Source organism: Planococcus sp. S3-L1 (genome assembly GCF_030063085.1).
In the GTDB taxonomy this organism is placed as follows: domain Bacteria; phylum Bacillota; class Bacilli; order Bacillales_A; family Planococcaceae; genus Planococcus; species Planococcus kocurii.
On record NZ_JASISN010000003.1, the window covers coordinates 57,672 to 288,357 of the forward strand.

General features: G+C 41.6%; 224 protein-coding genes, 1 tRNA gene, 1 other RNA gene, 2 riboswitches and 6 other annotated features (2 of these 234 only partly in view). Of the genes, 200 read left to right on the forward strand and 26 right to left on the reverse strand.

Annotation, left to right across the window (positions count from 1 at the left end; translation table 11 throughout):
- From nhaC to QMF37_RS04270, 3 genes are all read left to right on the forward strand, one after another.
- On the forward strand, positions 1 to 609 hold the end of the coding sequence (gene nhaC, locus QMF37_RS04260; RefSeq protein ID WP_078080295.1) for a Na+/H+ antiporter NhaC. It extends 768 nt beyond the left edge of the window; the window shows 609 of its 1,377 coding nt (coding positions 769-1,377); the start codon falls outside the window, past its left edge; its stop codon occupies positions 607 to 609.
- Between the two features lie 143 nt (positions 610 to 752).
- On the forward strand, positions 753 to 1,172 hold the full coding sequence (locus tag QMF37_RS04265) for a universal stress protein (protein ID WP_058385740.1): 420 nt from the start codon (positions 753 to 755) through the stop codon (positions 1,170 to 1,172).
- A gap of 91 nt (positions 1,173 to 1,263) precedes the next feature.
- Complete coding sequence (locus QMF37_RS04270) at positions 1,264 to 1,605, forward strand: zinc ribbon domain-containing protein YjdM (protein ID WP_058385739.1); 342 nt, start codon at positions 1,264 to 1,266, stop codon at positions 1,603 to 1,605.
- Positions 1,606 to 1,662: 57 nt separating this feature from the next.
- Here QMF37_RS04270 and queE read toward each other — a convergent pair whose 3' ends face one another.
- Genes queE through queC form a run of 3 tightly spaced genes read right to left on the reverse strand, consistent with a single transcriptional unit; the run spans position 1,663 to position 3,454 of the window.
- Positions 1,663 to 2,370 (reverse strand): 7-carboxy-7-deazaguanine synthase QueE, encoded by a 708-nt coding sequence (queE, locus tag QMF37_RS04275; RefSeq protein WP_071153174.1) that lies wholly within the window; start codon positions 2,368 to 2,370, stop codon positions 1,663 to 1,665.
- On the reverse strand, positions 2,367 to 2,792 hold the full coding sequence (queD, locus tag QMF37_RS04280) for a 6-carboxytetrahydropterin synthase QueD (protein ID WP_283476773.1): 426 nt from the start codon (positions 2,790 to 2,792) through the stop codon (positions 2,367 to 2,369). The genes queE and queD overlap by 4 nt, the downstream gene beginning before the upstream one ends.
- Positions 2,789 to 3,454 carry a 7-cyano-7-deazaguanine synthase QueC gene (gene queC / locus QMF37_RS04285; protein ID WP_071153175.1) on the reverse strand — a complete coding sequence of 222 codons (666 nt, stop codon included), beginning with the start codon at positions 3,452 to 3,454 and terminating at the stop codon, positions 2,789 to 2,791. The genes queD and queC overlap by 4 nt, the downstream gene beginning before the upstream one ends.
- Positions 3,455 to 3,460: 6 nt before the next feature.
- Positions 3,461 to 3,504: riboswitch (PreQ1 riboswitch) on the reverse strand.
- Positions 3,505 to 3,624: 120 nt separating this feature from the next.
- On the opposite strand from queC, the gene QMF37_RS04290 reads away from it, so the two are divergent.
- Entirely contained in the window at positions 3,625 to 4,563 is a 939-nt protein-coding gene (locus tag QMF37_RS04290) for an NADP-dependent oxidoreductase (RefSeq protein ID WP_071153176.1), read from the forward strand.
- A gap of 52 nt (positions 4,564 to 4,615) precedes the next feature.
- On the opposite strand, the gene QMF37_RS04295 is transcribed toward QMF37_RS04290, so the two are convergent.
- Together QMF37_RS04295 and QMF37_RS04300 are read right to left on the reverse strand one after the other, a co-directional pair.
- Positions 4,616 to 5,083, reverse strand: a complete 468-nt coding sequence (locus QMF37_RS04295; RefSeq protein ID WP_058385734.1) for a universal stress protein — start codon at positions 5,081 to 5,083, stop codon at positions 4,616 to 4,618.
- A 229-nt stretch (positions 5,084 to 5,312) separates the two neighbouring features.
- Positions 5,313 to 6,410, reverse strand: a complete 1,098-nt coding sequence (locus QMF37_RS04300; protein ID WP_283476780.1) for a M24 family metallopeptidase — start codon at positions 6,408 to 6,410, stop codon at positions 5,313 to 5,315.
- A gap of 100 nt (positions 6,411 to 6,510) precedes the next feature.
- Here QMF37_RS04300 and QMF37_RS04305 point away from each other — a divergent pair, with 100 nt between their 5' ends.
- Together QMF37_RS04305 and QMF37_RS04310 are read left to right on the forward strand one after the other, a co-directional pair.
- On the forward strand, positions 6,511 to 7,191 hold the full coding sequence (locus QMF37_RS04305) for a metal-dependent hydrolase (RefSeq protein ID WP_071153177.1): 681 nt from the start codon (positions 6,511 to 6,513) through the stop codon (positions 7,189 to 7,191).
- Between the two features lie 390 nt (positions 7,192 to 7,581).
- Positions 7,582 to 8,889: a DRTGG domain-containing protein gene (locus QMF37_RS04310; protein WP_078080821.1), complete on the forward strand. Its 1,308-nt coding sequence runs from the start codon at positions 7,582 to 7,584 to the stop codon at positions 8,887 to 8,889.
- Positions 8,890 to 8,976: 87 nt separating this feature from the next.
- Here the strand turns inward: QMF37_RS04310 and QMF37_RS04315 are convergent, their stop codons facing one another.
- On the reverse strand, positions 8,977 to 9,282 hold the full coding sequence (locus QMF37_RS04315) for a YtpI family protein (protein ID WP_058385731.1): 306 nt from the start codon (positions 9,280 to 9,282) through the stop codon (positions 8,977 to 8,979).
- Positions 9,283 to 9,374: 92 nt separating this feature from the next.
- Here QMF37_RS04315 and QMF37_RS04320 point away from each other — a divergent pair, with 92 nt between their 5' ends.
- From QMF37_RS04320 to QMF37_RS04465, 30 genes are all read left to right on the forward strand, one after another.
- On the forward strand, positions 9,375 to 10,319 hold the full coding sequence (locus QMF37_RS04320; protein ID WP_078080297.1) for a DHH family phosphoesterase: 945 nt from the start codon (positions 9,375 to 9,377) through the stop codon (positions 10,317 to 10,319).
- An 18-nt stretch (positions 10,320 to 10,337) separates the two neighbouring features.
- A complete protein-coding gene (dnaE, locus tag QMF37_RS04325) occupies positions 10,338 to 13,394 on the forward strand; it encodes a DNA polymerase III subunit alpha (RefSeq protein ID WP_283477077.1) in 3,057 nt (1,018 codons plus the stop codon).
- 113 nt (positions 13,395 to 13,507) lie between these two features.
- Entirely contained in the window at positions 13,508 to 14,158 is a 651-nt protein-coding gene (locus QMF37_RS04330) for a FadR/GntR family transcriptional regulator (RefSeq protein ID WP_078080299.1), read from the forward strand.
- Positions 14,142 to 15,014, forward strand: a complete 873-nt coding sequence (gene accD, locus QMF37_RS04335; protein ID WP_078080300.1) for an acetyl-CoA carboxylase, carboxyltransferase subunit beta — start codon at positions 14,142 to 14,144, stop codon at positions 15,012 to 15,014. The genes QMF37_RS04330 and accD overlap by 17 nt, the downstream gene beginning before the upstream one ends.
- Positions 15,007 to 15,975: an acetyl-CoA carboxylase carboxyl transferase subunit alpha gene (accA, locus tag QMF37_RS04340; protein ID WP_283476788.1), complete on the forward strand. Its 969-nt coding sequence runs from the start codon at positions 15,007 to 15,009 to the stop codon at positions 15,973 to 15,975. Before accD ends, accA begins: the two co-directional genes overlap by 8 nt.
- A gap of 177 nt (positions 15,976 to 16,152) precedes the next feature.
- Positions 16,153 to 17,112, forward strand: a complete 960-nt coding sequence (gene pfkA / locus QMF37_RS04345; protein ID WP_071153179.1) for a 6-phosphofructokinase — start codon at positions 16,153 to 16,155, stop codon at positions 17,110 to 17,112.
- 22 nt (positions 17,113 to 17,134) lie between these two features.
- Positions 17,135 to 18,895 (forward strand): pyruvate kinase, encoded by a 1,761-nt coding sequence (gene pyk / locus QMF37_RS04350; RefSeq protein WP_058385725.1) that lies wholly within the window; start codon positions 17,135 to 17,137, stop codon positions 18,893 to 18,895.
- A 24-nt stretch (positions 18,896 to 18,919) separates the two neighbouring features.
- Positions 18,920 to 19,306 (forward strand): FxsA family protein, encoded by a 387-nt coding sequence (locus QMF37_RS04355; protein ID WP_058385724.1) that lies wholly within the window; start codon positions 18,920 to 18,922, stop codon positions 19,304 to 19,306.
- 187 nt (positions 19,307 to 19,493) lie between these two features.
- Positions 19,494 to 20,609 (forward strand): citrate synthase, encoded by a 1,116-nt coding sequence (gene citZ, locus QMF37_RS04360; RefSeq protein WP_078080301.1) that lies wholly within the window; start codon positions 19,494 to 19,496, stop codon positions 20,607 to 20,609.
- Between the two features lie 95 nt (positions 20,610 to 20,704).
- Positions 20,705 to 21,973, forward strand: coding sequence for an NADP-dependent isocitrate dehydrogenase (gene icd / locus QMF37_RS04365; RefSeq protein WP_071153180.1), 1,269 nt, complete (start codon positions 20,705 to 20,707; stop codon positions 21,971 to 21,973).
- A 187-nt stretch (positions 21,974 to 22,160) separates the two neighbouring features.
- Positions 22,161 to 23,099, forward strand: a complete 939-nt coding sequence (gene mdh, locus QMF37_RS04370; protein WP_071153181.1) for a malate dehydrogenase — start codon at positions 22,161 to 22,163, stop codon at positions 23,097 to 23,099.
- A gap of 155 nt (positions 23,100 to 23,254) precedes the next feature.
- On the forward strand, positions 23,255 to 23,701 hold the full coding sequence (locus QMF37_RS04375) for a MaoC/PaaZ C-terminal domain-containing protein (RefSeq protein WP_071153182.1): 447 nt from the start codon (positions 23,255 to 23,257) through the stop codon (positions 23,699 to 23,701).
- Positions 23,702 to 23,776: 75 nt separating this feature from the next.
- Complete coding sequence (locus tag QMF37_RS04380; protein WP_071153183.1) at positions 23,777 to 24,484, forward strand: response regulator transcription factor; 708 nt, start codon at positions 23,777 to 23,779, stop codon at positions 24,482 to 24,484.
- Positions 24,481 to 25,878, forward strand: coding sequence for a two-component system histidine kinase PnpS (pnpS, locus tag QMF37_RS04385; RefSeq protein WP_071153184.1), 1,398 nt, complete (start codon positions 24,481 to 24,483; stop codon positions 25,876 to 25,878). The genes QMF37_RS04380 and pnpS overlap by 4 nt, the downstream gene beginning before the upstream one ends.
- Positions 25,879 to 25,892: 14 nt before the next feature.
- Entirely contained in the window at positions 25,893 to 27,110 is a 1,218-nt protein-coding gene (locus QMF37_RS04390) for a carboxylate--amine ligase (RefSeq protein WP_071153185.1), read from the forward strand.
- Positions 27,111 to 27,281: 171 nt separating this feature from the next.
- Complete coding sequence (gene hflK / locus QMF37_RS04395) at positions 27,282 to 28,247, forward strand: FtsH protease activity modulator HflK (protein ID WP_078080302.1); 966 nt, start codon at positions 27,282 to 27,284, stop codon at positions 28,245 to 28,247.
- Positions 28,247 to 29,218, forward strand: a complete 972-nt coding sequence (gene hflC, locus QMF37_RS04400; RefSeq protein WP_058385716.1) for a protease modulator HflC — start codon at positions 28,247 to 28,249, stop codon at positions 29,216 to 29,218. Before hflK ends, hflC begins: the two co-directional genes overlap by 1 nt.
- A gap of 66 nt (positions 29,219 to 29,284) precedes the next feature.
- Entirely contained in the window at positions 29,285 to 31,921 is a 2,637-nt protein-coding gene (polA, locus tag QMF37_RS04405; protein WP_071153212.1) for a DNA polymerase I, read from the forward strand.
- A 15-nt stretch (positions 31,922 to 31,936) separates the two neighbouring features.
- Entirely contained in the window at positions 31,937 to 32,806 is an 870-nt protein-coding gene (gene mutM / locus QMF37_RS04410; protein WP_071153187.1) for a bifunctional DNA-formamidopyrimidine glycosylase/DNA-(apurinic or apyrimidinic site) lyase, read from the forward strand.
- A 9-nt stretch (positions 32,807 to 32,815) separates the two neighbouring features.
- On the forward strand, positions 32,816 to 33,421 hold the full coding sequence (coaE, locus tag QMF37_RS04415; RefSeq protein WP_071153188.1) for a dephospho-CoA kinase: 606 nt from the start codon (positions 32,816 to 32,818) through the stop codon (positions 33,419 to 33,421).
- A 102-nt stretch (positions 33,422 to 33,523) separates the two neighbouring features.
- Positions 33,524 to 34,543 carry a glyceraldehyde-3-phosphate dehydrogenase gene (locus QMF37_RS04420; RefSeq protein WP_058385712.1) on the forward strand — a complete coding sequence of 340 codons (1,020 nt, stop codon included), beginning with the start codon at positions 33,524 to 33,526 and terminating at the stop codon, positions 34,541 to 34,543.
- A 316-nt stretch (positions 34,544 to 34,859) separates the two neighbouring features.
- Positions 34,860 to 35,243: an adenosylmethionine decarboxylase gene (speD, locus tag QMF37_RS04425; protein ID WP_058385711.1), complete on the forward strand. Its 384-nt coding sequence runs from the start codon at positions 34,860 to 34,862 to the stop codon at positions 35,241 to 35,243.
- A 114-nt stretch (positions 35,244 to 35,357) separates the two neighbouring features.
- A complete protein-coding gene (nrdR, locus tag QMF37_RS04430) occupies positions 35,358 to 35,834 on the forward strand; it encodes a transcriptional regulator NrdR (protein ID WP_058385710.1) in 477 nt (158 codons plus the stop codon).
- Positions 35,835 to 35,845: 11 nt separating this feature from the next.
- Positions 35,846 to 37,216, forward strand: a complete 1,371-nt coding sequence (locus QMF37_RS04435; RefSeq protein ID WP_283476804.1) for a replication initiation and membrane attachment family protein — start codon at positions 35,846 to 35,848, stop codon at positions 37,214 to 37,216.
- The gene (dnaI, locus tag QMF37_RS04440; RefSeq protein ID WP_071153189.1) at positions 37,217 to 38,152 is read left to right on the forward strand and encodes a primosomal protein DnaI; all 936 of its coding nucleotides are present in this window, start codon (positions 37,217 to 37,219) and stop codon (positions 38,150 to 38,152) included.
- A gap of 519 nt (positions 38,153 to 38,671) precedes the next feature.
- Positions 38,672 to 40,600: a threonine--tRNA ligase gene (gene thrS / locus QMF37_RS04445; protein WP_071153191.1), complete on the forward strand. Its 1,929-nt coding sequence runs from the start codon at positions 38,672 to 38,674 to the stop codon at positions 40,598 to 40,600.
- Positions 40,601 to 40,657: 57 nt separating this feature from the next.
- Positions 40,658 to 40,798, forward strand: a sequence feature (ribosomal protein L20 leader region).
- A gap of 83 nt (positions 40,799 to 40,881) precedes the next feature.
- Positions 40,882 to 41,388, forward strand: coding sequence for a translation initiation factor IF-3 (gene infC, locus QMF37_RS04450; protein WP_038703546.1), 507 nt, complete (start codon positions 40,882 to 40,884; stop codon positions 41,386 to 41,388).
- A 27-nt stretch (positions 41,389 to 41,415) separates the two neighbouring features.
- Positions 41,416 to 41,616, forward strand: a complete 201-nt coding sequence (gene rpmI, locus QMF37_RS04455) for a 50S ribosomal protein L35 (RefSeq protein ID WP_008432253.1) — start codon at positions 41,416 to 41,418, stop codon at positions 41,614 to 41,616.
- 167 nt (positions 41,617 to 41,783) lie between these two features.
- Positions 41,784 to 42,143, forward strand: a complete 360-nt coding sequence (rplT, locus tag QMF37_RS04460; RefSeq protein ID WP_058385705.1) for a 50S ribosomal protein L20 — start codon at positions 41,784 to 41,786, stop codon at positions 42,141 to 42,143.
- Positions 42,144 to 42,397: 254 nt separating this feature from the next.
- Positions 42,398 to 42,676, forward strand: coding sequence for a DUF1294 domain-containing protein (locus QMF37_RS04465; protein WP_283476811.1), 279 nt, complete (start codon positions 42,398 to 42,400; stop codon positions 42,674 to 42,676).
- A 9-nt stretch (positions 42,677 to 42,685) separates the two neighbouring features.
- Here the strand turns inward: QMF37_RS04465 and QMF37_RS04470 are convergent, their stop codons facing one another.
- Positions 42,686 to 43,072 (reverse strand): sigma-w pathway protein ysdB, encoded by a 387-nt coding sequence (locus QMF37_RS04470; RefSeq protein WP_283476813.1) that lies wholly within the window; start codon positions 43,070 to 43,072, stop codon positions 42,686 to 42,688.
- A gap of 93 nt (positions 43,073 to 43,165) precedes the next feature.
- Between QMF37_RS04470 and QMF37_RS04475 the strand changes: the two genes are divergently transcribed.
- The 9 genes from QMF37_RS04475 (at position 43,166) to pheT (ending at position 52,089) form a co-directional block, all read left to right on the forward strand.
- Complete coding sequence (locus tag QMF37_RS04475; protein ID WP_058385703.1) at positions 43,166 to 43,651, forward strand: dUTP diphosphatase; 486 nt, start codon at positions 43,166 to 43,168, stop codon at positions 43,649 to 43,651.
- Positions 43,652 to 43,727: 76 nt separating this feature from the next.
- Positions 43,728 to 44,816, forward strand: coding sequence for a M42 family metallopeptidase (locus QMF37_RS04480; protein WP_058385702.1), 1,089 nt, complete (start codon positions 43,728 to 43,730; stop codon positions 44,814 to 44,816).
- Between the two features lie 235 nt (positions 44,817 to 45,051).
- A complete protein-coding gene (locus tag QMF37_RS04485; protein ID WP_283476816.1) occupies positions 45,052 to 46,014 on the forward strand; it encodes a nuclease-related domain-containing protein in 963 nt (320 codons plus the stop codon).
- Positions 46,015 to 46,240: 226 nt separating this feature from the next.
- A complete protein-coding gene (locus QMF37_RS04490) occupies positions 46,241 to 46,456 on the forward strand; it encodes a helix-turn-helix transcriptional regulator (RefSeq protein ID WP_078080306.1) in 216 nt (71 codons plus the stop codon).
- Positions 46,446 to 46,949 (forward strand): hypothetical protein, encoded by a 504-nt coding sequence (locus QMF37_RS04495; protein ID WP_071153199.1) that lies wholly within the window; start codon positions 46,446 to 46,448, stop codon positions 46,947 to 46,949. Before QMF37_RS04490 ends, QMF37_RS04495 begins: the two co-directional genes overlap by 11 nt.
- Positions 46,946 to 47,389 (forward strand): small multi-drug export protein, encoded by a 444-nt coding sequence (locus tag QMF37_RS04500; RefSeq protein ID WP_283476820.1) that lies wholly within the window; start codon positions 46,946 to 46,948, stop codon positions 47,387 to 47,389. The genes QMF37_RS04495 and QMF37_RS04500 overlap by 4 nt, the downstream gene beginning before the upstream one ends.
- A 170-nt stretch (positions 47,390 to 47,559) precedes the next feature.
- Positions 47,560 to 48,327 (forward strand): TrmH family RNA methyltransferase, encoded by a 768-nt coding sequence (locus QMF37_RS04505; protein WP_071153201.1) that lies wholly within the window; start codon positions 47,560 to 47,562, stop codon positions 48,325 to 48,327.
- 45 nt (positions 48,328 to 48,372) lie between these two features.
- Positions 48,373 to 48,599: a binding site (T-box leader), on the forward strand.
- A 38-nt stretch (positions 48,600 to 48,637) separates the two neighbouring features.
- Positions 48,638 to 49,675 (forward strand): phenylalanine--tRNA ligase subunit alpha, encoded by a 1,038-nt coding sequence (gene pheS / locus QMF37_RS04510; RefSeq protein ID WP_058385695.1) that lies wholly within the window; start codon positions 48,638 to 48,640, stop codon positions 49,673 to 49,675.
- A 14-nt stretch (positions 49,676 to 49,689) separates the two neighbouring features.
- The gene (pheT, locus tag QMF37_RS04515; protein WP_283476824.1) at positions 49,690 to 52,089 is read left to right on the forward strand and encodes a phenylalanine--tRNA ligase subunit beta; all 2,400 of its coding nucleotides are present in this window, start codon (positions 49,690 to 49,692) and stop codon (positions 52,087 to 52,089) included.
- A 445-nt stretch (positions 52,090 to 52,534) separates the two neighbouring features.
- On the opposite strand, the gene rnhC is transcribed toward pheT, so the two are convergent.
- On the reverse strand, positions 52,535 to 53,464 hold the full coding sequence (gene rnhC / locus QMF37_RS04520; RefSeq protein ID WP_283476826.1) for a ribonuclease HIII: 930 nt from the start codon (positions 53,462 to 53,464) through the stop codon (positions 52,535 to 52,537).
- A gap of 81 nt (positions 53,465 to 53,545) precedes the next feature.
- Between rnhC and zapA the strand changes: the two genes are divergently transcribed.
- From zapA to QMF37_RS04700, 36 genes are all read left to right on the forward strand, one after another.
- Positions 53,546 to 53,806 (forward strand): cell division protein ZapA, encoded by a 261-nt coding sequence (zapA, locus tag QMF37_RS04525; protein WP_058385691.1) that lies wholly within the window; start codon positions 53,546 to 53,548, stop codon positions 53,804 to 53,806.
- 5 nt (positions 53,807 to 53,811) lie between these two features.
- Positions 53,812 to 54,348, forward strand: a complete 537-nt coding sequence (locus QMF37_RS04530; protein WP_283476828.1) for a CvpA family protein — start codon at positions 53,812 to 53,814, stop codon at positions 54,346 to 54,348.
- 56 nt (positions 54,349 to 54,404) lie between these two features.
- Positions 54,405 to 56,114 carry a DNA polymerase/3'-5' exonuclease PolX gene (gene polX / locus QMF37_RS04535; RefSeq protein ID WP_283476830.1) on the forward strand — a complete coding sequence of 570 codons (1,710 nt, stop codon included), beginning with the start codon at positions 54,405 to 54,407 and terminating at the stop codon, positions 56,112 to 56,114.
- Positions 56,115 to 56,187: 73 nt separating this feature from the next.
- Entirely contained in the window at positions 56,188 to 58,548 is a 2,361-nt protein-coding gene (locus tag QMF37_RS04540) for an endonuclease MutS2 (RefSeq protein ID WP_149456310.1), read from the forward strand.
- Between the two features lie 23 nt (positions 58,549 to 58,571).
- Positions 58,572 to 58,985, forward strand: coding sequence for a DUF350 domain-containing protein (locus tag QMF37_RS04545; protein WP_058385687.1), 414 nt, complete (start codon positions 58,572 to 58,574; stop codon positions 58,983 to 58,985).
- Between the two features lie 349 nt (positions 58,986 to 59,334).
- Complete coding sequence (locus tag QMF37_RS04550; RefSeq protein ID WP_283476833.1) at positions 59,335 to 61,026, forward strand: long-chain-fatty-acid--CoA ligase; 1,692 nt, start codon at positions 59,335 to 59,337, stop codon at positions 61,024 to 61,026.
- A gap of 138 nt (positions 61,027 to 61,164) precedes the next feature.
- The gene (locus QMF37_RS04555) at positions 61,165 to 61,749 is read left to right on the forward strand and encodes a TetR/AcrR family transcriptional regulator (RefSeq protein WP_058385685.1); all 585 of its coding nucleotides are present in this window, start codon (positions 61,165 to 61,167) and stop codon (positions 61,747 to 61,749) included.
- A 17-nt stretch (positions 61,750 to 61,766) separates the two neighbouring features.
- On the forward strand, positions 61,767 to 62,540 hold the full coding sequence (locus QMF37_RS04560; protein WP_071153207.1) for an enoyl-CoA hydratase: 774 nt from the start codon (positions 61,767 to 61,769) through the stop codon (positions 62,538 to 62,540).
- Positions 62,541 to 62,560: 20 nt separating this feature from the next.
- The gene (locus QMF37_RS04565; protein ID WP_283476835.1) at positions 62,561 to 63,334 is read left to right on the forward strand and encodes an electron transfer flavoprotein subunit beta/FixA family protein; all 774 of its coding nucleotides are present in this window, start codon (positions 62,561 to 62,563) and stop codon (positions 63,332 to 63,334) included.
- Positions 63,335 to 63,460: 126 nt separating this feature from the next.
- Positions 63,461 to 64,426, forward strand: a complete 966-nt coding sequence (locus QMF37_RS04570; RefSeq protein WP_283476837.1) for an electron transfer flavoprotein subunit alpha/FixB family protein — start codon at positions 63,461 to 63,463, stop codon at positions 64,424 to 64,426.
- A gap of 271 nt (positions 64,427 to 64,697) precedes the next feature.
- Positions 64,698 to 65,012: a thioredoxin gene (gene trxA, locus QMF37_RS04575; protein ID WP_149456309.1), complete on the forward strand. Its 315-nt coding sequence runs from the start codon at positions 64,698 to 64,700 to the stop codon at positions 65,010 to 65,012.
- 50 nt (positions 65,013 to 65,062) lie between these two features.
- The gene (gene uvrC, locus QMF37_RS04580) at positions 65,063 to 66,859 is read left to right on the forward strand and encodes an excinuclease ABC subunit UvrC (protein ID WP_283476840.1); all 1,797 of its coding nucleotides are present in this window, start codon (positions 65,063 to 65,065) and stop codon (positions 66,857 to 66,859) included.
- 37 nt (positions 66,860 to 66,896) lie between these two features.
- A riboswitch (Lysine riboswitch) is annotated at positions 66,897 to 67,071 on the forward strand.
- A gap of 126 nt (positions 67,072 to 67,197) precedes the next feature.
- Positions 67,198 to 68,427, forward strand: a complete 1,230-nt coding sequence (locus QMF37_RS04585; RefSeq protein WP_283476841.1) for an aspartate kinase — start codon at positions 67,198 to 67,200, stop codon at positions 68,425 to 68,427.
- Positions 68,428 to 68,813: 386 nt separating this feature from the next.
- The gene (locus tag QMF37_RS04590) at positions 68,814 to 69,428 is read left to right on the forward strand and encodes a succinate dehydrogenase cytochrome b558 subunit (protein WP_058385678.1); all 615 of its coding nucleotides are present in this window, start codon (positions 68,814 to 68,816) and stop codon (positions 69,426 to 69,428) included.
- A 45-nt stretch (positions 69,429 to 69,473) separates the two neighbouring features.
- Positions 69,474 to 71,222 (forward strand): succinate dehydrogenase flavoprotein subunit, encoded by a 1,749-nt coding sequence (sdhA, locus tag QMF37_RS04595; RefSeq protein ID WP_078080309.1) that lies wholly within the window; start codon positions 69,474 to 69,476, stop codon positions 71,220 to 71,222.
- 22 nt (positions 71,223 to 71,244) lie between these two features.
- Positions 71,245 to 72,015: a succinate dehydrogenase iron-sulfur subunit gene (gene sdhB, locus QMF37_RS04600; protein ID WP_058385676.1), complete on the forward strand. Its 771-nt coding sequence runs from the start codon at positions 71,245 to 71,247 to the stop codon at positions 72,013 to 72,015.
- 247 nt (positions 72,016 to 72,262) lie between these two features.
- Complete coding sequence (locus tag QMF37_RS04605) at positions 72,263 to 72,730, forward strand: acyl-CoA thioesterase (RefSeq protein ID WP_283476848.1); 468 nt, start codon at positions 72,263 to 72,265, stop codon at positions 72,728 to 72,730.
- Between the two features lie 74 nt (positions 72,731 to 72,804).
- The gene (locus tag QMF37_RS04610) at positions 72,805 to 73,257 is read left to right on the forward strand and encodes a MarR family winged helix-turn-helix transcriptional regulator (protein WP_058385674.1); all 453 of its coding nucleotides are present in this window, start codon (positions 72,805 to 72,807) and stop codon (positions 73,255 to 73,257) included.
- Positions 73,258 to 73,273: 16 nt separating this feature from the next.
- Positions 73,274 to 74,077 carry a glutamate racemase gene (racE, locus tag QMF37_RS04615; RefSeq protein WP_058385673.1) on the forward strand — a complete coding sequence of 268 codons (804 nt, stop codon included), beginning with the start codon at positions 73,274 to 73,276 and terminating at the stop codon, positions 74,075 to 74,077.
- A gap of 76 nt (positions 74,078 to 74,153) precedes the next feature.
- On the forward strand, positions 74,154 to 74,903 hold the full coding sequence (gene rph, locus QMF37_RS04620) for a ribonuclease PH (protein WP_058385672.1): 750 nt from the start codon (positions 74,154 to 74,156) through the stop codon (positions 74,901 to 74,903).
- Entirely contained in the window at positions 74,900 to 75,511 is a 612-nt protein-coding gene (locus QMF37_RS04625; protein WP_283476852.1) for an XTP/dITP diphosphatase, read from the forward strand. Before rph ends, QMF37_RS04625 begins: the two co-directional genes overlap by 4 nt.
- 138 nt (positions 75,512 to 75,649) lie before the next feature.
- A tRNA-Arg gene (locus QMF37_RS04630) sits at positions 75,650 to 75,723 on the forward strand.
- Between the two features lie 218 nt (positions 75,724 to 75,941).
- Positions 75,942 to 77,942, forward strand: coding sequence for an acyltransferase family protein (locus QMF37_RS04635; protein WP_283476854.1), 2,001 nt, complete (start codon positions 75,942 to 75,944; stop codon positions 77,940 to 77,942).
- Between the two features lie 235 nt (positions 77,943 to 78,177).
- Entirely contained in the window at positions 78,178 to 78,477 is a 300-nt protein-coding gene (locus QMF37_RS04640) for a TIGR04104 family putative zinc finger protein (protein ID WP_078080312.1), read from the forward strand.
- Between the two features lie 57 nt (positions 78,478 to 78,534).
- A complete protein-coding gene (locus tag QMF37_RS04645; protein ID WP_262499771.1) occupies positions 78,535 to 79,545 on the forward strand; it encodes a tetratricopeptide repeat protein in 1,011 nt (336 codons plus the stop codon).
- A 102-nt stretch (positions 79,546 to 79,647) separates the two neighbouring features.
- Positions 79,648 to 80,934 (forward strand): trigger factor, encoded by a 1,287-nt coding sequence (gene tig / locus QMF37_RS04650; protein WP_058385668.1) that lies wholly within the window; start codon positions 79,648 to 79,650, stop codon positions 80,932 to 80,934.
- A gap of 174 nt (positions 80,935 to 81,108) precedes the next feature.
- Positions 81,109 to 82,380, forward strand: coding sequence for an ATP-dependent protease ATP-binding subunit ClpX (gene clpX / locus QMF37_RS04655; protein ID WP_058385667.1), 1,272 nt, complete (start codon positions 81,109 to 81,111; stop codon positions 82,378 to 82,380).
- 428 nt (positions 82,381 to 82,808) lie between these two features.
- Positions 82,809 to 85,136 (forward strand): endopeptidase La, encoded by a 2,328-nt coding sequence (lon, locus tag QMF37_RS04660; RefSeq protein WP_058385665.1) that lies wholly within the window; start codon positions 82,809 to 82,811, stop codon positions 85,134 to 85,136.
- On the forward strand, positions 85,133 to 85,714 hold the full coding sequence (gene yihA, locus QMF37_RS04665; protein WP_058385664.1) for a ribosome biogenesis GTP-binding protein YihA/YsxC: 582 nt from the start codon (positions 85,133 to 85,135) through the stop codon (positions 85,712 to 85,714). The genes lon and yihA overlap by 4 nt, the downstream gene beginning before the upstream one ends.
- 400 nt (positions 85,715 to 86,114) lie before the next feature.
- Positions 86,115 to 87,488 carry a glutamyl-tRNA reductase gene (gene hemA, locus QMF37_RS04670; RefSeq protein WP_283476866.1) on the forward strand — a complete coding sequence of 458 codons (1,374 nt, stop codon included), beginning with the start codon at positions 86,115 to 86,117 and terminating at the stop codon, positions 87,486 to 87,488.
- An 84-nt stretch (positions 87,489 to 87,572) separates the two neighbouring features.
- Positions 87,573 to 88,403, forward strand: coding sequence for a cytochrome C assembly family protein (locus QMF37_RS04675; RefSeq protein WP_071154328.1), 831 nt, complete (start codon positions 87,573 to 87,575; stop codon positions 88,401 to 88,403).
- A gap of 17 nt (positions 88,404 to 88,420) precedes the next feature.
- Positions 88,421 to 89,350, forward strand: a complete 930-nt coding sequence (gene hemC / locus QMF37_RS04680; RefSeq protein ID WP_058385661.1) for a hydroxymethylbilane synthase — start codon at positions 88,421 to 88,423, stop codon at positions 89,348 to 89,350.
- On the forward strand, positions 89,343 to 90,044 hold the full coding sequence (locus QMF37_RS04685; protein ID WP_283476868.1) for a uroporphyrinogen-III synthase: 702 nt from the start codon (positions 89,343 to 89,345) through the stop codon (positions 90,042 to 90,044). Before hemC ends, QMF37_RS04685 begins: the two co-directional genes overlap by 8 nt.
- Positions 90,041 to 91,024, forward strand: coding sequence for a porphobilinogen synthase (gene hemB, locus QMF37_RS04690; protein ID WP_283476870.1), 984 nt, complete (start codon positions 90,041 to 90,043; stop codon positions 91,022 to 91,024). Before QMF37_RS04685 ends, hemB begins: the two co-directional genes overlap by 4 nt.
- Positions 91,021 to 92,307, forward strand: a complete 1,287-nt coding sequence (gene hemL / locus QMF37_RS04695; protein WP_078080313.1) for a glutamate-1-semialdehyde 2,1-aminomutase — start codon at positions 91,021 to 91,023, stop codon at positions 92,305 to 92,307. The genes hemB and hemL overlap by 4 nt, the downstream gene beginning before the upstream one ends.
- 856 nt (positions 92,308 to 93,163) lie before the next feature.
- Positions 93,164 to 93,386 (forward strand) — a binding site (T-box leader).
- A 50-nt stretch (positions 93,387 to 93,436) separates the two neighbouring features.
- Positions 93,437 to 96,070 (forward strand): valine--tRNA ligase, encoded by a 2,634-nt coding sequence (locus QMF37_RS04700; RefSeq protein ID WP_149456302.1) that lies wholly within the window; start codon positions 93,437 to 93,439, stop codon positions 96,068 to 96,070.
- Between the two features lie 267 nt (positions 96,071 to 96,337).
- Here QMF37_RS04700 and QMF37_RS04705 read toward each other — a convergent pair whose 3' ends face one another.
- Together QMF37_RS04705 and QMF37_RS04710 are read right to left on the reverse strand one after the other, a co-directional pair.
- Positions 96,338 to 97,135, reverse strand: coding sequence for an ATP-grasp domain-containing protein (locus tag QMF37_RS04705; protein ID WP_283476872.1), 798 nt, complete (start codon positions 97,133 to 97,135; stop codon positions 96,338 to 96,340).
- Positions 97,132 to 97,995 (reverse strand): ATP-grasp domain-containing protein, encoded by an 864-nt coding sequence (locus QMF37_RS04710; protein ID WP_283476874.1) that lies wholly within the window; start codon positions 97,993 to 97,995, stop codon positions 97,132 to 97,134. The genes QMF37_RS04705 and QMF37_RS04710 overlap by 4 nt, the downstream gene beginning before the upstream one ends.
- 70 nt (positions 97,996 to 98,065) lie before the next feature.
- On the opposite strand from QMF37_RS04710, the gene QMF37_RS04715 reads away from it, so the two are divergent.
- Positions 98,066 to 99,253 (forward strand): bifunctional folylpolyglutamate synthase/dihydrofolate synthase, encoded by a 1,188-nt coding sequence (locus tag QMF37_RS04715; RefSeq protein WP_283476876.1) that lies wholly within the window; start codon positions 98,066 to 98,068, stop codon positions 99,251 to 99,253.
- A gap of 46 nt (positions 99,254 to 99,299) precedes the next feature.
- A complete protein-coding gene (locus QMF37_RS04720; RefSeq protein WP_283476877.1) occupies positions 99,300 to 101,003 on the forward strand; it encodes a sensor domain-containing diguanylate cyclase in 1,704 nt (567 codons plus the stop codon).
- 38 nt (positions 101,004 to 101,041) lie between these two features.
- Here the strand turns inward: QMF37_RS04720 and QMF37_RS04725 are convergent, their stop codons facing one another.
- The 3 genes from QMF37_RS04725 to QMF37_RS04735 are packed head-to-tail and all read right to left on the reverse strand — an operon-like array spanning position 101,042 to position 103,780.
- Positions 101,042 to 102,832 (reverse strand): PulJ/GspJ family protein, encoded by a 1,791-nt coding sequence (locus QMF37_RS04725; protein WP_283476879.1) that lies wholly within the window; start codon positions 102,830 to 102,832, stop codon positions 101,042 to 101,044.
- A complete protein-coding gene (locus QMF37_RS04730; protein WP_283476880.1) occupies positions 102,829 to 103,383 on the reverse strand; it encodes a PulJ/GspJ family protein in 555 nt (184 codons plus the stop codon). Before QMF37_RS04730 ends, QMF37_RS04725 begins: the two co-directional genes overlap by 4 nt.
- On the reverse strand, positions 103,376 to 103,780 hold the full coding sequence (locus QMF37_RS04735) for a type IV pilus modification PilV family protein (protein WP_071154337.1): 405 nt from the start codon (positions 103,778 to 103,780) through the stop codon (positions 103,376 to 103,378). The genes QMF37_RS04730 and QMF37_RS04735 overlap by 8 nt, the downstream gene beginning before the upstream one ends.
- 314 nt (positions 103,781 to 104,094) lie before the next feature.
- On the opposite strand from QMF37_RS04735, the gene QMF37_RS04740 reads away from it, so the two are divergent.
- The 25 genes from QMF37_RS04740 (at position 104,095) to pheA (ending at position 125,361) form a co-directional block, all read left to right on the forward strand.
- Positions 104,095 to 104,502 (forward strand): hypothetical protein, encoded by a 408-nt coding sequence (locus tag QMF37_RS04740; protein WP_149456297.1) that lies wholly within the window; start codon positions 104,095 to 104,097, stop codon positions 104,500 to 104,502.
- The gene (locus QMF37_RS04745; protein WP_283476883.1) at positions 104,495 to 105,898 is read left to right on the forward strand and encodes a VanW family protein; all 1,404 of its coding nucleotides are present in this window, start codon (positions 104,495 to 104,497) and stop codon (positions 105,896 to 105,898) included. The genes QMF37_RS04740 and QMF37_RS04745 overlap by 8 nt, the downstream gene beginning before the upstream one ends.
- A 22-nt stretch (positions 105,899 to 105,920) precedes the next feature.
- Positions 105,921 to 107,579, forward strand: a complete 1,659-nt coding sequence (locus QMF37_RS04750) for a GspE/PulE family protein (protein WP_058385647.1) — start codon at positions 105,921 to 105,923, stop codon at positions 107,577 to 107,579.
- Between the two features lie 4 nt (positions 107,580 to 107,583).
- A complete protein-coding gene (locus QMF37_RS04755; protein ID WP_058385646.1) occupies positions 107,584 to 108,624 on the forward strand; it encodes a type IV pilus twitching motility protein PilT in 1,041 nt (346 codons plus the stop codon).
- Position 108,625: 1 nt separating this feature from the next.
- Positions 108,626 to 109,837, forward strand: coding sequence for a type II secretion system F family protein (locus QMF37_RS04760; protein ID WP_283476887.1), 1,212 nt, complete (start codon positions 108,626 to 108,628; stop codon positions 109,835 to 109,837).
- 133 nt (positions 109,838 to 109,970) lie between these two features.
- Entirely contained in the window at positions 109,971 to 110,438 is a 468-nt protein-coding gene (locus QMF37_RS04765) for a prepilin-type N-terminal cleavage/methylation domain-containing protein (RefSeq protein ID WP_283476888.1), read from the forward strand.
- A 32-nt stretch (positions 110,439 to 110,470) separates the two neighbouring features.
- On the forward strand, positions 110,471 to 111,397 hold the full coding sequence (pilM, locus tag QMF37_RS04770; protein WP_283476891.1) for a type IV pilus biogenesis protein PilM: 927 nt from the start codon (positions 110,471 to 110,473) through the stop codon (positions 111,395 to 111,397).
- A gap of 2 nt (positions 111,398 to 111,399) precedes the next feature.
- Positions 111,400 to 112,134, forward strand: coding sequence for a PilN domain-containing protein (locus QMF37_RS04775; protein ID WP_283476893.1), 735 nt, complete (start codon positions 111,400 to 111,402; stop codon positions 112,132 to 112,134).
- The gene (locus QMF37_RS04780) at positions 112,131 to 112,925 is read left to right on the forward strand and encodes a pilus assembly protein PilO (RefSeq protein WP_283476895.1); all 795 of its coding nucleotides are present in this window, start codon (positions 112,131 to 112,133) and stop codon (positions 112,923 to 112,925) included. Before QMF37_RS04775 ends, QMF37_RS04780 begins: the two co-directional genes overlap by 4 nt.
- 456 nt (positions 112,926 to 113,381) lie before the next feature.
- A complete protein-coding gene (locus QMF37_RS04785) occupies positions 113,382 to 114,137 on the forward strand; it encodes a prepilin peptidase (RefSeq protein ID WP_283476897.1) in 756 nt (251 codons plus the stop codon).
- 310 nt (positions 114,138 to 114,447) lie between these two features.
- On the forward strand, positions 114,448 to 115,056 hold the full coding sequence (locus QMF37_RS04790) for a Maf family protein (RefSeq protein ID WP_283476899.1): 609 nt from the start codon (positions 114,448 to 114,450) through the stop codon (positions 115,054 to 115,056).
- Positions 115,050 to 115,742 (forward strand): RadC family protein, encoded by a 693-nt coding sequence (gene radC / locus QMF37_RS04795; protein ID WP_058385639.1) that lies wholly within the window; start codon positions 115,050 to 115,052, stop codon positions 115,740 to 115,742. The genes QMF37_RS04790 and radC overlap by 7 nt, the downstream gene beginning before the upstream one ends.
- A gap of 93 nt (positions 115,743 to 115,835) precedes the next feature.
- On the forward strand, positions 115,836 to 116,864 hold the full coding sequence (locus QMF37_RS04800) for a rod shape-determining protein (RefSeq protein WP_071154345.1): 1,029 nt from the start codon (positions 115,836 to 115,838) through the stop codon (positions 116,862 to 116,864).
- Positions 116,865 to 116,877: 13 nt separating this feature from the next.
- Positions 116,878 to 117,762, forward strand: coding sequence for a rod shape-determining protein MreC (mreC, locus tag QMF37_RS04805; protein ID WP_058385637.1), 885 nt, complete (start codon positions 116,878 to 116,880; stop codon positions 117,760 to 117,762).
- Complete coding sequence (gene mreD, locus QMF37_RS04810; protein ID WP_071154346.1) at positions 117,759 to 118,289, forward strand: rod shape-determining protein MreD; 531 nt, start codon at positions 117,759 to 117,761, stop codon at positions 118,287 to 118,289. Before mreC ends, mreD begins: the two co-directional genes overlap by 4 nt.
- A 16-nt stretch (positions 118,290 to 118,305) precedes the next feature.
- Positions 118,306 to 118,977: a septum site-determining protein MinC gene (minC, locus tag QMF37_RS04815; RefSeq protein ID WP_071154347.1), complete on the forward strand. Its 672-nt coding sequence runs from the start codon at positions 118,306 to 118,308 to the stop codon at positions 118,975 to 118,977.
- 1 nt (position 118,978) lies between these two features.
- Complete coding sequence (gene minD / locus QMF37_RS04820; RefSeq protein ID WP_058385634.1) at positions 118,979 to 119,779, forward strand: septum site-determining protein MinD; 801 nt, start codon at positions 118,979 to 118,981, stop codon at positions 119,777 to 119,779.
- Between the two features lie 61 nt (positions 119,780 to 119,840).
- Positions 119,841 to 120,776: a nuclease-related domain-containing protein gene (locus tag QMF37_RS04825; protein ID WP_283476906.1), complete on the forward strand. Its 936-nt coding sequence runs from the start codon at positions 119,841 to 119,843 to the stop codon at positions 120,774 to 120,776.
- 243 nt (positions 120,777 to 121,019) lie between these two features.
- Positions 121,020 to 121,101 (forward strand) — a sequence feature (ribosomal protein L21 leader region).
- A 14-nt stretch (positions 121,102 to 121,115) separates the two neighbouring features.
- Entirely contained in the window at positions 121,116 to 121,424 is a 309-nt protein-coding gene (rplU, locus tag QMF37_RS04830; protein WP_058385632.1) for a 50S ribosomal protein L21, read from the forward strand.
- Between the two features lie 2 nt (positions 121,425 to 121,426).
- On the forward strand, positions 121,427 to 121,756 hold the full coding sequence (locus QMF37_RS04835; protein WP_058385631.1) for a ribosomal-processing cysteine protease Prp: 330 nt from the start codon (positions 121,427 to 121,429) through the stop codon (positions 121,754 to 121,756).
- Positions 121,757 to 121,769: 13 nt separating this feature from the next.
- A complete protein-coding gene (gene rpmA / locus QMF37_RS04840) occupies positions 121,770 to 122,060 on the forward strand; it encodes a 50S ribosomal protein L27 (protein WP_149456287.1) in 291 nt (96 codons plus the stop codon).
- 146 nt (positions 122,061 to 122,206) lie between these two features.
- Positions 122,207 to 122,722: a Spo0B domain-containing protein gene (locus QMF37_RS04845; RefSeq protein WP_283476911.1), complete on the forward strand. Its 516-nt coding sequence runs from the start codon at positions 122,207 to 122,209 to the stop codon at positions 122,720 to 122,722.
- Position 122,723: 1 nt separating this feature from the next.
- On the forward strand, positions 122,724 to 124,013 hold the full coding sequence (gene obgE / locus QMF37_RS04850; protein ID WP_058385628.1) for a GTPase ObgE: 1,290 nt from the start codon (positions 122,724 to 122,726) through the stop codon (positions 124,011 to 124,013).
- A gap of 16 nt (positions 124,014 to 124,029) precedes the next feature.
- Complete coding sequence (locus QMF37_RS04855; protein WP_058385627.1) at positions 124,030 to 124,482, forward strand: ACT domain-containing protein; 453 nt, start codon at positions 124,030 to 124,032, stop codon at positions 124,480 to 124,482.
- Positions 124,483 to 124,497: 15 nt separating this feature from the next.
- Complete coding sequence (gene pheA, locus QMF37_RS04860; RefSeq protein WP_058385626.1) at positions 124,498 to 125,361, forward strand: prephenate dehydratase; 864 nt, start codon at positions 124,498 to 124,500, stop codon at positions 125,359 to 125,361.
- 92 nt (positions 125,362 to 125,453) lie between these two features.
- Here pheA and QMF37_RS04865 read toward each other — a convergent pair whose 3' ends face one another.
- Positions 125,454 to 125,987, reverse strand: a complete 534-nt coding sequence (locus tag QMF37_RS04865) for a transcription repressor NadR (protein ID WP_058385625.1) — start codon at positions 125,985 to 125,987, stop codon at positions 125,454 to 125,456.
- A gap of 124 nt (positions 125,988 to 126,111) precedes the next feature.
- Between QMF37_RS04865 and ruvA the strand changes: the two genes are divergently transcribed.
- From ruvA to dtd, 16 genes are all read left to right on the forward strand, one after another.
- On the forward strand, positions 126,112 to 126,708 hold the full coding sequence (gene ruvA / locus QMF37_RS04870; protein WP_283476916.1) for a Holliday junction branch migration protein RuvA: 597 nt from the start codon (positions 126,112 to 126,114) through the stop codon (positions 126,706 to 126,708).
- An 18-nt stretch (positions 126,709 to 126,726) separates the two neighbouring features.
- Positions 126,727 to 127,725: a Holliday junction branch migration DNA helicase RuvB gene (ruvB, locus tag QMF37_RS04875; RefSeq protein ID WP_058385623.1), complete on the forward strand. Its 999-nt coding sequence runs from the start codon at positions 126,727 to 126,729 to the stop codon at positions 127,723 to 127,725.
- Positions 127,722 to 128,804: a tRNA preQ1(34) S-adenosylmethionine ribosyltransferase-isomerase QueA gene (queA, locus tag QMF37_RS04880; RefSeq protein WP_078080324.1), complete on the forward strand. Its 1,083-nt coding sequence runs from the start codon at positions 127,722 to 127,724 to the stop codon at positions 128,802 to 128,804. Before ruvB ends, queA begins: the two co-directional genes overlap by 4 nt.
- A complete protein-coding gene (gene tgt / locus QMF37_RS04885) occupies positions 128,801 to 129,943 on the forward strand; it encodes a tRNA guanosine(34) transglycosylase Tgt (RefSeq protein ID WP_283476919.1) in 1,143 nt (380 codons plus the stop codon). The genes queA and tgt overlap by 4 nt, the downstream gene beginning before the upstream one ends.
- A 42-nt stretch (positions 129,944 to 129,985) precedes the next feature.
- Positions 129,986 to 130,261, forward strand: a complete 276-nt coding sequence (gene yajC, locus QMF37_RS04890; protein ID WP_058385620.1) for a preprotein translocase subunit YajC — start codon at positions 129,986 to 129,988, stop codon at positions 130,259 to 130,261.
- 121 nt (positions 130,262 to 130,382) lie between these two features.
- The gene (locus tag QMF37_RS04895; protein ID WP_058385619.1) at positions 130,383 to 130,691 is read left to right on the forward strand and encodes a post-transcriptional regulator; all 309 of its coding nucleotides are present in this window, start codon (positions 130,383 to 130,385) and stop codon (positions 130,689 to 130,691) included.
- A gap of 282 nt (positions 130,692 to 130,973) precedes the next feature.
- Entirely contained in the window at positions 130,974 to 133,250 is a 2,277-nt protein-coding gene (gene secDF / locus QMF37_RS04900; RefSeq protein ID WP_071154351.1) for a protein translocase subunit SecDF, read from the forward strand.
- Between the two features lie 76 nt (positions 133,251 to 133,326).
- Positions 133,327 to 133,716 (forward strand): LapA family protein, encoded by a 390-nt coding sequence (locus QMF37_RS04905; RefSeq protein WP_283476924.1) that lies wholly within the window; start codon positions 133,327 to 133,329, stop codon positions 133,714 to 133,716.
- 84 nt (positions 133,717 to 133,800) lie between these two features.
- Positions 133,801 to 134,091: a hypothetical protein gene (locus QMF37_RS04910; RefSeq protein ID WP_058385616.1), complete on the forward strand. Its 291-nt coding sequence runs from the start codon at positions 133,801 to 133,803 to the stop codon at positions 134,089 to 134,091.
- A gap of 703 nt (positions 134,092 to 134,794) precedes the next feature.
- Positions 134,795 to 135,166, forward strand: coding sequence for a hypothetical protein (locus QMF37_RS04915; protein WP_283476927.1), 372 nt, complete (start codon positions 134,795 to 134,797; stop codon positions 135,164 to 135,166).
- 87 nt (positions 135,167 to 135,253) lie between these two features.
- Positions 135,254 to 137,368: a single-stranded-DNA-specific exonuclease RecJ gene (gene recJ, locus QMF37_RS04920; protein WP_283476928.1), complete on the forward strand. Its 2,115-nt coding sequence runs from the start codon at positions 135,254 to 135,256 to the stop codon at positions 137,366 to 137,368.
- A complete protein-coding gene (locus tag QMF37_RS04925; RefSeq protein WP_071154355.1) occupies positions 137,359 to 137,871 on the forward strand; it encodes an adenine phosphoribosyltransferase in 513 nt (170 codons plus the stop codon). The genes recJ and QMF37_RS04925 overlap by 10 nt, the downstream gene beginning before the upstream one ends.
- Positions 137,872 to 137,962: 91 nt before the next feature.
- On the forward strand, positions 137,963 to 139,516 hold the full coding sequence (locus tag QMF37_RS04930) for a glycosyl hydrolase family 28-related protein (RefSeq protein WP_283476930.1): 1,554 nt from the start codon (positions 137,963 to 137,965) through the stop codon (positions 139,514 to 139,516).
- Positions 139,517 to 139,541: 25 nt separating this feature from the next.
- Positions 139,542 to 140,066: a type 1 glutamine amidotransferase domain-containing protein gene (locus QMF37_RS04935; RefSeq protein ID WP_283476932.1), complete on the forward strand. Its 525-nt coding sequence runs from the start codon at positions 139,542 to 139,544 to the stop codon at positions 140,064 to 140,066.
- A gap of 80 nt (positions 140,067 to 140,146) precedes the next feature.
- The gene (locus QMF37_RS04940) at positions 140,147 to 142,339 is read left to right on the forward strand and encodes a RelA/SpoT family protein (protein WP_058385610.1); all 2,193 of its coding nucleotides are present in this window, start codon (positions 140,147 to 140,149) and stop codon (positions 142,337 to 142,339) included.
- Positions 142,339 to 142,779, forward strand: a complete 441-nt coding sequence (dtd, locus tag QMF37_RS04945; protein WP_071154357.1) for a D-aminoacyl-tRNA deacylase — start codon at positions 142,339 to 142,341, stop codon at positions 142,777 to 142,779. The genes QMF37_RS04940 and dtd overlap by 1 nt, the downstream gene beginning before the upstream one ends.
- A gap of 159 nt (positions 142,780 to 142,938) precedes the next feature.
- Here dtd and QMF37_RS04950 read toward each other — a convergent pair whose 3' ends face one another.
- Entirely contained in the window at positions 142,939 to 144,510 is a 1,572-nt protein-coding gene (locus QMF37_RS04950) for an N-acetylmuramoyl-L-alanine amidase family protein (RefSeq protein ID WP_283476935.1), read from the reverse strand.
- 112 nt (positions 144,511 to 144,622) lie between these two features.
- Positions 144,623 to 144,861, forward strand: a binding site (T-box leader).
- 56 nt (positions 144,862 to 144,917) lie between these two features.
- Between QMF37_RS04950 and hisS the strand changes: the two genes are divergently transcribed.
- The 4 genes from hisS (at position 144,918) to QMF37_RS04970 (ending at position 149,079) form a co-directional block, all read left to right on the forward strand.
- Positions 144,918 to 146,198: a histidine--tRNA ligase gene (gene hisS, locus QMF37_RS04955; RefSeq protein ID WP_283476936.1), complete on the forward strand. Its 1,281-nt coding sequence runs from the start codon at positions 144,918 to 144,920 to the stop codon at positions 146,196 to 146,198.
- Between the two features lie 2 nt (positions 146,199 to 146,200).
- Positions 146,201 to 147,985 carry an aspartate--tRNA ligase gene (gene aspS / locus QMF37_RS04960; RefSeq protein ID WP_283476938.1) on the forward strand — a complete coding sequence of 595 codons (1,785 nt, stop codon included), beginning with the start codon at positions 146,201 to 146,203 and terminating at the stop codon, positions 147,983 to 147,985.
- A 44-nt stretch (positions 147,986 to 148,029) separates the two neighbouring features.
- Positions 148,030 to 148,212: non-coding RNA, 6S RNA (ssrS, locus tag QMF37_RS04965), on the forward strand.
- Positions 148,213 to 148,314: 102 nt separating this feature from the next.
- Positions 148,315 to 149,079, forward strand: a complete 765-nt coding sequence (locus QMF37_RS04970) for a tRNA threonylcarbamoyladenosine dehydratase (protein ID WP_283476940.1) — start codon at positions 148,315 to 148,317, stop codon at positions 149,077 to 149,079.
- 128 nt (positions 149,080 to 149,207) lie between these two features.
- On the opposite strand, the gene QMF37_RS04975 is transcribed toward QMF37_RS04970, so the two are convergent.
- Positions 149,208 to 150,497 (reverse strand): replication-associated recombination protein A, encoded by a 1,290-nt coding sequence (locus QMF37_RS04975; RefSeq protein ID WP_283476943.1) that lies wholly within the window; start codon positions 150,495 to 150,497, stop codon positions 149,208 to 149,210.
- A 332-nt stretch (positions 150,498 to 150,829) separates the two neighbouring features.
- Between QMF37_RS04975 and cymR the strand changes: the two genes are divergently transcribed.
- The 15 genes from cymR to mtnN all read left to right on the forward strand — a co-directional run bounded on the left by cymR (position 150,830) and on the right by mtnN (position 165,657).
- The gene (gene cymR, locus QMF37_RS04980) at positions 150,830 to 151,246 is read left to right on the forward strand and encodes a cysteine metabolism transcriptional regulator CymR (RefSeq protein ID WP_058385603.1); all 417 of its coding nucleotides are present in this window, start codon (positions 150,830 to 150,832) and stop codon (positions 151,244 to 151,246) included.
- Positions 151,247 to 151,260: 14 nt separating this feature from the next.
- Positions 151,261 to 152,394, forward strand: a complete 1,134-nt coding sequence (locus QMF37_RS04985; RefSeq protein WP_283476946.1) for a cysteine desulfurase family protein — start codon at positions 151,261 to 151,263, stop codon at positions 152,392 to 152,394.
- Positions 152,395 to 152,407: 13 nt separating this feature from the next.
- Positions 152,408 to 153,523 carry a tRNA 2-thiouridine(34) synthase MnmA gene (mnmA, locus tag QMF37_RS04990; RefSeq protein ID WP_283476947.1) on the forward strand — a complete coding sequence of 372 codons (1,116 nt, stop codon included), beginning with the start codon at positions 152,408 to 152,410 and terminating at the stop codon, positions 153,521 to 153,523.
- Between the two features lie 14 nt (positions 153,524 to 153,537).
- Positions 153,538 to 154,197 (forward strand): tetratricopeptide repeat protein, encoded by a 660-nt coding sequence (locus QMF37_RS04995; RefSeq protein WP_071154361.1) that lies wholly within the window; start codon positions 153,538 to 153,540, stop codon positions 154,195 to 154,197.
- Between the two features lie 24 nt (positions 154,198 to 154,221).
- Positions 154,222 to 156,639 carry an SF1B family DNA helicase RecD2 gene (gene recD2, locus QMF37_RS05000; RefSeq protein ID WP_071154362.1) on the forward strand — a complete coding sequence of 806 codons (2,418 nt, stop codon included), beginning with the start codon at positions 154,222 to 154,224 and terminating at the stop codon, positions 156,637 to 156,639.
- 293 nt (positions 156,640 to 156,932) lie between these two features.
- Positions 156,933 to 157,142, forward strand: a binding site (T-box leader).
- Positions 157,143 to 157,183: 41 nt separating this feature from the next.
- On the forward strand, positions 157,184 to 159,808 hold the full coding sequence (alaS, locus tag QMF37_RS05005; RefSeq protein WP_283476952.1) for an alanine--tRNA ligase: 2,625 nt from the start codon (positions 157,184 to 157,186) through the stop codon (positions 159,806 to 159,808).
- A gap of 89 nt (positions 159,809 to 159,897) precedes the next feature.
- On the forward strand, positions 159,898 to 160,164 hold the full coding sequence (locus QMF37_RS05010; RefSeq protein WP_058386921.1) for an IreB family regulatory phosphoprotein: 267 nt from the start codon (positions 159,898 to 159,900) through the stop codon (positions 160,162 to 160,164).
- Positions 160,165 to 160,166: 2 nt separating this feature from the next.
- Positions 160,167 to 160,583 (forward strand): Holliday junction resolvase RuvX, encoded by a 417-nt coding sequence (gene ruvX / locus QMF37_RS05015; RefSeq protein ID WP_058385597.1) that lies wholly within the window; start codon positions 160,167 to 160,169, stop codon positions 160,581 to 160,583.
- A gap of 13 nt (positions 160,584 to 160,596) precedes the next feature.
- Positions 160,597 to 160,905, forward strand: coding sequence for a DUF1292 domain-containing protein (locus QMF37_RS05020; protein ID WP_058385596.1), 309 nt, complete (start codon positions 160,597 to 160,599; stop codon positions 160,903 to 160,905).
- A 125-nt stretch (positions 160,906 to 161,030) separates the two neighbouring features.
- Complete coding sequence (mltG, locus tag QMF37_RS05025) at positions 161,031 to 162,155, forward strand: endolytic transglycosylase MltG (protein ID WP_283476956.1); 1,125 nt, start codon at positions 161,031 to 161,033, stop codon at positions 162,153 to 162,155.
- A gap of 90 nt (positions 162,156 to 162,245) precedes the next feature.
- A complete protein-coding gene (locus tag QMF37_RS05030) occupies positions 162,246 to 162,851 on the forward strand; it encodes an O-methyltransferase (protein ID WP_283476958.1) in 606 nt (201 codons plus the stop codon).
- 15 nt (positions 162,852 to 162,866) lie between these two features.
- The gene (gene udk, locus QMF37_RS05035) at positions 162,867 to 163,511 is read left to right on the forward strand and encodes a uridine kinase (RefSeq protein WP_342743354.1); all 645 of its coding nucleotides are present in this window, start codon (positions 162,867 to 162,869) and stop codon (positions 163,509 to 163,511) included.
- A 76-nt stretch (positions 163,512 to 163,587) separates the two neighbouring features.
- Positions 163,588 to 164,064 carry a transcription elongation factor GreA gene (gene greA, locus QMF37_RS05040; RefSeq protein ID WP_071154363.1) on the forward strand — a complete coding sequence of 159 codons (477 nt, stop codon included), beginning with the start codon at positions 163,588 to 163,590 and terminating at the stop codon, positions 164,062 to 164,064.
- Between the two features lie 131 nt (positions 164,065 to 164,195).
- Positions 164,196 to 164,885, forward strand: coding sequence for a DUF1510 family protein (locus tag QMF37_RS05045; protein ID WP_283476961.1), 690 nt, complete (start codon positions 164,196 to 164,198; stop codon positions 164,883 to 164,885).
- Positions 164,886 to 164,952: 67 nt separating this feature from the next.
- Entirely contained in the window at positions 164,953 to 165,657 is a 705-nt protein-coding gene (mtnN, locus tag QMF37_RS05050; RefSeq protein WP_058385591.1) for a 5'-methylthioadenosine/S-adenosylhomocysteine nucleosidase, read from the forward strand.
- Between the two features lie 58 nt (positions 165,658 to 165,715).
- Here mtnN and pssA read toward each other — a convergent pair whose 3' ends face one another.
- On the reverse strand, positions 165,716 to 166,255 hold the full coding sequence (pssA, locus tag QMF37_RS05055) for a CDP-diacylglycerol--serine O-phosphatidyltransferase (protein ID WP_058385590.1): 540 nt from the start codon (positions 166,253 to 166,255) through the stop codon (positions 165,716 to 165,718).
- Between the two features lie 96 nt (positions 166,256 to 166,351).
- On the opposite strand from pssA, the gene QMF37_RS05060 reads away from it, so the two are divergent.
- The 12 genes from QMF37_RS05060 to QMF37_RS05115 all read left to right on the forward strand — a co-directional run bounded on the left by QMF37_RS05060 (position 166,352) and on the right by QMF37_RS05115 (position 175,785).
- Positions 166,352 to 167,125: a phosphatidylserine decarboxylase gene (locus QMF37_RS05060; protein ID WP_283476966.1), complete on the forward strand. Its 774-nt coding sequence runs from the start codon at positions 166,352 to 166,354 to the stop codon at positions 167,123 to 167,125.
- Positions 167,126 to 167,163: 38 nt separating this feature from the next.
- Entirely contained in the window at positions 167,164 to 167,685 is a 522-nt protein-coding gene (locus QMF37_RS05065; protein ID WP_283476967.1) for a YqeG family HAD IIIA-type phosphatase, read from the forward strand.
- Positions 167,682 to 168,785: a ribosome biogenesis GTPase YqeH gene (yqeH, locus tag QMF37_RS05070; RefSeq protein WP_058385587.1), complete on the forward strand. Its 1,104-nt coding sequence runs from the start codon at positions 167,682 to 167,684 to the stop codon at positions 168,783 to 168,785. The genes QMF37_RS05065 and yqeH overlap by 4 nt, the downstream gene beginning before the upstream one ends.
- An 11-nt stretch (positions 168,786 to 168,796) precedes the next feature.
- Positions 168,797 to 169,624, forward strand: coding sequence for a shikimate dehydrogenase (gene aroE, locus QMF37_RS05075; protein WP_283476970.1), 828 nt, complete (start codon positions 168,797 to 168,799; stop codon positions 169,622 to 169,624).
- Positions 169,611 to 169,910, forward strand: coding sequence for a ribosome assembly RNA-binding protein YhbY (gene yhbY, locus QMF37_RS05080; protein WP_058385585.1), 300 nt, complete (start codon positions 169,611 to 169,613; stop codon positions 169,908 to 169,910). The genes aroE and yhbY overlap by 14 nt, the downstream gene beginning before the upstream one ends.
- Positions 169,907 to 170,494: a nicotinate-nucleotide adenylyltransferase gene (locus QMF37_RS05085; RefSeq protein ID WP_058385584.1), complete on the forward strand. Its 588-nt coding sequence runs from the start codon at positions 169,907 to 169,909 to the stop codon at positions 170,492 to 170,494. The genes yhbY and QMF37_RS05085 overlap by 4 nt, the downstream gene beginning before the upstream one ends.
- Positions 170,463 to 171,038 (forward strand): bis(5'-nucleosyl)-tetraphosphatase (symmetrical) YqeK, encoded by a 576-nt coding sequence (yqeK, locus tag QMF37_RS05090; RefSeq protein WP_071154365.1) that lies wholly within the window; start codon positions 170,463 to 170,465, stop codon positions 171,036 to 171,038. Before QMF37_RS05085 ends, yqeK begins: the two co-directional genes overlap by 32 nt.
- Positions 171,035 to 171,373 (forward strand): ribosome silencing factor, encoded by a 339-nt coding sequence (rsfS, locus tag QMF37_RS05095; RefSeq protein WP_058385582.1) that lies wholly within the window; start codon positions 171,035 to 171,037, stop codon positions 171,371 to 171,373. The genes yqeK and rsfS overlap by 4 nt, the downstream gene beginning before the upstream one ends.
- On the forward strand, positions 171,370 to 172,095 hold the full coding sequence (locus tag QMF37_RS05100) for a class I SAM-dependent DNA methyltransferase (protein ID WP_283476975.1): 726 nt from the start codon (positions 171,370 to 171,372) through the stop codon (positions 172,093 to 172,095). The genes rsfS and QMF37_RS05100 overlap by 4 nt, the downstream gene beginning before the upstream one ends.
- Positions 172,096 to 172,432: 337 nt before the next feature.
- Positions 172,433 to 172,858 carry a helix-hairpin-helix domain-containing protein gene (locus tag QMF37_RS05105; RefSeq protein ID WP_245830254.1) on the forward strand — a complete coding sequence of 142 codons (426 nt, stop codon included), beginning with the start codon at positions 172,433 to 172,435 and terminating at the stop codon, positions 172,856 to 172,858.
- A gap of 81 nt (positions 172,859 to 172,939) precedes the next feature.
- Positions 172,940 to 173,512, forward strand: coding sequence for a ComE operon protein 2 (locus tag QMF37_RS05110; RefSeq protein ID WP_058385579.1), 573 nt, complete (start codon positions 172,940 to 172,942; stop codon positions 173,510 to 173,512).
- Positions 173,513 to 173,685: 173 nt separating this feature from the next.
- Positions 173,686 to 175,785 carry a DNA internalization-related competence protein ComEC/Rec2 gene (locus QMF37_RS05115; RefSeq protein WP_283476979.1) on the forward strand — a complete coding sequence of 700 codons (2,100 nt, stop codon included), beginning with the start codon at positions 173,686 to 173,688 and terminating at the stop codon, positions 175,783 to 175,785.
- 244 nt (positions 175,786 to 176,029) lie between these two features.
- Here QMF37_RS05115 and QMF37_RS05120 read toward each other — a convergent pair whose 3' ends face one another.
- On the reverse strand, positions 176,030 to 176,164 hold the full coding sequence (locus tag QMF37_RS05120; protein WP_078080335.1) for a YqzM family protein: 135 nt from the start codon (positions 176,162 to 176,164) through the stop codon (positions 176,030 to 176,032).
- Positions 176,165 to 176,321: 157 nt separating this feature from the next.
- Here QMF37_RS05120 and holA point away from each other — a divergent pair, with 157 nt between their 5' ends.
- Positions 176,322 to 177,350 (forward strand): DNA polymerase III subunit delta, encoded by a 1,029-nt coding sequence (gene holA, locus QMF37_RS05125; RefSeq protein ID WP_071154366.1) that lies wholly within the window; start codon positions 176,322 to 176,324, stop codon positions 177,348 to 177,350.
- A 51-nt stretch (positions 177,351 to 177,401) separates the two neighbouring features.
- On the opposite strand, the gene rpsT is transcribed toward holA, so the two are convergent.
- Positions 177,402 to 177,650 (reverse strand): 30S ribosomal protein S20, encoded by a 249-nt coding sequence (rpsT, locus tag QMF37_RS05130; protein WP_058385576.1) that lies wholly within the window; start codon positions 177,648 to 177,650, stop codon positions 177,402 to 177,404.
- Between the two features lie 216 nt (positions 177,651 to 177,866).
- Between rpsT and lepA the strand changes: the two genes are divergently transcribed.
- The 20 genes from lepA (at position 177,867) to recO (ending at position 198,092) form a co-directional block, all read left to right on the forward strand.
- On the forward strand, positions 177,867 to 179,696 hold the full coding sequence (lepA, locus tag QMF37_RS05135; protein WP_058385575.1) for a translation elongation factor 4: 1,830 nt from the start codon (positions 177,867 to 177,869) through the stop codon (positions 179,694 to 179,696).
- Positions 179,697 to 179,755: 59 nt separating this feature from the next.
- Positions 179,756 to 180,895, forward strand: coding sequence for a radical SAM family heme chaperone HemW (gene hemW / locus QMF37_RS05140; RefSeq protein ID WP_283476984.1), 1,140 nt, complete (start codon positions 179,756 to 179,758; stop codon positions 180,893 to 180,895).
- Between the two features lie 90 nt (positions 180,896 to 180,985).
- Positions 180,986 to 182,020 (forward strand): heat-inducible transcriptional repressor HrcA, encoded by a 1,035-nt coding sequence (hrcA, locus tag QMF37_RS05145; RefSeq protein WP_283476985.1) that lies wholly within the window; start codon positions 180,986 to 180,988, stop codon positions 182,018 to 182,020.
- A 17-nt stretch (positions 182,021 to 182,037) separates the two neighbouring features.
- Complete coding sequence (gene grpE, locus QMF37_RS05150; RefSeq protein ID WP_283476987.1) at positions 182,038 to 182,634, forward strand: nucleotide exchange factor GrpE; 597 nt, start codon at positions 182,038 to 182,040, stop codon at positions 182,632 to 182,634.
- A gap of 21 nt (positions 182,635 to 182,655) precedes the next feature.
- Positions 182,656 to 184,482 carry a molecular chaperone DnaK gene (gene dnaK, locus QMF37_RS05155; RefSeq protein ID WP_078080337.1) on the forward strand — a complete coding sequence of 609 codons (1,827 nt, stop codon included), beginning with the start codon at positions 182,656 to 182,658 and terminating at the stop codon, positions 184,480 to 184,482.
- A gap of 109 nt (positions 184,483 to 184,591) precedes the next feature.
- Positions 184,592 to 185,704: a molecular chaperone DnaJ gene (gene dnaJ / locus QMF37_RS05160; protein WP_058385570.1), complete on the forward strand. Its 1,113-nt coding sequence runs from the start codon at positions 184,592 to 184,594 to the stop codon at positions 185,702 to 185,704.
- Between the two features lie 126 nt (positions 185,705 to 185,830).
- Positions 185,831 to 186,772, forward strand: a complete 942-nt coding sequence (gene prmA / locus QMF37_RS05165; RefSeq protein ID WP_078080338.1) for a 50S ribosomal protein L11 methyltransferase — start codon at positions 185,831 to 185,833, stop codon at positions 186,770 to 186,772.
- A gap of 12 nt (positions 186,773 to 186,784) precedes the next feature.
- Positions 186,785 to 187,522, forward strand: coding sequence for a 16S rRNA (uracil(1498)-N(3))-methyltransferase (locus QMF37_RS05170; RefSeq protein WP_071154370.1), 738 nt, complete (start codon positions 186,785 to 186,787; stop codon positions 187,520 to 187,522).
- A 42-nt stretch (positions 187,523 to 187,564) separates the two neighbouring features.
- Complete coding sequence (gene deoC / locus QMF37_RS05175) at positions 187,565 to 188,233, forward strand: deoxyribose-phosphate aldolase (RefSeq protein ID WP_078080339.1); 669 nt, start codon at positions 187,565 to 187,567, stop codon at positions 188,231 to 188,233.
- 95 nt (positions 188,234 to 188,328) lie between these two features.
- Positions 188,329 to 188,502: a 30S ribosomal protein S21 gene (gene rpsU / locus QMF37_RS05180; RefSeq protein WP_006828698.1), complete on the forward strand. Its 174-nt coding sequence runs from the start codon at positions 188,329 to 188,331 to the stop codon at positions 188,500 to 188,502.
- 224 nt (positions 188,503 to 188,726) lie between these two features.
- Positions 188,727 to 190,052: an NfeD family protein gene (locus QMF37_RS05185; protein WP_283477004.1), complete on the forward strand. Its 1,326-nt coding sequence runs from the start codon at positions 188,727 to 188,729 to the stop codon at positions 190,050 to 190,052.
- Between the two features lie 4 nt (positions 190,053 to 190,056).
- The gene (gene floA, locus QMF37_RS05190) at positions 190,057 to 191,043 is read left to right on the forward strand and encodes a flotillin-like protein FloA (protein ID WP_058385566.1); all 987 of its coding nucleotides are present in this window, start codon (positions 190,057 to 190,059) and stop codon (positions 191,041 to 191,043) included.
- A 30-nt stretch (positions 191,044 to 191,073) separates the two neighbouring features.
- Positions 191,074 to 191,571: a hypothetical protein gene (locus QMF37_RS05195; protein WP_071154371.1), complete on the forward strand. Its 498-nt coding sequence runs from the start codon at positions 191,074 to 191,076 to the stop codon at positions 191,569 to 191,571.
- 299 nt (positions 191,572 to 191,870) lie between these two features.
- On the forward strand, positions 191,871 to 192,830 hold the full coding sequence (locus QMF37_RS05200; protein WP_078080341.1) for a PhoH family protein: 960 nt from the start codon (positions 191,871 to 191,873) through the stop codon (positions 192,828 to 192,830).
- Between the two features lie 179 nt (positions 192,831 to 193,009).
- Positions 193,010 to 195,130: an HD family phosphohydrolase gene (locus QMF37_RS05205; RefSeq protein WP_283477010.1), complete on the forward strand. Its 2,121-nt coding sequence runs from the start codon at positions 193,010 to 193,012 to the stop codon at positions 195,128 to 195,130.
- Between the two features lie 10 nt (positions 195,131 to 195,140).
- On the forward strand, positions 195,141 to 195,626 hold the full coding sequence (gene ybeY / locus QMF37_RS05210) for an rRNA maturation RNase YbeY (RefSeq protein WP_281251064.1): 486 nt from the start codon (positions 195,141 to 195,143) through the stop codon (positions 195,624 to 195,626).
- On the forward strand, positions 195,613 to 195,966 hold the full coding sequence (locus QMF37_RS05215; RefSeq protein WP_058385561.1) for a diacylglycerol kinase family protein: 354 nt from the start codon (positions 195,613 to 195,615) through the stop codon (positions 195,964 to 195,966). The genes ybeY and QMF37_RS05215 overlap by 14 nt, the downstream gene beginning before the upstream one ends.
- 19 nt (positions 195,967 to 195,985) lie before the next feature.
- On the forward strand, positions 195,986 to 196,396 hold the full coding sequence (locus tag QMF37_RS05220; protein ID WP_058385560.1) for a cytidine deaminase: 411 nt from the start codon (positions 195,986 to 195,988) through the stop codon (positions 196,394 to 196,396).
- Positions 196,380 to 197,297, forward strand: a complete 918-nt coding sequence (era, locus tag QMF37_RS05225) for a GTPase Era (RefSeq protein WP_058385559.1) — start codon at positions 196,380 to 196,382, stop codon at positions 197,295 to 197,297. The genes QMF37_RS05220 and era overlap by 17 nt, the downstream gene beginning before the upstream one ends.
- Before the next feature lie 12 nt (positions 197,298 to 197,309).
- Positions 197,310 to 198,092 carry a DNA repair protein RecO gene (gene recO / locus QMF37_RS05230; RefSeq protein WP_283477017.1) on the forward strand — a complete coding sequence of 261 codons (783 nt, stop codon included), beginning with the start codon at positions 197,310 to 197,312 and terminating at the stop codon, positions 198,090 to 198,092.
- A gap of 237 nt (positions 198,093 to 198,329) precedes the next feature.
- On the opposite strand, the gene QMF37_RS05235 is transcribed toward recO, so the two are convergent.
- Positions 198,330 to 199,706, reverse strand: coding sequence for a glycine--tRNA ligase (locus QMF37_RS05235; protein ID WP_058385557.1), 1,377 nt, complete (start codon positions 199,704 to 199,706; stop codon positions 198,330 to 198,332).
- A gap of 324 nt (positions 199,707 to 200,030) precedes the next feature.
- Here QMF37_RS05235 and ccpN point away from each other — a divergent pair, with 324 nt between their 5' ends.
- From ccpN to QMF37_RS05275, 8 genes are all read left to right on the forward strand, one after another.
- Complete coding sequence (ccpN, locus tag QMF37_RS05240; RefSeq protein WP_058385556.1) at positions 200,031 to 200,669, forward strand: transcriptional regulator CcpN; 639 nt, start codon at positions 200,031 to 200,033, stop codon at positions 200,667 to 200,669.
- Between the two features lie 10 nt (positions 200,670 to 200,679).
- On the forward strand, positions 200,680 to 201,486 hold the full coding sequence (locus QMF37_RS05245; RefSeq protein ID WP_058385555.1) for a pyruvate, water dikinase regulatory protein: 807 nt from the start codon (positions 200,680 to 200,682) through the stop codon (positions 201,484 to 201,486).
- Positions 201,487 to 201,685: 199 nt separating this feature from the next.
- On the forward strand, positions 201,686 to 203,485 hold the full coding sequence (dnaG, locus tag QMF37_RS05250; protein ID WP_071154373.1) for a DNA primase: 1,800 nt from the start codon (positions 201,686 to 201,688) through the stop codon (positions 203,483 to 203,485).
- A gap of 33 nt (positions 203,486 to 203,518) precedes the next feature.
- Positions 203,519 to 204,673: an RNA polymerase sigma factor RpoD gene (gene rpoD, locus QMF37_RS05255; protein WP_058385553.1), complete on the forward strand. Its 1,155-nt coding sequence runs from the start codon at positions 203,519 to 203,521 to the stop codon at positions 204,671 to 204,673.
- Positions 204,674 to 204,826: 153 nt separating this feature from the next.
- Entirely contained in the window at positions 204,827 to 205,966 is a 1,140-nt protein-coding gene (locus QMF37_RS05260; RefSeq protein WP_283477023.1) for an acyl-CoA dehydrogenase, read from the forward strand.
- A gap of 263 nt (positions 205,967 to 206,229) precedes the next feature.
- Positions 206,230 to 206,616, forward strand: coding sequence for a cytochrome c550 (gene cccA / locus QMF37_RS05265; protein ID WP_071154374.1), 387 nt, complete (start codon positions 206,230 to 206,232; stop codon positions 206,614 to 206,616).
- 63 nt (positions 206,617 to 206,679) lie between these two features.
- Positions 206,680 to 207,393, forward strand: coding sequence for a tRNA (adenine(22)-N(1))-methyltransferase (locus QMF37_RS05270; RefSeq protein ID WP_058385550.1), 714 nt, complete (start codon positions 206,680 to 206,682; stop codon positions 207,391 to 207,393).
- A complete protein-coding gene (locus tag QMF37_RS05275) occupies positions 207,380 to 208,492 on the forward strand; it encodes a Nif3-like dinuclear metal center hexameric protein (RefSeq protein WP_283477026.1) in 1,113 nt (370 codons plus the stop codon). The genes QMF37_RS05270 and QMF37_RS05275 overlap by 14 nt, the downstream gene beginning before the upstream one ends.
- 322 nt (positions 208,493 to 208,814) lie before the next feature.
- On the opposite strand, the gene QMF37_RS05280 is transcribed toward QMF37_RS05275, so the two are convergent.
- Complete coding sequence (locus QMF37_RS05280; protein WP_283477028.1) at positions 208,815 to 209,636, reverse strand: GNAT family N-acetyltransferase; 822 nt, start codon at positions 209,634 to 209,636, stop codon at positions 208,815 to 208,817.
- Between the two features lie 467 nt (positions 209,637 to 210,103).
- On the opposite strand from QMF37_RS05280, the gene QMF37_RS05285 reads away from it, so the two are divergent.
- Together QMF37_RS05285 and QMF37_RS05290 are read left to right on the forward strand one after the other, a co-directional pair.
- On the forward strand, positions 210,104 to 210,940 hold the full coding sequence (locus QMF37_RS05285; protein ID WP_283477030.1) for an alpha/beta fold hydrolase: 837 nt from the start codon (positions 210,104 to 210,106) through the stop codon (positions 210,938 to 210,940).
- Positions 210,941 to 211,021: 81 nt separating this feature from the next.
- Positions 211,022 to 212,290, forward strand: coding sequence for a S41 family peptidase (locus tag QMF37_RS05290; RefSeq protein ID WP_283477032.1), 1,269 nt, complete (start codon positions 211,022 to 211,024; stop codon positions 212,288 to 212,290).
- Between the two features lie 22 nt (positions 212,291 to 212,312).
- Here QMF37_RS05290 and QMF37_RS05295 read toward each other — a convergent pair whose 3' ends face one another.
- Both QMF37_RS05295 and QMF37_RS05300 read right to left on the reverse strand, forming a co-directional pair.
- Positions 212,313 to 212,501 (reverse strand): hypothetical protein, encoded by a 189-nt coding sequence (locus tag QMF37_RS05295; RefSeq protein WP_071154377.1) that lies wholly within the window; start codon positions 212,499 to 212,501, stop codon positions 212,313 to 212,315.
- 276 nt (positions 212,502 to 212,777) lie between these two features.
- A complete protein-coding gene (locus QMF37_RS05300) occupies positions 212,778 to 213,758 on the reverse strand; it encodes a 4-hydroxy-3-methylbut-2-enyl diphosphate reductase (protein WP_078080347.1) in 981 nt (326 codons plus the stop codon).
- Positions 213,759 to 213,888: 130 nt separating this feature from the next.
- Between QMF37_RS05300 and QMF37_RS05305 the strand changes: the two genes are divergently transcribed.
- The 5 genes from QMF37_RS05305 to QMF37_RS05325 all read left to right on the forward strand — a co-directional run bounded on the left by QMF37_RS05305 (position 213,889) and on the right by QMF37_RS05325 (position 218,399).
- Positions 213,889 to 215,184, forward strand: coding sequence for a DEAD/DEAH box helicase (locus QMF37_RS05305; protein ID WP_283477035.1), 1,296 nt, complete (start codon positions 213,889 to 213,891; stop codon positions 215,182 to 215,184).
- A gap of 12 nt (positions 215,185 to 215,196) precedes the next feature.
- Entirely contained in the window at positions 215,197 to 216,090 is an 894-nt protein-coding gene (locus QMF37_RS05310) for a deoxyribonuclease IV (protein ID WP_283477037.1), read from the forward strand.
- Between the two features lie 283 nt (positions 216,091 to 216,373).
- A complete protein-coding gene (locus QMF37_RS05315; RefSeq protein WP_058385541.1) occupies positions 216,374 to 217,141 on the forward strand; it encodes a metal ABC transporter ATP-binding protein in 768 nt (255 codons plus the stop codon).
- A complete protein-coding gene (locus QMF37_RS05320; RefSeq protein WP_078080348.1) occupies positions 217,138 to 217,992 on the forward strand; it encodes a metal ABC transporter permease in 855 nt (284 codons plus the stop codon). Before QMF37_RS05315 ends, QMF37_RS05320 begins: the two co-directional genes overlap by 4 nt.
- A complete protein-coding gene (locus tag QMF37_RS05325) occupies positions 217,989 to 218,399 on the forward strand; it encodes a Fur family transcriptional regulator (RefSeq protein ID WP_071154379.1) in 411 nt (136 codons plus the stop codon). The genes QMF37_RS05320 and QMF37_RS05325 overlap by 4 nt, the downstream gene beginning before the upstream one ends.
- A gap of 46 nt (positions 218,400 to 218,445) precedes the next feature.
- Here QMF37_RS05325 and QMF37_RS05330 read toward each other — a convergent pair whose 3' ends face one another.
- The 3 genes from QMF37_RS05330 to QMF37_RS05340 all read right to left on the reverse strand — a co-directional run bounded on the left by QMF37_RS05330 (position 218,446) and on the right by QMF37_RS05340 (position 220,876).
- A complete protein-coding gene (locus tag QMF37_RS05330; protein ID WP_283477041.1) occupies positions 218,446 to 219,036 on the reverse strand; it encodes a hypothetical protein in 591 nt (196 codons plus the stop codon).
- Positions 219,037 to 219,048: 12 nt separating this feature from the next.
- Positions 219,049 to 220,176, reverse strand: coding sequence for a flavodoxin-dependent (E)-4-hydroxy-3-methylbut-2-enyl-diphosphate synthase (gene ispG / locus QMF37_RS05335; protein ID WP_058385537.1), 1,128 nt, complete (start codon positions 220,174 to 220,176; stop codon positions 219,049 to 219,051).
- Between the two features lie 175 nt (positions 220,177 to 220,351).
- Entirely contained in the window at positions 220,352 to 220,876 is a 525-nt protein-coding gene (locus QMF37_RS05340) for a DUF1189 family protein (RefSeq protein ID WP_078080350.1), read from the reverse strand.
- 167 nt (positions 220,877 to 221,043) lie between these two features.
- Here QMF37_RS05340 and QMF37_RS05345 point away from each other — a divergent pair, with 167 nt between their 5' ends.
- The 9 genes from QMF37_RS05345 to phoU form a co-directional block, all read left to right on the forward strand.
- On the forward strand, positions 221,044 to 222,675 hold the full coding sequence (locus QMF37_RS05345) for a Na/Pi cotransporter family protein (protein WP_058385535.1): 1,632 nt from the start codon (positions 221,044 to 221,046) through the stop codon (positions 222,673 to 222,675).
- A 120-nt stretch (positions 222,676 to 222,795) separates the two neighbouring features.
- Entirely contained in the window at positions 222,796 to 223,275 is a 480-nt protein-coding gene (locus tag QMF37_RS05350) for a DUF456 domain-containing protein (protein WP_058385534.1), read from the forward strand.
- Positions 223,276 to 223,403: 128 nt separating this feature from the next.
- A complete protein-coding gene (locus tag QMF37_RS05355; RefSeq protein ID WP_058385533.1) occupies positions 223,404 to 224,012 on the forward strand; it encodes a superoxide dismutase in 609 nt (202 codons plus the stop codon).
- Positions 224,013 to 224,122: 110 nt separating this feature from the next.
- Positions 224,123 to 226,300 carry a peptidoglycan D,D-transpeptidase FtsI family protein gene (locus QMF37_RS05360; RefSeq protein ID WP_283477046.1) on the forward strand — a complete coding sequence of 726 codons (2,178 nt, stop codon included), beginning with the start codon at positions 224,123 to 224,125 and terminating at the stop codon, positions 226,298 to 226,300.
- A 170-nt stretch (positions 226,301 to 226,470) separates the two neighbouring features.
- Positions 226,471 to 227,430 (forward strand): PstS family phosphate ABC transporter substrate-binding protein, encoded by a 960-nt coding sequence (locus tag QMF37_RS05365; RefSeq protein WP_283477049.1) that lies wholly within the window; start codon positions 226,471 to 226,473, stop codon positions 227,428 to 227,430.
- Between the two features lie 111 nt (positions 227,431 to 227,541).
- Complete coding sequence (gene pstC / locus QMF37_RS05370) at positions 227,542 to 228,468, forward strand: phosphate ABC transporter permease subunit PstC (RefSeq protein ID WP_283477051.1); 927 nt, start codon at positions 227,542 to 227,544, stop codon at positions 228,466 to 228,468.
- 1 nt (position 228,469) lies between these two features.
- The gene (gene pstA, locus QMF37_RS05375) at positions 228,470 to 229,348 is read left to right on the forward strand and encodes a phosphate ABC transporter permease PstA (protein ID WP_071154383.1); all 879 of its coding nucleotides are present in this window, start codon (positions 228,470 to 228,472) and stop codon (positions 229,346 to 229,348) included.
- 28 nt (positions 229,349 to 229,376) lie between these two features.
- Positions 229,377 to 230,189 (forward strand): phosphate ABC transporter ATP-binding protein PstB, encoded by an 813-nt coding sequence (gene pstB / locus QMF37_RS05380; protein WP_071154384.1) that lies wholly within the window; start codon positions 229,377 to 229,379, stop codon positions 230,187 to 230,189.
- A 17-nt stretch (positions 230,190 to 230,206) separates the two neighbouring features.
- Positions 230,207 to 230,686, forward strand: the 5' portion of a protein-coding gene (phoU, locus tag QMF37_RS05385; RefSeq protein WP_071154385.1) for a phosphate signaling complex protein PhoU. It continues 180 nt past the right edge of the window; only the first 480 of its 660 coding nucleotides appear in the window; it begins with the start codon at positions 230,207 to 230,209; its stop codon lies beyond the right edge, outside the window.

Here is a 230,686-nt window from a genome sequence, read left to right on the forward strand (position 1 = left end):
CCTGCTTTAATGACGCTGGCATTAAGTTCAATATCAGCCATTGCGATTTCTTTTCTGCATCAAATGTCTACAGCTTCCGAGATTTTTAAAGTGCTATTTAGCGGATATGTGTCTTCTACTGGTATCACAGAGATTGATAGTTTGTTGTCACGTGGTGGGATGGAGAGCATGATGTTCACGGTAGCCTTAGTGCTACTCGCGCTTAGTATGGGTGGATTGCTATTTACTTTAGGAATTGTTCAATGTTTGTTAGCCAAAGTAGAGAGCGTACTGAGAAAAGTTTCGTCGGTTATTGCGGCTTCGGCATTAACCGCAATTGGTATCAATATTCTGATCGGTGAACAATACTTGTCCATTTTATTGACGGGACAGGCATTTAAAGAGCCTTACGACAAAGTAGGACTCGCAGGGAAAAACTTGAGTCGCGTGATGGAAGATGCTGGAACAGTCGTCAACCCACTTGTTCCTTGGAGCGTATGTGGAATTTTCATTACCGGTGTTATTGGCGTTCCGACACTTGAGTATTTACCATTCGCATTCTTTTGTTTGCTATCGCCTGTTCTAACGATTTTATTTGGATTCACCGGAAAAACGCTAACATACAAGTAAATAACGACTATAAAGAGAAAACAGCTGACGTTTATCGTCATCTGTTTTTCTAGAGAAGCAGGGAATTTCAATAGAAAGTCGAATAGTGTCAGTAGAGGGTACTTATTGCGAAGTCACGGAAACTAGTTTAAAGGGGTGGAGAAATGTATCAATCAATTTTAGTCGCTATAGACGGTTCTGAAAATGCCGAACGAGCTGGAAAGCAAGCTGCCCAACTCGCAACGTTAGTGAAAGGGACAGAAGTGACAATCGTATACGTTTCCGATTTTGATGAAGACAGCAATGAAAAGGTTCACGATGGTGGTCAGCTCGAGTTTGAATTGTCGCGAAAGAAAAAAATTCAACCGATCAAAGAAGCTTTAGAACGTGGAGAAGTCTTTTACAAAATTGAAATGATGCACGGTCGTCCAGCACCCGTGATTATTGAAATGGCCAATGAAGGGGAATTTGATTTGGTTGTGATTGGCAGCAGGGGATTAAAGCCAGTATCGGCGCTAGTACTTGGCAGTGTTAGTCAGAAAGTTGTCAATCACGTGCATTGTCCAGTACTAGTCGTGAAATAACTCAGACGGACGAGTGGATAGTTCTGGTATACTGGTAAAAAGATTATTGGTATTACTGATTAACTGACTAAAAGACCAGCTGGAGGAGAAAATGACAACATTACCGAATTGTCCTAATTGTAATTCTGAATATACGTATGAAGACGGCAATCTGTTTGTCTGTCCTGAATGTGCACATGAATGGAATTTAGCGATTGAAGCTGAACAGGATGAAAAAGAAAAAATCGTCAAAGATGCAAACGGAACGGTATTAAAAGATGGGGATGCTGTAACAGTCATTAAAGACTTGAAAGTCAAAGGCAGTTCGTCAACTTTGAAAATTGGAACAAAAGTAAAAAGTATCCGTTTGGTTGATGGTGATCACGACATTGATTGTAAGATCGATGGTTTTGGTCCGATGAAACTAAAATCGGAATTTGTTAAAAAAGCATAACACGAAAAAACTCCGTCGACCTCAAAAGGTCGACGGAGTTTTTTCGTGTTTATCTGTTTAAACGCCGCGTTTATTGCCCCATACTAAAGTATGCAATTGCGGCAACACTTTGGCATCATTCATAATAGGGGACTGAATATGGTAATCAATTAATTGTTCGTATCTATGAAGTAAGGTAGTCACTAACTGCAAATCATCTGTCGTTGCAGTGTCTTCGTTGCCTGTTTGTAAGAAAAATGGAATTGATGGGTAACGCTGATGGAGTTTTTCTGCATAAGCAAAGTCGACTTCGTCAAAAATAACAACTTTCAGGCTGACATTGGCATTTTGCAGTTTTTCTATAAATACATCCAGTTTCGTTACATCTGTTTTCATACCAGAACTAGGTGGTTTTGGTGACAAGGTAATATCATCGATTTCTATCATCCACTCCTGCCAAAGAGATGCCTGCGTTTCTACAGCTACTTTCCAGCCTTGCAAGTGGCACAAATCAACGAGTTCACCGATACCTTTATGGAGAGCGGGATTGCCACCGGATATGGTGACGTGCGAAAAGGCCTTGCCACCGGTTTGGATGAGTTCTTCAACGATTTCAGTAGGTTGTTTGGAGACGCTTGTGCCTGTGCCATCCCAAGTGAATTTAGAATCACACCAAGAACAAGAATAATCGCATCCTGCTGTGCGCACAAACATGGTTTTTTGCCCCATTACCATGCCCTCACCTTGAATGGTTGGACCGAAAATTTCCATCACTGGAATTCTCATAACAAGTCCTCTTGTTTCGGACGGAATACAACATAACTGGTTGGTGTTTCACGAACGATAACTTGCAGACAGTTGGGACGGTTGCTGGTCGCTTGCAGCATCGTTTGAATCGACTGCCACACTTGCTTAGCAAGAAGCTCGGTGGTCGGAAATTTAGTGGCAAATTCTGAATGATCGTTCAAGACACTGTGGTCGTATTTTTTATGAATCAGTTCTTTCAATAATTTAAAGTCAATTAGAAAACCAATGGCGTCAAGTTCGTTACCTGCGATTGTAATGTTGAGATGATACGTATGGCCGTGCATGACTTGGCATTTCCCTGCTTCTTCACTTGGAATAAAATGCGCTGCTGAAAAATGAAAGTCCTTATTGAGCTCAAATTGGAAATCGTGTGGAATTGTCGGATAAAATTGCTGCATCATGCTCTAACACCAGCCATTTTTTTATCCTGATAGCGAGCAAGTCCATCATTTCGCAATTTGCAGGCAGGACATTCGCCACAACCAGTGCTCGGGATGCCGTTGTAGCAAGTTAAGGTCTTGTCTTGAATAAATTCAAAAGCACCAAGTGTATCAGAAAGTTCCCAAACCTCGGTCTTGTCGAGCCACATTAACGGCGTATGGATGATAAACTGCTTGTTCATTGCTAAATTTAATGTGACATTTAGTGAACGAATAAACGTATCACGACAATCGGGATAACCGCTGAAGTCGGTTTGACTTACTCCAGTAATTAAATGTTGGCAACCGATAGCGTCTGCATAAACTGCTGCGAAAGATAAAAATAAATGATTTCTGCCCGGTACAAAAGTAGATGGCAATTCACCATCTTCTGCGGTCACATCGATATCATCACGTGTTAACGCATTGGCTGAGAGTTGATTGATCAAAGTCATATCCAATACCTTAAATGATACACCTAGTTCTTCAGCGATTTTTCTGGCACACTCAATTTCAGCCGAATGACGCTGGCCGTAATCAAAAGTGACGGTTGCTACTTCTTTGAAATTCTTGATTGCCCAAAATAGGCAAGTGGTACTGTCTTGGCCACCGCTGAAAACGACGACTGCTTTTTCTTTTTTCATCTGTAACACTCCTTAGTTTTTTAGAGAGGGAGTTTGCGAACCTCTTTTAGCGAACAGTGTTAATAATAACATAATGTACCAGAAAAGAAGACTGTAAATTCAAGTCTCCGGAAGGTGTACTATTTCTGTAATAGGGTATATTTATAGCATAAGGAAAGGGGATGTTTGACATGAGAGCAATTATTATCGACAGTTATGGTGGTATAGAACAACTGAAAGAAAGAGAAGTAGAAACACCAACTATCAACGAAAATCAGGTGCTAGTTGAAGTTCATGCCACTTCTATAAATCCAATTGACTGGAAATTACGTGAAGGCTATTTAAAAGAAATGTTACCTTGGGAATTCCCAATTATTTTAGGTTGGGATGCAGCGGGTGTGGTTGCTAAAATTGGCACAAACGTTAAGCATTTCAAAGTAGGCGATCGTGTCTTTACGAGACCTGCGACAACACGTCAAGGGACTTATGCAGAATTTGTGCCAGTAGAGGAACAGCTATTAGCTCATATGCCAGAAAGCATGACTTTTGAAGAAGGCGCGGCAATTCCGTTAGCTGGGCTAACTGCTTATCAATGCCTTGTCGACTTTGCCGAAGTTAAAAAAGGAGATAAAGTATTGATTCATGCGGGAGCCGGTGGAGTGGGAAGTATGGCCATTCAAATCGCTAACAGCATCGGAGCGTATGTAGCGACGACTGCGAGTGACAAAAACGATGAACTGGTCAAATCACTAGGTGCAAATCGTGTCATTAATTACAGTGAAGAAGATTTTAGTGAGTTACTGGAAAACTTTGATGCAGTATTAGACACAATGGGTGGAGAAGTACTAGATAAAAGTTTCAAAGTCTTGAAAAAAGGCGGGAAACTGATTTCGATTGCAGGTCAGCCTTCTGCAGAGAAAGCGCAAGAGCACGAAGTAAAAGCAAGCAGCTTTTGGTTAGAGCCGAGCGGTGAGCAATTACATCAGCTGGCTAATTTGTTTGTATCAGGAGAATTTAAACCTGCGATTGGTCACGTGTTTGATTTTAGTGAGCAAGGGTTAAAAGATGCGCACGAACTTAGTGAAACTCATCATGCTCGCGGAAAAATTATTATCAAAGTGAAATCTTAATAAAACGAAAAAATCCTTTCACATGAGTGAAAGGATTTTTTCGTTTTACGTATTAACCTGTTGGTGCATCGTCTTGAGCTTCTTCAGTACGTACAACTAAGACATCACATTTTGCTGAACGAACAATGTGTTCTGAAACGCTACCGATTAGGAAACGTTCAACCGCATTTAATCCGGTAGCACCACAGATAATTAAATCCGCTTCAACTTTCTGTGCCAAATCTCTTGAAATCATTGTCTTAGGAGAACCATAATCGACAACAATGTTCACTTTTTCAACACCACCGGCTAATGCTTCTTTTTTATACTCTTCTAATAAATCTTCAGCAAACTTTTGAGCACGGTCAGCAATCGAGCGATCATACGCTTCAATTGCAGCGAACGAACGGGTATCGATTACGTTTACCAAATTTAATGTAGCGTTATTCCGTCCAGCAATACCAACTGATTTTTTAAATGCCCACTCAGCTTCTTTCGAACCATCGACTGCTACAAGAATTTGACTGTATTTTAATGTCATCCTACATTCCTCCTTTATCTCTCTTTGTAAACATTCGCTAAAACTATCTAAGTTCCTGCTAAATTGGATGTAATTTCGTGAATTTTTTGTCTAATTAAAGGCGTCTTTTGACATGGTAATTAGATGAATAGAAATAAATAGCTAGCAGTAAAGTGATGGTTTAAACCAATCGTTCAATTTACGGTAAATGAAAAGCGACATCAGAATTTTTCTGATGTCGCTGTGTCTATTAATTATGGATAATTTGAAGTTCTTTCGGGAATTTTGTCAGTACTTCGTAACCATCTGCAGTTACAGTGACGTCATCTTCAATACGAACGCCGATTTTACCAGGAATATAAATACCAGGCTCTAATGTAAAGACCATTCCTTTTTCCATTTTTATCGAATTCTCGCCATGAATAGAAGGGAATTCATGAACATCGATGCCTAAACCATGTCCTAAACGGTGTGTGAAATACTCGCCGTATCCTGCATCTGTAATTACTTTACGTGAAATTTGATCAAGTTCAGCAGCTGTAACGCCAGGTTTGACCGCTTCAAGAGCAGCTGTTTCAGAACGATAGACAATATCATATACAGCCTTTTGCTCTTCACTAGGTTCTCCAAGCGCTAATGTACGGGTAATATCTGAGCAATAGCCTTTATGAACAACGCCAAGGTCAAACAATACCAAGTCGCCATTTTTCAATTTACGATCGCCAGTTTTACCGTGTGGTGAAGCCGCTTTGTCTCCAGCCAATACAGTTGTATCGAACGACATATGCGTAACGCCACGTTTTTTTAACGCTAATTCAATTTCTGTCATGACTTCAATTTCAGTAATGCCTTCTTTAATTGTTTTTGCAGCTACTTCAATCGCGTAATCAGCTAATGCCGCTGCTTCACGTAATATTTGCAGTTCTGCGTCATCTTTTATTACACGCATAGCATTTAACTGATCGTCCAGTTGTACAAGTGTACGCGGCTCAAAGAATGAGAGAATCGCTTCGGAGCGATCCACTGTCATATGCGCTTTTTCAATTGCCATTGTTTTTAATTCAATGCCACGCGATTTTGCTGTTTTATATAAAATTTCCATGGAATTTTGTGTGTCTTCGTGACCGACGATTTCGCCTGTCCACCCAGCATTCTTTGCATCTGGAATTTCCATTTTAGGACAAATTAAAAAGGGTTCAGCTTCTGCGAATATCATGACACCTAGTAGACGTTCATGTGGATTACTTTTGAAACCACTAACGTAAAAAACGTTGTAGGGATCTGTAATAAATGCCGCATCAATTGAATGTTGTTTCAGGTAATCTTGTAGTTGGTTAATTTTTATCATATGTATTCCTCCTCTATATGTGTAGCATATCAAAAAACAGGGTATAAATCAGCTATATGAATTGAATTCACTATATTCAAACATCAATTGGAGGGATTTTATGCACGTCTCATATCATGGTCATTCTATTGTGAAAATCAAAACAGGTGAATATACTATTTTAATTGATCCATTTATTAACGGCAATGAGTTCACTGATTTAACGGTCGAAAAAGAAAGCCCAGATGTGATCCTCTTAACGCACGCCCATAACGATCATGTTGGCGATACCGTCGAACTAGCGAAAAAAAGTAATGCGCAAGTGATAGCTGTATTTGAACTAGCTAATTATTTAGACAGTCTCGGTGTAAACGCAGTAGGTATGGGGTTAGGCGGCGCACACGAATTCGAGTTTGGTGTGGTGAAGTTCACAAAAGCATTTCACAGTTCTTCTTTCACAACAGCAGAAGGTGAAGTCGTTTATGGTGGCATGCCAGCTGGAATTTTATTTACAGCAGAAGGCAAAACAATTTACCATGCAGGTGATACAGAAGTGTTTGGTGACATGAAGATGTTAGGTGAGCGAAATGATATTGATGTGGCGTTTGTACCAATTGGCGATCATTTTACAATGGGGCCAGAAGATGCAGCTTATGCGGTCGAATTATTACAACCGAAAGTGGTTGTTCCGATCCATTACAATACATTCCCGCCCATTAAGCAAGATCCTGAGTACTTTAAGTCGTTAGTAAAAGATGCACAAGTAAACATTTTACAGTCAGGCGAAAGCATCAAACTGTAGCACATAAAACAACCCGAAGAGTAGAAACTTTTCGGGTTGTTTTATGCCGTTTATGCCTGTCGGACCAAAACGCCCGCCTCCACTTTTCGATTTGTCTAGTTGCGCTGGGCTGTTCCTCGGGACATAAGCCACAGTGTCAGTGCGGCTGAAGAAATGCCGCTCGGCCACTGCGTCTTATGCCTGTCGGACCAAAACGCCCGCCTCCACTTTTCGATTTGTCTAGTTGCGCCGGGCTGTTCCTCGGGACATAAGCCACAGTGTCAGTGCGGCTGAAGAAATGCCGCTCGGCCACCGCGTCTTATGCCTGTCGGACCAAAACGCCCGCCTCCACTTTTCGTGTACTTATGCTACACTGTAAGGTAAAGGAACGTAGAAAGAATGGGTGAAATCATGGCGACTAAGCATGAACAAATACTGGATCATATTGAGACTTTAGCTGTGGGGGAGAAAATCTCGGTACGGCGTATTGCGAAGGATTTGCAGGTCAGTGAGGGAACGGCTTACCGCGCGATTAAAGAAGCAGAAACAAACCGATTGGTGTCGACCATTGAACGTGTGGGGACAATTCGTATTGAACGTAAAAAGAAAGAAAATATTGAACGATTGACCTATGCTGAAATTGTCAATATTGTTGATGGGCAAGTGCTGGGTGGTAGAGCTGGGCTGCACAAATCCCTCAACAAATTTGTTATTGGGGCCATGCAGCTAGAAGACATGATGCGCTACACAGAAGCAGGCAATTTACTAATTGTCGGGAATCGTTATAAAGCACATGAATATGCACTTCGCGCAGGTGCGGCAGTACTTGTGACCGGTGGATTTGAAGCATCGGATGGCGTAAAAAAATTAGCGGATGAATTCGAGCTTCCGATTATTTCGACTAGCTACGATACGTTTACGGTTGCCACAATGATTAATCGAGCTATTTACGATCAATTAATTAAAAAGGAAATTTTGTTAATTGAAGATATTTTAATTCCGCTAGAAGAAACCGATCATTTAAATCTTAAAGAACCCATTCGTCGTTATCACGAATTAAATGAAGAAACGACACATGGTGGCTTCCCAGTAGTAGACCAATCCAATCGATTGGTCGGCATTATTACTTCGCGTGATGTGATTGGGCATCTGCCTACAGAATTAATAGAAAAAGTAATGACCAAAGATCCCATTACCGTTTCAATGCAGACCAGTGTTGCGGCGGCAGGACATCGTATGATTTGGGAAGGCATCGATTTACTGCCTGTTGCGGATGACTCTGGCAAATTGAAAGGCGTTATTAGTAGGCAAGATGTGTTAAAAGCGATTCAAACGGCTCAACGCCAGCCACAACAAGGCGAAACAATTGATGATATCATCAAAAGTCAACTTCACCAACAAACTAGCGACAAACTATTGCTCGAGTTTCGCGTGACACCTCAAATGACGAATGCTTATGGTTCGATTTCTCATGGTGCGTATACCATGATTTTAACCGAAGCAGCATCGGCAATACTAAAAACGAAAAACCGAAAAGATAGTGTATTAGAAAACTTAACCATTTATTTTTTGAAGCCGGTTCAGTTGGATGTGCTGGTTTACGTCAAACCAACCATTTTGGACATTAGTCGAAAATCTGCCAAAGTTGAAGTTGAAGTATCTTTGGAAAACGAAATCGTTGGAAAAGCCATGTTGACTTTCCAATTACTAGATCGTTAAAGCAAAAAGACCTCTAAAAGGCAGCAGGCACACTCAGTAAACGAGTGTGCCTGCTGCCTAATTAGTCTGTCGGACAAATGGAATCACTTATGGATTCAAATCTGCTTCTTCTTCCAGAAATACATGATAATGACGCGCCGCTTTGTAGTTGTAATAAACCAAAGCTAGACCAAGAACAATGAAAATAGTTGAAATGATGTACGTAATCACGGTTTGAAAAACGAATAGTTGATTGACACCAAAAAAGGCGACAAAACTTCCCAAAGCCATCGATGCACGTGCAGCATACCATTTTTTTCGAATGGGCAAAACGGTGCGTGTGCGGAATTGCTTTGTTTTGTTATAAAAATAAATGACAAATGATACAATAATTAAAACGACAAAAATGAACATAAGGACCTCCTGAATTCCAAAACTCATTATCATTGTACTGAGAACTGAGTAAAATTGCGAATGGATTTCCTTATAAATGGAGGAACTCGGAAATGAACAGTCAAATCATCGACACAATTAAGCAATACAGCACCATTATTATTCATCGTCATGTGCGACCCGACCCGGATGCGTATGGTTCACAACTTGGTTTAAAATACTTGCTGGAACAAAACTACCCAAACAAGCGTATTTTAGCTGCCGGTACACACGATTACACGATGGATTTTTTAGATTTTCCTGACACTGTCGAAGACCAAGATTTCGAAGGGGCTTTAGTGATTGTCACAGATACTGCCAATACAGAACGTGTGGATGACCAACGCTATAAGACAGGCGACAAACTCATCAAAATTGATCACCATCCAAATGACGATGCCTATGGAGACATCGTGTCTGTGGATACAACGGCTAGTTCAGCATCTGAATTGGTTTATGACCTTTATACATATGGTCGTGAACATGAAGACTGGAACATGTCAGCAAAAGCAGCTCGGTTATTGTATGCAGGAATTATTGGTGACACTGGACGATTCTTATTTCCAAGTACCACACAAAAAACTTTTTCAGTTGCCGGTGAGTTGATAAAATACGATTTTGATCGCAATGCGCTGCATAACGGCATGTACGAAATGGATCGTAAATTATTGCATTTGCAAGGCTATATGTACCAGAACTTCAAAATGGATGAAAATGGTGCGGCGTATGTTAAAATCACCAAAGACATTTTAACAGAATTTGATGTTACAGCAACAGATACTTCTTTATTGGTTGGTTCGCTTGGAAATGTAAAAAATATAAAAGCGTGGGTTATTCTGATTGAAGAAGACCGTGAAATTCGAGTTCGATTGCGTTCGAAAGGACCCGTTATAAACGAGTTGGCTAAAGAATTTGGTGGTGGAGGTCACCCGCTGGCTTCTGGGGCAACTGCGTATTCATGGCAAGAAGCTGACCGTGTAATTGATCGTCTAAAAGAAATTTGTGCAACTGCAAATTAAGGAGGGAGTTTATTGTCAATGGTTTATCCGCATATAAGCACATCAGCCGATTTGCTGAAAAGCACGGTGCGCCTTGACGAACTTTTCCCTTATTTAAAGGAACAAGGAGCCACATCAGTCGCAATCGTTAATACAAAATTGTATGGCATTTTACCGTTTTGGGAAGAATGTCGCCGTGCCGATATTCACGGAGTAATTGGTTTATCAGTTTTTATCGAATACGAAGAGCAGCATTATCCAATCATTTTGTATGCCCAGACCAATAAAGGTTATGGCAACTTACTGAAAATCTCCAGTGCTCTCTCGACGAGAGACAAAGAGGCAATACCTGAACAATGGTTAAAAGCTTATAAAGAAGGCTTGATTTGTGTCATTCCAAACAAAGCAGAGTGGCTATTAGCTGATCGGAGTCAGGTTTTCCAATTTGTAAAAGACTTGTTTGGTGTTTGCGCTTTTGGAAGTCTTGAACGTCCAGGTGGTGTTAAGTCTCAATACGAGTCGACGTTTATTGAATTGTGCGACACCATCCAATTACCCATTATCGCAACACACGAAAGTCGTTATTTGCGTGAGCAAGATGCATTTGCTTATGAAGTGGCATCTGCGATTGGTCAAGGGCTAAAGATGAACGATCCGCAAAGGCATGAACCGAAGCACACGAGTGCCTATATTCCAAGCCCTAAAGAATTGGAATCTTGGTTTGTAGATCAGCCGGAATGGCTCTTGCGTACAACAGAACTGATGGCAAGTTGTCATGTAACAATTCCAATGAATCAGCAATTGCTGCCGGTTTTTCCTGTGGATGAAAAAGTTGACAAAGCGACTTTTATTGCGGAGCTATGCAAATTGGGGTTAGCTGAACGGAAAGTCGGATTTTCAGAAATTTATCAGCAGCGTTTAGACTACGAATTATCGGTCATCGCTAAGATGGGCTTTATCGATTATTTCTTGATTGTTGCAGATTTTATGAAATATGCCAGAGATCAAGATATTTTAACAGGTCCTGGACGTGGTTCTTCGGCAAGTTCACTTGTTGCGTATTCGCTGAAAATTACCGATGTTGATCCGATTGAACATGGGTTGTTATTTGAACGTTTCTTGAATCCAGAGCGAGTTACGCTGCCAGACATTGATATCGATTTTGCTGATCACAGGCGCCACGAAGTGGTCGACTATGTAGCGAAAAAATATGGTGCAATTCGCACGGCGCAGATTATTACATTCGGCACCTTATCAGCGAAAGCCGTTGCACGTGATACTGCCCGTGTATTTGGTTTTGAAGCAGAAGAACTCGAAGCCATTTCAAAAATGATTCCAAATCGTCCAGGAACGACATTGCGCTCAGCTCTTAAAGAGTCTACTGCATTTAACGATTGGATTATTGAAAAAGAAGAACGCAAATCTTGGTTTAAAACCGCGTTAAAATTAGAAGGCCTGCCACGCCATGCTTCGACACATGCAGCAGGTGTGATTTTAAGCCCGACGCCGCTAGTGGACCACGTGCCGATTGAAAAAGGTCATGAAGGAATCTATTTGACGCAATGGCCAATGCAAGAACTCGAAGCCATCGGTTTGTTGAAAATGGATTTTCTTGGTTTGCGTAATTTAACCATATTAGAACAGATCCGTAACTTGGTTTATTGGGATACCAAAAAGCGAATCGATTATAGAAGCCTTCCACTAGAAGACGCTGAAACCTATCAACTGCTGGCCAAGGGCGATACGACTGGCATTTTCCAATTAGAGTCTGACGGAATGCGGCGTGCGCTACAACAAATCAAACCAACGGCTTTTGGTGATATTGTTGCTGTCAATGCCTTGTTCCGACCAGGTCCAATGGAATTTATCCCTCTGTATGCGAGACGGAAACACGGACAGGAATCTGTTAAATACGTTCATCCGATTCTTGAACCAATTTTGAGCGAAACATACGGCGTCATCGTATACCAAGAACAGATTATGCACATTGCCGCGAAAATGGCTGGATTTTCTCTTGGACAAGCCGATCTATTACGTCGCGCTGTCAGTAAGAAAAAAAGAGAAATTCTAGATGAACAGCGTGCACACTTTGTCCGAGGGGCAAAAGCCAAAAATTTTACAGAAGCAGAAGCGGCAGAAGTTTATGATTTGATTGTTCGTTTTGCCGATTACGGTTTTCCAAAAAGTCATGCGGTTGCTTATAGCATAATCTCTTATCAACTAAGCTATATGAAAACTCATTATCCAGTCTATTTCTATACCGGAATGTTGACCAACAGTGCGGGTAATGTCGATAAAACAAAACAATTAATGCAAGAAATCAAAGAAAAGAACATCCCGTTGTTGTCACCATCTATTCAAAAAAGTCGTCATTCGTTTTCTGTAGAAGCTGGCGAAATACGAATCGGTTTGAATGTAGTAAAAGGAGTTCCAGGTACGACTGTTAAAGCGTTACTGGCTGCTAGAGAAAGTGGACCGTTTAGTAGTTTGTTTAATATTGCCGAACGTATTTCGGCTTTGCATTTTAACCGTAAATCATTTGAGCCACTCATTAAAGCAGGTGCTCTGGATGAATTTGGTTATGACCGTGGAGTGTTACTGGCGTCGCTTGATAGTGCCATTAAGCATGCCGAACTCGTTAAGCCAACAGAAGATCCTGGCTTGTTTGATGATATGGGCTCTAGCTTCATGAAACCGAAATACACGAAGGCTACAGATATGCCTGAAACGCTAAAGCTTGACTATGAAAAAGAAGTTCTTGGTTTTTACTTGTCGAAGCATCCGATTGAACGTGAGAAAGAAAATCGTCAAAAAACCTATCAAGATCTGAAATCGCTGAAAAACAAACGGGATAGGGAATCGGTAACGGTCTTAGGTATGGTAGAAGATGTCAAACGGATTCGTACAAAAAAAGGAGATGCTATGGCATTTGTCACTTTAATGGACGATACGGGTCCAGCTTCCGTTACGTTGTTTCCAGTGGAATACGCTAAATACACTTCTCTTTTGGAACTCCATGCTGTACTCGAAATTCAAGGTGTAGTCGAAAATCGTAATCAGAAAACGGCTATTATCTGTAAAACCATAGAAACTTGACTGCTTTTCTCAAAGAAAAGCAGTTTTTTCTTTACGTAACAGTATTTTTTTTGTAAGGTAAAGGATATGAGTGGCCAGACCACTTTCAAAAAAATGGGAACTGAGGAACCATCATGAATCAATCGAAACGTTATTTAGATATAGTACGGGACATTCGTGATATGATTCGACAGGAAAAAATCAAGCCTGGAGAGCGCATTCCATCTGAAAGAGAATTGGCTGAAACGATGCAAGTGGGCCGTTCAACATTGCGAGAAGCGCTTCGTAGTCTTGAACTGTTGGGGTTGATTGAGACTCGTAGAGGAGAAGGTACCTTTTTGTCTGATCACAGAAACCATAAATTGGTTGAAGTTCTATCAACTTTTGTTTTACAGGATAATCGATCACATGAAGATGTCTGGGAAACTCGGTTGCTTCATGAAATCGCTGCTATTCACATAATTTGTCGAAATGAAACCATTAGCCAAATGAAAGTTTGGGACAGTTTTCGGTTGCGCTTGGAGGATGAAAGTTTTCAGCGTCAAGACTTTGTTAGAGAACTAATGGTCTTGTCAGGCAATCGTTTGTCGTTAAAAATTTGGTTTTTGCTTACGCAATATAGTGGCAACCCATATGATGGAACCATTTCTTCTGATGAAATTGACTTTATGAACAGTATACTAGCAGCAATCGAGCAACAAGACGCAGATACAGCTATTCGAGAGTTTCGAACTTGGAGTGACTGGCTAAAAAAGGAGAGAACACACAATGGCAATCATTCGTGATATTTTTAAACGCAATAAAGATAGCAAAGAAGCAACCATGCCGTCAAAATCTGCAAAAGATGTACCAGAAGGTTTGATGACGAAATGTCCTTCTTGCAAGGAAATTACCTTAACAAAAGATTTAGAAAAAAATAAAAAAGTTTGCCCGAAATGCGATCATCATTTTAAAATGACCGCTTACGAACGGATAAATAGTTTATTGGATGGAGACAGCTTCGAGTCAATGGACGACCATTTAAAATCACAAAATCCGCTGGGCTTTCCGGGATATACGGAAAAAGTTCAAGCAGATAGCGAAAAAACTGGTTTGAACGAAGCCGTGTTAACGGGTTCTGGTAAACTGCAAGGGCAAGATATTGTATTAGCTGTAATGGATTCGCATTTCCGTATGGGTTCAATGGGCTCGGTTGTCGGTGAAAAAATCACGCGCGCCATTGAAACGGCTACAGAACGCAAATTGCCATTTATTATTTTCACAGCGAGTGGCGGTGCGCGTATGCAAGAAGGGGTTTTATCTCTAATGCAAATGGCGAAAACCAGTGTAGCATTAAAGCGTCATAGCAATGAAGGTTTGCTTTTTGTGTCAGTCTTGACGCATCCAACAACAGGGGGTGTATCAGCAAGTTTTGCATCAGTAGGAGACATCAATATTGCCGAACCAAAAGCATTGATCGGTTTTGCAGGTCGTCGCGTTATTGAGCAAACTGTCCGCGAAAAATTGCCGGAAGATTTTCAGACTGCTGAGTTTTTATTGGCGCATGGTCAATTAGATGCAGTTGTCCACCGTGCTTCGATGCAACATACACTGGCGACCATCGTGCGCCTTCACACGAAAGGAGCTGTCACAAATGGTTAAAAAGAACGGTAAAAAAACATTGCCTTTTGAAGAACCACTTATTCAGCTGCGTGCAAAAATATCTGAGCTAAAAGATTACACAGCAAACGCTGAAGTAGACATGAGTTCAGAAATCAAGTCTTTAGAAGAGCGTTTCTCTAAACTAGAAGAAGAAATTTACGAAAACATGAAACCTTGGGACCGTGTTCAAGTGGCTCGTCACCCTGAACGACCAACAACGCTCGATTACATACCGATGATTTTTAACGATTTCATTGAATTGCATGGAGATCGCTTGTACGGAGATGACGCTGCCATCGTTAGTGGAATCGCTTCTTTCCACGGTCAGCCGGTTACTATTATCGGCCATCAGCGTGGCAAGGACACAAAAGAAAATGTTCGTCGTAATTTTGGTATGCCTCATCCTGAAGGTTACCGAAAAGCGTTACGGCTAATGAAGCAAGCTGAAAAATTCAAGCGTCCTATCATTTGCTTGATTGACACAAAAGGTGCCTACCCTGGAAAAGCTGCAGAAGAACGCGGACAAAGTGAGGCCATTGCACGTAATTTAGTCGAAATGGCTGGACTTGAAGTGCCGGTTTTGTCAATTGTCATCGGTGAAGGTGGAAGTGGTGGTGCGCTAGCACTTGGTGTCGGAAATCAAATTTTAATGCTAGAGAATTCGACATTCTCTGTTATCTCTCCTGAAGGAGCAGCATCCATTTTGTGGAAAGATTCTGCGTTAGCACAAACAGCTGCTGAAGCGATGAAAATTACAGCGCCTGACCTTTTGGAAATGAAAATAATTGAACATATGATTCCTGAAGTGCGTGGGGGTGCGCATCACGATCCTCAAAAGCAAGCAGCCATCATTTCAGAAGCAATCAGACGTTCATTGGAAGAGTTGAACGGCATGTCTGGAGAAGAGCTGATTGAACAGCGTTATAACAAATTCAAATCAATTGGTGTATTCAGCGAATGATGAAAAACCGCCTCGGCGGTTTTTTTGATTTCCGTAATACAAACAATAATATTTTTTCTGGAGGATAAATCAGACTACCTTCATAAACACTTAACATGTCTCACGACTTTTCAGGACTGACAGTAGGGCCATGTCGTGGTAAGGTAAAAAGAGTAAATGGACTGCAGGAGGGCTACTATGAAGAAAATTGGAGTTTTGACAAGCGGGGGAGATTCACCTGGCATGAACGCTGCTATTAGAGCAGTTGTTCGAAAAGGAATTTTTCATGGCATTGAAGTGGCTGGCGTTTATTCCGGATACCAGGGATTAATCGAGGGCACTATTAAAACGCTAGAAGCAGGGGACGTCGGTGACATCATCCAGCGTGGAGGAACGAAGTTATTCTCAGCACGTTGCGAAGAATTCCGTACAGAAGCTGGCCAATTAAAAGCAATTGAACAAATAAAAAAAGCCGGTCTTGAAGGACTGGTTGTTATCGGTGGAGACGGTTCGTACCAAGGAGCGATGGCTCTGACCAAAAGAGGTTTTCCATGTGTCGGTGTTCCGGGAACTATTGATAACGATATTCCAGGAACCGACTACACAATCGGTTTTGATACGGCGTTGAATACAGTTATCGAAGCAATCGATAAAATTCGTGACACGGCAACGAGCCATGAACGAACGTTTATTGTCGAAGTGATGGGCCGTGATGCAGGTGACTTGGCATTGTGGGCCGGGCTTGCGGGTGGAGCAGAAACTATTCTGATTCCTGAAGAAAGCTACAATATTGATGACATGATCGACCGTTTACAAAAAGGCCGTAATCGTGGCAAGCGTCACAGTATTATTATTGTGGCCGAAGGGGTTATGAATGGTAACGAATTAAAAGCTCTTATTAAAGAAAAAGCAGATATTGAAACACGGGTTTCAGTACTGGGTCATATTCAACGCGGTGGATCACCAACTGCGCGAGATCGTGTTTTAGGAAGTTTGTTCGGTGCACGGGCAGTGGAAGTTCTTCTTGAAGGCGCCGGAGGCAGGGCTATTGGCATGAAGAATCACCAAGTGGTAGACTATGATATGACAGAAGCATTTACTGCAGAGCATAATGCTGATATGAGTTTGTATACATTATCTAAAGAATTAGCAATTTAAAATAGTAAATGGAGTGAGTTTATTGAGAAAAACGAAAATTGTATGTACGATCGGACCTGCAAGTGAATCACCTGAACTACTAGAACGCTTAATCGAAGCGGGAATGAACGTAGCTCGTTTGAACTTTTCGCACGGTAATCACGAAGAACACGCTTTACGTATTAAACGAATTCGCGAAGCAGCTGATAAAGCTGGTAAAATTGTTGGGATTTTGTTGGACACAAAAGGTCCTGAGATTCGTACACATCAGATGGAGAACGATTCGATTGAACTCGTAACAGGTCAGAAAATCGAAGTTTCTATGACTGAAGTGTTGGGGACTGCTGAGCGATTTTCAATTACTTACGACCAATTAATCGAAGATGTTAAGGCAGGATCAATCATTCTTTTGGATGATGGCTTGATCGAATTGCGTGTTGAAAGTCTCGATATGGAAAACGGCATTATCCATACATCAGTTCAAAATGCTGGAACATTGAAAAGTAAAAAAGGTGTTAACGTTCCAGGCGTTTCAGTTCAATTGCCTGGTATTACTGAAAAAGATGCACAAGATATCTTATTTGGCATTGAACAAAACGTTGATTTTGTTGCGGCTTCATTTGTTAGAAGAAGTTCAGATGTGATGGAAATCCGTGGCTTGCTTGAAAAAAACAACGGCTCGCATATACAAATTATTCCGAAAATCGAAAACCAAGAAGGTGTCGATAATATTGATGAAATCATTATGGTTTCCGATGGCTTGATGGTGGCACGTGGAGATTTAGGCGTAGAAATTCCAGCAGAAGAAGTTCCGCTAGTTCAAAAATCATTGATCGAAAAATGCAATAGTGCAGGTAAACCAGTTATTACCGCTACGCAAATGTTAGATTCTATGCAGCGTAATCCGCGCCCGACACGCGCAGAAGCAAGTGACGTTGCTAACGCAATTTTTGATGGCACAGACGCTATTATGTTGTCAGGTGAAACGGCCGCGGGTATTTATCCTGTCGAATCAGTCGAAACGATGCACCGCATTGCCGAAACGACAGAATCTGCGTTAAATTATAAGCAAATTGTTTCAAATAGAAGAAAAGAAAAAGAGTCGAATATGACAGAAGCGATTGGTCAAGCTGTAGCTTATACGGCTTTGAACTTGAAGGTTCGTGCCATTATTGCCCCAACGGAAAGTGGCACAACGGCGAAAATGATTTCTAAATATCGCCCGGGAGCACCAATCATCGCAGTAACATCTTCAGAACGTCCAGCGCGCAAACTATCTTTAGTATGGGGCGTACAACCAATTATTGGTGCGTCAGTCCATTCGACAGATGAATTGCTCGAAAATGCGGTTGACGAAAGCTTAAAGCATGGCTATGTGAAACACGGTGACCTTGTCGTTATCACAGCAGGTGTCCCTGTAGGACAAGCGGGCACAACTAACTTAATGAAAGTTCATGTAATTGGCGATATTCTGGCTAAAGGTCAAGGAATTGGCAAGACAGTTGCTTTTGCAGAAACTGTAGTTGTTAGAAATGCAGAAGAAGCACTAGCAATCGATACAGAAGGTAAAATCATCGTAACAATCGGAACAGATCGTGACATGATGCCAGCCATCAACAAATGTGCAGGGATTATCACGGAAGAAGGCGGATTAACGAGTCATGCAGCAGTAGTCGGTTTGAGTCTTGGAATTCCGGTTATCGTGGGTGTTAGAGAAGCAACTACTCTAATTAAAACAAATTACGATATTACAATGGACGCAGAATCAGGCATCGTCTATCACGGCCATGCAAGTGTTCTGTAAAATTCCACAAGGAGGCTGGTCAAAATGATGAAATGGATTTTCTTGGCCTTAATTATTGTACCGTCTCTCGAATTGGCTTTGTTAATCTGGGCAGGAGGCAAGCTTGGCTTTTTCGTTACACTGGCAATTATTGTGGCAACGGGCTTGTTAGGGGCTTTCCTAGCTAAAAAACAAGGTTTAAAAGCATTAAAAGATATTCAAGCAGGAATGAATAGTTTCGAAGCTCCTGGTGATCAATTGTTGAATGCGGCATTCATTTTAGTTGGCGGAGTTTTGCTGCTGACGCCTGGGTTTATCTCTGATGCAGTGGGATTTACACTGCTTTTTAGCCCTACTCAAAAAATGTATAAGCCATTCATTTACCGAATGATTCACAAAAAGATGAAAAACACCCGGGTTATCGTAAGATAATGCCGGGTATTTCCATCGTTTCAGAGAGGAAATTTAATTTCTATAAGCGTTTCCATTCACAAATTCTACAAAGTTGATTATAATAGCTTAGTAAGGTCAAAAAACAGAAGTTCATAAACGCAGATGAGACATCATTCTGCATTTTTTTTTGGGAATGGTGAATTAGATTAGAGAAGGAGCGATTTAAATGACATCGTCAAAAGGTTTAGAAGGTGTAGTAGCAACACAATCGGCCATTAGCTCGATTATTGATGACACACTTACATACGTCGGCTACGATATCGATGATTTAGCCGTTAACGCAAGTTTTGAAGAAGTGATTTACTTGTTATGGCACCAGCGCCTGCCAAAAGCAGACGAATTGGTGGAACTCAAGCAACAATTAGCGGACAACATGGCCGTTCCACAAGCCGTGTTGGATCATTTTAAAACCTACGATATCAAACACGTTCACCCGATGGCTGCACTACGTACGGCAGTTTCGATGCTTGGCTTGTTCGATGAAGAAGCAGAAGTGATGGAGCCTGAAGCCAACTACCGCAAAGCCATTAAAATCCAAGCGAAGATTTCAACGTTGGTAACAGCTTTCGGTCGCATCCGCAATGGTCAAGAACCTGTTGCACCGAAAACAGACTTGAGTTTTGCGGCAAACTTCTTGTACATGTTGTCTGGTGAATTGCCAGAAGCGATTGAAGAAGAAGCGTTTAACAAAGCATTAGTTTTACATGCAGATCACGAATTGAACGCGTCAACGTTTACGGCACGTGTGGCAGTCGCAACGTTGTCGGATGTGTATTCTGGTGTCACTGCGGCAATTGGCGCGTTAAAAGGCCCTCTTCACGGCGGTGCGAACGAGCAAGTGATGAAGATGTTAACGGAAATCGGCTCGGTCGATAACGTGGAAACAGTCATCAACGAAAAACTAGCCAACAAAGAAAAAATTATGGGCTTTGGTCACCGGGTTTACCGCAAAGGCGATCCACGTGCGAAGCACTTACGCGACATGTCACAGAAATTGACCAAAATTCGCGGCGAAGAAAAATGGTACGACATGTCGGTGAAAATCGATGAAATCGTTACCGGTCAGAAAAACTTGCCACCGAACGTTGATTTTTACTCGGCATCGGTTTACCATAGTTTGAACATCGAACACGATTTGTTCACACCGATTTTTGCCGTGTCACGTACATCGGGTTGGTTGGCACACATTTTGGAGCAATACTCAAACAACCGCTTGATCCGCCCACGTGCAGAATACATTGGACCGGGCATGCAAACGTATGTGCCAGTTGAAGAACGATAAGAAATTTTTATCTATATTGTAAGATAAAAAAATACAACTTATAGGGCTAGCACTCTGTGCAGCCCTATGACTTTGACTACAGGAGGAAATTTAACATGACTAACGGCGAAAAAATCTCAGTAGAAAACGGTGTTTTGAACGTACCTAACAATGCGGTAATTCCTTATATTATTGGTGATGGAACAGGACCAGACATCTGGCATGCAGCATCACGTGTTTTAGAACAAGCAGTTACAAAAGCATATAACGGCGAAAAATCAATTGTTTGGAAAGAAGTTCTTGCTGGACAAAAAGCATTTGACCAAACAGGCGAATGGCTTCCAGAAGAAACTCTTGACGTAATCCGCGAATACCTAATCGCGATCAAAGGACCTTTGACTACGCCAATCGGTGGCGGTATCCGTTCATTGAACGTGGCACTTCGCCAAGAATTGGATCTTTACACATGCTTACGTCCAGTTCGTTATTTCGAAGGTGTACCTTCACCAGTTAAACGCCCAGAAGATACTGACATGGTTATTTTCCGTGAAAACACTGAAGATATCTATGCTGGTATTGAATACGCTAACGGTACGGATGAAGTGAAAAAATTGATTGCATTCCTACAAGACGAAATGGGCGTTAAAAACATCCGTTTCCCGGAATCCTCAGGTATTGGTATTAAACCAATCTCAGAAGAAGGAACAAAACGTTTAGTTCGTGCTGCAATCAACTACGCAATTACTGAAGGCCGCGAATCATTGACACTTGTTCATAAAGGGAACATCATGAAGTTTACTGAAGGAGCTTTCAAAAACTGGGGCTATGAAGTGGCTGAACAAGAATTCGGCGATAAAGTATTTACATGGAACGAATACGATGCAATCAAAGACGAAAAAGGGACAGACGCTGCGAACAAAGCACAAGAAGAAGCACTTGCTTCAGGTAAAATTCTTGTTAAAGATTCAATCGCTGATATCTTCTTGCAACAAATCCTTACACGTCCAAGCGAGTTCGATGTTGTTGCAACAATGAACTTAAACGGAGATTACGTTTCTGATGCTTTGGCTGCTCAAGTAGGCGGAATTGGTATTGCTCCTGGAGCAAACATCAACTACGATACTGGACATGCGATTTTTGAAGCAACTCACGGAACAGCTCCTAAATATGCTGGTCTTGATAAAGTAAACCCTTCATCTGTAATCCTTTCAGGCGTATTAATGCTTGAGCATTTAGGATGGACTGAAGCTGCTAAAATGATCACAAACTCTATGGAGAAAACAATTGCTTCTAAAGTTGTAACTTACGACTTTGCACGTCTAATGGACGGCGCTACAGAAGTGAAATGCTCTGAGTTTGCTGATGAATTAATCAAAAACTTATAAGCCTATAATCAAAAGAGAGGGAATCCCTCTCTTTTTTTTATGCCCATTATTATTAGGTTTTGATGAGATGTGTTATGTTAGAACTGAAGTGTCCCGGCAATGTAGGCGACAAAAGAGAAGAGTGAATTTTAGGGGTACTCAAGGAGAGACAACAAGAAAACTAATTTTGTAAAAGGAGAGATATTTCATGACATTCAAGCGCACAAAAATTTCAGTAATTGGTTCTGGATTTACCGGAGCTACTGCAGCGTTCTTACTAGCCCAAAAGGAATTAGGCGATGTGGTGTTAGTCGATATTCCACCAATGGAAGACCCAGCAAAAGGCAAGGCTTTGGATATGGCTGAAGCAGGTCCTGTTCTTGGTTTTGACGCGCGCATCAAAGGTACTTCTAATTACGAAGACACAAAAGACTCTGATTTAGTCATTATCACGGCAGGAATTGCACGTAAGCCTGGGATGAGCCGCGATGATTTGGTTCAAACCAATCAAAAAGTAATGAAAGCTGTAACAGCAGATATTGTGAAATACTCTCCGGAAACGACAATTATTGTTTTAACTAATCCAGTTGATGCCATGACTTACACGGTTTTTCAGGCATCTGGTTTACCAAAAGAACGCGTGATTGGACAATCAGGGGTATTAGACTCTGCTCGTTTTAGAACGTTTGTTGCTGAGGAACTCGATGTATCGGTTAAAGATATTACAGGATTTGTGCTAGGTGGACACGGCGATGACATGGTGCCACTGGTTCGCTATTCTTATGCAGGCGGTATCCCATTAGAAACGTTGATTTCTAAAGAACGCTTGGATGAAATTGTTGCACGTACACGTAAAGGTGGAGCAGAAATTGTCAATCTCTTGGGAAATGGCTCAGCTTATTATGCCCCTGCAGCTTCACTAGTAGAGATGGCTGAAGCGATTATTAAAGACCAGCGTCGCATTCTACCGACCATTGCTTATTTGGAAGGTGAGTACGGAATGGATGGAATTTATCTAGGGGTGCCGACCATTTTAGGTGCAGCAGGTATTGAGAAAATCATCGAAATCGATTTAAATGAAGAAGAAAAAGCTTTGTTAAATCAATCAGCAGATTCAGTGAAAGCTGTTATGAAGGTATTAACATGATGTAATAGATGATGGGTAGGGAGAATTCCCTGCTCATTTATTATTTTCTTGAACAAGCTATTCATAAACGTTACTCTTCCTGTCTCTTTCGTCGCTTGCGCTTTCATTGACTAAATTGATACTATAGAGATATTAAGAAAATGGAGGGATGTTGTTTGTTGCTTGGGAAAAAGCGGAAATTAGGCCGGCGAGTAGAAGATATCAAGATTGGTGAGAACTTAAAGCTGACAGAGAAAATTGAAGACAAAGATCTTCTCTTGTATTTGGGTTTGACAAATGACAGCAACCCGCTATATATCCAACATGATTTCGCTTTACAGACTAGTTTTGAAAAACCTGTCGTGCCGAATATTATGTTGACGGGTATTCTTACTTCTGCGGTATCAAAATACATACCGGGTCCTGGCTCTTATATTGTCAGTCAACAGTTGGAATTCTTAAAACCTGTTTATCATTACGCAACGATCGATTTTAACTTGGAAGTTGTCGAAGTGGATATCGAGCATAATAAGGTAGTTGTTCGGGTTGAAGGAATCAATGAAGACGGTGAAATTGTAGTGGCAGGACAACTTGCTGCGAACCCGCCGCGAATAGTGGAATAACGGACGGCTCATGCAACGAATTATGTTTAATGCGGTTTGAGATGGGGGTTTCAAACTGAGTGTGGAGGATGTAAAATGCTGAAAAAAATATTAATCATTGAAGACGAACATTCAATTGCGACATTGCTTTCTTATAATTTGGTTCAAGCGGGTTTTGAGACGATTATTGCCAATGATGGCAAACAAGGATTTGACTTGGCACTTAGCGAAAGTCCATCATTAATTGTGCTGGATTTAATGTTGCCATCAATGGACGGTGTCGAAGTGTGTAAATCCTTGCGTCAACAAAAAATTAATACACCGATAATTATGTTGACGGCTAAAGGCGATGAGTTTGACAAAGTTCTTGGCCTGGAGCTAGGGGCGGATGATTATATGACCAAACCGTTTAGCCCAAGAGAAGTTGTAGCACGCATTAAGGCAGTACTGAGAAGAGCCAGTAACGTTCCCACTGCACAGCAAGATTCTTCGGTAGCTATTTCACTCGGTGAATTAGCTGTTTATCCTGATCGTTTTGAAGTTTTTCTTAGTAAAAAACAATTGGAATTTACTCCAAAAGAGTTTGAACTGCTTGTGTATTTGATGGAAAACAAAAATCGGGTTTTAACACGTGATCAGTTGCTTAGCGCTGTCTGGAAATATGATTTCGCAGGAGATACACGCATTGTGGATGTTCATATTAGCCATTTGCGCGATAAAATAGAAGAAAACAGCAGAAAACCTACGTTTATTAAAACAATTCGGGGACTGGGCTATAAGTTCGAGGAGCCAAAAAACATATGAAATCGTTTCGTCGTCGTCTACTAGGCACTTTGCTCGTATGGATTGGCATGATGTTGGCTGGTTTGTTTATTGTCGTACTCCAACTACTGCCGATTTATGAAGGTGCTGAGAACAAGTCCGATATTTGGCTAGTTTTGTTTTTGACATTTTTGAGCGCGTTGCTACTGTCAGCCATAGTTGGTAACCGCGTGATTAATGTAAACATTAAACCGGTTGAAAATGCGACTGAGACTGCTTTGGAATTAGCCAAAGGCAATTATCTTGCGCGCGCAACGGAATCCAATGCCCAAGAAAGTGTCGAATTGAGTAGGACGATTAATGTTCTGGCCCGCAATCTTCAAGAAATTACAGCTGTGCGCGTCATGGAACAAGAACGACTAAAAACGTTAATTGAGAACATGGGAAGCGCACTGATCATGATTGATAGACAAGGTGCCGTTTCGCTTGTCAATAAGCCTTTTTTAGATGAATTCAACTTAAAACCTGAGGCGATATTGGGGAAGTTTTATAAGGAAATACAAGTTCCTAATGTGGTGGAAAATTTTATCGAAAATGTGTTTATGACGGAAACGCATTCACGTGCTCAGATTGAATTTGTATTGAGGTCAAAACAGAGGAATTTAAACGTCTATGGAGCACCGGTTATTGGGGAGCACGAACGTTGGTTAGGAATTGTTATCGTATTCCAAGATATTACGGAGTTGAAAAGATTGGAGCAAATTCGTAAAGACTTTGTTGCCAACGTTTCTCATGAACTTCGTACGCCTGTCACATCTATTAAAGGATTCTCAGAAACACTGCTGGACGGGGCCTACAAAGATACAGATACTTTATTGTCATTTTTAGACATTGTTCATACTGAGAGCAACCGATTGGAAATGTTGATTAATGATCTGCTTGATTTGTCGAACGTAGAACAAAGTGGATTTGAAGTAAATGCGCAACCGACTGATATGAAAGCCGTCATTAAAAGAGCAATCGAAATGATTCAGCCTAAAATTAATGAAAAATCCATTCAATTACAATTAGAAGTTCAGCCAGTAATAGTACTAGGTGATCCAAATCGCTTAATCCAAGTGATGATGAACCTTTTAATTAATGCTGTTACATACTCTAGTAATTATACTGAAATAACCATTCGGCTTTTTACGAAAGAAGATCAAGCCGTTATTCAAGTGGCAGACCAAGGAATCGGAATCGAGAGTTCTGAAATCAGTCGATTGTTTGAGCGTTTTTACCGTGTCGACCGAGCACGCAGTCGAAATTCAGGAGGTACCGGACTCGGGCTGTCTATTGTTAAACATTTAATCGAGGCACATCATGGGCAAGTGGAAGTTGATAGCACAGTAGGTGTCGGAACTACATTTACCATTTGCCTGCCCTTAGCTAGCTAATTTAGGAGGAACGTATGGAAACTAAACACCCATTTTTACCGATTATTATCGGTACAGACATGAACGCTTATAATATGGCTATCTCATTTCACGAGGCATATGGCATTAAGCCCATTTTAGTCGGCAAAGAACATTTATCGTTTACTTCACTAAGTTCGATTACGGAAACGATTGAAATACGTTCAGGTTTAGCGGATGATTCTCAGTTTGCTAACATTCTGATCGAAGTTGCACGTAAGTATAGAGCACCTGGTAAAACACTTTTACTCATTGGTACTAACGATCTTTATGTGCGCTTAATTATTGAAAATGCTAAAATTTTGCGAGAGCATTATGTTTTCAATTACATCAATGAAGAGTTGATGAACCAACTGCAAGTGAAGGCTAATTTCTATGAGCTTTGCAAAGTGCATGGTATTGACACACCGACAACGTTCTTTTATAGCTGCAATTCGAACAAGCCGTTTGAAGAAGAAATGATGTTCCCAGTTATTATTAAACCAAGCAACGGTATCGAATACAGCAGAAACAAGTTTGAAGGCCAGCAGAAAGTGTATAAAGTTGAAAGCCCAAAAGAAATGCACAACGTCATCCAGCAAATTAAAACGGGTGGTTACCGCGACGAATTGATCATCCAGGACTATATTCCAGGAGACGATACATTTATGTGGGATTCGGTTATTTACGCTAATTCGAAAGGCAAAACACAACTCGTTACTTTTGCGCAAGTAGTGTTACAAGAACATACTGTTACGGCAATTGGAAACTACACCGCATTGATCACACGCTTTGATAAAGACGTGATGGTCAAGCTGCAAAATTTCCTTGAAGCAGTCGGCTATAACGGGTTTGCAAATTTCGATTTAAAATACGACTCGCGCGATAATACATTTAAAGTATTTGAGGTGAACATTCGTCAAGGACGTTCTAGCTATTACGTCACAGCACTTGGGCATAATATGGCTGAGTATTTTGTGGATGATTTGATCTATCATACTGAAAAGTCTATAACGTATTTAAATGAAGATTTCCTGTTCACAGTCGTACCAAAAGCAGTCTTGCGCAATTTTGTCGCGAATAAAGCAGTGCTAAAAGACATTAAGCGCTTGATTAAAAAAGGACAATACGGGAATCCGTTATTTTATAAACAAGATAAGCATCTAAAACGAAAAATTTATTTATTGGCACGCCAAGTGAATTACTATAAAAAGTATAAAAACAATCAATGGTAAATTTACAGAAGCTTAACACTGGCTTCATACTTGGATGGTAAGGTTTACTAGAACCCCCTTCAACCGCATAATTTGAAAAAGAGTCCTTCCCCCGGACTCTTTTTCTGTTTTTCTGAAACTATTTCACTATTATTCCGTATAGTCAGTAACAAGAAAAAAGGAGGGGCCATCATGACAACTAAAAAACTACTAGCGGTGATTGGTTTATCAATTACGGGAATTCTTCTGCTGATTGCGATTTTTACTTCTTGGTACACGGTAGATGAATCCGAACAAGCAATCATTATTACATTCGGTGTAGCCAATGAAACGAATACTGAAGCTGGCTTACATTTTAAAATGCCATGGCCAATTCAAAAAGCAGAAATTCTTTCAAAAGAAACTTACAGCTTGAAATTCGGCTACAACCAAAACGACGAAGGTGAAATTGTGGCATTCGACAAAGAAACTAAGATGATTACAGGAGATGAAAACATCGTTCTTACGGACTTGATTGTTCAGTGGAAAATCACGGATCCTAAGAAATATCTATTTAATGCAGAAGCTCCTCAAGATATTTTGCATGATGCAACATCTGCATCTATCCGTTCAATTATCGGCAACTCGCTGATTGATGACGCACTAACATCTGGAAAAGCGGAAATTGAATCGGACACACGCGATCTGCTTGCTTCTTTAATTGAGAAGTACGATATCGGCATAACTGTGTTAGCTGTCAAACTCCAAGATGTAGAACTACCGAACGAAGAAGTGCGCGCGGCATTTACGAATGTAACAGATGCTAGAGAAACGATGAACACGAAAATCAACGAAGCCAAAAAATACGAAAACCAAAAACGTAACGAAGCCTTAGGAGAAAAAGCTGCGATTAATTCACGTGCAGAAGGTCAAAAAGTAACGCGTATTCAACAAGCAACAGGAGACGTTGCATTATTTGATAAATTGTATAAAGAATACGAAAACAATCCAGAAGTTACAAAGCAACGGATTATTATGGAAACCTTAGAAACAGTCTTGCCAAACGCCAAATTGTATATTATGAACGATGAAGGTGGAACGATGAAATACCTGCCACTTGAAGGATTGCAGACAACTATCCCACCGGTTGCGGAAACTGAAGAAGGGAGTGGCGACTAATGGAACCAAACAAACCTTTAGGAGAAGTGAAAAAATTCAACCCTTATGATAGGCCAAAAAAGAAAAAAGAACCGAGAGATCCGGTTGACTTTAAAAAATACTGGAAATTGATTGTCGGTTTAGTTGTAGCATTTGTTCTCTTGTTAATGGTCTTAACGAATGTGTATATTGTAAAAGAAAATGAATACCGAGTTGTTCGTCAATTTGGTGAAGTGGTGAAAATTCAAGAAGAGCCAGGCATCCGCATGAAAATACCCTTTATTCAAAGCGTTACGACTTTGCCGAACTATCAAATGACTTACGATGTTTCAGAAGCAGAAATTAATACGAAAGACAAAAAACGAATCATCATCGATAATTATGCAGTTTGGCATGTTGTCAATCCACTTGACTTGATTTCAAATGCGGGGACAATCGTCAACGCTGAATCCCGAATGGAAGAATTTATTTACTCGGTAGTTCGTACAGAACTGGGCCAGTTGGATTACGATGAAATCATTAATGATGAAAACTCTTCTAGGGGCAGTGTGAACGATGCTGTCACGGCGAAAGTGAATGAATTGCTAAACAAGGATCAATATGGCATTCAAGTGATGGATGTTCGGATAAAACGAACAGATTTACCTGAAGAAAATGAGCAGTCTGTTTATACGCGGATGATTTCAGAACGTGAGTCCACGGCTCAAGAATACTTATCTCAGGGAGATGCGAAAAAACGTGAAATGGAAGCACAAGCTGACCGACAGGCACAAGAAGTAATTGCTACAGCGCGTAAAGAAGCCGCATTAATCCAAGCAGAAGGCGAATCCGCAGCTGCTAAAATTTATAACGAATCGTTCTCAAAAGATCCGGAATTCTATGAGCTTTATCGCTCACTAGAATCTTATAAGAAAACAATTGGTGATGATACCGTCATCGTTTTACCATCTGATTCACCTTACGCAGAAATCTTATCCGGTAATTTCGAATAAGGCTAGAGCCGTCATTTCTCTTCTATTTGCCCGCGTGGTAAAATAGAGGGAATGATGGCTTTTTTTATGGAGAGGGGTAATTTTGTGGCAAAGAAAATACTTTTATTAGATGGCAATAGCTTGGCATATCGCGCGTTTTTCGCCTTGCCGCTATTGACCAATGAAAATGGCATTCACACGAATGCTGTATATGGATTTACGATGATGCTTCAAAAAATAATCGAAGAAGAAAAACCAACGCATATGATTGTGGCGTTTGATGCAGGGAAAACGACTTTCCGTCACAAGACATTTAGTGAGTATAAAGGCGGGAGACAAAAAACGCCGCCTGAGTTGTCGGAACAATTTCCTTATCTGAGAAAAGTGATTGATGCTTACGGCATTAAACGCTATGAATTAGACAATTACGAAGCGGACGATATTATCGGAACTTTGAGTCTTGAAGCAGAACAAGCGGGTGATGAAGTTGTGATTATTTCTGGAGATAAGGATATGACGCAATTGGCATCATCAACGACGACCGTCTTTATCACGCGAAAAGGGATCACAGATATCGAAAAGTACACAGTCGAGCATATTAAAGAAAAATACGGCCTGACACCCAATCAAATTATTGATATGAAAGGTCTGATGGGCGACGCATCGGATAATATTCCGGGTGTGCCAGGTGTTGGCGAAAAAACAGCGCTAAAATTATTAGCATCACACGGTTCAGTTGAAGGTGTTTATGAAGCAATTGACTTGCAAAAAGGCAAGATGAAAGAAAAACTAGTCGCCAATGAAGATCTTGCTTATATCAGCAAGCAACTGGCGACCATAGAACGACATGCCCCCATTGAAATTAGCATTGAAGAATTGAGTTATGCTGGACCAAATCAAGACGAATTGGTAAAAGTATGGACGGAATTGGCATTTAAATCTTTACTAGAAAAAATGGAATATACAGCAGAAGAAACAGTTAAAGAGGAATTACACTTCGAGGTACTGACTGCCATTGACCCAGCTATATTAAAAGACGAGATGGCTGTTCACCTAGAGTTATACGATGAACATTACCATAGCTGTGATTTACTTGGTGTTTCTTTAGCGACGGAGACGGAAACCTATGTAATTCCAATGACAGTTGTTGAGCAATCAGAAGAATTCAACAAGTGGTTCAAAGATCCATCGAAAAAGAAATTTATGGCAGACTCAAAAGCAGCAACTGCAGCATTTTTACGTATGGGCATTGAATTAAAAGGTGTCGATTTTGACTTGATGCTAGGTGCTTATATTGTGAATCCGTCGTTAACTTATACGGATATGGCGAGTATTGTTCAAGAGTACGGTTATAGAGACGTATCAACTAACGAACAAATCTACGGCAAAGGTGCTAAAAAGAAAGTGCCGGAAGAAACGATTCTAAACGAGCATATTGCTAGAAAAGCACGCACTATCTGGAAAGTTCGGCCATTAGTTATGAAAAAACTCGAAGAAAACGAGCAATTTGATTTATACGACAAATTAGAATTGCCACTGGCGACAGTTTTAGGTCAAATGGAGTCACTAGGCGTCAAAGTCGATCGCGATCAATTGTCCGAAATGGGCAAGGAATTGTCTCATAAGCTTGAAAAAATTGAATCGGATATACATGGGCTGGCCGGACAAGAATTTAATATCAATTCCCCTAAGCAATTAGGTGTCATCCTGTTTGAAAAACTGGGATTACCAGCTTTAAAGAAAACCAAAACCGGTTACTCAACAGCAGCAGATGTTCTAGAAAAACTAGAGGGGCAGCACGAGATCATCTCGCATATTCTTATGTATCGTCAATTGGGCAAACTATTGTCCACTTATATAGAAGGATTGCTAAAAGAAGTACACGAAGACGGCAAAGTCCACACCCGGTTCCAACAGGCTCTTACAACAACTGGTCGACTTAGTTCAACTAATCCGAACTTGCAAAATATCCCGGTGCGTCTTGAAGAAGGACGGAAAATCAGGAAAGCCTTTATTCCTTCAGAGCCGGACTGGGTAATGGTCGCAGCGGATTATTCACAAATTGAATTGCGTGTTTTGGCAGATATGTCGGAAGATGAGCGTCTCGTGCAAGCTTTTAAAGATGACCGAGATATTCATACAACAACGGCTAGCGATGTTTTTCATGTTCCTATAGAACAAGTGACAGGCGATATGCGAAGAGCTGCTAAAGCCGTTAACTTCGGAATTGTTTATGGCATTAGTGATTATGGTTTGTCTCAAAACTTAAGCATTCCACGGAAAGAAGCAGCAGATTTTATTGAACGTTATTTCACAAGTTTTCCTGGCGTCAAAAGTTATATGACAACGATTGTGGCAGACGCAAAGCGTGATGGATTTGTCACGACATTGATGAACCGGAGACGCTATTTACCGGATATTACGAGTTCTAACTTTAATTTGCGTAGCTTTGCAGAGCGTACAGCGATGAATACGCCGATTCAAGGGAGTGCAGCGGATATTATTAAAAAAGCGATGATTGATATGGATGCAGCACTCGAGCGTGAGGGGATGCAAACGCGTATGCTGTTGCAAGTACACGATGAATTAATCTTTGAAGCACCACCTGAAGAATTGGAGAAACTGATGAAATTAGTACCTGAAGTAATGGAACATGCAGTGAAACTAATTGTGCCGTTAAAAGTAGACATCGCCAATGGTGCAACTTGGTACGATACTAAATGATCGGAGGGTAACGATATGCCTGAACTTCCAGAAGTAGAAGGTGTCGTTCGGCAGATCCGCCCTGTTTCTATTGGTAAAAAAATTGAGGCAGTAACGGTATCAGACATTATTCGCTTATCGAAAGCGAATGGCAAAGAAGCAATCATTAAGCGGATGGAAGCCGACCGTTTTGTTGATAGCTTAACAGGAGCGCAAATTGTCCGTGTCGAGCGACGCAGCAAATATATTTACTTTACATTGCGAAAAGACCATGAATTTTTATTAGTTAATCATTTGGGAATGTCAGGAGCTTGGTTTTACGTCGACCAGCTTCAGTCTATTCCGGAAGATAAATTCCGGCGACACGTTCATGTCATTTTGACATTGAGCGATGGCAACTTACTAGCGTTTTCGGATATTCGTCGTTTTGGGGAAATGAGGGTATTGCAAGAAGAGGCAGAATTCCCTCCTTTACTGCTGATGGCACCGGAGCCTTTTGAGCCAGGTGCGCGAGAACATTTTTTGGCGATGGCTGAGAGTGCTAAATACCAAAACAAAGCAATCAAAGAACTTATTATGGACGGCCAAATTATTTCGGGTTGCGGTAACATTTATGCAACAGAAGCCCTTTTTAAAATGAAAATACATCCCAAACGAGCGGCTAGGCGCATTAGTCGGAGACGAAAAGTAGAACTATTTGAGTCAATTGTTGCTATTTTGCTAGAAAGCATAGAAGCAGGCGGAAGTACGATTTCGGATTACCGCAACATCAATGGTGAATCAGGCAGCATGCAAGATCGTTTTGGTATGTATGGAAAAAAACAGTGTATGGTTTGTGGCACGATGACGAAGACGCTGAAAATCGGAGGTCGGGCATCTGTATATTGCCCAACTTGCCAGAAATGAGGATGAATAATGATCATTGGATTGACAGGTAGCATTGCCAGTGGAAAAAGTACCGTATCCGAAATGTTAAAAAATTTAGGCTATCCGATTATTGATGCGGATCTTGTCGCGCGGTTAGTAGTAGAACCAGGTTCTGACACCTTAGGACAAATCGTTTTAGCATTTGGCGATGAGATACTGCGCGAAGACGGAACGATGGACCGTGCAAAACTAGGCGAAATCATTTTTAACGATCCGGCAAGTCGCAAGATATTGAACGATATTATTCATCCGGCAATTCGTCAGGAAATGCTCCGGCAGCGGCAGGATTTTTTGGCGCAAGGATTCAAGACCATCATCATGGATATTCCGTTATTATTTGAGAGCCGCCTACAGCACTTGGTCGATAAAATTTTAGTCGTCAGTGTTACCGAAAAAAATCAATTTGCTCGGCTAGTGGAACGCAACAACTTTACTGAAAAAGAGGCGCGGGCACGTATTAGTTCACAACTGCCAATGTCTGTAAAAGAAGATGGAGCGGATGCGGTTATCTACAATAACGGTACATTGAACGAGACGGAAAGCCAATTAAATCGAATTTTAGCAAATTGGCAAACCAGCCTTGAAAAAGAATAAAAGATATGTAATTTTAAAGGTTCTCTAAATAGGTGATTGTGTTATACTATATAAGAAATTAAAAATATGAGTATAACTTAATTACAAACGGAGGATTCCTACATGACAGTTTCTATTGCAATTAACGGATTTGGCCGTATTGGCCGTATGGTTTTCAGACAGGCGATATTGATGGATGATGTTAAAATAACAGCAATCAACGCTTCGTATCCAGCTGAGACCCTGGCGCATTTGATTAAGTATGACACAAATCACGGTACCTTTACGGGTGACGTATCTTCAGAAGAAGATGCTTTAATTGTCAATGGAAAACGGGTTCAATTGGTAAGTGAGCGCGATCCACTGAATTTGCCATGGAAAGAAATGGGCATTGATATCGTCATCGAAGCAACTGGGAAATTCAATTCACGTGAAAAAGCAGCGCTGCATTTAGAAGCAGGAGCTAAAAAAGTGATTTTGACAGCGCCTGGAAAAAAAGAAGATATCACAATCGTTATGGGAGTTAATGATGATAAACTAGACATTGATAAGCATGATATCATTTCCAACGCTAGCTGTACGACCAATTGTCTAGCACCTGTTGTAAAAGTGCTGAATGATACATTTGGAATTGAAAATGGCTTGATGACGACCATCCATTCTTACACAAACGACCAGCAGAACTTAGATAATCCGCACAAAGATCTTCGGCGCGCGCGTGCCTGTGCACAATCCATTATTCCAACTTCTACGGGTGCTGCGAAAGCGCTATCATTAGTGTTGCCTGAGATGGAAGGGAAACTTCATGGTATGGCATTACGAGTGCCAACTCCAAATGTATCCTTAGTCGATTTAGTTGTTGACTTGAACACAGCAGTGACAATTGAAGAAGTTAATAGAGCTTTCAAGGAAGCTTCTGAAAATAGCTTAGAAGGAATTTTGAGCTTGACGATGGAACCATTGGTTTCTGTTGATTTTAATAGCAATTCAGATTCGGCAATTGTTGATGGATTATCAACGATGGTTATTGGCGATCGCAAAGTAAAAGTTTTGGCATGGTACGATAACGAGTGGGGCTATTCAGCACGTGTAATCGATTTGACTAAAAAAGTTGCCAATGCCATGGTTCTTGTTTCTAAATAAGTCTGAATGCCCTGTTCTCTAGTTTTTTAAAAAGAGAAACAGGGTTTTTCTCTGTCCATATGATCGTAAAAATTCTGAATCAATAAGATATTGTTATTGCATTTGCGATAAATACGTTTTATACTATGAATCGTAGTTGAAAAATGACTACCACTTCTGACTTTCCATCGTGTATTCGGAATTAGGAGCGTAAGATTTTTTATTCACATGACTGCTTAAAGGGTTAGGACCTCTTTGGACTAACTTTCCCCCGTGGTAGTCAACTTTGAATATTTTGCGCAAAAACCAAAATGATATCAAAGGGGGAAAACGAACCATGGAAACAATGGGACGTCACGTAATTGCAGAACTTTGGCAGTGTGATTTTGACAAATTAAACGATATGGATTTTATCGAACAAACTTTTGTTGATGCAGCACTCAAATCTGGAGCTGAAGTAAGAGAGGTAGCTTTTCATAAATTCGCACCACAAGGTGTTAGCGGAGTTGTGATTATCTCAGAATCTCACTTAACGATTCACAGTTTTCCAGAACACGGCTATGCGAGTGTAGATGTTTACACTTGCGGCGATTTAGATCCGACTATTGCAGCGGAATATATCGCAGACGCACTAGGTTCAACATCACGCGAGCTTGTAGAAATACCACGCGGTATGGGACCAGTAAGTGTTGAGAAATCCAAAGTTTCAGTAACAGCATAATCCATTTAACCAAAAACACGTGAGCAGAGGATGAAATCCTCTGCTTTTTCTATTTTTTCAATGATTTTTTGTTATACTAGATACACGAGATAGAGAAGTTAGGGAGATGTAAAAATGAAATGTCCAGCTTGCCAACATAACGGCACACGTGTTGTCGATTCGCGGCCAATAGACGAAATGAAATCCATCAGGAGGCGAAGAGAATGTGAGTCTTGCGGTTATCGCTTTACGACATTTGAAAAAGTGGAAGAAATGCCACTGATTGTTGTCAAAAAAGATGGCTCACGTGAAGAGTTCAGCCGTGAAAAAGTTTTGCGTGGCGTTATTCGCGCATGTGAAAAACGGCCGGTATCTCTAGAAGTGTTAGAAGAAGTTGTCTTTACGATTGAGAAAGACCTTCGCCGTGCGGGTAACCCAGAAGTAAAATCTGAAGAAGTCGGAGAATTGGTCATGAATCGACTAGCAACAATCGACGAAGTAGCATATGTTCGCTTTGCTTCAGTGTATCGCCAATTTAAAGACATCACTGTTTTTATTGATGAACTCAAGGATTTGCTAAATAAAACTCCGGAAGACAAGAAAATCGATTAAGGCGGTGACTTATGACTGCATATTATAAAGAGTTGCAGCCTGCTGATCCATTTCGAATTCGCTTACCTTATCCGTTTTCAAATTATGATCGGCAACTTCTAACATTGCTCTATCAACCTATGATTGGTGCGGAAGCCATTGCATTGTATTTAACTTTATGGGCTGAAGGAGAAGTGACTAGTGAAGAGTCGAGTCATTATACATTGATGAATATGTTGGGGAATTCTATTTCGAAAATATTTGACGCTAGAATCCAGTTGGAAGCAATTGGATTGCTTAGAACGTATAAAAATCAAAGCAGTGAGCGTTCTTTCATCTATGAGCTGTGTCCGCCACTCGATCCAAAAACGTTTTTTATGGATCCGTTATTGTCTATGTTTTTATTTAGCAAAATTGGTGAAACGTCTTACCGAAAAGTTCGCAAACGTTTTGCCATCGAAACGGAGATTCCGACTGATTACGAAGAAGTGTCGAGAACCTTTACCGATATTTTTCAACCAGTTCATGCTAAAGCAGGCTATCCCGCTAAGAAAAAAGATTTACAAGAACGAAAAAATGGGGGATACAGCACAGAATCAGATTTTGACTTTGGTTTATTGCAACAAGGGCTTTCCGAGCAATTAGTCCCCAAACGTGTATTAACGGGCAGCATAAAAGCCTATATTGCCAAATTGGCTTTTTTGTATAGTTTGGACCCGCTTGAAATGCAAATAGTTGTCTTAATGGCGATTGATGACAATTATAAATTGACGACTGATCTTTTAAAAAAAGCAGCAACCGAGCATTACAAAATGAAAGTATCCACTACAGCGCCGCAACTGGTTCCTGTACATAAAGCAACAGAACCTGTTGAAGCAACAGATGAAACGTCAAAAACAAAAGAAGATGAGTTATTGGTTTATTTAGAGACTGCAGCTCCTATCCAAGTACTGAGAGATATTGCGGATGGCCACGAACCGTTGCCGGCAGATGTGGAACTAGCAAACCAATTAGTCACTTTTCACAAGATGGAGACAGCGGTTGTAAATGTATTGCTTCACTATGTGTTGCTACGAACCGATATGAAGCTAACCAAAGCATATGTGGAGAAAATCGCTTCGCACTGGCTACGCAAGAATATTACAACCGCAAAAGATGCAATGGAAATTGCCCGTGTCGAGCACACGCAGTATATGAAGTGGAAGTCTGAAGGCTCGCTAACGACTATCGCCAAACCATTCACAGGCAATCAAAAGCCGCTGCGTGAAGAACGATTGCCGGAATGGTTCCATAAAAAAGACGATATACCTGTTGCTAAAGCAGAGCCAAGAAACGAAAGCTTAGAAGTAGAAAAACAAAAACTTCTTGCGAAACTTGCGCTGAAGAAAGGAAAAGGTGGTTAAATGGAACCGATTAGCGAAACCTTAAAACGTGTAGTCAATGCCCCTGCTTTTTCTGAGCGTTACGGTGAAATGCGTAAAGAAGTATTGGCGCATGTGGGAGTTCAAAAATTCTTGGAAAATCACGCAGACGAAATTGACGCACCTACTATTGATAGAGGGCTTCATAAGTTATACGAATACATCGACCAATCCCATGATTGCAACAAATGTCCTAGCTTGGATGGCTGTATTAATCATTTAAAAGGTTTTGAGCCGAATCTTGTATTAGAACGTGGAACTATCGGAATTTCGTATACAAAATGTCGCTCAAAGGATATTCACGACAACAAACGTCATGCATCTTCTTTAATCCATAGCATGTATATGCCAAAAGAAGTGATGCAAGCGACACTGGACGGCTTTGAATTAGATGACAGTCGCATGGAAGCGTTTCGAGCGGTTGGTGATTTCCTCGATCAAGCAACGGGTCCTGACAATTTACCTGAGAAAGGATTGTATCTTTATGGACAATTCGGTATCGGGAAATCGTACTTATTGAGCGCAGTGGCAAATGAACTGGCTGAGATCAATGTGAAATCTGTGTTGGTATTCGTTCCAGAATTTATGCGAGAAATGAAACAGGCGATTGGTGATCAAACATTGCAGGAAAAAGTGGATTATGTGAAAAAAGCAGACGTCTTGATGCTAGATGACATTGGAGCTGAAGCAATGTCAAGCTGGACACGAGACGAGGTACTTGGAACAATTCTCCATTACCGGATGTCTGAAAAACTGCCAACATTTATGTCATCAAACTTTAGTTATACCGAGCTGGAGTATCATTTAACCTATTCGCAGCGCGGAGAAAAAGAAGATTTAAAAGCGGCGCGCATTATGGAACGAATTCGTGCATTAACGAGTCCAGTTAAACTTGATGGACGCAATCGAAGAAATTAAGTGCGAGAACTATTGCCTTTTGGAACAATTCGGTTTATAGTAATAACAATCGAACCAAGATTTTACATGCCTTGACAAGGACATGAGCGGAATTTACGACTTTCAGAGAGAGAAGCCTAGGCTGTGAGCTTCTTAAGTATCGTTTTTTCGCTTACCCCCTTTGAGCAGCAGCTGTGAACAGTTTTTTAGTAGCAGCTGACGGTACCGGCCCGTTAGCCGATGCAGAGCTTCATTTTGAATGGTTTCAGCTGTTCAAAATAGAAGAAGGGTGGAACCACGAGCTAAAGCTTCGTCCCTTTTGGGATGGGGCTTTTTTCTGTGGAAAAAAAGAAAAGCGGAGATGGCCGTTTTGCTCTGACAGGCATAAGGTGGACTTCCGAAGCGGCGCTTTTGCCGCACAGGAAGGACAGTTTATGACCCGAGGAGCAGGCCATTGCAGCTAGACAAGAATAAAGAAATGTCTACCAGACCCTGTGGTTTAGACATTTCGACCAGAGTTAACTAAAAGGAGAGATTGACATGGCAAACATGATTCAACTGAAATTCCCAGACGGAGCAGTAAAAGAGTTTGAACAAGGCGTAACTACTGAGGAAATTGCTCAATCAATTAGCCCAGGATTACGGAAAAAAGCATTGGCTGGTAAAATGGGCGATAAATTAGTCGATTTACGTGCACCTTTAAAAGAAGATGGAGATATTGCAATCATCACACCAGAATCTGATGAAGGTTTAGAAGTATTGCGCCACAGCACAGCACATTTATTGGCACAAGCGATCAAGCGGATGTACCCAGATGCGAAGCTCGGTGTGGGACCGGTTATTGAGAACGGTTTTTATTATGATATCGATACAGAGTCAGCAATTACTTCAGAAGATTTGCCATTGATTGAAAAAGAAATGAAGCAAATCATCAATGAAAATGTTGAAATTATTCGTCATGACGTGACTCGTGCAGAAGCACAAGAACGATTTGCAGCGATTGAAGATCCGTACAAATTAGAACTTCTTGAAGCCATTCCTGAAGATGATCAAGTATCTATCTATGAGCAAGGTGATTTTTTCGATCTTTGCCGAGGTGTTCATGTACCATCAACAGGTAAATTAAAAGAGTTTAAGTTATTAAGTGTGGCCGGAGCATATTGGAGAGGGAACAGCGACAACAAAATGCTTCAGCGTATTTACGGAACTGCCTTTTTCAAAAAAGAAGATTTAAAAGCGCATCTTGAAATGCTAGAAGAAGCAAAAGAACGTGATCACCGTAAAATCGGAAAAGAATTGAATTTGTTCATGAACTCTCAAAAGGTCGGTCAAGGCTTGCCGATGTGGTTGCCAAAAGGCGCCACAATCCGCCGCATTATCGAGCGTTATATTGTCGATAAAGAAGAGCGCTTAGGCTACGATCACGTGTATACGCCTGTAATGGGTAGCGTGGAATTATACAAAACAAGCGGACATTGGGATCATTACCAAGACGATATGTTCCCAGTGATGAAAATGGACAATGAGGAATTGGTATTGCGTCCAATGAATTGCCCGCATCATATGATGATTTTTAAACAAGGTATCCACTCGTATCGTCAGTTGCCAATTCGTATTGCTGAACTTGGGTTGATGCACCGCTACGAAATGTCAGGTGCATTGTCGGGTCTTCAACGCGTTCGCGGAATGACGTTGAATGATGCGCATCTTTTCGTACGCCCAGACCAAATCAAAGAAGAGTTCAAACAAGTCGTCAACTTGATTGTTGAAGTTTACAAAGATTTTGATATCAAAGATTATTCATTCCGTTTGTCTTATCGCGACCCAGCAGATAAAGAAAAATACTTTGATGATGATGCCATGTGGAATCGTGCACAAGCGATGTTAAAAGAAGCAATGGATGAAATGGAGATTGACTATGAGGAAGTAGAAGGCGAAGCGGCATTTTACGGACCGAAAGTAGACGTCCAAGTGAAGACAGCTCTTGGTAAACAAGAAACTTTGTCAACTGTCCAACTAGATTTCCTTTTGCCAGAACGCTTTGACTTGTCTTATGTCGGAGAAGATGGCAAACAGCATCGTCCGGTCGTTATTCACCGCGGAGTCGTGTCAACAATGGAACGTTTTGTTGCATTCTTAATCGAAGAATACAAAGGAGCTTTCCCAACGTGGCTGGCACCTGTCCAAGTGGAAATGATTCCAGTCTCGCTTGACGCTCATAGTACTTACACAAAAGAACTTCAGGAAAAACTGCAGTCGCATAAAATTCGTGTAGATATCGATGAGCGCGATGAAAAATTAGGCTACAAAATTCGTGAAGCACAAATGCAAAAAGTACCGTATATGCTTGTGATCGGAGATAAAGAACTACAAGATGGTTCGGTGAATGTCCGTAAATACGGCGAACAAAAATCTGAAAGTATGCCGTTTGAAGATTTTGTTAAACTGGTTCAAAGTGAAATTCGTTAAACATCTTGACTTCTTTTACAACGCGTGATATTATGAATAAGGTTATAGAATACTTATATGTGCAAGCAGGAGCACCCGCTTCTCACCTGATCGACCGATTGTTGGCAGGTATACACGATTGACTTTTACACGCAGAAAGACGCGTGTTGTCATATTTGCGGGTGGACCTCATTGGTCCATCCGCTTTTGTTTTGATCGGAACCCTGTAAACCGGTTCGGCCGGTTCACACATTTAAGCTATTCGCGACACTATCCGGAGGTGGATTACTATTAGCAAAGACATTAATGTAAATGACGGTATTCGTGCACGTGAGTTGCGAGTTATTGATCAAAACGGTGAACAACTTGGCATCAAAACACGTATCGAAGCACTTGAAATTGCAGCTCGTGTCAACTTGGATCTTGTTCTTGTGGCTCCTCAAGCTAAGCCGCCGGTTGCTCGGATCATGGATCATGGTAAATTCAAGTTTGAGCAGCAGAAGAAAGATCGTGAAATCCGTAAAAATCAGAAAGTGATTATCGTTAAAGAAGTGCGCTTAAGCCCTTCAATTGACGATCACGATTTCAACACGAAACTTCGCAACGCTATCAAGTTCCTTGAAAAAGGCGACAAAGTGAAAGCTTCTATTCGTTTTAAAGGCCGTGCAATTACGCACAAAGAAATTGGACAACGTGTACTTGAACGTTTCGCAGAAGCGTGCAAAGAAGTTGCAACAGTTGAGCAGCGCCCGAAAATGGATGGCCGCAGCATGTTCTTGATGCTTGCACCAGTCAACGAAAAAGAATAAGAGATCATTGTTTAGGAGGAATTCGAAATGCCGAAAATGAAAAGCCACAGCGGTGCATCAAAACGTTTCAAAAAAACGGGTACTGGTAAAGTAAGACGCCACAGCTCACACACTAGCCACTTATTCGCAAACAAATCTACAAAGCAAAAGCGTAAACTTCGTAAAGGGAAACTTGTTTCTTCAGGCGACTTAAAACGCATCAAATCATTAATCTATAACATGAAATAATAAAAGCTAAAACGCCCGTATAGATTGGACGGACATAAGGCGAAGAGCTGAAGCGGCGTTTTTTGCCGCACAGCCACTTTGACTTATGACCCCGAGAATCTGGGTGCTTGAGTCTAGACATGTAACAAAAAATCGAATTTTTTATATTCAGCAGGAGGTAATGTGATATGCCACGCGTAAAAGGTGGAACAGTGACGCGTCAGCGTCGTAAAAAGGTCATTAAATTAGCAAAAGGTTATTATGGTGCAAAGCACATCCTTTTCAAAGTAGCAAACCAACAGGTAATGAAGTCAGGTAACTATGCTTACCGTGACCGTCGCAACAAAAAACGTGATTTCCGTAGACTTTGGATCACGCGTATCAACGCAGCAGCACGTATGAACGAAATTTCATACAGCCGTCTTATGCACGGATTAAAAGTTGCTGGTATCGACATCAACCGCAAAATGCTAGCTGAAATCGCTGTATCTGATGCAGCTGCTTTCACATCATTAGTTGACCAAGCAAAAAAAGCAGTAACTAAGTAATTAAAAGCGAAAGTGCCTGTTAAGACCCGACAGGCTTAAGACAGACCACCGAAGCGGCGTTTTTTGTCGCACAGGTGGGCTGACTTAAGTCCCGAGGGTCTAGGCACTGCAGCTAGATAATAAAAGCGAAAGTGCCTGTTCAGTGTAGCCCATAGACATCACACAACTAGAAAACTGCAATGTACAGGCATCTAACGCTATAACAAAAAAGACTGACGAATTTTCGTCAGTCTTTTCTTATGGAGGAAAATCCGATGTTTTTGATTATTGTTGGTTATTTTGCAATTGTAACAACGATGGCTTTTGTTATGATGAAAGTCGATAAATCTCAAGCGCAGCGTCACGGTCAGCGAATTCCTGAAAAAAACTTGTGGACCGTCGCTATTTTTGGTGGCGGCATTGGGGCTTATTTGGGCATGATGGCATTTCGTCACAAAACGAAGCATACTAATTTTCGTGTTGGTTTTCTGATTTTGGCTCTACTTGATATTCTTATTTTGATGTGGAGTTATCAAACTTTTGTTAATGGGTGAGTCTCATGCTCATCCATTTTGCTTCATTAATTGCTCTATTGGATTTTTCCAACTTATGCGAGCTTCTGGATAATTCATCAAAATTTCTTTTTCTAGAAAATGAAAATCTGCTTTTGTGAATCCCTGTAATTGATCAGGTTTTTCGACCCACACAAAAATAGAGACGACTTCAAAAGAGTGTTCAGTTGTGCCTAAGTATTTTTCGCCTTCAAACAACACGCCACGAAGTGCGATAAAAAAGTTTTTTTGCACATTTTTCACATCGTCTAAAAAATAATAAGCACCCGATTCAAGTGCGTTATCGAGTTTTCTTTTAGGATCTACAACATAACGGATCAGTCGGTAAAATAAGTAGATAATTAATGCCAACACAACAAAGCGTATGAGAAAAGCCAAATGAATTACCCCCTGATTTACATAATCCTACTCATTACTATACGATTAGGAAGTAGTTTGGTTTCAAGATTGATTGAAAAAAGGAGAGGTTTTATGAAACTACATGAATTGTTTAAAATGCAGGAAGAACTAGATCGCTTTATTCAATCCAATCAAAAAATTAACGAAGATGTTTTTCGTAAAAAAGGCTTAGCTTTACTAGTAGAGTTAGCGGAACTGGCAAATGAAACGCGCTGCTTTAAATTTTGGAGCACAAAAGGTCCATCAAGTCGCGCAGTTATTTTAGAGGAATACGTCGATTCTATCCATTTTTTGCTGTCACTTGGTATTGAAAAGCATTTAAACACACTCGAAAATTGGCCAGATCCCATTAGTGAAACAGACTTGACCGAGTTGTTTTTGCGAACTCAAAAAGCCATTCAAGAATTCCTTAGAAATTATTCAATGTCTAATTTTATGGAAATTTGGAGCTGTTATGGCGGAATAGCGGTGGCATTAGAGTTTAGCTATGAGGAAGTGCTGGAAGCCTATATTCAGAAGAACCAAACCAACTACGACCGCCAAAACAACGGCTATTGATAGAACGAATGTTTTGATAATTGGTGGAGATTCCTTTACAATAAGTGAGCAATGAATTATTTAGGAGGTCGAAGGAATGACTAATTTGGATGAAACACAATTAATGCTAAAAGAGTTGACAGATGCGAACGCTATTCCAGGAAATGAGCGTCAATCGCGTGAAGTCATGAGAAAATACATAACACCATTCGCTGACTCGATTGAAACAGACGGTCTTGGCAGTTTGATTGCTAGAAAAGAAGGATTAGCTGACGGACCTAAAATTATGGTAGCAGGTCATTTGGATGAAGTTGGATTTATGATTTCGCAAATTGATGATAAAGGATTTTTAAAATTTCAAACAGTAGGTGGCTGGTGGTCACAAGTTATGCTAGCGCAGCGCGTGACAATTACAACACGAAGCGGTAAAGAAATCACAGGCGTAATTGGTTCAAAACCACCGCATATTCTTTCACTAGAAGCGCGTAAGAAGCCTGTTGAAATCAAAGATATGTTTATTGATATTGGTGCCTCTTCTCGTGAAGAAGCAAAAGAGTGGGGAGTCACACCAGGAGATATGGTCACTCCGTATTTTGAATTCACGGTGATGAACAACGAAAAATTATTAATGGCAAAAGCTTGGGATAATCGGATTGGTTGTGCGATTGCGATTGATGTTTTAAAAGGATTAAAAGGTGTCAATCACCCGAACGTCGTTTACGGTGTTGGAACAGTGCAAGAAGAAATCGGCTTGCGCGGAGCGAAAACGGCGACTGCGAAGATTCAACCAGATATCGGATTTGCAGTAGATGTAGGCATTGCAGGAGACACACCAGGCATTACGAGCAAAGAGTCGAACAGTAAAATGGGAGATGGCCCACAATTATTGCTTTTCGATGCTTCAATGGTATCTCACCGCGGCTTGCGCGAACTTGTGGTCGATACGGCTGAAGAAGCGGGCATTCCGTACCAATTTGAAACGATCGCAGGCGGCGGAACTGACGCTGGGTCCATTCACTTAACAGCAAACGGCGTTCCTGCACTTGCAATCGGCGTAGCTACTCGCTATATTCACTCGCACGCTGGAATCTTGCATCGCGATGATTACGAAAATGCAGTGAAATTAATCATCGAAGTGATCAAAAAGCTAGATAAAGATACCGTCGCGCGTATTACATTCGAATAAAATCCGGAAACCCTTCGCTTTGGCGAGGGGTTTCTTTGTTGTGCAAACAAAGTGATCTTTTGCGCAAATAAAGACTTTCTTGCCGCAAACAAACATTGAGGTAGCGCAAACAACAGCGTGTATACCGCAAACAACTAAAGGTTTTTCGCTTTTCGTTTACGAAAAGCATCCATTTAGAGATTTTCAGGTTTTTAAAAAAATGCTATACTCTATTTATTCTGATAGGAGGTGCTCTATGCACAAAAAAGAACTCGTTTTATTATCTCAAACAACGGCACTCGAAAGGTTATTATACCGGTTGCCAGAGCAGCATCCACAACGCCAATTTCTTCAAGTCGAATTGTACCGAAGCGCTGCTGGAGAACGAGGAGAAGCTAGACTGGTACGAAAGCTGGTTGAATTCAGCCCTGAAGAAAACTACCGCTTTTTGCAGAATGTTTGCTTATCACTTGGTGAGTGGAAAATTCAAATGGACGGATTGCTGCTAACAGAGCGTGGCGTGATTATTATTGAGTCGAAAAACATTAGTGGACGGCTACATTTCGATAATCAAACAGGCGAATTTGCTCGAACAGATGTAGAAGGCGTGCGAACCGTGATGGAAGATCCCGCGATTCAATTAAATAAACACATTCGCTTTTTAACGAAATTTTTCAAACTGCATAAAATCCAGTTGCCGGTCAAAGGAATTGTTGTATTCACATCCAAGCAATGTGAATTTATTACGAAACCGCAAACTACCGATGTTTGTAAAACTTATCAATTAATCGATTATTTATTCAACATACTCTCCTCTTTCCCCAACACAAATATCCGACCGAATTTAGTGAAAATCGATAAACTTCTTCAAAAACATCAAACTCCTTATAAGCGACTTCCTTTATGTCAGCTGTATGCTATAAATCCTGGCGAACTACAGACCGGTATTTTTTGCGATTCATGCAAAAGCCTGCGAATGGTTCGAAAAAAACGATGTGGCTGGATATGCGAATTGTGCCAATCGATAGATATAAATGCATTTGAAACGACGATTCGGGAATATTTTTCGCTCGTTCATAATCAGCTGAGCAATAAGATGTTGAGGCAGTATTGTAATATCGAATCGCCTTTTGTAGCGTCTCGCTTATTGTCGACTTTCGAATTTGACACAGCTGGTGCATTGCGCAATCGAACCTATCAGTTAAAGAATAAAGACTAGCTTTTCACTCAAGTGAGAAGCTTTTTTTGGTTTTGCAAACAACGTCTCGTCTTGCGCAAACAAAGTGCGAAATAATGTAAACAACCGATTTTATCGCGCAAACAAAGTCATTCAATCCGCAAATAAAGCATCTCTAGCTTCAAAAATGTACATAATAATTGACATGATGTTAAGTATAATATACATTATGTAATATAAACCGAACATAAAAGGGTGGATGAAGCAGATGCTTAAGAACCGAGTAAAAGAACTAAGAGCTCGTTACGGCTTTACCCAAAGCGATCTCGGCAAGCAAGTGGATGTCACGCGACAAACGATTGCTTTTATTGAAAAAGGGGAGTTTTCCCCTTCAATTACCTTAGCGTTAAAACTCGCAAAAGCTCTGCAGACGAACATCAACGACTTATTCTGGTTAGAGGAGGACGAAGGACATGAAAAATGATTTTCGTATGCAGTATCCATTGTGGATGATGGGATTTATCATGGTGTTAGGAATTTTCTTGTTCGGAGTCAATTCACCCGAAACGACTGAAATTGTCAATACAGAAATAGAACAAAGCATATTAGTTGAGTATGGCGTCGTTCAAGGATTTGTTATTGTAGGGTCAATCATTTTATACTTGATCATGTTGTTCATTTTTTACATGAAAATAAGACGCCATAACAAGCTGTATCCAACACAAAAAATTCCGTCTTTTGCAATTCGTCCACCTGAATATTTAGAACAAGATGAAGGCATGACACATATTACGCGCATTGCTTCTCAAAAAGTCTATACCTTTATGACTTGGAGTTTGCCAGCACTCGCAGTATTTGCAATGTTTTCGCCGCTGCCACGGATTTATACCGTGCTTGCCATTTTGGTAGTCGCGTTACTTCAATACGTCATTTACTACCGAGAAATTCGCGCGCATTTAAAGGAGGAAGATGAATGATCTACGAATATTTTCTCGTTTTTTTAGGAGCGGCCATTCCGTGGTTTGAAATTGCGTTGGTTATTCCGCTTGGCATTGTTTGGGGGTTATCCCCGTTTTGGGTGATGGTACTTGCATTTGTTGGAAATATGGTCACCGTCCTGGCATTAATTATTGGCTTTGACCGCTTCCAACTTTGGTACACAAAACGACAACAAGCAAAAGGTAAAGCCACTTCGAAAAAAAGTGAACGGGCCAAACGAATTTGGAACAAGTACGGTCTGCCAGGACTAGCGATGCTTGGACCTATTTTAATTGGTACACATATTGCAGCTTTTATCGGAATGACACTTGGTGCTACTAAAAAGAACACGACGGTTTGGCTGACGATCAGCATTGCTGCTTGGACATTAGCATTCGGTATTTTGACAGCGCTTGGATTTGATTTTTTTACGGCTTGAATAAATGAAGGTAAAGTTGCTTAGATCTCATTAATACGTGGCGAAAAATGTTGGTTCGTCAAAATATCTTGCATAAGTAAAGTGGCAATAGCTCGACATCGACTTCTAGGTGATTGCGCTTTTGGGTATGTTATACTGGTGTTATTCTGAAATAAAGGCGTGAAGCTATAATGAAAAGAATTGAATCTAACCAAAACTCGCTCGTCAAGCATTGGAAAAAGCTTGGAACGACACGAAAAGAACGCGATAAGTTTGCAGAATTCCTAGTCGAAGGCTTTCATTTGACAGAAGAAGCCTTGCGTAAAAAAGATCTTGTCAAATCATTGATTGTCCGCGAAGGCGTAGATATCCCAGCAGACTGGGATATTGAAGGCGTTCCTCATTATTCGGTCACGGCAGGAGTAGCGAAGGAAATTTCGGAAACTGAGCACACGCAGGGAATTTTCGCGCATTGTGCACAACCCGAATTTACAGAAGATGAGCAAAAAACATGGTCTAAGCTATTGATGATTGATGCTGTTCAAGATCCTGGCAATATCGGGACGATGATTCGGACAGCTTCAGCAAGCGGCATGGACGCAGTCATTCTTGGAAAAGGCTGTGCAGACCCTTACAACCCGAAAACGGTTCGATCTGCTCAAGGTTCACATTTTCAGATTCCTGTTGTTAAAGGCGAACTGATTGAATGGACAGCGCAAGCTAAAGCAAATGATATCCAAATCTTTGGAACAGCGCTTCATAACTCGACACCGGTTCACGAAGTTGAGACATGTGAAAAGTTTGCTTTACTTGTTGGCAATGAAGGCAGTGGCGTTGATGCTGTACTTTTGCAGCAAACCGATCAGAATTTGATGGTGCCGCTATATGGTAGCGCAGAATCACTGAATGTTGCAGTGGCGACAGGGATTCTTTTGTATAGCTTGGTTCCGAAAAACTAAGTTTGATAAAAGGCTAGAACTTTCGTATAATGAGAAAGTAAATAAGTAAAAGCGAAGAACGGGAAAAGTACGTTGCGCCCTTACATCACAGAGATTCTGCACCTTGACTGGAAGTGTAGATATGTAAACGCCTCAGAAGTTCACCCCGCGAGCTGCCCAACGGGACCAGTAGCAATACTGTAAAGATGGGCCGGTGAAGAGCCGTTATGTAAACAAGTGATTGCAATTTGCAATAACTAGGGTGGTACCGCGAATAATGCCTCGTCCCTTTTCTGGGACGGGGCTTTTTACTGTCTAAGGAGGAGAAAAAATGGAAGCACAATTGCAGGAATTGAAAACACAGGCACTCGAAAAAATTGCCACAGCGTCGACTGTTAAAGAACTGAATGATGTTCGTGTCGCGTATTTAGGGAAAAAAGGACCGATTACGGATTTATTAAAAGGCATGGGGAAACTCCCGGCTGAAGAGCGTCCGAAAATGGGAGCTTTGGTTAATGTGGTACGCGAGGAAGTTACAACGCAACTCGAAGAACGCATGGCCATCTTAGAAGAACAAGCGATCTATGAGAAGTTGCAAAGCGAAACAATTGATATTACATTACCAGGACGTCCCGTTAAAACAGGTAATGCACATCCACTGACGCGTGTAGTAGAAGAAATTGAAGACTTGTTTATTTCAATGGGTTACGAAGTAGCAGAAGGCCCGGAAGTAGAAAAAGATTACTACAATTTTGAAGCGTTGAATTTACCTAAAGGTCATCCAGCTCGTGATATGCAAGATTCTTTCTATATAACAGAAGATATTTTACTACGCACACATACATCACCAGTTCAAGCGCGGACAATGGAAGCAAAAGGCGGAGAGCCGATCAAAATCATTTGCCCGGGCAAAGTGTATCGCCGTGATAGTGATGACGCGACGCATTCACATCAATTCACACAAATTGAAGGATTGGTTATCGGCGAAGACATTCGCATGAGTGATTTAAAAGGAACGCTTTCAGTATTTGCTAAGAAAATGTTCGGCGATGATCGCGAAATTCGCCTTCGTCCAAGTTTTTTCCCGTTTACAGAGCCTTCTGTTGAAATGGATATTTCATGCTTTAAATGTGGCGGCAGTGGCTGTAACGTGTGTAAGAAAACAGGCTGGATTGAAATTCTAGGCGCTGGAATGGTGCATCCGAATGTACTTGAAATGGCTGGTTATGACTCCAAACGCCTAACTGGATTCGCTTTCGGTATGGGTCCAGAACGGATTGCGATGCTGAAATACGGCGTTGAAGATATTCGTCATTTCTACACAAACGATGTTCGCTTTTTATCTCAGTTCCAACGTACAGAACTTTAAGGAGGAAATAAAACATGCTCGTATCCATTAACTGGTTAAAAGACTATGTAAACACACAACAATTACCACCCGCTGAATTAGGTGAAAAAATAACGCGTTCAGGTATTGAAGTAGACGCAGTGATCGACCGGTCACACGGTATGACAAATGTCGTAGTGGGCTATGTTGAATCTTGTGTTAAACATCCTGAAGCTGATAAACTATCGATTTGTCAAGTAGATGTTGGCGGAGAAATGGCACAAATCATTTGCGGTGCACCGAACATTGCAGCTGGCCAAAAAGTAATCGTGGCACGTCCTGGAGCGAAACTTCCAGGTGACATCAACATCAAAAAAGCGAAACTTCGAGGAGAAGAATCGCATGGCATGATTTGTTCGTTGCAAGAACTCGGAATTGAAAGCAAGCTTGTGCCAAAAGCCTACGCTGAAGGCATTTATGTGCTGCCAGAAGATGCAAAAACCGGTTCTGATGTCATTGCAAATTTCGGTTTAGATGACACTGTATTAGAACTAGGACTGACACCAAACCGCGCAGACGCGATGAGCATGCTGGGCGTTGCTTATGAGGTAGGAGCTATTTTATCAGAAGAAATCAACCTGCCTGAGATTAGCTATACAGAAGCATCTGACACAGCAGCTTCGATACTATCCTTGTCAATCGATGCGCCTGAAGCCAACCCTTTGTATGTCGCAAAAGTCGTTCGCAACATTAAAGTTCAAGAGTCACCTATGTGGCTGCAACAACGCTTAATGGCAGCTGGTGTCCGTCCACATAATAACGTAGTTGATATTACAAACTATGTATTAATGGAATATGGTCAGCCGCTTCACGCATTTGACTATGATTTATTGGAAACAGGGAACATTACGGTTCGCCATGCTAAAGAAGGCGAAATGATTACCACTTTAGATGACGCGGAGCGAAAATTATCTAGCCGTCAATTAGTGATTACCAATGGAGAAAAACCGGTGGCGATTGCAGGGGTTATGGGCGGCGCTAACTCGGAAGTAAGCGAAACAACGACGACTGTTGTCATCGAATCTGCTTATTTTGAATCGGGTTCTATTCGTCAAACTTCTAAAGATCATGGCCTACGCAGTGATGCTAGTTCACGTTTTGAAAAAGGCGTCGATCCAAATCGTGTCATTCCAGCCGCAGAACGTGCAGCACAGTTGTTGTCCCAACTTGCGGGTGGCGAAGTATTAGCTGGCTCTGTCATATTCGATGAATTAAACAAAGAAGAGAAAATTGTTAAAGTGTCTCCAGATTTCATTAATAGCCGTCTGGGTATGAAGATTTCCTTTGAAGACATGTGGGATATTTTAAACCGCTTGAAATTTAACACAGAAGCAACGAATGGCCAACTGGTCATTTCTGTGCCAACACGTCGACAAGACATTCAAATTCCTGAAGACGTAGTCGAAGAAATTGCTCGTCTATACGGCTACGATGAAATTCCAGCAACATTACCAGAAGCTGAAACGACACCAGGTGGCTTGACTCCCTATCAGGCAAAACGCCGCATTGTTCGTTCGCTTATGGAAGGTGCTGGATTATTACAAGCGACGACGTATTCGTTAACTTCTGCAAAATCAGTAAAACAATTTGCTTTAGAAGAAACGGAAACAACGCGTCTTTTAATGCCGATGAGCGAAGAGCGTAGTTTGTTGCGTCAAAGCTTGTTGCCGCATTTGTTGGAATCTGTTACGTATAACACAGCAAGAAGAATGGATTCGGTCGCTTTGTATGAAACCGGTTCTGTTTTCCTTAAAGGTCAAGATGAGCTACTAAACGAGCAGGAACATTTAGCGGTCGCTATTACAGGTCTTTGGCTCGATCATAGCTGGCAAGGTGAGAAAAAGCCCGTCGACTTTTTCGTCTTGAAAGGTATTGTGGAGGGGCTTAGCGATAAACTTGGTGTTGAATTGACTTTTGAACGTGGCCAAATGGATGATTTGCATCCCGGAAGAACGGCCTTTATCATGCATAGCGGTCAGCGTATTGGTGTGATCGGTGAGTTGCATCCGTCTGAACAAAAAGCGCGCGACTTGAAAACTACGGTTGTCATGGAGTTGAACTTGGCTGTGTTGTTAAGTAAAGCAACAGAGGCACTTGTTTACACGCCAGTACCACGTTACCCGTCCATGTCACGTGACGTGGCGTTAGTTCTTTCTAAAGTGGTAGAAGCGGCAACGATTGAAACCGTCATCCGCAATGCAGGAGGCAAACTATTGAAAGACGTCCGCGTGTTCGACCTTTATGAAGGCGATAAGATGGAAGCAGGCAAAAAATCAGTAGCTTTCTCGTTAACTTACTTCGATCCAGAAAAAACATTAACGGATGAAGATGTTATCCGTGCACATGAAAAAGTATTAGCAGCTTTAACAGAAGCTGGAGCAGAGCTGAGAAGTTAACGGAATTTAATTGCAAGGTTAAAAAGGGGCTGTCCCAAAGGTCATGAACAATGACTTTTGGGTACAGCTCCTTTTCCGAGTTAAAGAACAGAATGATATCCATTGTGACGGATGTTTTCCGCGGGCATAGCTTCAACCGATTCGTCTTCAGTACCATCATCCATTTTGAAGCTAAAACAAAAGATTATTTCCGTAAAATGAAAGTAAAGACTAAAGCAGCTCTTGAGGATGAATCTGTAACCCAACTTTACAGCAGACGCAAAATAGATGTAGAAAGTGTGTTCGCTCCTATTAAACGCAATTGGTTGTTCAAAAGATTTCACCTCTAGGACTTCAAAAAGTAAACGTCGAGTTCGAGATTATGGGATAGCACTTTTTTAAGAACTTTTAAATTGGATATCTACCTTATAAAAATAATAAGCTTCATTAAATGTTAAGTGTAAATTTACTTGTGCCTCTTATCAGCTATTGCAACAGCTTTCCCCGTATTCGCAAAATGCACCTTCGTCAACCCTTTCAAATACGCCTCACCATGCTTCAATAAAATCTTCGCCGCTGCTTCATCCACGATTTTTCCAGCGCCTTTTGGCAAAGTCATACCCGCGTCTTGACTCATTCGGTCCATCTCTTCAAGAAATGCAACGCGAGCGATAATCGACGCACAGGCAACTGAAACGTGAAGACCTTCTGCTTTCGTGGAAAACAAGACGTTCTCACGAATGATTTCTGGTTCTTCCTTAATGTGCTTATAATAGATGCCGCGTTCTGCAAATTGATCGATTAAGATAAAGTTTGGTTTTTCGGGTGCAATCTCGTTTAGAACATATTTGAGTGCTTGGTTGTGCAACAAGGCTTTGATTTTTCCTTGTGACCAGCCTTGGCTTTGGACTTTGTTGTATTTATCATTTTTTAAAGTTAGCACTTTATGTGCAAATGTTGCTCTAAGGTCGGGGGCAACTTGGCGCATCCAGTCATCGGTCAGTTGTTTCGAATCTTTCACACCGAGTTCACGTGCAAGTTCAACTTTGTCGGCCGGTACGTAACACGCCGCGACGGTAATTGGTCCGAAAAAATCACCGGTGCCCGTTTCGTCAGATCCGAGAACCGAAAGTTGGGCAAAACCGTCAGGAAGTTTGTCTCCTTTGGTTGAGACGATTTTGTCAGCTGCAGGGGCAATTCCCCATTTTGCTGCTTCTCGTGCAGCTCCATTCCCTTGAAACATGACTTTTCCAGAGGTGTAAACAGTCACGACGGTATCGGAGATTTTAGCGCTAAAGCGAGCATATGGATTTTTGGAAATGATCTTGTTTTTCTCGTAATGAGCAATCACTTTGAGAAGACTGTCTTCTGTAAGTTTTAGAACGACGTTTGACATGAGTGGGTCACCTTTCTTTGATTCACAATCAGCTTGTGTTCATGGTATGATGGGTAAAGAATTCCAAAGGGGGATATTGCATTGTCAGAGCAACATAAAATTCACACGGTCGTTGACATCTATGGCAACACCTATAAAATGGTTGGTACTGAAACGTCCGGTCATATGCGCTTAGTTGCATCGATTGTCGATAGCCGCATGCGAGAAATTAATGCGTTGAATCCATCATTGGATCAAGCAAAGCTTGCCGTCTTAACTGCATCAAATGCGGTACATGACTATCTTAAACTGAAAGAGCAAGTTGAACAATTAGAAAATGAATTGAAAAAACTGAAGGGTTGACGTGAATGCTTGATATACTATTAGTCATCTTACTGGTCGGTGGTATCATCGTGGGCGCAAAAAGAGGGTTTATTGTCCAGTTGATTCATATGATCGGGTTTGTTGTTGCACTAGTCGCGGCTTATAAATACTATAAACCACTGTCCGAATACTTTGTGTTGTGGATTCCCTATCCAGCGATAAATGAAAACTCTCAGTTCACGCTAGTAGTGGATCAATTAGACTTGGATCAAACTTTTTATCAATTATTAGCCTTTGCACTTATTTTCTTTGTTGTGAAGTTCGCATTGCAACTGGTTGCATCGATGTTTGATTTTTTAAAGTTCTTACCAGTACTTGGATTTTTCAGCAAAATTCTTGGTGCGATTTTAGGGTTTATCGAAGCTTACATACTGTTGTTTATTTTCATCTATGTGTTCGCGCTGCTTCCGCTTGATGTGGTGCAGAACCAATTAGAGAATTCAGGATTAGCTCAATCCATGATTGAGAATACGCCTTATTTTTCTGAGAAAGTAAAAGAATGGTGGTATATTTATCTATAGTAGGAACTTCTCTCTTACGAGGGAAGTTTTTTTAATCGAAACGAGGAGGGCTTTTGGTGAATAAGAAAATTATCATCAGAACACTTGAAAAAATTGCATTATACATGGAACTTAAAGGGGAAAACCCATTTAAAGTATCGGCATTCCGAAAAGCCGCTCAAGCGCTTGAACTCGATCAGCGCAGTTTGGACGAAATCGAAGATGTCACCAAATTAAAAGGTATTGGAAAAGGAACCGGAGACGTTATACTCGAACTAATAAATGACAATAAGTCAACCGTTCTCGAAGAGCTTCAAGAAGAAGTGCCAAAAGGGCTGATTCCAATGATGAAACTTCAAGGATTAGGTGGTAAGAAAATTGCCAAACTTTACAAAGAATTGGGCATTGATTCGATGGAAACCTTGAAGGTAGCTTGCTTAAATGAAGAAATCCAGAAACTTCCAGGATTTGGTCCGAAATCAGAAGAAAAGATACTCAAAGAGATCAATGACTTTGAAACCAAGCCGGATCGTCAGCCAATTTGGAAAACGGAAGAAACCGTGGCGTTTATTCAAGATGTTTTAACATCAATTGCCGAAGTTACTGAGTTTTCAGTAGCCGGAAGTTTTCGCCGGACGAAAGAAACAAGTAAAGATATCGACTTTATTATCGCAACCGCTGAACCTGCGCTCGTGAAAGAGCAATTACTTGCGGCTTTACCTGTAAAGGAAACGATTGCATCAGGAGATACGAAAGTTTCAGTAACTGTGGAAGTGTTAGAACCGATTGATGTAGATTTTCGTTTAGTCGCGCCTGAAGAATTTGTCACAGCGCTGCACCACTTTACCGGATCGAAAGACCATAACGTGAAGATGCGTCAACTGGCCAAGTCGCAAAACAAGAAAATTAGTGAATACGGTGTCGAGCAGGAAGACGGAACGGTCACTACGTTTGCATCTGAAACAGAATTTTTTGCCCATTTTGGTTTGCCGTTTATACCGCCATCGGTGCGTGAAGATGGCCGTGAACTCGATCGTTTAGATGAATTGCCAGAATTAGTAACGATTGAAGACATTAAAGGCGATTTGCACATGCATACCACTTGGTCAGATGGTGCCAACTCCTTAACAGAAATGATTAAGGCGTGTGTCGCGAAATCCTATCAATTTATGGTTATTACCGATCATTCGCAGTATTTGAAAGTGGCGAATGGCCTAACCCCTGAACGACTAACAGAGCAACACGCCTTAATTCGTGAAACGAATAAAAAATACCTGGAAATCGAAGTGTTTTCTGGAACAGAAATGGATATCTTGCCAGACGCTAGCTTGGATTTTGATGATGACATGCTGAGCCAGTTAGACTTTGTCATTGCCAGCATCCATTCAAGTTTCCAGCAACCACAAGAACAAATCATGGAACGGATTTTAACGGCTATGAAAAACCCAAATGTTCACATGATTGCACATCCGACTGGTAGAATTGTCGGCCAGCGTGATGGCTATAATCCGAATGTTGAACAAATCCTCGATTGGGCAAAAGAATACGGCAAAATTGTTGAATTGAATGCCAGTCCGTACCGTTTAGATCTTGCTGTTCCTTATCTTGTACTGGCTCAAGAAAAAGGAGTTCCTGTCGCAATCAACACAGATGCTCATGCCATTGAAGGATTGGAAGTCATGGAAACCGGCGTTAAGCATGCCCAAAAAGCCTGGCTGAAAAAAGACACGGTCGTCAATACGTGGTCACTTGAAAAATTCAAAGAATTTATCAACAAATCAAAATAACAAATGATCCAGACACTTGCAGAAGAACGATATAGAACCATTTATTTTATAGCCAAAGTTAGGAGGTTCTTACATGATCGCAGAACGCGCATTAAGAACACTTGAATTTTACAAAATCCGCGATGAAGTGGCACGTTACTGTACGTCTTCACTTGGAAAAGCCCATGTGGATAATCTGTTGCCATCCACAGATATCAATGAAGTTAATCGCTTACTTGAACAAATGGACGAAGGCGCACAAGTACTGCGTGTTAAAAACAATGTGCCGATGGGGGGGATTTTTGACATTCGCCTTCACGCACGAAGAGCACAAATTGGTGGCAGTCTAAGTCCAATGGAACTAATGGAAGTGTCATCGACTGTTCGTGCGAGCCGCATCTTGCGTCAGTTTTTCGAAACCATTCAAGAAGAAGCAGTAGTGCAGATTCCACATTTCCTAGAGAAAAAAGAATCCATGCCCATCCTGACAGCTCTTGAACACGCCATTAATATTTGTATTGATGACAATGGTGGGGTATTGGATAGTGCGAGCACAGAGCTACGGACTATTCGACAGCAATTGCGTACACAAGAAAGTCGTGTCCGTGAGCGTTTAGAAAGTTTGGTGCGTGGCAAAAATGCTTCAAAAATGCTGTCGGATTCGATTGTAACGATACGCAATGACCGTTTTGTCATTCCGGTCAAGCAAGAATACCGCAGCCATTACGGAGGCATTGTACATGACCAATCTTCATCAGGACAGACCTTATTTATCGAACCAGATGCAGTCGTCCAAGCAAATAATGAAGTGCGTCGTCTGAAGATGAAAGAAAAAGAAGAAATCGATCGTATTTTGCTGATGTTGTCAGCACAGGTCCAAGAAGTGGCGCATGAACTCTTCTTATTAGTTGATGTACTCGGTGAAATCGATTTAATTTTAGCAAAAGCAAAATACGGCTCAGCTCATCGAGGTACCAAGCCGACGATGAACACAGAAGGCTATATTAATTTGCGAAAAGCGCGACATCCGTTAATTCCAAAAGACGAAGTCGTACCAAACGATATCGAATTTGGTAGAGACATAACAGCGATCGTCATCACCGGCCCCAATACAGGCGGTAAAACAGTGACGTTAAAGACGGTTGGGTTATCGACGTTGATGGCACAATCTGGTTTGCCGGTACCGGCTCTTGATGGTTCAGAACTTGCGGTATTCGATCAAATTTTTGCCGATATCGGCGATGAACAATCAATCGAGCAAAGCTTGAGTACGTTTTCTTCGCATATGGTGAATATTGTTGATATTTTGACCAAGTTCGATGAAAATTCACTGGTGATTTTTGATGAACTGGGAGCGGGTACAGACCCTCAAGAAGGAGCAGCGCTAGCAATATCACTATTAGATGAGGTCCATGGCAGAGGCGCGCGTGTTATTGCGACAACGCATTACCCGGAACTAAAAGCTTATGGTTATAATCGTCCCGGTGTAGCGAATGCCAGTGTAGAGTTTGACGTGGAGACATTGAGTCCGACTTACCGGTTATTAATTGGAGTACCAGGTCGGAGTAATGCCTTTGAAATTTCAAAACGTCTTGGATTGCCAGATCACATCATTAGCCATGCGAAGAGCTTTACAGGAACAGATAGCAAAGCAGTTGACTCGATGATTGCATCTCTTGAGAAGAGTCGTCGACAAGCAGAACAAGACGCAGAACAAACGCAAGAAGTCTTACTAGAATCTGAGCAATTGAAAAAAGAATTAGCCAAGCAATTAGCAGAATACGAGCAACAAAAAGAACGGCTAGAAGAAAAAGCCAAAGAAAAAGCGCGGAAAATTGTTGACCAAGCAAGAGCAGAAGCGGAAGCTGTCATAACGGACTTGCGCAAAATGCAGCTTAATCAAGGTTCGTCGGTAAAAGAGCACGAACTGATCCATGCGAAAAAGCGGCTTGAAGAAGCGATGCCTCAAAACCGAATTTTGAAAAAAGCAGCAAAAGACAATGCAGAAAAACCGTTAAAACCAAATGACGAAGTTAAAGTCATTTCCTTCGGTCAAAAAGGAACCTTAGTTGAAAAAGTATCGAAAAATGAATGGATTGTTCAAATTGGTATTTTGAAAATGAAATTGCCTGAGTCAGACCTGTCTTATACAAAACCCGAAAAGCAAAAAGAAACCCGAACGATGGCAACCTTAAAAGACCGTGACAGTCACATCAAAATGGAGCTAGACTTACGTGGTGAACGTTATGAGGATGCACTTGCACGTGTTGAAAAATACTTGGACGATGCGTTATTATCAAATTACCACCAAGTATCAATTATTCACGGAAAAGGAACAGGTGCGCTGCGTCAAGGAGTCCAGCAATACTTGAAAAAACATTCACGTGTAAAAAGCTATCGTTTTGGCGAAGCGGGAGAAGGCGGCTCTGGTGTGACCGTCGCCGAATTAAAGTAAGTTTCTAAAAAGGGGAATAACAAATGACAGAGACAGGGTTTTGGACACACCCGCTAGTCGAATCAGCTGGCTATTTTAGTGTGGTAGTATTGTGCTTGATCGTCGCAATGGTAATTTTCGAAATGGTGACCAAGTACAATAATTGGGAACAAATCAAAAAAGGTAACCTAGCAGTGGCAATGGCTACAGGTGGCAAGATTTTTGGGGTCACCAACATCTTCCGCTTTTCCATCGAACAGCATAATTCGTTAGTTGAAATGGTGGGCTGGGGTCTGTTTGGTTTTACCTTGTTGATCTTTGCTTATATTTTGTTTGAGTTTTTGACACCTAAATTTAAAGTAGATGATGAAATTGAACGGGATAATCGTTCTGTCGGCTTTATTTCAATGACCATTTCGGTTGGCTTGTCGTTTGTCATCGGAGCTAGTATTCAATAGGAGTTGGATGTTGTGGAAAATCTTATTAAAATTTTGTTTGTTTTCTGTGCGATTTTTATTATTGTCGGAATTATTTTCCTGTTCGTTTTTTAATGGACAGTGCCAGCCTTGGAGCTGGCTTTTTTATATGGATGAAAAGTTCGCAAGTAGAGCTAGTTATCGACAGGTGTGAGCTGTTTCGAATGGAGCTGCTCTAGTGAAAGATACTCAAAAAGATTGAGTTGGTCATTAGCAAAATTAGTCTTTACTCAGAAGTCCTAAAATAAAGTTTGAAAGCGTTCTCAATCTTCTTTATAATCAAAAGTAGGAATATTCGCGCGATTCTAATACAAATTAGGAGGTCAAAAGAATGACTGAAAAGCCCTGGCTTGCACATTATCCACCAGAAGTGCCCCATACACTGACTTACCCAAGCATGCCGGTACAGGAATATTTAACAAAGGCTTATGAGAAGTACCCACAAAAAGTAGCAATCCATTTTATGGGGAAAGAACTTTCTTATGAAGAACTTTATCAGTCTTCTATGAAGTTCGCTAACTATCTTCAAAAATTAGGCATTAAAAAAGGCGATAGAGTATCGATTATGCTGCCCAATTGTCCGCAGGCGGTCATTAGTTTTTATGGGATCCTTTATGCGGGTGGCGTCGTCGTGATGACCAATCCGTTATATACCGAGCGCGAAATCGCTTATCAAATGAAAGATTCAGGTGCACGAGCCATCATTGGATTAGATATTTTATTCCCACGGATTTCAAAAGTATTAAAAGAAACAGATCTAGAAAATGTCATTGTCACCGGGATTAAAGATTATCTGGCATTTCCTAAAAATTTAGTTTATCCATTTATCCAGAAAAAGCAGTACGGCATGACCGTTAAAGTGGAACATCGAGGCATTAATCATTTGTTCACTGAAATTATGAAAACCGCACAATCAACTGTCGTGAAACCACCTTTCGATTTTGAAGAAGACCTTGCCTTGTTGCAGTATACAGGAGGTACGACGGGCTCTCCGAAAGGGGTCATGTTAACGCATAAAAACATCATTTCCAACGCAACCATGTGTGATAGCTGGCTGTATAAATGTAAAAAAGGAGAAGAAACCATTATGGGAATCATCCCGTTATTCCATGTATATGGTTTGACGACGGTCATGATTTTATCTGTTATGCTTGGTGACAAAATGGTGCTGCTACCAAAATTCGATCCAGAAACAGCATTGAAAACCATCAGCAAGCAAAAACCTACCTTATTCCCAGGAGCACCAACGATTTATATTGGATTGATGAATCATCCGGATATTGAAAAATACGATCTTTCTTCTATTGAAGCTTGCTTGAGCGGTTCGGCTCCACTGCCAGCAGAAGTGCAAGAGAAGTTTGAAAAACTAACAGGAGGCAAGCTAGTCGAAGGTTACGGATTGACGGAAACTGCCCCAGTTACTCATTCAAACTTAGTTTGGGGAGAACGAACAAAAGGTTCGATTGGTTTACCGTATCCAGATACAGATAGTAAAATTTTTCAGTCAGGTACATTAAATCCGGTTCCTAACGGCGAAATTGGAGAAATTGCGATTAAAGGTCCTCAAGTGATGAAGGGCTATTGGAACAAACCGGAAGAGACGGCTGCAACAATCGTCGACGGCTGGTTATTGACTGGAGATCTTGGCTACATGGATGATAAAGGTCATTTCTTTATCGTGGATCGTAAAAAAGACATGATCATCGCTGGTGGCTTTAATATTTATCCGCGTGAAATCGAAGAAGTATTATATGAGCATGAAGCGATTCAAGAATGCGTCGTAGCTGGTATACCAGATCCGTATCGTGGAGAAACAGTAAAAGCATACATCGTGCTAAAAGAAGGCTATACTGTAACAGAAGAAGAACTCAATACGCATTGCAGAGAAAACTTAGCTGCATTTAAAGTGCCGCGCATTTACGAATTCCGCAAAGAATTACCGAAAACAGCAGTTGGTAAAATATTACGAAGATCGTTAGTGGATGAAGAAGTCGCTAAACAGAACGAAGCAGTTCCGTCATAAGAACTCGCCCATTTCAAACTAGCAATCTGCTGAGTCAGTAAATAGGATAAAAACTTGACACTCTAGTGAATAAACGATAATATGAAAATATGAATGAATCGCCATTCATATTTTCATATTTTTTTGGGTGGTGACAGTATGGTAAAAAAAGACAAGCCAAAGTATAAGCAGATTATCAATGCGGCGGTTATTGTGATTGCTGAAAATGGCTATCATCAAGCGCAAGTTTCGAAAATAGCCAAACAAGCAGGCGTTGCTGACGGAACGATTTATTTGTATTTTAAAAACAAAGAAGACATTCTCATCTCTGTATTTCAAGAGAAAATGGGTATTTTCGTCAGTAAGCTAGAAGAAATCATCTCGCGTGAGTTGACTGCATCAACTAAACTGGGGTTAATGATTACGAGTCATTTCGAGTTATTAGCGAGCGACATTCACTTAGCTATTGTGACGCAACTTGAATTGCGCCAATCAAATCACGATCTCCGCCTTAAAATCAATAATGTGCTTCGAGAATATTTAAAGCTAATGGACAAGATTCTCATAAAAGGAATGGAAGATGGAGAATTTGACATTGAAATGGATATTCGTTTAGCGAGACAGATGGTTTTTGGTACAATGGATGAGACCATCACAACATGGGTCATGAATGATCATAAATATGATTTAGTCGAACTCGCGCCACAAGTTCATCGTTTGCTGCTAAAAGGTATGCAAGCTTAAAGAAAGGGGCTCATTGGATGGAATTTATTAGTTGGAAAAAAGAAGATGGAGTTGCCATCGCGACGATTAATCGTCCACCGGCAAACGCACTGTCGCGTTCACTTATTTTGGAAGTCGATGAATTGTTAAACCAAGTAGAAAATGATGAGGAAGTTCGCGTCATTGTTTTGCACGGAGAAGGCAGATTCTTTTCTGCAGGAGCCGATATTAAAGAATTCACACAAGTATCTTCAGGAGAAGAATTTTCAAAATTGTCAGCGAGTGGTCAGGAAGTTTTTGAACGTGTTGAAACGTTCCATAAGCCAGTTATCGCCGCGATCCACGGAGCTGCTTTGGGCGGTGGATTGGAATTGGCAATGAGTTGTCACATGCGATTTGTTACTGAAAATGCTAAACTAGGATTACCGGAGCTTCAATTAGGATTGATTCCGGGGTTTGCTGGAACGCAGCGTTTGCCTAGGTATGTAGGCGCAGCAAAAGCAGCTGAAATGTTATTAACGAGTGATCCGATCTCAGGAACGGAAGCAGCGCAATATGGCTTGGCTAACCGTGCCTATCCAGAAGAAGACCTTCTTTCGGAAACGCTTACAATTGCCCGTAAAATTGCGAAGAAAAGTCCGGTTTCTGTAAAAGCAGCTATCCAAATGTTGCAATATACAAAACCTGCTTCGTATCACGAAGGAGTCAATGCAGAAGCACAATCTTTTGGTACAGTTTTTGTTTCAGAAGATGCTAAAGAAGGAATTCAAGCATTTTTGGAAAAACGGGAAGCGCAATTTAAAGGGAAATAATACTTGGGAGGTTTACGTTCATGAACATTTATGTATTAGTAAAACGTACGTTTGACACAGAAGAGAAAATCGTCGTTTCAGGTGGACAAATCCAGGAAGACGGTGCGGAATTCATCATTAATCCTTACGATGAATACGCGATTGAAGAAGCCATCACAGTCCGCGATGCACACGGTGGAGAAGTAACGATCGTAACAATTGGTAATGAAGAAGCAGAAAAGCAACTGCGTACAGCACTTGCGATGGGCGCCGACAAAGCTGTATTGATTAATACAGAAGACGACGTTGAAGAAATGGATCAATTTACTTCTGCATACATATTGGCTGAGTATTTAAAGGACAAAGAAGCTGATTTGATTTTAGCAGGAAACGTAGCAATTGATGGCGGTTCTGGACAAGTCGGACCACGCGTTGCCGATTTACTTGGCATTAACTGTGTAACGACTATTACTAGCTTGAGCATTGATGGCGAAACTGTAACCATCGTTCGTGATATCGAAGGCGATGCAGAAGAATTAGAAACGTCACTGCCACTGTTAGTGACAGCTCAACAAGGGTTAAACGAGCCGCGTTATCCATCGCTTCCAGGAATTATGAAAGCGAAGAAAAAACCGCTTGAAGAACTGGAATTAGATGATTTAGATATCGAAGAAGACGACGTAGAAGCGAAAACAGAAACAATCGAAATCTACTTGCCACCGAAAAAAGCAGCTGGCCGTATTCTTGAAGGTGACATCTCAAACCAGGTAACAGAACTGGTTGGCTTACTACGTAACGAAGCAAAAGTTATTTAATGTAACTTGAAGTGACCGAGCATCTTAGTAAAAGATACAACGACAAGTTTGTTGATGATTTTAAGCGTTCGGTACGTTCATATCACGATAGCATTTTTTCACATCTACTTAGGGGGTAAACAGACTATGGCGAAGAAAGTATTAGTTTTAGGCGAAACGCGCGAAGGCGCATTACGTAATGTTTCATTTGAAGCAATTGCAGCTGCTAAGAAAATTTCTGGCAGCGGTGAAGTAGTAGGCGTTTTAATCGGAGATGCAGTCGCTGATTTTGGTGCTGAACTTGTGGCATATGGCGCAGACCGTGTCGTAACAGTTGAACATCCGCATTTGAAATCATATACATCTGACGGCTATGGTCAAGCTTTCATGGCAGTTGTCGAACAAGAAAAACCAGAAGGTCTCGTTTTTGGTCATACATCAGTTGGCAAAGACTTGGCACCCAAAATCGCTTCTAAATTACAAGCTGGCTTAATTTCAGATGTTACGGACATTGAAGGAGAAGGCGACGAAGCTGTATTTATCCGTCCGATTTTCTCTGGTAAAGCGTTTGAAAAAGTGAAACTAAAAGATGGCATTGACTTTATTACAGTGCGTTCGAACAATATTGCGCCACTTGAAAGACAAGAACGTTCAGGTGAAGTTAATTCGTTGACTGTGGATATTACAAACCTGCGCACGATTATTAAAAATGTTGTCCGCAAATCAACTGAAGGTGTCGATCTTTCGGAAGCGAAAGTTATCGTAGCTGGAGGCCGTGGCGTCAAGAGCACAGAAGGATTTGAACCTTTACAAGAATTAGCTAATCTTCTTGGTGGTGCAGTCGGTGCATCTCGCGGAGCTTGTGACGCAGATTATTGCGATTACTCACTTCAAATTGGACAAACAGGAAAAGTGGTAACACCTGACCTATATATCGCAGCTGGTATTTCTGGAGCTATCCAACATATGGCGGGGATGTCTAACTCGAAAGTCATCGTAGCAATCAACAAAGACCCAGAAGCAAATATTTTCAAAGTAGCAGATTACGGCATTGTCGGAGATTTGTTTGAAGTTATTCCCATGCTGACAGAAGAATTTAAGAAAGTAATGTAATTACAAAAAGTGGCTAATCGCTTACTTTTAAAACTTAAACAGGTGGCGAGAAAAAATTCGTCATCTGTTTTTGTCTGAGGATTTTTACTAATGAGTGGCTTCAAAAAGTAGCGACTGCTGTAGGAAAGCAACTGTTAGGACGGAAGCAATCTGTTTTCGTTTAGCTCAATGATCTGCTGGGTAATAGAGGAGTAGGCAAAAAAATAGCTAGTGTTTTTAACGCATGATATACTTTGAATATAGTTTGGTTAATCATAAGGAGGAATTATTCATGGCAATTGTACACGGTACAGATCAGAACTTTTCACAAGAAGTAGCAGAAGGACTCGTTTTAGTAGATTTTTGGGCAACTTGGTGCGGACCATGTAAAATGATCGCTCCTGTGCTAGAAGAATTGGACGCTGAAATGAGCGATAAAGTTAAAATCGTAAAAGTTGATGTGGATCAAAACCAAGAAACAGCTGGAAACTATGGCATCATGTCAATTCCAACTTTGTTATTGATGAAAGACGGCGAAACAGTTGATAAAGTAGTTGGTTTCCGACCAAAAGAAGCATTAGCTGAATTGGTTGAAAAACACGCATAATTCTTAACCGGGTCCAGTGATGGTACCCGGTTTTTTAATAGGGTGATAAAATGGCAAACGAATTGATTCGACACAAATTGGCAATATTGCCTGATCAACCAGGCTGTTATTTGATGAAAGATCGCCAGAATACGGTAATTTATGTAGGAAAGGCAAAAGTTCTCAAAAATCGTGTGCGTTCTTATTTTACGGGAAGTCATGATACCAAAACACAACGTTTGGTGAATGAAATAGAGGATTTTGAGTATATTATTACGTCTTCTGATAAAGAAGCATTAATTCTCGAATTGAACTTGATTAAAAAATACGATCCGAAGTATAACATTATGCTAAAAGATGATAAAAGCTATCCGTACTTAAAAATTACGGGAGAGCGTCATCCAAAGCTGATCACGACAAGACAAGTAAAAAAAGATAAAGGGAAATATTTTGGACCTTATCCTAACGCCTACGCAGCAGCAGAAACAAAAAAACTACTGGACCGCTTGTACCCGTTGCGGAAATGTCATACCATGCCTGACCGAGTATGTCTGTATTATCATTTAGGTCAATGTTTAGCACCGTGTGTTAAACCGGTTGAAAAAGAAACCTATCAAGAGATGATTGATGGCATTACAAAGTTTTTAAACGGTGGATTCCGTGAAGTTAAAGTGCAATTGGTCGCAAAAATGTCGGAAGCGGCAGAAAATCTGGAATTTGAACGCGCAAAAGAATACCGTGATCAAATTAATATGATTGAAACGGTGATGGAAAAACAAAAAATGGCGATGAATGATTTTACCAATCGCGATGTTTTTGCGTATGCTGTTGATAAAGGCTGGATGTGTGTGCAAGTCTTTTTTGTGCGACAAGGCAAACTAATTGAACGAGACGTATCGCTTTTCCCCTTGTACCGTGATCCGGAAGAGGAATTTTTAACGTATCTCGGGCAATTTTATGAAAAAGCCAACCATGTGAAACCGAGTGAAATTTTAATTCCTGAAGCGGATGATCCCGACATGTTAAAAGAATGGCTAGGCGTTCGTGTACTCGTTCCACAACGAGGCAAGAAAAAAGAGCTGGTGGCACTTGCTAAGAAAAATGCGGAAGTGGCCATTAAAGAAAAATTCCAATTGTTAGAGCGACAAGAAGAACGAACCATTGGCGCGTGTACAGATTTGGGTGAGGCGATGAATATTGAAGTGCCTCTTCGCATCGAAGCTTTTGATAACTCGCATATTCAAGGCGCTGATGCAGTATCTGCAATGATTACGTTTATTGATGGCAAGCCTTCTAAAAAAGACTACCGCAAATACAAGACTCGGAATGCGTCAAAGCCGGATGATTACGCGGCGATGCGAGAAGTTATCCGTCGACGTTATTCACGTGTATTGAAGGACGGTTTACCTTTACCTGACCTGGTTGTTATTGATGGAGGAAAAGGACAAATGGAGTCGGCACGTGAAATTTTAGAAGATGAACTCGGTTTATCTATCCCAATTGCGGGTCTAGCAAAAGACGCTAAGCACCAAACTTCTCAATTGCTGTATGGTTCACCTGCTGAAATTGTGCCACTAAAACGGACGAGTGAAGCTTTTTACTTGCTTCAACGGATTCAAGACGAAGTCCACCGTTTTGTTATTACGTTTCACCGTCAGTTACGTGGAAAAAATTCAATTCAATCAGCACTTGATGGGCTTGAAGGGGTTGGCCCCAAACGTAAGCAACAGCTACTGAAACATTTTGGTTCTGTTAAAAAAATCAAAGAAGCATCAGTAGAACAAATCCAACAGGCAGGAATGCCAGAAGCGCTAGCAATCTCTATTGAACAGCATTTTAAACAAGGCACATTGCCAAGCGAGTCGTAACATGGTATCGTAGAAGAATAAGTAAATCACTTGGAAAAGTGATGATAGAGGCGCGAACGTCAATAGTAAGCATCTGGAGATTTGCAGAATCTACGAAGGATGGTGAAAGGGACGGTCGCCGAAGTGTGCGTATGACTGCTATTACGCATGCTGGTTCTGCATTTAACAAGTGCTGAGCTGTCAGAGTCAATCTCTGGAGGGCTATCTCACATGGACGTTTTTTTCGTACATGATAAGAGGTAGTTTCCCGCGGTTGCGGGGAGCTACCTTTTTTTGTGTCTAGTGGCATGATCGCTAGTCATTTTGAGGGCCACATACTAAATGTGGGAGTGGATGGAATGAAAACGATCGTCATGAAATTTGGAGGAACTTCTGTCGCGACTCCAGAAAAAATTATCGGAGTTGCCAAACGAGCTATTCGTGAAAAACAAGCAGGCAAACGCGTAGTCATTGTTGTTTCGGCGATGGGTAAGACAACTGATACGTTGCTCGGATTAGCGGGAGAAATATCAGCGGAACCGCCAAAGCGAGAAATGGATATGTTACTGGCAACAGGTGAGCAAATTACGATTTCGTTATTGGCGATGGCTTTCAAGAAACTGGGTCATGAAGCTTTATCTTTTACTGGATGGCAGGCAGGAATTGAAACAGAATCCGTACCACGTAATGCACGCATCATTAAAATAAATACAGAACGTCTTGAACGTGTGTTGGAAAATGGTTATCTTTGTGTGGTTGCCGGTTTTCAAGGAGTGGATACAATTGGTAATATTACAACCCTTGGTCGCGGTGGATCGGATACGACTGCCGTTGCGCTTGCTGCAGCACTAAAAGCGGAAAAATGTGAGATTTATACAGATGTTAACGGTGTCTATACGTCAGATCCACGGTATGTAACAGGTGCACGCAAGTTACACCAAATTTCTTATGATGAAATGTTGGAACTTGCTAATCTCGGAGCGGGCGTACTACATCCGAGAGCGGTCGAATTCGCAAAAAACAATAAGGTACCATTATCTGTCAGAGCAAGTTATTCAGACGAGCCTGGCACAATCATACAAGAGGTGATCACTGTGGAGAAAAATTTAATCGTTAGAGGTGTGGCATTCGAACCAGGAATAGCGCGCGTAACTGTGAGTTACAAAAAGCCATTCAACGGATCTCTTGCTACTATTTTTACAAAGCTTGCTGAAAATCACATTGATGTAGATATTATTGTTCAAAGCATCAGTGATGAATTTCCACCGTCTGTCTCTTTTTCTATTAGCCAGGAAAGCCTTGAAGAAACACGCCGAGTTTTAACGGAAGCACAAGATGCCATTGGTTTTCTGACACTAAATGTAGAAGTCGGCTTATCGAAAGTGTCGATAGTAGGTTCAGGCATGGTATCGAATCCTGGAGTCGCAGCTCGGATGTTCGATATTTTAAGAAGCGAAGAAGTTCCGGTGAAGATGGTTAGTACCTCTGAAATAAAAATTTCAGTCGTTGTGCCAGAAGTAGATATGAACAAATCAGCGAATGCTTTACATGCAGCGTACGGATTGGCTGCGGTAGAAGTCCACTCATAAATAATGAATTCCTAATGTAATAAAAGCTAGTAAAAAAATTCACAAAATGTTCAAATTCTCAATGCTGATATAGTAATGATGTCTACACAGTGGTTTGTACTAGAATAGTTGGAAAGAGCGATTCTCAATTAGAGAATCGCTTTTTTGGGGGAATGCTGTTAAATCGATTCTATTTCGATACATTTCCTCTAGATAGAAGGTAATCGCCTGCGAAATCCATAAGCGCTATCGGTTTAAAGGAGTTATGTTGCCTTGACGCTCCTTGAGGGGGGGAGTACAATAAATATGTCATATTATTGTATCATGATGGTGCGTGGCTTCAGGTATAGTCATACGAATCGTCTATCTTGAACGCTACCAATTAATGTTTTGAGGGGGGTAAAATTTTGGATAACAATCGTGAATTTTTTATGCGTAGGCTGCACTCATTGTTGGGAATTATTCCTATCGGTATATTCTTAACGCAGCACCTAATTGTCAACCATTTTGCTACACAGGGGGAAGAGGCATTCAACAAGGCATCTTACTTTTTGGCACATCTTCCATTCGTCATTTTCCTGGAGATCTTTGTCATTTACCTGCCGATTTTGTATCATGCGTTCTACGGCCTATACATAGCGTTTACTGCGAAGAACAATCCTGGGCATTATAGCTATATGCGCAATATGTTGTTTGTTGCACAGCGCTATACTGGAGTCTTCCTAGTAGTCTTTATCGCTTGGCACATCTTTGAAACAAGATTCCAAGTTGCAATCGGAGCAGCTGCTGAAGCTGACTTTAACATGATGGCAAACATCTTAGACAACCCTTGGATGATGGCATTCTACATTGTTGGTGTAGTGGCAGCAACTTTCCACTTTGCAAATGGGCTTTGGTCGTTCCTTGTTACTTGGGGAATTACACAATCTGCAGCAGCACAAAAAAACGCAACTTATTTCACACTTCTAGTATTTATTGTGTTATCGGTTATTGGTATCAGAGCATTGTTTGCATTCGTTTAAGAATGTTTCAATCATTGGTGAACTAAAAGAGGAGTGAATACTAACATGGCGAAGGGCAAAATTACAATCGTCGGTGGTGGCCTTGCTGGCTTAATGGCAGCAATTAAAGTTGCAGAAGCAGGCTCTCCCGCTGATTTATTCTCAATCGTTCCAGTTAAGCGGTCCCACTCAGTATGTGCACAAGGCGGGATCAACGGAGCGGTTAATACAAAAGGTGAAGGGGATTCTCCAGACATCCACTTTGATGATACCGTTTACGGTGGAGACTTCCTAGCGAACCAGCGTCCCGTGAAAGCAATGGCAGATGCGGCACCTGGAATTATTCGGATGTTCGATCGGATGGGCGTTATGTTTAACCGTACGCCAGAAGGTCTATTGGACTTCCGTCGTTTTGGTGGAACAATGTACCACAGAACAGCGTTTGCTGGTGCCACAACGGGTCAACAACTATTATATGCACTAGATGAGCAAGTTCGTCGCTATGAAGTGGCTGGACTGATCACGAAATATGAAGGTTGGGAATTCCTCGGTCTTGTTCTTGATGAGCAAGGCGTTGGTAAAGGGATCACAGCTCAAAACATGACGACCATGGAAATTAAATCGTTCCGTGCGGATGCTGTTATCATGGCAACTGGCGGACCGGGAATTATTTTTGGGAAATCGACGAACTCTGTTATTAATACAGGTTCAGCGGCTTCTATCGTTTATCAACAAGGAGCTTATTACGCAAACGGCGAATTTATCCAAATTCACCCGACAGCGATTCCAGGAGACGATAAACTGCGCTTAATGTCAGAATCGGCTCGTGGAGAAGGTGGACGTATTTGGACTTACAAAGACGGCAAGCCTTGGTATTTCCTTGAAGAAAAGTATCCAGCATACGGAAACCTAGTACCGCGTGATATTGCAACGCGTGAAATTTTTGATGTGTGTGTCAACCAAAAACTCGGCATTAATGGCGAGAATATGGTGTACTTGGATCTTTCTCATAAAGACCCGAAAGAGCTTGACATCAAGTTGGGCGGAATCATCGAAATCTATGAGAAATTCACAGGTGATGATCCTCGTAAAGTACCGATGAAAATTTTCCCAGCTGTTCATTACTCAATGGGCGGACTATGGGTAGATGATCATCAAATGACAAGCATTCCGGGCGTTTTAGCAGCAGGCGAATGTGATTATTCTCAGCATGGGGGTAACCGTTTAGGTGCGAACTCCTTGCTGTCAGCGATTTATGGTGGTATGGTCGCAGGACCGAATGCTATTGAATACGTAAATGGCTTAGCTGTTCTTGCGGAAGACCTTCCTTCAGCGATCTATGATCAGCATGAAGCTGAGGAGCAACGCAAATGGGAAGAAATTTTGGCATTGAATGGTACAGAAAACGCTTACGTTCTGCACAAGGAATTAGGCGAGTGGATGACAGATAACGTAACTGTTGTACGCTATAATGATCGTTTACAGAAGACGGATGAGAAAATCCAAGAACTTCTTGAACGTTTCAATCAGATTAGCATTACAGATACGCAACTTTGGAGTAACCAAGGCGCGATGTTTACACGTCAATTGCGCAATATGCTTCATTTAGCTCGAGCAATCACAATCGGAGCGCTTATGCGCAACGAAAGTCGTGGAGCTCATTACAAACCGGATTTCCCGGAACGTAATGACGAGGAATTCTTGAAAACAACGATGGCTAAATTTAATGGCTTTGATGCACCAATCTTCCATTATGAAGAAGTCGACACATCGTTGATTCCACCGCGTAAACGTGATTATTCAGCAAAAGCATAATTATGAAGGGAGCTAATTTACCATGGGTGAAGCAGCAAAAACGGTAATATTTGAAATCGAACGCAGAAACTCTACGGATGAAGATTCGTATTGGGAAAAGTTCGAATTGCCATATAAGATGAACATGAATGTCATTTCGGCATTGATGGAAATTCGTCGTAACCCTGTCAACATGGAAGGGAAAAAAACCACTCCTGTAAACTGGGACATGAACTGTCTAGAAGAGGTTTGTGGCGCATGTTCAATGGTTATCAATGGCAAAGCACGTCAATCGTGTACGGCTTTGATTGATCAGTTAGAACAGCCAATCCGTCTTCAACCGATGAAAACATTCCCTGTTGTTCGTGACCTTGTCATTGACCGCAGTCGGATGTTCGATTCGTTGAAGAAAGTTAAAGCATGGGTGCCAATCGATGGTACGCATGACCTTGGAGATGGACCGCGTATGCCTGAGCGCAAGCGTCAATGGGCTTACGAACTATCTAAATGTATGACTTGCGGCGTATGTCTTGAAGCATGCCCGAACGTTAATGATAAATCCGATTTTATCGGAGCTGCACCACTGTCACAAGTTCGCTTGATGAACGCGCATCCAACAGGCTCTATGAACCGCGATGCTCGCTTGAATGCGATCATGGGTGAAGGTGGATTGGCAGGATGTGGTAACTCTCAAAACTGTGTGGAGTCTTGTCCAAAAGGAATTCCATTGACAACTTCAATCGCAGCACTAAACCGCGACACAACTGTACAAATGTTCCGTAACTTCTTCGGAAGCGACAGAATGGTTGACTAGTATTTAGTAAAAACCCCGCTGCGGCGGGGTTTTTAATTTGTCTAATTTTAATAGACCTGCCTTTCCATAAAAAATTTGGTATACTAATAAAATGAAACAGACAAGTAGATTTTGACTGGAGTGAGTAGTAGTAAAAAACGCTCCAGGCTGAACCCTTTAACAGGCTCATACAAGAGTGATGATCCTCGTGCTATTCAGTGCGTGGGAAAAATGTTCAAGTCATCAAATTATTTAGTGGAGGTTACTTATGACAGCGAATTACATTGGAAATTTGGAGGAGTGGAAGCAGGAATTTATCTTTTCTGCTCCGGTTCAAGTTCGTTTTTCTGAAACTGATATGTTTGGGCATGTTAATAACACCGTGCCGATTGCTTATTTTGAATTTGCCCGAATCGAATTTATGAAAGAAATGGGATTGATGCAGCGCTGGTTAAAAACGGGCAACGAGTTGTTTCCCGTCGTAGCAGATATGCAAGTAGATTTTGTTCAACAAGTATTTTTTGATGAAAAGTTAAAAGTTTACGTCAAAATAGCGCGCATCGGAACTTCTTCTGTCGATGTTCATTACTGGACTGTCAACGAAAAAGAGGAAACTTGTTTCACGGGAAGAGGAGCCATTGTCCAAATATCGAAACACACGGGAAAAGGTCACCCTTGGTCAGACCAAGAGATTGAAATGCTTCAGAGCAAGCAATTGATCAGTACAAAAAAATAAGGAGCTCTTGCTATATCAATAAAAAACCGTCACTATAGAAATAAGATAGGTTTTTCAAGGAGTGGGATTGATTAATGAATGAAGACAAGCAAAGCGTCAATCATGAATTGGAGCGCATCGCGTTCATGGAAAAAGAGCTACGTTATATTTCGGGGATTATTAAGCAAAAAGGTCGAGAGATTTTAAATTCCTATACGATCACCCCGCCTCAATTTGTCGCATTGCAGTGGCTATTTGAGCATGGGGATATGACCATTGGAGATTTATCGAATAAGATGTATTTAGCGTTCAGCACGACAACGGATTTAGTTGACCGTATGGAGAAAAATGAACTGGTTGTCCGTATTCGCGAAGAACAGGATCGTCGCGTTGTTCGTATAAAGTTGTTAAAAGAAGGCGAACGCGTCATTGAAGAAGTGATTCAAAAACGCCAGGAATACTTGAAAACCGTATTAGAGAATTTTACTCAAGACGAGGCTGTGAAATTTGCGGCGTTACTTGAAAAATTGCATACTAACATGAAATAGGATAGAGGCGATGAGTGTGAATGCGCCAATCGGAGTAATCGATTCAGGAGTCGGTGGACTTACCGTCGCAAAAGAGATAATGAAACTTTTGCCGAATGAGCAAATTTATTATATTGGGGATAACGCGCGATGCCCTTATGGTCCGCGTCCGCTGTCGGAAGTACGGACGTATACGTGGCAAATGGCCGATGCACTGATGAAGAAAAATATTAAAATGTTAGTTATCGCCTGCAATACGGCAACTGCAGCAGCGCTGTACTCTTTGCAGAAGAATTTGCCAATTCCTGTAATTGGTGTTATTTTTCCAGGGGCTCGTGCTGCCATTAAATCTTCAACAACTAAAAAAATTGCCGTTTTAGGCACGTTAGGAACAGTGCAAAGCGGAGCTTATGAAAAAGCAATTTTATCATTAGTTTCTTCTGCACACGTCGTACAACTTGCTTGTCCACGTTTTGTTCCTTTGGTAGAAAGTGATGAATACGAAGGTGAGTTTGCTCATCGAATTGTTCAAGATACATTAGCATCTATTGCCTATGAAGAGTTTGATACAGCAATTTTAGGATGTACGCATTATCCATTGTTACAAGGTTTTATTGAGGAAGTTCTTGGAGATACGGTGAACGTGTTGTCGTCAGCAGAAGAAACGGCCAAAGACGTCGAGCGATACTTGAGCTATAAACAGCAGTTTGCAAATTGGAACAAGCCGCCGGTGCATCGCTTTTATACATCGGGATCTACTCAGATTTTTGGCTCCATTATTCATAAATGGTTAGGCATTGAAAGACCCATGATCTATTCGATTCGATTTCCAAAAACCTGATAGCAGATGCTGTCAGGTTTTTGTCGTTATCAGCGAAATATGGTAAGCTATTTGAGCATATACAAGGAGGATTTTTATGACACGCATAGATAATAGACAAACTAACGAGTTGCGTCCTGTTTCAGTGGACGTAGACTATTTGATTCACCCAGAAGGTTCGGTATTAATCACGGTGGGACAGACGAAAGTAATCTGTACAGCGACGATTGAAGACAAAGTTCCAGGATTCTTGAGAGGTCAAGGCAAGGGCTGGATAACAGCAGAATATTCCATGCTGCCACGTGCAACGAACAGCCGAAACCGTCGTGAGGCTTCAGCTGGAAAAATTGGTGGACGGACAATGGAAATTCAGCGACTGATTGGTCGTGCATTGCGAGCTGTTGTGGATCTTGAGAAGCTAGGTGAGCGTACATTGTGGATCGATTGCGACGTAATCCAAGCAGATGGTGGAACGCGTACAGCATCGATTACAGGGGCATTTATCGCTATGACAATGGCTATTAGTAAGCTAGAGCTTCCGGCATTTCCAGTAACGGACTTTCTTGCTGCAACAAGTGTCGGCGTTACAGCTGAAAACGGATCCATTCTTGACTTGAATTACGTTGAGGATTCTAGCGCTGAAGTTGATATGAACCTAGTTATGACAGGGGCAGGTCATTTCGTGGAATTGCAAGGAACGGGAGAGGAGTCTACGTTTACACGTGCTCAACTCAACGAATTGCTGGACCTTGGAGAAGCAGGAATCCATCAATTGATTGCGATGCAGCGTAGCGCGCTAGGTGATATTGCTGCTCGTATTGGAGAAAAGGTCGTTGTGGAACAATGAAAAAAATTGTAATTGCAACTCAAAACAAAGGCAAAGCTAAAGATTTTGAAGCTTTGCTTGCCCCTCTTGGGTATAAAGTGTTGACTCTACTAGACGTAGCACAAGACCTGGATGTAGAAGAAACGGGTGTCACTTTTGAAGAAAACGCCATCTTAAAAGCAGAAGCCGTTTCGAAAGTATTAGGTATTCCTGTTATTTCCGATGATAGTGGATTAGAAATTGATGCATTGAACGGTGAACCAGGTGTCTATTCAGCACGCTATGCAGGTGCTGCTAAGAGCGATAGCGCAAATATTGATAAAGTGCTTGAGAAAATGTCTGGCGTGCCTGAAAACGGACGTACAGCACGTTTTCGTTGTGTGCTAGCGGTAGCAGCACCTAACGAGAAGACTGAAACGTTTTCGGGCTCTTGTGAAGGAATTATTCTTAGTACGCCTCAAGGCAATAATGGTTTTGGCTATGATCCCATTTTTTACGTTCCTGCACAAAGAAAAGCGATGGCTGAATTGTTGCCTCACGAAAAGGCTGCAATTTCCCATCGCGGCAATGCCTTGCGCGAGTTACAACAGCGCATGCCTAAGTGGTTAGATGAAGAAAAACAAAGCTGAATTCATTTATTTTAATGTTTTTTTAAAATAGCATTGACTTTTCTTCAAATCATTTCTATAATTAAAATTGTCTTTCAATAGAAAAGCAAAGCCGCAAGCGAAATCTTGTGCCACCGTCTAGTCTCTAAGAAAGCTTTCGTCTCAGTAGCTCAGCTGGATAGAGCAACGCCCTTCTAAGGCGTCGGTCGGGGGTTCGAATCCCTCCTGGGACATTATAGGAATGTACATAATTCGAACAAAACCTCCACATCGTTTATTAAACGGTGTGGAGGTTTTGTGTGTAGAAAAAGTATTAAGGACGCTCAACATGTCTGTTTGTAGGTCTATTGCCGACTCGAATAAATCTAATTTACAGAAAAAAAGTGAGAAATTAAGAATATGATACAATTGTATTCAACTATTTATCAATAATAAGGAGTGGCGAAAGTTTATGGAAACCAAAAGGCGTATTCGCCCCGAATTGGAAGGCTTGCGTACAATTGCGGCGATACTAGTAGCCATTTATCATATATGGTTTAATCGAGTTTCAGGTGGCGTAGATGTCTTTTTTGTTGTATCGGGATTTTTGATCACAACATCTTTATTGTCTATGTACCGGAAAAATGGCAAAGTATTGTACTTTTCTTATATTGTCAAACTGATGAAACGATTGTTGCCTACAGCTTGGCTAATTAGTATTACAACTTTAATTGCGGGTCTATACATATTGCCAGTGTTTACAAAGCAACAAACACTTAACGAATTTTTAGCTTCGGCGTTTTATTTTCAGAATTGGCGGCTTGCCATCGATTCTGTAGATTATTTGGCTCAGAACAACAGTGCTTCTCCGTTTCAGCATTTTTGGGCGTTGAGCATTCAATTTCAGTTTTACTTAGTTTGGTTATTGCTGTTTTTTGTGGCGATTACTTTATTAAGACTTTTCTCAAGCAATCACATTAAACGTATGCTGATCATCGTGATTTCGGTAGTTGCGATCGCATCTTTCGGCTATTCTGTTTACTTAACGATTGTCAATCAGCCAGTTGCTTATTACCATACCTTCACACGTGTATGGGAATTTGGAGTAGGTGGAATCCTTGCGTTAACCATTCATAAAATAGTGATTTCCTCACGTCTTTCCTGGGTTTTAGGGTGGATGGGGTTAATCGGATTGATTAGCTGCGGCATCGTCTTGCAAGTATCCCAGCTGTTCCCAGGTTACGCTGCATTATGGCCAGTGTTGTCCGCTGTCCTGATTATCGTTGCTGGGAATTATTCGACCCATTTCAGTGCTTTCCAATTGCTCAGCTGGAAGCCTTTAGTGAAATTCGGAAGTATTTCGTATGCGTTTTATTTGTGGCATTGGCCGCTCCTGATTTTCTATTATGCTTTGTTCGAGGTCGAAACCGTGTCACTTATAGGTGGATTGCTCATCATGACCGTCGCCGCGATTCTTGCTTATGTGACAATTTACGGCTTCGAAGTACCTGTTCGAAACATCCAACTGTCCCTTTGGAAAACAGCAAGTATCATTTTTGTTTTCTCAGGAGCTATATGGCTTTCAACATTTATCTACCAAGAAAGCTCTTTGGCATTACCTGTCGCTGACTCAGAAACATTAAGTGAGAGAATCAACGATCATCCAGGAGCAGCCGTTTATTTGGAGGATGGTCGCTTAACACCTCTAGCTGAATTTGATGAGCCGTTCATTCCGAGACTTGAAGTTGCAGAACAAGATCGATCGGTTATTTACGAAGAGCGTTGCATGGTAGGGAAAGTCACTACCGCAGCAAAGGTTTGTGAATATGGGGAGCTCATAGATTATGATTACACCATCGCTTTGGTCGGTGGATCTCATTCAGCCCACTGGCAACCCATGCTCGAAGAGTTGGCTAAAATGCATAACTTGAAAATTGTCACTTATCTCAAGAGCAGTTGTCGGTTTACAGAAGAGGACGTGCCCGGTTCTCCAGAATGTGCTGAGTGGTTCACAAACGTGAAAACAAAAATTGCGAAAGATACACCCGACCTTATTTTCACTGTGGGAAATGTAGGCAGCCAACAAGAGGAGTTTGACGAAGTTTCAGACGGCTTTATCGAAGCTTGGAAGTATTTTGAGAAACAAGACATTCCTTTATTTTTGGTGCGCGACACTCCTTGGTATAAACAACATGTTTTAACCTGCCTCAGTCAGAACGCAGATGAACCAGAACAGTGTAAAGCAAAACAAGAAGAAATTGTTAGAGACGTCAATCCGATAACGCAAGCTGATTATCTGCCGGAAACTGCTACAACCATTGATTTGACGGATTATTTCTGTGACGGTGAGTATTGTCATTACGTCGTCGGAAATGTTATTACTCATTTTGATGCCAATCACTTAACGGCTACGTTTTCTCGAAGTTTTGCGCCTGTTTTTGAAAAACCAATTCTCGAAGCCTTAGAAAAGTAATGTAGAAACGTTCATAAGCTACTAGCCTGTAAGAGGCTGGTAGCTTATTTTTCTTTGGTTGAAAAACTGCTGTACGAGCAGGCAGCGGAAACAAATAGTTAGTGAACAGAAGACCAAGCTGAGAGAGAGGATGGAAAGGATTTGTTTGCTTTTCTATTGTTTCTACTAGTTCCTACATGACGATTAATGAAACCAAACAGTAGTTAATGCGTAGTAATGCTAAGGAGGTGTTTCTGTGCCGACGTGTAAACATTGCAAAAACCAATGGACCTGGAAGCAATCAATGAAGGCATCATGGAAAATGAGTAGCTCGATGCGTTGCCCGTACTGTCTAAGTGACCAATACGCCACTGCAAAATCAAGGCGACGTACGATGATACTAAATTGGGTGATTTTATTGCCTTTGCCATTGTCTACACTTATGGATCTTTCGTTAACTTCTTCACTTCTTATGATGGTCGGATTGTTCGCTAGTGCTTTACTACTGATTCCCAAGTTTCTAGAGTTGAGCAATGAACATGAAGTTTTTTGGTGAAGTTAGATTGCCTGAGCAATGCTGAGGTTTTTATTTTCTGCGTAAAGGGAATATGATATGATGATGAAACACAAAAGAGGTGGTACTGTGCGAAAGAAATACCGGGAGTTGAAACGCAAAGGAAATGTCATTGTTTTTCCGACAACCGTCAATCGATTATTGTCAGAGGGTATGACGTTCCTAAAAGAAGAACAATACGAAGATGCTCGAGATAGCCTCTATCAGGTGCTGTCTTATGAACCTGATCATGCAGCCGCTTTAGGTGGTTATGCATATTGTCTCTATGAACTTGGAGAGTTTGTCGAAGCTTTAGAAGTGTGTAGGGAACTGTTGCAAATCGGTCCGATCCATTACTTGGAGACGATGGAGCTATACATAAGCATTTTAATGCAAGTCCGTGAATTTGAAGAAGCAGAAAAAATGATTGAAGTCTTAATAGAAGAAAAAGTTTTACCTGAAGAGCGACTTGAGCAGTTTCACCAATTGCGTGAACTGAATGAGCGGATTGCGGCGAATGTAGCGACTGAGAAAGTAGATGCATCGCTTTATGCTATTGAAAACTTTTTGGTGTTGCATCCTTCTGAGCAAGAACAGCTGATTTTAGCTTTGCCGACCACATCCTACCAGGCGTTAAAGAAAAAATTGCTAGCGATCATCGAGCACCCGGAAGCCGATTTATTGACGAAGACATACATATTATTTATGCTATTTCAAGAAAAAATTGAAGCACAAGTAAAAGTTCAAAAATTCCATTACACAGGCGTATTTAAAACCGAGAGTTTGCCCGATCCATTGAATAACAAGCGTATTAGGCAGATGACGAATCTCTTAGAAGATTCTTTGGCAAAAGATCCGACGCGACTTGAACTGGTTAAAGAATTATTCGAACGTCATATCTATCTCTTGTATCCATTCGTTTGGGATGATTTTAAGGTAGAAGAAGTTGTACAGGCGTATATGGATTATACTGAAGGTTTGTTCAATGGAAAGACGTCATTTAATGAAGATGAAAAGCTACTGGAACTGATTCAGCAAGCGGAACTGTGGTTTGAGATGCGTAATGGGTAGAAATAGTTGAACCTGACAGCATGTGTGCTATAATATGTAGGTTGTCAAAATTCGTATAAAACGTAAAATGACTTTTTAGAAAATGTTTGGAGGGCTTATAATATGTCAGCAAAATGGGAAAAACAAGAAGGTAACACAGGAGTATTAACAGTTGAGGTTCCTGCAGAAGAAGTAAACGCCGGTCTTGATAAAGCGTTTAAGAAAGTTGTTAAAGAAATCAACGTACCAGGTTTCCGTAAAGGGAAAATGCCTCGTCAAATGTTCGAAAAACGTTTCGGTGCAGAATCACTTTACCAAGATGCATTAGACTTCATCTTACCGGACGCCTATGCAAATGCAGTTGAAGAAGCAGGAATCAACCCAGTTGACCGTCCTGAAATCGACATCGAAACAATCGAAAAAAACCAGCCGCTAGTGTTTACAGCTAAAGTAGTTGTAAAGCCGATTGCTGAGCTTGGTGAATACAAAGGTCTTGAAGTATCAAAACCTGATACGGAAGTAACGGATGAAGATATCGAAAACCAATTGAAAGAAAACCAAGAACGTTTAGCTGAGTTGACTGTCAAAGAAGACGAAGCGATCGTTGAAGGCGATACAGCTGTAATTGACTTTGAAGGATTCGTTGACGGAGAAGTATTTGAAGGCGGACAAGGAAATGATTATTCTCTTGAAATCGGTTCAAACTCATTCATTCCAGGATTCGAAGAACAATTGGTAGGTGTGAAGTCTGGAGAAGAAAAAGACGTTGAAGTTACTTTCCCAGAAGAATACCATGCTGCTGAGCTTGCAGGAAAAGCTGCAACGTTCAAAGTTAAAGTAAGTGAAGTTAAAGGAAAAGAACTTCCTGAGCTTAACGACGAACTAGCTAAAGAAATCGATCCTGAAGTTGAAAGCCTAGAAGCACTTCGCACAAAAATGAAAGAAAGCTTAGTTGCTGAGAAAAAATCAGCTGCTGATGCAAAACTTCGTGACGAATTGGTTCAAAAAGCTGCTGAAAACGCAACAATTGATATTCCTCATGCAATGATCCATTCAGAAATGGACCGTATGATGAGTGATTTCGAACAGCGTTTGACTCAGCAAGGCATGAACCTTGAATTGTACTTCCAATTCTCAGGTCAAGACGAAGCTGCACTTCGTGAGCAAATGCACGGTGATGCTGAAACACGTGTACGCGTTTCATTAACACTTGAAGCAATTGCTGAAGCTGAAAACATGAAAGTTACTTCAGAAGATATCGATAAAGAGCTTGAAAAAATGGCTGGTCAATTCAACATGGACATTGAGCAGATCAAAACAGCTTTAGGTGGAACTGAAATGCTTGAAAATGATATCCGCATGCAGAACACAGTTGAGTTCCTAGTGGACAACGCTAAAATTTCTGAATAACACATAAGTAAAAAATAAGTAATAAGAGAAACAAGGTGCGGAGACGCACCTTGTTTTCCACTACATAGAACACCGATTTCACAGAGATGAATCCGCTGAATTGACGATAGATCCAATTAGTTGCTACAATTACGATAATCTTGTAAGATAATGGCTTGAATAGGGGTGAATACATTGTTCAAATTCAATGACGAAAAAGAGCATTTAAAATGTTCGTTTTGTGGCAAACCACAAGAGCAGGTTCGTAAACTGGTCGCGGGACCAGGTGTTTATATTTGTGACGAATGTATTGAGCTTTGTACGGAAATCGTAGAAGAAGAGCTTGGTACAGATGAAGAAGTAGAATTCAAAGAAGTGCCTAAGCCAAAAGAAATCTTAGACATTTTGAATGGCTACGTAATTGGCCAAGAAAAAGCCAAAAAATCACTAGCTGTAGCGGTTTATAATCACTACAAACGCGTGAACTCTAATAGCAAGATTGATGATGTTGAATTATCGAAATCCAATATTGTTTTAATCGGACCAACAGGAAGCGGTAAAACGTTACTGGCACAAACGTTAGCGCGTATTCTAAATGTACCGTTTGCAATTGCAGACGCCACTTCATTAACAGAAGCAGGTTATGTCGGTGAAGACGTGGAAAACATTCTTTTGAAGCTAATTCAAGCTGCAGATTATGATGTTGAACGCGCAGAAAAAGGAATCATTTATATCGATGAGATCGATAAAGTGGCACGTAAATCTGAAAATGCATCGATCACACGTGATGTATCGGGTGAAGGCGTGCAGCAGGCCCTTCTGAAAATTTTAGAAGGCACAACTGCAAGCGTACCTCCACAAGGCGGACGTAAGCATCCTCATCAAGAATTTATCCAAATCGATACGACGAATGTATTGTTCATCGTAGGTGGTGCATTTGACGGAGTCGATCAAATTATTAAACGCCGTCTTGGCAATAAAATCATCGGTTTTGGTGCAGATCCGAACAAAGAGGAAATGGATGAGAAATCATTGCTTAGTCAATTGATTCCTGAAGATTTGTTGAAGTTCGGTTTGATTCCTGAATTTATCGGTCGTTTGCCTGTATTGGCAAGCCTTGAGCAATTGGATGAAAAAGCGCTAGTCCAGATTTTGACTGAGCCTAAAAATGCATTGATCAAGCAATACCAAAAAATGATGGAGCTTGATGGCGTCAAATTAACGTTTGAGCCTGAAGCACTTGTTGAAATTGCGAAACTTGCAATTGAGCGCAAAACCGGTGCACGTGGACTACGCTCAATTATCGAAAACACGATGCTTGAAGTCATGTTCGACTTGCCTTCACGTGAAGACATTGTTGAATGCATCATTACAAAAGAAACTGTTGCGGACAGCGTGCAACCTAAACTTATCTTAGAAGATGGTTCAGAGTACGTTAACGACAACGATGAGAAAACATCCGCATAATGAGTGGAACTCCACACAGTGCGCAAACTTGCTGAGTGGTGGATAGACCAATCAAAAGGATGATACGGGCTGACTCTGATCGTGCGAATCCGCGCGTTCTGAGTTAGCCTGTTTTTTATTAGAAAAGCGAAAGTGACCGTTTAGCTCCGACAGGCATAAGACGATCTGGCGAAGCGGCGTTCTTTGCCACACAGGCAGAGTGGCTTATGACCCGAGGAGCTGGTCACTTGAGCTGGACAAAGAAAAGTGAAAGTGACCGTTTAGCTCCGACAGGCATAAGACGATCTGACGAAGCGGCGTTCTTTGCCGCACAGGCAGAGTGGCTTATGACCCGAGGAGCCTAAGTGGAGCTAGACAACAACGATAGCAGCTATCAGGTTAGGTGTTATCCACTCACATTGAAAATATCCCCGGAGGTGACTTGCCACATGGCTAAGAGAAAAGTAACAAAACGTGTACCCTTACTACCATTACGCGGACTTCTTGTATTTCCGACAATGGTGCTACATATAGATGTCGGTCGAGAGCAATCCGTAGCTGCACTGGAACAAGCATTGTTAGAGGATAATATTGTTTTTTTAGCAACTCAAAAAGACATGAGTATAGAACAACCTAAAAGAGCCGATCTTCATAAAATTGGAACATTGGCTTACGTTAAACAAATGTTGAAATTACCAAATGGCACGATTCGTGTTTTGGTAGAAGGCTTGGAACGTGGCCAATTAAAAAATTACGAAGAAACGGAAGCCTGTACAATTGTTGAAGTAACACCTTTTGCTGATGAAACAGAAAGAGATGCAGAACAAGATGCGCTTATGCGTTTGCTATTAGAGCATTTTGAGAATTACGTCAAAAGCTCGAAAAAAGTTAGTACAGAAGCATACAACACGGTAGCTGATATTGAAGAGCCAGGTCGCTTAGCAGATATGGTTGCTTCTCACCTTTCGATGAAAGTATCGACCAAGCAGGAAATACTGGAAACTTTTGATGTTAGTAAACGATTAGAGCTACTTATTACTCGGTTACACAGCGAACAAGAAGTAGTCGATCTTGAAAAAAAGATTAATCTGCGTGTAAAAAAAGCAATGGAACAAACACAAAAAGAATTTTATTTGCGTGAGCAGATGAAAGCCATTCAAACCGAACTGGGTGATAAAGACGGCAAATCAGCTGAAGTAGTTGATTTGAAAAAGCGGATTGAAGAAGCGGAAATGCCGGAATCTACTGAAAAAATAGCGTTAAAAGAACTTGATCGTTACGAGAAGCTGCCTTCTGCTGCTGCAGAAAGTGGAATTATTCGTAACTATATTGAGTGGCTAGTGACAATCCCATGGTCAGAAGCAACGGAAGACCGTTTGGATATTAAGTATGCAGAAAAAGTATTAGATCGTGATCATGATGGCTTAGAAAGTGTCAAAGAACGCGTTTTGGAGTATTTGGCTGTTCAACAAATGACCAATTCCTTGCGTGGACCGATCCTTTGTCTTGTCGGGCCTCCAGGTGTCGGGAAAACGTCTCTCGCAAAATCGATTGCCGAATCACTAGACCGCAACTTTGTTCGTGTATCGCTTGGTGGCGTTCGTGATGAATCGGAAATCCGTGGCCATCGTCGTACGTATGTCGGTGCAATGCCAGGACGAGTTATTCAAGGGATGAAAAAAGCAGGAACCGTAAATCCTGTTTTCCTATTAGACGAAATTGATAAAATGTCGAATGATTTCCGTGGCGATCCGTCTTCTGCGATGTTAGAAGTACTTGATCCAGAACAGAACAATTCGTTTAGCGACCATTATATTGAAGAAACTTATGATCTTTCTAACGTGCTTTTTATTGCGACAGCCAATGATTTAGGGTCAATTCCTGGACCGCTGCGTGATCGCATGGAAGTTATTTCGATTGCTGGTTATACAGAAGTTGAAAAACAGATGATTGCCAAAAATCATTTAGCACCAAAGCAATTAAAAGAACATGGTTTATCAATCGAGCAATTGCAGTTTAAAGATGACGCGTTGCTGAACATCGTTCGTTATTACACGCGCGAAGCAGGTGTCCGTGGACTAGAACGTCAAATCGCTTCTATTTGTCGCAAAGTGACGAAACAAATTATTTCAAAAGAAAAAGAACAGGTAGTTGTTGGAGAAGCAGAGGTCGAGGCGTATCTAGGAAAACGTAAATTCCGTTACGGCATGGCAGAGACGGAAAACCAAATCGGCGTTGCAACGGGACTTGCTTACACGACTGTCGGTGGAGATACTCTTCAAATTGAAGTTTCTTTGTCATCAGGAAAAGGAAAGCTGCAATTGACGGGTAAACTAGGTGATGTCATGAAAGAATCTGCGCAGACGGCATTATCTTTTGTTCGAGCGCGAGCAGAATCTCTTGGTATCGATCCGAATTTCCATGAGTCACATGATATTCACATCCACGTTCCAGAAGGCGCTGTTCCTAAAGACGGGCCTTCAGCAGGTATTACCATTGCGACAGCTTTGGTTTCTGCTTTGACAAAGCGTCCGGTTCGACGTGAAGTCGGCATGACGGGTGAAATCACACTTCGTGGTCGCGTCCTGCCAATCGGTGGAATTAAAGAAAAAACCTTGAGTGCACATCGTGCTGGCTTAAAGACCATCATTTTGCCACTCGACAACGAGCGAGACCTGGAAGATATACCAGAGACAATCCGTGAAGAGTTGACTTTTAAATTGGTCTCTCAAGCAGATGAGGCATTGGAAATTGCCTTAGAAGGAGAAAATGAATGAAAGTTAATCATGTAGAATTAGTAATTAGTGCCGTTCGTCCGGATCAGTATCCAGAAGATGGGTTGCCGGAATTTGCTTTAGCCGGACGATCGAATGTCGGAAAATCGTCTTTTATCAACAAAATGATTGGTCGCAAGAGCATGGCACGCATTTCATCTAAACCGGGTAAAACACAAACATTGAACTTTTACAAAATTGAAGAAAAATTGTTTTATGTTGACGTTCCAGGATACGGGTATGCGAAAGTGTCGAAAAGTGAACGCGAGGCATGGGGCAAGATGATTGAACGTTACATCACGAATCGCGAGCCATTGCGCGCAGTTATCCAAATCGTTGACTTGCGCCATCCACCAAGCAGAGACGATATCGCGATGTATGAGTTCATGAAACATTTTGAAATTCCGTGTATCATTATCGCAACCAAGGCAGACAAAATTCCAAAAGGCAAATGGGACAAGCATAAGAAAATTGTCCGCACGACGCTGGATATGGATAAAAATGATCCGCTTATTATCTTTTCATCGGAAACGGGACTGGGTAAAGACCAAGCGTGGTTGGAAATCGAAAGCAGAATGTAAAAAAGTGCAGCCCTTGGGCTGCGCTTTTTTATTATGTAGGTTGATCATTCCTGCTACTTGTCGCCATTCCGCGAAGCTGCTTCACTTCACTTGCTGTGGGAGTCATGCCCAAAGCGGTATAGAAAAATTGGTTTCTATACTTCAACTTATCTAGTAAATCTCAATGCAATCACGGACTTTGTGCGTCAAAGGCTGCTTCATTCAACTTGTAGTTAACAGTCAATTCCGACTAAGAGCGTTATACTTGTAGACACGAAATTCCTTTGCTAGTATTAGTTTATAATAATTATAAAGAAGCAATAGCGTCATGTCTTGTTCACAAATTTAAAGGCATAAATAAGCTGAAAAGTGATATAATGAATGTAGATGAAATAATGAACGTGAAAGGTGTTTTGTACCCATGCACACATTAGTAGTTGGGGTGAATTATCGTTCTGCACCCGTGGAGATACGCGAAAAGCTATCATTTATTGAAGCGGATCTGCCACAGGCGATGCAGGCGTTAAAAGAGCAAAAAAGTATATTGGAGAACGTCATCGTTTCCACTTGCAACCGAACGGAAATATATGCGGTCGTGGACCAGCTTCATACGGGAAAATATTACGTGAAGCAATTCCTCGCCGATTATTTTGGTTTTTCGCAAGAAGCGATTTCTCCTTATTTATTTGTCCATGAACAGGATGAGGCGATTGAACACTTATTCCGCGTTACTGCAGGCATCGATTCGATGGTATTAGGTGAAACGCAAATTCTCGGACAAGTAAAAAGTAGTTTTCTTGCAGGGCAACAGCATGGAACGACAGGCACGCTATTTAACCAATTGTTCAAGCAAGCTGTAACCTTGGCGAAACGAGCGCATTCTGAGACAGCTATTGGTGAAAATGCCGTATCCGTGTCTTACGCAGCAGTTGAACTAGGCAAGAAGATTTTTGGCACGCTTAAAAACAAGCATGTTGTTATTTTAGGCGCCGGTAAAATGGGCGAATTGGCCATTAAAAACTTGCAAGGCAGCGGTGCAAACCGCGTAACTGTTATCAACCGGACATTTGAAAAGGCTGAACTATTGGCGGATAAATTTGGTGGCAATGCAAAACCGTTAAACCAATTGCAATGCGCTTTATTAGAAGCAGACATTTTAATTTCTTCGACGGGATCGGCAGATTTTGTCATTGACCTGGAGCTAATGGAATTTGTAGAGAAACTTCGTAAAGGCAAACCTTTGTTTATGGTAGATATTGCCGTTCCGCGTGATATGGACCCGCGTATCAGTGATTTGCCGAATGTCTTTTTATATGATATTGACGACATGCAAGGAATTGTTGAAGCGAATTTAGCAGAGCGTGAACGCGCAGCTGGTGAAATTATGACGATGATTAATCAGGAATCTCTGCAGTTTAACGACTGGCTAACGACGCTTGGTGTTGTTCCGGTGATTTCTGCCCTTCGTCAAAAAGCGCTTGGCATTCAAGCGGAAACGATGGCGAGCATTGAAAACAAAATGCCTGATTTAACAGATCGTGAAAAGAAAATTCTCAACAAGCATACGAAATCGATTATCAATCAATTATTAAAAGATCCAATTTTGCAGGCTAAGGAAATGGGCGGTGCGCCCAAATCCCGTGAGCAGCTGGAGCTATTCATGCAAATCTTTGGAATTGAAGAAGAAGTTGAAAAAGAAATAGAAAAGCAGTCGAAAGCACCACAACAAAAAACGGATAAAGCCGTTCTTCAAACTCAGCAATCAACAACAGAAACTCCCGGATATTCATTTTAAGCTTTCTAAAAGAGGCGTTTTCGAATCTATATGTTAAAATGTAGAGACGGAACGCCTTTAACTATGGAGATGAAGGGGAATGGGATGGCTGATATAACAATGGCAAGGCTGCATGAAGCTATGGTTATTCTATATGCTGTCAGCCTTGTTTTTTATTTTATAGATTACTTATATAAAGAAAAGAAAGCCAGTCGGATTGCGATGACGCTGCTCGGCATTGTTTGGGCTTTGCAAACCCTATTTCTAGGACTGTACATTTTCGAAACGCAACGCTTTCCAATATTGACCTTGTTTGAAGGCATTTATTTTTATGCCTGGTTATTGGTGACGTTGTCGATTGTTCTCAGGATGTTCTACCGCTTTGATTTTGCGGTGTTTTTCATTAATGTGATTGGCTTTATTTTCATGACAATCCACACGTTTGCACCGGTTCAAATCGAGCGTTCACCGGTAGGAGAAACGCTTGTTTCGGAATTATTATTCATCCATATTAGTTTTGCCATTTTGTCCTATGTTGCTTTTTCGCTGTCGTTTGTTTTTGCGGCACTGCATATGATTTTATACAGAATGTTGAAAAAGAAAAAATGGACAAAGCAATGGGCAAATTTGCCGTCACTTGGCCAAACACAGCAATTTATGACCATTTCTATTTTGGTTGGTATTTCGCTTTTATTCGTGTCACTCGTATTGGGTCTGCAATGGGCGTATATTTCGTTGTCAGAGTTTTCATTGCTCGACATGAAGATTGTAGGATCGTTTATTTTACTAGTAGTGTATAGCTTTATACTCTGGTGGCATCGCAAAGGCTCGTTAAACGGAATGAATTATGCGTTGGCGCATGTCTATGCATTTTTATTGTTGCTCATTAATTTCTTTTTGGGTAGCCGGTTATCTGAATTTCATTTTTGGTATTAAAGAAAGGTAGGATTTAGTTGAGAAAAATTATTGTAGGTTCAAGAAGAAGCAAGTTGGCGTTGACACAAACAAATCAGTTTATTGATAAGTTAAAAGCAGCAGGCGTACCATTTGAATTTGAAATCAAAGAAATTGTCACGAAAGGCGACCGTATCGTTGATGTGATGCTATCAAAAGTAGGCGGCAAAGGCTTATTTGTTAAAGAAATTGAACAAGCTCTTTTTGCTAAAGAAATCGATTTTGCTGTTCACAGCATGAAAGATATGCCTTCTGTATTACCTGAAGGTCTTGCAATTGGGTGTATTCCTGAACGTGAAGACCCGCGTGATGCTTATATTGCGAACGACCATGTAAAATTAATGGAATTGCCAGTTGGCGCAGTTGTTGGAACGAGTAGTTTGCGTCGCAGTTCTCAATTGTTACTAATACGTCCGGACCTTGATATTCAATGGATTCGCGGCAATATTGATACACGTCTTGCGAAATTACATGCGGGCGATTTTGACGCCATTATTTTAGCAGCGGCTGGTTTGAAACGGATGGGCTGGAAAGATGACTTAGTCACTGAATTTATGGAAGTGGACGAATGCCTGCCAGCAATCGGACAAGGCGCATTAGGGATCGAGTGCCGTGAAGACGACAAAGAATTGATGGCTGAATTAGCGAAACTTAACGATGACAATACAGCATTAGCTGTTAACGCAGAACGTAAATTCCTCAAAGACATGGATGGCAGCTGCCAAGTCCCCATTGCGGGATATGCAACAGTGAACGAGGGAGAAATCACCTTTACTGGACTAATTTCTTCACCAGAAGCTGATCAAGTTTTCAAAGAAGTGGCGATTAGTCGCGATCCAATCGAAGCTGGCCGCATCGTAGCTGAGAAAATTAGTGCACAAGGCGGCTATGAGTTAATTCAGCGCGTCAAAGCCGAAAGCAATGTCTAAAAAAGAAAATTTGCTCGAAGGTCAAACTGTGATTTTTACAGGTTCCAGAGAACCTATAGAAGCGCTTGAACATGCACAGTCGTTTGGTGCCCAAACACGTTACTTGCCACTTGTGGAAACGATAAGTCGGCAGTCAAAAAAACCGGATTTTGCAGGCTATGACTGGTTAATTTTTACTAGCCGTACAAGTGCTGAAGTGTTTTGTCAACTGGATGAAACCGTTAGCGCTAAAATTGCAGCAGTAGGCGATCAAACGGCTGCTGTGTTGCAACGGCATGGCCACAGCGTTGATTTTATACCGAAAGTTTTTAGTGCCGATCATTTTATCGAAGAATTCCCACCTGTTTCTGGCGTCGCCAAATGCTTGTTTATTAAAGGTCAAATGGCGAAAAACACCATCGCCTCTATGTCGATGCAAGTGGATGAGTGGGTTGTTTACGATACCATTCTGAATATCGAAAACGCTAAGCTGGTCGTTCAACTAAAAGACGTTATTGTTCTTTTCGCCAGTCCTTCTGCTGTGTCGGCGTACCGACAAGCAGGTGGAGATTGGTCGAATATCCGCACCGCGGCGATTGGCCACGTTACGAAAAAGGCGATACTAAAAAGCGGCGGAACAGTGGATTACACGCCTAAAAAATATACGTATATAGAAGTTATCAATGAAATAGCGAAAGGAAGTTTGTCGAAATGAAAGAATTAAATTTTAACCGTCACCGTCGTTTGCGCGGTTCTGCTAATATCCGTTCAATGGTTCGCGAAACGAGCTTGCATAAAGAGGACTTTATTTATCCGATTTTTGTTGTAGAAGGCGAAAACATTAAAACAGAAATTTCTTCAATGCCAGGCGTTTTCCATTTTTCGTTGGATAAATTAGGTGAAGAATTAGATGAAGTGGTGGACCTTGGAATTCCTTCTGTTATTCTTTTTGGCGTACCGAACGAAAAAGATGCGGTTGGCACACAAGCTTATCACGACCATGGTATCACTCAAGAAGCCATCCGTTTTGCGAAAAATCGTCATCCTGAGTTAGTCGTTATTGCAGATACCTGTCTGTGCCAATATACCGATCATGGCCATTGTGGCGTAATCGAAAATGGTGTGATTTTAAATGACGAATCACTAGATTTACTAGCACGCACTGCGGTTTCTCAAGCAAAAGCTGGAGCTGACATTATTGCACCATCAAATATGATGGACGGTTTTGTTGCTGCAATTCGCTACGGACTTGACCAAGCGGGATTCGAAAACACACCCATTATGTCGTACGGTGTTAAATATTCGTCTGCTTATTACGGACCTTTCCGTGAAGCGGCTCACAGTACACCGCAATTTGAGGATCGTAAAACGTACCAAATGGATCCAGCAAACCGTATGGAAGCGTTACGTGAAGCAACTTCTGATATTCAAGAAGGTGCAGATTTCATGATTGTTAAGCCAGCTTTGTCGTACTTAGACATTATCCGTGAAGTTCGCGATAATTTTGATGTACCGATTGTCGCTTATAACGTATCGGGTGAATACGCGATGGTCAAAGCAGCTGCCGCAAATGGCTGGATTGATGAAAAGAAAATCGTTTTAGAAACTTTATTGAGCATGAAACGCGCGGGAGCAGATATCGTTATGACTTATCACGCGAAAGACGCAGCACGCTGGTTGGAGGGAAAAGAATGACATACGAAAAATCATTAGCCGCATTTACTGAAGCAAAAACTTTAATGCCAGGTGGCGTTAATAGCCCAGTCCGTGCCTTTAAATCGGTCAATATGGATCCGATTTTCATGAAGTCAGGAAGCGGTGCCACAATTACAGATATTGACGGAAATTCGTATATTGACTACGTTTTGTCATACGGCCCATTAATTTTAGGCCATGCTGAACCAGCAGTCGTCAACGCAATTCAAGAAACAGCAGCGCTTGGAACGTCATTCGGTGCGCCAACTGAACTTGAAAATACGATGGCGAAACTAGTTATGGAACGCGTTCCATCGATTGAAATGATTCGTATGGTATCTTCTGGAACAGAAGCAACGATGAGTGCATTGCGTGTAGCACGTGGCTATACCGGCCGCGATAAAATCTTGAAATTCGAAGGCTGCTATCACGGTCACGGCGACAGTCTATTAATCAAAGCAGGTTCAGGTGTCGCAACTTTAGGTTTGCCAGATTCACCAGGTGTACCCGAATCAGTCGCTAAAAATACCATTACCGTGCCATTTAATGACTTAGAAAGCGTTCGTATGGCTTTCCAAGAATACGGCAGTGAACTAGCGGCAGTTATCGTAGAACCGGTTGCTGGAAACATGGGCGTGGTTCCGCCAAACGAAGGCTTCTTAATGGAGCTGCGCAACTTAACGCACGAAAACGGCACGCTTCTTATTTTTGACGAAGTCATGACCGGATTCCGTGTTGGCTATCATTGTGCACAAGGTCATTACGGCGTTACACCCGACATGACGTGTCTCGGTAAAGTAATCGGCGGCGGTTTACCAGTCGGTGCATTCGGTGGTAAGCGTGAAATTATGCAGCAAGTCGCACCAAGTGGTTCTATTTATCAAGCAGGCACACTCTCTGGAAATCCACTCGCAATGCGCGCAGGCTTTGAAACGTTGTCTCGTTTAACAGAAGAAAGCTACAACACTTTTATCGAACGCGGCGACCAGCTTGAAAAAGGATTCCGAGAAGCTGCAACCAAATACAACATCCCGCACACAGTCAACCGTGCAGGCTCGATGATTGGTTTTTTCTTCACAAACGAAAACGTGGTCGACTTTGCAACAGCGAAAACTTCAGATACCGATTTGTTCGCTGACTATTACCGTTTAATGGCGGCAGAAGGTATTTACTTGCCGCCGTCTCAATTTGAAGGCATGTTCCTATCGACTGCCCACACGGAAGAGCATATCGCAAAAACCGTAGAAGCATTCCATGCCGTATTTGCTAAATTGGCACGCTAAAAATAGACAGGGCTATCCTGAAAGGTCATAAAAATGACCCTTTGGGATAGCCCTTTTTTTAGAGTGATTTTGATCTGTTTAAGTAGTCGCTTTTATCTCAATAGTTAGTAGTGAAAAATTAGCAAGATATAGAAAATCGGTATTGCTGTTCCAAAGCTCGCTCCAAGCTATTCATCTCGTCTCACATTGTTACGCTCAAAACGACCGAAGCGATGTATAGAACCTAAGAAAAACGACTATCCCAGTTCAATGCAACCTTACTCAGCGAAGGCGCGTGCACCACCGCCGTCGAGCGTCTCCAGAACCTTACACCCTCTACTCCCACATAAAAATAGGTGCACTTATGCATCCACCACTCCCTAGCTGAGGCGCGTGCACCACCGCGGCCGAGCGTCTCCAGAGCCTTACACCCTCTACTCCCACATAAAAATAGGTGCACTTGTGCATCCAGCAGTCCCTAGCTGAGGCGCGTCGCGGGCTAGGCGAAGCGAAAAGACCGGTGAACTTCCGGGCTTATCGCGAGAGCCATGCCCAAAGCGACCGAAGCGGCATAAGAAAGCGAGGCTACTTTCTCGAGCTTGCACCCCCACATCAATCTTCATTCACTAGGCGAAGTAACGAAACAACACCAACTACCTACCCTACACCACCAAAGCCATGTCCATTGACTAAGCAAGGAGCGAGCACGGGCTAGGCAAAGCAAAAAGACCGGTGAACTTCCGGGCTTATTGCGGGAGCCATGCCCAAAGCGACCGAAGCGACATAAGAAAGCAGAAATAACTACCACCTCAATCAAACCTTACAAAATAAACTTGACGCTAAAACCAAGTATTGAGTACAATAAGAGTAATTAGATATTCATGCGTTGAAGAGGATAGTAAATTGTACGTTACATTTCAGAGAGAAGACCAGTTGGTGAGAGGTTTTCATGAGCGTCCAGTTGAATGTCACCTCCGAGCAGTTGCCGTGAAACGAGTAGCGGGAACCGGACTGAACATCCGTTATGAAACTTGAGAGCCAGGTGTGCAAGTGGACCTGTGTATAAAGGTGGTACCGCGAAAAACTCCTTCGTCCTTTACAGACGACGGGAGTTTTTTGCGTTCTACCAGAAATTAAAGGAGGAATTCCAATGACTGAACAAATGTCCACCAAGTACGATCCACAATCGATTGAAAAAGGGCGTTACGATTGGTGGGTCAACAACAAATTCTTCGAAGCAAAACCTGAAAGCGGCAAAACGCCGTATACCATTGTAATTCCACCACCAAACGTTACCGGCAAGTTGCACTTAGGCCACGCGTGGGATACAACATTACAAGACATCATGACACGTATGAAACGCATGCAAGGCTTTGATGCGTTATGGTTACCAGGAATGGACCATGCCGGTATTGCGACGCAAGCCAAAGTAGAAGGCAAATTAAAAGAAGAAGGACGTTCACGTTATGACTTAGGACGCGAAGCGTTTCTTGAAGAATCATGGAAATGGAAAGATCAATACGCAGGGCACATTCGCGAGCAATGGGCAAAATTAGGGCTAGGTCTTGATTATTCGCGTGAGCGTTTTACATTAGATGACGGCTTATCAAAAGCAGTAAGAGAAGTATTTGTTAAGCTGTATGAGAAAAAACTCATTTACCGCGGCAAATACATCATCAACTGGGACCCAAACACAAAAACAGCGATTTCCGACATTGAAGTTATTTACAAAGACGTACAAGGTGCGTTTTATCATATGCGTTACCCACTTGCAGATGGTAGTGGTCATATTGAAATCGCCACGACACGTCCCGAAACAATGCTTGGCGATACAGCCGTTGCTGTTCACCCGAAAGACGAGCGTTACCAGCACTTGATCGGCAAGAAAGTGATTTTGCCAATTATTGGCCGGGAAATTGAAATTGTAGCGGATGATTACGTAGATAGAGAATTTGGAAGTGGTGCTGTAAAAATTACACCGGCTCACGACCCGAATGACTTTGAAATTGGAAACCGTCATCATTTAGAACGCGTACTAGTTATGCACGAAGACGGTTCGATGAACGAAAACGCTGGCAAGTATGAAGGACTGGATCGTTTTGAATGTCGGAAGCAAATTGTCAAAGATCTGCAAGACCTGGATGTGTTATTTAAAATTGAAGAGCATTTGCATTCAGTAGGCCATTCTGAGCGTAGCGGAGCAGTGGTTGAGCCTTACCTATCAACACAATGGTTTGTCGATATGAAGCCACTTGCTGCTGCTTCAGTTGAGGCACAAAAAAACGATGCGGGTGTTAACTTTGTGCCGGATCGTTTTGAGAAAACCTATTTGCACTGGATGGAAAACATTCGCGATTGGTGTATTTCGCGCCAACTTTGGTGGGGACATCAAATTCCAGCTTGGTATCATAACGAAACAGGCGAAATCTATGTAGGTCACGAAGCACCGGCAGACGCTGAAAACTGGACACAAGACGAAGACGTATTAGACACGTGGTTCTCATCTGCTTTATGGCCGTTCTCGACACTTGGCTGGCCAGAAGAAAACGATGATCTTAGCCGTTACTACCCGACGGACGTATTGGTGACAGGCTACGACATCATTAACTTTTGGGTGTCACGGATGATTTTCCAAGCTTTAGAATTCACGGGTGAAAAACCGTTTAAAGATGTCTTGATTCACGGACTTGTGCGCGATGCTGAAGGGCGTAAAATGTCCAAATCACTCGGCAACGGCGTTGACCCGATGGACGTCATTTCTGAGTACGGAGCCGATTCGCTGCGTTATTTCCTCGCAACAGCTTCGTCTCCAGGACAAGATCTTCGGTACGCAAATGACAAAGTCGAATCCGTTTGGAACTTTGCCAATAAAATCTGGAATGCGTCTCGTTTTGCGTTGATGAACATGGAAGGCATGACGTACGACCAAATCGACTTGTCAGGCAAAAAGTCCGTTGCGGATTCATGGATTCTGACGCGTTTGAACGAAACCATCGAACAAGTAACGGAACTTGCAGAACGCTATGAATTTGGCGAAGTGGGCCGTTCACTTTACAACTTTATATGGGATGATTTCTGTGACTGGTATATCGAAATGTCGAAATTGCCATTATACGGTGAGGACGAAAGAGCGAAGAAAATGACGCGTTCAGTTCTTGCTTACGTACTCGACAACACGATGCGTTTATTGCACCCGTTCATGCCATTTATTACAGAAGAAATTTGGCAGAACTTGCCGCATGAAGGTGAATCGATTACCATTGCGGCGTGGCCGACAGTAGATAACTCATTAACAGACCAAAGTCAGTCTTCAAGCATGAAGCTGTTAATGGATGTGATTCGTTCTGTACGTACGATCCGTGCAGAAGTACAATCGCCAATGAGCAAAAAAGTGCCGTTGACGATTTCGGCAAAAGATGCCAATACGCATGCCGTGCTAGAAGCAAATGCCGCGTATATCGAACGTTTCTGTAACCCGGAAACCTTAACGATCGGCGAAAACATGGTAGCTCCTGAAAAATCGATGTCTGCAGTAGTATCCGGTGCTGAATTGTTTATGCCACTTGAAGGCTTGATCGACATTGATGCAGAACTTGCGCGTCTCGGTAAAGAACGCGAAAAATGGGCAAAAGAAGTCAAGCTCGTGAGCGGCAAATTGTCGAACGAACGCTTTGTGTCTAAAGCGCCAGAAGCAGTTGTCGCCGAAGAACGTGCGAAACAAGCCGATTACCTAGAAAAACACGCAACAGTTGAAAAACGTATCGAAGAATTAAAGAACTTGTAAAACGAAAAAAACCGTTTTCCCAATGGGGAGAGCGGTTTTTTGTAGTTAACAAGCTAATAAATTAGACTTAGGAATGGACATTTCACATATCGTTTTGGTATAGCTCTCGCAAAAAGCGAGCCTTCTCGCTTCGCTTAGCCGCTGAACACGCCGACGCTAAGAAATTCACTAAATCAGAAATGTCGAATTTTTTCGGTGTTTACATAAAAATAAAGCAGACTCCGGCAGAATATCCAGAGGTAAAAAATAGTCCAACTTAACTAGAAATCATTTCGGTCGATCTTCCCGCCCGAACGGTGCATGTTGTTCCAGTGTTCGCAGGTACTCTACTAACAATTCGGCGATGTTTTCTTCGTGTGTTTTATAAAATGACCGGGCCCCAACAGGATCTTCGATTTCATTGAACAGGTGCTGACCGTCTTCTAATAGTAAAAAATCGATTCCGACATAGTCGCTTTTTAAAGCGCGGGCAATACGTAAGACATCCTTTTCTTGAGCGGCAGTGAGGATGTATTTCTCAACAGTACCGCCGAGAGAATAGTTCACTTTAAAAGAGTCTTTAGAGCTGCGTTTGACAGCACCAATGACATTATTGCCGATTACATAAGCACGGACGTCCGCTTGGTGCGGAATGACCGGCTGGAAAATCAGTGGCGAAGAGGTAACGGGCATGTCTTGAACGGCTTGGAGCAGCCAAACTTCGGAACCTCCGTGCCCGTCTGCGGTTTTTGCCACACACGGAAATTCAGTTGCTGTTTGGTAGCTGGGAATAACAGGAACTCCAAGGAATAGAAACAATTGATAACTTTGCCATTTGTCATTGGCAATGCGGTTGACTTCGGCACGGTTTACCAGTCGAACCTGTTGGTCTTCTAGAAATCGTGCAGCTTGAGGGCGCCGCGCGCGAAACACCACGGTTTCACTTTTAACGGTTTCCGCGAGTAGCTGGAGTCCGTTTGAACTCCAATCGTCCCATTGGATCAAACGAACATCAACAAAACGCTGCAGTTCTTCTATAAATTCGTGGTTGCGTTTTGCGTCCGCTGTTTCATAGAGAAGTTTCATGCTAAGTCCTCCACTATATAGGCAATCATGGCGTCTGCGACATTAATGCCTGTGACATTTAAAATATTGCGGATGTGCGCGGCGGCATTGACTTCGCATACTAATGGCTGATCGTTGTCACCAAACAACAAATCGACTCCAGCAAAGGTGGCGCCAACGGCATCAGCAGCTTCCAACGCTAGTTTTTCTTGGACGGCAGTTAGTTGGATTGGCGACGCCACACCGCCATTTGTTATATTCGCGCGGAAATCTGTTTCAGAATGACGATACATCGCTGCCACAATTTGATCTCCTACAATATTAACGCGAATGTCGCGACCGCGGCTCGATGCGATAAATTCCTGGAATACAAAATCGACACCTCGTAGGCTATCGACTTTTTTGTAAAATTGCGCTTCGGTTTCAATTAAATAGACTTTCATGCCAAAAGAGCCGTGACCTTCTTTAATGATCATCGGCAAGTTCAACTGATTGATAATTTTCTCGAAATAACCAGATTCCATTATGGAGAAGTTCGGATAAACTTTTGGGGCAACAATCGTCCGTGGCATGGGCAAATCGTGCGCTGCTAGTTGGACATATTGAGTCGCTTTGTTGTCGCATAAATCAATCACTGCGGGGTCGTTGTAAACGGGCACCCCTCGACTTTTTAAAAAGTAGCCAAGTAAGATATCTTTATCCAATAACACGGCAAAATCGGGTATACTTAAATTGACTGATAAATCCATTACAACCTCATAATTTTTCATAATTTTTACATCTATGCCGGCTCTTTCTGCTGCCTCGGCAACCAGCCTAGCTTGGTCTTCAAACTTATCGGAAACTAAACTTCCGTTATAAATAACCCAACAACTTGTCATATCCATTCCACCTTCGGGCTAATATCCTACTTAAAAAGTGTATCATGTTTACTAAGAAAAGAGGCTCTTTATGATCATCGGACTAGAACAATACAAAACAAAATGGAACATACAGACAGACTCAGCCATTCACCCTGGATTAGAGGCCATCACATCTGCTCTGGAGGAATTAGGCAATCCACACAAAGCAGGCAAGTTTGTTCATCTGGCTGGAACAAATGGCAAAGGATCCACCGCAACGTTTCTGTCGGCGATCTTACAAGCACACGAACACAGTGTCGGTAACTTTTACTCGCCTTGCATTGAAAATCTTCATGATCAAATTCAAATCGATGGAAATCCGGTTAGTTCAGATGAACTTGATCTGGTGATGAAACAGTTAAGTATGGTAACAACACCATTAACGGATTTTGAACTGTTAACAGCAGCCGCATTTATGATTTTTCGAAATCATGCACTTGACTTTACCATTATTGAAGCAGGAATGGGGGGAGGATTGGATAGCACAAATGTGATCCATCCAGAAATTGCGATCATCCCATCCATCTCCATGGACCACACAAACTTTCTTGGTACTACAATAGAAGAAATCGCTTGGCATAAAGCAGGAATTATTAAAAAGTGGAAACCTGTCGTAGTGGGTAAACTGCCACGTGAAGCATTGGAAATCGTTCAAGCCACTGCGAACGATTTGCATGCTGAAGTAATCCAACCACAAGAGTTAGCTACTGTTCAACTAAAACTTAAAGGACCGCATCAGTTAGTAAATGCGAGTTTGGCATTAGAAGCTGCGAGAGAACTGCTTGGCGCTAGGTTTAGCGAACAAAAAGCTCTACAAAGCTTGACATCTGCACATATCGCTTACCGGTTTGAAAAAGTTTTTCCTGAAGTTTTCTTTGACGGTGCCCACAATAAAGCGAGCGCCGAAGCATTGGTTGAGACGATCAAACAACTGTTTCCGAATCGTCCGATTCACATTGTTATGGGAGTACTGAAAGGAAAAGACTATGCGAGTGTGCTGCGTCAATTAGAAACGGTTAGCGATCATTTTACCTTTGTTGACTTTGATGACAGCAGAGCGTTACCCGCAGAAATATTATTTTCAGAAAACTCTAGCAAAAGGAAGACAATTCTAAATTGGTATGATATATTACCTGTACAAGATAATGAGGAAGTGACTATAGTCACTGGTTCGATTTACCTGCTTACTGTTCTGAGAAATTCTACTTCTCCATTTTTTCAATGTTATCAGTCATAGGCATAGGTTAAATAATAGATAGCTGCATAAGGAAGGGAAGGAAGTTATGGCCGGTAACAATAAACGGAAAAAAATTCTTTGGATGCTGTGGGTATTGTTGGTGCCGATAAGTTTAATCATTGCTTATCAGTTGTTCCCACCGACCATAGAGGATCCTTGGAACTTGTTTGCTTATGTGTTGTTTTTTGTATTAATGAGTTTGATGCCGATGAATATTAACGGGGCGTCGACTTTTTTAGTGCAATGGGTGACAGTTGCACTGTTCTTAAAGTATGGAATTTTTATTGAAATACTGGTTTCACAATTGACCATGCTCATAGTTTTGTATCGCAGTCGGACAGATGAGGAGCAGTCGGTGCGAATTCCTTTTAACTCCATGATGTTTTTAGCTGTTTCGCTCATTGCTGGCCTAACATATATCGCAGTAGGGGGTGAGTTTAATTCGCTCAACCTGACAACTGTTATCATCTTCGGACTGATCTTCCAAGTAGCTTCCGTATTGAGCAATCAAATCATTTATTACTTATATGATTATACGACAGGCAATCGCAGCAAGTTCTTTTCGATAGACGCCATATGGGACTTCGCTTTAATGCTGCTGGTTTTTCCGTATGCCATTGCGTTGTATCTATTCGAAGCCTATATTGGTATCGCCGCACTGGTTTTACTAGGAGTACCGTTTTTGACAATGACTGTGGTCATGAAAATGTACAACCATTCAGAGCAAATTAATAGCGACTTAAAAAAAGCGGGCGTAATCGGTCATCAACTTGCTGCGCGTTTAGAGACAGACGAAATACTCGACTTATTTGTCGCACAAGTCGCGAAAATGTTTAAAGTTGAATACACTTATGTCATCGATTACCGTAACGAGTTGCAGCAATTTTTGCGAATTTATGAAAACGATCAATTTGAGTCGCGTAACATTGCCCCAGTCCCCTATAAAAAGGGCGTCGCGGGACAAGCCATCCTGACCGGCGAATCTTCTATCTACAATGAAAAAGCAGATTGGGGAAAATTGGTGACAGGCAATTTTCCAGCAGATACAGAAAGCATCATGGCGACACCTATCGCACGCAACAACAAAATAGAAGGGGTGCTTGTACTGGCATCTAAAAAGAAATACGCCTTCGCCAAGCACCAACTGCAAATTTTAGAAATCCTCAGTACGTATTTTGCCGTGTCACTGGAAAAAGCCGGCTATATGCAAAAAGTTATTGCCAAAAGCGAACGCTGTGGCTTAACCAAATTGTATAATTACCGCTACCTAGATGAAAGCTTAGAAAGCTGCATAAAAGAACTGAAAGAAGGACGACTGGATCAATTGTCCTTAGTCATGATGGACATTGATTACTTCAAGAGCATAAACGATCGGTATGGACACCAAAGCGGCAACGATATCCTCATGCAGCTAGCGGACATATTAAGAGAAGAGATTGGCGACGAAGGAACGATTGCTCGTTACGGCGGCGAAGAATTTGTCGTATTGCTTCAAAATTACAGCAAAGAGCTCGCTATGTTACTTGCTGAAAATTTGCGCAAGCGCATTGAAAATCATGATTTTCTAATCGAAAACGATCTAGGAGCAGATCGTCAGCAACAAATTGTCCACATTACGATGAGCATGGGTGTATCAACTGCACCTGACGACAGTGATGAAGGAATGACGCTCATTCGAAATGCGGACAGGGCGTTGTATATTGGCGCAAAGCAGGCAGGACGGAACAAGGTTGCGGCGTATGTAAAGTAAAAATAAAGAAAAAAGACGGGGATCATCCCCGTCTTTTTTTAGTCTGGATTAAGACTTCTCTCTTTTTTTATTGGGTCAATAATATTTTGCGGCAGAATAACGCTACTTGTGTAATCGATTGTATTTTTGTACGTATCTAATAGTTCTTGGTCGTAAATAATTTGAAGTCTTGAGGCGGCGCTTTCTTGGTTTTCTCTAGTTTCGTAAAAGTGATTGTTAATTGTTTGATATGGTTTCAGAACAGAGGATATATCAGGTACGTCTCTACACCAATACAAAAAGCTTTCATAGCGCCATTCACTTCCAGGTGATTTAAACGAAAATCGACATTCTTCTTTGGTTCCATTTTGAACTGTTTGTTGCCATTCAGATAGATCCTTCTTTGATTTACCCTTCATTGCATTCAAAACAATATTATTAGCAGCAACACCTCCAATGATTTTTGTGTTGGAACCAAAACCATATAACTCCATAGTCCCAGAGGAATAAAAGAAACCATTGACTGTACTAGGAGTATCAAGAAATTCAGACAAATTTGAAAGAATGAAGTTTCCATCTGAGAAGACAATTAGTGATCCTCTTTGAATATCTTTTTCTTTAATACCAGAAATTGTTACATATTGAATAGAGACTTTTCCTTTTACGAACATGGTGAAATTTGCTTGAAGATTAACTTTATTAATAGTGACATCGCCGTTTACATAGATTCTTTTCCCTTCAATTGAAATATTTTCGAAGTTGCTATTGGAAGAGTTTCCAATCGTAAGATCTTCATTAACATATATATTTTTATCAAATTTAACATCAGTACCGTTACCTCTTATTGTTAAGTTTTTTGCGTAATTAGTTGAAGTTTTGGAGCTTAGATCCGATGTAACAGTTGTATTACTCGTTACTTTTGAATAAGAGCTTCTATCAATATTAAATTCATCTACAAAATTAACAGGTTTAATTTTTTCGACTTCGAATTGAACATCAGGCGCATAGTCAGTAGCAAAAATTCTTTCGGTATTTTCTCTGCTAAGTTCACTATAGTTTGAGTTAGTAAAGTCTCCGGTAATGTGTTGTGCATAAGTTCTATTAGGAGTACTTCTAAATTGATACGCTTTTCCACCCAAATTAAGCTTGCTGTTTACTAAATTATTATCACTGTTGAGCGTTTTGAGTGAGCGGGGATATACACTTTGAAGCCAGCCTCCGTCCCCATGGCCGTTATTAGTAGAAAATATATTTCCGGCAATGTTCATATCACCAGTAATTTCAGAGCCGCCGTTAAGAAGAAAATTCCCACCATTATCACCCTTTTTCACAGTAGAAACGGTGTAGTTGAGAACTTTTTGGACATCATCTGCGCCCATGACAATAGTTTCATAAACAACCGATTCTTGGTTGCCTTTATAACCAGTACTTTTGAAAACCAATTCTTTTTTCGTTTTACTACCGCTACCACCAGTTAAGTCATTAATTTTATCAATGCATGTTTTAAATTTTCCATCTCCTGCTTCATCGACTGCTGATATATCTTTCTTTGTTGAGCATAAAAAATTGTTAGTTATATTATTAAAGTGGGCTTCAAACTGAGTATTTGTCATGCCATTTTTATATTGAGTAGGAAAAATCTTTAATTGGGCAGACACTTCTTTTTCTATTCTTACTATTCCTTTGGTAGCTAAATCTTGAGATTGAATTATGTGCTCTCTTGTACTATTTTTTTGTGCTCCGTTGAAAGTCATGGCCATCAAACTAGCACCTAGGATGCTAAACAACACAATTACCACTAAGGTAAGTATCAGGGAGTATCCTTTTTCATTAACTAATGATTTATTCATCCTGAAGCCTCCTTAGAATCATCAATTACATTAATTGTATTTTCAAATTTTATCGAATGCATAGTTTTCCCTTTTATTGTTTGCAGGGTAAAGATAATTGTATAGGTATTCGAATCGTCTTTTTTTCTAATTATAGTAGGAGAAAGGGGACTGCAATCAGTATTCAAGAGCTTAATATTGTCGTTATAGAAATTAATCTCATTCCCTTTCACGAAAACTTTACCATTCTCAAATCCAGTTTTATAGATTTCGATAGTTCCATTACTGGCTTTAATTTTTTTTACCTCGATTAATGATTTGTTAACTCCAGCAGTACATTGATTTTTTAAGCTTATTTGAGACTTCTTCAGTACAAACAAATCTTTTACCATACTTGCCATAATTAAGTCAGCTTCGTCTCTAAGTTGTGATTCAACTTGAATTCTTTGGTAATTTGAATATCCTTGAAAAAGAACGGAGTACGTAAGAGTGGCGATAATACTTACGATTACAAGGGTGGCTAATAGTTCAACTAAGGTCACACCATTATTGTCTTTTATGATTTTAATCATATGGAACATATCCTTCCACTGAACTTTTATGTTTTGATGTTTCAGAATTAACCGTAACCACTACATTCAAGAGGGACAGTTTGTTAAATTCATCTGTAGTTTGCGAAATTTTGATGGTAACTTTATACTTTTTACTATTCATTTCAAAAGAACTTTGTACTTTACCTTTACTAGCATTTTGTATAGTGGGTGGAAAAGGGGTAATAAATTCAGAGGGATTAGCTTTAACCCTCTCCAAATAGGCATCAGCCAAATTAATGACTACCAATTTTTCATTATTGGATACTGCCAACCGATTTGTATTCGCAAAAACTACTGTAAAGCTCGTCAATACAATAGAAAGAATGACTAGGGAAGCAAGTACCTCGACTAGTGTAAACCCTCTATCGTTATTCATATAAAACCTCATTGTATTTTCACCCGCTTATGTAAAAAGTAGTAGTAATAACTTAGAAAGTTCAACCATCTTGTTATGTATATCATTTTAGTTGTAACTTGACCACATAAAAATGTAATAAATTATACGTTAAATAGGAAATAAGTATTGATAACTATTTTTATAATTCACTACTATTTATACCATTTATCTTGTATTATAGCTATATCAGATGAGATACTTTAACCTATCTTATTACTTTAATTTACAAATTAAAAGGAAAGATTATTTTTAACATTGCAGTATCAAGTACTGACTATACAGGGGGAGTTTTAATGATTCGCATTTTACTATTCATAATTTTTGCTGCAAGTACGTTGTCTATTTTGTATTTTTTTACAAAAGGTGATATTAGAAAAAATAGGATGATCTTACTAGGTGGAGGTATATTCGTGGCTGCCATTGGACTTTTTATGCAAAGTACATTTTCACTAATTCTTTCGATAGCTGGCATACTTGGAGTTTCTTTACTAGTTGCATTGAGTTATACGAAATTCCTTGAAAAAGAACAACTAAAAAATCAGCAACTTATTCAAGAGCGCAGGAACAAAAAAAGTAGCACGTCATTGAAACAACCTAAACATGTGGAACCGATTCAGCAATCAGTGCATGAACCGATAGTTGAGAAGCCATTTGGTATGCAGACAATCGCTGTGATTAAGGAGGAACAGAAAGTTGAATAATCAAGTTTTCGGTAAGACGTTTTTAACAATTTTTTTATCGGGGTTGTTGTTTTTTTGCGTTTCCAATGCAGGAGCTACAGTCATAGACAAATGGCTATTTCCAAAAGAGCAATTTGGTGACGATACGTATATAGGCACAACAAATGTTTCAAACATGGAAGTAGCTGGAGCTATGGCGCAATTTTCTGGAACGCTCGAAAATTGGCATCAGTCTTCCGAATTACTAGTAAGATATCAAGATGCTACTGCAAATTATCCGCTAGATGATGCAGAAATTCTGTTAGAAGAAACAGCTCAGCAGGCACAGTCCGGTATGCAAAATAGTTTTTTATACAACCTTCCAGAAAAGACCACTGAGCGCTTTTTAACTGAGAATTTCCCGCGAGTGGCATTTTCTGAAGCAGAAGTACAAAAAATTAACGTAAAATTAGAAGAAGCGCTTGAAGCAGGTCTTGAAAAAACAACCGTAACAATTAGTGATGATTCTCTTGATGTTGAACAAGAGACCGTATCAAAAGTAGCTTTCCCACAAGTATCAATCAATGAAAACACAGTAGCTGTTGTGGCAGCCATCAATGGTATGCAGATTGCTCCTGGTGAAAAATTTTCCTTTTTAACCTTTATCAATGAACTAAAACCTATTGGATTATCAGATTCCGAACTTACTGAAATCGCTTCGGCAATTTATGCGGTAGTACTCAAGACGAATTTCAAAATAGAAGAACGTAGTATTGGAAATCGAATTCCAGAAAAGATTGCTATTGGCGAAGAAGCAACCATTAATCGTTCGCTTGGCATTGACTTGGTTTTTTCTAATCCAAATGCTAGTTCCTTTACATTAAATACAGCATTTGCGGGTGATTCATTAATTGCGTCATTAGAAGGCTTTCCCTTTGTGTATGACTATACTGTTTCAACTTCTAGTAAAGAAACTGTCAATCCTCGATTGATTAAGCAGTACAGTGCTTTTGTTACGACTGGAAAAGCAATAGAAGAAGAAGGGAGCGAAGGTGTTCGTGTTGAAATAGTCAGGTCGATTATGGGTAACGGAGACGAGCTAAAAGTTGAAGCCATCTCTACTGACTTCTATCCACCTATTAATCGTATAGAACTTTATCCATTAACAGCTCCTCCTGCAGAAGCAGTTCCAGAAACAGGATTAGATGGATCTCCAGAAGAAGAACAGGTACCGGGTGAATCAGCAGACGAAAAGAGCGAAGCTGATTCTGAATCAGGAAAAGAGCAAGCGGCTGAAAACGGTAAAACTGAAGCTGATTCTGGTAAGACAGATAGTTCTACAGACAAAGAGACAAATAATTCAACTCCAAATTCAGACAAGAATTCGGAAACCGATAAACCTATATATGATAAGGGTGGAAATTTAGTTAATCCTTAATCGATGTGAGGGAGGAAAAAGCTTGGCAAAAATACGTAAGCGACTGGGGGATATTCTAGTCGACCATGGCTTGTTAACACAGTCAGACTTTGATGAAGCCCTCAACACCAAAAAACCAGAACAAAAAATAGGAGATGCGCTATTACAACGAGGATTGATTACAGAACAACAGCTGATTGAAACTCTTGAAGTGCAATTAGGCATTCCACACGTTTCATTGTTCCGTTATCCTTTCGATAAAAACTTGTTTAATATGGTGCCAAAGGAAATGGCAAAGCGCAATCAGCTAGTGCCGCTAAAAATAGAAGGTGATAAATTATTTATTGCTATGACAAACCCGATGGATTATATTACGATTGATGATCTTCGATTGACAACGGGGTTTCAGATAGCGCCAGTAATCGCCTCAAAAGAAGATGTTACTAAAACAATTTCTAAGTATTATGACGAAGAATCGTTTGATGAGTTTATTGTTGATTTGCCTGAAAAAGAGCAAGGACAACAAGAAGATATGGGAGACTTAGATGCACCGATTGTCCGTTTAGTCAGTCAGATTCTTTCAACGGCTGTATCGCTAAAAGCAAGTGACGTTCACATGGATCCTCAAGAAAACCGAGTATTGATTCGTTACCGAATTGATGGGTCCCTCCGAACGGAACGTATATTGCCAAAAGCGATGCAAGGGATGATCACAGCGCGCATTAAAATCTTGGCGAATCTTGACATTACAGAAAGCCGGATTCCACAAGATGGTCGGATTAAAACAAATGTAGATATGCGACCTATCGACTTGCGGGTTTCTTCATTGCCGACTGTCTACGGAGAAAAAGTTGTCATGCGAATTTTAGATTTAAGTGCAAACTTAACTGATATTTCCAAGCTTGGCTTTAGTGAACTGAATATGGAGCGCTTTATGCGTGAAATTGACAAACCAAATGGTATCATTTTGATTTCTGGTCCTACCGGTTCAGGTAAATCATCGACTCTTTATGCAGCCTTGAACAAGTTAAATAGTGAAGAGGTTAATATTATTACGGTAGAAGACCCGGTTGAGTACCAACTAGAAGGCATTAACCAAATTCAAGTAAATACCAATGTCGGCTTGACTTTTGCGGCTGGACTTCGTTCTATCCTGCGCCAAGATCCCGATATCGTCATGGTAGGGGAAATTCGCGACAAAGAAACAGCTGATATTTCGATACGGGCATCACTTACAGGTCATTTAGTGCTGAGTACGATTCACACGAATGATTCAATTGCTTCGATTACGCGTTTAATGGACATGGGCATAGAACCGTTTCTTGTAACGGCTTCTCTAAATGCGGTAGTTGCACAACGGTTAATCCGTCGTGTCTGTCGAGATTGCCGTGAAATCCATCAAGCGACGGAACGCGAAAAGCATATTTTTGAAAAAAGAGGTTTAACAATTGAAACAATTGCGCGTGGGAGTGGTTGTTCACAATGCAACATGACGGGCTACCGTGGTCGCATGGCGATTCATGAAGTGCTTGTTGTCAACGAAGAAATAAAAGACATTATCAATCGTAACGGAACAGCTGGAGAAATTCGCGAAATTGCACTGCAAAACAAAACGATTTTCTTGATTGACGATGGTCTATCAAAAGTGAAGGAGGGCATGACAACTACAGAAGAAGTTCTGCGCGTTGCCATGATGGATTAAGCCTATGCCTACTACCTATATAGATGAAATATTAACAGCAGCCAGTAAGTTAGATGTGTCAGACATTCACTTAACAGCAGGTATCCCACCGGTCTTTCGGATGAATGGAGAACTTCAGCGATACGGCGAGCAAATCGTAACGCCAGATCAGTCGAGAGAAATCAGTGAAGCGTTGATTCCCAAAAAAGCATGGGACACGTTTGTGTTAAAAGGAGAAATGGATTATGCCTATTCGTTACCTGGTGTTGCAAGATATCGTGTCAATTCGTTTCAGCAGCGAGGCTCTGTATCGCATGCTTTTAGAGCCATTGCTTCAGGAATTCCAACAATTGACCAATTAAAAATGCCAGCCATACTAAAAACACTTGCCGAAACTCATCAAGGTTTGATATTAGTCACTGGACCAACAGGCTCTGGTAAATCGACGACCTTGGCTGCAATGATTCGCCATATTAATGAAACAATGACGAAGCATATTATTACGTTAGAAGATCCAATTGAATACTTACACAGACACGGTACATCAATTATTAACCAACGAGAAATTGGCTTTGACACCAATTCGTTTTCAAATGGCTTGAGAGCGGCTTTGCGCCAAGATCCAGATGTTATTTTAGTTGGAGAAATGCGTGACTTGGAAACGATCACTACCGCCATTACGGCGGCTGAAACAGGACATTTGGTGATGGCAACACTTCATACATCTAGCGCGTCATCTACAATCGAGCGAATTATCGATGTGTTTCCAGCGGGTCAACAAGCGCAAATCCGCACGCAACTGGGTGGTGTATTAAAAGCCGTTGTTTCACAGCGTTTGTTACCAAAAGCAGATGGTAAAGGCCGTATCGCTGCAACAGAAGTCATGATTAATAATACGGCCGTTGCGAACTTAATCCGTACCGAAAAAGTACACCAAATACCAAACGTCATTTTGACCAATCGTGCAGCGGGCATGCACATGATGTCAACGTCGATTCAAGAACTGTTAACGAGTGGGAAAATCACGCGTCAAGTGGCTCACCCCTATTTAAGAGGGGAAGACTAATATGGCACGCTTCAAATACGAAGGACGCGATACCAAGAAAGTAAGAACTGGAATGATTACTGCCGGAAACCGCAGAGAAGCGATTATTAAATTACGTGATGACGGCATCAAAGTAATTGATATTAAAGAAATTGAAACCACGACTCTCCAAAAGGATATTAGTATTGGAAATCCGGTGAAACGTGATCAATTTATTATGTTCTTGCGTCAGTTTTCTACATTGATGCGTGCTGGAGTGACGATTGTGGATACCATTCGTATTTTGTCTCAACAAGTCGAATCAAAAGCATTAGCAAAGACGCTCGCAATGATAGAAGATGAGTTGCGAAAAGGGAATAGCTTATCGGATAGTTTAGCAAAACACCCCAAAATTTTTGAGCCTCTGACGATTAATTTGATCAAAGCAGGTGAAATGTCCGGAAATATCGACGAATCGTTAGACCGTTTGGCGACTCATTACGACAAAGCATACCAGACGAGACAAAAGGTGGTTTCCGCTATGTCTTATCCAGCGGTTGTTGGTATTATTGCTATCGGTGTTGTGATCTTTTTGTTAGCAACAATTGTCCCGATGTTTGTTGAAATGTTTGAAGGATTTGGTGGTGAACTTCCGTTATTAACGCAAGTGGTGATGCAAGCAAGTAACCTGGTTATCCAATATTGGTATGTAATCATTATCGTCGTGCTATTGATCGGTGTTTTGTTTTGGACGATGAAGCGAAGCACAAAAGGCAGAATGCTGCTTGATACGATGTTGCTTCGAATGCCGATATTCGGTAAAATTTTCAAAAAATCGGCGTTGGCACGTTTGACTCGAACGCTGAGTTCAATGTTTTCAAGTTCGGTTCCAATTTTGCAAGCGATGACAATGGTTGAAAAAGTAGTCGGCAATGCGGTGATGTCTAAAGTGTTGATCGCTTCACGTGACTCGCTCGAACGTGGTGGTTCTTTAACAGAACCGATGCGCAATCACTGGGCATTTCCACCACTGATTCCACATATGATTTCAATCGGAGAACAAACGGGTTCGCTGGATCACATGTTATTAAAAGTGGCTGAGTTCTATGAAAGTGAAGTAGATGCAGAAACAGATCGACTGAAAGCGCTAATTGAGCCTTTAATGATTGTATTACTTGCCGCATTAGTTGGTACTATAGTGCTATCTATTATGCTGCCGATGTTTGAAATGTTTAATAATGTAGACAGTATGTAATGTAATATTTACATTTATTTTTAAAATAATTGTAAAATAGCAAGAAAAAGCTATTGCTATAATTGGTTCTATTGTTATAATTGAGACGTACTCAAAGTAGTATATAAAAGTAAAAAAATAGGGGGAAAAGAAAATGAAGAAATATCTACAAAAAAAATTGAATAACGAAAAAGGGATGACTTTAATCGAGCTATTAGCTGTTATCGTTATTATCGCCATTATCGCTGCAATTGCTATTCCGGCGATTGGAGGAATTATTGAAAACAGTCGAGTAGGAGCTTCGAAATCGGATGCTTTGAGTGTTCTTGCTGCTGCGGATTTATATCTACTAGACAATGGCGGCGCAGTTGACGGAGCGGGAACTATAACTGGTAAAGAACTAGTGGATGGTAACTATATTAAAGATGTAGGGACATTTTCAGCTGAATTGGCAGGTGTAGTAATTACTAAGGAGACTACATCTGGTAAAGGTTTAGAGTTGTCTGGATCTTCAAGAGCTGGAGATATAATCATCACTTTTGCTAATGCGACTAAGTCTAAAATTAGTTCAACACCAAATTCAACTAGAACAACACCAACAACGATAACGATTGCCAAATAACTACTGTAACAAACTATTTAGGAGCTGAAAAAATGGCCTTATCGTTTTTAACGAAAAAAGCGCGTGTTGTGACAATGACTATAGAAGAAGATGCCATCCGCTATGTGGAGTTCAAAACCACAGAACCGCTCCATATAAGCCAAGCGGAAGAGATGGCTCTTCCGCCTGGGATTATCAAAGATGGTGAAATTGTCGACGTGAAGGCGCTTGGTTCGTTACTCGATGAGGCTGTCCATCAGTGGGGTCTCTCTAAGAAGTCAGTCCGATTCCTCGCCCCTGACGAATTCGTTATTATCCGCAAAGTTACGTTTCCCCAAGGTGTTAAAGTTGATGAGCTAAAAGGCCATTTCTTTATTGAAATCGGTTCGACGCTGTATCTGCCTTTTGAAGACCCGGTGTTCGATGTTGTACCTTACAACGACAATGCTGAAGTGTTGATCATCGCTTCAAAAGAATCCGTAATCCGTTCCTATGAACAGCTGTTTGACGGAGCGAAGATGAAAGCGGCAGTGGCAGACATTACGCCGCTCGCTTTATATCGCTTGGCGTACGTGCAACACGATTTTGCCGAAGAAGAACATATTATGATGATTGATCTCCAATCGAAAAAAATGACGGTGTCAATTTTTCATGAACATTATCCGCTGTTCATGCGTCCCGTTGAATTCCAGTTGGCTGAAGAAGATTTCTTGGACTCCGCTATATTGATAGAAGAGATAGAAACAGAAGCTGAAAAATTGGGCAATTTTTATCGTTATAGTATGAATGCTGGCGAAGCGGGGATTACGAAAGTCATTTTTAATGGATTGGACAATTGGCCAGAACTTCAAGCTAGACTTGAAAACCGGCTATCCGTGCCTGTTTATCCGATTGTCATGAAACCCATCCCGTCCGAATTAAACGATAGCGTTCCCGAACGGTTTAACCGTGCCATCGGTTTAGCCCTGAAAGAGGTGTAAGCATGTTAGTAGATATTAATTTATTGCCGCAAAAAGAACGGGAACGTCCCGTTGCCCTTTTTGCGGTGCTTGGCATTATATTGGCGGCTGTTTTAATATGGGCGACTTTTTTCTTTATGGCACAGTCACAGAGCAAGCAGCAAGTCGCAACAGATGCAGAATACACATTGGTCACGAGTCAAAGTGAAGCAATTCGTGCACAATTAGAAGCGTCTATTGGGTTAAATGATGAGCAGCAATTGCAAGCAACGGTTGTGTGGGCAGAAGGCTATCAATTTGATACTGTGCCACTGCTTGGTGACCTTGTTTCCCGTTTACCCAAACGTGGATTTTTTGATTCGTTTTCATTTGTTAAACCGAACTTAGGTACGTTAACCATTCAATTCGATACGTCTCGTGAAGCCGCTTATTACTTGACTCAGTTAAAGGCTTCTGAATTTTTAGAGTCAGCTACACTGGATTCTGTAACGAACGAAGAATTGGATTTGATCGAGGAAGAAGAAGGATCTATTGAGGATCCAGAAGCGTTAATAGAAAATCCACGTTATTTAGCTACGTACAGTTTGATTTACATAGATGAACGTTTGCCAGCCGCCGAAGGCACGGTCAATGCTGATGGAACGATAACGGAAGCCCCAACAACAGAAGAGGTTCCTGTTGTAGAAGAACCGCCTGTTACAGACACCCCGCCGGTAGAAGAAACGGTTCCTGAAGAATCTGAGGGGGATGTTCAATGAGCAACTGGACTAAACGACAAAAAGAACTAGCCTTGATCGTGTTAGCGGCAATTTTTTTAGCAGGAAGTGCAGCGTATTCCTATTTTTCTTTGTATATACCAGCGAAAGATGCACGTCTTCAGTCCGAGCAATTATTAACTGCGGAAAAAGAAGTGTTGATGGCTTTAGAAGTGCAGCAAAAAGCAGCACCTCCAACTGAGAAAATTAGTGTAAGGGATTTGCAACAAAAAGTTTCTGTTGAGCCATTAACAGACTTAATCCTTTTGCAAATTGAGCAAGCTGAATTGATCTCGCAGACTTTTGTGACGTCTGTAAACTTTGTGGAGGCACCTTTGACATTACTTCAGCCGGTAGAAGGATTAGAGAACGTGCAAGAAATTGTTACGGCTGTTGAATTTAATGCCAGAGATTATAAAAGTATTGCAACTTTCATCAAAGAAATCGAGCAGATGGAACGAATTATGGTTGTAGGAGCTATTGATTTCACTGCAAATCCAGAATTGACAAAAGCCGATCAAATAAGCGAACCACTAACAGTTTCCGTATCCTTTTCAGCATTTTACCGACCGGATTTGATAGAACTTGCAGATGGATCGTTGAAAGTTGATTCTCCAGCACCAGCCAAAAAAGTAAACCCCTTGCCTCAGAATGACGGCACTAGCTTAGTTGCACCTGAAGAAGAAGCGCTGGAAACAACGCAAGAAGAAACCGGAGTTTCAACCGACGATTCTGAAACCGAAGTAAAGGTAGAAGTAGAAGTGCAAGAAAATGCAGAAGCTGTAAATCGGTAATAAAGATAAAGAAAAATCAGAGAAATCATTGCGATTTCTCTTTTTTTGGTAGGGGTGGTTTGAAGATTTGTGTATAAGTCGAGTTATGAAGTTTTACTTCTAGATATTCCGCAAAGCAACTTCGCTTTCCTGTGGGCTTGCGGGAGTCTACGCTGTTTTGCTCCATATCTCTAATGTGGACTCTTAAATATAAGTTTGTATCTACTCTAAGAAAAATTTATGATCAGCCAAATTCAAGCTGTCTTTTTTGTAGCGTGGAATACGAACTTTTGAATGAAAACCTTAGAAGAAAGAACGTAAGGCGGCGACTCCTGCGGAAAAACGGAGTGGTGAGACCCCACAGGAGCCTGCGACGAGGAGGCTCAGCGCTTCGTCCGCGGAAAGCGTCCGCCTGCAGCGATTTCTTCAACTATATCACTAACTATTCCCCAAAAAACTAAAGCAAAGAGGGTTTCTATGGTACTGACTTATTCGGTTTTTATTGGCTTGTTTGGTCTTGTTTTTGGTTCCTTTTTTAATGTTGTCGGCTTACGTGTGCCGAAAAAACAATCGATTGCTTACCCGCCTTCGCATTGCACCAATTGCGAACGGCGCTTAACGGCAATTGATTTGGTACCGGTGTTTTCTTATCTGTTTTTAAGAGGTCAATGCCGAACGTGTGGTGCTAAGATTCACTGGGTTTATCCGTTAATGGAAGCCGTGACTGCGGTTTTATTCGTGGCATCATTTTTGGTATTTGGCTTTACGCCAGAATTTGTCGTTGCGATCCTGTTTGTGTCGCTATTGGTCATCATCACCGTGTCAGACATCGCGTATATGCTCATTCCGGATAAAGTGCTCTTGCCGTTCGCAGTCGTGTTGCTCGGTTTTCGTTTGTTTGTTCCGTTAGATCCGTGGTGGGATAGTTTACTTGGAGCCGTTGTTGGATTTGGCTTACTGTTTTTGATTGCGGTTGTTTCGAAAGGCGGCATGGGTGGTGGCGACATCAAATTGTTTTTTGTCATCGGCTTGGTGCTCGGGACAGTGGGAACGCTCATGACCTTGTTTTTCGCTTCGTTTATCGGAGCGATTGTCGGTATTATTCAATTGCGCGTCACGAAAAAAGGACGCAAGACACCGATTCCATTTGGCCCGTCGATCGCGTTAGCGGCTGTCATCGTTTGTTTTTGGGGAGACGGGTTGCTTGCATGGTATATGAATTTTCTAGGGTGAAGCTGAGGCTTCATCCTTTTCTATTTTGAAACGTAACAGGCAGTTCTCCTTTACCGACCGCTTGGCTCCTGCAACAAGCGAGATAAGCGAACGAACGTCCGGTTTTGCTTAACGACTGGACACACCGGTGCTTGGGAATTTCTGTTTCTCGTAAATCTCAATTTTCAACCGCTACAGACAGCGCTTTTTGCAAATCTAATCGGTCAAATCTTATTTTTCAACCGCTTAATACGGCCAAAATTCATTTTTCTTCATTTGTTTTGGAGATTCGTTAGGTGGTATGATTCTTGAAAAAGGAGCGATTCTCATCATGAAGTTTAAAACTGATTTCCTAGTTGTTCTTGCATCACAATCACCGCGTCGTCAGGAGCTTTTAAGGATGCTTGGTGTTGATTTTGAGGTTATCCCAAGCACCAAAGATGAACCGGATCCGCAGCAGTTTCAAACGGCACTTGGTTATGTTTTAGCATGCGCTGCGCAAAAAGCACAGGAAGTTGCGGCCAGACGCACGGACGCCATCGTGATCGGTTCGGATACCATTGTCGTTTTAGGTGATGAGGTTTTATTGAAACCCAAAAATAAAGAACAAGCTACAGGCTACTTGCAGAAATTATCGGGTCGCACACATCAAGTGATTACGGCCGTTACGGTTGTGCAAGATACCAGTGAGCACACATTTTACGAAACAGTTAAAGTGACGTTTTTTGATTTGCCAGAGGCATGGATTGACGCCTATACCGATACGGAAGATCCGTATGACAAAGCAGGTGCATATGGCATACAAACGCTTTCTGGCTTGTTCGTTAAAGAAATTCAAGGGGACTACAACGCAGTCGTCGGTTTGCCCATTGCTGCATTAACACAGAAACTTGTCAGTGCCGGATTTATCTACTTAGAAGGGAGCAGTGTCAGATGCTAAACGAAACATCGTTAATGATCCGCGACGTCCATGTTTCTGACCGTCCGCGTGAACGACTCATCAATCAAGGTGCAGCGGCTTTGTCGAATCAAGAACTGATTGCGATTTTGCTGCGCACAGGCAGCAAACAAGAATCGGTATTGCATTTGGCTAATCGGATTCTCACTCATTTTGAACAAATTCAAGAATTGAAAAATGCCACCATCGAAGAGATGGTGGCAATCAACGGCATCGGCCAAGCAAAAGCCGTTCAACTGCTTGCCGCGGTAGAACTGGGCCGCCGTTTGTCTTCGAAACAAACGGATACAAAATTCACCATTCGTTCTCCAAAAGATGCGGCTTCTTATTTGATGGCCGATATGACTTCCCTCAAGCAAGAACATTTTGTCGTCTTATTCCTCAATATTAAAAACCAAGTGATGCATCGCCAAACTATATTTGTTGGGAGCCTAAACGCCTCTATTGTTCATCCTCGTGAAATTTTTCGTGAAGCGGTGCGCCGTTCTTCAGCTTCTATTGTCTGTGCACATAACCATCCTTCAGGAAATCCAGCGCCTTCTCCAGAAGATATCAATGTGACGAAACGACTCGTCGAAGCCGGTAGCATCATCGGCATTGAACTTCTTGATCACGTCATTATCGGTGACCACCAATTCATTTCGTTGAAAGAAAAGGGGTTCATGTAGCACTGTTTATTTTTTTTCTTTTCGTCTATAATGAGTGGTATTGTGTCAACACAATTGCCGAAATACGGCTTGTAATGGAAGGGAAGAAAAAACGTGTTTGGATTTGGTTTAAAAGATGTTGGAATTGATTTAGGTACTGCAAATACATTGGTCTATATTAAAGGCAAAGGAATCGTTCTTCGCGAACCTTCTGTAGTCATTAAAAATAAAAAAAATGGCGAAATCGTGGCAGTCGGCAACCAAGCTAAAAACATGATGGGCCGTACCGCAAACTCAATTGTCGCGATTCGTCCAATGCGTGACGGAGTGATCGCCGATTACGATACCACGTTGACGATGATCAAGCATTGTTTAGCTGAAGCGTTTAAAGCAGCAGGCGGTAAATGGAAAAGCGGTGTGGTACTGATTTGTGTGCCCTACGGCATTACGTCAGTGGAACAGCGCGCTGTGTTAAATGCTGCTCACGGAGCGGGAGCGCGTGAAGCGTTCACGATTGAAGAACCTTTTGCAGCAGCGATTGGCGCAGATTTGCCAGTTTGGGAACCTGTTGGCAGTATGGTCGTCGATATTGGAGGTGGAACGACTGAAGTGGCGGTTATTTCTTTAGGCGGCATTGTTTCGAGCGAATCGATTCGTGTAGCAGGAGATGCCTTAGATATGGAAATTACGCAGTATATCCGAAAAACCTATAATGTGTTGATAGGTGAAAGAACAGCGGAAGCACTTAAAGTTGGTATCGGTTCTGCGCGCATGATGGAAACCGATGACAAGGATGCTTCGATGGAAATTCGTGGACGTGACTTGTTGACCGGTTTTCCAAAAACTTTGCAAGTGACTTCCGAAGAAATTGCCGGAGCCTTGAGTGAACCAGTAGCCGCTATTGTCGCAGGTATTAAAGCGACTTTAGAAAAAACACCGCCTGAGTTGAGCGCAGATGTGTTAGAAAATGGTATTGTGTTAACAGGCGGAGGCGCACTTTTGAAAAATCTCGACCGTGTTATTTCGGCTGAGACGCTGATGCCCGTATCGATTGCCGAATATCCACTGGATTGTGTCGCGCTCGGTACAGGCAAGGCGTTGGAAAATATCGAGAAATTCCGACGTCAGTTATCAATTAAATAAGGAGGATGGCAATATGCCACAGCTTTTTACGAACAAGCGGCTCATATTGCTGCTGTTGGGTGTCATCCTGCTCGTTGCCCTGATTTCTTTTTCGCTCCGTGATCGTGACAATGTGTCGCTTCCGGAACAACTTATAAAAGATGCTGTTGGAGCGGGGCAGTCGGTGTTTTCACGTCCTGCTCATTTTGTCACTGGAATTTTTGAAAATGTGGATTCTTTATTAAATACATTTGAAGAAAACCAGCATCTAAAAACGCGTTTAGAAGAATTTGCAGGAGTGCAGGCTGAAGTTAAGGACTTGCGTTCTGAAAACGAAGAATTGAAAAAAATTACCGGCAAAGAACAATCGCTGCGTGATTACAATCCAATTCAGGCTACGGTTATCGCGCGAAATCCCGATCAATGGGAAGAAAAAATTATTCTTAACCAAGGTTCAAATCAAGGCGTCGGAGTAAATATGGCCGTTATGACGGCGAGCGGTTTGATTGGGAAAGTCACATTGACCACACCGACGACGTCAACTGTCGAGTTGATTTCTACGATCAATCCAAATTACCGTGTTTCTGCAATGGTCGTTGGTGGTGCAAAAGACGTTTTTGGCTTAATTGAAGGATACGACGCAGAACGTCGTGAACTTCTGTTAAAGCGGATTGACGCCAATATTGAATTGAAAAAAGGCGATCAAGTGATATCGAGTGGACTTGGTGGTATTTTTCCAAAAGGTATTTTAATCGGCACCATCACAGAAGTGACGATTGATGAGTTTGGGTTGACAAAGCTTGCTTATGTTAAGCCCGCTGCGGATTTTTCTCTTTTAAACCATGTAATTATCGCAGACCGATTGATGCCGGAAGTGGACGGTGAAGACAATGGCGTGACAGGAGACGATGAATCATGATCCGTTTTCTTATCCCGTTGATCTGCCTCGTCCTGTTTTTCATGGAACCGGTTTTCGGTCTTTTTTCGCCGCTCAATATTGACGGTGAATTGAATTACATCGTGCCACGTTTTTTAATTATGTTCTTGATTTTCTTGACGCTTTATTATGATTTAAAGCATGCGATGTTTTACGGATTATTTTTCGGGCTCTTGTATGATGTCTTTTACATTGATATTATTGGGTTATATTCTTTTTTGTATCCAGCTATTTGTCTGGTTGCGGCGTTCGCATTCAAAAGAATCCCCCGGAATTTATTGACGGCAACCTTGCTGACACTTGTTTTATTGGCATTGTTCGAATTTTTGCTTTACCAATTCTTCCTGCTTATTTCATTAACAGGAATGCCGCTTGGTACATTTATCACGACGCGGTTATGGCCAACGATGATCGCCAACTCCATTTTCTTGGTGATGCTCGGCTGGGTTTTCAAGTCGGTAATGGTCACGCAATTATCTGAGCGTGACAATAAGATAGGGTTATATTAATGAAAGCGCAGGTGACATTTTTTTGAAAAATCTCGTTACGATTAAAGGGAAAAATAAAGGACTTGTGCTGTATCTTGACGATCAATGTGCGTATGCGGATTTATTGGTTGAAGTAGCAGCGAAAGTATCGGATCCTGCGCTTGACAGCGATACCGAAGTCACGGTGCATTTGAACAAACGCTATTGCACAGACAGCCAGATTCAAGAACTAAGCAAAGTGGTGTCAACAAATCCTCATTTAAAGGTAATCGCAACGACAAGTGATATCTTGACAGTTCAAGAAAGTGAACAAAAAATTCTTGAAAGTCAGTCGGAAACCTATGTCGGCATTGTTCGGTCGGGTCAAGTGATTAAAGCTGAAGGCGATTTGGTCGTTATTGGAGATGTTAACCCCAATGGTCGGGTAGAAGCAGGCGGCAGTGTCTATGTACTGGGCCGACTAAAAGGCGCGGCGCATGCAGGGACAAAGGGCAATCGTGACGCAGTTATTGCGGCATCGTGGTTAGAAGCAACGCAATTGAAAATTCACGACGAATTGGAAACGATGACAGACGAATTGTCTAGTCTTTCGGAACAACCGGAAATGGAATGCGCTTATTTACATACAAATGGCACAATCATCATTGACCGTTTGCAGGAATTGCGGTTTATTCGTCCGCAAATTTCAACGTTTAAAGGAGGAAGCTAGTGTGGGAGAAGCTATCGTAATAACATCAGGCAAGGGAGGCGTCGGTAAAACGACGACAACCGCCAACCTCGGCACTGCATTGGCTCTTCAAGGAAAAAGGGTATGCCTAATCGACACCGATATTGGATTACGTAATCTAGACGTTATTCTCGGTTTAGAAAATCGCATTATCTACGATTTGATCGATGTCTTAGAAGGCCGTTGCAAAGTGCATCAAGCCCTTGTTAAAGACAAACGGTTTGAAGATATGTTGTATTTATTGCCAGCTGCACAAACGGCTGATAAAAATGACGTCAACCCTGAACAAATGAAAGAATTGGTAACGGAACTGAAAAAAGATTACGATTTTGTTATCATCGATTGCCCGGCTGGTATTGAGCAAGGCTATAAAAATGCCGTAGCTGGAGCAGATCACGCAATTGTCGTGACAACTCCTGAAATTTCAGCTGTTCGTGATGCTGATCGCATCATTGGGTTACTGGAACTTGAAGAAAACATCGACGCACCGCGTTTGATCATCAACCGCATTCGTCCACATTTGATGAAAGCGGGAGAAGCGCTAGATGTCAATGAAATTACAACGCATTTATCGATTGACCTTTTGGGGATTATCGCAGATGACGAGCGCGTTATTTCGAGCTCAAACAAAGGCGAACCGATCGTGATGGATCCGTCAAACACCGCAGCACTTGGCTACCGCAACATTGCGCGCCGCTTACTCGGAGAATCAGTGCCATTAATGAGCATGGAAAAAGCGCCACCAAGCTTGTTCACAAAAATCAAAGCCGTTTTCACAAAATAACATATTCTGAGCCTTCGCTATTGGAGCGAAGGCTTTTTTTAAAACTTTTGGGAGGTGTCGAATGAACGAATTTTTACTGATGCAAATGGTCGCGGCAGAACGTTTGTGTGTAGCGCATGAATCAAAGCAAGTCGTGTTGTCTGAACTGAAAAATTCTTTAGCAGGTGCAAGTGGTGAACAGCGTACGGCAAGTTTATTGAAAAGAGAGTTGGATTTACCAGGAGCAGTATTTCTGAGTGATGTGCATATGCCGTATAAAGAAGGAAATGCGCAAATTGACTTATTGCTCGTACACGCGGATTTTGTTTGTGTGCTGGAAGTAAAGAACATGATCGGCGAATTTTATTTTGACTCAGTGAATTTTCAGTTTCACCGAATGATTGATGGACGCAGAGAAGGAATGCGTAATCCAGAAGCACAATTGCACCGAGCGGTAAAGGCAACTTCTGGATTTCTCGGCGTTCCCGTACACGGCGTCATCGTTTTGGCGAGTCGCTCAGGAAAAGTAGTGGAGGCGCCAAAACAGTATCCGGTCGTATCGCTCGATTATTTGCCGTTTCATTTAGAACAACTAGCGCACGGAGCGAAACTTTTTAATGTCGCGACAATAACAGCAAGGCTGCAGGGATTGCCCGTGCGCAATGCCAATCGCCACTGGCTCGAGCGCCAGAAAATCACGCTCGATTCACTGCGTCTTGGTGTGACTTGTCCAACATGCCGCAACTGTCCACTCTTCTGGCAAGAACGTAAATGGCATTGCGACGGATGTGATTTTACTTCGCGCGATGCACACGAAGTCACGCTGCAAGAATACGCAGTGCTGTTTGGCAATAAACTCGACACGCGGGTTGCGTACCAGTTGCTTGGTGTCAAAGACAAATACGTGTTGTACCGGCTACTCGAAAAATCAGCACCCAAGAGTAATGTACGAGGCAAGCGACAGATTATTGAAAATCGTGATTTACTAAGAGCTTATTTTGGTCGCATTTATAAGTGACCGCACCTCAAACGCGAAAGACCGCACCTCGCGCCGGGGTAACCGCATCTCAAACGCGAAAGACCGCACCTCGCGCCGGGGTAACCGCACCTCAAACGCGAAAGACCGCACCTCGCGCCGAGATAACCGCACCTCACACAAATAAAAACTCCGAGCCGCACAAGCAGTTTCATAAAAACTAACATTGTCTATTGACTCGACTAGTTGCCGCATGGTATTATTCTAATGTTATGTTTGTAGCGCACCGTGCTGCAACCGCTCGAATCAGGTTACATTAAGAAGTTGCTTCGGCAAGTCACCTGAATAGGCGAGTCTTAATCTTAGAGGAGGTGCAAGGATATGTACGCAATTATTGAAACTGGTGGAAAACAAATCAAAGTTGAAGCGGGCCAAGAAATCTACGTTGAGAAATTAACTGGAGAAGCTGGTGACGTGATCACTTTTGATAAAGTTCTATTTGTAGGTGGAGATGATACTAAAGTGGGTGTTCCTTTTGTTGAAGGAGCTACTGTTACGGCTAAAGTTGTTAAAAACGGCCGCGCTAAAAAGATCACAGTTTTCACTTATAAAGCGAAAAAGAACTACCATAGAAAAAAAGGTCATCGTCAGCCATACACGAAATTGACTATCGATGCGATTAACCTGTAAGAATGATACTTGTAACTGTAAAGGAAACGTCAAAACGCATTTCGTCTTTTGAAATGTCAGGTCATGCGGATTATGCTGAACATGGGCAAGACCTCGTATGTGCTGGAGCGTCTGCTGTCTCTTTTGGAGCGGTGAACGCCATCATGGAGCTGACGGGAATCGAACCAGAAATTCAGCAGGCAAACAGCGGCTTTTTAAAAGTCAGTTTTCCGAACAACCTGAATGACAAGACGGACGAGCAGGTTCAACTGCTGGTACGCGCAATGATTGTTTCGTTAAAAACGATTGAACAAGACTATGAAGAATATATTAAAATAACCTTCACAGCTTAGGAGGTGGGACAGAATGTTAAGATTAGATCTTCAGTTTTTTGCATCCAAAAAAGGTGTAGGTTCAACGAGAAACGGACGTGACTCTGAATCTAAACGCCTTGGCGCAAAACGTGCAGACGGCCAAGAAGTTACTGGTGGTTCAATTTTATACCGTCAACGCGGTACTAGAATTTATCCGGGCGAGAACGTTGGACGCGGCGGAGACGATACACTTTTTGCTAAAATCGACGGAATCGTACGTTTTGAACGTTACGGACGCGATAAGAAAAAAGTTAGCGTATATCCAGTTGCACAAGAAGCTTAATACAAAACGAAAAGGGCTGCTTTCGCAGTCCTTTTTCTTTTGAAAATAATAGGCACCGTCTGCGAGACGAACAGAATACATTATTTTAGGAATTTGCTGCGAATTGTTGGTATACTGAAATAAGAAGCTGAATCGGGACGTGACGTATGGGAAAACCAATGACAGTGGCACAATCGCTTCGGCATGCGCGCCATGATTTTTTAAACGACCTTCAATTAATCAAAATGAATTTGGATCTTGGCCGTCTACAAGAGGCGCAAGCGATAATTCGTTCGCATGCCGAAGCGTCTATGCATGCCAGTCGGCTGGCCGACATCGGTCTGCCGCTGACAGAAGAATGGCTGTTGACGGCAAATTGGCGCTTTCTGGAATTTGATTTTCAGGTAATGTGTTTGGCGGTTCAGGCACCTGCACAAAAAGACGCCGAATTGCGGCGTTTTCTGGAAGATTTCGTTCAATCAGCAAAACTACACCTGACTCCATATGAGGTGTACAGTAGCGAAATTTTATTGACATCCAGTAGCTCGTTTTTTGAAATAAGCATTACAGGTCCAGGGAGTTGGCTAGATTTAAAACTAATGGAATCAGCTGGATTCACAGTAACAAAAGAGTGCAGCGAAGACAGCGTTATGATTGTTGTTCGCGCACAGATGGAGGGATAATATGTTTGTCGATCACGTAAAAGTTTATGTTAGAGGTGGCGACGGCGGAGATGGCATGGTTGCATTCCGTCGCGAAAAATATGTACCAAATGGCGGACCTGCCGGTGGAGATGGTGGTAAAGGCGGAAATATCGTTTTTATCGTTGAAGAGGGACTTCGTACGCTAATGGATTTCCGTTACAAACGGATTTTTAAAGCGGAACGTGGAACACACGGCATGAGCAAAAACCAGCACGGTGCTAAAGCAGAAGACACGTTTATTAAAGTTCCACCAGGCACAGTAGTAAAAGACGTCGATTCGGGCGAAACCATTGCGGATTTAGTCGAACATGGCCAAACGGCTGTTATCGCTAAAGGCGGACGCGGCGGACGTGGGAACTCACGTTTTGCGACGCCTGCAAACCCTGCACCAGAATTGTCTGAAAAAGGCGAACCGGGTTATGAGCGTAACGTTATTTTGGAATTGAAAGTATTGGCAGATGCTGGACTTGTAGGATTCCCGAGTGTCGGGAAATCGACTCTTTTGTCCGTTGTTTCGGCAGCAAAGCCGAAAATTGCTGAATACCATTTTACAACAATTGTTCCAAACTTGGGCATGGTTGAAACAGAAGATCAACGCAGCTTTGTTATGGCCGATCTTCCTGGATTAATTGAAGGCGCTCACCAAGGAGTTGGTCTTGGTCATCAATTCTTGCGTCATATCGAACGTACGCGTGTGATTATTCACGTGATTGACATGTCCGGTCTTGAAGGTCGCGACGCTTACGATGATTATGTAACGATTAACGAAGAATTAAAACAATACAACATGCGTTTGACGGAACGTCCGCAATTGATTGTTGCCAACAAAATGGATATGCCCGATTCTGAAGAGAACTTAGCGAAATTCCGTGAGAAATTACCGGAAGATGCACGCATTTTCCCAATCTCTGCATTGTCACGCAAAGGGTTGAATAACTTATTGTTCGCTATTGCTGACGTTATTGAAGTAACGCCGGAGTTCCCATTGATCGACGAAGAAGAAGCCGATTCAGAAAGCACTGTTCTTTACAAACACGAAACCGATGCAGATGGCTTTGACATTACGCGTGGTCCTGACGGTGCGTTCATCTTGACTGGCTATGCCATTGAACGGATGTTCAAGATGACGGACTTTTCTCGTGAAGATTCAATTCGCCGTTTTTCTCGCCAAATGCGCGGTATGGGAATTGATGACGCTCTTCGTGAACGTGGAGCAGAAAATGGCGACACGGTTCGCTTGCTTGAATTCGAATTTGAATTTATGGATTGATGCGGAGGTAGCTTGAATGAAGGATATTTCGGAGCAACGGTATTATTTAGTGCGTGAAGATGTTTTGACAGAAGCGATGCAAAAAACGCTCGAAGTGAAAAAAATGCTGCAAAACGATCGCATTTCCATTATGGACGCAGTCAACAAAACAGGTCTTTCACGCTCTGCGTTTTATAAATATCGGGACGCTGTTTTTCCGTTCCATTCGATTGTCAAAGAACGGATCTTGACGGTTTTCTTACAATTAGAAGACCGCTCAGGAACCCTCGCGACACTTTTGCAGGCAGTTGCTGAAAATGGCTGTAATATTTTGACCATCCACCAAACGATTCCAATTCAAGGACGGGCAAACGTCACTTTGTCTCTGGACGTAACAGCAATGGATGGGGATTTGGACGTATTTTTGCACCAGCTAAAAAAACTCGATTTTGTCGAGTCGGCTGATGTGGTATCAAGTGGAGCATCTTAATGGAGGAATGTTTAAATGACTGGACACGCTGTAAGTAAACGAATTTCATATTTAGGGCCGGAAGCGTCATTTACACACCTTGCGGCAACAAAAGTTTTCCCCGGAGAGACACTGGTACCTTTTACAACCATTCCTGAATGCATAGAAGCAGTGGCAGAAGGCAGCGTAGATTACGCTGTCGTGCCGCTGGAAAATGCGTTAGAAGGATCGGTTCCACTGACTGTGGATTATTTATTCCACGAAGCGCAATTGTATGTGACGGCTGAAGTATTATCTTCAATCGAACAACATTTGTTGGTGCACCCTGAAAACCGCAACGCGGAATCGTTTGAAGCGATTTATTCGCATCCACACGCTTTGGCGCAATGCCACAAATACCTTTTTTATACATACAAAAATACGCCGTTAGAACAATACAGTTCAACAGCGGCTGCAGCTAAAATGGTTTCGGAATTACCGGAACGCAACATCGCAGCGATTGGCAATGAATTCTCTGCGCATAAATACGGGTTGGATATTTTGCAACGGGATATTCACGATTTCCATTTTAACCATACCCGCTTTTTCGTGTTGTCAAAGTCTGATCACAAACTGACAGACCCGGCGCATGACGATCAAATCAAAACAACGTTAATGATTACGCCACCAGATGATGACCGTTCAGGCGTTTTGCACCAAATTTTGTCTGTTTTTGCGTGGCGCCGCCTAAACTTGAGTAAAATCGAGTCACGTCCATTGAAAACAGGGCTAGGTGATTATTTCTTTATTGCGGACGTCTTAGCAGAAGAAAAAGATGCGATGATGCGTGGGGCCTTTGAAGAGCTTGCCGCTCTTGGGTGCACCGTCAAAACACTCGGATCGTACTACACGTACAAATGATCAACGACAAGCCCTGTAGCGGAAAATGCTGCAGGGCTTTTTTATGGCAAAACCCGTCTACCTTGTTCAGGTGGACGGGTTGTCACTAAAATTTATTCGCTTTCCTCTAGCAAAAATCCATTGTCTCGCATATCACTGATGGCTTTTTCAAGTGTCACGTGATTTGCTGCTGTAATGGTATGAAGATGTGTGCCGTCTGTTAGCTCCAGCAAATAACTAGCACCGGTGTCATGGACGCGTTGCATAAAGGCCTCGACTTGTTCGACTGTTGCTACGTGAATACCAGCGGTTAGTTCACCGTATACCGGATGCTCAATCGACACATCTTTTACGGTAACGCCTGCTCGGACCAAAAGTTTTAACTCGCGTTCGGTGTCTTCACCTTGGTGGCGGCAAGCGATGCGCCGGGTAGCTAGTTCAGTCACGCGCTCAGCTAGGAACAAATAGCCTTGGCTAGTGGCGATAATTGGCTCGCCTTTTGCTTTGAGCAAGGTCATGTCACCAACGATCACTTGTCGTGACACATTTGCCAATGCAGCCAAATCACTGCCTGTCATGGGTTCGTTTGACGATTTTATTTTTTCCAACAGAAACTGGCGCCGTTGTTCACCGAATAGTTTTTTCATAAAGATCCCTCGCTTATCAACTTGTTAAGAACATCTTAACATGTGCTGAACAACAGTGGGTTTATTTCGTTTAAGTGTGCGAATATGCTATAATTAGTGAGTTGAATTGGAGGAGAGACTGTCCATGTACGATTACATAAAAGGCAAAGTTACACGCGTAACGCCTGAATATTTAGTGATAGAACAGCAAGGAATCGGCTGGCAGATTTTCGCACCCAATCCGTATTCGTTTGGCACAGAAGATTTGCAAGTGTTCTTGCATCACCACGTGCGTGAAGACGCGCAGTTGTTATTTGGCTTTCCGACATTTGAGCAACGTGAATTGTTTCGTAAGCTAATTTCGGTATCGGGTATTGGTCCAAAAGGTGCGCTCGCTATTTTGGCCAGTGGACAACCGCAACACGTCATCGAAGCGATCGAACGCGAAGATGAATCGTATTTAGTAAAATTCCCTGGAGTCGGCAAAAAAACAGCTCGTCAAATGATTTTGGATTTGAAAGGCAAGTTGACTGAGTTTTTCGGTGATCCATTCGATTCAGAAGAAACTACCACGCTCTTATCAAACGACCTAGTTGAGCTTGAAGAAGCGATGCTAGCACTTGGAGCTCTCGGGTATTCAGAACGTGAAATCAATAAAGTGAAACCACAATTGCGCGATTTGGATTTAGATACCGAAGGCTTTATGAAAAAAGCACTGCAGCTACTGCTTAAACAAAACTGATGAAAGGAGGCGGACGGCATGGAAGACCGCATTATAGACAGTGAAGTAACAGAGTTTGATGACCGCTTTGAGCAATCGCTGCGTCCCCAATACTTGTCTCAGTATATTGGGCAGCATAAAGTAAAACACAATTTGCAGATTTTCATTGAAGCTGCGAAAATGCGTCAAGAAAGTTTGGACCATGTCTTGTTATACGGGCCTCCTGGACTTGGCAAAACGACATTGGCTGCTGTTATCGCCAATGAAATGGAAGTAAATGTGAAAATGACGAGTGGGCCCGCAATCGAACGTCCCGGCGATTTAGCAGCGATTGTATCGTCACTCGAGCCCGGAGACGTCTTGTTTATTGACGAAATCCACCGGTTAAACCGAGCAATTGAAGAAGTGTTGTACCCGGCGATGGAAGACTTTTGTATCGATATTGTCGTTGGTAAAGGACCTACTGCGAGATCGGTGCGTTTAGATTTACCACCCTTTACGTTAATCGGTGCGACGACACGTGCTGGTGCTTTATCAGCTCCACTTCGTGACCGTTTCGGAGTATTGTCTCGTCTTGAGTATTACGACACAGAAGCATTGACTGAAATTGTTGTCCGTAGTTCGAAACTGTTTGAAGCCGATATCGATCCGAATGCGGCTGTTGAGATTGCGCGTCGATCTCGTGGGACACCGCGTATTGCCAACCGCTTACTTAAGCGCGTACGAGATTATGCACAAGTTCGCGGAACGGGTTCGATTACGATGGACATGGCGGAACAAGCACTTGAAATGCTGCAAGTGGACCCACTCGGACTCGATCACATTGATCATAAATTATTGACAGGCATGATTGAACGCTTTCGCGGCGGTCCGGTTGGACTGGATACCATCGCTGCAAGTATCGGAGAAGAGTCGACGACCATTGAAGACGTCTACGAACCGTATTTGCTGCAGATTGGTTTTATTCAACGGACACCAAGAGGACGCACTGTCACCCAACTTGCCTATGAACACTTTAAAATGGAGATGCCTGAATGACAAAACTAACTACACCAAACACAACATTAAACATACAAGATTATGATTTTGACTTGCCTGAAGAATTGATTGCACAAACACCGTTACTTGACCGGACGTCAAGTCGGCTATTGGTGATGAATAAAGAAACAGGACAGACGTCGCACCGCCATTTCCGCGACATTATCGACTATTTGCATAAAGGCGATACACTCGTATTAAACGATACGCGCGTGTTACCTGCACGGTTAATGGGCGTCAAAGAAGACACAGGTGCCAACATCGAATTATTGCTATTAAAGCAAGTGGAGGACGATGTGTGGGAAACGCTGACGAAGCCTGCGAAAAAAGTGAAAGTCGGAACGGTTGTTTCTTTTGGCGATGGCTTGTTGCGTGCTGAATGTACCGGCATATTAGATCACGGGGGCCGTCATTTTAAAATGATTTACGACGGAATTTTTTACGAAATTTTGGATCAGCTCGGCGAAATGCCGTTGCCGCCTTATATCCGCGAAAAATTAGAAGACCAAGACCGTTATCAAACTGTTTTTGCAAAAGAGCGAGGAAGTGCTGCAGCTCCAACTGCTGGACTTCATTTTACCGACGAGTTGTTGGAACAAATTCGTGATAAAGGCGTGAACATCGCATTTATCACACTTCATGTGGGCCTCGGAACTTTCCGTCCGGTGTCGGTCGATTCGATCGAAGACCACGAAATGCATTCGGAATTTTACCGAATACCAAAAGAAACAGCCGATATGATCAATAAAACCAAACAGAATGGTGGACGAATTGTGTCGGTTGGCACTACGTCGACACGGACGCTTGAATCGGTCGCTCAAAAATTTGACGGCAAATTACAAGAAGATAGTGGCTGGACGGATATTTTTATTTTTCCGGGTTATGAATTCAAAGCGGTAGACGGCTTAATTACCAATTTCCATTTGCCGAAATCGACTTTGGTCATGCTCGTTAGCGCATTGTCGAGCCGCGATTATATCTTAAACGCCTACAACCAAGCAGTAGATGAACGTTACCGCTTTTTCAGCTTTGGCGATGCGATGTTTATTGAACCACAGAAAAAGGAGACTCACCCATGACAGCAGCAGTTACGTACGAACACATCAAAACCTGTAAACAAACAGGTGCACGACTTGGAATCGTCCATACACCGCACGGTTCTTTCGAAACACCGGCATTTATGCCAGTCGGAACGCAAGCGACCGTTAAAACCATGTCACCAGAAGAATTAAAAGCCATGAACGCTGGGATTATTTTAAGCAACACGTATCATTTATGGTTGCGTCCCGGAAATGATGTTATTAAAGAAGCGGGTGGATTGCACAAGTTCATGAACTGGGATCGTCCGATTTTAACCGATTCTGGTGGTTTTCAAGTATTTTCACTAAGTGAATTCCGCAATATTAAAGAAGAAGGCGTTCATTTCCGTAACCATATGAACGGCGACAAATTATTTTTAAGTCCAGAAAAAGCGATGCACATTCAAAATGACTTAGGATCTGACATCATGATGGCCTTTGACGAATGTCCGCCCTTCCCAGCAACACACGAATATATGAAGTCAAGTGTAGAGCGTACGTCGCGCTGGGCAGAACGTTGCCTTGAAGCGCATCAGCGTCCACAAGACCAAGCGTTATTTGGCATTATCCAAGGCGGCGAATTTGAAGACTTGCGTAAGCAAAGTGCACAAGACCTTGTGTCACTGGATTTCCCGGGTTACGCAATTGGCGGATTGTCAGTTGGTGAACCAAAAGACGTCATGAACCGTGCGTTAGAATATACAACACCGTTAATGCCAGCTGATAAGCCGCGTTATTTAATGGGGGTTGGTTCACCCGATTCACTTATCGACGGTGCCATTCGCGGCATTGATATGTTTGATTGTGTCTTACCGACACGGATTGCTCGAAACGGTACATTGATGACAAGCACCGGTCGTTTGAACATTAAAAACGCGGTGTTTAAGCGTGATTTTGGTCCAATTGATGACAAATGCGATTGTTACACATGCACAAATTATTCGCGTGCCTATGTTCATCACTTGATTCGCGCAGACGAAACATTCGGAATTAGGCTTACTAGTTATCATAACCTGCAATTTCTGTTAAACTTAATGGGACAGGTGCGTCAAGCAATTCGTGAAGACCGCCTGGGAGATTTCCGCGAAGAATTTTTCGAAGCGTACGGTTTCAACAAACCCAATGCTAAAAATTTCTGAGTTTGTACGAGAATAGAGAAAGTGAAAGGGGGAAATTGAATAATGGAAACGTTAATTGCGTTATCACCTTTACTATTGATGTTCTTGCTAATGTGGTTTTTCATCATCCGTCCTGCCCAAAAACGCCAAAAAGCAACAAAGAACATGCAGACAGAACTAAGACGTGGCGACCGCATTGTCACAATCGGCGGCTTACACGGCCTTGTGGATGCAGTTGATGATGCGACAATCTTCATCACCGTAGCGGATGGCACGCGCTTGCAGTTTGAGCGTCAAGCAATCGCACGTGTAGTGGATTCAGCAAAAGCAACAATCTAAACCAAATAAAAGCTCGCCTTCGATTTTGAAGGCGATTTTTTTAATTAAACATTCTGTCCTTATTCTAAATTTTCCAGTTACAAGGTACAATGGGTACAGTACATCGGAAAGGAGTATACGCATGACGAGTTATCCCCATCAATTTGAATTCGTTTTGCCGGCACTCGAAAGCAAATGCAGTGAATTCCACCACTTTCAATACGATACATTTACAGAAGCCGATTTATGGGAATTTTGTGTTAAGAAAAAATGGCGAAAAAAAGATATAGAGACGATGCACCTTTACGAAATGATTAACGACATTATGGATATGACTGCTTCGGATTTTTTAGCTTACCACCAAGTAGAAGCGCTAAAAAAAGCGCGTTGGAATGACGTCAGCACACTTGAAAATATCGAACACCTTTTAAGACCGTCTCCGAAAAAGTAAACCAGTTTTAGCATGTATATTTTCTTGCTGCGTCTATCGTTTTAAGTGCCGACGCTTGAAAATGTACAAATACATTTACAAGAACCTAAGGCGGCAAATGGCAAAGGGATGCTCCTGCATCGATGCGCAAGCTTAGCCGCAAAGTACTAGCTTGAGTGATTTCATCAACCCAGTCTAACTAGAGAAACAAACTTCAATTCATGAAGTGCAATTTGACAGTATTCGGCAGCTGTTTCATAATGATAGTGCTGTGTTTTACACACCTGAGGAGGAAATTTACATATGAAAGCAAGAGGTCGTATTATTGCCTTTTTCTTACTAGTCATTGCACTGATAGGAATTATTGGCACTACGAGTTTACCCATCGCAAAAGACATTAAATTAGGGTTGGATTTACAAGGTGGTTTTGAAGTGCTTTACGAAGTGACAGCACTTGAAGACGGCCAAGAAATTACAGAAAGTGTGTTGACGGACACAACCGATGCATTGATGAACCGAATCAACGTACTCGGTGTCAGTGAGCCCGTTATTCAGATTGAAGGAGACAACCGCATTCGTGTTCAATTAGCGGGAGTCGAAGATCAATCGTCAGCGCGTGAATTGCTGTCGACTGAAGCAAATTTAACGTTCCGTGATGCGGAAGATAATTTGCTGCTTGCTGGAAATGACTTGAAGCAAGGTGGCGCAACGGGAACTTTTGATTCGAATGGCAATCCTATTGTCACATTGGAATTAAATGACCCAGGAAAATTTGCCGAAGTGACAGAAAGTATTTCGCAAATGCCAGCACCTGACAATGTCTTGGTCATCTGGCTTGATTTTGAAGAAGGTGTCGATTCGTTCGCAGAAGAACGCTTAAAAGCAGATCCGAAATTTGTTTCAGCACCGAGTGTTAGTCAGCGTATTTCATCACCATCTGTTGAAATTTCAGGATCGTTTACTGTAGAAGAAACACAAAATCTATCAGGAATCTTGAATGCAGGTGCTTTGCCGGTAAGTTTGACAGAAATCTACTCGACTTCAGTTGGTGCTCAGTTTGGTGAACAAGCACTTGATCAGACGATGGTCGCAGCTGCTGTCGGTATAGCATTAGTGTTACTATTTATGCTTATTTATTACCGCTTACCAGGAATGGTCGCAGTGGTTACGTTGTCAGCGTATGTGTACTTAATTCTGTTGGTATTTGAATGGATTGGCGGCGTTCTGACGTTACCAGGTATCGCGGCAATCATGCTCGGTGTCGGGATGGCAGTAGATGCCAACATCATCACGTATGAGCGAATTCGTGAAGAAATGCGTGTCGGCAAGTCAGTAAAAGAAGCTTTCAAAGTAGGGGCACGTTCGTCATTCTCGGCAATTATTGATGCCAACGTGACGACCTTATTGGCAGCGATTGTTTTGTTCTATTTCGGAACAAGTTCCGTCAAAGGGTTTGCGACGCTATTGATTATCTCTATTTTGGTCAGCTTTTTAACAGCTGTTTGGGGATCGCGTCTATTGCTTGGTCTATGGGTCAACAGCGGAGCACTCGACCACAAACCCGGATTGTTTGGGTTAAAAAAATCAGTTATCCACTCACCAGAAGAAGGTTTAGAGATTACCGATCTTTCAACTCGTTTTGACCGGTTTGATTTTGCAGGCAATCGCAATAAATTCTTCTTGGCTTCGATTGTTTTAATCGTTGCTGGAATGGCTGTTCTTGGTGTGTTCCGTTTGAACTTAGGAATCGATTTCTCGAGTGGAACACGTGTTGAAATTGCTTCAGAAGCAGCATTGACGAAAGAAGAAGTACAAAGCTTCTTAGATGGTGCGGGCTTTGAAACAGACGATATCGTCATTTCAGGTGATGAATCGAATATCGGTGTAGCTCGTTACAATGAAGAATTTAGTCAAGAAGAAATCAATAGCTTGAAAGCGACAGCTATTGAAGAATTTGGTTCTGAACCAAACGTTTCAACGGTATCAGCCACAGTCGGTCAGGAATTGGCGAAAAATGCATTGTATGCATTGTCCATTGCTGCGCTTGGCATAATTATATATGTAGCTTTCCGTTTTGAATGGCGTATGGGTGTGGCATCGGTTGTTGCATTAATTCACGATGCATTCTTTATCGTTGCTATTTTCAGTATGCTCCGACTAGAAGTAGACATTACCTTTATCGCAGCGGTATTGACCATTATCGGTTACTCGATCAATGACACGATTGTGACATTTGACCGAATCCGTGAAAACATGAAACGCATGAAAAAAATTGATTCAGTAGAACAATTGGAAAAAGTCGTTAACGTATCGCTTCGTCAAACGCTTGGTCGATCGGTAAATACGGTATTAACGGTATTATTAGTCGTAATCGCGCTATTAATTTTTGGTGCGCCATCGATTACAAACTTCTCCATCGCGTTATTAATCGGTTTGATTGCCGGTACCTATTCTTCGATCTTTATTGCAGCGCAGCTATGGCTAGTGCTGAAAAAAGGGGAATTGAAGAAAAAAGGACCGATCGATATCGAGAAGAAAGAACAAGAATCTAAATGGGGTTCTGATGAGCCTGTAGTATAAGTTTAAAATAGCAATGGAACAGGGTATAATGACAATGACCTTGTTCCATTTTTTTAAATTTAAAGGGGGAATGGCAATGAAATTACAATGGCTACTTTTAATCGGACTTATTTTCGCAGTAATCATCGCCGTGTTTGCAGTTGTCAATGTGGAGGATGTACCCGTCAATTACGTATTTGGCGAAGCCGAATGGCCGTTGATCTTGGTAATTTTGGCATCAGCATTACTTGGATTCTTACTCAGCAGCGTGCTAGCTATTATGCGCAATTACCAGCTGCAACGTAAAATCAAAGTGCTTCAAAAAGAAGTGGCGGTAAAAGAAACATTAATCGCTACACAACAAAACGAAATTGGTGCATACCAAAAAGTCGGCATCCAACCAGAACCCCAAATTGTTACAAACGAACCAGTAGTCGATGATTTACGAGTAGAACCAGTAGTTGATACAAGAAAAGATGAAATCTAAAAAAGGAACCTTTCGGTAGAGACGCCGAAAGGTTTTTGTCTGTGATTTTTTGCTGTATAATGGATCGGTGAGGAAGTGATACCAATGATTGAATCTAGAAAAAGATGGCGCTTGACGACGCCAGATGAACAAACAGTTCAAGAAATCCAAAAAGAATTAAACCTATCGTCAGTGCTGGCTAAAATTTTGGTGACACGGGGCTTGAATACAGCTGACGCGGCTCGGACATTTATGCAAATGGATGCAACTTGCATGCACGATCCGTATTTGATGAAAGACATGGATCTAGCTGTCGAGCGTATTCGACAGGCGATTGATAATCAAGAAAAAATTGTTGTCTATGGCGATTACGACGCGGGTGCGACACGTTTCTAACTGAAAAGGTTAGACACTAGGGAGTCCATTAAAATCCCTAGGAGAACTGATTTCTTGATAGGTGGAATGATAGGGTAACGCCTTGAAACGCCTACTCTGATCCTCCGACATGCCTTCTCAATGGTTAAATTGAAAGGTATGAAGCTCGGTGAAGTCGGCAGAGAGAGACCGTAAGTTAGGGAAAGCATAGCGAGTACCCGACACGAAAGCTGTCCAGAGGTGGATGGTGTTTCCTATATGCCGGGAGTCCATAAAGTATCTATGGTTAGAATGTGCTGCAGAAGCACTGACGAATCTCTGAATGTACGGGTCTAGACGTAGTTGTCACGGAAATGTGACAGGTGGCAGTGCCATCGTATGTGTGGGCGAGTAAAAATCTGGCGTTATGAAACCCCATAACTTGTTATAGGCAAGTTCAAGCATACAGGACCATAGGAGAAACCTAAGGATATATGTAAGGATAAAGAAATTGGAACGTGGAAAGCGAAGGATGTGGAGGTATTAATCTACCTACGAAACAGTTCGGTATATAAAGGGGCAACCTATTAAAACTGATTTACCATTCGTGAGAGTGGAGCCATAGTACCTTTGAAACCATGATAATAATTGGTGGAGGAATAGGCTCTAGTCGGAAATTTCAAAGACTTATACATGCATAACAGACAAGCACTACTCAGAATTCATAGGGTTTAAGATGAAGTTAATGCCAAAAGGTGAGAAATGGGTTGTGAAAAGTCAGATGTGCGACAAAGCAGTTCGACGCACAAAGAAAAACTTGAAGCAAATCATAAACGGGATTCGATATGTTAGCGGTGTTAACGACCAAGGAAGAAAAATAGCACTCTACAACTCGACTGTAATAGGACTTCATCAATATTTCCGTACCGCTACAATGATTTCCGAAGATATGGGGAACATTGCATACGAAGTGAATGCATGCATGAAAGACCATCGTATGATAAGGCGAATTAAGAAAACAGGTGTGATAACACCTGATTTTATTAAGAAAGAATGCGATGAAGAAATAATCTCAAAGTATCCAATTGGACGATTAGACAGACAAACGAACAAGTGAATTCTGTTAAGTTATGTAGATTACCAAAGTTTTGAAATTTTTTCGATGGAACGCCGTGTGAGGTGAAAGTCTCACGCACGGTGTGAAGTGGGGGAAAAGCTGGCGATAGACTCAAAGGCTTACCTATCACTATATGGTGTCACCAGTACAACCGTCATGATGACCGTATTACAAGATCTAGGGGCCGATGTGTCCTTTATGATACCGAACCGCTTTAAGCATGGGTACGGACCGAATAGTGAACTGTTTCAACAAGCATTTGATCAGGGTACGAAACTAATTGTCACGGTAGATAATGGCATTTCAGGAATCGAACAAGTTGATTTTGCTAACGCTTTAGGGATGGACGTTATTATTAGTGATCATCACGATATCGGTGACCAATTACCAAATGCACTAGCGGTTGTTCACCCGCGTCATCCACAAGGCCACTATCCGTTTGGTGAACTGGCTGGAGTTGGTGTAGCGTTTAAAATAGCACATGCACTGTACGAGGAAATTCCAGACCACTTGATTGAACTAACAGCGATCGGTACGGTGGCCGATCTTGTTCCGCTTCACGGGGAAAACCGAATTTTTGTCAAAGAAGGACTAGCTGCACTTATCGATTCACCGAGTCCTGCCATTGCTGCATTGTGCGAAGTGTCAGGCGTTAAACAGCAAGACATTACAGAAGAAACGATTGGCTTTATGTTTGGACCGCGCATTAATGCCATTGGACGTTTGCAAGATGCTGATCCAGCTGTTCGCATGTTCTTAACAGAAGACCCAGCAGAAGCACGTTCACTGGCTTCAGGGTTAGATGTGTTAAACAAAGAGCGGCAAGCGATTGTGAAGAAAATTTCAGAAGAAGCGATGCAGCAAGTCGAACAGCGTTATCCGGACGGTGTGCCGCATGTGTTAGTTGTCGCTCAAGAAGGCTGGAACCCGGGTGTTGTTGGAATCGTTGCCTCGAAACTAACAGAAAAATTTTATCGCCCGTCTATTGTTTTGTCGGTAGATCCTGAAACCAACAAAGCAAAAGGTTCTGCTCGCAGTATTGAAGGCTTTCATTTGTATAACGAACTTGCTAAAAACCGCGACATCTTGCCTCATTTCGGAGGCCATCCAATGGCGGCAGGTATGACGCTTGCGGCAAGTGACGTCGATGATTTGCGTGAGCGCTTAAACAAACAAGCGGAAATTAGCTTAACGGAAGAAGAGTTATTGCCTGTTGTCAACATCGATATTCCGCTCCGTCTTGACGAAATCGACATAACGGCAATCGAGTCCATGCGCTTACTTGCTCCTTTTGGAATGGGCTTTGCTAAGCCGAAATTTTATCTTGAAGGGGTCCATGTGGCATCTATTCGTAAAATTGGAGCTGCTCAAAATCACTTGAAGATGGAACTGACACAGCAATCAGCTTCTATAGACGCTGTAGGTTTTGGTCTCGGTTCAGTTGGTGATGAATTAACACCGGATGTCAAAATAGATGTTATCGGTGATTTACAGGTCAATGAATGGAATGGTCGGAAAAAACCGCAATTGATGGTGGAAGACGTTCGTACCGATCAATGGCAATTATTTGATATTCGCGGCATTCGCCAAGTATCGCGTTGGTCAAAGTTGATCCCGAAAGAAAACCAAGTATTCCTAGCGTTTAAAGAAGAAACACCCGCATTATTCCAGTCCCTATTGGCTCAACCCATTTGCACTGTTGCTCAAGTAAAAGCCATGTCAGGAAGTAAAGACCACTTGGTGTTATTGGATTTGCCGGAATCAGAAGAGCAATTGGCATCTGTTTTAGCAAATATGAAGCCAAAGCGGGTGTATGCTCATTTTCATGCGAAAGATTCGCAGTATTTTGAACAGATTCCCACACGTGAACAATTTAAATGGCTGTTTTCGTTTATTAAAAAACGCGGGACTTTTGACTTTACTAAACATTGTGACGAACTGGCCAAACACAAAGGTTGGACGCGGGAGTCATTATTTTTCATGCTGCAGGTGTTTTTTGAACTCGGTTTTGTTACACTTAACAATGGCATTACCGAGATTGCGCAATCGCCAAGCAAACAGGATCTGTCAGAAGCGCCGATTTACAAACGTCGCGAGCAGCAGATTGCTCTGGAGCAGAAGCTTTTGTATGCGTCTTATAAAGATTTAAAAGAGTGGTTCGATGCGACAGTGTCTGCCAAGGAGGAACAAATATGGATTTAAAACAGTACATCACCATTGTTGAAGATTGGCCAAAACCTGGAATTCGTTTTAAGGACATCACGTCATTGATGGACAACGGAACTGCCTATAAGTATGCAACAGACAAAATCGTTGAATACGCAAAAACAGTAAATGCTGAAGTTATTGTAGGACCTGAAGCGCGTGGATTTATCATCGGCTGCCCAGTTGCTTATGCGCTTGAACTTGGCTTTGCACCCGTTCGTAAAGAAGGCAAGTTGCCGCGCGAAGTGATCAAAGCCGAATACGGTCTTGAATACGGGACAGATGTGTTAACGATGCATAAAGACGCAATCAAACCGGGACAACGTGTGTTGATCACGGATGATTTGCTTGCAACAGGTGGCACAATCGGTGCGACAATTAATTTAGTAGAACAGCTTGGCGGAATTGTCGTTGGCTGCGCATTTTTGATTGAATTGACTTATTTAGATGGACGCAAAAACTTAGGCGGCTATGATGTCACGACTTTAATGCAATATTAATACCGGATCTCTTCGCCTTTTTAAGGTGAAGGGATTTTTTTCTTGAATCAGGGTATGGACAAAGGTAAGGCCATAAATTGGAGGTGACCAAATGAAGCTGAGCAAACAACACAACCCCCGATTAAACGCTACGTGGATAGATCAATTACTAGACGACCGCACCCCTCTTGAAAAAATCACCTGCGAAACGGAACAATTCTTTCAAGCCATCCGAAAAGAGTTCGTCTTTAGCAAGTATGCAAGGCCTAAAAAAAGCATGACTGAAAAAATGTGGTCTTTAGTAGCTGAAAAATATTCGGTGGAAGATGAACGTTCTTCGGAGACCTGTGTTTCTGACAATGAGCTATACCCAGCATGGAAAGCGCAGCTAGACAGCGAGTACCGAAAACTTGAGTCGACGATTATACAGTGCGTCAACGTTACCGATTACGGCGCGATAGGTGACGGAAAGACCGACTGCACAGATGCTTTTGAACGAGCACTTGGCAAAGGCCGAGTACAAGTAGAGGTTCCAAAAGGTGTCTATCTTGTAAAGGGACTGCGTTTGCCTTCCTGGACACGTTTGACGGGTGCTGGAAAAGGAACAACTGTTTTAAAGTTGCATCCTAAAGCCTCTCGCAAGACCCGGTTATTGACCAACCGCAATTACTTAATGGGTAACCGCAATATTTCCGTAGAAGGGCTGACGCTTGATTGGCATGTAGAACGTTTGGGAGATGTCGAAAAAACCAGTGCAGGCGGAAATTATTCCAGCTGTTTAACTTATGCCCACGTAACATTTGGCTGGGTCAAAGATGTGGAGGCATTAAATCCAGGTCTGCATTGTTTTGATATTACGTCACCGCTTTATAATTACGCAGGAGATGGATTGCGAGGCAAAAGTGGCAGTCGTTTTGTCTGGCTTGATGGCGTTAGCGGTTCTGGTTTTGGCGACGACGGATTGACAACGCATCATAGTGACTATATTTTTGTCACCAACTCACATTTTAGTGATCCGAGTGGACGCGCGCATCAGCAAGGGTTTTCAAACTCCAATGGCTTTGAAATAGATGATGGATCCCGTTACGTTTGGTTAGTTAATAATTCGAGTGCGCGTTGTTTTGGTGGAATTGAAATTAAAGCGCATGCCAATTCTTCAGCAGCCTCAAATGTCTTTATTTCGGGACATTTATCGGTTCACGATAACCGGTCGTTTAATTTCCGTCACATTGGTCATCATAAAAAAGAGGATCCCGAATCGCGTTCGGCGTTTGCCATTCGTGCACAACGGTTAGTGTCAATTGATCCAATCGAAACAACTTTATACGAAGGTTCTGCGCCGCGCAGTTTAGTCATTTCAGCTTACCGCAATGTGGCGATCAACCGGTTTTTGTTTGTCGGAGATCCAGACTATGATTACAAGCTTCAGCCAGCTTCAGCCGTTCAATACCGTGCCGCGTGTGTGTCTTTGAGTAATGGTAAGATTCAAGGGTTTACGACAGCGGAGACGGATCTTTCAATAGCTGGCGGTGAACAACACGCCAGCAGTGTAAGCGTTCAAAATTTGGTCAGCACCGGTTCAGCTGAACAAGCAGTCGTTGTTGGAGCAGGTAGCGAGTTGGTTCACTTAGAAAATATTAGAAAGCGGAGTTCTCATCTGCTTTAACATACATCAACAAGGAGGCAATCACATGAGACTGACAGGAAAAAAAGTGCTGAGTTTTATTCATCATGACTTTGAAGATTTGGAACTATGGTATCCGATTTTAAGATTGCGAGAAGAAGGGGCACAAGTGGACATTGCAGGAGAAGAATCGGGCGTTGATTATATTGGCAAATATGGCGTTCCAGCGACATCTGATTTGTCTTATGCACAAGCGCTTGGCAATGAATACGACGCCGTTCTCGTTCCTGGTGGTTGGGCACCAGACAAAATACGACGGTTTCCTGACGTTTTACAGTTGGTACGCCGTATGGACGATCAGCAAAAACCGATTGGTCAAATTTGTCATGCTGGTTGGGTGCTTATTTCCGCCAATATTTTAACCGGTCGAAAAGTGACCAGTACACCAGGAATAAAAGATGATATGATCAACGCTGGCGCCGAGTGGTTTGATGAATCAGTGGTGGTCGATGGGCACTTAGTATCGAGCCGCCGTCCGCCTGATTTACCAGATTATCTCAGGGAATTTATTAAAGTGCTAGAGAACAGCTAACAAAGCTTTACTTTTAACCCCATTGTTTTTTATAATAGAAAGATATACTTTTGGAAAAATTTAAAGCAAGGTGGGCAATTATGGCGAAAGATCTAGTGAGAACAGCTGAAGATGTATTCGAGATGGTTGCGTCTTATATGAATGCCGAACATGTGAAAACAATCAAGAGGGCCTATCAAGTTGCGTACGACGCCCATATGGGACAGTTTCGCAAATCAGGCGAACCGTATATTGTGCATCCGGTGCAAGTGGCAGGGATTCTGGCAGAATTACAAATGGACCCGGCTACAGTAGCGGCAGGCTTTTTGCACGATGTAGTCGAAGACACGGAAGTCAGCCGTGAAGACATCGTTCGTGATTTCGATGAAGAAGTTGCCATGCTCGTTGACGGCGTGACGAAGTTAAGCAAAATCAAGTATTTATCAAAAGAAGAGCAACAAGCAGAAAATCACCGCAAAATGTTTGTCGCAATGGCACAAGACATTCGTGTTATTTTGATTAAATTGGCAGATCGTTTGCACAATCTTCGTACGTTGAAATACCAGACCGTCGAAAAGCAACGCATTAAAGCTAATGAGACGCTGGAAATTTTTGCCCCGATTGCGCACCGTCTCGGTATCAATACCATTAAATGGGAACTGGAAGATACAGCGTTGCGTTATTTGAATCCGCAACAGTATTACCGGATTGTCAATTTGATGAAAAAGAAACGTACCGAACGAGAAGATTATTTGAATAAGGTCATGAGTGAGATTCGCGTACAACTCGACGAAGTCGATATTAAAGCGGATCTTTTCGGTCGGCCCAAACACATTTATAGCATTTACCGGAAAATGGCAATTCAAAACAAGCAGTTTAATGAAATCTATGATTTGCTGGCAGTCCGCATAACAGTGGAAAGCATTAAAGATTGCTACGCGGTACTAGGAATTATTCATTCTACTTGGAAGCCGATGCCAGGGCGTTTTAAAGATTATATCGCCATGCCAAAGCAAAATTTATACCAGTCGCTTCACACGACGGTTATTGGTCCTCAAGGCGATCCGCTTGAAGTACAAATTCGCACGGAAGAAATGCACCGCATTGCGGAGTATGGTGTGGCAGCGCATTGGGCCTATAAAGAAGGCAAGATTATCGACAAGCCGAAAAGTTCTGTCGATTCACGATTGTCGTGGTTCCGTGAAATTCTGGATTTCCAGAACGAATCGGATAATGCTGAAGAATTTATGGAATCGTTAAAATACGATTTGTTTTCTGACATGGTTTATGTATTTTCACCAAAAGGCGATGTCATTGAAATGCCAGCAGGCTCTTGTCCAATCGATTTTGCTTATCGTGTGCATTCGGAAATTGGCAATAAAACCATTGGCGCAAAAATAAACGGCAAGATGGCGCCCCTCGACACGGAGTTACACACCGGTAATATTGTGGAAATTTTAACTTCGAAGCAATCTTTTGGTCCAAGTCGCGATTGGTTGAAAATCGCGAAATCCACGCAAACCAAAAATAAAATCAAGCAATTTTTCAAAAAGCAATTGCGTGAAGACAATGTCCAAAAAGGTCGAGATTTGATTGAAAAAGAAATAAAAGCGCAAGAATTTGTTCTAAAAGAAGTACTGAGTAATGAAAACATCAAACGTGTTTGTGAAAAATTCAATTTTGCAGGCGAAGACGATATGTATGCAGCTGTTGGCTTTAACGGGATTACGGCTCAACAAGTTGTAAACCGATTAGCTGAAAAAATGCGTAAAAAGCGCGAGCAAGAAGAGGCAATTGAAAAAATTACTGTTGAAATGAAATCCAACGTTCCTAAAAAACAAACCGATTCCGGTGTCATTGTTAGAGGAATCGATAATATGATGATTCGCTTGTCTAAGTGTTGCAACCCGGTACCGGGTGACGATATTATCGGGTTTATTACAAAAGGGCGTGGCGTTTCGGTTCACCGCACGGATTGTCCAAATGTCCACTCTGGAGAAAACGACCGACTTATTCCCGTCGAGTGGGAAAATGAAGGATCGCCTGATAACAAATCCTACCAAATTGATATTGAAGTTCAAGCATACGACCGCAACGGATTGATTAATGAAGTGATGCACATGGTCAGTGAAACGAAAACGACGATTACAGCGGTCAGCGGTCGAGCAGACAAAGACAAAATTGCGACGATCAATTTGTCGATCATGATTCCTCACATCAAGCATCTAAACCGCGTTGTTGAACGCATCAAATCGATTCCAGATGTTTATTCCGTTTTACGGGTGACAAATTAATGAGAGTAGTTCTGCAACGATCTAAAAGTGCTTCGGTGACAGTCGACGGCGCGGTAACTGGCGCGATCCGATCAGGTTATGTGTTACTTGTTGGCATCACCCACGAAGATACGGAAAAAGACGCGGATTATTTGGCGGGCAAGATTGCACAACTTCGTCTGTTTGAAGATGAAGAAGGCAAGATGAACCGATCAATTCTCGATCACGGCGGTGAAATCCTATCGATTTCTCAGTTTACGCTGTATGGTGATGTGAAAAAAGGGCGTCGCCCAAGTTTTATCGCGGCGGCACGACCAGAAACGGCTGAACCTCTTTGGTTAGCTTTTAACAAAGCGTTACAAAGGTACGGCCTGGTTGTCGAAACGGGTGTTTTCGGTGCCATGATGGACGTTCAGCTAGTGAATGATGGCCCCGTAACGATTTTAGTTGAATCTAAATAGGCAGTTGAGAGAAGCGCAGGCAAAATATGCCTGCGCTTCTTTTTTGCTGTAGCGGTGTTTGCGCGATAAGTGCGGTCCAGCGGAAAAACGCGCGATCTAGTGGGAGGTCGCCAAATATACACAGAAAAAAGCACGAAGGACATGTCCTCCGTGCTTTTATTACTCAACAAGCTGTGCATCGAAATAGTTGATTAGACCAGTGTAGAGGCCGAGCGCCGCCTGTTCGCGGAATTGACTGCTAGTCAACACGCGTTCTTCGTTAAAATTGCTCAAAAAGCCAAGTTCGACTAGAACGGCAGGCTGTTTGTTTTCGCGCAATACCAAGTAATTGCCATGCTGAACGCCACGGTCTTGCAAGGTCAATTTTTTGCCAAGTTCTTCATTTAAATAGGCGGCTAGTTCTTTTTGGAAATCGTGTTGGTAGTACGATGTGAATCCGGAGACGCTGCTGTCGTCGGTCGCATCATAGTGGATGCTGACAAAAGCGTCTGCTCCAGCTTGGTGACTTCCAGCGACGCGCGTGCGAAGGTCGACGTAAGTATCTGATTGCCGCGTCATAACAACTTCTGCACCTGCTGCATTTAAATGACGCGATAAAATCTCTGCTGTTTTTAAGGTTAACTCTTTTTCTTGTGTTTTGCGCACGCCCACTGTGCCACCGTCATTGCCACCGTGACCCGGATCTAGAACGATAGTTAGACCGTCCAATGTTCCTTTTCTGCGGTCAGGAGAATCAACTTGTTCTTTTTGGGAAAATGTTTCTTCTGTAGATACGACCCACTCTGCTACAAAAGCAGTCTGACCGTCCGCGAGAAGAACTTGATACCATTCTTCTTGCTTATTAACGACGGCTAGCTGATTCCCAGCATCTGCCCGGCTGACTACTTCAGAATCAGTTGAAGCTTGGCTCCGCAAATTGGTGCCATCCGTTAAAATCGTGACAGCTTCTTTGGCGTCACTTGTAACAGTCTCTGCTGTCTGATCTGATAATTGACCGTGAAAAGCATAAACCCAGCCTTTTTTTCCTTTTGCCAATTCAATTTCTACCCAATGGCCTTCCATGGAAATTACAGGAAAGACTTCGCCTTTCGTGCCAGTCTGTTGAATTTTTGAACTGAGGTCAGGCTTTGAACGAATATTTAATGTGTTGACTGCGATTTCAAAAGAAGAAACTTTGGAGATAGGTTCTTTCTTTTGTTCAGATTCAGCTGAATCTGCCGGTTTTTCTGACGTTGTGTCTTTGTCGCTAGAGACAATATACTGTTTGGAAACAAATCCGCGTGTATTACGGAAACTAATCTCAAGCCAGTCATCCGCCACGCCAATGATTTCAGCGGTATCGCCGGCATCCATTTTGGTGAGCACAGCTGCCGATAAATCAGCTTGCGCACGTACGTTGAGACCATTGACAGAAGAGACGGCTGTTTGCCCAGTGGCTGTTTGGTCTTCGTCAGACGCTGCAGTTAGCCACGAAGCAATCCATCCTTCTTGCCGGTCGACCTGTACTTGTAACCAGTCACCTTGTTTGGAAATAACGGAAGCTGTCTGTCCTTGTTCTAAATCACCCGTGACGCTGTAGGACAACCCAGGACCTGAACGAACGTTGACCATGGTTCCGGTAATTTCAACTGTGCCTGCATCGGCCGAAACATGATTGTTATCTAGCAACGGAAAGCTGCTGGCTATGAATAAAAAGAATAGAATAATTGCAATTAAGCCCTTGTGTTTCATGCGTTACCCCCTAAGAGAACTTCTCTTCAATAGTATCAAATATTACAGCGCTTGTGTCAAAAAGGTTGACAAGCTACGGGCAAATTATTAAGATTGATTTATTATCCTTATATATTTGCTGACGACAAAGAAAGTAATTGCATGATTTGGCTGAAAAGAGAGGGGAAGTCTCGGGCTGTAAACTTTCCTGCAGACAAGTGCGACGAAAAACACTTTTGAGGCTTTTTTCTGAACAGCGCTTGCCGCTTATTAGGAAAAAACGGAACCGGCCGTTACCCGGAATGAGAGGATGCATTTTTTGCATCAACTAGGGTGGAACCGCGGAAGCTAATACGAGCTCTCGTCCCTTGCGTAAAGCAAGAGGCGAGAGCTTTTTTGTATGGAAAAATAAAGGAGTGAACTAACAGATGAATATTCAAGCGCCACGCGGCACATATGATGTGCTGCCCGATCAATCTGCTAAATGGCAAGAAGTTGAACAAAAAATAAATAACCTCTGCAGACTTTACCAATACAAAGAAATACGCACGCCAATTTTTGAACACACGGAATTATTCCAGCGCGGTGTCGGTGACACGACAGATATCGTTCAAAAAGAAATGTACACCTTCCAAGATCGTGGCGACCGTTCGTTAACATTGCGCCCAGAAGGCACAGCTTCGGTCGTTCGTTCTTATGTTGAGAATAAATTATTTGGTATGCCGGACCAGCCGGTAAAACTATTTTATACCGGTCCAATGTTTCGCTACGAACGTCCACAAGCAGGGCGCATGCGCCAGTTTGTCCAATTTGGAGTAGAAGCAATTGGTTCCAAAGATCCAGCAATCGATGCTGAAGTAATTTCACTGGCAATGGAAGTTTACCGTGCTGTCGGGCTTAAGCAATTGCGCTTAGTCATCAACTCACTTGGTGATACGGAAAGTCGCGTAGCACACAAAAAAGCCTTGATTACCCATTTTGAACCGAGTATCAATGAATTTTGCAGCGATTGCCAGACGCGTCTCGAGAAAAATCCGTTACGTATTCTAGACTGCAAAGTAGATCGTCAACATCCGTTAATGGCAACAGCGCCGTCACTGGCCGATTATTTAAATGAAGAATCACAAGCTTATTTTGATGAAGTGCAAGCTTACCTTTCAAGCATGGATATTGAATTTGTTGTGGATCCGAATTTAGTGCGCGGACTTGATTATTATAACCATACCGCTTTTGAAATTATGAGTGATGCGGAAGGCTTTGGTGCCATTACCACTTTAGCTGGTGGAGGACGTTACAACGGACTTGTTGAAGACCTTGGCGGACCCGAGTCACCTGGAATTGGTTTTGCGATGAGTATTGAGCGACTGTTACTAGCGCTTGAAATGGAAAAAGTCGAAATTGGTCAATCCAATAATTTAGAAGTTTACGTAGTAGCGATGGACGAAACGACGAAGAAAAAAGCCTTTGCTGTTGTTCGTGATTTACGCTTGAACGGCATTTCGGCTGACATGGATTTCGCCGGGCGTAAAGTAAAAGCACAAATGAAATCGGCTGACCGTAAAGGAGCTGCATTTGTTGTCGTTATTGGTGAAACGGAACTTGAAAGCGGCAAAGTGGCATTAAAAGAAATGGCGACGGGTGAGCAACAGGAAATGGCATTCGAAGAAATCGCAGCAAGCTTATTGAAAAAGAAATCACTGGAGGAATAAATATGTCAAGAACGCATTATTGTGGAGAAGTGAACGAAACGGCTATTGGACAACGTGTCACATTAAAAGGGTGGGTACAAAAACGTCGCGACCTTGGTGGATTAATCTTTGTGAACGTCCGTGACCGTTCTGGAATTGTGCAAGTTGTGTTTAATCCGGAAATTTCAAAAGAAGCCGCTGCCATTGGCGAATCGTTACGTAATGAATTTGTCGTTCATATTGACGGACTGGTTGTCAAAAGAGCAGAAGGCCAAGTTAATACTGCGATGAAAACTGGCGAAATTGAAGTGCAAGTAGATCACGCAGCTGTAATAAACGCTGCGAAAAATCCCCCGTTTGCCATCGAAGACAATACAGATGTTAATGAAGATTTACGCTTGAAATATCGTTACTTGGATTTGCGTCGTCCTGCGATGTACGAAACATTCAAAATGCGTTCAGACGTGACGAAATCGATTCGTCGCTTTTTGGACGAAGAAGGTTTTATCGAAGTGGAAACACCGATTTTGACAAAATCTACACCTGAAGGCGCACGTGATTATTTAGTGCCAAGCCGAGTTCATGATGGCGAATTCTACGCGTTGCCTCAATCTCCGCAATTATTCAAACAAATGTTGATGGTATCTGGCTTTGATAAATATTACCAAATTGCACGTTGCTTCCGTGATGAAGATCTTCGCGCGGATCGTCAGCCTGAATTTACACAAATCGATATGGAAATGAGTTTCCAGTCAATGGAAGATATCATCAGTTTGAATGAACGTTTAATGGTTCAGATGATGAAAGATGTGAAAAAAATCGACATCGAACCAACTTTCCAGCGCATGAGCTACACAGAAGCAATGGACCGTTTTGGTTCAGATAAACCGGATGTACGCTTTGGTTTAGAGTTGACGGATGTTTCGGATCTAGTAAAAGATTCAGCGTTCAAAGTGTTTACTGGCGCTATCGAAAACGGCGGTCAAGTAAAACTGATTAATGTTAAAGGGCAAGCGGCAAATTATTCTCGTAAAGATATTGACGCGCTAGGTGCTTTTGCCGCAGTTTACGGAGCAAAAGGGCTTGCCTGGTTGAAAGTAGAAGAAGAAGGCGTGAAAGGACCAATTGCTAAATTCTTTGAAGGTCAAGCCGCAACTGCTTTAACAGAACGAGCGCAAGCAGAAGCAGGCGACTTATTATTATTTGTTGCAGATAAAAAATCGGTAGTCGCAGATGCGTTAGGCGCACTTCGCTTGAAATTTGGCAAAGAATTAGCGTTAATCGACAACGCAGTTTATAAATTCTTATGGATTACCGATTGGCCGTTACTTGAGTACGACGAAAAAGATGGACGCTACTATGCAGCTCACCATCCCTTCACCATGCCGTTCGAAGAAGACTTAGACAAACTAGCAACTGAGCCACAAAACGTTCGCGCACAAGCTTATGACCTTGTCTTAAACGGCTATGAGCTTGGTGGAGGATCTTCACGTATTTATCGTCGCGACATTCAAGAGAAAATGTTTGAAGTGCTTGGCTTTAGCAAAGAAGAAGCGAACGCACAATTTGGGTTCTTGATGGAAGCATTCGAATACGGAACACCTCCACACGGTGGAATTGCGTTTGGTTTGGATCGTCTTGTTATGCTACTTGCAGGTCGCACGAACTTGCGTGATACAATTGCATTCCCGAAAACTGCCAGCGCTAGTGACTTGCTGACAGATGCGCCGAGCCAAGTATCGGGTGCGCAACTTGAGGAATTGAGCCTATCTTTGAACATTCAGAATAATAAAAAAGTAACAGAGTAAAAAGCTTGTTTAAATAAAAAAGGTGTGCTAACATAAGTCTATAGAGAATCCTGATGTGTTCGTTTTAAGCAATTCGATTTTGACCCAACATTATGTCGTCGGGAGATCGAATTTCACCATGGCTAACATGCCTTAACGGGAAGTTATAAGTGGTGAAGAGGTCACCCACCTGCTTTCAGCGGGTTCAAACGATGCGCACCAACAAAGACGGCACGATTGGGATTCTTAATTAAAAAATCATTTTTATCCCTTTGACAATTTATTGTCGGAGGGATTTTTAATGTGTATAATTCCTATTATGCGTATCAACTTTGAAGGGCAGTGACGGAATGCTACACCAATTTTCCAGAAATGAATTAGCTGTAGGAAAAGAAGGAATCAATTTATTAAAAAATGCGACTGTCGCGATACTTGGCGTCGGAGGTGTCGGATCGTTTGCAGCCGAAGCTTGTGCGCGGAGCGGCGTGGGTACGATTATACTCGTTGATAAAGACAATGTAGACATCACCAATATCAATCGTCAACTTGTTGCAAATTTATCAACGGTTGGACAATCGAAAGCAGAGGTTATGAAAACTCGGATTGCTGACATTAATACAGAATGCAAAGTAATTTCGTTGCATATGTTTTATACGGAAGAAACGTGCGAAGAATTTTTTAGTTACACTCCTGATTACGTGATCGATGCGTCCGATACAATGATTTACAAAGTCCATTTGATGGAAGAATGTTATCGTCGTGACATAAAAATCATTGCCAGTATGGGAGCGGCCAATAAAACTGATCCCACGCGTTTCAAAATTGCGGACTTTTCAAAAACCCACACGGATCCATTAGCGAAAATCATTCGCAAAAAATTACGCAAAAACGGAATTTACAAAGGCATTCCGGTAATTTTTTCAGATGAAAGTCCAATCATTGTTCGTGAAGACGTAGTAGAAACCGTTGGGAAACCGAATGCAACCATTCGAAAAGCTCAAATGCCGCCTTCATCAAATGCCTTTACGCCATCAACTGTGGGCTTGATTGCTGCGAGTTGGGTAGTTAACGATATAACCAAATCCATTCCGATTACACGGGTACGTATGAATTAATCAAAAAACCGGCTCTTTTTATGAGCCGGTTTTTTCTGTTGTTATAACGGATAAGTTTGTAGAAATAGGGGCTGTCTTAAAAGTCATAAAAGTGACTTTTAAGACAGCCCCTTTGCTCGATATTCATATCATTTTTTGTTTTTTCGAAAGCTTTTCAGTTTTTCATAAATGCCAGCGAATTTCTTTTCCTCACCAGCAACGATGGGCTTATAAAACTCGGCTGACCTTATTTCTTTTGGCAAATAATCTTGATCTGCCCAGCCACCGAACGAGCCGACGGGCGTGTCGTGTGGGTAGCGGTATCCGCCGTGCCCCAGTTCGGCGCTTCCTGCGTAATGTGTATCGCGCAAATGCAATGGAATGTCGCCAACATCGCCTTTATTAATAGCTGCAGTTGCAGCATCAATGGCTTTATAGGCAGAATTGGATTTTTCGGACAAGCACATTTCAGCGACTGCCTGAGCGAGCGGGATGCGGGCTTCCGGTAAACCGAGACGATCAGCTGCTTGGCAAGCGGAGAGAACGTGTCCGCCAACAGCAGGATTGGCAAGTCCAATGTCCTCGTAAGCCATAACGAGTAAACGGCGTGTAACAGCAGTTAAGTCACCATTTTCTAATAAATGCGCCAAATAATACATTGCTGCATTGACATCACTTCCGCGCACTGATTTTTGTAATGCAGACAATAAATTAAAAAAGTGCGATCCTTTTTTATCACCGAACACGCCGACACGCTTGATCATTTGTTCGACCATCTGATCTTCCACAATGTATTTACCGTCGATTTCATCAGAAGCAATGACAATCGATTCAAGCATCGTTAATGCTTTACGAGCGTCACCATTGGTACCTTCTGCAATGCGTTCGACTTGTTTTTTTGAAATCGCAATGTGTTCGCTGCCGAGTCCACGTTTGGGTTCGGCCAATGCGCTATTTAGCAACTGCACAATATCTTCTTGAGACAGCCGCTTTAATTGCTTAATTTCACCGCAACGCGAACGGATTGCCGGATTAACGTCATGGAATGGATTTTCCGTTGTCGCACCAATCAAAACAATCGAACCACTTTCAACATGCGGCAGCAAAGCATCTTGCTGCAACTTGTTAAAACGGTGAATTTCATCCAGAAACAACAATACTTTACCGGTCATCCGTGATTCGGTCACGACTTCTTCAACGTCTTTCTTGCCAGAAGTTGTGGCGTTCAGCGCGATAAAAGGTAAATTCGATGTCCCTGCGATAGCGTGAGCGATAGAAGTTTTGCCGATGCCAGGCTCGCCGTACAGCAGCATAGAAGGTACATGTCCATTACTAATCATTTTATATAAAGCCGTATGTGGTCCGATGACGTCTTTTTGTCCGACGACTTCATCAATCGTTCGAGGACGCATACGAAAAGCTAAAGGTTCGTTGTGCATAGAAAAACTCCTTTCGGATATTCGTTCTATCAGTATAGCGTTTGAGGTTTCAAAAGTCATTACAAGTCCATTCAAGTCAAATTATGATATACTGTTTTGAAGAATAAACGTAGTTAAACCGGCTATTTTATGATGTATTATTAGCATTATTCTGTTAATAAAACTAGTCGCACGTAGGGAAGTATTCGAGAAAAATAAATTCGATTTTTATCGAGAATAATTTATTTATTTTAAACAAGTATGGAGTAAACTAGCGGAGACTCCCACGGGAAAGCGCAGCTAGTTTACGGAATACCAATCTTATGAAAATTATCAAACTTAGAGGTGTACTCATGAAAATTTCAACCAAAGGCCGTTACGGTCTGACAATTATGATTGAACTTGGTAAACAATACGGAGAAGGTCCGATTCCATTGCGTAAAATTGCGGCAGAAAATGACCTTTCTGAAGCTTACTTAGAGCAACTAGTGGGACCACTACGCAACTCAGGGCTTGTTAAAAGTGTCCGCGGGGCATATGGCGGTTATATGTTGACGCGCCACCCAAAAGAAATTTCAGCAGGAGATGTGATTCGTGTTTTAGAAGGTCCCATCCAACCTGTTGAAGGCATTGAAGACGAAAAGCAACCGCAGCGTGAGCTATGGGTACGCATTCGTGATGCAGTAAAAAATGTTCTCGATACCACAACGATTGAAGATTTGGCAAACGCCGAAAACGGTGAAACTGAAAATTACATGTACTATATATAAAGGGGTCAACAACTATGAATCGAATTTATTTAGATCATGCGGCGACTTCGCCCATGCATCCCGAAGTGGTGGCGACTTTTTCTGAAGCACTCGGAACGGTTTACGGCAATCCTTCAAGTATCCATGGTACCGGTAGAGCGGCACGTAAAAAACTGGACGATGCACGCAAATTGCTAGCTGACAGCATACAGGCTCATGACCATGAAATTATTTTTACTAGCGGGGGTACTGAAGCGGACAATACGGCAATTTTTGGCACGGCTGCAAAAAAAGAAGGAAAGCATATCATCACTACAATGATTGAACACCATGCCATTTTGCATGCTTGTGAGGAATTAGAACGACAAGGCTACGACGTAACTTATTTGCCAGTGGGTGAAAATGGACGCGTGCGAGCAGAAGACGTGAAAAATGCGCTGCGTGACGATACAATTCTAGTATCGGTCATGATGGGCAATAATGAGGTTGGAACCATTCAACCGATTGCCGAAATCGGTGAATTGTTAAAAGATACAGATGTGACATTCCACACCGACGCGGTTCAAGCATTTGGTATATTGCCAATCGATGTTAACGTATTAAACGTTGATTTATTATCGGTCTCTGCGCATAAACTAAACGGACCTAAAGGTGTTGGCTTTTTATACCAACGCAAAGGAACGGCGGTAACTCCATTGTTGTACGGAGGAGAACAAGAACGTAAGCGCCGGGCAGGAACGGAAAACGTACCGGCGATTTCCGCATTTGCTAAAGCAGCAGAAATTGCGTTAGCAACGATGGAAGAAAAAACAACAGCTTACGAGCAATACAAAACGATGTTTAAAGACGTTTTGGATAAACAAAACGTCAACTATAAAGAAAATGGCAGTCATTCTATGCCGCATATTTTAAATCTCAGTATTTCAGGTATAGAAATTGAGTCGTTTTTAATCAACTTGGATTTAGCGGGGATATCAGCTTCAAGCGGATCAGCGTGCACAGCAGGTTCAATTGATCCATCTCATGTGCTTGTTGCCATGTACGGCGATAAGGCTGTTGAAAGCCGTAATTCTATTCGATTTAGCTTCGGCTTAGGATTGACGTCTGAAACAATTAAGCAAGCTGCCGAAAAGACAGCTCAAATAAGCCAGCGTTTGGCATTAAAATGAAAAGGTGAATAAAATGACAAAATCATTACAAGATACACGTATTGTCGTCGGCATGTCCGGAGGGGTTGACTCTTCGGTTGCTGCGTATTTATTGAAAGAACAAGGTTACGATGTTATCGGCATCTTTATGAAAAATTGGGATGACACCGATGAAAATGGCGTCTGCACTGCGACAGAAGATTACGAAGACGTCATTCGCGTCTGTAACCAAATTGGTATTCCGTATTATGCGGTAAATTTCGAAAAGCAATACTGGGACAAAGTTTTCACGTATTTTTTGGAAGAATACAAAGCAGGACGTACGCCAAACCCAGATGTTATGTGCAATAAAGAAATTAAATTCAAAGCCTTTTTAGAGCATGCTTTAAGTCTGGGGGCCGATTATTTGGCAACTGGTCATTACGCACAAGTTGAACACGCAGAAAACGGCGAAACAAAAATGTTGCGTGGCAAAGACAACAACAAAGATCAAACTTACTTTTTAAATCAACTAGACCAACATCAATTGTCGAAAGTGATGTTCCCAATCGGCCATATGGAGAAAAAGAAAGTCCGTGAAATCGCGCTAGAAGCGGGACTTGCAACAGCGACGAAAAAGGATTCCACGGGTATTTGTTTTATTGGAGAACGGAATTTCAAAGAATTTTTGGGTCAATACTTGCCAGCACAACCGGGTCAAATGGAAACGTTAGAAGGCGTTAAAATGGGTTCACATGACGGCTTAATGTATTATACAATTGGCCAACGCCAAGGACTTGGTATCGGCGGGGCAGGAGATCCGTGGTTTGTTATTGGAAAAGATTTAGAGCGCAACGTATTATACGTTGGACAAAATATTCATCATGATGCCCTTTTCTCAGATAGCTTAACTGCGGTAAACTTAAGCTTCACATCAAATACAGCACCAAGCGGGATATTAGAATGCACAGCAAAATTCCGTTACCGTCAGCAAGATGTCGGTGTAACTGTTGAATTTAAAGGCGAAAGAGCCATCGTGACATTTGCAGAGCCGGTCCGCGCGATTACGCCTGGTCAAGCTGTCGTTTTTTATGATGGTGAAGAATGCCTAGGCGGTGGAACGATCGATCGTGTCTTTAAAAATGGCGCACGTTTGGAATATGTCGGTTAATGGGAGAGACAACAATGAATTACAACGAAATCGGGATACAAGCATTACAAGAAGGCAATACAGAAAAAGCCGTTGAAGCTTTCACACAAGCAATCGATGAACAACCGGACAACCCGCTAGGCTATATCAATTTTGGGCATGTCTTAACGTCGATGGACGAAATTGACCGTGCGGAAAGATTTTTCCAAAAAGCCATTACGCTTGATGAGACATCAGCGACGGCTTTTTATGGTTTGGCTAACTTGTATTTTAATTCAGAGCGTTATTCAGAAGCATTAAAGCTATATGAAAAAGCATTGCAATACGAACTTGAAGGCGCAGATGCGCATTTTATGATCGGTAAATGCTTTGAAAAACTAGAGCAGCCGAAACTAGCGTTGCCGTATTTTCAACGCGCGGTAGAACTGGATGAACAGGATGTTCAAGCACGCTTGAGCTATGGCATCTGTTTGGCATCTATGGAATTATTTGAACTAGCAGAACCTCAATTTCTACAAGTAATCGACAGCGAACCAGATCATTCGGATGCTCATTATAATGTGGGTGTTCTTTACGCAGTCTCGACAAATCGTACAGAAGACGCTATGTATCATTTGAAACAGGCGTATACGCTAGATGAGCGCAATGAAATGGCACGATATGCTTACGATATGATTGCAACGACATTACAATAGCTACGTGAAGAGGAGACGACAGAAATGACCGGACAAATCGATTTATTTCAAGAAGAAAAACAGTTTGTATTAGGGCGTCCTGTCGTCTCGATTTTTCACAATCCTCAAAACTTATTCTCCATAGCCAAAGTGAAAATTCAAGAAACCAACACCCCGTACACTGAAAAAGAAATTATTGTATCTGGCTATTTTCCGATGTTAACGCTCGAAGAACAGTATCGTTTTACAGGCGTCGTGAAAAATCATCCGCGTTATGGTGTTCAATTCCAAGTAGAAACGTTTACGAAAGAAGTACCAGAAACCGAACAAGGAATTATTCATTACTTGTCCAGTGATATGTTTAATGGCATTGGCCGGAAAACAGCAGAAACAATCGTCAAAAAACTCGGCAAAGATGCGATTAAGAAAATTCTTGAAGACCCTGATGCATTAGATAAAGTGCCGCGGTTGTCAGATGATAAAAAAGACACCATTCGCGCGACTTTACAGATGAATCTCGGTCTGGAGCGTGTGATGATTCAGCTCAACGACTGGGGCTTTGGCCCTCAAGTGGGCATGCGTATTTATCAAGCTTACCGCGAAGAAACCATTGAAATTTTGACGAAAAATCCCTTCCAGCTGATTGAAGAAATCGAAGGAATCGGTTTTCAACGTGCCGACGAACTCGGAACCAAGCTTGGCATCACTGGCAGTCATCCGGACCGAATCAAAGCGGCAATTTTGCACATTCTGAACCAAGCTTCTCTGTCTGAAGGCCATGTCTATGTAGACGCTAAAACCTTGATTCCGCTAGTTAAGGAAATGCTCGAATCACGTCAGCAAGGAGAAATTGCGATTGAAGCGATTTCGAAAGCCGCTATCGAATTAAATGAAGAAAGTAAAGTCGCAGGCGAAGAAACGCGGCTTTATTTGCCATCGCTGTATTATTCAGAAGTTGGAATTGCGACGAAACTGGAAACTTTACTGGCCGAACAAGAAAATCGCACAAAGTTTCCAAGTTCAGAAGTTCGTAAAGCGCTTGGTGAAGCAGAGGAACGTCTTGGTGTGAATTATGCAGAAACGCAAGTTGACGCGATTGAAAACAGTATTAATTCATCGGTCATGATTTTAACGGGTGGACCGGGTACCGGTAAGACCACGGTTGTCCGCGGATTGGTGGAAATCTATGCAGAACTGCACGGGTTGTCACTCGATCCGAAAGAATACGCCAAGAAAAAAGAGCCGTTTCCCATTATCCTAGCAGCACCAACGGGACGTGCGGCCAAGCGCTTGAGTGAATCCACTGACCTACCGGCAATGACAATCCACCGTTTATTAGGCTTTAATGGCCAAGAAAAAGACGAAGAAACCGAAAAAGAAATCGAAGGCAAATTAATTATTATCGATGAAATGTCGATGGTTGATACGTGGCTTGCTCATCAACTGCTAAAAGCAGTACCAGAAGACGCACAGCTAATTTTCGTTGGAGACCAAGATCAATTGCCGCCGGTTGGTCCCGGACAAGTGCTAAGAGATTTACTCGAATCAAAACGGATTCCAACTGTTGAGCTAACCGATATTTACCGACAAGCGTCAGGTTCCTCCATCATTGAACTCGCCCATCAAATGAAAAATGGACAATTGCCTGAAGACATCACTGTAAAGACGGCCGATCGTTCATTTATCAAAGCGGGAGCCGACCAAATTCCTGCTGTTGTTGAAAAAGTTGTGAGGAGTGCCTTGTCGAAAGGTCATTCGATTAAAGACATCCAAGTGCTTGCTCCGATGTATAAAGGACCAGCTGGAATCGATGCTTTGAACCGTCTGATTCAAGAAATGGTCAACCCGAATCCGGATGGCAAACGAAAAGAATTAGCATTTGGTGACATTACGTACCGCATTGGCGATAAAGTGTTGCAGCTCGTCAATCAACCAGAAAGCAATGTCTTTAATGGTGACATGGGTGAAATTGTTGCTATTATGAAAGCAAAAGAAACCGTTGAAAAACAAGACATGTTAGTAGCATCTTTTGATGGCATTGAAGTAACTTATGAACGTAGCGATTTAAACCAACTCACGCTAGCGTACTGTTGTTCAATCCATAAGTCACAAGGATCTGAATTTCCAACCGTCATCATGCCAGTAGTTCGGGGCTACATGAAAATGTTGCGCCGCAATTTGCTTTACACGGGCATTACCCGGAGTAGGGATTTTCTTATTCTCTGTGGAGATCCAAGCGTCTTCCGTTACGGAGTTGAACGCACGGACGACGCACAGCGCATGACCACATTAAAAAGCCGTCTAGCGGTCACAACCGAACAACCAAAAACCGAACAACAAACAAAGCAACAAGTCGAGACAGAACAGAGCGGTCCCGTCAGTTTAACTGCCGAAAATGTCCACGCCATCCATCCAATGATTGGCATGGAAGGCATTACTCCACAAAAGTTTATGGAAGCTTGAGTAAATCTTTAAAATTTACACAACATGCAAAGGAAACCGTAATTTAGAATGCGGTTTCCTGTTTGTGTTGAAACTAAATTTCATATAAATACTTGTTATGTAAGTTACGAAGTAAACCAACGGAGACTCCCGCGGGATAGCGAAGTGCCGAAATCCACTCGGGCGTTAAGGCCGAGTTAGTTCGGCGCAAGCCCGCAGGAAAGCGGAGTTGGTTTCGCAGTAACACTGCCCAATTAAAGTATCACTATTGACATCACGCAAAGCTTTTTCTATAATTCAAATTAGATTGATAGACAAACACATTGATGGAGACAGTATAAAATCGCATTCGAAAAGAAACGGGACCCTAGGCTGAAAGGCTCCGACGACAGTCGATTTTAGAAAGCTACTCCGGAGTGCAGCTAATTCCTGCCGTTGAACCGCGTTAAGGTGTTCGAGAGACACAGAGCATGCTGCTTTGTGTAACTAGGGTGGTACCGCGAAATAAAGCCTTCGTCCCTTTTTTGGGATGAAGGCTTTTTATTATGTTAAGGAGGAAAAATAGATGAAAAATTTAAAAGCAGAAGACATTAGACAAATGTATATTGATTTCTTTAAAGAAAAGGGCCACGATCAGGAGCCAAGTGCACCGCTTGTGCCTTTTGAAGATCCTTCCTTATTGTGGATTAACAGTGGCGTCGCTACCTTAAAGAAATACTTTGATGGCCGTGTCATTCCAAACAACCCTAGAATCGTAAATGCACAAAAATCGATTCGCACAAATGATATTGAAAACGTTGGGAAAACAGCGCGTCATCATACGTTTTTCGAAATGCTTGGGAACTTTTCAATTGGCGAATACTTTAAAACTGAAGCGATTCACTGGGCTTGGGAATTTTTAACGGACGACAAATGGATCGGTTTTGACGCTGAAAAACTTTCTATAACAGTTCATCCAGAAGATGAAGAAGCATACGCAATTTGGTTAAATGAAGTAGGCGTACCAGCTGAACGCATTATTCGTTTGGAAGGGAATTTCTGGGATATCGGTGAAGGTCCAAGTGGTCCGAACTCTGAAATTTTCTACGACCGCGGCGAAAGCTATGGCAACGATTTGACTGACCCTGAACTATATCCTGGTGGCGAAAATGATCGTTATTTGGAAATTTGGAACTTGGTGTTCTCACAATTCAACCACAACGCGGATCACACCTACACATTACTGCCTAAACAAAACATTGATACAGGAATGGGCTTAGAGCGAATGGCTTGTGTGGCTCAAGACGTAGCAACCAACTACGACACGGATTTATTCGTACCGATTATCCGAAAAACAGAAGAAATTTCAGGGAAAACGTACGGCGAAGACGCGGATATGGATATGGCGTTTAAAGTGATTGCCGACCACATCCGTACGGTTGCATTTGCGATTGGTGACGGAGCCCTTCCATCTAACGAGGGGCGCGGTTATGTGTTACGTCGTTTATTACGTCGTGCCGTACGTTATGCGAAAAAATTAGGCGTTGAACAGCCATTCTTGTTTGAGCTAGTACCAGTGGTTGGAGATATTATGAAGAGCTTTTACCCCGAAGTTAACGACAAACAAGACTTTATCATTCGTGTGATGAAACTAGAAGAACAGCGTTTCCACGAAACACTTCATGACGGCTTAGCGATTCTGTCTTCGGTTGTGGAAAAACAAAAAGCGAACGGACAAACAGAAATTCCTGGTGAAGATGCATTCCGTCTTTATGACACATACGGGTTCCCGGTTGAATTGACTGAAGAATACGCGGAAGAAGAAGGCATGACCATCGACCATGAAGGCTTTGAAGCAGCGATGCAAGCTCAGCGTGATCGTGCAAGAAGCGCGCGTCAAAACGTTAATTCGATGCAAACTCAATCTGAAGTTTTGGGTAATATTAAAACAGCCAGTGAATTTATTGGCTACAGCCAGACTGTTTCAGATGCTAAAGTAGTAGTTATTATTAAGGACGGTGAACTTGCTGACCGTGCACATGAAGGTGAAGAAGTTCAAGTTATTCTAGATCAAACACCGTTTTATGCAGAAAGTGGCGGACAAATAGCAGATCGCGGAACCTTGAGCAATGATTTGGTTCAAGCGACTGTATTAAACGTTAAAAAAGCACCAAATGGCCAAAATTTACATTCTGTTCGTATTAACACGGGAGAATTAACACTGGCGTCTGTGACAGCAAAAGTAGACGCAGCAGATCGTCGTCATACGGTGAAAAACCATACAGCGACACACCTTTTGCACCAAGCGCTAAAAGATACGTTAGGAACGCATGTTAACCAAGCGGGATCTTATGTAGGGCCAGATCGTTTACGTTTTGATTTTTCTCATTTTGGCCAAGTCACGAAAGAAGAGTTAGAGACCATTGAGAAAATCGTTAACGAAAAAGTATGGGAAGGAATCGCAGTTCAAACTGGATACCATAACTTGCAAGAAGCAAAAGATATGGGTGCAATGGCATTGTTCGGTGAGAAATACGGGGATGTTGTACGCGTCGTTGAAATTGGCGACTATTCACTAGAGTTATGTGGTGGCGTTCACGTATTCAATACATCGGAAATTGGCTTGTTTAAAATTGTTTCTGAAGGCGGCATTGGTGCTGGGGTACGCAGAATCGAAGCGCTAACAGGTAAAGGGGCCTATGAAAACTTGAAAGACAGTGAGCACGTATTAGAACAGGCGGCAGGATTATTAAAATCTTCTCCGAAAGAGATGATTCAAAAAGCGCAATCGGTTCAAGCTGAAATAAAAGCCTTGCAACGTGAAAATGAATCCTTGCTTGCGAAAATCTCTAACGCGCAATCTGCGGGCATTTTAGATGCAGCTCAAAAAATTGGAGACATTACCGTACTGTCCGTTAAAGTCGAAGCAAAAGACAATAACCAATTGCGTCAAATGATGGATGACTTGAAAACGAAAATGGGTAAAGCAGTAATCGTTCTTGGTGCGACAGACGGAGATAAAGTGATGCTTGCAGCAGGCGTGACAAAAGACTTGGCAGGCGGAGATTATCATGCAGGACAAATCGTTAAACACGTAGCAGAACAATGTGGCGGCAAAGGTGGCGGCCGGCCAGATATGGCAATGGCAGGTGCAAAAGATGTCGACAAGTTAGAGTCGGCACTTGAATCCGTTTATAGCTTAGTGAAATAGGTTTAATAAATGACCGCTATCGGTTATAATAAGAAGCAGACAGCAGGAGCAATTATTCCTATTTAAAATCCGAAAGCGAGGTGCTTGTCGTGAGTTCATTTGATCGAACTATGAAATTCGATTCGTCTGATGAGTCGATGGAGCAAGAAGTGAAGCAAGTGATGCTACAGGTCCATGCTGCACTTGAAGAAAAAGGCTATAACCCGATCAATCAGATCGTCGGATATTTATTATCAGGTGATCCGGCTTATATTCCTCGCCATCAGGATGCGCGAAATATGATTCGCAAACTAGAACGGGATGAAATTCTAGAGGAACTTGTAAAGTTCTATATTAAGAAGAATAACGGAGAATAAGGATGCGCATAATTGGACTTGATGTTGGTTCGAAAACAATTGGAGTCGCGATTAGTGATCCGATGGGCTGGACAGCTCAGGGAATCGAAACCATCAAAATAAATGAAGCCATCGAGGAATTTGGCATGGTCCGTCTCGGTGAACTAATCAAACAATATGAAGTGACTGAAGCAGTTGTGGGGTACCCGAAAAACATGAACAATTCAATTGGGCCACGTGCTCAAGCATCCGAAAGATTTGCAGATTTGCTGAAAGAAGCGTATAGTATACCGGTGGTCCTATGGGATGAACGGCTTACAACGTCTGCAGCAGAGAAGATGTTAATCTCCGCGGATGTCAGTCGCAAAAATCGCAAAAAAGTGATCGACAAGATGGCAGCAGTCATGATTTTGCAGGGCTATCTTGATTTTAAAAAATAATGAGGTGACGCAAATGGAACACGGACAAGAACACATTACAGTCGTTGATGAAAACGGCAACGAGCAATTATTTGAAGTATTGTTTACATTTGAATCAGCAGATTTCGGAAAATCATATGTTTTGTATTTCCCAATTGGCGCTGAAGAAGATGAAGAAGGCGAAATTGAAATTCACGCATCTTCATTCACAGAAAACCCTGAATCAGATGAAACTGAAGGTGGCGGAGAGCTTCGCCCAGTTGAAACTGATGAAGAGTGGGACATGATTGAAGAAATGTTGAACACGTTCCTTGACGAAGAAGAAGAAAACGAAGAGCTTTAAAAAGATGAGGGCGGAATTGATTGCTGATTCCGCCTTTTTCTTTTGTGCACTTTTCTTGTATACTGGTAGAAGTGAGCTATAACTAGCTCAACTTTTGCAGTACAGAAAAGCTGGGGGGAAAACCCGTGGGGAAACCATCAAAAAAAGAAATTATGTTTGAACGTATGAAAGAAAAAAAGAAGGAAGTGAGAGTCGTCCGACGCATCGTATTAATAGTCGCACTGATCCTAGTAATTATCATTGGGATTGCAGGTTTTAAAACCTATAGCTATGTCACTGATGCCTTAGAGCCGGTAGATGCCGACTCAGAAAAAGTGATTACCGTTGAAGTCCCAATCGGTTCGAGTCTGGACAGCATTGCGGCACTGCTTGAAGAAAATAATGTGATTGAAGACGCGCGCATCTATAAATACTACGTCAAATTTAAAAATGAATCTGAGTTTCAAGCAGGAACCTATGATTTGATGCAGTCGATGACGCTGGATGAAATTACGGAAAGTTTGAAAACGGGTAAAGTTTATCATGAACCGTTGTTTACCATTAATGTTCCAGAAGGTTTAACGGTTGAAGAAATCGCTGAAAATGTTATCGCTAAAAAAACATCGTATACGGCAGAAGAATTTCTGAAACAAATTGATGACCCTGCATATATTGAAGAGTTAATGGTTAAATATCCAGATTTATTGACTGACGAAATACGAGGTGATAACATTCGTCACCCTCTCGAAGGATATCTATTCCCGGCAACTTATCCTATGTATGAAGAAGAACCATCGTTAACGTTAATTATTGAGCAAATGCTTAATGCGACACAATCCAACGTTGTACCATACCAAGGTGTCTTAGATGAACTCGAAAAGTCGCCTCATTGGTTATTGACTTTTGCTTCTCTTTTAGAAGAAGAAGCCACAGCACAATCTGATCGCCAAACGATTGCTAGTGTTTTTTACAATCGCTTAGAAGACGATATGCCATTGCAGACAGATCCAACTGTAATTTACGCAATGGGCAAACACAAAGAGCGTTTGTTTAACAAGGATTACGAATTTGAACACCCGTACAGCACATACCAAAACAAAGGGTTGCCACCGGGACCTATCGCAAATGCAGGAGGCTCTTCGATTCAAGCAGTACTAGACCCTGCAAAAACCGATTACCTCTATTTCTTAGCGGACAAGGAAGGCAAGAATCACTTTGCTAAAACTTACGAAGAGCATTTGAAGAATCGAGACGAGTATATTGGAGAGTAAACCACTTAGAAGGAAGCGTCCTCGCTTTCCTTCTCTTTTTATGGTAAGATTTGAAGTAATTTTTGCTGAGTCGAAAAGGAGCTTATTTGTATGGTGACCAATCAATTATCAACGACGCTTAAAGCGATTCAGGCGTATGCTGCTCTGCATCACATTCCCATCATGGAGGATCAAGGAATCGGAGAGCTAGTTGAACTTTTAAAAATTCAACAGCCTAAACAGATTCTTGAAATTGGTGCAGCGATTGGTTTTTCAGCGATTAAAATGGCTGAGGCGTTACCTGCTTGCACAGTGGATACTGTAGAACGCGATGACTCACGGTATCAAAAGGCGTTGGAATTTATTGCTCAAACAGAGTTAGCGAGTCGCATCCGTATTTATCATGCAGATGCACTAGAACTGGAACTATCCCAACTGAAACCGCAGTATGATGCAATTTTTATAGATGCTGCCAAAGGTCAATACGAGCGCTTTTTCGACAAATACGAAACATTATTGCCAACAGGTGGTATTATCTATTGCGATAACATGACCATGCATGGTCTTTCAGATATGCCATTGTCGGACGTACCGAGAAGGAAACGGACGATGATTCGCAATTTGGCGACTTTTAAAGAACATATGCTCAATCACCCGTGCTATGATACAGAATTATTATCCTCAGGTGATGGCATACTGATTTGCAGAAAGAAATAAATACACTAAAAAGAGATTTACAGGGAGCTAACTAATATGTCTACTAAACGGCCGGTCGTTATTGGAATCGCAGGGGGTTCGGGCTCGGGAAAAACGAGTGTAACGAATTCAATTTATGAAGTCTTTAAAGAAAACTCAGTCGTCGTCATCGAGCAGGACTATTATTACAAAGACCAAAGTCATTTGGCTTTTGATGAGCGCTTGGAAACAAATTACGACCATCCATTAGCATTTGATACGGATTTGTTAATTGATCATATCAACGAATTGCTTGAGCGTCGTGCCATCGAAAAACCGGTTTACAATTATGCTTTACATACACGTGCAGAAGAAACTGTAGTAATCGAGCCAAAAGATGTTATTATACTGGAAGGCATATTAGTACTTGAAGATCCGCGTTTGCGTGAACTAATGGATATTAAATTATTCGTCGATACAGATGGTGATTTGCGCATTATTCGTCGTCTATTGCGTGACATTAATGAACGCGGGCGGACAATCGATTCTGTTATTGAACAGTATTTAACGGTTGTTCGACCGATGCATAATCAATTTATTGAACCGACAAAACGGTATGCCGATGTAATTATTCCTGAAGGTGGCCAAAATGAAGTGGCAATCGATTTAATGGTTACAAAAATTAAAACTATTCTTGAATAGATAGTGAAACTATAATATGATGATACGAGACTGACGGATGTAGGCATCCAGGTCAGCAGTTGAAGGAGTGGGAACAATGGCTAACGAAAAACAATTTCCAATGACAGCTGCAGGAAAGCAGAAGTTGGAAGATGAACTGGATTTTTTAAAAACAATTAAACGTAAAGAAGTAGTCGAACGAATCAAAATCGCTCGTGATTTTGGTGATTTATCTGAGAACGCTGAGTATGACTCTGCGAAAGAAGATCAGGCTTTTGTAGAAGGTCGCATCTCAACACTTGAATCGATGATCCGTAACGCAGTTATCATAAATGAAAATGAATCAAACAAAGATGTCGTTCGCTTAGGGACGACTGTAACATTCATAGAAGTTCCAGATGGCGATAAAGAGTCTTATACAATTGTTGGATCAGCAGAAGCAGATCCTTTAGAAGGTCGCATTTCAAACGATTCTCCAATTGCGAAAAGCATGATTGGCCGCACGATTGGTGAAAATGTTAAAGTATTAACACCAGGCGGAGAAATGGAAATCAAGATTCTTTCAATCACGTGATCAAGCGGCCATTCTTTAAAAAGGATGGCCGTTTCTCATTAGTTGAACTGTAAATGAAACGTATTTAACGCTGAAACGTCAAATTTGTCATAGTGTATTAATGGTAAACTATTAAGAAAGGGGGACATTCAATGAATAACGAAGAAAAGCCGTATCCCTCTCGTTTGAAGAAAAAGAAAAACCGATCAAATTCGATTTTGAACATTTTGATTGGCTTGGTATTTGCATTGATTCTCATAATTGGAGTTTCCATGCTTTTTGGCGGAGGGAACGAACAAGCTCAAGATCCGGATCAAGTAGCGAGTTCGCCTGAAATCGACGAACAAACGAGTGGGACTGAAGACAGCGAAGGCACTGAAGAAACAGCTAAAGAAAAAGAAACTGCTGAAAAAGAAGCTGCTGAAAAAGAAAAAGAGGCCGCTAAAAAAGCGGAAGAAGAAAAAGAAAAAGAAGAGTCTGCCATTAAAGGTGGAACAATTACACGGGAAGACTCGAGCGATCCGATTGTCGAAGAAACCGTGATTAACACCAGCTGGGAGCCGATTGGCACGAAGCAAAAAGGCGATCATGTTTCTGTCTATCAAAAAAATTCAGCTGACTGGAACGAAAAAGTTCAAGCCGTTTCTTATGCGACCGGCCTTGATCAAAATAATATGTATGTCATGATGATAAAAAATGGCGGTGGTCCGCAGAAATCGATAGCGACTGTTCAGTCGAAAGATGAATCTGAAAAATACCGCGTCCATATGGAATGGGTCGATGGCGAAGGCTGGAAACCAGTAAAAATGGACGTCTTAAAAACGCTTAAAGGCGCCTATTAATAAAGGCGTCTTTTTCTTTTATCAAATGAAATTGTAATGAAATTAAGATGAAATGAGGAATGGCAATATGAGAATCGGTGTAATCGGTGCAATGGAAGAAGAAGTTCAATTATTAAGAAGTAGACTAGAAAATCCGCAAACGGAAGAAATTGCAAAATGCGAATTTACTTTAGGTACATACGAAGAACAGGAAATTATATTGTTAAAAAGCGGAATTGGTAAAGTAAATGCGGCCATGTCAACGACGATTTTACTTCAACAATATAAACCTGATATTGTTATCAATATTGGCTCAGCAGGCGGTTTTGATGAGGAACTAGAAGTCGGTGCAGTCGTGATTTCAGACGAAGTTCGTCACCATGATGTAGATGTAACTGTCTTTGGTTATGAAATGGGCCAAGTACCTCAATTGCCAGCAGCTTTTACTTCTAATAAAGAATTGATTGAGCTAGCCGTTAAAGCAGTTAAGGAAATGGGGCAGCACGATTATGCGGTTGGATTGATTGCTACAGGAGATTCATTTATGAACGATCCAGAGCGTGTCGCAAAAGTGCGGGAACATTTCCCGTCGATGAAAGCAGCTGAAATGGAAGCGGCGGCAGTTGCGCAGGTGTGCTATCAATTTGATGTGGCTTTTATTGTCATTCGTGCATTGTCAGATATTGCCGGAAAAGAATCATCGGTATCGTTTGAAGAATTCTTGCCTGTAGCGGCTAAGCATTCAACAGAAATTGTTTTCAGTGTCATCAGCCAGCTAGCCGCACGTATCTGATTTTGTGCAGACAAAATGAAAAAGCTGGGGACGTTTTCTTAACGTCACTCAGCTTTTTTTAAACTTTTTTCAAGGTAAAGGTACTGATCATTAACAAAGAACAAAGAACAAATAAAAACATATAGACGACCGGTGAAAATACCGACAATGCAAAATACGATAAAGTGATAACTGTACCTGCAGCTGTAATAGGCAACCCAGTAAAGTATCCAGTCGAGTCTGAAATGTTAAAACGCGCCAAGCGAAAAGCGCCACATGACAGATAAAGTACAGTAAAAACCATTCCAATAAAACCGAAGTCTGACAAGACAAGTTGATAAATTAAAATTGCGGGTGCGACACCAAAGGACAACAAATCGCTCATTGAATCGAGTTGTTTGCCTAAATCAGATTCTTGATTAAACTTTCTTGCCACCATACCGTCAAAGCGGTCTAAAAAAGCTGCAATAAATATAAATAGCACGCTATAGCTATAAGATCCATTTAAAGTGGCCATAAGAGAAGCCCCGCCAAACAACATATTACCGATCGTAATGGAGTTTGCGGCCTGTGACTTCAGCTTTTTTATGGTGTGATCCATTCTTTCGATTATTAACAATGGAAAACACTCCTTCTTTTTTTGTAAACTTGTTCAATCTATTATACTGCGAAAGGTAAAATAATGGTAGACTATTTTAGCAACGGAGGCATCTCGATGAAAAAATATTTGTACCAGCGTTCAATAGAACTAACGAACGGAGCTTTTACTTCTAATTTAATTCGCCAATTTGCCGGTTCTCAAAAAAGCCGCAGATTTATACCGAGCTATATAAAAACATATCAAATCGCAACGGATGAAATCGAAAAACCTTTAGAAAGCTTTCCGACACTTCATGATTTTTTTGTTCGTAAACTTACTGGCAGTAGTCGGCCAATTGCTGAAGTTTCTGTCGTGTCTCCAGTGGATGGGAAAATTGAAATCATTGGGGACCTACGAAAAGATAGTCGTTTTTTTGTGAAAGGACACGACTATTCATTAGCCGACTTGTTAGGGGATAGCGATTTAGCTGATTGCTACCAAAACGGGAAATACGCAGTGCTGTATTTATCGCCAGCTGACTATCACCGTATCCACAGTCCGGCTGATGGCACAGTGAAGAGACAATATGTGCTTGGTAAAAAATCATATCCGGTTAACGCAGCTGGATTGCAATACGGCAAAGCGCCGATCAGTGGCAACTACCGGATGATTACGGAGTTAGAAACTGAGTTTGGCAAGATGTTGGTCGTCAAAGTCGGTGCCATGTTTGTAAATTCTATTAAACTCACAGAGACCGGTAGTGACTGGGAAAAAGGCAGCGAAGTAGGCTATTTCAGCTTTGGTTCAACAGTTGTGTTGTTTTTTGAGAACAATTCCGTTAGATTTGTCGAAGATATGTCTTCTGGACAACGGATCAAGGTGGGAGAAGCACTAGGAAATATGGTATAATCAATAGAATTAAGTTCGGAAAACAGGAGTGAGTTAGAGTGTATCAAAATTTTGTACCTAGTGAGTATGTAAAAGACGTTTTTGACATTAAGCCAGAAATATTAATTGAAAAGAATATTAAAGGGATAATTACGGATTTAGATAATACACTTGTAGAATGGGATCGTCCAGATGCTACCCCGAAATTGATTGAATGGCTGAAATCGATGAAAGATGCCGGTATTCAAGTAGTAATCGTTTCCAATAATAAAGAATTGCGTGTCAAGTCGTTTGCGGATCCTTTAGGAATTCCGTTTATTTATCAAGCTCGTAAGCCGATGGGCCGCGCTTTTAGAAAAGCACTGCGCATTATGGAAGCAAAACGCGATCAAGTCGTGGTTATTGGAGATCAAATGTTAACGGATATCTTCGGAGGCAATTTGAACAAGATGCATACCATACTAGTATTGCCAGTAGCGCAGTCAGATGGCTTTTTTACTCGTTTTAACCGAAGAATCGAGCGTAAAATCATGAAGAAGTTGAAAGAAAAAGGACAATTGATGTGGGAGGAAGAAAAGTGAGCGAAATGCCAACTTGCATCGGATGCGGTGTGCAGATTCAAACTGAACATAAAGAAGAGGTAGGCTATGCACCACCGTCTTCGTTAGAAAAAGAAGAAATTATTTGTCAACGCTGTTTTCGCCTGAAAAATTACAATGAACTTCAGCCTGTTTCATTAACGGATGATGACTTTCTGAAGATTTTAAACGGCTTGGGCGAACGCGATGGGTTGATCGTCAAAATCGTCGATATTTTTGATTTTAATGGCAGCTGGCTTCCTGGTCTTCACCGTTTTGTTGGGAATAATGATATTTTACTGATTGCCAATAAAGCGGATTTGTTACCGAAGTCAGTGAAACAGCCTAAATTAATCAACTGGATGAAACAAGAAGCTAAAAAATTAGGATTGAAACCGATTGACGTATTAACGGTAAGTGCTCACAGAGGAACCGGAGTTCCAGAAGCGATGGAAGCAATCGAAAAATACCGTAAAGGCAAAGACGTCTATGTGGTAGGGTGTACGAATGTTGGGAAATCGACATTCATCAACCGCGTGATTAAGCAAGCGACAGGGCAAGCAGATGTCATTACGACTTCACATTTCCCTGGAACGACATTGGATATGATTGAAATTCCTTTGGATGATAAACGTTCATTATTTGATACACCAGGAATTATCAATCATCATCAATTGGCTCATCATTTAAAAACAGCAGATCTCAAACAAATTATGCCGAAAAAAGAAATTAAGCCTCGTGTGTTCCAATTAAATGCAGGGCAAACATTATTTGTTGGCGGATTGGCACGATTTGACTTTATTCAAGGTGAGCGTTCATCATTCACTGTCCACATTGCTAATGACTTAGGGATTCACCGAACTAAACTAGAGAACGCGGATGCTTTGTACGCACAACATCTAGGCGATATGCTAGCACCACCGTCAGCTGAATACAAAGACGATTTTCCAGAGTTGGTGCGCCACGAATTTAGTGTCAAAGATGCAAAAATGGATATTGTGTTTTCTGGACTTGGTTGGATTACTATACAGCACGGCAACGCCGTTATTGCTGCTCACGCGCCTAAGGGTGTGGAAGTTCTCTTACGCCCATCGTTGATTTAGGAGGTTTTTAGATGAAGAAATGGTACGCAGTAATTGGTGATCCAATTGCTCATTCCTTATCCCCATTTATGCATGAATCGTGGTTTGATGAACATGGCATAGAAGCTGCTTACCTACCGATTCATGTGGAACCGTCGCAATTGAAAAAGTCATTGGAAGCTATGAAAACATTGGGCATCAGTGGTTTTAATATTACACTTCCGCACAAGCAATCCATTGTTCCGCTTTTAGGAAAACTAGAAGAAAGTGCTTCGCAAATGAATGCTGTCAATACGGTGAATTTTGATGGAACTCATTATGTTGGATCAAATACAGATGGTGACGGCTTTGTTCGCTCGCTATTTGTTCATGTCATCGATAAGACATCAAAAGTGTTACTGATTGGCGCAGGTGGTGCGGCAAGAGGAATTGCTTTTGCTTTGAAGCGCGCTGGCTTTACGAATGTGACCATTACCAACCGAACCTACCGGCGTGCAGAAGAGCTAGCGGCAGAAACAAATGCTTCTGCCATGACGCTCATTGAATCTGAACAACAATTGGCTGAATTTGCAATTGTGATTCAAACGACTTCTGTTGGATTAGCGACAGGTGAAGCGTTGCCGATTTCACTGGACCGAGTAAAATCAGGAACTTTAGTAGCGGATATTATTTATAATCCACTGGAAACACCGTTCTTGAAAAAAGCACGAGAAAAAAATTGCATTATCTCAAATGGCGTTGGTATGTTTGTTTATCAAGGAGCAATTGCTTTTGAAAAATGGACAGGGATACAGCCAAATACTGAAAAAATGATCCAAATGATCACAGAAAAACTAGGAGGCACTTATGTTAACAACTAAACAAAAAAGCTTTTTGAAAAGCGAAGCACACCATCTTGCACCCATTTTCCAGGTAGGTAAAGGCGGCGTCAGTGATGCCATGCTCGTTCAAATCAAAGAAGCATTAGAAAAGCGCGAATTGGTCAAAATTAGTATTCTTCAAAACAATGAAGACGGCAAAGATGAAGTAGCAGTAGCTCTTGCTAAAGGCACAAAATCACAGTTGGTTCAATTGATTGGTCACACTGTCGTACTTTACAAACAATCGGTTCATAATAAACGAATCGAGCTACCGGTTAAAAGATGAAAAAAGTTGGGATTCTAGGCGGAACATTTAATCCGCCTCATCTCGGTCATTTAATCATGGCGAGTGAAGCGCTTTTCGCGGCCGAATTGGCTGAAGTCCGTTTTATGCCCAATTATATTGCGCCTCATAAAGAAGTTGCAGGTGCTAGTGCCGAGCAGCGGCTCGCGATGACTAGGCTCGCGATTTCTGATCACGACCAATTTAAAGTAGAAGACTTCGAAATCAAACAGGGTGGAGTTTCTTATTCTTTTGATACCTTAACAAAACTGTCTGAACAAGAACCTGACGTCGAATTCCATTTTATTATTGGAGCCGACATGGTAGAAGGTTTGTCTTCTTGGCACCGAATTGATGAGTTGGTAAAGTTGATTCGCTTTATTGGTGTTAAGCGGCCGGGGTATACTACAGAGACTCCTTATCCGGTGATGCTGATTGATTCTCCGGAATTGCGATTGTCATCCACATTATTGAGAGAACGGGTTGCTGCACGCGGGCCCCTCGCCTTTCTGGTGCCGGAGAAAGTGGAAGCTTTTATTCGAAAGGAGCGCTTGTATGGATCACAACCACATGCTTCAGACCGTTAAAGAACGACTTCCAGAAAACCGATTTACTCATGTGCTTGGTGTAGTGGATACCGCAACTGAACTCGCTAAAGCATTTAAAGTGTCCGAATCCAATGCGCAAACAGCAGCAATTTTGCATGATGTTGCAAAATTTTCAGATCGAGAATGGATGAAATCTGTCATCGTTTCTGAAAACATGGATCCTTTACTACTCGAATACCACGCAGAACTTTGGCATGCTCCTGTAGGCGCTCATTTAGCGAAAAGCGAATTTGGGGTTACCGATGAAGACGTACTTAACGCCATTCGTTACCATACGACGGGACGTGAAGCGATGTCTGATTTGGAAAAAGTCGTCTATATTGCTGATTTAATCGAACCAAACCGCAAATTTTCAGGTGTTGAAGAATTGCGACAATTAAAAAATCAAGGATTGGATGTTATGATGGAAGCCGCGATCAAACATTCCATCGAATTTTTAAAATCAAAAAATCAACCGGTATTTCCGGATTCACTGAAGTGTTACAATTACTTCGTGCAACAGAAAGGGAAAGTGAAAGAATGACTAAAGAAACTTTACTACAAGTAGCGTATAACGCAGCAGAAGATAAAAAAGCAGAAGATATCGTTGTTTTAAATATGGAGGGAATTTCGTTGCTAGCTGACTATTTTGTCATCTGTACAGGGAATTCAGATCGTCAAGTTCAATCAATTGCAAGAGAAATTATGGATAAAGCCCACGAAGAAGGCCATGAAGTGAAAAGCATTGAAGGATTCGACTCTGCACGATGGATTCTTGTCGATCTTGGTGATGTAGTCGCACACGTTTTCCATAAAGACGAGCGCTCATACTACAACCTTGAACGTCTGTGGAGAGAAGCTCCGCAAATGGAAATATGAAATACGGAAAATTTGCCGCAGTCTATGATGGGCTGATGGAAGATATTCCTTACGAAAAGTATGTGGAGTGGGTCGCTTCCCATGTTGCATCCGGCAAGTTGCTGGATGTAGCGTGTGGAACTGGCACATTGTCACAGCTTTTTGCTGAAATGGGCTATAACGTAACAGCGAGTGATTTGTCTGAAGACATGTTGACGATTGCCAATCAACGCTTTCAAGATGCAAACCAGTCAATTCCGGTACTTCAATTGTCGATGGATAATTTAGAGGGATTGACCGATTTTGATATCGTGACGATCGCTATTGATTCGGTTAATTATTTGCAGGATGAGCAACAGGTTCAGCAAACATTTAAAGAAGTTTATGAAGCCTTAAATGTGGGTGGTCATTTTTTCTTTGACGTACATTCCATTGTCAAAGTGGATAAAGTCTACATGGCCAGTCCATTTGTTTATGATGCAGAAGAAATTGCGTACATTTGGCATACTGAGCCTGGAGAAGCAGAACATAGCGTGATTCACGACATGACTTTTTTCGTTCGTCACAATGAGTTATTCGAACGTTTTGAAGAAACGCATGAACAGCGAACGTTTTCTGTTGATGCTTACACAAAATGGTTGGAAACGGCTGGATTTTCTGTAGAGTCGGTGACAGCCGATTTTTCAGATCAGGTGCCGGATGAAGAAAGTGAACGTATTTTCTTCTATGCTAGAAAAGTTTGAGGCGAATTGATGGAGCCATCTGCAACGTGCAGGTGGCTTTTTGTCTATTCAAAAAAGCTAGACAGCAGCAACTGAATTATTATATAATTCAAACAGCTTCTATTTAATTGCCTTCTGAAGAAATGAGGAATGCGAACTGAAATTTTCCGAGCTTCAGAACAAATTTGCATGGCTGCTGATCCCCACAGCTGTCATTGTGCTGCTACTAATTTACTTCTTGTTTCCTCAAAGTAAGTCAGAAACAGCTCCTGCTACTTCTCTTGAACTAATCAACGCTGAATCCCCTCAGCAGACAGAACCCCCAGAAAATGAAGTTCCCGTAATAGAGACTACCTTAATGATTGATATGAAAGGACAAGTGGTTCATCCAGGTGTATACGAGCTACCCGCAGGATCCCGTATGCAAGATGCTGTTCAAGCTGCAGGTGGTTTCACAACAAAAGCCGATAGTCGTGCTATTAATTTGGCGCTCGTAATTGTGGATGAAACTAGTGTTTACGTACCAGTAGTGGGAGAAGAAATCAGTTTGCCAGCGGCATCGTCTCAGACAGCTTCAGCTAGTGGTAGCGGTTTGATTGATATCAACTTGGCGAGTGAAACCGAATTGATGGAACTACCGGGAATCGGTCCTTCTAAGGCCGCTGCTATCCTTGCTTATCGGGAAGAGGTAGGGCGCTTTAAAACACCGGAAGAATTAACTGAGGTTACGGGAATTGGCGACAAAACCTTTGAACAACTAAAAGATCTTATTTCTGCCAAATAGAAAGCCGTACAAGAAAAGACGGTTGACGAAATAGATGCCTCTGCTACAATTATTTTAACTACATGAGCAGGAGGCAATTAAATGAAGCGAATAACTTGGGACCAATTTTTTATGGCGCAAAGCCATTTGCTCGCACTTAGAAGCACTTGTACACGACTGTCTGTCGGCGCAACCATTGTGCGTGACCGAAGAATTATGGCAGGTGGCTACAATGGATCAATTTCAGGAGGAGACCATTGCATCGATAAGGGCTGTTACGTGGTTGATGGACATTGCGTGCGGACAATCCATGCAGAAATGAATGCGCTACTGCAATGTGCGAAATACGGCATTAGCGTCAGTGGCGCGGATATGTATGTCAGCCATTTTCCTTGTTTGCCATGTACTAAGTCGATTATCCAGTCCGGAATTGCTCGACTTTATTACGCGACAGACTACAAAAATCATGAATATGCCATTGAATTATTAGAGCAGGCAGGTGTAGAAGTCGTGCAAGTAGTATTTGACGAGCGGAAGATTGATTTTTTGAGTGTCGAAAAATCTGCTCTTTATATGGAACTCCTGGAAAAGTTGCGTGAAAAAGGTGGAAGTGATGAAGAATTGGCCCATTATACTGAACGGGTGAATCAATTATTCGGAGAAATCGAAGTGTAACAACTACTCCTTTTCTATATTTAGCAGCAGCTACAATTCTTGCTACATATGCAGCGCATGAAACAGCGGTTCAACTCGTGTTCATGGCGCTGCTTTTTAGTTGGATGTGTTGGAAAAAAGAAGGGCGAGTTCTTATTGTCGCAGTTTTTTTATTTACCTGTGCGGTGTATTTGGTGCAGGATTTTAGAAGTCAGCAGCTAGTTAGTAAGCTACAGCCTTATTCAGGAACACTGATATTTCATACGGGTGCAGTCATCGATGGCGATAGTCTTAGAGGATTTGCAGTATTAGAAGATCGTACAGTCGTTTACGCACGATACCGCTTAAGTTCCGCTGAACAAAAGCTTCAATTAGAAAGTCTAGTTGACGACTCCATATTTCAAGTTAATGGTATTTTTGAACAACCATCATCTCCCTCGCATCGCTATTCTTTTGATATGAGTAAATATTTGCGGCATAATGGAGCAAACTCGTTATTGGTCATCCAGTCAATAGATGGGGTGACAGAGAACGATACGTGGAAAAATCGGCTACTTAGCAGGAGAGAGGCTTTAAAGCATCATATACGCGAGCATTTCCCAGAAAGTCTAGTTGCAGAAGCGGAAGCTTTACTGATTGGTGAGCGAGAAAACATGGATCCTGAAGACCAACGTGTCTATCAAACCTTAGGTATTTCTCATTTGTTTGCTATTTCAGGATTGCATGTTGGAATTGCATCGGGTCTGCTTTATGGCATTCTTGTCCGTTTGCATGTTCGAAAAGAGATGGCGCTCGTCATTTTGTTAGTTGTATTGCCGCTTTACGCGGTTCTAGCTGGTGGTGCGCCTTCAGTTTGGCGAGCAGTTAGTATGGTATGCGCTGTACTAGTAGGCAAGCTTTTCGGCTTCCGGTTATCTATTGCAAGTATTATGTTAACTAGTGTGATCATTTTTATTCTATGGAATCCATACGTCCTGTACAAAATTGGTTTTCAGTTGTCCTATGGTGCAACCTTTGGCATTATTTACTCTTTAAAGTTCCTAAGTGAAATCCGATCTGCTATAAAAACAGGCTTTGTCTTAACATTCATTTCTCAGGTGACACTATACCCGTTACTTCTTTTTCATTTTTATGAATTGTCGTTGTCTGCATTTGTGGTCAATAGCCTTTTTGTTCCTTTGTTTACTTTGCTGGTTTTACCGGCCAATTTTCTGTTATTGTTTCTGACTTTTTTATCTCAGCCAGTAGCAGATGTTGTTTTTAATGGGTATGAACCTTTGCGCGGACTGATCGATCAATTCATGAACCGGCTGGCCGCATTGCCTTATCAACTTTGGAATCCTGGAAAGCCCACTCTTTTTATCGTGTTTCTTTTAGCAGCCAGTGTTTATTTGTTTTACTGCGCCGCTGAGCGAAAATTTCAATTTAGTCAGTTGTTGATTTTAGTAGTTCCTGCACTCCTGTTTACGGCTGTGCCTTATGTCGATCCGCGTTTGAAAGTAACTTTTCTCGATATAGGTCAAGGCGATAGTGCTGTAATTGAATTGCCTTTTCGGCAAGCTGTGTATTTAGTCGATAGTGGTGGCTTGCTGCGCTTTGACACAGAAGCTTTTAAAGAGAAGAAACGACCTTATGAAATTGGGCGGCAAGTTGTAGCGCCTTATTTGAAAGGCAACGGCATTTCTTCAATTGATGTTTTTGTACTTTCGCATCCAGACGCTGACCATGCAGAAGGGGCAGATGAGATTTTCGAGTTGTTTCCAGTTAAAGAGCTTCATTTAACACCGGGATCTGCTACAAACGCATTGATGCTTCAATTGGCTCCTTATACAAAGCAAACCAATATCGTGTTTCCGGGAGCTGGATCAAATTGGGGCGTTGCGGACACGCAATTCAGCTATTTTTCCCCAACAGATGCTACTTACGAAGGCAACAACGATTCACTTGTGCTATTTATGAAAACAGGTGATTACCGTGTCTTATTTACAGGAGATTTAGAAGCTGCAGGGGAGAAGGCATTAGTAGAAACTTACAGCAGCGAACTCGCTGGTCTGACGGTATTAAAAGTAGGACATCACGGCAGTAAAACGTCCAGCAGCGAGGAATTTTTAACGCTACTCAATCCGGCTGTATCAATTTTTTCGACCGGCGTTGATAACCGGTACGGCCACCCGAGTCCAGAAGTAGTCGACCGATTCGATGAATTGGAACTTGATACGTTAAACACCGCAGAAAACGGCACCATCCGATTACTTTATAATAAAGGGGAGTTAAAGCTCGAAACAATGCGCTGATCTCAGAAAAGCGCAGGCGCCCGTATAGCTCTGACAGGCATAAGACAAATCGGCGAAGTGGCGTTCTTTGCCACACAGCAGAGTGGCCTTATGACCCGAAGAGCTGGGCGCCGGAGTCTAGACAAAGAAAAGCGCAGGCGCCCGTATAGCTCTGACAGGCATAAGACAAATCGGCGAAGTGGCTCATTTCCATGCAACAAAAAAAGGTTCCGGTTATGAAAACCGAAACCTTTTTTTGATTTAATTACCGTGCAGCGAATTCTACAACTCCGGCGATAATGAAGATAAGGGCGAAAAATCCAAAGGATACGACAAAGCCCATTCCCGCGTCGATTGCATCGTTACGTTTGGACTGTACATTCTGTTCAAATTCATTCATTGAAATCCCTCCTAATTCCTTCTAATTATAAGCGAAGACAAAGTAAAAATCTAGATTGAAGTAAAGTTTAAAGGATGAAATTCTTTACTGACACATAACTGTCAAATACCCAAAGTCGTATAAATCCGATATAGTAGAAGAAGGGGAGGCTGATAAGATGATTACTTCCGTGTGGAAAGCCATACGCAGCGGACAAATAGACCCTGTTTATCTCATCGTGGGAACAGAAAGCTATTTTATTGAAAAAACCTTGGATTTGCTAAAAGATAAATTGACGGACAGCGGAGAATTAGAACTAACTTTTTTTGATTTGGACGAAGTACCGGTTGACCACGTTATTGATGAGGCAGACACCATTCCTTTTTTTAGTGACCGCAAGCTGATTATTGCACGCAATGCAACGTTTTTAAAAGCAGCAGAGCGTGGCAAAGAAAAGATCAATCACGATCTAAAGGCACTCGAAGCCTGGTTAGAACATCCACCAAGTAGTTCGGTGACAATTTTTGTAGCGCCTTATGAAAAAGTAGACGAGCGCAAAAAAGTAACCAAGCTGATGAAGCAACATACCGTACTAATAGAAGCCAAGTCACTCCAAACTAATGACTTAGAAAGTTTTCTAATGCACGAAGCGAAAAATTTTGGCAAAGGCATCGATTTGAAAGCGGCTCAGCGATTAATGGAGATGGCAGGTACCGACCTGACATTACTGTCTTCAGAAATTGAGAAGATGTCGCTGTATCTCGGGGCAGCAGAAGGAGACATTACGGTAGACCTTGTAGAACAAATGACAGCACGGACGCTTGAGCAAGATGCATTTAAAATGCTTCAGTCGTATCTTGACGGCGATGTTAGCGGCGCCCTAAGTGTTTACTACGACCTGTTGCGTCAAAAAGAAGAGCCGGTAGCATTAGCGGCTTTACTGGCTTCGCAAATACGCTTTATGATTCAAGTGTATTATTTGCAGAAAAAAGGGTATCATGCGCAACAAATTTCTAAACAACTAAAGGCGCATCCCTATCGCGTTAAGCTACTAGTGGAAAAACGCCAACAGATTTCTGAAAAGCGACTGTTGCAGGTACTTGGTGATTTAGCAGACATCGATCTTCAGCTAAAAACACTTAGTGGCAATCGTGAGCGCATTTTGGAATTTTTCTTGATGAAGCGCGCGATCAAACAACAACGTTAAAATGAATAAAAAAAGCCAGATCCTTTTAAAGGATCTGGCTTTTTTTATGTTTTACGCTTGTTTCATCAAGCGAGCTTTTTTACGAGCTGCAGTGTTTTTATGGATCAAGCCTTTAGAAGCCGCTTTTTCCACCTGTTTAATCGCCGCTTTTACAGTATCGCTAGCGTTATCGTCTTTGTTAGTCAAAGCTGTTTCAGCTTTCTTAATAGAAGAACGCATTGCTGATTTCGTATGCGAGTTTTGAACGTTTTTGCTTTCGTTCGTACGCACGCGTTTGATTGCAGATTTAATGTTTGGCATATCTTTCACCTCCTAGACAATATGAAAGAGAGGAAATCATCCCAACTCTTTAATGTCTCTATACAACATGAGTTATTTTATCAAATCAGCGGAAGGATTGCAATAGTTACGTGCAAAGAAGTTTTCCTTGACAGCAAAAATGAATTCACGAGCTTTTATTGCTCAATGCTTGTTGTACTGCTATAATTCATAGTAGTTTATATAGGAGTGAAGAGAATGAATAATGAGGAAAGATTATCTCGGCAAAGCAGAATTCGCAACTTCTCGATTATTGCGCACATCGATCACGGTAAATCTACGCTTGCAGACCGAATTTTAGAAAAGACGGAAGCACTGACTTCCCGAGAAATGAAAGCACAGTCCCTCGATTCTATGGATCTTGAACGGGAACGTGGCATTACCATTAAATTGAACGCTGTTCAGCTTAATTATAAAGCCAAAGATGGCGAAATTTATATTATGCATTTGATTGACACTCCAGGGCACGTCGACTTTACCTATGAAGTATCACGCAGTTTAGCAGCTTGTGAAGGCGCTGTACTTGTTGTCGATGCAGCACAAGGAATTGAAGCACAAACATTAGCAAACGTTTACTTGGCGCTAGATAATGAATTAGAAATTCTACCAGTTATCAATAAAATCGATTTGCCTGCCGCTGACCCAGAACGTGTTCGTCAGGAAATCGAAGAAGTAATCGGTTTGGATGCTTCTGAAGCGGTATTGGCATCAGCAAAAGCCGGAATTGGAATTGAAGAAATTCTCGAACAAATCGTTGAAAAAGTTCCAGCTCCAACGGGAGATCCAAGTGCGCCGTTACAAGCATTGATTTTTGATTCTCTTTACGATCCTTATCGTGGTGTTGTAGCGTATATTCGGATTGTTCAAGGAACTGTAAAACCTGGAGATCGTATAAAAATGATGGCTTCTGGAAAAGAATTTGAAGTGATTGAAGCAGGTGTTTTCACTCCTCATGCAACTCTTCGCGAAGAATTAACAGTTGGCGATGTTGGCTTTTTAACAGCTGCTATTAAAAACGTGGGTGATTCGACAGTCGGTGATACAATTACACTTGCTAATAATCCAGCAAGCTCAGCGTTGCCTGGTTACCGTCGATTAAATCCAATGGTTTATTGTGGGTTGTACCCAATTGATACTTCTAAATACAATGATTTGCGTGACGCGCTAGAGAAATTGGAATTGAATGATGCAGCTTTGCAATTCGAGCCTGAATCTTCTCAAGCACTGGGCTTTGGGTACCGTTGTGGATTCCTTGGCTTGTTGCACATGGAAATCGTTCAAGAACGAATCGAACGCGAATTTAATATTGACTTGATCACAACTGCACCAAGCGTAATTTATGAAGTTCATATGACAGACGGGGAAGTTTTGAAAATCGACAACCCGGCTATGATGCCTGACGCACAAAAAATTCAACTAGTTGAAGAACCTTATGTGAAAGCAACAGTTATGGTACCCAATGATTACGTAGGTGCGGTTATGGAAATTTGCCAACGCAAACGCGGTAATTTCTTAACAATGGATTACGTCGATGATACACGTGTTAGCATTATTTATGAGTTGCCATTGGCTGAAATCGTTTATGATTTCTTCGACCAATTAAAATCAGGGACAAAAGGCTATGCCTCTTTTGATTACGAATTAATTGGCTACAAAGAATCTAAATTGGTCAAAATGGACATTTTGTTAAATGCTGAACAAGTAGACGCTTTGAGTTTTATCGTTCACCGTGACTTTGCCTATGAACGTGGAAAAGCCATTGTCGATAAGTTGAAGAATCTAATTCCACGCCAACAATTTGAAGTGCCTATTCAAGCGGCTATCGGTCAAAAAATTGTGGCACGTCAAACGATTAGTGCGATACGCAAAAACGTTCTTGCTAAATGTTATGGTGGCGATATTTCCCGTAAACGGAAACTTCTCGATAAGCAAAAAGAAGGTAAAAAACGCATGAAGCAAGTTGGATCTGTAGAAGTTCCACAAGAAGCATTCATGGCTATTTTAAAAATGGACGACCAATCAAAATAAAACGAAAAAAAGGAGGCGGAATTTTAGCCTCCTTTTCTTATTAGAAAAGAGGAAATAAAATGGTAAAAGGATTGTATATCCATATTCCATTCTGCCACCAAATTTGTTTTTACTGCGATTTCAATAAAGTATATTTCAAAGATCAGCCAGTGGATGCTTACATTGATTCCGTAGGAAAAGAGTTGGCGTTATGGAAAGAACAAGGAGCACTCGATCATCCTTTGGAAACAATCTTCCTTGGTGGAGGGACTCCTACATCGTTAACACCTGTTCAATTAGAGAAATTGCTGGCACATATTCATCGCTATGTCCCAATGGCTGCTAATTTGGAATGGACATCAGAAGCCAACCCAGATGAATTGACACAAGATAAAATGCAAGTGCTATTTGACGGAGGTGTCAACCGTCTAAGCATGGGCGTTCAGTCATTCGATGAAGATCTTTTAAAACGACTTGGCCGAACTCACAGCAACTCAGATGTTACACGTGCAGTTAATGCTGCTCGCAAAGTAGGCTTTGAAAACTTGAGTTTCGACTTGATGTACGGATTACCTGGCCAAACGATGCAACAGTGGGACGATACACTGGAGCGAGCTTTTGCATTTGATATGCCGCATTTCTCAGCCTATTCCTTGATCATTGAGCCGAAAACAGTATTTTATAACTTAATGACAAAAGGTAAGTTAAATACGGTAACAGAAGATTTAGAAGCCGATATGTACGATAAGTTGATGAATGAAATGGACAAACGTGGATTAAAACAATACGAAATTTCCAATTTTGCGCGTCCTGGTCATGAATCACGACACAACTTACTGTACTGGGACAATGTTGAATATATTGGCGTTGGTGCCGGTGCGCACGGTTATGTAGATGGTATTCGCTATTCCAATGCCGGACCTTTAAAAAAATACATGTCTCCATTAGATGCAGGTGAGCGTCCAATTTTGAGTACACACCAAGTGCCGCTCCATGAAAAAATGGAAGAAGAGATGTTTCTAGGGCTACGAAAAACAGGCGGGGTGTCGCTGTCTCATTTCCAAATTAAATTTCAAAAACCGATTCAAGATGTTTACGGAGATATCTTGAAAAAAGAAATTGCTAAAGGAAATTTAGAAGTTGCTAGCGATTTTGTTAGACTGACCCGTAAAGGACGATTTGTTGGCAATGAAGTTTTTGAGCAATTTTTATTAGCTTAAAGCTCTTCCGTTGACATTGATCATTTTATTTGTTAATTTTAATGTAGTATTAGCACTCGGGTACTTAGAGTGCTAACAGAGGTGATGATCATGTTAACAGAACGGCAACTGCTCATTTTAAAGGTGACAGTAGATGATTACATTCAATCAGCTCAGCCGGTAGGATCGAACCAACTCTCCAGAAGACCTGATATTCCGTTTAGTCCTGCCACTATACGCAACGAAATGGCGGATTTAGAAGGGATGGGGTTTTTAGAAAAAACACATACGTCTTCCGGACGCATTCCTTCGGAGAAAGGATACCGCTATTACGTTGATCACTTGCTGACACCAAGACCGCTACCACAACAGGACATTTTACAGTTGCGTTCAATTTTTGAAGAAAAGCTGACAGAGACAGAAGAAATTATCAAACGCTCTGCCATGATTCTTTCGGAATTGACCAATTACACTTCTATTTTATTAGGTCCTGATGTACGTAGACACATCGTTAGGAAATTGTCGATTGTTCCTTTAACTTTAGACACAGCTGTGGCGATTATTGTGACCGATTCTGGTCATGTGGAAAATCGAATTTTTCCCATTCCGCCTGGACTCGATCCATCGGATATTGAAAAAATGACGAATATCCTAAATGAACGGCTCGTTGGTGTATCGCTAAACAATCTGCACCTGCGGTTAGAACAAGAGACATTGACGATTTTACAGCAGCATGTTGAACGCTATGGTGAATTGTTTCATACGTTTAGGCAAGCCGTTTTATTGCCACATACGGATGAAAATATTTATTACGGCGGTAAGCTAAACATCTTAAGACAACCAGATTTTCATGATCTTCAAAAAATCAGAAATTTAATGGATGTCATGGAAGAAGTAAAGCACATTCCGATGATCTTGCCAGTTGGAAGCCAAGGCCTCCATATTCGCATTGGCTCGGAAAATGCGCTTACAGCAATGGAAGATTGTAGTGTCATTACGGTATCTTATGATATCGGAGAAGAACAGACCGGTTCGATCGCTATAATAGGTCCAAAACGAATGGATTACAAACGCATCGTTTCTATATTGGATTTGCTAAGCGGTGATTTATCGAAAGAACTGGACCGGTTGTTTAATGGAACGTGAACAAAGGAGGAACAGATTTGTCGAAAAAAAATGATTCATTAAAAGCAGAAGAACATGTAGCACCAGCAGCTGTTGAAGTAAAAGACGCTGAAGCTGAACAGTCACCAGAATTAGTAGATGCAGAAGCGCCTGACGAATCTTCTAGTGAGGAAGAATCTTCAATAACGGATGAAGCTGAAGAGCTTCGTGCGCAACTTGAAGCTGAGCAAAACAAATATTTGCGGCTATTGGCTGACTTTGATAATTTCAAAAGACGTACTCAAAAAGACAAAGAAATCGCCAATAAATTCCGTTCACAATCACTATTAGCGGATATTCTGCCAGTACTAGACAATTTTGAACGTGCTTTGTCTCTTACGACAAGCAGTGAAGAGTCAGCGTCCTTGCTAAAGGGCGTGGAAATGGTACAGAAATCGTTAATTGAAGCTGTGAACCGTGAAGGCCTAGCAGAAATTAAAGCGGTCGGCGAACCATTTGATCCGAATTTCCATCAAGCAGTTATGCAAGAAAAAGACGAATCTGCAGAAGCAGGAATTGTGTTACAAGAATTGCAAAAAGGCTATATGTTAAAAGATCGGGTTATTCGCCCGGCAATGGTAAAAGTAAACGAATAAAAATATTGGAGGAATTTAACAATGAGCAAAATTATCGGTATTGACTTAGGAACAACAAACTCAGCAGTCGCAGTATTAGAAGGCGGCGAGCCAAAAATTATTCCAAACCCAGAAGGCAACCGTACAACTCCTTCTGTTGTCGCTTTTAAAAATGGCGAACGTCAAGTCGGCGAAGTAGCTAAACGCCAATCAATCACTAACCCGAATACCATTCAATCCGTTAAACGCTTAATGGGTACGCAGGAAAAAGTAACAGCTGAAGGCAAAGATTATACGCCTCAAGAAGTTTCTGCAATGATTTTACAATACCTTAAAGGGTACGCTGAAGAATATTTAGGCGAAAAAGTAACAAGAGCGGTTATTACAGTTCCAGCTTACTTCAATGACGCAGAGCGCCAAGCAACAAAAGACGCGGGACGTATTGCAGGTCTTGAAGTAGAACGTATTATTAACGAGCCAACTGCAGCGGCATTAGCATACGGTCTTGATAAAACGGAAACAGACGAAACTATCCTTGTTTATGACCTTGGTGGCGGTACATTCGACGTATCGATTCTTGAACTTGGCGATGGCGTATTCGAAGTAAAATCTACTGCCGGCGATAACCGTCTTGGTGGCGATGACTTTGATAAACTGATCATTGATTATTTAGTACAAGAATTCAAAAAAGACAATGGTGTTGACTTGTCTAAAGACAAAATGGCTACTCAGCGCTTGAAAGATGCTGCTGAAAAAGCGAAAAAAGACTTGTCAGGTGTTTCTTCAACTCAAATTTCATTGCCATTTATCACTGCTGGAGCAGAAGGACCGCTTCACTTGGAAGTTACGATGAGCCGTGCAAAATTTGACGAGTTAACTTCTTCATTAGTTGAACGCACAATGGGACCTACACGCCAAGCATTAAAAGATGCTGGTATTTCAGCTTCTGATCTTGATCGCGTTATCCTTGTTGGTGGATCTACTCGAATTCCAGCTGTACAAGAAGCTGTGAAAAAAGAAACAGGCAAAGAGCCATATAAAGGTGTTAACCCGGATGAAGTTGTAGCAATGGGTGCAGCTGTACAAGGTGGCGTATTAACTGGAGACGTAAAAGATGTGGTCTTACTAGACGTAACGCCATTATCACTTGGTATCGAAACAATGGGCGGCGTATTCACGAAATTGATCGAGCGTAACACAACGATCCCAACTTCGAAATCACAAACCTTCTCGACTGCTGCTGATAACCAGCCAGCCGTAGATATTCATGTATTACAAGGCGAACGTCCAATGGCAGCAGCTAACAAAACACTTGGCCGTTTCCAATTAACGGATATTCCGCCAGCACAACGCGGTGTACCACAAATCGAAGTAAGCTTTGATATCGATAAAAACGGTATCGTTAGCGTTAAAGCGAAAGATCTTGGAACGCAAAAAGAGCAAACAATTACAATTCAATCGAATTCGTCTTTAACTGACGAAGAAGTTGAACGCATGATCAAAGAAGCAGAAGAAAATGCCGAAGCAGATGCGAAAGTAAAAGAAGAAGTAGAAGTTCGCAATGAAGCGGACCAAGCAGTCTTCCAAACAGATAAGACAATTGCAGACCTAGGCGAAGTTGTTACAGAAGAAGAGAAAAAACAAGCGGAAGATGCACGCGATGAACTAAAAGCGGCATTGGAGTCGGATAACATCGACGACATTCGTGAGAAAAAAGACAAACTTCAGGAAATCTTGCAAGGATTGTCAATGAAAGCTTATGAGCAAGCAGCAGCAGCTCAACAAGCTGGAGAAGAAGAAAATGCTGCATCAGGAAATGACGATGTCGTTGATGCAGAATTTGAAGAAGTAAACGACGATAATAAGTAAGACCTTGAAGAGTCAAAGCAAAGCAACATGCTTTGGCTCTTTCAATGTCTTTGCAACAGCGATTTAAACCGTGTACAATTACAGTTGATTGTTAGAGGGAGAGTGACTCATGAATAAACGAGATTATTATGAAGTACTGGGTGTATCTAAGACTGCTTCTAAAGAAGAGCTTAAAAAAGCATACCGGACTTTATCGAAAAAATTCCACCCAGATATTAATAAAGATGCCAATGCATCGGAGAAATTCCAAGAAGTAAAAGATGCCTATGAAGTACTGAGTGACCAACAAAAACGGGCACAATACGATCAATTTGGGCACCAAGATCCCAATCAAGGATTTGGTGGCGGCGGAGCTGATGGCTTTGGTTTCGACGATATTTTCAGCACGTTCTTTGGTGGGGGTTCAAGACGCCGCGATCCAAGTGCTCCGCGTAAGGGTGACGATCTACAGTATTCGATGACGATCGATTTCATGGATGCTGTGTTCGGCAAAGAAACAGAAATTGAAATTCCTAAAGATGAAACATGCGATACTTGTGACGGTTCCGGTGCAAAGCCTGGCACCAAGAAAAAAACGTGTCCATATTGTGATGGTTCTGGTCAAACAAATGTAACGCAAGACACACCTTTCGGCCGTATGGTCAATCGTCGTGCTTGCCAGCATTGTGAAGGCTCTGGTCAAATTATCGAAGAAAAATGTTCAACTTGCCGTGGTCAAGGCAAGGTTCGCAAAGTCAACAAAATCAAAGTGACTATTCCGGCAGGGGTCGATGATGGCCAGCAATTGCGTGTCACTGGACAAGGTGGACCAGGTGTAAACGGAGGACCTTCAGGAGATTTATATGTTGTTTTCCGTGTGAAATCACATAAACAATTCCAACGTGAAGGCGATGACATTTACTTAGATATTGCCATCACCTATCCGCAAGCAGCGTTGGGTGACGAAATTGAAGTGCCGACAACTTCAGGGAAAGTGAAATTAAAAATTCCGGCCGGCACACAAAGTGGTGCGCGTTTCCGTCTAAAAGGCAAAGGTGTTAAAAATGTCCATGGCTACGGAACGGGCGATCAACATGTTATTGTTCGAATAAAAACACAAACAAACCTCAGCGAAAAGCAAAAGCAGCTATTACGTGAATTTGCTGAAATTAGCGGCGATATTCCAGAAGAGCATAGTAGTTCTCTTTTTGAAAAAATCAAACGTACAATTAAAGGCGATTAATAAGAGCTACGGGATTGAAATTTTCTTTTTATGAATAGTTAAAGCAACTGGATTTTTACAAACAGAAGACTCTGGCGAAAAGCGAGAGTCTTACTGACTGTAAAGTCGAAAAGGAGCTGAGTGGAAGTGAAATGGTCAGAACTGTCGTTTCATACGACAAACGAAGCAATTGAAGCGGTCTCAAACATCATGCATGAAGCAGGAGCCAGCGGGGTTGTCATAGAAGACTCGGAAGACTTAACGAAAGAAAGAGAATATCGCTTCGGAGAAATCTATTCACTAGATCCTGAAGATTTTCCAGTAGATGGAGTGATTTTGAAAGCTTATCTCCCCGTCAATAGTTTTTTGGGAGAAACGGTCGATGCGATTAAAGTGGCGATTAATAATCTAGCTGCTTTTGATATTAACCTTGGCAAAAACGAAGTGACAATTAGTGAAGTGGACGAAGAAGATTGGGCCACAGCTTGGAAGAAGTACTACCACCCTGTAAAGATTTCCGAACGTTTCACGATTGTTCCAACATGGGAAATTTACAATCCGGTATCAAGTGACGAATTAATTATTGAGTTAGATCCAGGAATGGCTTTTGGAACGGGTACCCATCCTACTACTGTTATGAGTCTTCAAGCGTTAGAAAAAGTAGTACGACCATCTGATCGTGTCATCGATATTGGTACAGGTTCAGGGGTATTGGCAATTGGTGCCGCATTATTGTCTGCCAAAGAAGTGTATGCACTGGATTTGGATGAAATTGCTGTAAAAGCGGCGATTGATAATGTTGAACTAAACAAAGTTCAAGGCATTGTGACAGTTGAAAAAGGCAATCTAACTGATAAAGTAGATCAACCGGCTGATGTAGTTGTAGCTAATATTTTGGCGGAAGTTATCATGTCGTTTACAGATGATGCTTTCAATATCGTTAAACCAGGCGGTAGCTATATCACTTCAGGTATCATAGAAGCGAAAAAGAACGACGTTAAAGCCTCACTTGAAGCTTCTGGGTTTGTCATTGAAGATGTCATGATGATGGAAGATTGGGTTACGATCATTTCAAAAAAACCTGAGTAATGAGGTGCCACAATGCAACGATATTTTATAGAAGGCAAAATTCCTGAAAATCAAATAGTGGCGATAACTGGCGATGATGCAAAGCACATCGCCAAAGTTATGCGCCAAACTATTGGGGACGATTTGATTGTAGTTATGGAAGATCAAGCGTATCAGGCAAAAATAGTCAGTGCAGATTTTGACGTAGAGGTAAAAATCGGTAGCGATTTGGGAATGCAAGTGGAATTGCCGAAAAAAGTGACCATCGCCTGTGGATTGCCAAAAGGTGACAAGCTGGATTTGATCACGCAAAAAGCGACAGAGCTCGGAATGTATGCATTATTACCATTTTCGGCAGAACGCTCTATTGTAAAATGGGACAGTGCTAAAAGTGAAAAGAAGATTGGACGTCTCCAAAAAATTGCCAAAGAAGCAGCTGAGCAATCACATAGAACGCATGTCCCGGAAATACAGGGCATTCACAGTTTTAAACAATTGCTAGATAAAGCCAACTCGTATGACGCGGTCATTGTAGCTTACGAAGAAGAGGCGCGGCAAGAGGGCAGGACTCGGTTTGCTGAAATTTTAAAAGAATTGTATGATAAAGATTCAGTGCTGATCATCTTTGGTCCAGAAGGTGGAATTTCACAAGCAGAAGTGGCGTCTCTAAAAAACGCTGGAGCGAGCTTTACTGCTCTCGGTCCACGGATTTTACGGACAGAAACGGCACCTTTGTATGCATTATCTGCGATTTCTTATGAATTTGAATAACACTGTATAATAATTTTAAAAAAAGAATGGGGATTTTTAGTCATGACAACAATTGCATCATACATTGATCATACTTTATTAAAACCTGAATCTACAGAAAGCCAAGTTGTTCAGCTTTGTCAAGAAGCGGCTGAATACAAATTTGCTTCTGTATGTGTTAATCCGGCTTGGGTTGAAACGGCAGCGGCTGAGTTGACAGACAGCGACGTGAAAGTTTGCACAGTTATCGGATTTCCATTAGGTGCGTCAACGTCTGAAACGAAGGCTTTTGAAACGACGGATGCTATTCTAAAAGGCGCTGGTGAAATCGATATGGTCGTGAATATTGGAGCACTTAAAAGTGGCAATACTGACCATGTGAAAAAAGATATCGAAGCGGTTGTCAATGCAGCAAAAGGCAAGGCGATTGTCAAAGTGATTTTAGAAACTTGTTTATTGACTGACGAAGAAAAAGTGACTGCTTCACGTTTATCCAAAGAAGCAGGAGCTGACTTTGTCAAAACTTCTACGGGCTTTTCAACTGCTGGAGCTACAGTTGAAGACGTCAAACTAATGCGTCAGACAGTAGGTCCAGATTTGGGCGTTAAAGCTTCTGGTGGCGTTCGTAGCCTTGAAGATGTAGAAGCCATGATCAAAGCAGGAGCTACGCGCATCGGTGCAAGTTCAGGCGTCAAAATCATGCAAGGGTTAACTTCTGATTCTGATTATTAACTATTGACCTTTCATCTAGAATACGATATAATTTTTGAGTATATAACACTTGTTGTTCTTCGCTTCAACGTGTGTTCGGAGGGAGGGAAAAAGAGATGTCAAAAACTACAGTTCGTAAAAACGAATCGATTGAAGATGCTCTTCGCCGCTTCAAACGCACTGTTTCTAAATCTGGAACAATGCAAGAGGTAAGAAAGCGCGAGTACTATGATAAGCCGAGCGTGAAACGTAAACTAAAATCAGAAGCTGCGCGTAAACGTAAATTTTAATTGACCTTAAGCAGTATAATGACTTTTAAAAAATATGAACGACCAGCCTAAACCACCATCACGAGTATCGTGATGGTGGTTTTTCTATTTATTCTATTTGTAAGCGCGTTCTTTCGTTATTACTGAAGATTTACTTTATAATAGGAGACGTACCTTGAAACTTATTTCCTGTTCATCCGTATAGATACAAACAGTAAATTTGAAATGCGAAAGGAGAGATCCTGTTGAGCAGAGTCAAAGTCTGTATTGGTTTTGGGCTTTTGCTGCTATCGTTTCTGCTCATGCTCCCGGCCATACAGGCTGATACTTCGACTGTGTACGTGATACCTATTGAAGATGAGGTCGAAAGAGGACTGCAGGCTTTTATTGAACGGGGCATTGAAGAAGCAGAAGACGCTGGAGCCGAAGCAATCATATTCGAGATAGATACACCAGGTGGGTTTGTCGCAGCAGCAGATGGCATTGCCCGTCTATTGGACAAAACGTCATTGAAAAAAATAGCTTTCATCAATCAAGATGCTTTGTCTGCAGGTGCTTTTTTAGCTTTGCACAATGATGAAATCTATATGCATCCGAATGGTCGTATGGGTGCAGCACAGGTAATTGATCAAGCCGGTAACGCAGCTGCTGACAAAGCCAGTAGCGCTTGGCTGGCATCCATGAAGAACGCGGCTCAGACAGCAAGTCGTAATCCTCAGATTGCCTTAGCGATGGCTGATGCTTCCATAGATTTGCCTGAACTTGGTGCGGCTGAAGGGAAGTTGTTAACTTTGGGTGCGGCTGAAGCTGAACAGGTGAACTATTCGCAAGGGACGGTATCTACGTTAGACGAGCTACTTAGTTTGAAAGGACTTGAAGACGCCACAGTCGTGACAATCGATGAAACGTTCTCAGAAAGCCTCGCTCGTTTTTTGACCAACCCGATTGTCGTGCCAATTCTTCTATCAATTGCAGGTCTTGGATTACTTCTGGAGCTATTTACACCTGGAATTGGAGTTCCTGGATTTATTGGCTTGACGTTCCTTATGCTGTTTTTCTACGGACATTTGGTAGCAGGGTTAGCCGGTTATGAGTCCATTGTGTTATTAGTTATTGGTTTTGGCCTATTAATAGCTGAGTTTATTATTCCTGGAGGTGTTGCTGGATTCCTGGGAATTGCAGCGATCCTAGGAAGTGTTTTACTCGCGGGAGGAGATCTTAAAACCACCGCCATAGCAGTACTTATTGCAATGATAGTAGCAACAATAGGGATGGTGATTGTAGTGAAATTCTTTGGTAAGCGGCTTGATTTGTTCAAACGGATTATCTTGACGGATGCTACCGATACGGCAGGTGGTTATGTATCGACTACAAATCGCCCAGAACTTGTCGGTAAAATTGCCCAAACAGTGACAGCGCTCCGTCCTTCCGGTACCATTAAATTAGACGATGAGCGCATTGACGCTGTATCAGAAGGCAGATTTATCGACAGTGGTAAAGATGTTAAGATAATCAAGGTAGAAGGTTCACGTATCGTCGTTCGTGAACTTGAAAAACAAGAGGAGGAATAGAGAAATGGGAATTGAAACAATTGGTTTAGGTGCTGCGATAATTGGTATTATCGTCGTTTTGGCAATTTTCTTCACATTCGTACCAATTACATTATGGATTTCAGCATTAGCTGCAGGGGTCAAAATCAGTATCTTTACGCTAATCGGAATGAGATTACGTCGCGTTATTCCGTCACGTATCGTCAATCCATTGATTAAAGCATCAAAAGCAGGATTAACAGTAACCATCAATCAATTAGAAAGTCACTATTTAGCTGGTGGTAACGTTGACCGTGTCGTTAATGCGTTGATTGCGGCGCATCGTGCTAATATCGAATTGCCGTTTGAACGTGCAGCAGCGATTGACCTTGCAGGTCGTGACGTATTAGAAGCAGTTCAAATGTCGGTTAACCCGAAAGTGATTGAAACACCATTTATTGCAGGTGTTGCCATGGACGGAATCGAAGTGAAAGCAAAAGCTCGTATCACAGTTCGTGCTAATATTGACCGTTTAGTCGGTGGTGCAGGAGAAGAAACAATCGTTGCACGTGTAGGTGAAGGGATTGTCTCTACTTTAGGTTCGAGCACTAGTCATAAAAAAGTTCTAGAAAATCCGGACTTGATTTCTCAAACCGTTTTATCTAAAGGCCTAGATTCTGGAACAGCGTTTGAAATTCTGTCGATTGATATTGCAGACGTTGATATTGGTAAAAACATTGGCGCAGAGTTGCAGACAGAGCAAGCAGAAGCAGACAAGAAAATTGCTCAAGCAAAAGCAGAAGAACGTCGTGCAATGGCTGTAGCAAGTGAACAAGAAATGAAAGCCAAAGTTGTTGAAATGAGAGCAAAAGTTGTAGAAGCTGAAGCGGAAGTACCACTTGCTATGTCGGAAGCTCTACGCAACGGCAATATTGGCATTATGGATTACGTCAATTATAAAAATGTCCAAGCAGATACAGGTATGAGAGAGTCTATCTCAAAAACGGGCATGGACAAATCCGACGATAAATAATCGGCAGTAGTCATAAGGGAGGTTTGTCGTATGGAAGCTCTCATATTTGGACTTGTTATCATGGCGGTAAGTGCTTTTTTTAATAAAAGCAAAAAAGATTCATCCGATGGAGATGTTCCTGCTAAGCCCGTCTCAACAAAAGCGTCAACTGATCGGGACGGTCGCTCTGGCCAAGGGAGGTTCAAACGGGTGGAAGATTACGCTAAAGAAATTTATGGGGAACTACAAAATCAAAAAAATCAAGGTTCTGAGCGTGTAGGGCAGGCAAAGAAAAAAGCGGAAGAAATGGTGAACCGTGCACCTCTTCGTGAAGCACGACAAGAAGTGCAGCGTCGGGTTTCGTCTAGAGATGCACAACATGAAATCCAAGATCGCATTTCTACGCATAGATCAAAGCCGCTACGCGATCAGCCTGTTAGTCAAAGTCCTGAAGAAATATCGCATGAATTTTTGCCGTTGAGTAGTGAAGATGTAAGAAGAGGCATTATTATGGCAGAGATTTTACTACCGCCCAAATCCAAAAGATAAAAAACAGCAACTAGTTCCCACTAGTTGCTGTTTTTTATTAATAATAATATTATGTAAACTTATATAGCATTTAAACTGCTTATTGATTTACATAGCAGATTTAAAAGTTGTTAGTTAAACTACTGTTTTGAGTTACTGCTATTTCGTAAGCGAAACATCATTTATTAGCTGCTCTTCTTGTTCGATTTTTGTTATTTAGTTTTTTCAATCAATTTATCCAGAACAAAAATTTTACAAGTGATTATCTTTAATGATAGAGTGAAATTAGCAGTAAATACTCGATTCTAAGGAGCGTCCACATGACAGAAAACAACTTACTAGAACTACATGTGAAAGACCCAAATGAAGCGGTTCAACTGCTCGGGATCTCAGATAGTCATTTAACATTAATCGAAGAAGCTTTTAACATTCAAATTATTACCCGCGGTGAGGTCATCAAGTTATCAGGTTCTGAAGAAGGCAAGCAAACGGGGAAATTATTAATAGAACAGTTATTGCGGGTTATACGCAAAAATATTAACATCAATCAGCGAGATATTATCTCTGCTATTGAAATGGCTAAAAGCGGCACAATCGAATATTTTGCCGAACTTTACGACGAAGAAGTGGCACGCAACGCTAATGGCAAGTCTATTCGGGCAAAAACAATTGGTCAGCGTCATTATATTCAAGCTATGCGTAGCAAGGATTTGGTTTTTGGAATTGGTCCTGCTGGGACAGGTAAAACGTATTTAGCCGTTGTCATGGCAGTTCAGGCGCTTAAAAATGGTCAAGTAAAGAAAATTATTTTGACACGGCCTGCTGTGGAAGCAGGGGAAAGTCTTGGTTTTTTACCAGGAGATTTAAAAGAAAAAGTAGATCCTTATTTGAGACCACTCTATGACTCTTTGCACGATGTGTTGGGTCTTGAGCAAACAAATCGCTTTATCGAACGCGGAACGATTGAAATTGCTCCTCTTGCTTATATGAGAGGTCGTACACTTGACGCAGCATTTGTTATTCTTGATGAAGCGCAAAATACCACAAAGGCACAAATGAAAATGTTTTTGACGCGGCTAGGTTTTGACTCGAAAATGATCATTACCGGTGACAAAACACAGATTGATTTGCCGCGTGGGGCTGAGTCAGGGTTGATTGCAGCAGAAACCATTTTAAAAGATGTTCCAACTATTCATTTTCAGTATCTTGAAAGCGGAGATGTGGTTCGTCATCCACTTGTAGCAAAGATCATAGATGCCTACGAAAAACAGCCGATATAATTAAATGTAAAAGATGCAGGGGCGAAAATCCCTGCATCTTTTTTAGCATTTTTTTAAAAAGGACTCACAACCTATTATTTCTCATAAATATGGGGATAATTTCAAATTTTTAGAAAAACACCGTGAAATCTATTTCTTTACTTGTTATGATGGAAATAGGAAATGTGGGGTGTACTGGCATGCGTCAAAGAGTACAAGAAATCTTTGAGAAATTGGGTTACCGGAAAATAATGATGGCTGGCATCTTGTTGACTGGCATAATCCTATATGCTTGTTTAATGGACTCTGTCCAAAGCGATACATACGATATCCAACTGTTTCAACTATCGACTGAAACCATTCGTTCGGAGAAAACAGTCGAGGACCCGGTTAAGACGGAAATTGAGCGGCAACGACTTACTGAAGAAGTAGCCCCAAGCTATCAATTTATGGATGAGATCGTCGATAATCAAATAGCCTTAATCGATTCGCTGTTTGGTTATTTGTTAGACGTAAAAGCTGCGCCTGAAAAAGGACAAGAGAAACTTTCTCGTGACGCTATGATTGCGAAACTCACGGAAGATCTGCGCTTACTGGAAACTAGTGAAAATGGTCTACGTTTAACAGATGACATGTTGGAGTCTTTAGTGTCTCTTTCAGACGATAGTCTTATTAACATTCAAGAACAGTTAGATGGGGTGTTAACATCCTATTTAAACGAACCAATACGAGTAGAAGAAGTGGCACGTAGTCGTACTGAAATTGAGCAGGAAATTCGCCAGAATCAACAAATTCCAGATGAGGTTGTTCAAGCGGCAGTAACCATTGGACGATTTGGTATAATTGCCAATGAATTGGTTAATGAAGAGCTCACAGCGAGTCAAATAGAACAGGTGCGCAACAGCGTGGAGCCCACTCGTATTTTACAAGGACAAGTTCTTGTTCAAGAAGGTCAAATAGTAGATCGAGAAGTTTATCGACAATTAGAACTAGCGGGCATGACAGAAGAGCAACAGAATTATAAACCGTTGCTTGGTTTGTTGGTTTTTGTCATCATTACTACAGGTCTCTTGCTGTCCGTTATCTTTCGGTCGCAAAGGGATGATAAAGGCAAGGTCACTGAGATGCTTGTCATACTAATAGCTGTTACCATCTCGTTGCTGTTGATGAAATTATTATCAGCAGTCGGTGAAAATTTCGATTTGGTGATTTCGTTTATTTTTCCTACGGCATTAGCTGGTATTCTTGTTCGTTTGCTCGTTAACGAACGGGCCGCTGTGTTTGTCACGATTTTGGTCAGTGCAGCAGCAGGAATTATGTTGCCAAGCGGCTATTCGTCTTCGTTGCAAGTGGACATTGCTTTTTATATTTTATTTGGAGGATTAACTGCGATTTATTTAATTGAACGAGATGGTGGCAGAGGGCGTCTGTTGCAAGTTAGTTTAGCGGTAGCTGGAGCTAATGTGCTTTTTGTCGCTTTTTACCTATTGATTGGCCAAACACAGTATAATTGGACAGAGATCGGCTTTTATTTTACGGCAGCGATTGTATCGGGGGTATTATCGGGTGCACTAGCCATTGGTTTCTTGCCCTTTTTTGAATCGGTATTTGGTATGTTATCAACGATGCGTTTGATCGAGTTGTCAAATCCGAATCATCCGTTACTAAAGAAAATTTTGACGGAAACACCGGGTACGTATCATCATAGCCTTATGGTTGCCAATTTGGCGGACGCTTCTTGTGAAGCGATTGGAGCGAATGGACTGCTTGCGAGAGTTGGTTGTTATTACCACGATATCGGTAAAACAAGATATCCGCAATTTTTTATCGAAAATCAAGTGAATATCGAAAATCCACACGATCGTTTGCCACCGGAAAAAAGTCGAGATATTATTCTAGCGCACGGTGTGCAAGGAGCTCAAATATTGAAGAAGTATAAAATGCCGAAAGAAATCGTTGATGTGGCAGCGCAACACCATGGCACGAGTCTTTTGAAATTTTTCTATTATAAGGCCAAAGACATCAATTCAGATGTTGAAGAAGAGTCGTACCGATACGTAGGGCCAAAACCCCAAACAAAAGAAATTGCCATTATTTGCATAGCAGATAGCTTAGAAGCAGCAGTTCGCTCAATGAAAGAGCCAACATCAGAAAAGATAAAAAAATTGGTAGATGCCATAGTAGAAGATAAACTAAAAGATGGGCAATTTGAAGAATGTGATTTATCGCTAAAAGAGCTGAAAACGGTAAAAAAAGTAATGTGTGAAACGCTGAATGGCATTTTCCATTCTCGTATTGAGTATCCGAAAGAACCTAATTGATAGGAGGACTATTATGATAGCGATTGATTTTATGGATGAAACAGAAACACTGAAACAACCAGAATTGGATTTTGTGCAAAACATACTGGAGCATGCAGCTAAAGAAGAAGCGGTAGGAGAATCGGAGGTATCGGTAACATTTGTTACAGATGAAATGATTCGCGATATTAACCGTGAATACCGAGGGAAAGACCAACCGACGGATGTCATTTCTTTTGCTATGGAGGAATTAGGTGAAGGTGAAACGGCCATCATCGGTTCATCAGAGCCGCGTATGCTTGGAGATATTATTATTTCACTCGATCGTACTAAAAAACAAGCAACAGATTATGGCCATTCGTTTGAACGAGAGCTTGGCTTTTTGGCGGTTCATGGCTTCTTGCATTTGCTCGGCTATGATCATTTGACAGAAGAAGATGAAAAGAAAATGTTTTCTCGTCAAGATGCCATTTTGCTGTCACTTGGAATTACGCGTGACTCGAATGATGATGCGTAAGTTTTTACGCTCTTTTCGATTTGCAACAGCAGGCATAGTGACTGCTTTCAAGCGAGAACAAAACATCAGATTTCATTTGATCGCAGCGATCATCGTGGTACTTGCTGGCTGCTTGACAAGAATATCTCATGTGGAATGGTTCGTTGTTATTTTATTAATCGCAGGGATGCTTGCATTAGAAATGGTGAATTCAGCCATTGAACGCGTAGTTGACTTAGCGACAACCGATTTCCAGCCACTTGCTAAGCAGGCCAAGGATATGGCGGCAGGTGCAGTTTTGGTATTTGCCGTGGCAAGTGCTATAATTGGTTTACTAATATTTCTACCCAAATGGTTTTAAATTCGCAGAGGTGATTAAAATGGAAAAAGAACAATTGATGGAGCAAGCGATAAAAGCACGCGGCAATGCCTACGTACCTTATTCGAAGTTTCCTGTCGGCGCAGCATTACTGACAGCTGAAGGCAAAGTATATGTAGGTTGTAATATTGAAAATGCCGGTTATTCGTTAACGAACTGTGCAGAGCGCACAGCGGTTTTTAAAGCGGTGTCTGAAGGCGACAAGAGCTTTGTGGCATTAGCTGTTTCAGCCGACACTTCAGGTCCTGTATCGCCGTGTGGCGCGTGTAGACAAGTGTTAGCTGAGTTCTGTCCGCCAGATATGCCAGTTTACTTAACAAATTTAAAAGGTGACGTCCAGGAAACAACAATTAGCGAATTGCTTCCCGGCGCATTTTCAACGGAGGATTTAAAATATGCAGCCAGAGAATAACGGTTTCAAATCAGGATTTATTTCAATCATCGGTCGTCCGAACGTCGGCAAGTCGACATTCCTTAACCGCGTAGTAGGTCAAAAAATTGCCATTATGAGTGACAAGCCTCAAACGACCAGAAACAAAGTGCAAGGCGTTGTGACGACGAATGACAACCAAATGATTTTTATTGATACGCCAGGCATTAACGAACCGCGTCATAAATTAGGTGATTTTATGCTGAAAGTAGCAAAAAATACGTTCCGAGAAGTTGACGTTTTATTGTTTGTAGCAAGTGGTGTCGACCGCGTTGGTAAAGAAGATCGCTATGTACTGGATATGTTAAAAGGCATTGATGTACCGGTGTTTCTAGTTCTTAATAAAATCGACCAAGTACACCCTGATAATTTACCGAAAATTATCGAGTCGTACAGCAAAGAATTTGACTTCGCTGAAGCAATTCCGATTTCAGCGCTAGAAGGCAATAATGTGGAGACTTTGTTGGCAAAAATTAGCGAACGTCTTCCAGAAGGACCGCAATATTATCCAGCAGATCAAATTACAGATCATCCAGAACGCTTTATCATTTCTGAGCTTATCCGTGAAAAGGCTTTGCATTTAACGCGCGAAGAAATTCCGCATTCGATTGCTGTGGTCATTGAAAAAATCGCACCCGATTCCGAAAATAAAGACATGATTCGTATACAAGCAACAATTATGGTTGAGCGTGATTCTCAAAAAGGCATCGTTATCGGTAAAAAAGGTGTTTTGCTCAAACAAATTGGTACACGTGCCCGTCAAGATATCGAAAACTTGCTTGGGTCAAAAGTGTATTTAGAACTTTGGGTTAAAGTGCAAAAAGATTGGCGTAACAAAGCCATGCATTTACGTGATTTTGGCTTTAGAGAAGACGAATACTAAGGAGTCCTTCCCATGCAAAGCCAAGTAGAGGGAATTGTCATTCGTACGATGCCTTACGGCGAAACTAATAAAATCGTCACTTTGTTTACGAGAGAAGCAGGAAAAATTACTTGTATGGCAAGAGGTGCAAAAAAACCCGCTAGTCGCTTAGCGGCCATTACGCAGGTTTTTACTCATGGAACATTTTCTGTTTACAAAGGAAGAGGCATGGGTACCTTGCAAGCAGGGGATCCGCTAGAATCGTTGCGGCATATTCGAGAAGACATTATGTCGACTGCGTACGCTAGTTACGTCACTGAATTGATTGATCGACTAACTGAACAAGACGAGCCACAGCCTGCAATTTTTGATATGCTGTTCCAGGCGCTTCATGCAATTGATGAAGGCTACGACCCTGAAGCTATTACTTTGTTTGTGGAATGGAAAATGCTCCAGACAGCAGGCTTAACGCCGACGCTTCATCAATGTGCTAATTGTGGAGCGACAGAAGGAGAATTTGCATTTTCATTTCAAGAACTCGGATTTCTTTGTCATCGTTGTTTTCATATCGATCGCTACATTATTCGTTTGAGTCCAGCGTTAGTGAAGTTGATTCGCACCTTTTACTTTGTGCCAATTGACCGTGTAGGCTCCTTAACGTTGAAAAAAGAATCCAAGAGCTTGCTGAAACAAATTGTTCGTACAATTTATGAGGAAAAAGCAGGGATTCGCTTAAAGTCACGAAAATTTCTCGAACAATTAGAACGAACACCAGAATTTTTACCTAAAAAAGAAGAGCTGCCAAAAGACGAATAGTCTTTTGAGCAGCTCTTTTTTGAAAGGAATAAGTCACGTCGGCTATTAAAAAAAATAAAAAAGTGGTGGAATAGACTCAGTCCACCACTTCTTTTGGAACTTCCGCTTTTCCGTGTCTAGCTTCACCGGCCAGCTCTTCGGGTCATAAGCCAATCGGGTTGTGCGGCTGAAAAGACGCCGCTTCACCAGATCGTCTTATGCCTGTCAGAGCTAAATGGCCGTTTCCGCTTTTCTTACTTAAAACTGAATATGCTTTTCGATATATGCTTGTACTTCAGCAATTGGCATACGTGTTTGCTCCATTGAATCACGGTGACGTACTGTAACTTGACCGTCTTCTACGGAATCAAAGTCGTATGTGATACAGAAAGGTGTGCCAATTTCGTCTTGGCGACGGTAACGTTTACCGATCGATTGCGACTCGTCGTAGTCTACCATAAAGTGCTTAGCTAGGTCAGCAAACACGCCTGTTGCGCCTTCTGCTAATTTTTTAGATAACGGAAGAATTGCTGCTTTGTAAGGAGCTAAAGCTGGGTGGAACTTCAACACTGTGCGTTTGTCGTCGTTTTCAAGTGCTTCCTCTGTGTAAGCATCTACTAAGAAAGCTAGTGTAACGCGGTCAGCTCCAAGAGATGGCTCGATGCAATAAGGCACAAAACGTTCGTTCGTTACAGGATCGATGTAATTAAAATCTTCTCCTGAATGTTCCATATGGCGTTTCAAGTCAAAATCGGTACGATCTGCAATTCCCCAAAGTTCGCCCCAGCCGAATGGGAATTTGTATTCGATATCCACAGTTGCGTTTGAGTAATGTGAAAGTTCATCTTCGTCATGCTCACGCAGGCGCATATTGTCTTCAGTCATATCCAAGTTCAGCAACCAGTTTTTGCAGAAATCGCGCCAGTAAGCGTACCATTCCAAATCTTCACCAGGCTTGCAGAAAAATTCAAGTTCCATTTGTTCAAATTCACGTGTCCGGAACGTAAAGTTACCAGGTGTGATTTCGTTCCGGAAACTTTTACCGATTTGTGCAATACCAAACGGCATTTTTTTGCGCATTGAACGTTGAACGTTTTTGTAGTTAACGAAAATTCCTTGAGCTGTTTCTGGACGTAAAAAGATTTCATTTGTGGAAGCTTCAGTAACACCTTGGAAAGTTTTGAACATCAAGTTGAATTGACGGATGTCCGTATAATCTTGTTTGCCACATGTTGGACATTTTACTTCGTGTTCTTGAATTAATTCTGCCATGCGATCAAAAGATAATCCATCCACGATCAATTCAATGCCTTTAGCATCTAATGCATCTTCGATTAATTTGTCCGCACGGTGGCGAGTTTTACAGCTCTTACAGTCGATCATTGGGTCGTTAAAGTTACCGACATGCCCAGAAGCTACCCACGTTTTCGGATTCATCAAAATAGCAGCGTCAAGTCCTACGTTATAAGGAGATTCCTGAACGAATTTTTTCCACCACGCTTTTTTAATATTGTTTTTCAGTTCAACGCCAAGGGGTCCATAATCCCACGTGTTCGCTAATCCTCCGTAAATTTCAGAGCCCGGGAATACAAAGCCTCTGTGTTTTGCTAATGCTACTACATCTTCCATTGACATAAAATTACCTCCATAAAATAAAAAATCGTACTCGTCCTCGGACATGTCTCCATGTCCGAGGACGAGTACGTTAAGACCCGCGGTTCCACCTCGATTGACTGCAAAAGACAGTCCACTTTAAAATAACATTGGCTCTGGATCACCGTTTCCTGTAGATGCAGGCTTCCACTATCCCTGCTCGCTTTAAGTTACAGTACTTATCTATCCGTCATTGCCTCTATTGAGTTCGTTCATATTATACCACGGCAATGTTTTCTTCGCAATATTACGTTCATTAGTATATAATAATTGATATTGAGTATAACATATATATATTTTGAGGCGGTGAGTCCAATCGAACTCAATAAACGACAAGAGGAAATATTGCAAATCGTTAAAGGCAACGGACCGATTACTGGCGAACAAATAGCGGATCGCTTGAGTTTAACTAGATCGACGTTACGACCTGATTTAGCCATCTTGACTATGGCAGGCTTTCTAGATGCCCGTCCCCGTGTTGGCTATTTTTATTCGGGTAAAAAACCAGGGCAAGACGTAACAGATACGATGAACAACATGAAGGTCAAGGATTTTCAGTCGATTCCGGTTGTTGTTAGAGAAGATGTTAGTGTTTACGATGCCATTAGCCAAATGTTCTTGGATGATGTTGGAACACTTTTTGTGGTAGATAAAAAATCGTATTTGTCTGGTGTGCTGTCGAGAAAAGATCTACTGCGTGCAAGTTTAGGTAGTCAAAATCTAACGAGTATTCCTGTACATATTATTATGACGCGTATGCCCAACATCACTTATTGTGCAAAAAATGAGTCTTTAATCCAAGCGGCACATCGTTTGATTAATCAGCAGATTGATGCCTTGCCAGTAGTAGAAGAACAGCCAGATGGCTTTAAAGTTGTCGGCAGATTAACAAAAACGAATATTACTCGTGCGTTTTTATCACTATCTGAAAACCACGATTTGTGAGGTGTCAATTATGAATTCACTCCGATTGTTCATTGTTTCCGATTCGGTCGGTGAAACAGGCGAACTCGTCGCAAAAGCGGCAATCAGCCAATACTTAAATGCAGATCAAAATGCGGTATTGAAACGATTTCCTTACATTGATTCGATTGAGCATTTGCAAGAGATTATTAAATTGGCTGTCGCCCAACAAGCTTTTATCGTTTATACGTTAGTTTCACAAGATTTGAGAGATTATATGCAGGTAGAAACTGCTAAATTTCGTGTAACAGCAGTCGATCTTATGGGTCCTCTCTTGGATGCGCTAGCACAAGAACTAAATGCAAGACCTCTACAAGAAGCCGGTTTGGTTCGGAAACTAGACGATGACTACTTCAAAAAAGTCGAAGCTATTGAGTTTGCAGTTAAATATGACGACGGACGAGATCCGCGAGGCATTTTAATGGCCGATATCGTTTTGGTCGGGATATCTAGAACTTCTAAGACGCCGTTATCCCAGTACTTGGCGCACAAGCGGCTGAAAGTTGCAAACGTACCATTGGTGCCAGAAGTTGACCCACCGGAAGAACTTTACCACGTAGATCCAAAAAAATGCTTTGGTTTGATTATCTCACCGGATAAGCTCAACCACATTCGTAAAGAACGATTGATTGCTCTTGGGTTAAATGATGATGCTAATTATGCGAAAATCGATCGAATTCACGAAGAAATCGATCATTTTCATAAAGTGGTCGATCGCATTGGCTGTGAAATAGTAGACGTAACAAATCGGGCTGTCGAAGAAACGGCTAATTTAATATTAAGCAAACGCCAAAAATGATTTTGGAAAAACTCCCTCTATGGGCGGTTTTTCTTTCTTTTTTTGTGGATTTTTTAATAAAAACGTTTTATAATGAAGAATTGTGGCTAAAGCTTACTAGTGGATAAAATAGTTTGCTTTATCTTTTTGTCGAAAAATGAAGGATTTTGTCTTTACATCACGAATTAAAGTAGTTAAGCAAACAAAGATGGTGAAAATAATGTCCAATCGAGTTCCTGAAGAAGTGATCGAAAAAATCCGATCTAGCACAGATATTGTGGATGTCGTCGGTGAGTATGTTCAGCTAACAAAAAGGGGCAGAAATTGGTTCGGCCTTTGCCCTTTCCATGGAGAAAGTACACCATCTTTTTCTGTTACTGCCGATAAGCAGATTTTTCATTGTTTTGGTTGTGGAGCTGGTGGCAATGTCATCACTTTTCTGATGGATATTGAAAATTTAACGTTTCAGGAAGCTTTATCGAGACTGGGAAATCGCTCAGGTATAGATGTCGATATACAGTCGCCTGCTGAATCGGGTCCCGTGCAATCAAAAAGCGATCACCAATTGGTTCTGATGCACGAGTTTGCTGCGGACATGTACCACCATATTCTATTGAATACAGAAGAAGGCCAAGCAGCGCTGGACTATTTGGAAAATAGGGGCTTTACTCGAGAAATTATTGAGAAAAACAAAATTGGCTGGTCGCTTCCGGAATGGAATTACATGGCATCTGCCTTAAAGCGAAAAGGCTTTAGCGAAGAAGAGCTAGAAGCAAGTGGATTAGGCATTCCTCGTGAGCAGTCAAGCGGCTATTTCGATCGATTCCGTGGTAGAATTATGTTCCCTATCATGAACGAAACAGGTAAAGTGATTGCCTTTTCGGGAAGGGTTCTTGAGCACACTAAACAAGAAGCCAAATACATGAACAGCCCAGAATCTCCGATTTTCCAAAAAAGCCAAGTGCTCTATAATGTGCATCATGCAAGAAGTGCCATCCGTAAAAATCGGAAAATCATTTTGTTTGAAGGGTTTATGGATGTTATTGCAGCGGGTAAAGCAGGAGTCGATAATGCTTTAGCAACTATGGGTACTTCACTTACTGCCCAGCATATTCGGCAAATGAAACGCTTTGCCCAAGAAGTCGTCATTTGTTTTGATGGCGATGACGCAGGCTGGGAAGCTGCCAAAAGAGCAGCAATTTCCTTGAATGAAGAAAACTTCAAAGTGGAAGTAGCTGTTCTGCCAGGTAAAATGGACCCTGATGATTTTGTTCGTGAAAATGGTGCAGAAGCCTTTAAAGAACAGATTATTGGAAAGCCTCATGCATTTATTGCATTTGCGATGATGCATGCCCGAAGGCATAAGAATTTTCAATATGAAAATGACTTATTGCAATACATTCAGGAAGTGCTACAACTGTTGGCTGGTAGATCTTCGCCTTTAGAGCGAGATTTATATATAAAGCAATTATCAGTAGAAACTGGATTATCTCAGGAAGCTATCCTGCAGCATTACCGAAAGTTAGAAAACAAAACAATTGAGCGTAACCGACCTGAACCGTCGGTAGTAAAAACTGCTAAAAAAGCACCCAAACAGGTTACATCACTGCACAGAGCGGAACGGATGTTGTTGTCACATGCTCTAGCAGATCCATCAGTTATGGAAAAGTTAGTAGTTGAAGACAATGACATTCCATTTATCAGTGAAGAATTTCGGGCGCTGTATGTTCAATTGCTCGGTTTTTATGAGGAATGGGATAAAGCAGATTTTCACAAGTTTTTAGAGACGCTTCAAGATACAGAACTCCGTAAACTAGTTATGGAAACGGCCTTATCTGAACGCGATCCGGAACACGCGGATGAAGAAATTTCCGATTGTTTAAAGCACCTGCACAAACATCGGGTCGAACAGCAAATCAATCTGAAAATCCAGCAATCAAAAGAAGCGGAAAAACAGCATGACTTAAAGCGCGCTTTACTTCTTGCTCAAGAAGTGATTGCTTTACGCAAATCACTATAAGTTAATTCCGGTTTTTTTAAAGGAGGAAGTCAAATGGCCGAGAAATCTGAACGCCAAACTGAAGTTGAAGCAAGCAATGTTCCATTGACTACTGAAGGTCCGGAAGCGACTGTGGAAGAAGCAAAAAAACAGCTAATCGAAACAGGTAAAAAAACCGGAGAACTCAATTACGAACAAATTGCTGATAAATTAGCGGTTTTCGAAATGGAATCCGATGCAGTAGAAGAGTTTATTGACCAATTAGAAGGTCACGGCATCGAATTAGAACGTAAATCTGATGATGAAGAACATTTGGATCGTTTGATGAAACCGACAGAAGATAAATTCGATTTAAATGATTTAAGCGTACCACCTGGTGTTAAAATCAATGACCCTGTCCGCATGTATTTGAAAGAAATCGGACGCGTTGATCTGCTAAAAGCAGAAGAAGAAGTTCGCTTAGCGAAATTGATTGAACAAGGTGACGAAGAAGCTAAAAAACGTCTTGCTGAAGCCAACTTGCGTCTAGTTGTGAGTATCGCAAAACGCTATGTTGGTCGCGGCATGTTGTTTTTGGACTTGATCCAAGAAGGAAACATGGGCTTGATCAAAGCAGTAGAAAAATTTGATTACTCTAAAGGATTTAAGTTCAGTACGTATGCAACGTGGTGGATTCGTCAGGCTATTACCCGTGCCATCGCGGACCAAGCGCGTACCATTCGTATTCCGGTTCATATGGTTGAAACCATTAACAAATTGATTCGTGTTCAACGTCAATTGTTGCAAGATCTTGGTCGTGATCCTTCTCCAGAAGAAATCGGCGAAGAAATGGATTTATTACCAGAAAAAGTTCGGGAAATCTTGAAAATTGCTCAAGAACCGGTATCATTAGAAACACCAATCGGTGAAGAAGATGATTCGCATTTAGGTGACTTTATCGAGGATTCAGATGCCCAATCGCCTTCTGATCATGCGGCTTATGAATTATTAAAAGAGCAGTTAGAGGATGTTTTAGACACATTAACGGATCGAGAAGAAAACGTCTTACGTCTTCGCTTCGGCTTAGATGACGGTCGTACACGGACGTTAGAAGAGGTAGGCAAAGTATTTGGCGTAACGCGTGAGCGAATTCGTCAAATCGAAGCAAAAGCTTTGCGCAAACTGCGCCACCCATCGCGCAGCAAGCGGTTAAAAGATTTTCTTGAATAAATAAAACAGCTAGAGTCACATTCCGATTTTTTTCGGAATGTGACTCTTTTGTTGATACTAAAAAAGGAATTAAGGTTAACGCTTGAACTTGTCTTAATTTTCCCTATATAATGAAAGTTGTAAGCGTATTCAAAACAAAGGGGATGTACACAAATGAATTTCGATTTAACACAAGAACAACAGATGATCAAAAAGACAATCAAGGAATTTGCTGATAAGGTAGTAGCACCAGGCGCTATTGATCGTGACCGTTCAAAAGCGTTTCCGACTGAAATCTTTAAACAGCTGTCTGACATGGGGATGATGGGCTTACCGTTTGATGAGAAATACGGCGGATCTGGAGCGGATACTACTAGCTTTGCTATTGTGACAGAAGAATTAAGTCGTGCCTGTGCATCTACCGGAATTACTTATTCTGCGCACATTTCACTTGGTGGTGCACCACTGAATTTATTTGGAACAGAAGACCAGAAAGAAAAATACTTGACGCCCATTTGTACGGGTGAGTCATTTGGCGCTTTTGGATTGACTGAACCAAATGCGGGATCCGATGCTGGAGGAACAGAAACTCGTGCAGTAGAGGATGGCGACGACTGGGTAATTAGTGGTTCCAAAGTTTATATCACCAATGCCAGTCATGCGAAACATTTAGCCATAACAGCCATTACGGGGATGACTGATGGCAAAAAAGAAATCAGTGCCATTATCGTACCCACAGACGCAGAAGGATTTACCATTATCGATAATTACGAAAAAATGGGTCTGCATTCTTCTAATACAACAGAACTAGTGTTAGATAACGTCCGCGTACCGAAAGAGAATCTATTAGGCAAGCGTGGAGAGGGCTTTAAACAGTTTTTAGTAACATTAGATGGCGGACGTATCGGTATTGCAGCTATGGCTGTAGGCATTGCGCAAGCGGCCTTTAATAAAGCGCTGGCTTACTCAAAAGAACGCAAACAGTTTGGTAAAACCTTATCTGAGTTCCAAGTAACTCAGTTTAAACTCGCCGACATGGCAATGAAAATTGAATTGGCACGTAATATGGTCTATAAAGCGGCCTGGTTAAAAGATCAAGGACGTCCATTTACTAAAGAAGCTTCGATGGCAAAATTGTATGCTTCTGAAATTTCGATGGAAGTGGCTGATGAAGCCATTCAAATTCATGGGGGCTACGGCTACATGAAGGAATATGAAGTTGAACGCTATATGCGTGATGCGAAGTTATTAGAAATCGGCGAAGGGACTTCAGAAATTCAACGTATGGTCATTGCGCGTCAAATTGGGTGCTAAAGAACAATTTTTGAGTCCTGTTCCGTACGGGGCTTTTTTTCTTAATAAGAAACTGCTTTTAAAGATTTTATGAAATAAGAATTTCTCGAAAATTCACGACAAATCTATCTCTAACAGCAACAAGCAAAAATTAAATTACCGTTTTTGTCACAAACGAGGAAAAGTTATCTGTTAAGACTTTTCGTTTCATTGATAATACAGTACAATAATGAATGATACGAATAATATCATCAAGCAGAACTTAGTAGAGGGAGGGGTAACGGATGCAAAAAAATGCAATTGTACCTTATATCTTAATCATGGCGTTCGGTATTGGTTTAATTTTCTTCTTGTCAGTACAAGGAGTGGGTGACGAAGCTGAAATCGCAGAAGAAAATGCAACAGAAGAAAGTGGCGGAGAAGCTGCTGAAGGCGAAGGCGGAGAAACAGCTGAAGGAGATTTCGATCCTGAAGCAACTGCACAAGCTAACTGTATCGCTTGTCACGGTTCAAGCTATGAAGGCGGAGTAGGTCCATCACTAGTGGCTACTGAACTTCCACAAGAAGACATCGAAAATATTTTAGTCAACGGTAAAGGCACTATGCCAGCGGGTCTCATTGAAGAGGCGAACGCAGCGGCAATGGCTGAGTGGGTATTGTCACTCGAATAGCATCTGAAAAACCCTTAGTTCTTTTAGAGCTAAGGGTTTTTCTGTTACATTAGGAGGATCTGGATGAATGCACAACAATTATCGCATCGGTTAACAAGAGTTGCCCATTATGTACCTCAAAACGCAGTCGTAGCCGATATTGGCAGCGATCATGCATACTTACCTTGTTATTTAGTATTAACTGGCGTAGTGAATAAAGCCGTTGCAGGAGAAGTCGTCAAAGGACCCTTTGAATCGGCACAAAAACAAGTTCAACAAGAACAATTAGCGGAACAAATTGACGTCCGGCTAGCAAGTGGTCTTGATGCAATCGATGTAGAAGATGGCATTACAACCGTCACCATTGCAGGTATGGGCGGCCCGTTAATTTGTTCGATATTAGAACAAGGCAAAGAAAAACTAGTAGGTATCGAAAGATTAATCTTACAACCAAATGTTCACGCGAAAGCAATACGTGATTGGGCTATAGTAAATGGCTGGGACATTGTAGAAGAAGAAATACTAAAAGAAAATGAAAAAATTTACGAAATAGTGGTGCTTGAAAAAACGGAAGCCGTCATTTTTTGGACGCCACAGCAATTATTGATGGGTCCTGAGCTACTAAAAAATCAAACCGTGATTTTTGAAGAAAAATGGATGCGTGAAAGTGCACAATGGAAAAAAATTGTAGCATCAATGGAAGCCACTGCACAAACACTCGAAATTATTGAAAAGAAACAGGAATTAGTGAAAAAAATACAATTGGTAGAAGAGGTGTTGCAACGTGAAAATTCCTAATGGTCACCAAATTATTGAGGAGTTTGAGAAATGGTCTCCTAAATATTTGGCCATGGAAAACGATCCGATTGGTTTGCATGTAGGAACGTTAAACAAAAAAATCGACCGTGTATTAGTAACATTAGATGTGAACGAAGAGGTCGTGGACGAGGCAATAGCCAAAGGCGCAGGATTGATTATTGCACATCACCCCCCCATATTTCGACCAATGAAAAACTTGCAGACAGATTTTCCGCAAGGGCGTTTAATGGAAAAACTAATAAAATCGGATATTGCCGTATACGCAGCACATACAAATCTGGATGTGGCTATTGGCGGAGTTAATGATTTATTGGCGGCATCACTCGGTTTACAAAACACGAAAGTATTAGTGCCAACTTATGAAGAAGAATTGGTGAAAATTGCAGTGTTCGTCCCGGAAACTCACGAAGAAACTGTTCGTGAAGCCTTTATTAAAGCTGGAGCTGGAACGATTGGCGATTACGAAGGATGCAGTTATACCTTATCTGGGACAGGGCGCTTTCGTCCGACTGCTGAAGCGAATCCATTTATTGGAGAAGTAGGTGAAATGGAAGTAACCGCCGAATCAAAAGTAGAAGTTGTGGTTCGCAAAAACGAAAAAGATCGTGTCATCAAAGCAATGCTTGCTGCACATCCGTATGAAGAAGTGGCATATGATGTCTTTGTTTTAGAAAACAAAAGAGCTGTAATGGGACTTGGACGTGTAGGAACGCTTGTAACACCTATGACTTTAGTAGAATTCGCCAATTGGACAAAACAGCAATTGGATGTTTCGTCTCTACGCATCGTGGGAGACCCAGACGCTGTTATTAAAAAAGTGGCGGTACTCGGCGGAGATGGCAATAAATACTTCCAACAAGCTAAGCGTGCTGGAGCGGATGTCTATGTCACAGGTGATATGTATTTCCATACGGCTCAAGACGCACAAGCCATCGGACTAAATATTGTCGATCCTGGCCATCACGTAGAAAAAGTGATGATTCAAGGCGTTGTCGACCATATGTCTAAACAGCAACCTACTTGGCAATGTGAGTTTTTGTCGTCACAAATAAATACAGAACCTTTTCGATTCATCTAAAAAGCAGTGGCCGCGGCCACTGCTTTTTTTTATATAGGTCTCTTTTTAAAATTTATACGAAGTAAAAATAGAGTTGCCTCATAAGTTTAGTTGAATTGCGTTCATTCGTTAAATATTTTTCTAATTTTACGAACGCCTTTTAATAATTACATTTAGAAAACTGATTCTACTAAGACTAACTATGGGTAATCAAAAAACACTTAAATATCTCAAGCGCTCCACCTTTTCCGCTGCTTGCTCTTTACCTATCCTTTAACTTCTGAAGTTTTACTACACAAAAAAGAATACTCCAAAACATAACATGTTTAGAGCACTCTAGTAATTACTTTTGATACACATAGTAATCTTGCGCATGCTTGACTACAAAGCCAATTGCTTCATACAACCTTAGGGCATGAGCATTCTTTGTTTCCACGTCAAGATGAATCGAATAGCCAGCTTCACTTTGTTGTTTAACGGCGTGTTGTAGTACTTTGCGTCCTATTCCTCTACCTTGATACTCGGGAAGAATTGAAAATCCATAAATCCATGCTTGGCTATCTCTTCTTTGTATCCGGATTTTTCCGATGGTCTCGTTGTTTACGTCAATCATCAGCATTTCTGTATCTTGCTCTTCGTTGAGTCTGCTCGCCATTGCCGTAGCATCCTCTAAGGATATATCGAATGCCTCCACATCCAGCCGGATTCTCATTTTTAAATCTGCACTTTCAGCTTGACGTAATATGAAACCGGTTGAAGCAGTAAGAGGCTGTGGTTCCCATTGCATTTGATGTTCTGAGAATTTGTAGATGGCTCCTTGATTTTTCAGGAAATCCTGAGCTGCTTTAGCACGGGCTGGTGCATTCAACAAAACTTTTTTATACCCAATTTGATGTACTGAAGTCATCGCTTCTTCAAATAGCTTTGTAAAATGTCCTTTGCGACGCTCTGTCGGTTTTACCATTCCCGTTACTTCAACGGTCGAACCAAACGAATACAATCCGATAAAAGCGATTAGTTTATTACTTTCATAATGGAAAAAATCAAGTTGTTTAGAATCTCTTGATCGAAGCATTTCCCAATTTAACTTTAATTCGAGTACATCATATGCTTCGACTTCTTTTTGAAGTTGTTCTATCTCGTTCAGTTGTCTTGTTGTTAACATTTAAGTCTCCTTAATAAACTGTTTTTTGAATATTCACTATTAAAAATTTTCTCATATTCTTAAATGAGAAGCAAGCGGCTATCTCCCATTTTGATTTTAATCATATAAGCCACAACACCTAACGCCGTCTACAACCAATTTTTTACGGCATTGATTGCTTATGTGCTCATGCGGTGGCCCTATCAAAAGACAAAATTGACAATTCAATTGCCAGCTTTGTCACTTCTGGCCTTTCAGCATACGCAATTGACCGGTACGCTGCCGCTGATTTAGCAGGATGCCCTGACGACATTTCTGCACGAGCATTTTGCGCTCAGCAGGAATAGTCTGTCATTTGTTGATTAATCGACACACGTGATAAATTGAATTTAAAAGTGGAATATTCGTAATTATCGTATTTTTTATTTTACATATATTGTATGATTGGATGAGTGTATAAAGAAAAATCAGAAAGTAGGAGATGGGAAATGTGGAAAGAGCGCATCATCGAAACAGATCGGGGAAGCTTTGAAATCTTTGAAAAAGGGGAGGGTGAGCCATTAGCCATTACTCACCTTTACAGCGAGTTCAATCAGAAGGGAAATTTGCTGGCTGATTCCTTTACCGACTATTATCATGTCTATTTGATTAACCTTCGTGGAGCTGGACATTCTGTAAAAGTAGCAGCACCTGATGAATATGGCATGGAGGAAACAGTGAGCGATTTAGAGGCCATCAGAAAAGCCTTAGGCGATAAAAAGTGGGCGTTTGCCGGGCATTCAACAGGCGGGATGCTGGCATTAAAATACGCCATTATCCATCAAGCATCGCTGACAAAAATAATTGCAGGGGGAGCTGCAGCAAGTTACGAATACGGAAAAGATGAAAACAGTATCTATTGTAGAAAGAATCCAAATTTCAATCGAATTGTTGAAATTATGGACCTATTGAATGCACCATCAACTCCAGTTGAAGTACGCCAGGCAATCAGTTACGAATGGGCCTTGATGTCATACCAATCAGAAGATAAATTGAAAGAATCGATGAAAAAACCGAATAGCGGTAAAATTGTCGGTTCACGTTTAGAGTATTTCAGCAAGATGGAATATCCGACATTCGATATCAGAGAAGAACTGAAAGAAATACATATTCCAAGTTATATTTACTCAGGAAAATATGATGCACAATGTCCGTTAAAGTTCGGAGAGGAAATTGCCGAATTGATTCCAAATGCCAAGTTCACGATTTTTGAAGAAAGCAATCACAATCCCTTTTCGGAAGAAGAAATTAAGTTCCAAGAATTTGTTGGAGGAACACTTAAATAGAGGATAAAAGAAAGAGTTAACAAATAACGAGATGACTTCATGGAACCTCGATCCGTGATGAAAATTACAAGGGGGAGAATTATGGAACGTCTATTTACTGAAATCGTCCATATTATGCAGCACGACTATGCGGGATGGAAAGATAAACAAGGTTGGGACAACCCCGATTATTACCTTGGGAACTTGAGAGATTTAGAAAATCAGGGAAGGCTGAACAAAGCTCAATTCACAGAACTGGTCAAAGAGTACTTGCTAGATTTTAAGGATCAGCATATTCATTTTGCTAGTAAGGGGATAAATGAGGAAATTAGAAAAGATAGGGGATTTCGGGTTAGGCGCTTTGAAGATCAGCTATACGTGACTACAGTATTCCAGGAGAATCGCGTTTCGAAAGGAATGGCTTTTACGTCAATTGGGGGCTATACAATCCCGGAACTAAAGGAAAAGCATTCGCGTCTGCTGAATGAAAATCATCCAGAACGTGAAAACTGGAATTTGATTTTTTCTCTTTATGATTTTGGTGAAATTGAAACTGAAATAGGCGAGAAGCAAAGGTTTTCATTTGAAACTTATGCTAAAGAGGGCTATGTGGCCACCTATTCGGTCCAGCAATTAGACAAGGCGATTTTACTGACGATGACAGATTTCATGAATCCCGACGCCATTGTTAAGATGATCAAAGAAAATCAAAGTCTTCTGGAAAATGCGGATGCTTGGATTATTGATGTGCGCGTCAATTACGGGGGCAGCGATGGGAGCTATTTCCCTTTCTTACCATTTATCATGCCAGAAGAAGGAGTGGATCTGGCAGCAGGTGACGAACAGATGCATTTCAATTGTACCCTTGCAAATGCGGAACGGGAATTAGCGATGATTGTTAAACAACGTGCAGAAACAGAAGATGACAATGCCCAGCAATTTTTAAGCGTATTCGAACGAGAGTGGACGAAAAATAAAGGCAAGGGATTTGTGGAATTCAATTTTGAGGATATTATGCCGGAAACTGTCATCAAAGGAACCACTCAACCCAAATCGATTGTCGTACTGACAGACAATAGTTGCGGAAGTGCGGGCGAATCGTTTGTAGAGACCTGCAAAAAATCTAGAAAGGTGCATGTGATGGGAAGACCCACCATGGGGCTGAATGATTATGCGAACCTTGTCTGTAAAGAATGGGAAGAAGGTTTTGAATTGCTGTACCCGACTTCCCGTCTCTCTAGAGTTGATGCCAATGAAGGCATGACCGGAGTCGGCATACCACCTCATACACATATTCCTTGGACATCGGAGCATGTAAGAATTGATGTAGATTTGGACAAAGCGTTGAAATACCTTTCATCAAAGACGTAAGGTTAATTGAGATTTTTGGTTATCAATTCTTGAGTTTTCGATCAACCTTTATTAATAAACTAATAATGATGGATAGTAAAATGACGATAATTAATCCTACGGCTATGATTAGACCATCCACATAGTCTGTAAAGCCAAGTCCTCCTAAGATAAAGAAAATAATGATGCTCAACCCTAAAGTTGCTAATGCAATAGCGAAATAATTCATCAATTCCTCTGCCTCCTGAATTATCTACTTGTTCTAACTGTAATGATTTGATTATATATGAAAGATAAAAATATGTATAACTGAATAAATAAGAATAAAGAAAGCTATTTGGACAGGAAAGTGAAACAAAGAACCGATTCAAATCGTTTTTTCGTCTGTAATAACCATAAATGATAAGTGGGATAAAGTATTTGGCGTATGCCTTTAGAATTGAATACTGCAAGACACAAAGAAAAGCTGTCACAAAAGTTGAAACCTAACTTTTGTGACAGCTTTTACTTATTCGCCTACTGGATAAGGCTCAATGCGATCCGATGGTTTTGGATGCTTAATTTTCGGTAAAATTTTATTGAGCGGTACAGAACGAGTTAGTTCATGCGTACTTGGGTCTGCTGGGTCATAGAGATCCAAGAACTTCATCACTTCTTTAACGATTGGTGTTGGCGTGGAAGCACCTGCTGTGATACCTACCGTTTCAACACCTTCTAGCCATTCCAATTTGAGTTCAGAGATATCGGAAATACGGTATGCAGGAGTTCCAGCAATGTCTTGTGATACTTGCGCTAAACGATTTGAGTTATTGCTCATTGGATCCCCAATGACGATTAACAAATCGGTATCGCCAGCTTGTTGTGCGACTGCTTCTTGGCGAACTTGCGTGGCCAAGCAAATTTCCTTGTGAACTTCAGAGTGCGGGAATTTTTCTTTTAAGCGTTCCATCATGTCCACAACATCCCATTGACTCATCGTTGTTTGGTTCGTGACGATAATTTTTTCGGAATCGAGTTCTAGACGATTAACGTCTTCGACACTTTCAACTAAGTGAACCATGTCAGGTGCAACACCAATGGCGCCTTCTGGTTCAGGATGTCCACTTTTTCCAATATAAACGATTTGGTAGCCATCAGCCGTTTTCTCACGAATCAAGTCGTGTGTAACAGTCACGTCTGGGCAAGTCGCATCGATCGATACCAAGCCTTTCCGTCTTGCTAACTCACGTACTTGTGGAGAAACACCGTGTGCTGTAAAAATAACCGTACCGCTTTCTACTTTTTCCAAAATTTCAAGACGGTTTGGTCCATCTAAAGTAATGATGCCATCTTGTTCGAAAGCGTCTGTGACATGTTTATTGTGAACAATCATTCCTAGTATATAAATGGGACGTGGTAAACTTTCATCCATCGCAGCGTTCTTTGCGATAACCATGGCATCGACCACTCCGTAACAATATCCTCTTGGCGATATTTTCATAACTTTCATCAAGTACCGCGCTCCTTTCAAAATCATATATTCATTATAACGGAGACGGCACAGCTTTACAAAAGTTGCATCGCGTAAACAGACGGTTTTATGCTATAATGTCTAGAGCGTAAGGAGGGAATTTAATCCCATGACAAAATTCAACGAATATCCATTCAAACCGTTCCTATTAGAAGCGGTAGAAAAACTCGGGTTTACAGAACCGACAAAGATTCAACAGGAAATGATGCCCCATATATTGAAAGGCACAAGTGCAATTGGCCAATCCCATACAGGAACTGGAAAAACGCATAGTTTTATTATTCCAATTGTAGAACGTATCGACGTCAGCAAACAGGAAGTGCAGGCGGTAATCTCAGCACCGACGCGTGAACTTGCAATGCAGATCTTCAATGAGTTGCAAAAACTAGTTATTGGATCTGGCATAGAAGTAAAATCGTTTATCGGTGGGACAGACAAGCAGCGTTCAATTAACAAATTAAAAACACAGCCCCATATCGTAGTCGGAACTCCTGGTCGGTTAAGAGACTTGGTGAAAGAAAACGCATTGTTGGTACACACAGGTAAAATCCTTGTAATTGATGAAGCAGACTTAGCTTTTGATCTTGGCTTTATCGAAGAAATTGACCAAGTTGCTGGAAAAATGAAAGAAGACCTGGAAATGTATGTCTTTTCAGCAACAATTCCAGAAAAGTTAAAACCGTTCTTAAAAAAATACATGGAATCACCAGTTCATGTCAAAATTGGCGATAAACGCCCAACTGCAGAAGGGTTAGACTTTTACTTGGTCCCTGTTCGTAGTAAGAAGAAAATGGAGCGCTTGCAAGATGTGATGAAAGTCATCAACCCTTATTTAGCGATCATCTTTGTTAATACTCGTACAAACGCCGATTATGTTGCCGATCAATTAGCAAAAGAAGGCATTCGTGTTGGGCGTGTACACGGCGACTTGGCACCGCGTGAACGCGTCAAAATGATGCGTCAAATTCGCGACTTGGAGTATCAATACATCGTAGCGACAGATCTTGCTGCACGTGGAATTGATATTCAAGGCGTCAGCCACGTAATCAACTACGAATTGCCGGAAGACCTGGAGTTCTTTATTCACCGTGTGGGACGTACAGCTCGCGCTGGGATGAAAGGGCTAGCGATTACGCTATTCAAGCCAGAGGAAGACGATGCGATTGTTCGTATTGAGAAAATGGGCATTCCGTTCCAACAAAAAGATATTGTGAAAGGCGAATTCGTTGATTTAAAAGAACGTCACAGCCGGACAACGCGCATTAAAAAGACGGACGTAGCCGATGCCAAAGCAAAAACAATGGTTCATAAGCCGAAAAAAGTAAGACCGATGTACAAGAAGAAGATGAAGTGGAAAATGGACGAAATCAAAAAAATGGAACGACGTAAAAATCGCAAAAAGTAAGGAGATAGTTTCATGTTACTAGGATCTCACGTCTCAATGAGCGGTAAGAAAATGCTACTTGGCGCAAGCGAAGAAGCGGCTTCTTACGGAGCTACAACTTTTATGATTTATACCGGTGCACCTCAAAACACACGTCGCAAGCCAATTGAAGAATTGAATATCGACGCAGGTTTTGCGCATATGGCTGCCAATAATTTAACGAATATTGTGGTTCATGCCCCGTATATTATCAATTTAGGCAATACCCAAAAGCCTGAAACCTTTGAACTGGGCGTGGAATTTCTTCAAAAAGAAATTGAACGCACTGCAGCACTGGGTGCAAAACAAATTGTCTTGCACCCAGGTGCTCACGTCGGAGCTGGAGCAGATGCCGGTATTGCTAAAATTATCGAAGGTTTGAATGAGGTATTAACACAGGAATATCCAGTCAATATCGCACTTGAGACGATGGCTGGAAAAGGCACAGAATGTGGTCGCAGTTTTGAAGAAATTGCTGCAATCATTAATGGTGTGACACATAACGAACGCCTATCTGTATGCTTTGATACGTGTCATACACATGATGCCGGGTATAACATCAAAGAAGATTTTAACGGCGTATTAGAAGAGTTCGACCGTATTGTTGGGATCGACCGCCTTCAAGTACTGCACATCAATGACAGTAAAAATATTCGAGGCGCAAGTAAAGACCGCCACGAAAACATTGGCTTTGGTGAAATCGGATTCGATGCGTTAAATGGCATCGTTCATCATCCTGATTTGATGCACGTTCCTAAAATCCTTGAAACGCCTTACGTCGGATTAGATGCTAAAAATAAAAAAGCGCCATATGCATTTGAAATTGAAATGTTTAGGGCGGGTATCTTTTCACCAGGCGTGATCGAGGAATTGAAATCTCCTTTATAAGGAAATCAGTTATAGTTGAAGGCAGTCCCTGCAATCGGGGACTGTCTTCATTTTTTATGATGAAAGTATGCGAAATGACGGTCAGCTAACTAAACGAGTCATGTGATTTTTGCAAAATCGATGACTCGTAAATTTAAAAATCATATTTACTACATAGGAGAAGCTTTATTTGTACGGTTGCACTCAAGTTATTTAAGTCTAATCCATTTACATTAGTAGCGAACTCTACTATACTTTTCTAATGTAAATCGTAATCATTATTAATTAGAAAAGAGGCGGCATAATGGCTGCGCCATTAATTGACATTAAAAATATCAGTTTTGAATATGAGCAAACAAAAGCACTTCATAATATTTCCATGACAGTAGAAGAAGGCGATTTTTTGGCGATTTTGGGTCCTAACGGCTCAGGTAAGTCGACATTATTGAAAATCATGCTAGGGCTAATCAAGCCGACTGCAGGGAAAATTGAGCTTTTCGGTGAAGATGCAAAAAAATTTAAGAAACGTGAATGGATCGGATATGTATCTCAGAAGTCCAATTCGTTTAATTCAGGATTTCCAGCAATTGTAAAAGAAGTTGTGGCAGGTGGACTTGCAAAGAAGACCGGTTTGTTTCACCGGTTACCAAAATCCACTCATGAACAAGTCGCAGAAGCATTAGAGGCGGTTGGTATGGCTGATTTTATTGATAGAAGCATCAGTGAATTATCGGGTGGCCAGCAGCAGCGGATTTTTATCGCACGAGCGCTAGTAGCAAAGCCAAAAATTCTAATCCTCGATGAACCAACTGTTGGTGTAGATCACCAGAATGTCCAATCATTTTATGACATGTTGGCTAAACTCAACCGTGACAAACATATTACAATGGTTTTGGTTACCCATGATGTAGATACGGTAACAGACCGCATTACCCATGTCGCTTGTTTGAATCAAACCATTCATTTCCATGGCTTTAAAGAACAGCTACACACGATGAGTGATGAACAGCGTGAAGCATGGTACGGTCATTCTGTTCGTAAAATTCACCATATCGGAGGAAGTCACGCATGATTGAAGCCATATTGTCCTACGAATTCTTACAAAATGCCTTTGCGGCTGGATTAATTATCGGAGTAATCGCACCTCTTCTTGGTGTCTTTATTGTTGTCCGTAGATTATCGCTCATTGCAGACGCTTTAAGCCATGTAACACTAGCTGGCATAGCAGGAAGCTTATATTTGAGTCAAAGCGTCGCGTCACTCGCCTTGTTAAATCCTTTATTTCTTGGTATTGCAGCTTCAGTCGCCGGTTCGGTACTGATTGAACGCTTGAGAAGTCTCTATAAGCATTATGAAGAATTAGCAATTCCCATTATTTTATCGGCTGGTATTGGCTTTGGTGCCATCTTCATCTCGTTAGCACAAGGTTTCTCAAATGATCTGTTTGGTTATTTATTTGGCTCAGTTTCAGCAGTTAGCAGAGAAGATTTGTTGATTGTAGCAGGAGTTGCACTAGTTGTATTAGCCTTTATTTATCTTTTCTTTAAGGAATTATTTGTTTTGTCTTTCGATGACGAATATGCTAGAGCTTCTGGGTTACCTGCAAAATGGATTCATTTTATGTTTATGATTGTTACGGCATTGGTTATTGCGGGATCTATGCGTATTGTCGGGATTTTACTTGTCTCATCTTTAATGACGATTCCGGTGGCTACGGCAATGCGCGTAACAAAAAGCTTTAAACAAACAATCATTCTATCTATCGTTTTTGGTGAGATTTCAGTCATCACAGGTCTAGTAACAGCCTTTTATTTTGATTTGGCACCAGGTGGCACGATTGTCGTAACTTCTATTTTCCTGTTGCTACTAGTCCTTGCTTATAAAAAAATCATGGTTTTATATAAAAAAGGAGTGATTGCATGAACTTAACGACTGCATGGCAGGTTCTTAAAGAAAAAGGTTTTAAAGAAACTTCTAAGCGTAACCAGATTCTGGAATTGTTTGCTAATGATGAACGTTATTTGACGGCACGAGATTTGCTAGACGTCATGCAAAAAGACTATCCGAGCATGAGTTACGATACGGTATATCGCAATCTAGCGACATTTGTGTCGCTTGGCATATTAGAAGAAACAGAACTATCGGGCGAACGCCATTTTCGCATGCAATGTGAAAGCGATCACCACCACCATCATTTTATCTGCATGGATTGCGGAAAAATAAAAGAAATTCCAATCTGCCCAATGGATTTGGTTGGAGCGGCTTTGCCGGCATATGAGATTGCCAATCATAAGTTTGAAATATACGGAAAATGTCCGGAATGTAAATAAAAGCGAGAGTGGATTTTCCACTCTCGCTTTTATTCGTTTCAACAAATTATTTGCCACTCAAGATTTTTTGAGTGCTGAATTCATTTTTGACCCATTCATTTGCCTCGAGCCAGTTAGTAACCCGTATAACATTACTCGGAATCGCTTGACGATTATAAGGTGTATCAAACAGCAAAACAGGAATGCTTAGCTCTTCAGCGATTTCGACAGCATTATCATGTTTGTCTTCGAAGAACAAGTGAACATTATGGCGTCTTGCAGTTTCGATTTTCTTATGTGAACCAATCAATTCAATGTGATCGTAAGCAATCGCGTGCTCTGCAAACCAATCAACAGTAACGTCGCGAACATTATCGCCCCTAGCAGAAATATAATACAGTTCGTATTGGTCTTTCCAGTCGTTTAAAATCTGCTTGGCATTTTCAGAAACAGGAGAAGCCGCATATATGCGCGGCTCGGAATCCCGGAACCAAGAATAAAATTCACCCTGTGTCAAATGGGGGAGAGCCGCAGTCAAATCGTACTCTTTAATATCCTCCAACGTCAGCGCACTGTTAAATTGTTCGTTTATATGAGGAAGTAATGACGTTGGAGAAGTCACAGTTCCATCAATATCTATTCCAAAACGGTATCTCATCTATTCACAACCTTATACTTGTTGTTGTTCTAATTCTTTTTGCGCTTTTTCAGCTGCTTGTTTTTCGAAATAAGCTTCCGCTAATTTATCGATTTCGATTTTCAGTTCTTCAACCATCGTGGCTTCAGGAACTTTACGGACAGTTTTACCATGCATAAATAGTAAGCCTTCTCCGCGAGCGCCAGCAATCCCAATGTCGGCTTCACGAGCTTCACCAGGACCGTTAACTGCACAGCCTAATACAGCTACTTTTAAGGGTGCTTTAATATGAGAGATGTATTCTTCCACTTCGTTTGCAATGGAGATCAAGTCAATTTCAATGCGTCCGCATGTCGGACAAGAAATAAGTGTCGCAGCATTTGAAGAAAGACCGAAGATTTTCAGCATTTCACGTGCTACTTTAACTTCCTCGACAGGATCGGCACTAAGCGACACGCGAAGGGTGTTACCGATGCCTTTTGCAAACAATGCCCCAAGACCCGCCGCACTTTTCACTGTGCCTGAGAATAATGTGCCGGATTCTGTAATTCCTAAGTGCAATGGATAGTCAAACGCTTTTGAAGCAAGTTCATATGCTTCAACAGCTAAGCTTACATCTGAAGCTTTTAATGAAACGATAATATCGTGGAAATCCAAGTCTTCTAAAATTTTAATGTGGTGAAGTGCACTTTCGACCATACCTTCAGCCGTTGGGTAGCCATATTTCTCTAGAATTTTACGTTCTAGTGATCCTGCGTTAACACCGATCCGAATTGGAATGCCTTTTGCTTTTGCGGCATTCACAACAGCTTCTACTTTCTCGCGACGTCCGATGTTCCCTGGGTTGATGCGGATTTTGTCTGCACCTTGTTCAATGGCAATCAAAGCCAATTTATAATCAAAATGAATGTCTACTACTAAAGGAATGTTAATGCGCTCTTTAATGGCACCGATTGCGTAAGCCGCACGTTCGTCAGGACATGCCACGCGGACGATTTGGCATCCTGCTTCTTCAAGTCGCAGAATTTCTGCAACTGTTGCTTCCACATCATGCGTTTTAGTCGTTGCCATACTTTGTATGAATAATTCATTACTACCGCCGATCGTTAAATCTCCGACTTTTACGGGGCGTGTTTTTGAACGGTGTGTCATTTCGCTCATGAAAAAATCTCTCCTTTTTAATGGTGGCCTATTCTTGCGGCTCACATGTCTTTGTCCTATAAATGATGGATTAACCGAAATTTGCAGGCTCTCTTCTATTACCTATAGCCATTTTAGCAGTGTAGCGCTCTAAAAGACAAGAAAGACGGTTAGTTATTAAGGTCTTCACAAAAACTCAAGCCTTAGATTGCGCTTTTTGGATAGGCGGTTTTTTGGGGTAGTAACCGATAGCCAAATACAAATAGAGGACGGTTAATAAGCTGGTCAACAGGGAAACGCTAAATCCTAAGTCTAAAAAACTTAAGGCAAATGCTAGTAATGTCGGAACTGTGACACTAAGAGCTGTAGTGCGCCATAAATGGCGATATTCACCGCGCCGTTTTCTGGCATTTAAAATTACTAAAGCAATCAATGCGAACAAACTAATTTTAACGAAATGATAAATGGTCGTAGAGACAAACAAAGAGATGACAGCAAATGGATAAAGCAGCCATTCAATTTCCTCAACAAACTCTACAAGACCGTCTAAGTTACTTGTAGCAACGTCTAAACCGGAAATCAATTCGATAAAAGCAATGACTGTTAAAAAAGCAATAAAGATGAAAATAAACTGCATAATTTTACCGATAGTCATAATACGGACGGCAGCTTGCCTTTTTGGTTCCATTAAGCTCGCTTTGAATAATTGGTATAGGTTCAAAATCATCTTCCTTTCATTTATATAATAATCGTACCATGTAGAAAGGAAGAAAAAAGGTCGCTTTGTTACGGGAATGTAAATTTTACATAAAGGTGTTTACAAATTATTAGTAAACTACGCATAATAGGTTAGGTGTGAATATGAAATTTAGGAGTTGAATAAGTATCGTGGAAATGAACTGGCAAGAAATCTTCTTTTCCTTTTTCGGTGGACTAGGGATTTTCTTATTTTCAATTAAGTTTATGGGGGATGCTTTGCAAAAAGCAGCTGGCGATAAACTTCGTGACATCTTGGATCGTTTTACAACCAATCCATTCATGGGTGTTCTAGTCGGAATTATCGTTACGATCCTGATTCAATCGAGTTCTGGTACAACTGTAATTGTAGTTGGATTAGTAAGTGCTGGATTTATGACGTTGAGACAGGCGATTGGTGTCATTATGGGAGCAAATATTGGTACCACTGTCACAGCCTTCATCATTGGCCTAGATGTTGGAGAGTACGCTTTACCGATTATGGCAATCGGAGCGGCGATGATTTTCTTCATCAAGAAAAATAAAATTCAGAACATTGGACAGGTCATTTTCGGTTTTGGTGGTCTTTTCTACGGTATGGAATTAATGAGTGGCGGCATGAAGCCACTACGAGAATTACCAGCTTTTATCGATTTAACAGTCAGTTTGAGCGAATTCCCGATTCTTGGAGTTGTGGTTGGAACAGTCTTCACGTTGATTGTTCAGAGTTCAAGTGGGACAGTAGCGATTCTTCAAGGACTTTATGATGAGAACATTTTATCGTTAGCTGCATCACTACCAGTTCTATTCGGTGATAACATTGGAACGACGATTACGGCTGTTCTTGCAGCACTGGGTACGTCAATAGCAGCTCGTCGTGCAGCAGCAGTCCATGTTTTGTTCAATATTGTTGGATCGGTCATTTTCTTGATTTTGTTAATACCGTTTACTGCTTATGTAGAATGGATCTCTGGCATCCTAGCATTAGAGCCGAAGATGCAGATTGCTTTTGCACACGGTTCATTTAACGTAGCAAACACGATTATTCAATTTCCATTAATAGGTGCCTGGGCTTATCTCGTTACAAAAGCGATTCCAGGAGAAGAAGTATTGATTGAATTTAAACCAAAACACTTGGATATCCATTTTATTGAGCAATCTCCTTCTATTGCATTAGGACAAGCAAAAGAAGAAATTTTACGTATGGGTGAATATTCGGTTCAAGGTTTACAGGAGACATATAAATACTTAATGACGAAAAGTAAGAAAAACGCCGAAATGGGTTATCAGTTGGAAGACGCCATTAATAATCTGGATGCTAAAATCACAGATTACTTAGTGTTGATTTCAGCAGAATCTATTTCAGCAGCTGATTCTACACGGCACACGATGCTGATGGAAACGGTTCGAGATATTGAACGAATCGGGGATCATTTCGAAAACATCATCGAATTGGTTGACTATCAGGAAAACAACAAAGTAAAAATCACAGAAAGCGCGATGGAAGATTTAACTGAAATGTTTACGTTAACCATTGCCACTGTTCAAAAAGCGCTTGAGGCGTTAAATACAACAAGCCATGAATTAGCTCGCGAAGTAGCTGAACAAGAAGACCTGATCGATAAAATGGAACGCAAATTCCGGAAGAAGCATATCTTGCGTTTGAATGCAGGAACATGTACAGCACAAGCCGGAATTGTCTTTGTCGATATTGTCAGCAACCTTGAACGAATCGGAGACCATGCAGTTAATATTGCAGAAGCCATTTTAGGCAACCGCGCTTAACGAAGAAAAGCGGAAGTGCCCACATAGTGCTGACTAATAGAAGCTCTTTTCCTCTTGCTTTACATTTTAAAAAATGTAGGGCACGATGGAAGAGAGCTTTTATTATAGGGAGGAATACGGATGGAAATCATCGGCTGGATTGTGATCCTATTAAGTTTTGTAATTGGTTTTATTGGGTTAGTTTACCCAATTATTCCCGCAGTCCTGTTTATCTTTGGGGGCTTTGTTATGTACGGCTTGTTTTTTAGTTTCAGCGATTTACCTTGGTGGTTTTGGGCGATTCAGAGTTTGTTTGTGATTTTATTATTTGGGGCGGACGCCATTGCCAATGCCTTTGGTGTGAAAAAATTCGGTGGCTCAAGAGCTGGACTTTGGGGCAGTACGATTGGTTTAATTGTTGGTCCGTTCATTATTCCAATTGTGGGTATTTTAATTGGACCTTTTCTTGGAGCAATTATTGCGGAGATCTTATTCAATAAATCAACTTTGAAAAAGTCGTTCATGTCTGGAGTTGGCTCAGTAGTCGGATTTATTACGTCGGTCTTTACTAAAGGCATTATCCAAATTGTCATGATTGTCATCTTCTTTTTTACAATTTAACTGAGCAAATCAATATGATTCAGTCAAAGGTCTGAATAAATGGATTAAACATGCATTATGTTTGTAACGCTCTAGAAATTTTGATACGCTAAGAAGGTAGACCAATAGACTCAAGGAGGAATTTAATCATGGCATATGAATTACCAGAATTACCTTACGCGTATGACGCACTTGAACCACACATCGACAAAGAAACGATGAATATTCACCATACGAAACACCACAATACTTATATCACAAACGTAAATGCGGCTCTTGAAGGCCACGAAGATCTTGCTTCAAAAACGGTGGAAGAACTAATCGCTGATTTAGATGCAGTTCCTGAATCTATCCGTACAGCTGTCCGCAACAACGGCGGTGGACACGCGAACCACTCATTATTTTGGAAATTGTTATCTCCAAACGGTGGTGGCAACCCTACAGGTTCGCTAGGCGAAGCAATCAATAGCAAATTTGGTAGCTTTGACGAATTTAAAGAAAAATTCGCAGCAGCTGGTAAAACTCGTTTTGGTTCTGGTTGGGCTTGGCTTGTTCTTTCAAACGGAGAACTAGAAGTTGTTTCTACACCAAACCAAGACTCTCCAATAATGGACGGTCAAACGCCGTTGCTTGGACTTGATGTTTGGGAGCATGCTTATTACTTGAAATACCAGAACAAACGCCCAGATTATATTAACGCATTCTGGAATGTAGTAAACTGGGAAGAAGTTTCAACTCGTTACGAAACAGCAAAATAAAAATTATAATTGAAACCTTACACACACTTTTTCGTCTGAAAAAGTGTGTGTTTTTTTGATGTAATGATATACTGGTAAATGGATATTTTTGCGAAAGGAGCATATAGCTCATGAAACCGCCTCAAAAAAGACGGATTTCACTTGCAAGAGTGAAGTTGCAGTCCAATACAGCCTTTCGAATGAATGTCCTGTTCTTCACAATCTTCTTATTGTTTTCCATATTGATTCTGCGTTTAGGATTTCTTCAAATTGTCAAAGGAGAAGACTATGCGCGTGCAATCGCAAGAACTGAAGAAGTTCCTGTCAATACAAGTGTTCCAAGAGGACGTATTTTTGATAGTGAAGGACGGATTCAAGTCGGAAATACACCGGTTAATGCGATTACCTATACGGCAATGCAGACGACCAAGAGAGAAGAAATGATGATTGTGGCAAGAGAATTAGCTAGGTTGATCGAAAAAGATGATAACAAAGTGACGCTACGGGACAAGCAGGATTTCTATATACAGTTAAATACCGAAAGTGCGACAAAAAAAGTAACGGATGAAGAAAAAGAGGCAATTGCAGCACAAGACATTCCAGAAAAAGAAAAGCAGCAGGCGCTTGACGCATTGATTAGAGAGAAGATCACTGATAAAGAGTTAGCCAGTTTAAGTGCAGAAGACTTAGAAGTATTGGCTATCTACCGTGAAATGACTTCGGGGTACGCACTGACGCCTCAGATGATCAAAAATGAAGGTGTGACAGATGAAGAATTTGCACGTGTTTCAGAGCGTTTAACTGACCCTAAGTTAAAAGGAGTCAATACCGTAACAGACTGGAAACGAGTAAAATCAAGTGATTTGACGATTTTGGGAAGTACGACAACACCGGAAACGGGAATACCTGCCACTAAACTAGATTATTATTTGGCACGCGACTACTCTCGCAATGATCGCGTGGGCACTAGCTTTTTAGAGCAGCAGTATGAAGCGGTACTGCAAGGTCAGAAATCAGTCGTCAAAAATGTGACAGATGGTCAAGGTAGTGTCATTGAAACCTTACCTGTGGATGAAGGGAAAGCTGGAAAAGATTTGGTTTTATCGATTGACAGCGAGCTACAAAGTGAACTTGAAAAAATAGTTGAAAATAAATTGTTGCAATTAAAAGCTGGGCCGAGCTCGAAATTGGTGAAAGATGCGTATTTAGTTATGATGGATCCACAGACCGGAGAAGTATTATCAATGGTTGGAAAGCGCTTAGGTGAAGATGAAAATGGCAACCAAGCTGTTTATGACTATGCTTTCGGTACATTTACAGCCTCTCATGAAATGGGTTCTACGGTTAAAGGGGCAACACTGCTGACGGGTTATTCTGAAGGAGCAGTCGAATTAAATGAAGTTCAAATAGATGAGCCTTTGAAGTTTGCCAGCACGCCTCAGAAAAATTCTGTTTTCAACACACAATTATTTAATCGTATCCCAATTAGTGATTTAATGGCCATCGAGCGTTCTTCTAACGTGTACATGTTTAAGATTGCCTTGAAAATTGCGGGAGCAGAGTATCAATACAACCGCGGTTTGTATATAGCTCCGGAAAGTTTCGCCACAATGCGTAATTCGTTTGCACAATTTGGATTGGGTGTTAAAACAGGTATCGATCTGCCAAATGAAGCAACGGGCTATATGGGTGGGACTTCTCCTGGTCCCAAACTGCTCGATTTAGCAATTGGTCAGTTTGATACGTACACACCGCTACAGCTAGCGCAGTACATTTCAACAATTGCAAATGATGGTTACCGGATGGAACCTCACGTTGTTAAGGAAATACGCGAAGCTTCTAGAGATGGTGAACAGCTGGGGCCGATTGAAACGATTATCGAACCCAAAACCTTGAATCGCATTAATAACACACAAGAAGAAATAGAACAGGTTCAAACTGGTATGCGTAATGTGTATATTGGAAGTTCAGGATCGGCACGTGCTCAATTTAGTGATGCACCGTATAGCGCTGCCGGAAAAACCGGAACAGCTGAAGTTTATTTCTATGAAAAAGATCATGAAATGAATGGCGAATACGCAATTAATATTGCACATGTTGGCTATGCACCTTATGAAAATCCGGAAATTGCTTACGCAGTAGTGATTCCGTACGTTACAACAGACCCAAACAATGTACCAAAAGCAAACAACGAAATCGCCCGTGCGGCAGCAGATAAGTATTTCGAGTTAAAAAACAAAGAAGCGCAAGCAGCATCCAATGTAATAAAAGAGCCTTATAGCGATTCAGTTGTTGTAGAAGGCGAATAAAGTAAAGCCCTGAAGAAATTTCTCTAAAAGAGAATGCTCTTTAGGGCTTTTTCTGTAGTGCGCTCAATTTACAATTTCTTAACATAGCCTTTATATGTTCTCAACAATCCTTCTCTATAGTAGAGAATGTAAACAAATACAAACACAAACACATAGGGGGACATAACGTAATGAGAAACTGGAAATTCGCAATGGCTTCAACAATTCTTGGATCAGCTTTAATTCTTGGTGCTTGTGGCAGCACAGATGCCGGTACAGAAACAGGAGAAACCAGTTCAGAAACAGCTGGAGATGAGGCAGTTGCTGAAGGAACCGTAGCAGGTGACGGATCCTCTACAGTCGCACCCATTATGGAAGGCATTGTGGAAGAATATGCTGGAGCTCAGCCAGACGTCAAAGTAACAGTTGGTACATCGGGTACTGGTGGCGGATTTGAAAAATTCATTCAAGGCGAAACAGATTTCTCTAACGCCTCTCGACCTATAAAAGAAGAAGAAATAGCGAGTCTTCAAGAAGCAGGCATTGACTATACAGAATTTCAATTGGCTTTTGATGGGCTATCAGTTGTTGTCAGTCAAGAAAATGACTGGGTAGAAGATTTGACAGTAGAAGATTTGAAAAAACTTTGGGTAGAAGATGGCACAACGAAAAAATGGTCTGACATCAACCCAGAATGGCCAGAGGAAGAAGTCGTCTTCTATGCGCCAGGAACAGATTCAGGAACTTACGATTATTTCAATGAAGTCATTCTTGAAGACGAAGACTTGGTCAGGTCAGCAACTCTTTCGGAAGATGACAACACATTGGTACAAGGGATTCAAGCGGATCCAAATGCCATCGGATTTTTTGGCTATGCCTATTACGTAGCTAACCAAGATACATTGAAAGTCGTTTCAATTGATGGTGTTGAACCAACTAACGAAACAATCGAATCGGGAGACTATGCGCCGCTATCGCGTCCACTATTCACCTATGCGAACAATGCAGCACTTGCAGATAACGATGCGGCATATGATTTCATGAAGTATACGTTAGAAAACGCTGGAGCTATGGCAGAAGCAGTCGGTTATGTTGCTTTGCCACAAGAAGCGTACGATAAAGGATTAGCTGATTTAGAAGCTTTAAAATAAGTAATAACTGTCTAAATAAGCAAGGAATATCAACAGGTTGATACATTTATATAGTTTAAGTTACGGGTGAGCAGCCACTGCTCACCTTTCGCGGTTGAAAGGGGATTTTATATGCGACCATCTGTACAAGAAATGATCGCACGGTCAAATGGCAAGAAAAACAAAAAAATGATTGAAAAAATCATTCCAATTATACTGTTCTTAATTGCGTCAGTATCCGTTTTGACGTCTATTGGAATCGTTTTAACATTAATTGTTGAAACGATAACATTTTTCACGCGCGTACCATTTTTTGACTTTATTTTTGGGACTACGTGGCTACCGTTTTCAAATAAAGATGCACAATTTGGGATTCTCCCTTTAATTGTTGGAACCTTGAAAGTTACGTTAATCGCCACTGTAGTGGCGGTGCCAATCGGAATTGCAGCTGCTATTTATTTGAGTGAATACGCTAGCGAAAATGTTCGGCGTGTCTTAAAGCCAATTCTTGAAGTACTGGCCGGTGTTCCAACGATTGTTTATGGATTTTTTGCGCTAACATTTGTGACACCTATTCTTCAATCGGTATTTCCAGAAATTAAAATTTTTAATGCAATTTCACCCGGAATTGTTGTCGGTATTATGATTATTCCGATGATCGCTTCCTTGTCAGAAGACGCCATGTCTGCTGTACCGAAAAGTATACGAGAAGGCGCTTTGGCAATGGGGTCGACAAAATTTGAAGTCGCTTGGAAAATTACTGTGCCGGCTGCTCTTTCAGGGATCATTGCATCTGTGGTTCTTGCCGTATCGAGAGCCATTGGAGAAACGATGATCGTTTCGCTTGCCGCAGGATCAACACCCAGATTCGATGGGGACTTTACCGGATCCATACAGACCATGACCGCATACATTGTCCAAGTATCAAAAGGGGACGCGGGATATGGCACAACTATCTACTATTCCATCTATGCAGTTGGATTTACATTATTTGTCTTTACAATGATGATGAATGTCCTTGCCGGCTACGTCTCAAAACGTTTCAGGGAGGAATATTAAGATGAGGTATATTGAACACCAGCAAGTTATAAAGCGAATGAATGGCAGATTGCTTGTTAACGGTATTTTCAAAGTCATCTTCTTAGCTGCAACTTTACTGGCATTATTGGCATTGGTTATTTTGCTTTACCGGATTGTCACGCAAGGAGCAGGGCATCTATCGATTGAATTTTTAACTAACTTCGCTTCGCGGTTCCCGGAAAAAGCGGGGATTAAAGCGGCACTCATCGGCTCGTTATGGTTAATGGTCGTCGTCGCTCCGACTTCTATTATTTTAGGTGTTGGCTCTGCTATCTACCTTGAAGAATACGCAAAACAAAACCGCATTACTAGTTTTATTCGAATGAACATTTCCAATTTAGCAGGAGTTCCATCAGTGGTATTTGGTTTGCTTGGACTGACGATATTTGTTCGTGCTATGGCACTAGGAAATAGTATTTTAGCGGCAGGCTTTACGATGAGCCTATTGATTTTGCCAGTCATTGTCGTAGCTTCACAAGAAGCAATTCGCTCAGTTCCAGGTGAACTTAGAGATGCATCGTACGGTATGGGCGCTACAAAATGGCAGACTATCGTCAAAATTATTTTGCCAGCGGCTATCCCCGGCATCTTAACAGGCAGTATTTTAGCATTATCACGTGCCATAGGAGAAACAGCACCATTGATTGTTATTGGTGTGCCAGTTATTATTCAATTTTTGCCAGCTGGTGTTATGGATACTTTTACAGCGCTGCCTATGCAGATTTACGATTGGTCAAGCCGACCGCAGCAAGAATTTCAAACTGTGGCAGCTGCAGGAATTATGGTGTTGATGGCAGTTCTGTTGTTTATGAATTCCATCGCAGTTATTATCCGCAATAAATTTGATAAACGCTATTAATGTTAATGATGTGGGAGGGGTTCTACTGATGACTACTATTATGACGAAAAAAACAGTGACAGAGAAAAGATCAACTGAGATTGCAAAAAAAGCTGTTTATGAAACCAATCAACTAAATCTTTGGTATGGCAACAATCATGCCTTAAAGAATATTGATTTAGAAATTAAGGAAAATGAAGTTACTGCTATTATCGGACCTTCGGGATGTGGCAAATCAACTTACCTTAAAACCTTAAACCGCATGGTTGAATTAGTGCCTTCAGTGAAGACGTCTGGAGAAATTCTTTATAGGGGACGTAATATTTTCGATCAAGATTACGGTGTCGAAGAGTTGCGGACTCGCGTGGGCATGGTTTTTCAAAAACCCAATCCATTTCCAAAATCAATTTATGATAATATTGCCTACGGTCCTCGTATCCATGGCATTAAAAATAAAAAAATACTTGATGAAATTGTTGAAAAAAGTTTGCGTGGAGCGGCTATCTGGGAAGAAGTAAAAGATCGCTTGAACGACAATGCGTATAGCATTTCAGGTGGACAACAGCAACGAATTTGCATCGCACGTGCTTTGGCGATTGAACCTGACGTTATTTTAATGGATGAGCCGACATCAGCTTTAGATCCCATTTCCACGTTAAAAGTCGAAGAGTTGGTTCAAGAACTGAAAAAAGACTATAGCATTATTATTGTGACGCATAATATGCAACAAGCGGCGCGGATTTCAGACAAGACAGCATTCTTTTTAAACGGAGAAGTGATTGAATATGATCACACAGATACAATTTTTTCAAATCCTTCCGATAAACGAACGGAAGATTACATTTCAGGCCGATTCGGCTAAAAGAGGAGGTGGAATTTTTGTCAGTACGTGAAAAATTCGAATTTGAGTTAAATTCTGCGCAAGAAGAATTGGTGTCATTGAGTACGATGGCAGTCAAGGCGTTAAATAAATCAATGGACGCACTTATGACGCAAGATGTGGATGCGGCACTCGAAGTGATTGAAGACGATAAGGATATCAACCAGTTAGAAGAGTTTATTAATGACCGTGTCATTTTATTGATTGCAAAGCAATCGCCAGTTGCTACCGATTTAAGGCGGTTAATCGTTACGATAAAAGTGGCGTCAGATATGGAACGTGTCGGTGATTATGCAGTAAATATTGCTAAAGAAACAATTCGCATTGGCAATCAACCATTATTGCCTCAAATAGCGCAAATTCAGCAAATGCAGAAGTTAGCGGTTGCAATGTTGCATCAAGTGATTGATGCGTTTGTCGAAGAAGATATCGTTAAAGCGAAAGAAATTGCTGAATTAGATGACCAAGTAGATGAATTG

Excerpts from the sequence above, each read along its gene's own strand:
- QMF37_RS04265 (WP_058385740.1), top strand. The coding sequence starts at position 753 with ATGTATCAATCAATTTTAGTCGCTATAGACGGTTCTGAAAATGCCGAA.
- QMF37_RS04270 (WP_058385739.1), top strand. The coding sequence starts at position 1,264 with ATGACAACATTACCGAATTGTCCTAATTGTAATTCTGAATATACGTAT.
- queE (WP_071153174.1), bottom strand. The coding sequence starts at position 2,370 with ATGAGAATTCCAGTGATGGAAATTTTCGGTCCAACCATTCAAGGTGAG.
- queD (WP_283476773.1), bottom strand. The coding sequence starts at position 2,792 with ATGATGCAGCAATTTTATCCGACAATTCCACACGATTTCCAATTTGAG.
- queC (WP_071153175.1), bottom strand. The coding sequence starts at position 3,454 with ATGAAAAAAGAAAAAGCAGTCGTCGTTTTCAGCGGTGGCCAAGACAGT.
- QMF37_RS04290 (WP_071153176.1), top strand. The coding sequence starts at position 3,625 with ATGAGAGCAATTATTATCGACAGTTATGGTGGTATAGAACAACTGAAA.
- QMF37_RS04295 (WP_058385734.1), bottom strand. The coding sequence starts at position 5,083 with ATGACATTAAAATACAGTCAAATTCTTGTAGCAGTCGATGGTTCGAAA.
- QMF37_RS04300 (WP_283476780.1), bottom strand. The coding sequence starts at position 6,410 with ATGATAAAAATTAACCAACTACAAGATTACCTGAAACAACATTCAATT.
- QMF37_RS04305 (WP_071153177.1), top strand. The coding sequence starts at position 6,511 with ATGCACGTCTCATATCATGGTCATTCTATTGTGAAAATCAAAACAGGT.
- QMF37_RS04310 (WP_078080821.1), top strand. The coding sequence starts at position 7,582 with ATGGCGACTAAGCATGAACAAATACTGGATCATATTGAGACTTTAGCT.
- QMF37_RS04315 (WP_058385731.1), bottom strand. The coding sequence starts at position 9,282 with ATGTTCATTTTTGTCGTTTTAATTATTGTATCATTTGTCATTTATTTT.
- QMF37_RS04320 (WP_078080297.1), top strand. The coding sequence starts at position 9,375 with ATGAACAGTCAAATCATCGACACAATTAAGCAATACAGCACCATTATT.
- dnaE (WP_283477077.1), top strand. The coding sequence starts at position 10,338 with ATGGTTTATCCGCATATAAGCACATCAGCCGATTTGCTGAAAAGCACG.
- QMF37_RS04330 (WP_078080299.1), top strand. The coding sequence starts at position 13,508 with ATGAATCAATCGAAACGTTATTTAGATATAGTACGGGACATTCGTGAT.
- accD (WP_078080300.1), top strand. The coding sequence starts at position 14,142 with ATGGCAATCATTCGTGATATTTTTAAACGCAATAAAGATAGCAAAGAA.
- accA (WP_283476788.1), top strand. The coding sequence starts at position 15,007 with ATGGTTAAAAAGAACGGTAAAAAAACATTGCCTTTTGAAGAACCACTT.
- pfkA (WP_071153179.1), top strand. The coding sequence starts at position 16,153 with ATGAAGAAAATTGGAGTTTTGACAAGCGGGGGAGATTCACCTGGCATG.
- QMF37_RS04355 (WP_058385724.1), top strand. The coding sequence starts at position 18,920 with ATGATGAAATGGATTTTCTTGGCCTTAATTATTGTACCGTCTCTCGAA.
- citZ (WP_078080301.1), top strand. The coding sequence starts at position 19,494 with ATGACATCGTCAAAAGGTTTAGAAGGTGTAGTAGCAACACAATCGGCC.
- icd (WP_071153180.1), top strand. The coding sequence starts at position 20,705 with ATGACTAACGGCGAAAAAATCTCAGTAGAAAACGGTGTTTTGAACGTA.
- mdh (WP_071153181.1), top strand. The coding sequence starts at position 22,161 with ATGACATTCAAGCGCACAAAAATTTCAGTAATTGGTTCTGGATTTACC.
- QMF37_RS04380 (WP_071153183.1), top strand. The coding sequence starts at position 23,777 with ATGCTGAAAAAAATATTAATCATTGAAGACGAACATTCAATTGCGACA.
- pnpS (WP_071153184.1), top strand. The coding sequence starts at position 24,481 with ATGAAATCGTTTCGTCGTCGTCTACTAGGCACTTTGCTCGTATGGATT.
- QMF37_RS04390 (WP_071153185.1), top strand. The coding sequence starts at position 25,893 with ATGGAAACTAAACACCCATTTTTACCGATTATTATCGGTACAGACATG.
- hflK (WP_078080302.1), top strand. The coding sequence starts at position 27,282 with ATGACAACTAAAAAACTACTAGCGGTGATTGGTTTATCAATTACGGGA.
- hflC (WP_058385716.1), top strand. The coding sequence starts at position 28,247 with ATGGAACCAAACAAACCTTTAGGAGAAGTGAAAAAATTCAACCCTTAT.
- polA (WP_071153212.1), top strand. The coding sequence starts at position 29,285 with ATGGAGAGGGGTAATTTTGTGGCAAAGAAAATACTTTTATTAGATGGC.
- mutM (WP_071153187.1), top strand. The coding sequence starts at position 31,937 with ATGCCTGAACTTCCAGAAGTAGAAGGTGTCGTTCGGCAGATCCGCCCT.
- coaE (WP_071153188.1), top strand. The coding sequence starts at position 32,816 with ATGATCATTGGATTGACAGGTAGCATTGCCAGTGGAAAAAGTACCGTA.
- QMF37_RS04420 (WP_058385712.1), top strand. The coding sequence starts at position 33,524 with ATGACAGTTTCTATTGCAATTAACGGATTTGGCCGTATTGGCCGTATG.
- speD (WP_058385711.1), top strand. The coding sequence starts at position 34,860 with ATGGAAACAATGGGACGTCACGTAATTGCAGAACTTTGGCAGTGTGAT.
- nrdR (WP_058385710.1), top strand. The coding sequence starts at position 35,358 with ATGAAATGTCCAGCTTGCCAACATAACGGCACACGTGTTGTCGATTCG.
- QMF37_RS04435 (WP_283476804.1), top strand. The coding sequence starts at position 35,846 with ATGACTGCATATTATAAAGAGTTGCAGCCTGCTGATCCATTTCGAATT.
- dnaI (WP_071153189.1), top strand. The coding sequence starts at position 37,217 with ATGGAACCGATTAGCGAAACCTTAAAACGTGTAGTCAATGCCCCTGCT.
- thrS (WP_071153191.1), top strand. The coding sequence starts at position 38,672 with ATGGCAAACATGATTCAACTGAAATTCCCAGACGGAGCAGTAAAAGAG.
- rpmI (WP_008432253.1), top strand. The coding sequence starts at position 41,416 with ATGCCGAAAATGAAAAGCCACAGCGGTGCATCAAAACGTTTCAAAAAA.
- rplT (WP_058385705.1), top strand. The coding sequence starts at position 41,784 with ATGCCACGCGTAAAAGGTGGAACAGTGACGCGTCAGCGTCGTAAAAAG.
- QMF37_RS04465 (WP_283476811.1), top strand. The coding sequence starts at position 42,398 with ATGTTTTTGATTATTGTTGGTTATTTTGCAATTGTAACAACGATGGCT.
- QMF37_RS04475 (WP_058385703.1), top strand. The coding sequence starts at position 43,166 with ATGAAACTACATGAATTGTTTAAAATGCAGGAAGAACTAGATCGCTTT.
- QMF37_RS04480 (WP_058385702.1), top strand. The coding sequence starts at position 43,728 with ATGACTAATTTGGATGAAACACAATTAATGCTAAAAGAGTTGACAGAT.
- QMF37_RS04485 (WP_283476816.1), top strand. The coding sequence starts at position 45,052 with ATGCACAAAAAAGAACTCGTTTTATTATCTCAAACAACGGCACTCGAA.
- QMF37_RS04490 (WP_078080306.1), top strand. The coding sequence starts at position 46,241 with ATGCTTAAGAACCGAGTAAAAGAACTAAGAGCTCGTTACGGCTTTACC.
- QMF37_RS04495 (WP_071153199.1), top strand. The coding sequence starts at position 46,446 with ATGAAAAATGATTTTCGTATGCAGTATCCATTGTGGATGATGGGATTT.
- QMF37_RS04500 (WP_283476820.1), top strand. The coding sequence starts at position 46,946 with ATGATCTACGAATATTTTCTCGTTTTTTTAGGAGCGGCCATTCCGTGG.
- QMF37_RS04505 (WP_071153201.1), top strand. The coding sequence starts at position 47,560 with ATGAAAAGAATTGAATCTAACCAAAACTCGCTCGTCAAGCATTGGAAA.
- pheS (WP_058385695.1), top strand. The coding sequence starts at position 48,638 with ATGGAAGCACAATTGCAGGAATTGAAAACACAGGCACTCGAAAAAATT.
- pheT (WP_283476824.1), top strand. The coding sequence starts at position 49,690 with ATGCTCGTATCCATTAACTGGTTAAAAGACTATGTAAACACACAACAA.
- rnhC (WP_283476826.1), bottom strand. The coding sequence starts at position 53,464 with ATGTCAAACGTCGTTCTAAAACTTACAGAAGACAGTCTTCTCAAAGTG.
- QMF37_RS04530 (WP_283476828.1), top strand. The coding sequence starts at position 53,812 with ATGCTTGATATACTATTAGTCATCTTACTGGTCGGTGGTATCATCGTG.
- QMF37_RS04540 (WP_149456310.1), top strand. The coding sequence starts at position 56,188 with ATGATCGCAGAACGCGCATTAAGAACACTTGAATTTTACAAAATCCGC.
- QMF37_RS04545 (WP_058385687.1), top strand. The coding sequence starts at position 58,572 with ATGACAGAGACAGGGTTTTGGACACACCCGCTAGTCGAATCAGCTGGC.
- QMF37_RS04550 (WP_283476833.1), top strand. The coding sequence starts at position 59,335 with ATGACTGAAAAGCCCTGGCTTGCACATTATCCACCAGAAGTGCCCCAT.
- QMF37_RS04555 (WP_058385685.1), top strand. The coding sequence starts at position 61,165 with ATGGTAAAAAAAGACAAGCCAAAGTATAAGCAGATTATCAATGCGGCG.
- QMF37_RS04560 (WP_071153207.1), top strand. The coding sequence starts at position 61,767 with ATGGAATTTATTAGTTGGAAAAAAGAAGATGGAGTTGCCATCGCGACG.
- QMF37_RS04565 (WP_283476835.1), top strand. The coding sequence starts at position 62,561 with ATGAACATTTATGTATTAGTAAAACGTACGTTTGACACAGAAGAGAAA.
- QMF37_RS04570 (WP_283476837.1), top strand. The coding sequence starts at position 63,461 with ATGGCGAAGAAAGTATTAGTTTTAGGCGAAACGCGCGAAGGCGCATTA.
- trxA (WP_149456309.1), top strand. The coding sequence starts at position 64,698 with ATGGCAATTGTACACGGTACAGATCAGAACTTTTCACAAGAAGTAGCA.
- uvrC (WP_283476840.1), top strand. The coding sequence starts at position 65,063 with ATGGCAAACGAATTGATTCGACACAAATTGGCAATATTGCCTGATCAA.
- QMF37_RS04585 (WP_283476841.1), top strand. The coding sequence starts at position 67,198 with ATGAAAACGATCGTCATGAAATTTGGAGGAACTTCTGTCGCGACTCCA.
- sdhA (WP_078080309.1), top strand. The coding sequence starts at position 69,474 with ATGGCGAAGGGCAAAATTACAATCGTCGGTGGTGGCCTTGCTGGCTTA.
- sdhB (WP_058385676.1), top strand. The coding sequence starts at position 71,245 with ATGGGTGAAGCAGCAAAAACGGTAATATTTGAAATCGAACGCAGAAAC.
- QMF37_RS04605 (WP_283476848.1), top strand. The coding sequence starts at position 72,263 with ATGACAGCGAATTACATTGGAAATTTGGAGGAGTGGAAGCAGGAATTT.
- QMF37_RS04610 (WP_058385674.1), top strand. The coding sequence starts at position 72,805 with ATGAATGAAGACAAGCAAAGCGTCAATCATGAATTGGAGCGCATCGCG.
- rph (WP_058385672.1), top strand. The coding sequence starts at position 74,154 with ATGACACGCATAGATAATAGACAAACTAACGAGTTGCGTCCTGTTTCA.
- QMF37_RS04625 (WP_283476852.1), top strand. The coding sequence starts at position 74,900 with ATGAAAAAAATTGTAATTGCAACTCAAAACAAAGGCAAAGCTAAAGAT.
- QMF37_RS04635 (WP_283476854.1), top strand. The coding sequence starts at position 75,942 with ATGGAAACCAAAAGGCGTATTCGCCCCGAATTGGAAGGCTTGCGTACA.
- QMF37_RS04645 (WP_262499771.1), top strand. The coding sequence starts at position 78,535 with ATGATGATGAAACACAAAAGAGGTGGTACTGTGCGAAAGAAATACCGG.
- tig (WP_058385668.1), top strand. The coding sequence starts at position 79,648 with ATGTCAGCAAAATGGGAAAAACAAGAAGGTAACACAGGAGTATTAACA.
- lon (WP_058385665.1), top strand. The coding sequence starts at position 82,809 with ATGGCTAAGAGAAAAGTAACAAAACGTGTACCCTTACTACCATTACGC.
- yihA (WP_058385664.1), top strand. The coding sequence starts at position 85,133 with ATGAAAGTTAATCATGTAGAATTAGTAATTAGTGCCGTTCGTCCGGAT.
- hemA (WP_283476866.1), top strand. The coding sequence starts at position 86,115 with ATGCACACATTAGTAGTTGGGGTGAATTATCGTTCTGCACCCGTGGAG.
- QMF37_RS04675 (WP_071154328.1), top strand. The coding sequence starts at position 87,573 with ATGGCTGATATAACAATGGCAAGGCTGCATGAAGCTATGGTTATTCTA.
- QMF37_RS04685 (WP_283476868.1), top strand. The coding sequence starts at position 89,343 with ATGTCTAAAAAAGAAAATTTGCTCGAAGGTCAAACTGTGATTTTTACA.
- hemB (WP_283476870.1), top strand. The coding sequence starts at position 90,041 with ATGAAAGAATTAAATTTTAACCGTCACCGTCGTTTGCGCGGTTCTGCT.
- hemL (WP_078080313.1), top strand. The coding sequence starts at position 91,021 with ATGACATACGAAAAATCATTAGCCGCATTTACTGAAGCAAAAACTTTA.
- QMF37_RS04700 (WP_149456302.1), top strand. The coding sequence starts at position 93,437 with ATGACTGAACAAATGTCCACCAAGTACGATCCACAATCGATTGAAAAA.
- QMF37_RS04705 (WP_283476872.1), bottom strand. The coding sequence starts at position 97,135 with ATGAAACTTCTCTATGAAACAGCGGACGCAAAACGCAACCACGAATTT.
- QMF37_RS04710 (WP_283476874.1), bottom strand. The coding sequence starts at position 97,995 with ATGACAAGTTGTTGGGTTATTTATAACGGAAGTTTAGTTTCCGATAAG.
- QMF37_RS04715 (WP_283476876.1), top strand. The coding sequence starts at position 98,066 with ATGATCATCGGACTAGAACAATACAAAACAAAATGGAACATACAGACA.
- QMF37_RS04720 (WP_283476877.1), top strand. The coding sequence starts at position 99,300 with ATGGCCGGTAACAATAAACGGAAAAAAATTCTTTGGATGCTGTGGGTA.
- QMF37_RS04725 (WP_283476879.1), bottom strand. The coding sequence starts at position 102,832 with ATGAATAAATCATTAGTTAATGAAAAAGGATACTCCCTGATACTTACC.
- QMF37_RS04730 (WP_283476880.1), bottom strand. The coding sequence starts at position 103,383 with ATGATTAAAATCATAAAAGACAATAATGGTGTGACCTTAGTTGAACTA.
- QMF37_RS04735 (WP_071154337.1), bottom strand. The coding sequence starts at position 103,780 with ATGAATAACGATAGAGGGTTTACACTAGTCGAGGTACTTGCTTCCCTA.
- QMF37_RS04740 (WP_149456297.1), top strand. The coding sequence starts at position 104,095 with ATGATTCGCATTTTACTATTCATAATTTTTGCTGCAAGTACGTTGTCT.
- QMF37_RS04755 (WP_058385646.1), top strand. The coding sequence starts at position 107,584 with ATGCCTACTACCTATATAGATGAAATATTAACAGCAGCCAGTAAGTTA.
- QMF37_RS04760 (WP_283476887.1), top strand. The coding sequence starts at position 108,626 with ATGGCACGCTTCAAATACGAAGGACGCGATACCAAGAAAGTAAGAACT.
- QMF37_RS04765 (WP_283476888.1), top strand. The coding sequence starts at position 109,971 with ATGAAGAAATATCTACAAAAAAAATTGAATAACGAAAAAGGGATGACT.
- pilM (WP_283476891.1), top strand. The coding sequence starts at position 110,471 with ATGGCCTTATCGTTTTTAACGAAAAAAGCGCGTGTTGTGACAATGACT.
- QMF37_RS04775 (WP_283476893.1), top strand. The coding sequence starts at position 111,400 with ATGTTAGTAGATATTAATTTATTGCCGCAAAAAGAACGGGAACGTCCC.
- QMF37_RS04780 (WP_283476895.1), top strand. The coding sequence starts at position 112,131 with ATGAGCAACTGGACTAAACGACAAAAAGAACTAGCCTTGATCGTGTTA.
- QMF37_RS04785 (WP_283476897.1), top strand. The coding sequence starts at position 113,382 with ATGGTACTGACTTATTCGGTTTTTATTGGCTTGTTTGGTCTTGTTTTT.
- QMF37_RS04790 (WP_283476899.1), top strand. The coding sequence starts at position 114,448 with ATGAAGTTTAAAACTGATTTCCTAGTTGTTCTTGCATCACAATCACCG.
- radC (WP_058385639.1), top strand. The coding sequence starts at position 115,050 with ATGCTAAACGAAACATCGTTAATGATCCGCGACGTCCATGTTTCTGAC.
- mreC (WP_058385637.1), top strand. The coding sequence starts at position 116,878 with ATGCCACAGCTTTTTACGAACAAGCGGCTCATATTGCTGCTGTTGGGT.
- mreD (WP_071154346.1), top strand. The coding sequence starts at position 117,759 with ATGATCCGTTTTCTTATCCCGTTGATCTGCCTCGTCCTGTTTTTCATG.
- QMF37_RS04825 (WP_283476906.1), top strand. The coding sequence starts at position 119,841 with ATGAACGAATTTTTACTGATGCAAATGGTCGCGGCAGAACGTTTGTGT.
- rplU (WP_058385632.1), top strand. The coding sequence starts at position 121,116 with ATGTACGCAATTATTGAAACTGGTGGAAAACAAATCAAAGTTGAAGCG.
- QMF37_RS04835 (WP_058385631.1), top strand. The coding sequence starts at position 121,427 with ATGATACTTGTAACTGTAAAGGAAACGTCAAAACGCATTTCGTCTTTT.
- rpmA (WP_149456287.1), top strand. The coding sequence starts at position 121,770 with ATGTTAAGATTAGATCTTCAGTTTTTTGCATCCAAAAAAGGTGTAGGT.
- QMF37_RS04845 (WP_283476911.1), top strand. The coding sequence starts at position 122,207 with ATGGGAAAACCAATGACAGTGGCACAATCGCTTCGGCATGCGCGCCAT.
- obgE (WP_058385628.1), top strand. The coding sequence starts at position 122,724 with ATGTTTGTCGATCACGTAAAAGTTTATGTTAGAGGTGGCGACGGCGGA.
- QMF37_RS04855 (WP_058385627.1), top strand. The coding sequence starts at position 124,030 with ATGAAGGATATTTCGGAGCAACGGTATTATTTAGTGCGTGAAGATGTT.
- pheA (WP_058385626.1), top strand. The coding sequence starts at position 124,498 with ATGACTGGACACGCTGTAAGTAAACGAATTTCATATTTAGGGCCGGAA.
- QMF37_RS04865 (WP_058385625.1), bottom strand. The coding sequence starts at position 125,987 with ATGAAAAAACTATTCGGTGAACAACGGCGCCAGTTTCTGTTGGAAAAA.
- ruvA (WP_283476916.1), top strand. The coding sequence starts at position 126,112 with ATGTACGATTACATAAAAGGCAAAGTTACACGCGTAACGCCTGAATAT.
- ruvB (WP_058385623.1), top strand. The coding sequence starts at position 126,727 with ATGGAAGACCGCATTATAGACAGTGAAGTAACAGAGTTTGATGACCGC.
- queA (WP_078080324.1), top strand. The coding sequence starts at position 127,722 with ATGACAAAACTAACTACACCAAACACAACATTAAACATACAAGATTAT.
- tgt (WP_283476919.1), top strand. The coding sequence starts at position 128,801 with ATGACAGCAGCAGTTACGTACGAACACATCAAAACCTGTAAACAAACA.
- yajC (WP_058385620.1), top strand. The coding sequence starts at position 129,986 with ATGGAAACGTTAATTGCGTTATCACCTTTACTATTGATGTTCTTGCTA.
- QMF37_RS04895 (WP_058385619.1), top strand. The coding sequence starts at position 130,383 with ATGACGAGTTATCCCCATCAATTTGAATTCGTTTTGCCGGCACTCGAA.
- secDF (WP_071154351.1), top strand. The coding sequence starts at position 130,974 with ATGAAAGCAAGAGGTCGTATTATTGCCTTTTTCTTACTAGTCATTGCA.
- QMF37_RS04905 (WP_283476924.1), top strand. The coding sequence starts at position 133,327 with ATGAAATTACAATGGCTACTTTTAATCGGACTTATTTTCGCAGTAATC.
- QMF37_RS04910 (WP_058385616.1), top strand. The coding sequence starts at position 133,801 with ATGATTGAATCTAGAAAAAGATGGCGCTTGACGACGCCAGATGAACAA.
- QMF37_RS04915 (WP_283476927.1), top strand. The coding sequence starts at position 134,795 with ATGCCAAAAGGTGAGAAATGGGTTGTGAAAAGTCAGATGTGCGACAAA.
- QMF37_RS04925 (WP_071154355.1), top strand. The coding sequence starts at position 137,359 with ATGGATTTAAAACAGTACATCACCATTGTTGAAGATTGGCCAAAACCT.
- QMF37_RS04930 (WP_283476930.1), top strand. The coding sequence starts at position 137,963 with ATGAAGCTGAGCAAACAACACAACCCCCGATTAAACGCTACGTGGATA.
- QMF37_RS04935 (WP_283476932.1), top strand. The coding sequence starts at position 139,542 with ATGAGACTGACAGGAAAAAAAGTGCTGAGTTTTATTCATCATGACTTT.
- QMF37_RS04940 (WP_058385610.1), top strand. The coding sequence starts at position 140,147 with ATGGCGAAAGATCTAGTGAGAACAGCTGAAGATGTATTCGAGATGGTT.
- dtd (WP_071154357.1), top strand. The coding sequence starts at position 142,339 with ATGAGAGTAGTTCTGCAACGATCTAAAAGTGCTTCGGTGACAGTCGAC.
- QMF37_RS04950 (WP_283476935.1), bottom strand. The coding sequence starts at position 144,510 with ATGAAACACAAGGGCTTAATTGCAATTATTCTATTCTTTTTATTCATA.
- hisS (WP_283476936.1), top strand. The coding sequence starts at position 144,918 with ATGAATATTCAAGCGCCACGCGGCACATATGATGTGCTGCCCGATCAA.
- aspS (WP_283476938.1), top strand. The coding sequence starts at position 146,201 with ATGTCAAGAACGCATTATTGTGGAGAAGTGAACGAAACGGCTATTGGA.
- QMF37_RS04970 (WP_283476940.1), top strand. The coding sequence starts at position 148,315 with ATGCTACACCAATTTTCCAGAAATGAATTAGCTGTAGGAAAAGAAGGA.
- QMF37_RS04975 (WP_283476943.1), bottom strand. The coding sequence starts at position 150,497 with ATGCACAACGAACCTTTAGCTTTTCGTATGCGTCCTCGAACGATTGAT.
- cymR (WP_058385603.1), top strand. The coding sequence starts at position 150,830 with ATGAAAATTTCAACCAAAGGCCGTTACGGTCTGACAATTATGATTGAA.
- QMF37_RS04985 (WP_283476946.1), top strand. The coding sequence starts at position 151,261 with ATGAATCGAATTTATTTAGATCATGCGGCGACTTCGCCCATGCATCCC.
- mnmA (WP_283476947.1), top strand. The coding sequence starts at position 152,408 with ATGACAAAATCATTACAAGATACACGTATTGTCGTCGGCATGTCCGGA.
- QMF37_RS04995 (WP_071154361.1), top strand. The coding sequence starts at position 153,538 with ATGAATTACAACGAAATCGGGATACAAGCATTACAAGAAGGCAATACA.
- recD2 (WP_071154362.1), top strand. The coding sequence starts at position 154,222 with ATGACCGGACAAATCGATTTATTTCAAGAAGAAAAACAGTTTGTATTA.
- alaS (WP_283476952.1), top strand. The coding sequence starts at position 157,184 with ATGAAAAATTTAAAAGCAGAAGACATTAGACAAATGTATATTGATTTC.
- ruvX (WP_058385597.1), top strand. The coding sequence starts at position 160,167 with ATGCGCATAATTGGACTTGATGTTGGTTCGAAAACAATTGGAGTCGCG.
- QMF37_RS05020 (WP_058385596.1), top strand. The coding sequence starts at position 160,597 with ATGGAACACGGACAAGAACACATTACAGTCGTTGATGAAAACGGCAAC.
- QMF37_RS05030 (WP_283476958.1), top strand. The coding sequence starts at position 162,246 with ATGGTGACCAATCAATTATCAACGACGCTTAAAGCGATTCAGGCGTAT.
- greA (WP_071154363.1), top strand. The coding sequence starts at position 163,588 with ATGGCTAACGAAAAACAATTTCCAATGACAGCTGCAGGAAAGCAGAAG.
- QMF37_RS05045 (WP_283476961.1), top strand. The coding sequence starts at position 164,196 with ATGAATAACGAAGAAAAGCCGTATCCCTCTCGTTTGAAGAAAAAGAAA.
- mtnN (WP_058385591.1), top strand. The coding sequence starts at position 164,953 with ATGAGAATCGGTGTAATCGGTGCAATGGAAGAAGAAGTTCAATTATTA.
- QMF37_RS05060 (WP_283476966.1), top strand. The coding sequence starts at position 166,352 with ATGAAAAAATATTTGTACCAGCGTTCAATAGAACTAACGAACGGAGCT.
- aroE (WP_283476970.1), top strand. The coding sequence starts at position 168,797 with ATGAAGAAATGGTACGCAGTAATTGGTGATCCAATTGCTCATTCCTTA.
- yhbY (WP_058385585.1), top strand. The coding sequence starts at position 169,611 with ATGTTAACAACTAAACAAAAAAGCTTTTTGAAAAGCGAAGCACACCAT.
- QMF37_RS05085 (WP_058385584.1), top strand. The coding sequence starts at position 169,907 with ATGAAAAAAGTTGGGATTCTAGGCGGAACATTTAATCCGCCTCATCTC.
- yqeK (WP_071154365.1), top strand. The coding sequence starts at position 170,463 with ATGGATCACAACCACATGCTTCAGACCGTTAAAGAACGACTTCCAGAA.
- rsfS (WP_058385582.1), top strand. The coding sequence starts at position 171,035 with ATGACTAAAGAAACTTTACTACAAGTAGCGTATAACGCAGCAGAAGAT.
- QMF37_RS05100 (WP_283476975.1), top strand. The coding sequence starts at position 171,370 with ATGAAATACGGAAAATTTGCCGCAGTCTATGATGGGCTGATGGAAGAT.
- QMF37_RS05105 (WP_245830254.1), top strand. The coding sequence starts at position 172,433 with ATGATTGATATGAAAGGACAAGTGGTTCATCCAGGTGTATACGAGCTA.
- QMF37_RS05110 (WP_058385579.1), top strand. The coding sequence starts at position 172,940 with ATGAAGCGAATAACTTGGGACCAATTTTTTATGGCGCAAAGCCATTTG.
- QMF37_RS05120 (WP_078080335.1), bottom strand. The coding sequence starts at position 176,164 with ATGAATGAATTTGAACAGAATGTACAGTCCAAACGTAACGATGCAATC.
- holA (WP_071154366.1), top strand. The coding sequence starts at position 176,322 with ATGATTACTTCCGTGTGGAAAGCCATACGCAGCGGACAAATAGACCCT.
- rpsT (WP_058385576.1), bottom strand. The coding sequence starts at position 177,650 with ATGCCAAACATTAAATCTGCAATCAAACGCGTGCGTACGAACGAAAGC.
- lepA (WP_058385575.1), top strand. The coding sequence starts at position 177,867 with ATGAATAATGAGGAAAGATTATCTCGGCAAAGCAGAATTCGCAACTTC.
- hemW (WP_283476984.1), top strand. The coding sequence starts at position 179,756 with ATGGTAAAAGGATTGTATATCCATATTCCATTCTGCCACCAAATTTGT.
- hrcA (WP_283476985.1), top strand. The coding sequence starts at position 180,986 with ATGTTAACAGAACGGCAACTGCTCATTTTAAAGGTGACAGTAGATGAT.
- dnaK (WP_078080337.1), top strand. The coding sequence starts at position 182,656 with ATGAGCAAAATTATCGGTATTGACTTAGGAACAACAAACTCAGCAGTC.
- dnaJ (WP_058385570.1), top strand. The coding sequence starts at position 184,592 with ATGAATAAACGAGATTATTATGAAGTACTGGGTGTATCTAAGACTGCT.
- QMF37_RS05170 (WP_071154370.1), top strand. The coding sequence starts at position 186,785 with ATGCAACGATATTTTATAGAAGGCAAAATTCCTGAAAATCAAATAGTG.
- deoC (WP_078080339.1), top strand. The coding sequence starts at position 187,565 with ATGACAACAATTGCATCATACATTGATCATACTTTATTAAAACCTGAA.
- rpsU (WP_006828698.1), top strand. The coding sequence starts at position 188,329 with ATGTCAAAAACTACAGTTCGTAAAAACGAATCGATTGAAGATGCTCTT.
- floA (WP_058385566.1), top strand. The coding sequence starts at position 190,057 with ATGGGAATTGAAACAATTGGTTTAGGTGCTGCGATAATTGGTATTATC.
- QMF37_RS05195 (WP_071154371.1), top strand. The coding sequence starts at position 191,074 with ATGGAAGCTCTCATATTTGGACTTGTTATCATGGCGGTAAGTGCTTTT.
- QMF37_RS05200 (WP_078080341.1), top strand. The coding sequence starts at position 191,871 with ATGACAGAAAACAACTTACTAGAACTACATGTGAAAGACCCAAATGAA.
- QMF37_RS05205 (WP_283477010.1), top strand. The coding sequence starts at position 193,010 with ATGCGTCAAAGAGTACAAGAAATCTTTGAGAAATTGGGTTACCGGAAA.
- QMF37_RS05215 (WP_058385561.1), top strand. The coding sequence starts at position 195,613 with ATGATGATGCGTAAGTTTTTACGCTCTTTTCGATTTGCAACAGCAGGC.
- QMF37_RS05220 (WP_058385560.1), top strand. The coding sequence starts at position 195,986 with ATGGAAAAAGAACAATTGATGGAGCAAGCGATAAAAGCACGCGGCAAT.
- era (WP_058385559.1), top strand. The coding sequence starts at position 196,380 with ATGCAGCCAGAGAATAACGGTTTCAAATCAGGATTTATTTCAATCATC.
- recO (WP_283477017.1), top strand. The coding sequence starts at position 197,310 with ATGCAAAGCCAAGTAGAGGGAATTGTCATTCGTACGATGCCTTACGGC.
- QMF37_RS05235 (WP_058385557.1), bottom strand. The coding sequence starts at position 199,706 with ATGTCAATGGAAGATGTAGTAGCATTAGCAAAACACAGAGGCTTTGTA.
- QMF37_RS05245 (WP_058385555.1), top strand. The coding sequence starts at position 200,680 with ATGAATTCACTCCGATTGTTCATTGTTTCCGATTCGGTCGGTGAAACA.
- dnaG (WP_071154373.1), top strand. The coding sequence starts at position 201,686 with ATGTCCAATCGAGTTCCTGAAGAAGTGATCGAAAAAATCCGATCTAGC.
- rpoD (WP_058385553.1), top strand. The coding sequence starts at position 203,519 with ATGGCCGAGAAATCTGAACGCCAAACTGAAGTTGAAGCAAGCAATGTT.
- QMF37_RS05260 (WP_283477023.1), top strand. The coding sequence starts at position 204,827 with ATGAATTTCGATTTAACACAAGAACAACAGATGATCAAAAAGACAATC.
- cccA (WP_071154374.1), top strand. The coding sequence starts at position 206,230 with ATGCAAAAAAATGCAATTGTACCTTATATCTTAATCATGGCGTTCGGT.
- QMF37_RS05270 (WP_058385550.1), top strand. The coding sequence starts at position 206,680 with ATGAATGCACAACAATTATCGCATCGGTTAACAAGAGTTGCCCATTAT.
- QMF37_RS05280 (WP_283477028.1), bottom strand. The coding sequence starts at position 209,636 with ATGTTAACAACAAGACAACTGAACGAGATAGAACAACTTCAAAAAGAA.
- QMF37_RS05285 (WP_283477030.1), top strand. The coding sequence starts at position 210,104 with ATGTGGAAAGAGCGCATCATCGAAACAGATCGGGGAAGCTTTGAAATC.
- QMF37_RS05290 (WP_283477032.1), top strand. The coding sequence starts at position 211,022 with ATGGAACGTCTATTTACTGAAATCGTCCATATTATGCAGCACGACTAT.
- QMF37_RS05300 (WP_078080347.1), bottom strand. The coding sequence starts at position 213,758 with ATGAAAGTTATGAAAATATCGCCAAGAGGATATTGTTACGGAGTGGTC.
- QMF37_RS05305 (WP_283477035.1), top strand. The coding sequence starts at position 213,889 with ATGACAAAATTCAACGAATATCCATTCAAACCGTTCCTATTAGAAGCG.
- QMF37_RS05310 (WP_283477037.1), top strand. The coding sequence starts at position 215,197 with ATGTTACTAGGATCTCACGTCTCAATGAGCGGTAAGAAAATGCTACTT.
- QMF37_RS05315 (WP_058385541.1), top strand. The coding sequence starts at position 216,374 with ATGGCTGCGCCATTAATTGACATTAAAAATATCAGTTTTGAATATGAG.
- QMF37_RS05320 (WP_078080348.1), top strand. The coding sequence starts at position 217,138 with ATGATTGAAGCCATATTGTCCTACGAATTCTTACAAAATGCCTTTGCG.
- QMF37_RS05325 (WP_071154379.1), top strand. The coding sequence starts at position 217,989 with ATGAACTTAACGACTGCATGGCAGGTTCTTAAAGAAAAAGGTTTTAAA.
- QMF37_RS05330 (WP_283477041.1), bottom strand. The coding sequence starts at position 219,036 with ATGAGATACCGTTTTGGAATAGATATTGATGGAACTGTGACTTCTCCA.
- ispG (WP_058385537.1), bottom strand. The coding sequence starts at position 220,176 with ATGAGCGAAATGACACACCGTTCAAAAACACGCCCCGTAAAAGTCGGA.
- QMF37_RS05350 (WP_058385534.1), top strand. The coding sequence starts at position 222,796 with ATGGAAATCATCGGCTGGATTGTGATCCTATTAAGTTTTGTAATTGGT.
- QMF37_RS05355 (WP_058385533.1), top strand. The coding sequence starts at position 223,404 with ATGGCATATGAATTACCAGAATTACCTTACGCGTATGACGCACTTGAA.
- QMF37_RS05360 (WP_283477046.1), top strand. The coding sequence starts at position 224,123 with ATGAAACCGCCTCAAAAAAGACGGATTTCACTTGCAAGAGTGAAGTTG.
- QMF37_RS05365 (WP_283477049.1), top strand. The coding sequence starts at position 226,471 with ATGAGAAACTGGAAATTCGCAATGGCTTCAACAATTCTTGGATCAGCT.
- pstC (WP_283477051.1), top strand. The coding sequence starts at position 227,542 with ATGCGACCATCTGTACAAGAAATGATCGCACGGTCAAATGGCAAGAAA.
- pstA (WP_071154383.1), top strand. The coding sequence starts at position 228,470 with ATGAGGTATATTGAACACCAGCAAGTTATAAAGCGAATGAATGGCAGA.
- pstB (WP_071154384.1), top strand. The coding sequence starts at position 229,377 with ATGACTACTATTATGACGAAAAAAACAGTGACAGAGAAAAGATCAACT.